This window comes from Flavobacterium jumunjinense (assembly GCF_021650975.2).
Classification (GTDB): domain Bacteria; phylum Bacteroidota; class Bacteroidia; order Flavobacteriales; family Flavobacteriaceae; genus Flavobacterium; species Flavobacterium jumunjinense.
Map to the genome: position 1 here is coordinate 690,042 of NZ_CP091285.1, position 230,686 is coordinate 920,727.

Annotated in this window: 185 protein-coding genes, 3 tRNA genes, 3 rRNA genes, 1 pseudogene, 1 CRISPR repeat array and 1 riboswitch (2 of these 194 only partly in view); of the genes and pseudogenes, 71 read left to right on the forward strand and 121 right to left on the reverse strand. The window is 30.6% G+C overall.

All coding sequences use genetic code 11. The annotated features are described in order from the left end of the window. From L2Z92_RS03370 to L2Z92_RS03450, 17 genes are all read right to left on the reverse strand, one after another. Window positions 1–402: the 5' end (the start) of a beta-ketoacyl synthase N-terminal-like domain-containing protein gene (locus L2Z92_RS03370; RefSeq protein ID WP_236457439.1), read on the reverse strand. 732 nt of this gene lie to the left of the window's left edge; 402 of the gene's 1,134 nt are visible here — the first part of the coding sequence; the start codon lies at window positions 400–402; the stop codon falls past the left edge of the window. A 35-nt stretch (window positions 403–437) separates the two neighbouring features. After that, on the reverse strand, window positions 438–884 hold the full coding sequence (locus L2Z92_RS03375) for an acyl-CoA thioesterase (protein ID WP_236457440.1): 447 nt from the start codon (window positions 882–884) through the stop codon (window positions 438–440). Further along, window positions 862–2,124 (reverse strand): ABC transporter permease, encoded by a 1,263-nt coding sequence (locus L2Z92_RS03380; RefSeq protein WP_236457441.1) that lies wholly within the window; start codon window positions 2,122–2,124, stop codon window positions 862–864. The genes L2Z92_RS03375 and L2Z92_RS03380 overlap by 23 nt, the downstream gene beginning before the upstream one ends. Window positions 2,125–2,131: 7 nt before the next feature. Beyond that, the gene (locus tag L2Z92_RS03385; RefSeq protein WP_236457442.1) at window positions 2,132–2,884 is read right to left on the reverse strand and encodes an ABC transporter ATP-binding protein; all 753 of its coding nucleotides are present in this window, start codon (window positions 2,882–2,884) and stop codon (window positions 2,132–2,134) included. Continuing rightward, window positions 2,885–3,883 (reverse strand): BtrH N-terminal domain-containing protein, encoded by a 999-nt coding sequence (locus tag L2Z92_RS03390; RefSeq protein WP_236457443.1) that lies wholly within the window; start codon window positions 3,881–3,883, stop codon window positions 2,885–2,887. Next, a complete protein-coding gene (locus L2Z92_RS03395; protein ID WP_236457444.1) occupies window positions 3,883–4,287 on the reverse strand; it encodes a hypothetical protein in 405 nt (134 codons plus the stop codon). Before L2Z92_RS03395 ends, L2Z92_RS03390 begins: the two co-directional genes overlap by 1 nt. Before the next feature lie 24 nt (window positions 4,288–4,311). Further along, the gene (locus L2Z92_RS03400; protein ID WP_236457445.1) at window positions 4,312–4,746 is read right to left on the reverse strand and encodes an ABC transporter permease; all 435 of its coding nucleotides are present in this window, start codon (window positions 4,744–4,746) and stop codon (window positions 4,312–4,314) included. Between the two features lie 18 nt (window positions 4,747–4,764). After that, window positions 4,765–5,190, reverse strand: a complete 426-nt coding sequence (locus L2Z92_RS03405; protein WP_236457446.1) for a hypothetical protein — start codon at window positions 5,188–5,190, stop codon at window positions 4,765–4,767. A 3-nt stretch (window positions 5,191–5,193) separates the two neighbouring features. Continuing rightward, entirely contained in the window at window positions 5,194–6,327 is a 1,134-nt protein-coding gene (locus L2Z92_RS03410) for a beta-ketoacyl-ACP synthase III (RefSeq protein WP_236457447.1), read from the reverse strand. 16 nt (window positions 6,328–6,343) lie between these two features. Then, entirely contained in the window at window positions 6,344–7,246 is a 903-nt protein-coding gene (locus L2Z92_RS03415) for an NADPH-dependent FMN reductase family protein (protein WP_236457448.1), read from the reverse strand. A 38-nt stretch (window positions 7,247–7,284) separates the two neighbouring features. Then, the gene (locus L2Z92_RS03420) at window positions 7,285–8,940 is read right to left on the reverse strand and encodes a phytoene desaturase family protein (RefSeq protein ID WP_236457449.1); all 1,656 of its coding nucleotides are present in this window, start codon (window positions 8,938–8,940) and stop codon (window positions 7,285–7,287) included. A gap of 54 nt (window positions 8,941–8,994) precedes the next feature. After that, entirely contained in the window at window positions 8,995–9,876 is an 882-nt protein-coding gene (locus L2Z92_RS03425) for an LpxL/LpxP family acyltransferase (protein WP_236457450.1), read from the reverse strand. Beyond that, window positions 9,876–10,130: an acyl carrier protein gene (locus L2Z92_RS03430; protein WP_236458902.1), complete on the reverse strand. Its 255-nt coding sequence runs from the start codon at window positions 10,128–10,130 to the stop codon at window positions 9,876–9,878. The genes L2Z92_RS03425 and L2Z92_RS03430 overlap by 1 nt, the downstream gene beginning before the upstream one ends. Then, window positions 10,123–11,358, reverse strand: a complete 1,236-nt coding sequence (locus L2Z92_RS03435) for a beta-ketoacyl-[acyl-carrier-protein] synthase family protein (RefSeq protein ID WP_236457451.1) — start codon at window positions 11,356–11,358, stop codon at window positions 10,123–10,125. Before L2Z92_RS03435 ends, L2Z92_RS03430 begins: the two co-directional genes overlap by 8 nt. A gap of 15 nt (window positions 11,359–11,373) precedes the next feature. Next, complete coding sequence (gene fabG, locus L2Z92_RS03440) at window positions 11,374–12,105, reverse strand: 3-oxoacyl-ACP reductase FabG (RefSeq protein ID WP_236457452.1); 732 nt, start codon at window positions 12,103–12,105, stop codon at window positions 11,374–11,376. 21 nt (window positions 12,106–12,126) lie between these two features. Continuing rightward, a complete protein-coding gene (locus L2Z92_RS03445) occupies window positions 12,127–13,239 on the reverse strand; it encodes a WG repeat-containing protein (RefSeq protein ID WP_236457453.1) in 1,113 nt (370 codons plus the stop codon). A 125-nt stretch (window positions 13,240–13,364) separates the two neighbouring features. Further along, a complete protein-coding gene (locus tag L2Z92_RS03450) occupies window positions 13,365–14,885 on the reverse strand; it encodes an HAL/PAL/TAL family ammonia-lyase (protein WP_236457454.1) in 1,521 nt (506 codons plus the stop codon). A 212-nt stretch (window positions 14,886–15,097) separates the two neighbouring features. On the opposite strand from L2Z92_RS03450, the gene L2Z92_RS03455 reads away from it, so the two are divergent. Together L2Z92_RS03455 and L2Z92_RS03460 are read left to right on the forward strand one after the other, a co-directional pair. Beyond that, entirely contained in the window at window positions 15,098–16,165 is a 1,068-nt protein-coding gene (locus tag L2Z92_RS03455; protein ID WP_236457455.1) for a methyltransferase, read from the forward strand. A 104-nt stretch (window positions 16,166–16,269) separates the two neighbouring features. Next, window positions 16,270–17,529, forward strand: a complete 1,260-nt coding sequence (locus L2Z92_RS03460) for an NAD(P)/FAD-dependent oxidoreductase (protein ID WP_236457456.1) — start codon at window positions 16,270–16,272, stop codon at window positions 17,527–17,529. Between the two features lie 15 nt (window positions 17,530–17,544). Here the strand turns inward: L2Z92_RS03460 and L2Z92_RS03465 are convergent, their stop codons facing one another. Beyond that, on the reverse strand, window positions 17,545–18,129 hold the full coding sequence (locus tag L2Z92_RS03465; protein ID WP_236457457.1) for a hypothetical protein: 585 nt from the start codon (window positions 18,127–18,129) through the stop codon (window positions 17,545–17,547). Between the two features lie 70 nt (window positions 18,130–18,199). Continuing rightward, a complete protein-coding gene (locus L2Z92_RS03470; RefSeq protein ID WP_236457458.1) occupies window positions 18,200–18,811 on the reverse strand; it encodes a hypothetical protein in 612 nt (203 codons plus the stop codon). Window positions 18,812–19,197: 386 nt separating this feature from the next. On the opposite strand from L2Z92_RS03470, the gene lepA reads away from it, so the two are divergent. After that, on the forward strand, window positions 19,198–20,994 hold the full coding sequence (gene lepA, locus L2Z92_RS03475) for a translation elongation factor 4 (protein ID WP_236457459.1): 1,797 nt from the start codon (window positions 19,198–19,200) through the stop codon (window positions 20,992–20,994). Window positions 20,995–21,092: 98 nt separating this feature from the next. On the opposite strand, the gene L2Z92_RS03480 is transcribed toward lepA, so the two are convergent. Together L2Z92_RS03480 and L2Z92_RS03485 are read right to left on the reverse strand one after the other, a co-directional pair. Next, window positions 21,093–24,740 (reverse strand): ABC transporter permease/M1 family aminopeptidase, encoded by a 3,648-nt coding sequence (locus L2Z92_RS03480; protein WP_236457460.1) that lies wholly within the window; start codon window positions 24,738–24,740, stop codon window positions 21,093–21,095. Window positions 24,741–24,742: 2 nt separating this feature from the next. Beyond that, window positions 24,743–25,618, reverse strand: coding sequence for an ABC transporter ATP-binding protein (locus L2Z92_RS03485; protein ID WP_236457461.1), 876 nt, complete (start codon window positions 25,616–25,618; stop codon window positions 24,743–24,745). A 296-nt stretch (window positions 25,619–25,914) separates the two neighbouring features. Here L2Z92_RS03485 and L2Z92_RS03490 point away from each other — a divergent pair, with 296 nt between their 5' ends. Then, complete coding sequence (locus L2Z92_RS03490) at window positions 25,915–30,084, forward strand: T9SS type B sorting domain-containing protein (RefSeq protein WP_236457462.1); 4,170 nt, start codon at window positions 25,915–25,917, stop codon at window positions 30,082–30,084. A gap of 59 nt (window positions 30,085–30,143) precedes the next feature. Here L2Z92_RS03490 and L2Z92_RS03495 read toward each other — a convergent pair whose 3' ends face one another. Further along, on the reverse strand, window positions 30,144–31,394 hold the full coding sequence (locus tag L2Z92_RS03495; RefSeq protein WP_236457463.1) for an ABC transporter permease: 1,251 nt from the start codon (window positions 31,392–31,394) through the stop codon (window positions 30,144–30,146). Window positions 31,395–31,791: 397 nt separating this feature from the next. Here L2Z92_RS03495 and purH point away from each other — a divergent pair, with 397 nt between their 5' ends. The 6 genes from purH to rodA are packed head-to-tail and all read left to right on the forward strand — an operon-like array spanning window position 31,792 to window position 38,916. After that, on the forward strand, window positions 31,792–33,318 hold the full coding sequence (gene purH, locus L2Z92_RS03500; RefSeq protein ID WP_236457464.1) for a bifunctional phosphoribosylaminoimidazolecarboxamide formyltransferase/IMP cyclohydrolase: 1,527 nt from the start codon (window positions 31,792–31,794) through the stop codon (window positions 33,316–33,318). 56 nt (window positions 33,319–33,374) lie between these two features. Further along, complete coding sequence (locus L2Z92_RS03505) at window positions 33,375–34,403, forward strand: rod shape-determining protein (RefSeq protein WP_236457465.1); 1,029 nt, start codon at window positions 33,375–33,377, stop codon at window positions 34,401–34,403. 8 nt (window positions 34,404–34,411) lie between these two features. Continuing rightward, window positions 34,412–35,239 (forward strand): rod shape-determining protein MreC, encoded by an 828-nt coding sequence (gene mreC, locus L2Z92_RS03510; protein ID WP_236457466.1) that lies wholly within the window; start codon window positions 34,412–34,414, stop codon window positions 35,237–35,239. Between the two features lies 1 nt (window position 35,240). Continuing rightward, entirely contained in the window at window positions 35,241–35,744 is a 504-nt protein-coding gene (locus L2Z92_RS03515) for a rod shape-determining protein MreD (protein WP_236457467.1), read from the forward strand. Next, window positions 35,741–37,657, forward strand: coding sequence for a penicillin-binding protein 2 (mrdA, locus tag L2Z92_RS03520; protein WP_236457468.1), 1,917 nt, complete (start codon window positions 35,741–35,743; stop codon window positions 37,655–37,657). Before L2Z92_RS03515 ends, mrdA begins: the two co-directional genes overlap by 4 nt. A 2-nt stretch (window positions 37,658–37,659) precedes the next feature. Continuing rightward, complete coding sequence (rodA, locus tag L2Z92_RS03525) at window positions 37,660–38,916, forward strand: rod shape-determining protein RodA (RefSeq protein ID WP_236457469.1); 1,257 nt, start codon at window positions 37,660–37,662, stop codon at window positions 38,914–38,916. A gap of 4 nt (window positions 38,917–38,920) precedes the next feature. Here rodA and L2Z92_RS03530 read toward each other — a convergent pair whose 3' ends face one another. From L2Z92_RS03530 to L2Z92_RS03590, 13 genes are all read right to left on the reverse strand, one after another. Next, window positions 38,921–40,267, reverse strand: coding sequence for an HlyD family secretion protein (locus tag L2Z92_RS03530; RefSeq protein WP_236457470.1), 1,347 nt, complete (start codon window positions 40,265–40,267; stop codon window positions 38,921–38,923). A 129-nt stretch (window positions 40,268–40,396) separates the two neighbouring features. After that, on the reverse strand, window positions 40,397–42,589 hold the full coding sequence (locus L2Z92_RS03535) for a peptidase domain-containing ABC transporter (RefSeq protein ID WP_236457471.1): 2,193 nt from the start codon (window positions 42,587–42,589) through the stop codon (window positions 40,397–40,399). Window positions 42,590–42,637: 48 nt separating this feature from the next. Beyond that, entirely contained in the window at window positions 42,638–44,305 is a 1,668-nt protein-coding gene (locus tag L2Z92_RS03540) for a hypothetical protein (protein ID WP_236457472.1), read from the reverse strand. Next, entirely contained in the window at window positions 44,259–45,248 is a 990-nt protein-coding gene (gene gwsS, locus L2Z92_RS03545) for a grasp-with-spasm system SPASM domain peptide maturase (RefSeq protein WP_236457473.1), read from the reverse strand. Before gwsS ends, L2Z92_RS03540 begins: the two co-directional genes overlap by 47 nt. After that, window positions 45,245–45,430 (reverse strand): hypothetical protein, encoded by a 186-nt coding sequence (locus tag L2Z92_RS03550; protein ID WP_236457474.1) that lies wholly within the window; start codon window positions 45,428–45,430, stop codon window positions 45,245–45,247. Before L2Z92_RS03550 ends, gwsS begins: the two co-directional genes overlap by 4 nt. After that, window positions 45,420–46,385 (reverse strand): grasp-with-spasm system ATP-grasp peptide maturase, encoded by a 966-nt coding sequence (gene gwsG, locus L2Z92_RS03555; RefSeq protein ID WP_236457475.1) that lies wholly within the window; start codon window positions 46,383–46,385, stop codon window positions 45,420–45,422. Before gwsG ends, L2Z92_RS03550 begins: the two co-directional genes overlap by 11 nt. A gap of 67 nt (window positions 46,386–46,452) precedes the next feature. Continuing rightward, window positions 46,453–46,617 carry a hypothetical protein gene (locus L2Z92_RS03560; RefSeq protein ID WP_236457476.1) on the reverse strand — a complete coding sequence of 55 codons (165 nt, stop codon included), beginning with the start codon at window positions 46,615–46,617 and terminating at the stop codon, window positions 46,453–46,455. 327 nt (window positions 46,618–46,944) lie between these two features. Beyond that, on the reverse strand, window positions 46,945–47,106 hold the full coding sequence (locus tag L2Z92_RS03565; protein ID WP_236457477.1) for a hypothetical protein: 162 nt from the start codon (window positions 47,104–47,106) through the stop codon (window positions 46,945–46,947). Window positions 47,107–47,125: 19 nt separating this feature from the next. After that, on the reverse strand, window positions 47,126–47,314 hold the full coding sequence (locus L2Z92_RS03570) for a hypothetical protein (RefSeq protein WP_236457478.1): 189 nt from the start codon (window positions 47,312–47,314) through the stop codon (window positions 47,126–47,128). 80 nt (window positions 47,315–47,394) lie between these two features. After that, window positions 47,395–47,592: a hypothetical protein gene (locus tag L2Z92_RS03575; RefSeq protein WP_236457479.1), complete on the reverse strand. Its 198-nt coding sequence runs from the start codon at window positions 47,590–47,592 to the stop codon at window positions 47,395–47,397. 2 nt (window positions 47,593–47,594) lie between these two features. Beyond that, entirely contained in the window at window positions 47,595–47,927 is a 333-nt protein-coding gene (locus L2Z92_RS03580; RefSeq protein ID WP_236457480.1) for a hypothetical protein, read from the reverse strand. Between the two features lie 2 nt (window positions 47,928–47,929). Next, window positions 47,930–48,118: a hypothetical protein gene (locus L2Z92_RS03585; protein WP_236457481.1), complete on the reverse strand. Its 189-nt coding sequence runs from the start codon at window positions 48,116–48,118 to the stop codon at window positions 47,930–47,932. Between the two features lie 81 nt (window positions 48,119–48,199). Continuing rightward, entirely contained in the window at window positions 48,200–49,729 is a 1,530-nt protein-coding gene (locus tag L2Z92_RS03590; protein WP_236457482.1) for a vitamin K epoxide reductase family protein, read from the reverse strand. Between the two features lie 319 nt (window positions 49,730–50,048). Here L2Z92_RS03590 and L2Z92_RS03595 point away from each other — a divergent pair, with 319 nt between their 5' ends. Further along, window positions 50,049–50,246, forward strand: a complete 198-nt coding sequence (locus L2Z92_RS03595) for a hypothetical protein (protein WP_236457483.1) — start codon at window positions 50,049–50,051, stop codon at window positions 50,244–50,246. On the opposite strand, the gene L2Z92_RS03600 is transcribed toward L2Z92_RS03595, so the two are convergent. The 12 genes from L2Z92_RS03600 to L2Z92_RS03655 all read right to left on the reverse strand — a co-directional run bounded on the left by L2Z92_RS03600 (window position 50,243) and on the right by L2Z92_RS03655 (window position 61,818). Then, window positions 50,243–51,982: a tetratricopeptide repeat protein gene (locus L2Z92_RS03600; protein WP_236457484.1), complete on the reverse strand. Its 1,740-nt coding sequence runs from the start codon at window positions 51,980–51,982 to the stop codon at window positions 50,243–50,245. The genes L2Z92_RS03595 and L2Z92_RS03600 overlap by 4 nt on opposite strands. 217 nt (window positions 51,983–52,199) lie before the next feature. Beyond that, a complete protein-coding gene (locus L2Z92_RS03605) occupies window positions 52,200–52,364 on the reverse strand; it encodes a hypothetical protein (RefSeq protein ID WP_236457485.1) in 165 nt (54 codons plus the stop codon). A gap of 99 nt (window positions 52,365–52,463) precedes the next feature. Further along, window positions 52,464–52,670 (reverse strand): hypothetical protein, encoded by a 207-nt coding sequence (locus L2Z92_RS03610; RefSeq protein WP_236457486.1) that lies wholly within the window; start codon window positions 52,668–52,670, stop codon window positions 52,464–52,466. A 36-nt stretch (window positions 52,671–52,706) separates the two neighbouring features. Continuing rightward, a complete protein-coding gene (locus tag L2Z92_RS03615) occupies window positions 52,707–52,862 on the reverse strand; it encodes a hypothetical protein (RefSeq protein ID WP_236457487.1) in 156 nt (51 codons plus the stop codon). A gap of 11 nt (window positions 52,863–52,873) precedes the next feature. Then, window positions 52,874–53,059, reverse strand: a complete 186-nt coding sequence (locus L2Z92_RS03620; protein ID WP_236457488.1) for a hypothetical protein — start codon at window positions 53,057–53,059, stop codon at window positions 52,874–52,876. Between the two features lie 100 nt (window positions 53,060–53,159). Beyond that, window positions 53,160–53,366: a hypothetical protein gene (locus tag L2Z92_RS03625; RefSeq protein ID WP_236457489.1), complete on the reverse strand. Its 207-nt coding sequence runs from the start codon at window positions 53,364–53,366 to the stop codon at window positions 53,160–53,162. 342 nt (window positions 53,367–53,708) lie between these two features. After that, on the reverse strand, window positions 53,709–54,560 hold the full coding sequence (locus tag L2Z92_RS03630; RefSeq protein ID WP_236457490.1) for a thiopeptide-type bacteriocin biosynthesis protein: 852 nt from the start codon (window positions 54,558–54,560) through the stop codon (window positions 53,709–53,711). Window positions 54,561–54,607: 47 nt separating this feature from the next. Then, window positions 54,608–56,821: a lantibiotic dehydratase family protein gene (locus L2Z92_RS03635; protein WP_236457491.1), complete on the reverse strand. Its 2,214-nt coding sequence runs from the start codon at window positions 56,819–56,821 to the stop codon at window positions 54,608–54,610. Between the two features lie 171 nt (window positions 56,822–56,992). Next, window positions 56,993–58,132: a DinB family protein gene (locus L2Z92_RS03640; protein WP_236457492.1), complete on the reverse strand. Its 1,140-nt coding sequence runs from the start codon at window positions 58,130–58,132 to the stop codon at window positions 56,993–56,995. Between the two features lie 17 nt (window positions 58,133–58,149). After that, complete coding sequence (locus L2Z92_RS03645) at window positions 58,150–59,802, reverse strand: S8 family serine peptidase (RefSeq protein WP_236457493.1); 1,653 nt, start codon at window positions 59,800–59,802, stop codon at window positions 58,150–58,152. A gap of 13 nt (window positions 59,803–59,815) precedes the next feature. Further along, entirely contained in the window at window positions 59,816–60,001 is a 186-nt protein-coding gene (locus L2Z92_RS03650) for a hypothetical protein (RefSeq protein ID WP_236457494.1), read from the reverse strand. 134 nt (window positions 60,002–60,135) lie between these two features. Continuing rightward, a complete protein-coding gene (locus L2Z92_RS03655; RefSeq protein ID WP_236457495.1) occupies window positions 60,136–61,818 on the reverse strand; it encodes a helix-turn-helix domain-containing protein in 1,683 nt (560 codons plus the stop codon). 658 nt (window positions 61,819–62,476) lie between these two features. On the opposite strand from L2Z92_RS03655, the gene L2Z92_RS03660 reads away from it, so the two are divergent. The 10 genes from L2Z92_RS03660 to L2Z92_RS03705 all read left to right on the forward strand — a co-directional run bounded on the left by L2Z92_RS03660 (window position 62,477) and on the right by L2Z92_RS03705 (window position 72,474). After that, window positions 62,477–62,821, forward strand: a complete 345-nt coding sequence (locus tag L2Z92_RS03660; protein ID WP_236457496.1) for a hypothetical protein — start codon at window positions 62,477–62,479, stop codon at window positions 62,819–62,821. Between the two features lie 91 nt (window positions 62,822–62,912). Further along, window positions 62,913–63,188 carry a hypothetical protein gene (locus L2Z92_RS03665; RefSeq protein WP_236457497.1) on the forward strand — a complete coding sequence of 92 codons (276 nt, stop codon included), beginning with the start codon at window positions 62,913–62,915 and terminating at the stop codon, window positions 63,186–63,188. A gap of 1 nt (window position 63,189) precedes the next feature. Next, window positions 63,190–63,462: a hypothetical protein gene (locus L2Z92_RS03670; protein ID WP_236457498.1), complete on the forward strand. Its 273-nt coding sequence runs from the start codon at window positions 63,190–63,192 to the stop codon at window positions 63,460–63,462. Beyond that, the gene (locus tag L2Z92_RS03675) at window positions 63,419–64,036 is read left to right on the forward strand and encodes a hypothetical protein (protein WP_236457499.1); all 618 of its coding nucleotides are present in this window, start codon (window positions 63,419–63,421) and stop codon (window positions 64,034–64,036) included. Before L2Z92_RS03670 ends, L2Z92_RS03675 begins: the two co-directional genes overlap by 44 nt. Beyond that, a complete protein-coding gene (locus tag L2Z92_RS03680) occupies window positions 64,008–64,907 on the forward strand; it encodes an HTTM domain-containing protein (RefSeq protein ID WP_236457500.1) in 900 nt (299 codons plus the stop codon). The genes L2Z92_RS03675 and L2Z92_RS03680 overlap by 29 nt, the downstream gene beginning before the upstream one ends. After that, entirely contained in the window at window positions 64,907–66,970 is a 2,064-nt protein-coding gene (locus L2Z92_RS03685; RefSeq protein WP_236457501.1) for an outer membrane beta-barrel protein, read from the forward strand. The genes L2Z92_RS03680 and L2Z92_RS03685 overlap by 1 nt, the downstream gene beginning before the upstream one ends. After that, on the forward strand, window positions 66,971–67,339 hold the full coding sequence (locus L2Z92_RS03690) for a DCC1-like thiol-disulfide oxidoreductase family protein (protein WP_236457502.1): 369 nt from the start codon (window positions 66,971–66,973) through the stop codon (window positions 67,337–67,339). 1,356 nt (window positions 67,340–68,695) lie between these two features. Further along, entirely contained in the window at window positions 68,696–68,995 is a 300-nt protein-coding gene (locus tag L2Z92_RS03695; RefSeq protein ID WP_236457503.1) for a hypothetical protein, read from the forward strand. A gap of 66 nt (window positions 68,996–69,061) precedes the next feature. After that, window positions 69,062–69,814 carry a GLPGLI family protein gene (locus L2Z92_RS03700; protein ID WP_236457504.1) on the forward strand — a complete coding sequence of 251 codons (753 nt, stop codon included), beginning with the start codon at window positions 69,062–69,064 and terminating at the stop codon, window positions 69,812–69,814. Next, on the forward strand, window positions 69,793–72,474 hold the full coding sequence (locus tag L2Z92_RS03705) for a carboxypeptidase-like regulatory domain-containing protein (RefSeq protein ID WP_236457505.1): 2,682 nt from the start codon (window positions 69,793–69,795) through the stop codon (window positions 72,472–72,474). Before L2Z92_RS03700 ends, L2Z92_RS03705 begins: the two co-directional genes overlap by 22 nt. Window positions 72,475–73,016: 542 nt before the next feature. On the opposite strand, the gene L2Z92_RS03710 is transcribed toward L2Z92_RS03705, so the two are convergent. Continuing rightward, entirely contained in the window at window positions 73,017–74,714 is a 1,698-nt protein-coding gene (locus L2Z92_RS03710; protein ID WP_236457506.1) for a helix-turn-helix domain-containing protein, read from the reverse strand. Between the two features lie 422 nt (window positions 74,715–75,136). On the opposite strand from L2Z92_RS03710, the gene L2Z92_RS03715 reads away from it, so the two are divergent. From L2Z92_RS03715 to L2Z92_RS03735, 5 genes are all read left to right on the forward strand, one after another. Beyond that, window positions 75,137–75,559, forward strand: coding sequence for a hypothetical protein (locus tag L2Z92_RS03715; RefSeq protein ID WP_236457507.1), 423 nt, complete (start codon window positions 75,137–75,139; stop codon window positions 75,557–75,559). A 216-nt stretch (window positions 75,560–75,775) separates the two neighbouring features. Next, window positions 75,776–75,952 (forward strand): hypothetical protein, encoded by a 177-nt coding sequence (locus L2Z92_RS03720; RefSeq protein ID WP_236457508.1) that lies wholly within the window; start codon window positions 75,776–75,778, stop codon window positions 75,950–75,952. Window positions 75,953–76,535: 583 nt separating this feature from the next. Further along, the gene (locus L2Z92_RS03725) at window positions 76,536–76,865 is read left to right on the forward strand and encodes a hypothetical protein (protein ID WP_236457509.1); all 330 of its coding nucleotides are present in this window, start codon (window positions 76,536–76,538) and stop codon (window positions 76,863–76,865) included. Window positions 76,866–76,929: 64 nt separating this feature from the next. After that, a complete protein-coding gene (locus tag L2Z92_RS03730) occupies window positions 76,930–77,772 on the forward strand; it encodes a GLPGLI family protein (protein WP_236457510.1) in 843 nt (280 codons plus the stop codon). Then, window positions 77,750–80,419, forward strand: coding sequence for a carboxypeptidase-like regulatory domain-containing protein (locus tag L2Z92_RS03735; RefSeq protein ID WP_236457511.1), 2,670 nt, complete (start codon window positions 77,750–77,752; stop codon window positions 80,417–80,419). Before L2Z92_RS03730 ends, L2Z92_RS03735 begins: the two co-directional genes overlap by 23 nt. A 674-nt stretch (window positions 80,420–81,093) precedes the next feature. Here the strand turns inward: L2Z92_RS03735 and L2Z92_RS03740 are convergent. After that, window positions 81,094–81,876: a DNA/RNA non-specific endonuclease gene (locus L2Z92_RS03740; RefSeq protein WP_236458903.1), complete on the reverse strand. Its 783-nt coding sequence runs from the start codon at window positions 81,874–81,876 to the stop codon at window positions 81,094–81,096. A gap of 50 nt (window positions 81,877–81,926) precedes the next feature. Here L2Z92_RS03740 and L2Z92_RS03745 point away from each other — a divergent pair, with 50 nt between their 5' ends. Continuing rightward, window positions 81,927–82,484 (forward strand): hypothetical protein, encoded by a 558-nt coding sequence (locus tag L2Z92_RS03745; RefSeq protein WP_236457512.1) that lies wholly within the window; start codon window positions 81,927–81,929, stop codon window positions 82,482–82,484. 84 nt (window positions 82,485–82,568) lie between these two features. On the opposite strand, the gene L2Z92_RS03750 is transcribed toward L2Z92_RS03745, so the two are convergent. The 3 genes from L2Z92_RS03750 to rplU all read right to left on the reverse strand — a co-directional run bounded on the left by L2Z92_RS03750 (window position 82,569) and on the right by rplU (window position 85,018). Continuing rightward, on the reverse strand, window positions 82,569–83,627 hold the full coding sequence (locus tag L2Z92_RS03750; protein WP_236457513.1) for a fatty acid desaturase family protein: 1,059 nt from the start codon (window positions 83,625–83,627) through the stop codon (window positions 82,569–82,571). Window positions 83,628–84,071: 444 nt separating this feature from the next. Then, window positions 84,072–84,332 (reverse strand): 50S ribosomal protein L27, encoded by a 261-nt coding sequence (gene rpmA, locus L2Z92_RS03755; protein WP_236457514.1) that lies wholly within the window; start codon window positions 84,330–84,332, stop codon window positions 84,072–84,074. A 32-nt stretch (window positions 84,333–84,364) separates the two neighbouring features. Then, window positions 84,365–85,018, reverse strand: a complete 654-nt coding sequence (rplU, locus tag L2Z92_RS03760; protein WP_236457515.1) for a 50S ribosomal protein L21 — start codon at window positions 85,016–85,018, stop codon at window positions 84,365–84,367. 187 nt (window positions 85,019–85,205) lie between these two features. Here rplU and L2Z92_RS03765 point away from each other — a divergent pair, with 187 nt between their 5' ends. Together L2Z92_RS03765 and L2Z92_RS03770 are read left to right on the forward strand one after the other, a co-directional pair. Then, entirely contained in the window at window positions 85,206–86,531 is a 1,326-nt protein-coding gene (locus L2Z92_RS03765) for a M16 family metallopeptidase (protein WP_236457516.1), read from the forward strand. An 8-nt stretch (window positions 86,532–86,539) separates the two neighbouring features. Continuing rightward, a complete protein-coding gene (locus tag L2Z92_RS03770; protein ID WP_236457517.1) occupies window positions 86,540–88,594 on the forward strand; it encodes a M16 family metallopeptidase in 2,055 nt (684 codons plus the stop codon). A gap of 354 nt (window positions 88,595–88,948) precedes the next feature. On the opposite strand, the gene L2Z92_RS03775 is transcribed toward L2Z92_RS03770, so the two are convergent. From L2Z92_RS03775 to cas9, 7 genes are all read right to left on the reverse strand, one after another. Further along, the gene (locus tag L2Z92_RS03775) at window positions 88,949–89,359 is read right to left on the reverse strand and encodes a hypothetical protein (RefSeq protein ID WP_236457518.1); all 411 of its coding nucleotides are present in this window, start codon (window positions 89,357–89,359) and stop codon (window positions 88,949–88,951) included. 585 nt (window positions 89,360–89,944) lie between these two features. After that, a complete protein-coding gene (locus tag L2Z92_RS03780) occupies window positions 89,945–90,982 on the reverse strand; it encodes a phytase (RefSeq protein ID WP_236457519.1) in 1,038 nt (345 codons plus the stop codon). 63 nt (window positions 90,983–91,045) lie between these two features. Beyond that, window positions 91,046–93,907 (reverse strand): TonB-dependent receptor, encoded by a 2,862-nt coding sequence (locus tag L2Z92_RS03785; protein ID WP_236457520.1) that lies wholly within the window; start codon window positions 93,905–93,907, stop codon window positions 91,046–91,048. Window positions 93,908–94,073: 166 nt separating this feature from the next. Further along, complete coding sequence (locus L2Z92_RS03790; RefSeq protein ID WP_236457521.1) at window positions 94,074–95,624, reverse strand: tetratricopeptide repeat protein; 1,551 nt, start codon at window positions 95,622–95,624, stop codon at window positions 94,074–94,076. Between the two features lie 825 nt (window positions 95,625–96,449). Then, a CRISPR array of direct repeats spans window positions 96,450–98,312; the repeat unit is 46 nt; unit sequence GTTGTGAATTGCTTTCAAAATTGTATTTTTACTTATGATTCTCAAC. Between the two features lie 117 nt (window positions 98,313–98,429). After that, on the reverse strand, window positions 98,430–98,777 hold the full coding sequence (gene cas2, locus L2Z92_RS03795) for a CRISPR-associated endonuclease Cas2 (RefSeq protein ID WP_236457522.1): 348 nt from the start codon (window positions 98,775–98,777) through the stop codon (window positions 98,430–98,432). A 391-nt stretch (window positions 98,778–99,168) separates the two neighbouring features. Beyond that, the gene (gene cas1, locus L2Z92_RS03800; protein ID WP_236457523.1) at window positions 99,169–100,068 is read right to left on the reverse strand and encodes a type II CRISPR-associated endonuclease Cas1; all 900 of its coding nucleotides are present in this window, start codon (window positions 100,066–100,068) and stop codon (window positions 99,169–99,171) included. Window positions 100,069–100,070: 2 nt separating this feature from the next. Beyond that, window positions 100,071–104,108 carry a type II CRISPR RNA-guided endonuclease Cas9 gene (gene cas9 / locus L2Z92_RS03805; RefSeq protein ID WP_236457524.1) on the reverse strand — a complete coding sequence of 1,346 codons (4,038 nt, stop codon included), beginning with the start codon at window positions 104,106–104,108 and terminating at the stop codon, window positions 100,071–100,073. A gap of 756 nt (window positions 104,109–104,864) precedes the next feature. Between cas9 and L2Z92_RS03810 the strand changes: the two genes are divergently transcribed. Continuing rightward, window positions 104,865–105,392, forward strand: a complete 528-nt coding sequence (locus L2Z92_RS03810; protein WP_236457525.1) for a helix-turn-helix domain-containing protein — start codon at window positions 104,865–104,867, stop codon at window positions 105,390–105,392. Window positions 105,393–105,430: 38 nt separating this feature from the next. Here the strand turns inward: L2Z92_RS03810 and L2Z92_RS21435 are convergent. Beyond that, window positions 105,431–105,598: pseudogene (locus L2Z92_RS21435) on the reverse strand (CHC2 zinc finger domain-containing protein); the annotation flags it as partial. Between the two features lie 434 nt (window positions 105,599–106,032). Between L2Z92_RS21435 and L2Z92_RS03815 the strand changes: the two are divergent. The 3 genes from L2Z92_RS03815 to L2Z92_RS03825 are packed head-to-tail and all read left to right on the forward strand — an operon-like array spanning window position 106,033 to window position 106,930. Then, entirely contained in the window at window positions 106,033–106,392 is a 360-nt protein-coding gene (locus tag L2Z92_RS03815; protein ID WP_236457526.1) for a helix-turn-helix domain-containing protein, read from the forward strand. Between the two features lie 18 nt (window positions 106,393–106,410). After that, window positions 106,411–106,644, forward strand: coding sequence for a hypothetical protein (locus tag L2Z92_RS03820; RefSeq protein WP_236457527.1), 234 nt, complete (start codon window positions 106,411–106,413; stop codon window positions 106,642–106,644). Beyond that, on the forward strand, window positions 106,634–106,930 hold the full coding sequence (locus tag L2Z92_RS03825; RefSeq protein ID WP_236457528.1) for a type II toxin-antitoxin system RelE/ParE family toxin: 297 nt from the start codon (window positions 106,634–106,636) through the stop codon (window positions 106,928–106,930). Before L2Z92_RS03820 ends, L2Z92_RS03825 begins: the two co-directional genes overlap by 11 nt. A gap of 440 nt (window positions 106,931–107,370) precedes the next feature. Here the strand turns inward: L2Z92_RS03825 and L2Z92_RS03830 are convergent, their stop codons facing one another. From L2Z92_RS03830 to L2Z92_RS03845, 4 genes are all read right to left on the reverse strand, one after another. Then, window positions 107,371–107,778 (reverse strand): hypothetical protein, encoded by a 408-nt coding sequence (locus tag L2Z92_RS03830; protein WP_236457529.1) that lies wholly within the window; start codon window positions 107,776–107,778, stop codon window positions 107,371–107,373. A gap of 190 nt (window positions 107,779–107,968) precedes the next feature. Continuing rightward, window positions 107,969–108,436 (reverse strand): helix-turn-helix transcriptional regulator, encoded by a 468-nt coding sequence (locus L2Z92_RS03835; protein ID WP_236457530.1) that lies wholly within the window; start codon window positions 108,434–108,436, stop codon window positions 107,969–107,971. A 5-nt stretch (window positions 108,437–108,441) separates the two neighbouring features. After that, window positions 108,442–108,954, reverse strand: coding sequence for a hypothetical protein (locus L2Z92_RS03840; RefSeq protein WP_236457531.1), 513 nt, complete (start codon window positions 108,952–108,954; stop codon window positions 108,442–108,444). 353 nt (window positions 108,955–109,307) lie between these two features. Further along, window positions 109,308–110,177 (reverse strand): DMT family transporter, encoded by an 870-nt coding sequence (locus tag L2Z92_RS03845; protein WP_236457532.1) that lies wholly within the window; start codon window positions 110,175–110,177, stop codon window positions 109,308–109,310. A 102-nt stretch (window positions 110,178–110,279) separates the two neighbouring features. On the opposite strand from L2Z92_RS03845, the gene L2Z92_RS03850 reads away from it, so the two are divergent. Then, complete coding sequence (locus L2Z92_RS03850) at window positions 110,280–110,660, forward strand: heavy-metal-associated domain-containing protein (protein WP_236457533.1); 381 nt, start codon at window positions 110,280–110,282, stop codon at window positions 110,658–110,660. 67 nt (window positions 110,661–110,727) lie between these two features. On the opposite strand, the gene gldD is transcribed toward L2Z92_RS03850, so the two are convergent. Genes gldD through mutY form a run of 4 tightly spaced genes read right to left on the reverse strand, consistent with a single transcriptional unit; the run spans window position 110,728 to window position 114,128 of the window. Next, window positions 110,728–111,276, reverse strand: a complete 549-nt coding sequence (gene gldD, locus L2Z92_RS03855) for a gliding motility lipoprotein GldD (RefSeq protein ID WP_236457534.1) — start codon at window positions 111,274–111,276, stop codon at window positions 110,728–110,730. A 10-nt stretch (window positions 111,277–111,286) separates the two neighbouring features. Continuing rightward, window positions 111,287–112,579: a gliding motility-associated protein GldE gene (gldE, locus tag L2Z92_RS03860; RefSeq protein WP_236457535.1), complete on the reverse strand. Its 1,293-nt coding sequence runs from the start codon at window positions 112,577–112,579 to the stop codon at window positions 111,287–111,289. Between the two features lie 23 nt (window positions 112,580–112,602). After that, window positions 112,603–113,055: a single-stranded DNA-binding protein gene (locus L2Z92_RS03865; RefSeq protein ID WP_236457536.1), complete on the reverse strand. Its 453-nt coding sequence runs from the start codon at window positions 113,053–113,055 to the stop codon at window positions 112,603–112,605. A 44-nt stretch (window positions 113,056–113,099) separates the two neighbouring features. Then, window positions 113,100–114,128: an A/G-specific adenine glycosylase gene (mutY, locus tag L2Z92_RS03870; RefSeq protein WP_236457537.1), complete on the reverse strand. Its 1,029-nt coding sequence runs from the start codon at window positions 114,126–114,128 to the stop codon at window positions 113,100–113,102. Window positions 114,129–114,250: 122 nt separating this feature from the next. Here mutY and L2Z92_RS03875 point away from each other — a divergent pair, with 122 nt between their 5' ends. Further along, window positions 114,251–114,556, forward strand: a complete 306-nt coding sequence (locus tag L2Z92_RS03875; protein WP_262913011.1) for an HU family DNA-binding protein — start codon at window positions 114,251–114,253, stop codon at window positions 114,554–114,556. A 331-nt stretch (window positions 114,557–114,887) separates the two neighbouring features. After that, window positions 114,888–116,432, forward strand: a complete 1,545-nt coding sequence (locus L2Z92_RS03880; protein ID WP_236457539.1) for an Rne/Rng family ribonuclease — start codon at window positions 114,888–114,890, stop codon at window positions 116,430–116,432. Window positions 116,433–117,184: 752 nt separating this feature from the next. On the opposite strand, the gene L2Z92_RS21440 is transcribed toward L2Z92_RS03880, so the two are convergent. The 9 genes from L2Z92_RS21440 to ahcY all read right to left on the reverse strand — a co-directional run bounded on the left by L2Z92_RS21440 (window position 117,185) and on the right by ahcY (window position 136,680). Further along, window positions 117,185–118,542, reverse strand: a protein-coding gene (locus L2Z92_RS21440) for an IS3 family transposase (RefSeq protein WP_407647570.1) whose coding sequence is annotated in 2 segments (ribosomal slippage) — window positions 117,185–118,062 and window positions 118,062–118,542 — 1,359 coding nt in all. Because the reading frame shifts where the segments join, the coding sequence is not laid out codon by codon here. An 89-nt stretch (window positions 118,543–118,631) separates the two neighbouring features. Continuing rightward, a complete protein-coding gene (locus L2Z92_RS03895; RefSeq protein ID WP_236457541.1) occupies window positions 118,632–121,610 on the reverse strand; it encodes a beta strand repeat-containing protein in 2,979 nt (992 codons plus the stop codon). Between the two features lie 96 nt (window positions 121,611–121,706). Then, window positions 121,707–122,459, reverse strand: a complete 753-nt coding sequence (locus L2Z92_RS03900) for a LytR/AlgR family response regulator transcription factor (protein ID WP_140962968.1) — start codon at window positions 122,457–122,459, stop codon at window positions 121,707–121,709. A 4-nt stretch (window positions 122,460–122,463) separates the two neighbouring features. Then, window positions 122,464–125,322: a sensor histidine kinase gene (locus L2Z92_RS03905; protein WP_265210647.1), complete on the reverse strand. Its 2,859-nt coding sequence runs from the start codon at window positions 125,320–125,322 to the stop codon at window positions 122,464–122,466. 122 nt (window positions 125,323–125,444) lie between these two features. Next, entirely contained in the window at window positions 125,445–127,736 is a 2,292-nt protein-coding gene (gene pbpC / locus L2Z92_RS03910) for a penicillin-binding protein 1C (RefSeq protein ID WP_236457543.1), read from the reverse strand. Between the two features lie 95 nt (window positions 127,737–127,831). Further along, window positions 127,832–133,342: an alpha-2-macroglobulin family protein gene (locus L2Z92_RS03915; protein WP_236457544.1), complete on the reverse strand. Its 5,511-nt coding sequence runs from the start codon at window positions 133,340–133,342 to the stop codon at window positions 127,832–127,834. Window positions 133,343–133,435: 93 nt separating this feature from the next. Then, window positions 133,436–133,876: a nucleoside deaminase gene (locus L2Z92_RS03920; protein WP_236457545.1), complete on the reverse strand. Its 441-nt coding sequence runs from the start codon at window positions 133,874–133,876 to the stop codon at window positions 133,436–133,438. A 97-nt stretch (window positions 133,877–133,973) separates the two neighbouring features. Then, window positions 133,974–135,074: a DUF4407 domain-containing protein gene (locus L2Z92_RS03925; RefSeq protein WP_236457546.1), complete on the reverse strand. Its 1,101-nt coding sequence runs from the start codon at window positions 135,072–135,074 to the stop codon at window positions 133,974–133,976. Window positions 135,075–135,363: 289 nt separating this feature from the next. Beyond that, the gene (gene ahcY, locus L2Z92_RS03930; protein ID WP_236457547.1) at window positions 135,364–136,680 is read right to left on the reverse strand and encodes an adenosylhomocysteinase; all 1,317 of its coding nucleotides are present in this window, start codon (window positions 136,678–136,680) and stop codon (window positions 135,364–135,366) included. Between the two features lie 128 nt (window positions 136,681–136,808). Here ahcY and L2Z92_RS03935 point away from each other — a divergent pair, with 128 nt between their 5' ends. From L2Z92_RS03935 to L2Z92_RS03960, 6 genes are all read left to right on the forward strand, one after another. Further along, a complete protein-coding gene (locus L2Z92_RS03935) occupies window positions 136,809–137,441 on the forward strand; it encodes a 4'-phosphopantetheinyl transferase family protein (protein WP_236457548.1) in 633 nt (210 codons plus the stop codon). After that, the gene (locus tag L2Z92_RS03940; protein WP_236457549.1) at window positions 137,438–138,157 is read left to right on the forward strand and encodes a phosphoglycerol geranylgeranyltransferase; all 720 of its coding nucleotides are present in this window, start codon (window positions 137,438–137,440) and stop codon (window positions 138,155–138,157) included. The genes L2Z92_RS03935 and L2Z92_RS03940 overlap by 4 nt, the downstream gene beginning before the upstream one ends. Continuing rightward, on the forward strand, window positions 138,150–138,770 hold the full coding sequence (gene pnuC, locus L2Z92_RS03945) for a nicotinamide riboside transporter PnuC (protein WP_236457550.1): 621 nt from the start codon (window positions 138,150–138,152) through the stop codon (window positions 138,768–138,770). The genes L2Z92_RS03940 and pnuC overlap by 8 nt, the downstream gene beginning before the upstream one ends. Continuing rightward, on the forward strand, window positions 138,740–140,275 hold the full coding sequence (locus L2Z92_RS03950; protein WP_236457551.1) for a DUF4301 family protein: 1,536 nt from the start codon (window positions 138,740–138,742) through the stop codon (window positions 140,273–140,275). Before pnuC ends, L2Z92_RS03950 begins: the two co-directional genes overlap by 31 nt. After that, on the forward strand, window positions 140,268–140,669 hold the full coding sequence (gene arfB, locus L2Z92_RS03955; RefSeq protein WP_236457552.1) for an alternative ribosome rescue aminoacyl-tRNA hydrolase ArfB: 402 nt from the start codon (window positions 140,268–140,270) through the stop codon (window positions 140,667–140,669). Before L2Z92_RS03950 ends, arfB begins: the two co-directional genes overlap by 8 nt. A gap of 251 nt (window positions 140,670–140,920) precedes the next feature. Next, window positions 140,921–143,059: a TonB-dependent receptor gene (locus L2Z92_RS03960; protein WP_236457553.1), complete on the forward strand. Its 2,139-nt coding sequence runs from the start codon at window positions 140,921–140,923 to the stop codon at window positions 143,057–143,059. 78 nt (window positions 143,060–143,137) lie between these two features. On the opposite strand, the gene L2Z92_RS03965 is transcribed toward L2Z92_RS03960, so the two are convergent. Next, entirely contained in the window at window positions 143,138–144,277 is a 1,140-nt protein-coding gene (locus L2Z92_RS03965; protein ID WP_236457554.1) for an acyl-CoA dehydrogenase, read from the reverse strand. A 93-nt stretch (window positions 144,278–144,370) separates the two neighbouring features. Here L2Z92_RS03965 and L2Z92_RS03970 point away from each other — a divergent pair, with 93 nt between their 5' ends. From L2Z92_RS03970 to L2Z92_RS04005, 8 genes are all read left to right on the forward strand, one after another. Beyond that, on the forward strand, window positions 144,371–145,435 hold the full coding sequence (locus L2Z92_RS03970; protein WP_236457555.1) for an anhydro-N-acetylmuramic acid kinase: 1,065 nt from the start codon (window positions 144,371–144,373) through the stop codon (window positions 145,433–145,435). Window positions 145,436–145,561: 126 nt separating this feature from the next. Beyond that, entirely contained in the window at window positions 145,562–146,791 is a 1,230-nt protein-coding gene (locus L2Z92_RS03975; protein WP_236457556.1) for a Glu/Leu/Phe/Val dehydrogenase dimerization domain-containing protein, read from the forward strand. Between the two features lie 14 nt (window positions 146,792–146,805). Further along, a complete protein-coding gene (gene nhaD / locus L2Z92_RS03980; protein ID WP_236457557.1) occupies window positions 146,806–148,161 on the forward strand; it encodes a sodium:proton antiporter NhaD in 1,356 nt (451 codons plus the stop codon). 46 nt (window positions 148,162–148,207) lie between these two features. Then, window positions 148,208–148,915 (forward strand): MotA/TolQ/ExbB proton channel family protein, encoded by a 708-nt coding sequence (locus L2Z92_RS03985; RefSeq protein ID WP_236457558.1) that lies wholly within the window; start codon window positions 148,208–148,210, stop codon window positions 148,913–148,915. Further along, window positions 148,915–149,310, forward strand: a complete 396-nt coding sequence (locus L2Z92_RS03990; RefSeq protein ID WP_236457559.1) for an ExbD/TolR family protein — start codon at window positions 148,915–148,917, stop codon at window positions 149,308–149,310. The genes L2Z92_RS03985 and L2Z92_RS03990 overlap by 1 nt, the downstream gene beginning before the upstream one ends. A 10-nt stretch (window positions 149,311–149,320) precedes the next feature. Further along, window positions 149,321–150,124 (forward strand): energy transducer TonB, encoded by an 804-nt coding sequence (locus L2Z92_RS03995; protein ID WP_236457560.1) that lies wholly within the window; start codon window positions 149,321–149,323, stop codon window positions 150,122–150,124. A 17-nt stretch (window positions 150,125–150,141) separates the two neighbouring features. Next, complete coding sequence (locus tag L2Z92_RS04000) at window positions 150,142–151,356, forward strand: bifunctional folylpolyglutamate synthase/dihydrofolate synthase (RefSeq protein WP_236457561.1); 1,215 nt, start codon at window positions 150,142–150,144, stop codon at window positions 151,354–151,356. 85 nt (window positions 151,357–151,441) lie between these two features. Then, a tRNA-Val gene (locus L2Z92_RS04005) sits at window positions 151,442–151,519 on the forward strand. A gap of 254 nt (window positions 151,520–151,773) precedes the next feature. Here the strand turns inward: L2Z92_RS04005 and L2Z92_RS04010 are convergent. Further along, the gene (locus L2Z92_RS04010; RefSeq protein ID WP_236457562.1) at window positions 151,774–152,067 is read right to left on the reverse strand and encodes a hypothetical protein; all 294 of its coding nucleotides are present in this window, start codon (window positions 152,065–152,067) and stop codon (window positions 151,774–151,776) included. Between the two features lie 185 nt (window positions 152,068–152,252). Then, window positions 152,253–154,319, reverse strand: coding sequence for a tetratricopeptide repeat protein (locus L2Z92_RS04015; RefSeq protein ID WP_236457563.1), 2,067 nt, complete (start codon window positions 154,317–154,319; stop codon window positions 152,253–152,255). Between the two features lie 149 nt (window positions 154,320–154,468). Between L2Z92_RS04015 and L2Z92_RS04020 the strand changes: the two genes are divergently transcribed. Genes L2Z92_RS04020 through L2Z92_RS04030 form a run of 3 tightly spaced genes read left to right on the forward strand, consistent with a single transcriptional unit; the run spans window position 154,469 to window position 157,277 of the window. Then, window positions 154,469–154,759, forward strand: a complete 291-nt coding sequence (locus tag L2Z92_RS04020) for an STAS domain-containing protein (RefSeq protein ID WP_265210648.1) — start codon at window positions 154,469–154,471, stop codon at window positions 154,757–154,759. A 52-nt stretch (window positions 154,760–154,811) separates the two neighbouring features. After that, a complete protein-coding gene (locus L2Z92_RS04025) occupies window positions 154,812–156,083 on the forward strand; it encodes an oligosaccharide flippase family protein (RefSeq protein ID WP_236457565.1) in 1,272 nt (423 codons plus the stop codon). 21 nt (window positions 156,084–156,104) lie between these two features. Continuing rightward, entirely contained in the window at window positions 156,105–157,277 is a 1,173-nt protein-coding gene (locus L2Z92_RS04030; RefSeq protein ID WP_236457566.1) for a glycosyltransferase, read from the forward strand. A 4-nt stretch (window positions 157,278–157,281) separates the two neighbouring features. Here the strand turns inward: L2Z92_RS04030 and L2Z92_RS04035 are convergent, their stop codons facing one another. From L2Z92_RS04035 to L2Z92_RS04045, 3 genes are read right to left on the reverse strand one after another with little or no spacing between them, the layout of a single operon-like run. After that, a complete protein-coding gene (locus L2Z92_RS04035) occupies window positions 157,282–158,835 on the reverse strand; it encodes a glycoside hydrolase family 5 protein (RefSeq protein ID WP_236457567.1) in 1,554 nt (517 codons plus the stop codon). After that, complete coding sequence (locus L2Z92_RS04040; RefSeq protein ID WP_236457568.1) at window positions 158,819–160,057, reverse strand: hypothetical protein; 1,239 nt, start codon at window positions 160,055–160,057, stop codon at window positions 158,819–158,821. The genes L2Z92_RS04035 and L2Z92_RS04040 overlap by 17 nt, the downstream gene beginning before the upstream one ends. Further along, a complete protein-coding gene (locus L2Z92_RS04045) occupies window positions 160,057–163,146 on the reverse strand; it encodes a hypothetical protein (protein WP_236457569.1) in 3,090 nt (1,029 codons plus the stop codon). The genes L2Z92_RS04040 and L2Z92_RS04045 overlap by 1 nt, the downstream gene beginning before the upstream one ends. Before the next feature lie 374 nt (window positions 163,147–163,520). On the opposite strand from L2Z92_RS04045, the gene L2Z92_RS04050 reads away from it, so the two are divergent. Further along, window positions 163,521–164,714, forward strand: coding sequence for a glycosyltransferase (locus L2Z92_RS04050; RefSeq protein WP_236457570.1), 1,194 nt, complete (start codon window positions 163,521–163,523; stop codon window positions 164,712–164,714). A gap of 100 nt (window positions 164,715–164,814) precedes the next feature. After that, window positions 164,815–165,567 carry a PH domain-containing protein gene (locus L2Z92_RS04055; RefSeq protein WP_236457571.1) on the forward strand — a complete coding sequence of 251 codons (753 nt, stop codon included), beginning with the start codon at window positions 164,815–164,817 and terminating at the stop codon, window positions 165,565–165,567. A 702-nt stretch (window positions 165,568–166,269) separates the two neighbouring features. Here the strand turns inward: L2Z92_RS04055 and L2Z92_RS04060 are convergent. Further along, on the reverse strand, window positions 166,270–166,416 hold the full coding sequence (locus L2Z92_RS04060) for a hypothetical protein (protein WP_236457572.1): 147 nt from the start codon (window positions 166,414–166,416) through the stop codon (window positions 166,270–166,272). A 497-nt stretch (window positions 166,417–166,913) separates the two neighbouring features. On the opposite strand from L2Z92_RS04060, the gene L2Z92_RS21445 reads away from it, so the two are divergent. From L2Z92_RS21445 to L2Z92_RS04065, 3 genes are all read left to right on the forward strand, one after another. Continuing rightward, on the forward strand, window positions 166,914–167,105 hold the full coding sequence (locus tag L2Z92_RS21445) for a histidine kinase (protein ID WP_407647583.1): 192 nt from the start codon (window positions 166,914–166,916) through the stop codon (window positions 167,103–167,105). A 468-nt stretch (window positions 167,106–167,573) separates the two neighbouring features. Continuing rightward, window positions 167,574–167,732 carry a LytR/AlgR family response regulator transcription factor gene (locus L2Z92_RS21450; RefSeq protein WP_379677650.1) on the forward strand — a complete coding sequence of 53 codons (159 nt, stop codon included), beginning with the start codon at window positions 167,574–167,576 and terminating at the stop codon, window positions 167,730–167,732. A gap of 22 nt (window positions 167,733–167,754) precedes the next feature. Further along, the gene (locus tag L2Z92_RS04065) at window positions 167,755–168,042 is read left to right on the forward strand and encodes a hypothetical protein (RefSeq protein ID WP_236457573.1); all 288 of its coding nucleotides are present in this window, start codon (window positions 167,755–167,757) and stop codon (window positions 168,040–168,042) included. Between the two features lie 242 nt (window positions 168,043–168,284). Here the strand turns inward: L2Z92_RS04065 and rrf are convergent. The 6 genes from rrf to L2Z92_RS04095 form a co-directional block, all read right to left on the reverse strand. Further along, window positions 168,285–168,394 (reverse strand): 5S ribosomal RNA (gene rrf, locus L2Z92_RS04070). A 150-nt stretch (window positions 168,395–168,544) separates the two neighbouring features. Then, window positions 168,545–171,426: ribosomal RNA gene (locus L2Z92_RS04075) — 23S ribosomal RNA — on the reverse strand. A 111-nt stretch (window positions 171,427–171,537) separates the two neighbouring features. Then, window positions 171,538–171,614: transfer RNA gene (locus L2Z92_RS04080), tRNA-Ala, on the reverse strand. A 98-nt stretch (window positions 171,615–171,712) separates the two neighbouring features. After that, window positions 171,713–171,786, reverse strand: a tRNA-Ile gene (locus L2Z92_RS04085). A gap of 82 nt (window positions 171,787–171,868) precedes the next feature. Then, window positions 171,869–173,384 (reverse strand): 16S ribosomal RNA (locus tag L2Z92_RS04090). Together the 16S, 23S and 5S rRNA genes with 2 tRNA genes alongside form the textbook arrangement of a ribosomal RNA operon. A gap of 696 nt (window positions 173,385–174,080) precedes the next feature. Then, complete coding sequence (locus L2Z92_RS04095; protein WP_236458816.1) at window positions 174,081–175,313, reverse strand: ABC transporter permease; 1,233 nt, start codon at window positions 175,311–175,313, stop codon at window positions 174,081–174,083. 7 nt (window positions 175,314–175,320) lie between these two features. On the opposite strand from L2Z92_RS04095, the gene L2Z92_RS04100 reads away from it, so the two are divergent. The 6 genes from L2Z92_RS04100 (at window position 175,321) to L2Z92_RS04125 (ending at window position 186,367) form a co-directional block, all read left to right on the forward strand. Beyond that, window positions 175,321–176,574, forward strand: a complete 1,254-nt coding sequence (locus L2Z92_RS04100; RefSeq protein WP_236457574.1) for an exo-beta-N-acetylmuramidase NamZ family protein — start codon at window positions 175,321–175,323, stop codon at window positions 176,572–176,574. 14 nt (window positions 176,575–176,588) lie between these two features. Continuing rightward, entirely contained in the window at window positions 176,589–178,151 is a 1,563-nt protein-coding gene (locus L2Z92_RS04105) for a histidine kinase (RefSeq protein ID WP_236457575.1), read from the forward strand. 106 nt (window positions 178,152–178,257) lie between these two features. Next, on the forward strand, window positions 178,258–180,858 hold the full coding sequence (locus tag L2Z92_RS04110; RefSeq protein ID WP_236457576.1) for a zinc-dependent metalloprotease: 2,601 nt from the start codon (window positions 178,258–178,260) through the stop codon (window positions 180,856–180,858). Window positions 180,859–180,864: 6 nt separating this feature from the next. Beyond that, the gene (locus L2Z92_RS04115; RefSeq protein ID WP_236457577.1) at window positions 180,865–184,212 is read left to right on the forward strand and encodes a SusC/RagA family TonB-linked outer membrane protein; all 3,348 of its coding nucleotides are present in this window, start codon (window positions 180,865–180,867) and stop codon (window positions 184,210–184,212) included. Between the two features lie 12 nt (window positions 184,213–184,224). Beyond that, on the forward strand, window positions 184,225–185,544 hold the full coding sequence (locus tag L2Z92_RS04120; RefSeq protein ID WP_236457578.1) for a RagB/SusD family nutrient uptake outer membrane protein: 1,320 nt from the start codon (window positions 184,225–184,227) through the stop codon (window positions 185,542–185,544). A gap of 58 nt (window positions 185,545–185,602) precedes the next feature. Continuing rightward, window positions 185,603–186,367 (forward strand): LytR/AlgR family response regulator transcription factor, encoded by a 765-nt coding sequence (locus tag L2Z92_RS04125; RefSeq protein WP_236457579.1) that lies wholly within the window; start codon window positions 185,603–185,605, stop codon window positions 186,365–186,367. Window positions 186,368–186,394: 27 nt separating this feature from the next. Here the strand turns inward: L2Z92_RS04125 and L2Z92_RS04130 are convergent, their stop codons facing one another. Then, window positions 186,395–186,889 carry a YkgJ family cysteine cluster protein gene (locus tag L2Z92_RS04130; protein ID WP_236458817.1) on the reverse strand — a complete coding sequence of 165 codons (495 nt, stop codon included), beginning with the start codon at window positions 186,887–186,889 and terminating at the stop codon, window positions 186,395–186,397. A 92-nt stretch (window positions 186,890–186,981) separates the two neighbouring features. Between L2Z92_RS04130 and L2Z92_RS04135 the strand changes: the two genes are divergently transcribed. Beyond that, window positions 186,982–187,689, forward strand: coding sequence for a class I SAM-dependent methyltransferase (locus L2Z92_RS04135; RefSeq protein ID WP_236457580.1), 708 nt, complete (start codon window positions 186,982–186,984; stop codon window positions 187,687–187,689). A 59-nt stretch (window positions 187,690–187,748) separates the two neighbouring features. Here L2Z92_RS04135 and L2Z92_RS04140 read toward each other — a convergent pair whose 3' ends face one another. Further along, window positions 187,749–188,150, reverse strand: a complete 402-nt coding sequence (locus L2Z92_RS04140) for a DUF2059 domain-containing protein (protein WP_236457581.1) — start codon at window positions 188,148–188,150, stop codon at window positions 187,749–187,751. 21 nt (window positions 188,151–188,171) lie between these two features. Next, on the reverse strand, window positions 188,172–188,804 hold the full coding sequence (locus L2Z92_RS04145; RefSeq protein ID WP_236457582.1) for a 7-carboxy-7-deazaguanine synthase QueE: 633 nt from the start codon (window positions 188,802–188,804) through the stop codon (window positions 188,172–188,174). A 175-nt stretch (window positions 188,805–188,979) separates the two neighbouring features. Between L2Z92_RS04145 and L2Z92_RS04150 the strand changes: the two genes are divergently transcribed. The 4 genes from L2Z92_RS04150 (at window position 188,980) to L2Z92_RS04165 (ending at window position 191,909) form a co-directional block, all read left to right on the forward strand. Then, window positions 188,980–190,515, forward strand: coding sequence for a helicase HerA-like domain-containing protein (locus tag L2Z92_RS04150; RefSeq protein ID WP_236457583.1), 1,536 nt, complete (start codon window positions 188,980–188,982; stop codon window positions 190,513–190,515). Window positions 190,516–190,530: 15 nt separating this feature from the next. Further along, window positions 190,531–190,938, forward strand: coding sequence for a hypothetical protein (locus tag L2Z92_RS04155; RefSeq protein WP_236457584.1), 408 nt, complete (start codon window positions 190,531–190,533; stop codon window positions 190,936–190,938). A gap of 37 nt (window positions 190,939–190,975) precedes the next feature. After that, window positions 190,976–191,341, forward strand: a complete 366-nt coding sequence (locus L2Z92_RS04160; protein ID WP_236457585.1) for a cupin domain-containing protein — start codon at window positions 190,976–190,978, stop codon at window positions 191,339–191,341. Window positions 191,342–191,489: 148 nt separating this feature from the next. Next, window positions 191,490–191,909, forward strand: a complete 420-nt coding sequence (locus tag L2Z92_RS04165; RefSeq protein WP_236457586.1) for a c-type cytochrome — start codon at window positions 191,490–191,492, stop codon at window positions 191,907–191,909. Window positions 191,910–191,947: 38 nt separating this feature from the next. On the opposite strand, the gene L2Z92_RS04170 is transcribed toward L2Z92_RS04165, so the two are convergent. The 6 genes from L2Z92_RS04170 to L2Z92_RS04195 all read right to left on the reverse strand — a co-directional run bounded on the left by L2Z92_RS04170 (window position 191,948) and on the right by L2Z92_RS04195 (window position 200,211). Then, window positions 191,948–192,445 (reverse strand): hypothetical protein, encoded by a 498-nt coding sequence (locus tag L2Z92_RS04170; RefSeq protein ID WP_236457587.1) that lies wholly within the window; start codon window positions 192,443–192,445, stop codon window positions 191,948–191,950. 16 nt (window positions 192,446–192,461) lie between these two features. Beyond that, window positions 192,462–193,676 carry a hypothetical protein gene (locus L2Z92_RS04175; protein ID WP_236457588.1) on the reverse strand — a complete coding sequence of 405 codons (1,215 nt, stop codon included), beginning with the start codon at window positions 193,674–193,676 and terminating at the stop codon, window positions 192,462–192,464. After that, window positions 193,663–196,161, reverse strand: a complete 2,499-nt coding sequence (locus L2Z92_RS04180; RefSeq protein WP_236457589.1) for a DUF2339 domain-containing protein — start codon at window positions 196,159–196,161, stop codon at window positions 193,663–193,665. The genes L2Z92_RS04175 and L2Z92_RS04180 overlap by 14 nt, the downstream gene beginning before the upstream one ends. A 65-nt stretch (window positions 196,162–196,226) precedes the next feature. Next, window positions 196,227–197,570 carry an FAD-dependent oxidoreductase gene (locus L2Z92_RS04185; protein WP_236457590.1) on the reverse strand — a complete coding sequence of 448 codons (1,344 nt, stop codon included), beginning with the start codon at window positions 197,568–197,570 and terminating at the stop codon, window positions 196,227–196,229. Window positions 197,571–197,667: 97 nt separating this feature from the next. Then, complete coding sequence (locus tag L2Z92_RS04190) at window positions 197,668–198,963, reverse strand: aminopeptidase P N-terminal domain-containing protein (RefSeq protein ID WP_236457591.1); 1,296 nt, start codon at window positions 198,961–198,963, stop codon at window positions 197,668–197,670. A gap of 165 nt (window positions 198,964–199,128) precedes the next feature. Continuing rightward, complete coding sequence (locus tag L2Z92_RS04195) at window positions 199,129–200,211, reverse strand: agmatinase family protein (RefSeq protein ID WP_236457592.1); 1,083 nt, start codon at window positions 200,209–200,211, stop codon at window positions 199,129–199,131. A 112-nt stretch (window positions 200,212–200,323) separates the two neighbouring features. Between L2Z92_RS04195 and L2Z92_RS21455 the strand changes: the two genes are divergently transcribed. Beyond that, a protein-coding gene (locus L2Z92_RS21455; protein ID WP_407647538.1) for an IS3 family transposase occupies window positions 200,324–201,681 on the forward strand; the annotation gives its coding sequence in 2 pieces (ribosomal slippage) (window positions 200,324–200,804 and window positions 200,804–201,681; 1,359 coding nt in all). Window positions 201,682–201,753: 72 nt separating this feature from the next. On the opposite strand, the gene L2Z92_RS04210 is transcribed toward L2Z92_RS21455, so the two are convergent. The 15 genes from L2Z92_RS04210 to L2Z92_RS04280 all read right to left on the reverse strand — a co-directional run bounded on the left by L2Z92_RS04210 (window position 201,754) and on the right by L2Z92_RS04280 (window position 219,770). Then, complete coding sequence (locus L2Z92_RS04210; protein ID WP_236457593.1) at window positions 201,754–203,850, reverse strand: T9SS type A sorting domain-containing protein; 2,097 nt, start codon at window positions 203,848–203,850, stop codon at window positions 201,754–201,756. 66 nt (window positions 203,851–203,916) lie between these two features. Beyond that, on the reverse strand, window positions 203,917–205,206 hold the full coding sequence (gene kynU, locus L2Z92_RS04215) for a kynureninase (RefSeq protein ID WP_236457594.1): 1,290 nt from the start codon (window positions 205,204–205,206) through the stop codon (window positions 203,917–203,919). A 153-nt stretch (window positions 205,207–205,359) separates the two neighbouring features. After that, complete coding sequence (queA, locus tag L2Z92_RS04220) at window positions 205,360–206,409, reverse strand: tRNA preQ1(34) S-adenosylmethionine ribosyltransferase-isomerase QueA (RefSeq protein WP_236457595.1); 1,050 nt, start codon at window positions 206,407–206,409, stop codon at window positions 205,360–205,362. A 126-nt stretch (window positions 206,410–206,535) separates the two neighbouring features. Continuing rightward, the gene (locus L2Z92_RS04225; RefSeq protein ID WP_236457596.1) at window positions 206,536–207,774 is read right to left on the reverse strand and encodes a 3-phosphoshikimate 1-carboxyvinyltransferase; all 1,239 of its coding nucleotides are present in this window, start codon (window positions 207,772–207,774) and stop codon (window positions 206,536–206,538) included. Then, window positions 207,774–208,100 carry a DMT family transporter gene (locus L2Z92_RS04230; protein WP_236457597.1) on the reverse strand — a complete coding sequence of 109 codons (327 nt, stop codon included), beginning with the start codon at window positions 208,098–208,100 and terminating at the stop codon, window positions 207,774–207,776. Before L2Z92_RS04230 ends, L2Z92_RS04225 begins: the two co-directional genes overlap by 1 nt. A gap of 1 nt (window position 208,101) precedes the next feature. Continuing rightward, the gene (locus tag L2Z92_RS04235; RefSeq protein ID WP_236457598.1) at window positions 208,102–208,428 is read right to left on the reverse strand and encodes a nucleotide pyrophosphohydrolase; all 327 of its coding nucleotides are present in this window, start codon (window positions 208,426–208,428) and stop codon (window positions 208,102–208,104) included. A 3-nt stretch (window positions 208,429–208,431) separates the two neighbouring features. Beyond that, on the reverse strand, window positions 208,432–210,450 hold the full coding sequence (locus tag L2Z92_RS04240) for a DUF3857 domain-containing protein (protein WP_236457599.1): 2,019 nt from the start codon (window positions 210,448–210,450) through the stop codon (window positions 208,432–208,434). Between the two features lie 6 nt (window positions 210,451–210,456). Next, window positions 210,457–212,400: a DUF3857 and transglutaminase domain-containing protein gene (locus tag L2Z92_RS04245; RefSeq protein ID WP_236457600.1), complete on the reverse strand. Its 1,944-nt coding sequence runs from the start codon at window positions 212,398–212,400 to the stop codon at window positions 210,457–210,459. Between the two features lie 4 nt (window positions 212,401–212,404). After that, a complete protein-coding gene (locus L2Z92_RS04250; RefSeq protein WP_236457601.1) occupies window positions 212,405–214,303 on the reverse strand; it encodes a DUF3857 domain-containing protein in 1,899 nt (632 codons plus the stop codon). 28 nt (window positions 214,304–214,331) lie between these two features. After that, a complete protein-coding gene (dtd, locus tag L2Z92_RS04255) occupies window positions 214,332–214,784 on the reverse strand; it encodes a D-aminoacyl-tRNA deacylase (protein ID WP_236457602.1) in 453 nt (150 codons plus the stop codon). A gap of 3 nt (window positions 214,785–214,787) precedes the next feature. Further along, the gene (gene rsgA, locus L2Z92_RS04260; RefSeq protein ID WP_236457603.1) at window positions 214,788–215,768 is read right to left on the reverse strand and encodes a ribosome small subunit-dependent GTPase A; all 981 of its coding nucleotides are present in this window, start codon (window positions 215,766–215,768) and stop codon (window positions 214,788–214,790) included. Between the two features lie 77 nt (window positions 215,769–215,845). Continuing rightward, the gene (locus L2Z92_RS04265; protein ID WP_236457604.1) at window positions 215,846–216,928 is read right to left on the reverse strand and encodes a bifunctional 3-deoxy-7-phosphoheptulonate synthase/chorismate mutase type II; all 1,083 of its coding nucleotides are present in this window, start codon (window positions 216,926–216,928) and stop codon (window positions 215,846–215,848) included. A gap of 18 nt (window positions 216,929–216,946) precedes the next feature. Beyond that, on the reverse strand, window positions 216,947–217,804 hold the full coding sequence (locus tag L2Z92_RS04270; RefSeq protein ID WP_236457605.1) for a prephenate dehydrogenase: 858 nt from the start codon (window positions 217,802–217,804) through the stop codon (window positions 216,947–216,949). Then, window positions 217,804–218,946: a pyridoxal phosphate-dependent aminotransferase gene (locus L2Z92_RS04275; RefSeq protein WP_236457606.1), complete on the reverse strand. Its 1,143-nt coding sequence runs from the start codon at window positions 218,944–218,946 to the stop codon at window positions 217,804–217,806. Before L2Z92_RS04275 ends, L2Z92_RS04270 begins: the two co-directional genes overlap by 1 nt. Further along, complete coding sequence (locus L2Z92_RS04280) at window positions 218,943–219,770, reverse strand: prephenate dehydratase (protein ID WP_236457607.1); 828 nt, start codon at window positions 219,768–219,770, stop codon at window positions 218,943–218,945. Before L2Z92_RS04280 ends, L2Z92_RS04275 begins: the two co-directional genes overlap by 4 nt. Before the next feature lie 268 nt (window positions 219,771–220,038). Between L2Z92_RS04280 and gldA the strand changes: the two genes are divergently transcribed. After that, a complete protein-coding gene (gldA, locus tag L2Z92_RS04285; RefSeq protein ID WP_236457608.1) occupies window positions 220,039–220,941 on the forward strand; it encodes a gliding motility-associated ABC transporter ATP-binding subunit GldA in 903 nt (300 codons plus the stop codon). Between the two features lie 61 nt (window positions 220,942–221,002). Here the strand turns inward: gldA and L2Z92_RS04290 are convergent, their stop codons facing one another. The 7 genes from L2Z92_RS04290 to L2Z92_RS04320 form a co-directional block, all read right to left on the reverse strand. Continuing rightward, on the reverse strand, window positions 221,003–221,392 hold the full coding sequence (locus tag L2Z92_RS04290; RefSeq protein ID WP_236457609.1) for a tetratricopeptide repeat protein: 390 nt from the start codon (window positions 221,390–221,392) through the stop codon (window positions 221,003–221,005). 279 nt (window positions 221,393–221,671) lie between these two features. After that, window positions 221,672–222,628, reverse strand: a complete 957-nt coding sequence (metF, locus tag L2Z92_RS04295; RefSeq protein WP_236457610.1) for a methylenetetrahydrofolate reductase [NAD(P)H] — start codon at window positions 222,626–222,628, stop codon at window positions 221,672–221,674. Between the two features lie 76 nt (window positions 222,629–222,704). Further along, window positions 222,705–225,380, reverse strand: coding sequence for a methionine synthase (gene metH, locus L2Z92_RS04300; protein WP_236457611.1), 2,676 nt, complete (start codon window positions 225,378–225,380; stop codon window positions 222,705–222,707). Next, entirely contained in the window at window positions 225,380–226,369 is a 990-nt protein-coding gene (locus L2Z92_RS04305) for a homocysteine S-methyltransferase family protein (protein ID WP_236457612.1), read from the reverse strand. Before L2Z92_RS04305 ends, metH begins: the two co-directional genes overlap by 1 nt. Window positions 226,370–226,621: 252 nt before the next feature. Continuing rightward, window positions 226,622–226,743, reverse strand: a riboswitch (SAM riboswitch). Between the two features lie 137 nt (window positions 226,744–226,880). Continuing rightward, a complete protein-coding gene (locus L2Z92_RS04310; RefSeq protein ID WP_236457613.1) occupies window positions 226,881–228,053 on the reverse strand; it encodes a trans-sulfuration enzyme family protein in 1,173 nt (390 codons plus the stop codon). Window positions 228,054–228,117: 64 nt separating this feature from the next. Next, window positions 228,118–230,529, reverse strand: a complete 2,412-nt coding sequence (gene thrA, locus L2Z92_RS04315) for a bifunctional aspartate kinase/homoserine dehydrogenase I (RefSeq protein ID WP_236457614.1) — start codon at window positions 230,527–230,529, stop codon at window positions 228,118–228,120. 5 nt (window positions 230,530–230,534) lie between these two features. Next, window positions 230,535–230,686 carry the end of an alpha/beta fold hydrolase gene (locus tag L2Z92_RS04320; RefSeq protein ID WP_236457615.1) on the reverse strand. It continues 835 nt past the right edge of the window, so the window shows 152 of its 987 coding nt (coding positions 836–987); the start codon falls outside the window, past its right edge; it ends in the stop codon at window positions 230,535–230,537.

Below are 230,686 nucleotides of genomic sequence, written 5' to 3' on the forward strand. Positions count from 1 at the left end.
AAATCCGAAAAAATTAGCAATTCTTTTAGCTAGAGTACCCAAATGTGCTTCTTCAATCGATTCATCTGATTTATTTTTCAGAGCCTCGATATTTCCCTTAGTAGTTGAAAGTAAAAACGCTGTTTTATCCGTTATTTCGACTTCATTCACTATAGGAAACAAAGCTAAAATCATCATCTTTTCTAACTTTGTAAATTTCCCTTCTGAAGTAACTTTTGCAAAAGCTTCATCTACATCATTTTCATTTACAATTGAAGCACAAAATGAATCTTTCATCAAAGATTTATCTTCATGTTTCTGAATTCCTGTAATTCCTTTGGTAATATTATCAATATTAGTTTCTACATCAAACCCCAATGGAGTGATGCAGTTAACATTAGATATATAAACTTTCTTTAGCATTTATTCTTAATCTTGAATCATTTTATAACAATTCATTATTTTAACAACCCTACTTTTCTTTTCCATTCTTCAAAAAAAGGTGGATTTGTAAGCATTAAATCCCCTTCTTTATTTAAAAACACTTGAATTGTTTCACCTGTACAAGCAACTTCATTCTGGGCATTAAATATTTTATATCTGTATATCATTTTTGCCGCAGGAGTATCTACAATAGTTGTTTCAACTCGAAACACATCACCATATTTTAATGGTAATTTATGCTCGCAACTGGACTTAACAATCGGTGTTGTATATCCACTTTCAAAAACATCTAAATAAGACAAACCATGTTCTCTACCGAATGCCTCTCTTCCATCTTCAAAATAGGTAATATAATACCCATGCCATACAATTCCTAAAGGATCTGTTTCATTAAACCGAACCCTCACTTCTTGACTTACAACCAAACCCTCTACTTCTTTAAACACTTCTTTTCTTCTCATCGTATATGATTGCTATTGTAGTTGTAATTATAAAAAATAGAAACAGTAAACCTATTTCTGGCAATATCTCTAAAATAGTTGAATTTCGCAAAAGTACATCATAAAAAGCATTTAACCCCCAATTCATTGGCGAACATTTTGCTATTATTTGCATCATTTTTGGCATTGCGAAAACAGGCACCCAAACTCCACCAATTGCAGCTAGAACTATAGTCGCAGTTGCTCCAAAAGGTGCTGATTGTTCTTGTGTTTTTGCAATTGTACCTACTAATATTCCAAAACCAATAGCTGCAAAACCAGAAAACAAGGCTACAATACTCATTAAAAACAAATTACCTTCAACGTTTAATGCTGGCAATCCAATTTGAGGAAACAAAAAAACTGCAACCACAACCATCATGTAAAACTGTATCATACAAATTACAGCATAGGTTATTGTTTTCCCTAATAAAACCAGTGCATATGGAACTGGATTAGTTCTGAGTCTGACAAATGTTCCTTGATTTTTTTCTTTAACGATATTAATTGATAATGGAATTACAATAAAAAATATTGCAAAAAGAGTCCAAGCTGGAACATTATGTTGTGCAGAATTTGGAATTATTTCTTTATCATTTTTTCTAGGAATTATTTCTTTAAAAGAAATGAAACTATTTTGTTCAAAACTATCAACACTTTCCCCTAACTGGTCTTGAAAAGTACTATAGATTGATTGTGTTTCTATTTGAGAAATCATTTTATCTACTGAACTCATGACAGCATTCTTGAAACTCATTTGCACAGCTGGATCAAAATAAAGTTTTACTTCTTTTTGTTGTACAATATCTTTTACTTCTTCCTGTATTGTATCTGTTTCGGTGAAACTATTAACTATTTTCTCAACATTTTGATCAATCTTAGACTGAAGATCATTGCTTAATTCTGAAGGAATTACAATAGCTAATTGATATACTCCTTTAAAAACAGCTTCCTTTGCTTGAACTTCAGTAATTAACTTCCCATCTATCTTGGTAACTACCGAAAAAGCTTCACTTTTTTGTAGGTTTTCGAGAACAGATTGAGAAACCATACCATTATCATTATTGACTAATAATATTGGAATTTTAGCATCGTTTACCTTTTTAAAAGTACTATCTTGAATTAATGTTACTGCAATAATAAGAACAAGAGGCATTACAAACAAGATAATTACGCCTCCTAAATCTCTTTTTAGCAATAAAAACTCTTTATAAATGGACATTAAAAGTTTATACATCATCGCGCAATTCTTTACCTGTTAATGCTATAAAAACGTCTTCCAAGTTTCTAGCTTCTTGGGTAGATTTTATTAAACTATCTGGAGTCCCTTGAGCAAATATTTTCCCACGATCTACAATTGCTATATCAGTACAAAAATCTTGTGCTTCCTTTAAATGATGCGATGTATAAACAATAGTTGTTCCTTCATCATTAAGTTTCTTCAAATAACCTATGATTGCGTTCTTAGACTGCACATCTACACCAACTGTAGGTTCGTCTAAAAATAAAATTTTAGGATTGTGTAAAATTCCAGCAATAAGATTTACTCTTCGTTTCATTCCCCCAGAAAAAGTTTCAACTTTTTTATCGGCAAACTTCAATAAACCTAACAAGTCTAAACATTCAGATACCTTATTTTTCAAGTCTCTTCCTTTTAAACCGTACATACTTCCAAAATAAAGCAGATTTTCTCTTGCTGTTAAAGTTGCATATAATGCATATTCTTGAGGAACTACTCCTATTGTTTTTTTAATCTGAGTAGCATTATCAGAATACATCAAATTATTTATTGTAAAACTTCCAGAAGTAGGCTTCACTAATCCGCAAAGTATCGAAATAAGTGTAGTTTTTCCAGCTCCATTTGGCCCAAGTAACCCAAAAATTTGACTTTCATATATGGTCAAAGAAAAATCTGTCAAAGAAAAATTCTCTGCATCTTTATACTTTTTTGACAATGAAGCTATTTGGATAATTGGTTGCATTTAACTAATTGCTAATTTTAATTTTTTAAAAAAGACTTCTTCTTTATCTGCAATTGCTAAAAGTTCATTTGCAATCGTATTATAAGCATCATCTTGAGTACTTCTATTTTTATATATTCTTGAAGCATTAACAGCAAAATCTCTCCACATATCACCAATAGCAGTCATTTCTGTAGAAAGTTCATTTAATTTTTCATTCTTTAAAACAACAGAAGCCTCTTGTAAAAATGCAGCATAAATGAATCTAAATCCACCACCTCCTGTACCAATCTCTTCTTGCATTCTAACTACTTGAGCTAAATAATGATTTGCTTTTTTCGTTCCATGCTTAAGTGGCCATTTTTTTATTTTATTTGCTACAAAACGAATACCTCTAACGCCAATAATTGGCATAGGAGCAAGCATATCGCGACATGTATTCTTAATTCCTTTAACGATAGCACCTTTTAAGTCTATCACTTCTGGTAAATATACTGGATAATACATTTGACCACGAGGTGCAAAAGCTCCTTTAGCAAAACGAACTTTATTAAGTTCAGAATGTGTCAATGTAGTTACTGTTTCCATTACTGGGTCACTAATAAGATAATCCGTTTCTGTTTTTCCGTATACTACTAAATTATGAGCATTAAAATGAAAACGATATTCATCTGGAAAATAAGAAAGATTAAAAACACCAACCTGAAGTCCAGTTGGGATATTATTTTTTAAATTATCATCTAATGCTTTTGAAGCATTTGCTTCACTAGAAAATTTTACTCTTTTTACCTTAAGCCCTAAACGTTTTGCAAATTTATTAAAAATTGCACCTGGCATTGGCCTATAACTAATTGCTGGAGCATAATTTACTTTTAAAAAAGGCAAATAAACAAAAAACAAACCCGATCCAATACCGAAAACCATTGGCTCACTCACATTGAATCCGTTATGTTTTAACAAATTTGAAGCGACTCCATTTTCACAATGTGCTGATTGATGATGTGTAAAGTTCGTTTCCATTATTCTGATTTAAAATTTTTCAATTCCACAAGGGATATATTAAAAGCATTAGCATATTTATTCAAAATTGAATCGCTCAAAGCAGCAAAGTTCTTAGGCTTAAAATGTCTTTTCACACGCCATTTCCACATTTCAACATAACTTGAAAGAATACTAATATCCATTCTATTAAGTTCCATGAAATAATAAATAGGACTCATTTCACCATTTATAACTTGCGTTTTAGCTATTTCAATACGCTCATTTATTTCTTTTAAAGAGTTACTTAACGCAATAGTTTTGGGTTCCCAACCTGTACTTAATGTTGTAGTATAATTACCGTCTTTATCTGTCGCATAAATCAATTCCTTGATATTGCTTTTACACAAATCACTCTTATCTTGTGGTACTTCCTCTTCTTTCATTCAAATTAGGTTTTAAAAGTAAAGCTATTTTGTTTCCTGAATAAATAAATTTATTTCTCCTTCGAGAATCAAACGTTCTCCAAGGAAAGTTTCACATTTCATAGTACACAATGTGTAATCATCGGTTACAAAAGTGGAAACTAATGCTGCTCTGTTCTTTATTGTATCTCCAACTAGTACTAATGCATGAATTTTTAGGCTTTTTAAAGCACTAATAAACCCTACAACATTCACTTCTTCTTTGTCGCAATTATTTTCATCTACATAAAACCCCTTAGCCACTATAGAAGAGCAAGTCTGAGCTGCATTTTCAATCAAACCAGCCTCTACAAAAAAGCCGTTTTGAACAAAAATATTATCTTCTCTAATCTTAAAAATGGTTTCTACATATTCAGAATTCATTTCAATAATTTTATCTACCATCAACATCGGTTCTCGATGTGGTAGATAATCGTTCATATTTATAGAAACTTCCATTTATTTTGCTAAGACCGTTTTCATTTGACTTGTAGCTAATATTTCATCGTTAGATCTTGTGACAATATCTACTAATGTAATTCCTGCAAATTCTTGAAGAATCACCACTTCTGTTTGAATATTTTCATTCAAAATTGGCAATCTATTAATTTTCACTTCTTTAATCGAACCTATGTATCCCGTTGGAGCATCTTCCTTTCTTAAATAAAAAGCATATCCAGTATGTAGAGCAACAGACTGAGCCATATGTTCAATTAATCCTGGCTCTAAAAAGAAACCATCATTAAAAAATATATTATCGTTAGAAACTGTATATCCAGATACTAATGATGTTTCTGTAAAATTATACATCTTATCAACCATGACAAAAGGAAACTTTTGGGGCAATAATTGTTCAACTAATTCTTTTTCTAAAATTGTTTCCATTTTTTAATAAACAGTTAAGTATGCATATGCGAATGAAAACCTTCCACTTTCAGGTACTGAAAGCAAAATCTTTTCTCCTTTTTTTAATTTTCCAGAATTCATCAATTCATCTAAAGCAAGATAAATAGACGCTGACCCAACATTCCCCACTTTAGATAGATTCATAAACCATTTTTCAAAAGGTATATCTATTCCATTTTCAGACAATGATTTTTGTAATCCATCAACAAAGAAATTAGAAGAAACGTGTGGTAAAAAATAATCAATATCATCTGAAGAAATGTTATTTTTATCCATAGCATTTTTCATACTCTCTGCTCCCTTAACTAAAATATTTTTATCTAATACTTTAACATCTTGCTTAATTGAGAAGATAGAATCATTAAATAAAGCTTCAGTACTGTATTCACTCCATGGTTTAATTTCGCCATTTTCTAACTTATCTCCACCTGCATACATACATGCTTCTAATTCATGAGCGTAAGAATAAGCCTCCATCCACTCCATTTTCAATGAAATTGATCCTCTTGGACTATTTTCCAATAAAAACGCACCAGCACCATCAGACAACATCCAACGAAGAAAATCCTTTTTAAAAGCTATAATTGGTTGTTCTTCTAGACGCTTAAGATTTGTTATTTCTTGTTCATATTTATTCGACTTCATCCAAGTAGAAACTTTTTCTGAACCTGTACAAACTGCATTCTTAGTATTACCCGATTTTACCGAAAGGTAACCGAATTTTAAAGAATTCATTCCTGCACAGCATACTCCTGACGAAGAGTTCAACTCTACAGACTGGTTTTTTAGTAAACCATGAACCATTGCTGCATGTGAAGGTAAAAAAACATCTGGTGTTGATGTCCCGCAAGATAATAGTTCCATGTCCTTAGACGTGAAATCTTCATCAAACAGACTTGCAACAGCATTTCTTGTTAGTTCTGCATTATTATGCGTACTATTTCCTTCTTTATCAATCGCGTAATAACGACTTATAATTTTATTATTTCTTAAAATTATCCTTCTTGCTTTTGATGCTGTATCATTAATAAACCCCAAAAAACCTTCCATTTCTTCATTAGAAACGGCTTCATTTGGTAAATACTTCCCGGTTTTTGTAATATATACTTCAAACATAATTCAATTAAATCTGCTAAACTCCTTGATAATACTGTTTTTCTTTTTGTATTTTATTCCTTTTTAAAGGATATGTAAAAACGTGCAAGATATACACAATTGGTGAGATTAACCAAATTGCAAGCCATAAATAAACATTAAATATTTTTAGCCAAAATCTCCTATTTTCTTTCTTTTTATCTATAAGAGTAGACCATTTGCTAAATATTTTATTTGCAGTTTTATCTACCTTAACTAAATAAGAACTTATCTTTACAGCTCCCTGTGCTACTAATTCTGGTTGTAAAGTAGTATAATCGCTATTAATTACTGCTTTAAGTATAGACGTTCCAAACTTAGAAGACTCATTAATATCTTTGTCTGAAACACCAGGCATTGGGAAAACACCCAAATACTTTTTCTTAACACCTGAGAACATCCATTCAACAATTGTTACAACACTTATTAAATTCCCAACTCTATCAACAAGAGCAATATTTCCTTTTAAAATTGCGTTATTCTGTTTCAAAAGTACTTTCACTTTCTCTTGTGCCATAACCCACATATTCCTTGATCCACTTATAGTTATAACTGGAGTATCTTTCAATACTCTTTCCGCTTCAGGACTCTTTAAAAAAGAATTAATTGGAATTGAAGGTGACAAATACCAAACTTGATAATGAAACAAAACTAAATCATATTTTTTATTTAAAATTTCATTAGAAATTGGTTCAATATTAGCAGGTTTTTGCAAAAATGATTCTGGAAAAGCATCAAAAAAAGCATCTTTATTCCACGGAAAAGGAAACTCTTTTTCCATTTTTATCTCATACCAATCAATATTTACTTCTTTCGAATTCAACATTGGCTTGGTTATATTCTCTGCAATTGACTTCAACTGTCCTGATTGAGAATAATATATAATTAGAATGTTCTTCATTTTTTTATTACTGGGATACTAATTTAATAAAAAACATTTTAAGATTTTTTAATCTCTTTAAAAGTTCTCACTTTATCTGATCTTTTTACATGAACCCATTCTGGCCATGTAGAAGCGTCCTCTGCATCATAAATTCTTATTTTTTGATTTGCATCATCAATAATCAAATCCTCTTTCTCGCAATTTAAAATTAATGCTGCTGTAGAAACTCCTGAATGTGTTGCTCCTGCAACTCCATGCGAAAGCGTACTAGCTCCACAAAGATATAAATTCTCTATTTCTGTTTTGTTTTTAAAAGAAAAAGGACCTACTTGATTTAGAGTTTTCTCGGTTCCATAAACATTTCCGTTTGTTGAATTAACGTAAAACTCATTCGTTTTTGGCGTTCCTAATTCAGCTTGAACAATATGCTTTTTTGCATTTGGAATGATTTTTTCCATATTATTCATAAACTTATTAATTACTTTTTCTTTGAATATTTTATACTCATCAGTTTGATACTCAATTTCGTTCTTGAAATCAGGTAATTTATCATAATCAATATAGGTTACTACTTCAAAATTATGATACCTACCATTAAAACTAACTGGATCTTTTATTGTTGTACAACTAATAAACAATGCTGGAAACTCATCCCCTTCCTCAACACCACCTTTAGTCAATTCTTCAAATTGGGAATCCATATCATCATCCTTCATCATCCAAATATTCCCAGAATCTATCCCAAATTGAGTCACATCGATATCTAATGTCAAAAACAATATCAAAGAGGTAACCGAATATTTAGTTTTACTGATTTTTTTCTGAAGACCTTTACTCAGGTGTTCTTTACCTATTAAGTCTAAATAGGTAATTGAAGGATCTGCATTTGATATTATATTTTTTGCAAATAGTTTTTCACCATTCTCCAATTCAACACCCAATGCTTTTTTATTCTCAATAATTATCTTTTTAACACTTTGTTTAACTCTAATTTCACCACCATGTCTTTTAACTCCGTTTGTCATTGCCTTAACAAGTCCTCCACCTCCTCCCATTGGATAGAAGCCTCCATCAAAATAATGACTCATAACAGAACAATGAACAGGAAAACAAGCCCTACTTGGCGGAAGACCATGATCTCCACATTGAATATTTAAAATCGTCTTTAATAATGGATCTTTTATATGCCAACCTATTACTTTCTTTAACGGAAACAAAGCAAATTTTCCAAAATGTTTCGTTCTGAAAGGAACAGTAATTTTTTGCCACCAACCTCTTAATTTCGGCATTAATTGAAGTTCATAACTCACTTTTTCAACTAATGAAACATATTCCTTTATATTCTTCTCTTCTTTAGGAAATTGAGCTATAAGTGTAGATTTAAGATTTTCTACACCTGCGGGTAAATCATAATTTTGATTATTTATCAAACAATGCTCATAGGCTTTTTCATTCATTCGAAAAAAAACCATATCATTTGCTATCCCTAATCCTTTATAAAGTTCACTTGTAGATTGCCCTTCATCAATTAGTCCTACATAATGCACACCCGGACTAAAGCGTTGTCCATTTAATGTAAAACTATGACTCCAACCGCCTGGAACATAATGTTGTTCTAAAACCAAAACTTTTTGACCTGCTCTAGCTAAACAAATAGCAGTTGCTAATCCACCTACACCAGAACCAATAATAATAGCATCAAATTCTTCCATACTTTATAAAAATCTACTAAAATACAAAAGAATATATCTAGTATTTATGTTTTATCACTTATTAAATTCGTCCCAAAAATCAAAATAATTAAACCACTGCAAAGGATACTTTTTAACCATACCCTCTACACTTTCACAATATGCCTTTAACAATGCCTTTTCATCTCTATGCTTTGCTTTAGATTCTCTTGTATAAAGATGATAATGTAGATTTGGTTCTTTCATTACATATACAAAAACCACAGGCACTCTTAATCTCGAAGCGATAAGAAAAGGACCCGCAGGAAATTTAGCACCCTGTCCTAATAGTTTTTCGGTCATTGATTTTACTCCTTCAAAATATCTATCTCCAGTAAAACAAACCAATTCATTTCTAGCCAAAGCAGCATTTATATCAAATATATGAGATAAATCGTCAGATATAATAATAAATTTAATCGTTGGTTTTTGAGTTATACTTTCAAGATATTTTTTAATAGCAGAATGTTCTAAATCTGTAGTAACTAGGTTTATTTGAAAATTTACATCAATTTCACTAAAAAAATGCTCTGCAATTTCAAAATTCCCCATATGAGCACTAATTAGCACCCCCCCTTTTTTCTCCTCTAATAATTTAACAATAATTTCACCTCCATCATGTTCATAAGTAAACTTATTTTTCATTCCGGCTCCAATTGCAATTTTATCAATTATTGTTTGTCCAAAAGTATAATAACTTTTGAAAACCATTATTTTAGATTTTAAAAACGAAAATCCGCATCTTTTATTAAAATAATAGAATATAGCTTTATTACTTGATTTAAGAAAAATGAAGTAATAAGTAGCTACAAAATATAAAATAAAATATGCAGATTTAACTCCTAATTTTTTTATGCAAAAAACGAAGATTTTATAACCTAGAACAGTTCCTTTTGATTTACCATCCCATTTACTCATTAAACAGTCTTAAGCTTAATTTTGTTTTCAATTAAATCATAAAAATTCTGAAAAGTAGAAATACCAACAAAATCAACTTCGACTAACTTAACACCGAAAATTGACTCAATAGAAACCACTAAATCTACATAATCTAAACTATCTAAACCTAATGTATCTTTTAAAATAGCGTCTGGTTGAACATCTTCTACTTCTACCTCAAATTCATCAACTAAGAACTCTTTAATTTTATCTATTATTTCTGTTTTATTCATCATCTCTTTTATACTTTTTTACTACTAATGCTGAGTTTGTTCCTCCAAACCCAAAAGAATTCGACAAAAATATGTCAAATTTTTTATTTAATGTAGATTTAACAAGATTTAATTTTGCTGAATCCTCATCTGGATTTTCGATATTAATATTAGGTGCAATAAAATCATTTTGCATCATCAATATCGAATAAATTACCTCACTTGCACCTGCCATCCAACACTCATGCCCCGTCATCGATTTAGTCGAACTAACGTAAGGATTATTTTTACCAAAAACCTCAAAAATAGCTTTTGCTTCATTTGCATCTCCAACAGGAGTTGAAGTTGCATGTGCATTAATATACTCAATTTGTTCCGGACTTAAACCTGCTTCTTCTAACGCTCTTTGCATAGCAATAGCTGGCCCTTCCATATTTGGAGTTGAAATATGACCTCCATTTGATGAAAACCCATACCCAACAACTTCTGCAACAATATTAGCTCCTCTTTTTACAGCAGATTCGTAACTCTCTAAAATTAATGTTGCGCCACCACCACTTGGTACCAAACCATCTCTCGCAGCGTCAAAAGGTCTTGATGATTTACTTGGCTCTTCTTCGCGGTTAGAGAAAACACCTAAGCCATCAAAACTACTCATTGCATATTTATTAATTTCCTGTGCACCACCACAAATAATCATATCTTGAAATCCATTCTTGATTAAGAAATAACTCAATCCAATTGCATGTGAACCACTTGCGCAAGCTGCACTAATTGTTAAATTGACACCTCTTAATCTAAAAATTGTTGAAAGATTCATTGTTACTGTTGAATTCATAGACTTAAAAATAGCCCCTGATCCAATTAATGAAGTATCTTTTTTCTCTCTAATAATATCTGTTGCTTCAATGATTGCTTTAGAAACACTATCGTTTCCATACATAATACCAACTTCATTATCATCAAAAAAAGCATCTTCTATATTAGCATTCTTCAAGGCTTCGATAGTCGCTAAGTAAGCATACTCACTTTCCTCTCCCATGCTAATTCTTTGCCTACGAGACAATAAGTTTTTTAAATCCGGTTTAGGCACCATACCTGTCAAAGAAGATTTAAATCCGAATTCTTTTCTTTCTTCATCAATCTGTATCCCTGATTTCCCTTGGTATAATGACTCTTTAACTTCGTCTAAAGATGTACCTATGCATGAGTAAATACCCATACCAGTTATAACAACTCTTCTACTCATTATATAAAAGTAATTTTATGAATAAATTCCTCCGTTTATATTAATAATTTCTCCAGTAATATAGCTCGCTTTCTTTGACACTAAAAAAGAAACCAAATCCGCAACCTCTTCCGCTTCTCCGAAACGATTCATAGGCACTAACTTAATCAATTCTTTCTCGTCTAATTGACTTGTCATATCTGTTTTAATAAACCCAGGTGCTACAGCATTTACTGTAATATTTCTTTTAGCAACTTCTTGTGCTAATGCTTTTGTTGCAGCAACTATTGCTCCTTTAGCAGCAGAATAATTTGTTTGTCCTGCTGTTCCTTTTAATCCTGAAACAGAAACCATATTAACAATCCTACCATACTTGTTACGCAACATCTTCTGAATAAAAAAGTTAGTTACATTAAAGAATCCGTTTAAACTTGTATTTACAACACTTGTCCAATCTTCATTACTCATCCACATAAACAAACCGTCCTTAGTAATCCCAGCATTATTTACTATTGCTTCCACAATAGCATCTGGATTTGCCTCTTGCCAAGTTGTTAAAACAGATTTTACTTCTTCATAATTAGCAACATCGAATTGAATAATTTCACCAGTCGCACCATTTTTCACAATCTCTTCCAGAGTCTTTTCAGCTGCAACTTTATTTGATTGATAATTAATTAAAATATGGTAATTAGACTCTAACGCTAATTTTTTACAAATTTCGCTACCAATTCCTCTTGAACCACCTGTTACTAATACACACTTCATATTAAAAATTATATATTTTATTTATTTTAAAAAAGGTTCAGCGTTATCAAACCATTGTCCGCCAATTGCGTTTCCTTCTTTATTTATAAAGCCCCATTTTTTATCTTTTTTCACTCTTGCAAGTCCATCTATAAAACCTTTATCTTGATTTTTAAAAATGGACAACATTCCTCCTGCTGAAATTTCATAGAGATTTGGTATAACTAATTTACCTGTAAGATCTATAAAACCCCACTTTTCATTCTTCACTGGTGCTAATCCATCATTACTAAAAACTTCTGCATCATCATAAACAGGCTCAACAACCATTTTTCCACTTTTATTGATATAACCCCATTTTTTATCAACAAATACTGGTGCCATATTGTTTGAAAAAGCTTTCACTTTATCATATTTTGGTTCAATTACCCATTCTCCTTTCAAATCTATAAAACCTATTTTTTTATCTTTTCTTGCATAGGTTAAATCCTGAGATGAAAAATCCCAGATTTTATCTACTCCTTCAATAACTTTAAAGTTACCTGCAATAATTAGACCAAAAGACTCTCCACTTCTCGCCCATACAATTTCTTTATGATAATCACCAATTTCGTTATATTCGGTTTTAACAACAATCTTTCCTGTTTTGTCAATTATACCCCACATTCCGTTATTCCTTACTCTTGCAAAATCACCTTCAAAGGATTTAATAACATCATAACTAGGTTCAACAACGACTTTAAGATGAGCATCAATTAATCCGACTTTCTTTTCTTTTCTTATAAACGCAATACCGTTTTCAAAATCGTAAATCTTATCCGAATCTGGAGACTTTAACTCTTCTCCCTTTTTATCTATATAGAACCATCTTTTATCTTTTGCAACTACACAAATACCGCTGTCGAAATATTTTACATCATCGAAAGTTGCAGGAATAACGATTTCACCTTTAGTATTGATAAAACCCCATTTCTTATTCTCTTCAAAAGCAGCTAAACCATTAGAAAAGTTTTTTGCAACTTTAAACTTTGGTTCGATTGCAAAATTTCCTGATTTTAAGATATAACCAAATTTGCCATCAATTTTGACTAACGCTAATTCTTGAGCATTTACAAATTGCATCAAAAACAACAATATAAACAAATACTTCTTCATGTTATTGATATTTTATACAATTATAAGCATATTTTATACAATTATACAGCTATTTATATAAAAATACAATTTACCAACAATTATACATTATTATAATATAAACTAATAACACCCTACTTAGGTAATTATTTATTCATCAAATAAGCCTTCACATTCTGAACAAAAGGATACATAACTTGATCATCTTTAAATTCAGCAATTATAGCTCTAACATCATCATATATCTTTCTAGTTACTGATGAAATTTGATCTTTTTGTTCTAAATAATCAATAGCTTGAACAATTGTAATAAGCTCAATACTCAATACTTCAAAAGCATTTTCAATAACTTTAGAAGTAATTACTGCAGAATTAGTACCCATACTAACAATATCTTGGTTATCATTATTATTTGGTATACTATGAACATACATAGGATTAGACAACATCTGACTCTCTGCAGTTGTTGATGTAGCAGTAAATTGCACACCTTGCATCCCAAAATTAAATCCTAACTTACCTAAATTCACAAATGGAGGAAGAATTTCATTAATTTTAGAATTCATCAAGTAATTTAATTGTCGTTCTGCTAACATTGTCAATTTAGTAATAACTATTTTCAGTTTATCCATTTCTAACGAAATGTAGTCACCATGAAAATTACCACCATGATATACATGTTTATTTTTAACGTCTATAATTGGATTATCGTTCGCAGAATTAAACTCGTCTTCTAAGACTGTTGAAACATTATTTATTGTTTCCAAAACAGGTCCTAAAATTTGCGGAACGCATCGTATTGAATAATATTCCTGAACTTTTTCTTTAAAAACACTTTCGTTGTTTGAACCAGAATATAAATGTTCTTCACGCTTTCTTACTAAAGCACTATCAGAAAGATTATCTCTCATTCTTTTAGCCACTTCTTGTTGTCCTTTATGCCTTTTTGCTCCATTAAGTTCTTCCGACAAATGATCATCGTATGCTTTTACTAACTCGTTAATTGCACATGAACATTTAATAGACCAATCTAATAATTTATTTGCATTATGAACATTAACAACGCCAATACCTGTCATTACAGAAGTACCATTCATTAATGCTAATCCTTCTCTAATTTCAACTTGAATTGGTTTTAAGTTTTCTATTTCGAAAACTTCTTTTGTCAATTTACGTTCCCCTTTATAAAAAACTTCTCCTTCACCAATTAACACCAATGCTAAATGTGCCAATTGAACAAGATCTCCACTAGCACCAACACCACCATGTTCGAAGATCAACGGTGTAATGTCACGATTAATTAACTCTTTCATTAGGTGAATCACAGAAGGATGAACACCTGAACACCCTAAAGAAAGTGTATTTAATCTAGCTAAAATTGCGGACTTCACAAATAAAGGACTTAAAGGTTTCCCTACTCCTGAAGAGTGACTTCTTATTAAGTTATATTGTAATTGATTTCTATCTTCGTCTTTTATTCTATATTGAGCCATTGGTCCAAAACCAGTATTGACCCCATAAATAATTTTGTTTTCTGAGAAATCTTTCAAGAAATTAAAACTCTCATTAACTTTATTCAAAACAACTTCGCTAATTTCTATTTTATCAGTTCCGAATATTATTGATTCAAATTCTTTTAAACTTAAAAATTCATTAATTGTATTCATTCTAATTTGTATTGTTTACACAATAAATTAAAAAATAATTTTTATTTAGAATATATTGTGGTTAATTTGACGGATGCAAATGTAGTATAATATCATTTATTAAATGTACATTAAATCCTCTTTTTAAAAAGAATTTACTTTTTTATGCAAAAACTACATTTTCAGCCACTTGCAAACAATGGCGAAACAATATTATAACAAAATAAAAAATAATGAAAGATTTTGGTTCCGACAAAAAGAATGTCGTTCAAGCAAATTTAGACGCACAAAAGATTGCTTTTGCCCCAATTATGTTTCAAGCTGCAAAATCTTTACGCAATTTAGGGATTTTAAAATACTTATTTGACAATAACAGAGGAAGTATCGAAACCATTTCAGAAGCTTTAGATTTATCTATTTATGGTGTAAAAGTTTTACTTGAAGCAGGATTAAGCTTAGAAATGGTGTATTTGAAAGACAACGAATTCATTTTAACAAAAACTGGTTATTTCATTTTAAGAGACAAAATGACCAATATCAATATGGATTTTACTCAAGATGTAAATTATCTTGCAATAAATCATCTTGAAGAAGCCATTGTGAGTGGAAAGCCTTCTGGCTTAAAAGAATTAGGAGATTGGGACACTGTCTATATTGGACTATCTGAATTACCCGAAAAAACAAAGAAAAGCTGGTTTGATTTTGATCATTTTTATTCAGATTACACTTTCCCAGAAATAATGCCTATTTTATTTGGCAATAATCCTAAATCCTTTTTGGATGTAGGTGGTAATACTGGAAAATTCTCTATGCAATGTGCAAAATACAATCCTACTGTAAATATTACAATTTTAGATTTACCTGGTCAAGCCAATGTTGCAAGAAAAAACATAGCTGAAGCTGGATTTGAAGATAGAATTTCCGCAATTGACACTAATCTATTAGACAACTCTATCCCTTTTCCGAAAGGAAATGACATTATTTGGATGAGTCAATTTATAGATTGTTTCTCTCTTGAAGAAATTTATGGACTTTTTAGAAGAGCCTATGAGGCAATGAATGATGACACATGTTTTTACATTTTAGAAACATTCTGGGATTTACAAAAATTTCAAGCATCTACATACAGTCTACATGCTACTTCGCTTTATTTCACAGCAGTTGCCAATGGAAATAGCCAAATGTTCCATTCAGAAGATATTCTAAAAGTAATTGAAAAAGCAGGATTAGTCGTTGACGAAATTCATGAAATCATAGGAATGAGTCATACACTCATTAAATGTAAAAAAAGAGCTGTATAAACATATCTTCTTTTCACTATTAAGTACCTAGATTATATTTTAAAGTTTATTTTTGCTCCAAAATAAACTTTTACCCGTTACAAAAAAATTAAATTAAATAAGAAATGTTACAAGAATTCGTAGATGTTTTAATTATTGGAGCAGGTCCATCTGGATGTGTATCTGCTTCTTTTCTTCATAAAAATGGTATAAAAGTGAAAGTAGTTGAGAAAACTAAATTCCCAAGACTTGTTGTTGGAGAGAGTCTAATTCCTCGTGTTATGGACCACTTTGAAGAAGCTGAATTATTCGATTCGTTAAACGCTATGAATTTTGAAAAAAAACTTGGTGCTCGCTTTATCAGAAACGAAGAAGTTTGTGTCTTTGATTTTAGTAAGAAACATGGTGATGGTTGGAATTGGACATGGCAAGTACCTAGAGCTGATTTCGACAATACAATGGCCCAAGAAATAATCAAAAAAGGTATTGACTTAGAATTTGAGTCTGAAGTAACAGCAATATCGTTTAATGGTAAAAAATCGATCACAATTGTAAAAGAGAGTAATGGAAGTTTAAAAGAAGTACATGCTAATTTTGTCATTGACTCAAGCGGATATGGTAGAGTTTTGCCAAGACTTTTAGACCTTGACACTCCTTCACAATTAGCGCCACATTCTGCAATTTTTACTCACGTAGAAGACATTAATAGACCCGAAGGAGAAGAAGGCACTTTAATATCATTCGACATACTTGAAACAGAGGTTTGGCTTTGGGTTATACCATTTTCTAACGGAAAAACAAGCTTAGGAGTTGTTGGACCGACTGAATTTATAAACAATCTTTCAAAGGACAACAATACCACCGAAGCTTTAAACAAAGCAATTAGCAGGTCTGATCATTACATAAAAAGATTTGGTAATGTTCCTTTTAGCTTCGAACCTATAAAACTTGAAAACTATTCTCGCTCTGTAAAACAAATGTATGGAGATGGGTTTGCGTTAACTGGAAATAGCTCGGAATTTCTTGACCCTGTTTTTTCATCTGGTGTTGCTTTTGCAACTGAGTCTGGAATACTAGCTGCTAAATTATATTTAAAAGAATCGCAAGGAACAACGGTAGATTGGGAATCTGAATTTACAGGATATATGAAAAACGGAATTAATGTATTCTCTACCTATGTAAAAGAATGGTATACTGGAAATTTACAAACTTTATTTTTTCATCAACCAGAGAACCCTGAAGTTAAAGAAAAAATATGCGCCGTTTTAGCTGGATATGTTTGGGATCAAACCAATCCGTTTGTTAAAAAACACAATAACATTGTAAAAAACATGGCATATGTTATTAACATGGAAAAAGCATTACAACAAAATAAAGAAGCCTAGATATCTAGGCTTCTTTTACAATCTCTTCAATTGCATAACTATATTTTTCGCTAATTTCTCATAAGCTCCCGCAATCCTATTACCTTGATCGTAAGTTAACTCTTTAGAGATACCTATAACCTTATTGTATTCAATTTGAAAAAGTATATTTTCTGGTTTTTGAGTTTCAAAAAAAGTTAATACCGCACTAATTTTAGCAGGTTCAACAGCTGCAAGAGTATACCCTGGGTAAATCCAAATAGTTTTAACACTTATAGTAAACTGCAGTGTTTCGTTTTTTTCTACTTTCATTTCTCCATTTTTAAATCTTTCATTAAAATAAGAAATAAAACTTGGCTCATATTTATTTACCCTATCTAAATACCAATCTTCTTTAAATTTTTCTGCCTTACTTTCCTCATTACTTCTTTTATCCATCTTTTCAGCCAAGTACTCTTCTTCAGATTCATATCCATGAACCACTAAATCAGAATAATCGAATGTGATGTTATATTCTGAAATTTCTTTTAAATTCTTCAAATCACCCGACAAAACTTTAAACCTTTGAGAAAAGGTAATCATTGAGCTAAACAATAAAAAAACCAATATTATTCTTTTCATTTTAAATTAAATTAAATTAAAAAAACCCTAGCGAACTAGGGTTTTACTTATAACTTTTATAAAGCTATTATTACATTTTTTTCAAAGCTTTAGCTATGTTTACAGCTAATGTTTTACCTGTTTTTGCATAACCTTCTGCAATACGATCTTCATTACTAAAAGAACCTCCAAAAACATCACCAGGTGCGTTTTCACTTGTCATTTCTAAAACTACATTCTCTCTATTTGCAGTTTCAACAAATTTCAAAACTGTAGATACTTTTGCACCTTTTTTAGAAACCATAACATTATAACCAGGATAAACCCATACTAAGTCAACTATCAAAGTATATTTTGCATCTGTTAGTCCTTCTTGAAAATCAATTTCTCTCTTTTGCTTAACCAAAACCACATTTATTAATTCAATAAATTTTGGTTCAAAAGCATTATCTCTACTAGAATACCATTTTTTCGCCCAAGTATCTCCTTTTCCTTTTGATTTTTCGTTTAACTCACTACTTCTTTCTTTAACGTACTCTTCGTCAGTAAGATTTTCTTTCATTACTTTCAAATTATCGTAAACAAACTCAACATTAACTGCAGTTTGTCCTTTAAGAAAACCATAATCTCCTTTTACTACTTTAACTTTCTGAGCTGACATTGCAATAGATACAAACATCAAAACGAATAACACTTTTTTCATATTTATTATATTTAATTTAATACTGGCAAATATATTAATTTAGATTCGCTTTTTTTAAAATATTTAACGAAATAAAAATCTTACAAATTCAACTTAAAAACACAATGTAATTTAAACACTATTTTCAAGCTAAAAACCCATTACATTACCCTAATTAGCAAGTTAAAACATCAAATAATCAAATTATTTTATATTCATTCTACAATTCTCTAAATAACAATCGTTAATCTTAATTCGACAATCCAAAACTTTAATTTATATTTGCAAATTATATGGTTACTTATTGAATAAATTTGACATTTAAAACTAGCGCTTTACTATAGCATTTAGGTTTTACAGTCCAAAAAATAACGAAGAAAAAGTAACAACCTAACAAGAAAACTAGAATGAAGAAAATTAGAAACTTTTGTATTATAGCTCACATTGACCATGGTAAAAGTACTTTAGCAGACCGATTACTTGCTGCTACACAAACTGTAACAGCTCGTGAAGAAAAAGCACAATTACTAGACAATATGGATCTTGAACGTGAACGTGGAATAACAATCAAGAGTCATGCAATCCAAATGAATTACAATCACAATGGGGAAGATTATATTTTAAATTTGATTGATACACCTGGTCACGTAGATTTTTCATACGAAGTTTCTCGTTCTATTGCTGCTTGTGAAGGTGCACTTTTAATAGTTGATGCTGCACAAAGTATCCAAGCACAAACAATTTCTAATTTATATTTAGCTTTAGAAAATGACTTGGAAATTATTCCGGTTTTGAATAAAGTAGATTTACCAAGTGCTAATCCAGAAGAAGTTAGTGATGATATTATTGATTTATTAGGTTGTAAATTAGAAGACATTATTCATGCGTCTGGAAAAACAGGTTTTGGTGTAGATAAAATTTTGGAAGCTATTATTGAAAAAGTACCTGCTCCAAAAGGAAATGTTGACGAACCTCTACAAGCCTTGATTTTTGATTCACACTACAATCCTTTTAGAGGTATTGAAGTAATTTTCCGTGTTAAAAATGGTGAAATAAAGAAAGGTCAGAAAATTAAATTCATGGCTACTGGTAATGAATATTTTGCTGATGAAGTAGGAACCTTAAAACTAAACCAAGTCCCTAAAAATGTAATATCTACAGGAGATGTAGGCTATTTAATTTCTGGAATCAAAGAAGCAAAAGAAGTAAAAGTTGGTGATACCCTTACTGATGCAAAAACGCCAACAACTAATATGATTACTGGTTTTGAAGATGTAAAACCAATGGTATTTGCTGGTATTTACCCCGTAGATACTGAAGATTTTGAAGACTTACGTGCTTCAATGGAAAAACTACAACTAAACGATGCTTCTTTAGTATTTACTGCTGAAAGTTCTGCTGCATTAGGTTTCGGTTTCCGATGTGGATTCTTAGGAATGCTACACATGGAAATTATCCAAGAACGTTTAGAACGTGAGTTTGACATGACTGTAATTACTACGGTTCCTAACGTTTCGTATCATGCTTATACAAAAAAAGAGCCTGATACTATTTTAATTGTAAACAACCCTACCGACTTACCTGAGCCATCAAAATTAGATCGTGTAGAAGAACCATATATAAAAGCAACAATTATTACAAAATCTGATTTTGTGGGTAATGTAATGAGTTTATGTATTGAAAAGCGTGGAGTTATAACAAATCAAACCTATTTAACTACGGAACGTGTTGAATTAAATTTCGACATGCCATTAGCTGAAATAGTCTTTGATTTCTACGATAGATTAAAAACAGTTTCAAAAGGATATGCTTCATTTGATTATTCACCTATTGGAATGCGCGAATCTAAATTAGTAAAATTAGATGTCTTATTAAATGCGCAATCTGTAGATGCACTTTCTGCATTAATTCACGAAAGTAACGCTTACTACATTGGTAAAAAAATGTGTGAAAAGTTAAAAGAATTAATTCCAAGACAACAATTTGACATTCCTATTCAAGCTGCGATTGGAGCAAAAGTTATTGCTCGTGAAACTATTAAAGCGTTGAGAAAAGATGTAACTGCAAAATGTTATGGTGGAGATATTTCTCGTAAACGTAAATTATTAGAAAAACAGAAAAAAGGTAAAAAACGTATGCGTCAAGTAGGAAATGTTGAAATTCCTCAAGAAGCGTTTATGGCGGTATTAAAACTGAACGATTAATAAAAAGAATAGATAGAAAAAAGAGAAACCCGATAACTTTCATTATCGGGTTTCTCTTTTTTTATTGTGTCTAGAAATTCAAAAGACTCTTTTTCAAGTTATAAATCGATACGATTATCATTGGAATTCACATCAATTAATTTATTGAGTGGATCAATTCCTACTTGACTTGGAACTTCATCTACTATCACTGTTATTTTATTATTTATTTCCGTTATTTTATGCTTTTTCAAATAGAGTTCTTTATCCGTTTTCTTTCCGTTTTTTTCAACTTTAGAAAACACTCCTACATCTATATAATCAGCTAAAGGATATGATTCCGTTTCGTATTTATCATCTTTACCCTTATGTTTTAATGTCTTCCCTGATTTATCTTTATAAACTCTTTCTCCTAAATCATCCGCCTTATATTTTACTACTTCTAGTTCCATATCAACTTGATACTTCCCGTTAGGCAATTTTTTATACGTTGCGCTTTTTACACGATTTTCATACAAGGTAATCGTTTCAAACATATCATTAATTACATATTGTAGTGAATCTGGTGTTACATCTCTTAACTCTTTAACCATCTCTAATGAGTTTGTATAAGGTGCTTCTTGGAAAGCAACTTTACTTACATATTTCTTCAATGCATTATTCATGTTCTTTTCTCCAATATAATCACTCAAAGCATACAAAACCATAGATCCTTTGTAATAATGAATATACTGTTGATTTTCATTATACATTAAAGGTTTTTCTTTTTTATTCTCAAAACTTCTTCCTGTTAAATAAGTATCTAAAGACTCTTTAAGGAATTTTCTCATTTGCGATTTTCCATATTCTTTTTCTAGAACCATTAGAGAACTATATTCCGACAAACTCTCCGATAACAATGTTGCTCCTTGAACATTAGCTCCTATAACTTGATGTGCCCACCATTGATGTGCAACTTCATGTGCTGTTACAGAAAAAGGGTAATCTACTGATTTCTCATCTTCATCATCTACCGCAGCAATGAAACCGATACTTTCTGAAAAAGGAATTGTATTTGCAAACGATTGTGCAAACCCTCCTCCTGTTCTTGGAAATTCAATAATTCGAACTTGTTTATGTTGGTACGGACTGAAATTTTCTGTGTAATAATCTAACGACTTTTTTACTCCTTTAATCATTCTGTCCAAATTATACTCATGCCCTTTATGGTAATAGATTTCAATATTAACATCGTTCCATTTGTCTTTTTTAACTTCATATTTAGCAGACTGAAAAGCATAGAAATTTAGCATCTTCTTATCCATCTTATAATGAAAAAAGTTTCTCCCATCTTTCTCCCATTTCTTTGTCAAATATCCTGGAGCAATTGCTGTTTGATCATTAGATGTACTAATTGTTGTTTCAAATGTAATCCAATCTGAGTCTGAACTAATATAGGTGTTTTTTCTAGCAATTGAATCGGTAGGACTTGCCATTCGTTCTTTTGGTTTCAAACCATATTTCTCTCTTATTTCGTCATCTGAAATCTCTCCTCCATCGGAATATCCAATAGAAGGAAACGCTCCGTTATTTATAAAAGTACCATTATTTATTATAGGTGAATTATCTTTAAATAAAGTATTTGGCTTGTTTTTAATTGCAAATGTCATTGTTATAGAATCACCTGCTAATAGTGGTTTGTCTAATTTGTAAATATCAAAATTAAAAACTGTATCCTTTGACACCACTTTATAAGCTACATTAAAATCAATTTTCGCTTCTTCTGATCGATTTATAAAAATTGTATCTATTGCACTATTTGTTTTGTTTTTTAAAACATAAGTACCATTTACATTATAATTTCTTTCATCTGGAAAAATATCCAAATCGATTTTTACATCTGTAATTCTTGGTTGCAATCTGTTTTCATACTTTTTATACTTCTTCTCCCATTCAACTCTTTCTTTTTCAGCATCATTTGAAGATTTATAAGTATTTACTATATTGTCTTGATAATATATCGTACTTCCTAATGCAATAAAACCAAGAAAAGATAATGTTAAAGGAATTGCGGTTCTTTTATTCAATCTTGAAAACGCTTCTTTTATTCTTTCTTTTGCTGGTTTTCCCATTCCTCTTTTAAAGAACAATAACCCTAGGAAGAAAAAAACAATACCTAGCAACAACCAATATAATTTATATACAAAATACAATCCTAAAGTGTGTCCATAACCATTCATATCAGAATAACGATAACCAGTATCACTATTAAATTGAAAAACATCTTGTTCTATTCCCATTACTGATAAATAATTCAATCCAATAGACAGCATCAGTAATACAAAAAAACCAAGTAAATAATTTTTGAATAATGACTGAATGACAATAGCTAAAAATGCCCAAATAACATAATGAATCAAACTAATCGTATATAATTCTTTTAAATAGTGTCCAATTTCGAAATTAAAATACCCTTTATACATTTGAAAGAGTATTCCTGAAATCATTATTACCGCCAATAAAACTATTTGCATTTTAACAATTGCGATGAATTTAGACAACAACAAAACCCAATTTGGTGTTGGTGTTACATCAACTAAATGATTCATTCTTGTAGTTGCTCCTCTATGAATCAACAAGCCTGTAAATAGAAAAGTAAGCATATTAATGAACAAACCAAAAATATTTCCTGGTACTGCTAGCATTTGCCAAGTAGTTGGATATGTTTCGGTACCATAGAATTCTCCCGATGATACTGCCATTAATAAAATAAAAATCATTCCTACTAATAGAATACTAATAAAAATCCAGTTTTTAACAATGAATTTAAAATCTACTTTAGCTAAACTCCAAGTGGTTTTTAATTTTTGTAGTATTGAATAATCATAGGTTACTTTAGTTAGATTAATCTTAGTGATTCCACCAAAATTATTCTTCACCATTCTATCACTACTCTTACTTTTTCTAAATGTTAATGCGTTTTGAGTAAAAGAGAAGTATTTATAAATAAATCCTAAAATAAGTACAGAAATGGAAAGCCATAGAATACGATTATAGATTAAGACTCCTTTAAAAGGGAGTACGTTATTATTTTTTTCAAAAACGGTCCAATATTTAGTATAATACTTCAAAGCATCACTTCCAAAAGGTTCGAATAATGCTACCAAAAACTTATTGTCTACATTTTGTGTAAAATTACTTACTATCTCCTGTAGAAAAAACAATATTAATACTGTAATGAATCCAATTGAAATGTTTCTAAAGATAGTAACTACCGCAAAAACAATTACTCCATAAGTAAACAAGTTTGGGATAATAAAAATCAAATAAGTTTGTATATATGCTGTAAAGCTATGTTCGCCTAATAAATTTGGGTTTACTCCTGGCAAGAAAGAAGCCAAAAAAGCAGCTATTCCAATAAAAACAGTAATAAGTATAACTATTGAAAAAGAGCTTAAGAACTTCCCCATTAAATAATCCCACTTCCTAAAAGGATAGGAAAATAAAATAGAATGCATATTATATTTAAAATCACGATATACAGATGCTCCTACAATTGAAGGCAGTAAGAAGTAAATAAATACCGAAAGACTGTTCAACATTTGATTAATAGCTATTGGAGAGTTTGCCAATGCTCTTGAAGAAGTTGTTGATGAAAAACTATCAAAAATTCCTAAGCTACTTCCCATTATCAATAATGAAATCACAAAAAAGATAGCTATGTATATGTATAAAAGTGGACTTTTCAGCCATCTTTTAATTTCGAAAGTAAAAATTGTTTTAAACATAATTAATTATCGTTTTTTAGAGTCACAAAATATACATCTTCTAAAACAGGAGTAGCTTTAGAAAAGGTTTCATTCGGTTGTTCATTACTAAACACTCTTATGTTTAATGTATTATCTTCATTATAGTTTGATGAAATTACAGAGAAGTCTTTTTCATACTTTTCTAATTCTTGTCTATCTACAATCTTTGTCCAAATTTGCCCTTCTAACTTTTGAGTTGCTTCTTTTGGAGTACCTTTACTCAGTATTTTACCTCCATTTAAAATTGCCATTTCATTACATAATTCTTTAACATCCTCTACAATATGTGTAGAAAAGATAACTGTATTATTAGTTCCTATTTCTCTCAATACATTTAGAAAACGATTCCTTTCGGCAGGATCTAAACCAGCAGTAGGTTCATCAACAATAATTAACTTTGGATTGTTAAGCAACAATTGAGCAATTCCAAAACGTTGTTTCATTCCTCCAGAGTAACCATTCACATGTTTCTTTCTTACTTCATATAAATTAGTTACTTCTAAAACTTCTTTTACAATAGTTTCTCGTTCTTTCTTTGAAGCAATTCCTTTCAAACGCGCAAAATAGTCTAATAAATCTTCTGCTGACATACTTGGATATACTCCAAATTCTTGAGGTAAATAGCCTAATATTTTTCTTAATTCAATTTGATCTTTTAGTATATCAATTCCATCAAACTCTATAGTTCCTGAATCTGGTTGTTGAAGCGTAGCTATTGTTCTCATCAAACTTGATTTCCCTGCTCCATTAGGTCCTAATAAACCAAACATTCCAGCACCAATTTCTAAATTTAAGCCATCAAGTGCTTTAACCCCATTACCGTAAGTCTTACTTAAGTTATTTATCTTTAGCTTCATAATCTACTATTTGTTTATTTTTTTAATATACTTTTGCCGTCCATTTTATGCATTATGCATTACAAACCGTTCTTTATTTTAATTCTATTTTTCATTAATTAACTCCTTTATATGTAAACAAACCTTCATAAAAGTTACAGTTTTCTCTAAATTCTTTAACATTTTTTTCACAAATTGGAATAGAAACACATTATTAACCAATAGTAAAACCAACATTTTTTCTTTTAAACAAGATATACTTAAAAAAAATCCTTAACTTTATTATAATCAATTGATTTTCAAACCCCAAAGATATCATGATAAAAAAACTACTCCTACTAGTATGGCTTTTGCCATTAACCGCCTATTCCCAAACAATTACAGTAGATGACACAAGCAATACGCCTACTGATTTAGTCAATTTACTACTTGGGAACTCTTGTACAGACGTGTCGAATATTCAAATTTCTTCTAGTCAATCTGTTGCTTACTTCAACAATAACGCTTCTGTTTTTCCTATAAATGAGGGAATAATAATACGAAGTGGAATTGCGAGACATTCCGAAGGAGCTTATACCGGAAACAATCTAGATAGTCAACAAAATACTCAAGGTGATCCTGGTTTACAAAACATCATCAACAATCTTGGACAATCTGGAAATATAACAGATGTTGCTTTCCTGCAATTCGATTTCATTCCGTTATCTTCTAACTTTAGTTTTGATTTTCTATTTGCTTCCAATGAATATGGACAATGGCAATGTGCGTCTTTCGATACTTTTGCCTTTTTCTTGACAGATTTAGCAACGAACACAACAACAAACTTAGCTGTTATTCCAAACACAAACACACCTGTCTCTGTCTTAAACATTAGAGACCAAGCCTTCAATGGTAATTGTTTGTCTTCAAACCAAAGCTTATTTAGCACATACAACGTTAGTAACCCAAGTGCTTCAACCCTTAATATGAGAGGCCATACTAATGTAATGAATGCTTCGGCTGCCGTTGTTCCAAATAACACGTATCGAATTAGACTTGTAATTGGTGACTACCAAGATTTCAGGTATGATTCTGCTGTATTTTTAGCTTCTGGAAGTTTTATTACTACGCTTGATTTAGGACCCGATACCACAATTTGTTCTGGTGACAGTACTACCATAACAACAGGCTTAAGCAATACCGACTTTAATCATAGCTGGACAAGAAATGGTAATCCATTAACAGAAACGAGCAATACATTAACCGTTACTCAAAACGGAATTTACGAAGTAACCGCAACTAAAATTGGTACTAGCTGTATAATTACGGATCAAATTGAATTTACCGATCTTTCAGTTTCTAATCCTACAGACTTAATTGCGTGTAATTCTGGAAGCGCAAATTATAATTATGAGTTATCTAGAAATAATGAGTTAGCACTTGGCATCGACGATGTTGTTTATGATATTGAATACTATACTTCTATTGCTGATGCAACAGCACACATAAATGCTATTCCACAAGCACAGTGGAACAATTATTCAAGCTCTGGAAACGAAACTATTTATTTAGCATTATTAAATACTAATTCTGGAATTTTTTGTGATGCCATTTATTCCTTCGATTTATTAATCGATACACCAATTACAATTAATCCAATTGGCACTATAGAGAATTGTGATTCTCCATCTGGACTTACAGTAGACTTAGTTAATCATATATTAACCAGCAATCCTCAGCTTTCTCCGAACTACAACCTCCTTTTTTATGCGACACAGACAGAAGCACAAACTGGTGGAAGCGGAAACTTCTCAAATCCGAACAATTATGCAGTAACTACAGGTGTTGGAACACAGACTATTTGGGTGAGAGCAGAATCTTCAGCGAATTCGCTTTGTTTTGAAGTTGCTAATTTTGACATAACGATACATCCGTTACCTTTAATTGACACTCTTGCAGATGTAATTGAATGTCAAGACTACACGCTACCTGTTATTACTAATGGAAATTATTTTTCTGGTCCAAGTGGTACTGGCACAGCTTATAATGCGGGAGACATAATAGATATTGGTGGCACTTACTTTATTTTTAACGGCCCTGATGTTAACGGATGTTCAAATGAGTCTTCTTTCCAAATTACATTGATTGACGATTATGCTATACCTTTAGAACATTGTGGTGAATTCATCGTTCCAGCCCCACCAGCTGGAGCCTTCTACGAACAAACTGGAGGACCGACAAACGCATCAAACATTGTAATACCTAGCGGAACTATTATTACTTCTAACCAAACTATCTATTTTTATGCTGATGTAAACGGGTCATTTTGTAAAGAAGAAGCCTTTCCTCTTATCATTCATCCTTTACCTCCAGTTGATACATTAACAGACGTTACAACTTGTGTAAGCTACAATTTACAGCCTTTAACTAACGGAAGTTATTTTGATGCATCTGGTAACCCACTCAACGTGGGTGATGCTATTACTTCAACACAAGTAATTACTATTATGAATGGCCCAGATATTAATGGTTGTACCGATCAAAGTACGTTTACCATTTTTATAATCAATAATGTTGGGAATCAAATTTCATGCGGAAGCTATACTTTACCAAATCTTGATGCTGGAAATTATTACACTGGCCCAACTGGAACAGGAACATTAATTCCCGCTCAAACCGTTATTACAACATCTCAAACGATCTACATATATGCAAATACTAGTACAGCACCAAACTGCACAGACAATATGTCTTTCATTGTAGACATTCTACCTGTACCTCCAGTTGACACTTTAGCAGATGTGACCGAATGTGAACTTTTTATTTTACCTACCTTAACGAATGGTAATTATTTTACAGCTCCTAATGGTGGTGGGACGATGTTAAACGCTGGTGACATAATCGATCTAAACGGAGCCAATCTTCCTGGTACCTATTATATTTATACCCCAGCCAATAGTGTTGGTTGCGACAATCAATCTTCATTCAATGTAACAATAAACCCCCTTCCGTTGGTTGATACTGTTGGTGACTTATATTTCTGCGCCCCTTATTCGCTACCAGACCCTATTAATGGCGACTATTTTACAGAACCAAATGGAGCAGGTACATTAGTAACACCGTCGATGGTATTTGATGAAACACAAATGTTCTATATTTATAATATTGAACCGAGTACTGGTTGTTTTGTGAATATTCCATTTACAGCCTACTACAACTTCATTGGACTACCAGATTATGACAATGAAATTGGATGTGATTCTTTTACTTTACAAACTTTAACACATTCTGCACCATATCCAGATAATTATACAATAAATTATTATTCTCAATCAGGTGGAAATGCTGTTGATTTAATTAGTCCAAGTAATTATACACTTACCAACACACAAACCGTTTATGTTTTTGCAAGTAATGGAGATCGTTTCCCATGTACAGAAGAAAAGAGTTTTACAGTGACTATTTCGGAAACACCCGATTTAAATAGTTATGCAGTAAATTTCGCGTCACTTGATGGGACAAATCATTGCGGGTCGTTTACATTACCCACTTTGACACCTACTACCTATACTCTAAACTATTATAGTCAAGCAGGTGGAAACGCCTCTGATATTATAAATCCGAGTAATTATACATATTCTGTATCTCCTGGTACAACGAGTCAGACTTTTACAGTATGGGTATATGCTACAGCAACCGACAATACTAATTGTTCAGATGAGACACAGTTTCAATTTACCGTTTATCCACTTTCAACATTCAATGTTGAAGATGGTATAATTTGTGTGCATCCCCAGACTGGAGTTGTTGAAAACACAACTACATTACAGATAATACAAAATGGGAATTTCAATCCTACAAATTACAATATCGAATGGTATTTAAATAACATATTAATGGGTAACGGTTTCCAATATGTTGCAGACCAAATTGGTACTTATACAATAGTTCCAATTCGTTTAACTCCTGAAAACGCACCCGATTGTTCTTATGCACCAACAACTGCAACAGTTACACAATCTAGTGTTGCAGTTGCAGAAGTTGTACTAACGGACTCATTTGAAGAAGTAGCCATCGCGACACTGGTTATTAATAATGGTTTTGGAACTTACGAGTATCAATTAGATGATGGAAATTTTCAATCTAATAATCAATTCTACAATGTAAGTTCTGGAGATCATACTATTACTGTAAATGACATTAATGGAAATTGTGGAGATACTGTAATTTCATTTACTGTAATTAAGTACCCTAAATTCTTTACACCTAATGGAGATGGCTATAATGACAGGTGGAATATTTTCGACTTAGAAGATGATGGAACAGCAAACATTTCTATATTTGATCGCTATGGAAAATTAATAAAACAAATTAGTCCAAGCGGAAGCGGTTGGGACGGAACGTTTAATGGGACCCCTTTACCGTCAACCGATTATTGGTTTGTTGTAGATTACACCTATAATAATCAAAAAAGAAAATTTAGAGCTCATTTTACCATGAAAAGATAGATCAAAAAAACGCTTAGTGTTTCACTAAGCGTTTTTTTCTTTTATACTTTTAATCCTAACTACATTCCAGTTCTAATTGCCTCCACAGGATCTAATTTTGATGCAGAAATCGCTGGAACAATTCCTGAAATTAAACCAATGAGGGCAGACAAACCTGTTCCTAACATCATATTTTGTGTACTCAAAACAAATTCAAAATCTAGAGCTGCACTTAAACCAACTGCACAGAGCCAGACAAGCAGCATTCCAAATAGACCACCAATGATCGCAAGAATGACCGCTTCAAAAAGAAACTGAAAAAGAATGAATTTATTTTTTGCGCCAAGCGCTTTTTGAATACCTATTAAATTGGTTCTTTCTTTTACAGAAACAAACATAATATTTGCAATACCAAAACCACCAACTAATAATGAAAAACCACTAATTAGCCAGCCTACAAAATTCATTTGACCAACAATATTATCGATAAAATCGGTAAAACCAGAAAGCACATTAATAAAAAAATTGTTAATATCTCCAGATTTTATACTTCTAAAGAGTCTCATTTTTTGTATTAACTCTGCTTTAAACTCTTCAATATCGACACCTTTTTCTGGTTTAATCAATATAGCTGGTGTAAGCGTTTTATTGTTATCGCCATACATTCGTCTCAAAAAATTAACTGGAAAAAAAACAGCTACGTCATTACTATCTCCAAAAGTAGATTCCCCTTGCTTTTTCAACACACCAATAACAGCAAATTTTTGTCCATATAGTCTTATTTTTTTTCCAATAGGATTAGTCTCTCCAAAAAGTCCAGTAGCTACTTCACTTCCGATTACTATTACTGCAGAACCAGAATTGGATTCAGACTCATTAAAATACCTACCTGTTTCTATTTTTATTGGCTCAATATCTATAAACTCTCCCGTTGAAGGCTTCACGCGTATGGAATTTACTGTTTTACCTTCGTATTTTATACTTTCATTTCTTGTAAAAAGATTAAAAGACATTTTATCAACACCATTTAACGTACGTCTTAAATGTTCATATTCTTCATACGTTACATCAGGAAACTGTTCTCTTTTCCATCTAGGCACATCGGATGGACCAAATGAAAAACGCATTAAGTAAACGGTATTTAGATCCATATCACTTAAATCTTCCTTTATTTTTTTATCCATCGAATCTACCGCTGCCAGTACCGCTATGATAGAAAAAATCCCTACCGTAACCCCTAACAATGACAATAGCGTGCGTAGTTTATTGTTTCGCAAAGCACTCAATGCAAAACTCAAACTTTCTTTAAGTAATCTAAAATATAACAACATAATACAAAACTAATTGTCTTATTAGTAGAATAAAGAAAGAGATTGTTACAAAAAAAGAATAGAATTGTAGTTACACTCTTTATATCCCTATTTTCTAGTCTGCTTATTACTTCTTTTTAATTCCCTAATACTTCTTCGACTTACATTCGACTTATATACGGCTTTGATATGGCTTTGATACGGCTTTAATACGGCTTAGTAACTTTTAAATTCATTGCCTACAAATAGTTTATTTCTAAATAATCAAATTAAAAAATACAGTTCTACATCACTAATAAAAAAAATGCATTAACTATTAAAAATATCTTTGAATCTTTTAATAACTATAACTACTTTTGCAAAACTAAAAAACAATTCAATCTAAGTGATACACATTTAGATTAAACAACACAACACAATGAACTCATCAAAAAGCATTCAATCTGCATTAATTTCGGTATTTGATAAAACAGGATTAGAACCTATTGTTAAAGCTCTTCACAAAAATAATGTTACTATTTATTCTACAGGAGGAACAGAATCTTTTATAAAAGATTTGGGTATTCCCGTAGTAGCAGTAGAAGATGTAACGTCTTACCCTTCTATCTTAGGCGGGCGTGTAAAAACACTTCACCCTAAAGTATTTGGTGGAATTTTAAACAGACAAGACAATCCAACAGATGTTGCTCAAATGGAAGAATTTGAAATTCCACAAATTGATTTGGTTATTGTTGATTTATATCCTTTTGAAAAAACAGTTGCAAGTGGTGCTGTCGAAGCTGATATTATTGAAAAAATTGATATTGGTGGCATTTCTTTAATTAGAGCAGCTGCAAAAAACTTCAAAGACACTGTTATTGTGGCTTCTGTTGATGAGTATGCCACTTTTTTAAAGTATTACACAGAAGGAAATGGAGCTACAACAATTGAAGAAAGAAAATTATTAGCTACAAAAGCCTTTCATACTTCTTCTCACTATGATACTGCTATTTTTAACTACTTTAACACAGAGGATACTTATTTAAAAATGAGCATTGATAACGCTCAAGTATTACGTTATGGAGAAAATCCACATCAAAAAGGATTATTTTTTGGAGATTTCGACAAAATGTTCACTAAATTAAACGGAAAAGAGTTATCTTACAATAATTTACTAGACGTTGACGCTGCTGTTAATTTAATGAGTGAATTTAAACATGACCAACCTACGTTTGCAATATTAAAACACAATAATGCATGCGGAATTGCAACTAGAAACACAATGAAAGAAGCTTATGTTGATGCTTTAGCAGGCGACCCAACATCTGCATTCGGTGGCGTTTTAATTGCAAATGGAAATATTGACCTTGCTACAGCAGAAGAAATTCACAATTTATTTTGTGAAGTTGTAATTGCTCCGTCTTATGACAAAGAAGCTATTGACCTATTAGAAGAGAAAAAAAACAGAATTGTATTAGTAATAAACGAAATTGCTTTACCAGAGAAACAAGTAAGAACTTGTTTGAATGGCATTTTAGTTCAAGATAAAAATAACATCACTGATACTAAACAGCAACTAAAAAACGTTACTACTACCGAACCAACAGAAGAAGAGATCGACGATTTAATTTTTGCCTCTAAAATATGCAAACACACAAAGTCGAATACAATTGTCTTAGCAAAAAACAAACAACTTTGTGCGTCTGGAACAGGACAAACATCAAGAGTTGATGCTTTGAGACAAGCTATTGAAAAAGCGACCTCTTTCGAATTTGATTTAACAGGAGCTGTTATGGCTAGCGATGCATTCTTCCCTTTCCCTGATTGCGTGGAGATTGCAAACAAAGCAGGAGTTACTGCTGTTATTCAACCTGGAGGCTCAATAAAAGACGAATTAAGTATTAATTATTGTAATGAAAACAATGTGTCCATGGTATTTACAGGAACACGTCATTTTAAACATTAATTTTATTACATTTGTAGAAACCGAACATTTACTAACACAAAACCCTAAAAAAGCATATGGGATTTTTTGATTTCATGACCGAGGACATCGCAATTGACCTTGGAACCGCAAATACCTTAATCATTCACAACGATAAAGTTGTCATAGATAGTCCATCTATTGTAGCAAGAGACCGAATAACTGGAAAAATTATTGCAGTTGGTAAAGAAGCCAATATGATGCAAGGGAAAACGCATGAAAACATCAAAACCATACGTCCTTTGAAAGATGGTGTAATTGCTGATTTCGATGCGTCTGAAAAAATGATAAGCATGCTTATTAAAAGTATTCCTGCACTAAAGAAAAAACTTTTCACGCCTGCATTAAGAATGGTAATTTGTATTCCATCTGGAATTACAGAAGTGGAAATGCGTGCCGTTAAGGAATCTGCAGAAAGGGTAAATGGTAAAGAAGTATATCTAATTCACGAACCGATGGCTGCAGCAATTGGTATTGGTGTAGATATTATGCAACCGAAAGGAAACATGATTGTTGATATAGGTGGTGGTACTACCGAAATTGCAGTAATTGCATTGGGAGGTATTGTTTGCGATAAATCTGTTAAAATTGCGGGTGATGTTTTCACCAATGATATCATATACTACATGAGAACCCAACACAATTTATTTGTTGGAGAAACGACTGCTGAAAAAATTAAAATTCAGATTGGTGCAGCTACTGAAGATTTAGATAGTCCACCTGAAGAAATGTCTGTTCAAGGTCGTGACTTATTAACAGGAAAGCCTAAACAGGTAGATGTATCCTATAGAGAAATTGCAAAAGCATTAGACAAATCTATACAAAGGATTGAGGATGCTGTAATGGAAACACTTTCACAAACACCTCCAGAATTAGCAGCCGATATTTATAATACTGGAATTTATTTAGCAGGTGGTGGTTCGATGCTTAGAGGATTAGACAAACGAATATCAATGAAAACAGACTTACCTGTTTATATTGCGGAAGATCCGTTAAGGGCAGTAGTTCGAGGAACAGGAATAGCATTAAAAAACTTAAACAAATACAAAAGCATCCTTATAAAATAAAATAACACATGCAGCATATAATATATTTATTCATAAAAAACAGCCATCGATTGCTGTTTTTGCTGCTTTTGGGTATTTCATTTGTGTTAATTATAAAATCACATTCCTACCACAGGAGTAAGTATATAAATAGCGCAAATAGCATTACTGGAAGTTTTTATGAAAAGGTTAATTCCGCAGAAGAATATTTAAGTTTAAAAGAAAAAAACGCTATTCTTGCTGAAGAAAATGCAAGACTAAAGCAATTACTTTTTAATAAAAAAGACACACTGCTTAATTTCAAAAACATTTCTTATAATGATGCCGAATTTTTCAGTGTAACTAAAGCTAAAGTAATTAAAAACACCTTTAACACTAGACAAAATTATTTAACCATAAATGCTGGAACCAAAAACAATGTGAAAGAAAATATGGGTGTTATAAATGAGCGTGGAATTGTTGGAGTAGTTGAACACACATCAAACAAATATGCAACCATTATAAGTATACTAAATATAAATCAAAAAATAAACGCAAAAATCAAGAACTCTGATCATTTTGGGACTTTAACATGGGACGGAACAAATGCAGGATATGTTCAACTTGTTGATGTACCACGATTGGCTTCTATAAAAAAAGGAGATTCTATTGTTACTGGATCTGAATCGGTTTTCTTTCCTGAGAATATTCCAATTGGGAAGATTGACAAAGTTTTTATCGATAAAAAAACAAATTATTACACTATTAATGTTAGACTTTTTAATGACATGACGGCATTAGGCTATGTATATATCATTGAAAACAAAAACAAGGAGGAACAAGAAAGTTTAGATAAAGAAACTACAATAACAAAATAAATTGAATACTACAGTTTTAAATATAATACGTTTTATACTACTACTTTTTTCACAAGTACTACTATTCAATCGTTTCGATTCTTTCGGATATATAGACCCTTTGCCTTATATTCTATTTATTCTTTTATACCCTGTTAATGGAAACAAAAACTTACTCCTTATTAGTAGTTTTCTTTTAGGTCTTTTATTAGATATGTTTTGCAATTCTGGTGGAATTCACGCTTTAGCCTCTTTAGTACTTGCATTTATCAGGCCTAGCATGTTTCGTTTTTCATTCGGATTAAGTTACGAATATCAAACTGTTAAAATCGCTGATAAAATATCTACAGAAAGAATAACCTTTATACTGCTTTCTATTTTTATTCACCATTTATTGCTATTTACTTTTGAATTATTTAGTATCGAATTAGTTTTTGATATTATAAAGCGAACATTAATAACAACACTGTACACATTTGTTTTTTGTTTACTAATTATTTATTTAATAAAGCCAAGTAAGCGATGAGAAAGTTAGTTTTACCAATCATAATTATAATTACATCAATTATATTAATTGCTCGCATTTTTTATTTACAAGTAATCGATGAAACTTTAAAATTGAAATCTGAAAACAACGCAATAAAAAAAGTTTTCGATTTCCCTGAAAGAGGTTATATCTATGACAGAAATGGCAAATTATTAGTTGCAAACCAACCGTCCTATGATATCATGGTTATTCCTAGAGAGATAAAAAACATTGACACACTAGAACTTTGCAACCTGCTTAAAATTAAAAAAGAATATTTTATAAAGAAAATAAAAAAAGCAATTGTTTATAGTCCAAGACTTCCGTCTGTTTTCATGTCGCAATTAAACAAAAGAGAATATGCTTCTTTTCAAGAAAAAGAGCGAAAGTTTGAAGGTTTTTATGCCCAAAAACGTGCTTTAAGAGATTATCAAATACAAGAAGGAGCAAATGTCTTTGGATTCATTACACAAGTTAACGAAGCGATAATTAACCAAAATCCATACTATAATAGTGGGGACTTAATTGGAAAACAAGGTGTTGAACAAGAATACGAAGAAGTATTAAGAGGCGTTAAAGGAATAAAATACCTACTGAGAGACAAACACAATAAAATCATTGGTCCTTACAAGGAAGGAAAATTCGATACACTATCTAAACAAGGAAACGACCTAACATTGACTTTAGATTACGAACTCCAAAAATATGGAACAGATCTAATGATTAATAAACGAGGTGGAATTGTAGCTTTAGAACCAAAAACAGGAGAAATTTTAGCATTGGTTTCTGCTCCAACTTATGACCCTGCTCTTTTGGTAGGAAGGCAACGTTCAAAAAACTATACAAATCTATATAGAGATTCTATTGCCAATCCTCTTTTCGACAGAGGTCTTTTAGCACAATATCCTCCAGGTTCTCCTTTTAAAATAATAACGGGATTAATTGGTTTGCAAGAAGAGGTGATTACTGAAGAAACCGGTTTTTCTTGCAACCATGGTTTTTCCTATGGAGGTGGTCGTTTCATGAAATGTCATGATGCTGGTTACTCTAGATTTAACAACGGAATCTATCTTTCATGCAACACTTACTTTTGTAGTGTTTACAGAAATACTATTGATAAATTTAAAAACTCTTCCAAAGGTGTAGATGTTTGGGCCAACCACGTAAAAAGTTTTGGCTTAGGAGATTACATGGGCACTGACTTACCAACTGGAAAAAAAGGAAATATTCCAACATCTAAAACCTATGAACGAATTTATCCGAATGGCGGATGGAAAGGATCAACAATAATTTCTAACGGAATTGGTCAAGGTGAAGTTCTAACAACTCCACTTCAATTAGCAAATATGATGGCCGTTGTTGCAAACAAAGGTTATTTTTACACACCGCACATTGTAAAAAAAATCAAAGGAAAAACTTTAGATAAAAAATTCACAACAAAGCATATATCTACAATAGATACTAAATACTTTGACCCTATGATACAAGGTCTAGCAGATGTATATAGAATTGGCACAGCTAAATCATTACAAGTAAAAGACTTGGAAATTTGTGGAAAAACAGGTACTGCTGAAAATAAAATAAGAGTTGGAGGAAAAACATATCAATTAAAGGATCATTCCATATTTGTTGCTTTTGCTCCAAAGGAAAACCCAACTATTGCAATCGCTGTTTTTGTTGAAAACGGATATTGGGGAAATAGATATGCGGGTCCAATTGCTACATTGATGGTTGAAAAATACATTAATGGTGAGATTACAAGAAAAGATCTTGAAAAAAGAATGTTTACTGAATCATTAGAGAGTGAATATAAAAAAATAGAAAACATTATTTATCAACGTTTTCCACAGCAGCAAAAAGCAAAAGATTCATTAACAACTAATATAGCTCGAAAAGAGGAGGAAGTCAATTAAAAATGAAAAATCAAAGCATTGGAATTAGCATAGATTGGTTTACCGTATTTCTATATTTTGCACTTGTAATTATGGGCTGGATGACTATTTATTCTGCTTCATTGCCCCTTGAAGAGACTTCATTATTTGATACTAGTCAAATATATGGTCGTCAAATGCTTTTTATATTTTTTAGTATTCCTTTAATTTTTGTTTTACTATTTATTGACGCAAAGATTTTCGAACGCTTTTCATTTGTTTTTTATGGGCTAGGTATTGCACTTCTTTTAGGTTTATTTGCCTTTGGGACAACAATTAAAGGCCAGACAAATTGGTACAAAATAGGTGGCTTTGGTTTTCAACCTTCTGAGTTTGTCAAAACCGGAACAGCTTTACTTTTGGCAAAATACTTGAGTTTTTCTCAAATTAATTTAAAGAACACCCAGCATCAACTAATTGGTTTTGCAATTATATTTTTACCTGTATTTCTAATCATGCTGCAACCCGATGCAGGAAGTGCTATGATATTCCTATCATTGATATTTGTTCTAAACAGAGAAGGACTACCGAGTTGGTATTTGGCTTCTGGCTTTGCTGCAATTGTACTTTTCTTTGTGGCTCTAAAAATTGAACCTAAATATATTGCTCTCGTTATTCTAGGAATAATGACAATACACTTCTTTAAAAACAGAAGAATTAGTAGAAACCCAATTTTATATATCGTATTATTTCTAATTATTTCTGGTTACATATTTTCCACTAATTATGTATATAACAACATACTAGAACCTCATCAAAAGGACAGAATTGATGTATTGCTTGGCGACAATGTAGACGTAAAAGATGAAGGATACAATCTTAATCAAGCCATGATTGCTATTGGATCTGGTGGGCTTACAGGAAAAGGATATTTAGAAGGCACACAAACAAAAGGAGGCTTTGTTCCTGAACAACATACCGATTATATTTACACTACCGTTGGTGAAGAATGGGGCTTTGTTGGATCGGTTATCGTTATTGTTTTCTTTGTTGCATTGTTCTTACGAATTCTTGTACTTGCTGAAAAACAAAAAACGAAGTTTAGCCGTGTTTATGGTTATTGCGTTGCCACTTATCTTTTTACACATTTCTTTGTAAACATAGCCATGCTTATTCGACTTTTTCCAACAATTGGGGTACCATTACCTTTCTTTTCATATGGTGGCTCTAGCTTATGGGCTTTTACTATTATGCTTTTTATTTTTATTAAATTAGATGCTAATAAAGTGAATGAGTGGTAAATAATTACTTCGCTTTCTCTGTCTTAGATTTTCTACTGAACATACTTTTAAACTGATAAAAGAAACGTTCAATCAAACGTAAATCTTCTGTTATTATATCTGCCGAACCAATCATTTCTTGTTGGAATATAATTTTCTTGTCGTAAGAAGTATCTAATCCGTTTGGTAAACTAACATCAATTAACAGATTACCATCTTTATCTGGTGTTGCCGAAATATTTTTCACTATCCCTTTAATAATTCCAAATTCTGTATCTGGGAAATTTGCTAATCGAATATTTACACTTTGACCCGCTTTTAACTTTCCAGAGTTTTGAGCTACTGCTTTCACTTTTCCTACATAGACTTCATTATCGATTGGAACTACCGAAAAAACTTGGTCACCTGCGCTCACCGTTTGATTTTCCGCCCACAACTGCATAAAAGACACCTTTCCTCGCATTGCAGTTCTTAGAACAAAATTTAACTCCCAATCTTTTACCGCTTTTTTCAATTGAAAAAAAGCTTGAATAACATTACGTTCTAAATTAATTGCATCTTTTGTGGAATTAATTTTTGTTGTTTTACTACTTCTGTTAAGCTCATTTAATGAAGATTTTAATTGTGATATTGAACTTAATAAGTTTTTATAATTCTTCTGAGATTGTAAATAAGACATTTTTTGCTTCTCAAATTCTTGATCTGCAATTACTCCATTTTTATATAAAGTTTCATATCTATTCAAATCATTCTTTTGAAGCTCTAACTCTGTCAAGTTTATACTCTTTTGCGATTCTAACAAAGACAAACGCTCACTGATTTGTCTTGCTTCAAAACCTTGTGCAATAGTTTCTACTTGATAGGGTTTTAATTGTTTTTGCAATTCTTCTGCACTATATTCTTTTTGAAAAATCGCAAATTGACTTTCTACATCGCCAAATTGTGTATACTGCAACTTTTCAAACGGAAAAGGTGTTCTACTTAAATTAATTGTATCTAAAATACTTTTCAATAAGAATACATCTTTATAATTTGCAGAATTTTCTATAACCGCAAGAGGCGTACCTTTTTCAATAACCTGATTATCTTCAATTAAAATAGTTTCTATTCTACCAGAAGTCCTAGCTGTTAATTTTTCTGGGGGAACAAGAGTCGTTATGGTTATTTGCGTTGAGTTGACATCTGGATACTTAATAAAATAGGAAAAAAGCAATACTAATAATACTATTATGAGTATCAATAAATTTCCCCATCGAATCATCCAATGCGGAATTTTAGTTAGTATTTCTTGAACTTGCTCACTTCTTAGCTCTATATTGATGGCCGCTGAAGTTTCTGTATTTGTAGACGGAATATTATCGTTTGTTGGCATTTTCTTTCTTTGTAGATTATGTTACAGTTATTATAAATTAGTTCTTTTTCTGAAAAAGTATTGAATTTCTGGTTACTCAAAAAGAACTTCCATAATTTCAAAGTACTTCATCAGGAGTACAAATTTCGGCTAAGTTCCGAGCTGTAATTGATTCTTTACTAATTCATAATAACTTCCTTTTTTCTCTATTAATTCCGTATGAGTACCTGTCTCTATAATTTTTCCTTTTTCTAGAACTACTATTTGATCCGCATTAATCACCGTACTTAATCGATGTGCAATAACCAAAACTGTTTTGTCTTTGAAAAATACATTTAGCTTTTCCATAATTTCTTTTTCGTTATTAGAATCTAAAGCACTTGTTGCTTCATCAAAAAAGAGCATTTCTGGATTTTTATAAACCGATCTTGCAATTAAAAGTCTTTGTTTTTGCCCTGTACTAATCCCTACACCTTCTGAACCAATTTTAGTATTATATCGTAAAGGATAATCATCAATAAAATCTTTAATATTGGCAACATTGGCAGCATAATCTAATCTTTCTTTATCAATTACATCTACTCCAATAGCAATATTATTAGCAATTGAATCGCTAAATATAAATCCTTCTTGCATTACACAACCAACATGATTTCTCCATGCTTTTTGTGATAAATTACTTAATGACGATTTTCCTAAGGAAACATCGCCTTCACTAGGTTCGTAGAATTTCAACAACAACTTCATTAATGTTGTTTTTCCACTTCCACTTGTTCCTACAATTGCAGTAATTTTCTTAGCTGGAATTACCATATTAAGTTCTTTCAAAACATTTGTATCGGAACCTAAATATCGAAAAGATAAATCTTTAATAATTATATCTTCATCACAAGGAATTTCTGTTAACTTATCTTTTTCTCCTTGAACTTCATCATCCATTTCATGAATTTCAGACAATCTAGCCAATGATATTTTAGCGTCTTGCAATTCTCTAATGAATCCAATTAATTGTACAATAGGACCATTTAAAGTCCCTACAATACTTGTAATTGCCATCATTTCTCCAATCGTTAACTCACCGTTAATTACAGAAAGTGCAGAAACAAAAATGATGAATATATTTTTAAGTTCATTTATAAAGTTAGAACCGATACTTTGAGTTTGCTCTAGCACTAAACCTTTTAAAGAAACCTTAAACAATCGTGCTTGAATATATTCCCAGCCCCATCGTTTTTGTTTCTCTGCATTGTGCAACTTTATTTCTTGCATTCCATTTATCAATTCAATTACCTTACTTTGTTCTTTACTGACTTCTGAAAAGCGTTTATAATCTAAGACCTCTCTTCTCTTTAAAAATAGAATAACCCATAAAAAATAGAGAAAACTACCTACAAAAAATATAGCAAATATACTTAGGTTATAGTAGGCTAAAACTCCACCCATGATAATCATATTAATAAAAGAGAACAACACACTTAACGACGATGTTGTTAAAATTCGTTCTATTCTATGATGGTCATTTATTCTTTGCATTATATCTCCTGTCATTTTCACATCGAAATAGGAAATTGGCAAGCTCATTAGTTTAATAAAGAAATCGGATATTAATGAAATATTAATTCTAGTAGAAAGGTGTAATAAAATCCAACTACGAATTAATTCGAGTCCTGTACGTCCAAAAAACAAAAACAATTGCGCAATCAAGACAAGATAAATGAAATGTATATTTTGATTATGTATTCCAACATCAACAACGCTTTGTGTTAAGAAAGGAGTTATTAATTGCAACAGACTGACTGCAAAAAGTCCAATTGCTAATTGTATTATAAATGCTTTGTATTTAAAAACATATTGCGAAAGAATTCCAAAACCGTATACCTTTTTTTCTTCAAGATCTGATTCAGATTCATGAAAATTCGGAGTCGTTTCTAATAATAAAGCAATTCCTTCTTCTGTTGTTTTATCTGCGTTGTTACCTATCCAAAACTTCAAAAACTCAGTTTCAGTATATTCTATCAAACCAATAGCAGGGTCAGACACATAATAAGTCCCTTTTTTAATTTTATACAAAACCACATAATGATTGTGATTCCAATGTAGAATACAAGGTAAGGGAGCTTCTTCAAGCTTTTCTAAAGACAATTTAACACCTAAAGAACGAAAACCAATCTGTTCTGCAGCATCACTTAGAGTAAGTAAGTTACTACCTTCTCTAGTTGTCTCCGAAAGCTCTCTTAACTTTTGAGTGTTAAGCAGTCTCCCATAATGCTTAGCTATAATTTTTAAACAAGTAGGACCGCAGTCTTTACTCTCTGTTTGTGTATAATGAGGAAATTTTTTCAAAATTTGTTTATAGTTTGTTCAAAAATAACGCAAAAAAATTAAAAAAACTTAATTGACGTTTATATCTTTTAACAATAATTCGTTATTATCTTTATCCTTAATAGTCAGAAAAAAATTACCTTTAGGTATTTCTAAAGTAATTTTAAAGTCAACTACTTTTTTAATTCTACTTATAATCGGAATACTTCTTGAGTTATACTTTACATACTTTTTTGTTTCATAAAAACTAACAAGTACTTCTTGCCCTTCTATTTCTTTAAGAATAGGATCATTAATTGTAAATTTAGTTACATCGAAAAACTCAGAAAATGAAGGCTTTATATTATTAATCAAAAAGTAATCAACATTACAATTTACTTTTTCGACACCAGCAAACTCCTTTGATTCAAAAAACAATAGTTCTTTAGAAACATCTGAGACAATTTCAACTTGATCAATAGTTAAAGGATCTAACCCTGTTTTTTCCTTAAATAATTCTGCCATTCTTTTATTTGAAACATTATCTGCCTTTTCTAAAATATGATCTATTCCAGCATATACAAAAATTTTTGCCGAAGAATCTTTATCAATTATATACTTCAAATTTTCTGCTTGTACTTCTTCTCTATTTGTACTATCAAAATCATCATATCCAATTATTTCAAAGCCTAAGCTACATGCTTCTTTAATAAGGTTATTAAAAAAAGGCTCTCTGGTATAATAGCCCGATGTTTTGATTGGAAATTTTCTGCTGTTTATTAAACTATCTTGTCCTTTCTCTAATGCTTCAATAGCTAAATACTTATATCCTTTCTCTCTTAAAGGCTTTAACAATCTATATGCTAAAACTCTATGCTCTGGTTTCCAATGCATCTCATTCAACATTAAAACCTTATGATTCTTTGAAATTTCAGCTATCTTATGTACTATAGAATCTTCAATCTGATTACTCTCTAATAAATTCGCTTTTTGACTACTCAATAAATCGTTAAAGTAACTTCTGCGTTTGTTTTCAAACTTTTTTATTAATTCTTTATATCTATAATATTCAGTGTCGAATGATAAAACCGTTGTTAGTAATTGAAATTTTGTCCATTCATTCTTTTCATCTTTATCGATTGGAGCATTGTCAAATTTATTCATTATAAATAAATGATTGTCTTCATTTTTATATGAATTAAATATATCCATATAACTTAAGGCATTCTTCTTAACAATATTAAATTCCATTGAATTGATTATACTTTTTGCATCTTGCAAGATAGACGAATTTGATTTATGTTTTCCTATACTTTTAATTAGCACATAAAAAGATTGAATACCATCCGTTTTCTCATATAAAACTAAATTACTTATTGTATCATTAACTAACATTTTGGTAGTTACATCTAACTTTTTCTTTGATAATTTAAATTTCTTTTTTTTTAGAAAAAGAAATAATTCATAAAATGGAATTTCAGTTGTCTTTCCATAAACTAATAAATCCTTATTACAAAACTTATAAAAATCTAAAACAGAAGAGCCCTTACTCAATTCATTAATTCCATAATACTTAACATCACCAAAGAAACTGCCACTTACATTTAAAGGATAATTATAAAATTCTGAGCCATTAAAATAATTAAATTTCCTGTTTTTTTTGACAGTATTACAAGATATTATCGAAAAACACACAATAAAGGTGAGTACATTATTTCCAATTATTTGTTTTAGGGTCATAATTACATGTGTTTTCATGAAAATATTTTTTGTTCTTTTGAATAGGAATTCTATTATCAGGACAAATATATCTGAATTCACAAACGTTACAAACTTCAATCATATCTTTATTAATTTTCCATAATTCTTGAAAGGAATTTGAAGCGATAATTTCAGATATTACGTCTTTTTCAATATTCCCAAAAACCTTTTCATGATTAATATAATTCTTAACGTCTCCTTTATTATTTATGTAGACTTTTCTATTAAAAAACAAATTATAATTCTTAGCTTCCATGAACGCATCAAGATTTGGGACTAAATCATTTATACCACTAATCTGTTTTGATAAAAATTCATTACAACTACCTGGATAAAAATTAATCCATTGATTATTGGAGACTATATCATTAGGAGCGTTAAAGAAATTGACATCTCTTAGCCTAGGAAACCTAGCAAAAAAATGCTCTATATCTAAACTATCTTTTGAATATTCGGAAATAAGACTTACTACATTTAATTTAGATTTCTTTAAAATTTCAAGTACTTGTTCAATCACATCGAATTTCATATTTGATTTTGACAGCAAAACCAATTGTATACATCCTAAATTATCAATTTCATTTAATAATTTAATCTTAAAATCCTGTAAATCGTCAATTTCTAAAAAAACAATATCACTTAAAAACAAATAATCCTTTTCTAAATCTAAATCTAAAAAGTGATTGGGTTCATCAGTAAGAAAAATAAGCTCATTTTCGATTAAATAGTTTAGATTCCTTGTAACTAACTCTTCATAATCTAAATAATCTTCATATATAACTTCTATTTTTTTATCAAAATAATCTTGTAACATATCTGTCAAAGAATTGGAAATAAAATATAGTTCCGACCTTTGAAGGTCATATATAGCAGTTCTATTAAATCCTTTCACAGGAATACAAGAATTGTAAAATTTAAAATATTTATCTTTATCAATCATATGAATGCAGGTTTGTAAAAGGAATTACACCTCATTTTTTGAGTTTGATGAAAATCTGAAGCTACAAAAGCCAAATCAATATTTTTTATTGGTTGATTTTCCTTTCCTTCAACAAAAAAAACATTAATGGGTAACTTATCTATAAATTCACTATCAATATGATTTATTAATTTATTTTTCATTATTATCTATTAAATAGTTAGACACTTTTTGATGTAGATTAAAATTACATGGAATGCTTGTCATTCCAAATTGTCCTGATGGATTAACCTCTAAAAAATAATATTCATTATTTACAGATTTAATAATATCAATTGAACCAGTATTTAACCCCATTTTATTCATCAATTTAATTATTTTTTCTTCAATTACTAAAGGTAATTGATACCTACCAACTCTATTTGGCTTATCAATATCATAATTTCGAAAATCAATTTTAGTTTTTTCATTGTTTTGTGAAAAAATTACCATTGTATAGAGCTTATCATCAAGAAAAAAAGTTCTTAATTCATATTTTTTATTTATATACTCTTGAAACAATGATGGACTAAAGCTATCAGGAAGACCGTCAAGTGATTTTATTATCTGTGTAAAAAAAGGGTAATTCTTATTATTAAATTCAATATGCTTTCCCTCTCCTATTGACTTAGAAATAATTAAATTATTATTCTCCTTAAAAAAAAAATCTAACTGTTTTAAACTAGAAGTAATCAAACTGTTTGGTGTTTTTAAACCTATATCACTAGCATGTTTTAAAATTTCTATTTTTGTTAACATGTTAGATCTTTTAAATAGCCATTTTTTTTCTTCTAATAATTTAAAAATTAAGTTTCTAATAACTGAAAATTCAGAATATATATATCGAGTTAAATCATCTTTTTTACCAAAAAAATCTTCATACGTTTTAAAAAAACCAAATTTCCTCATCCATACAACTTTAACGTCCGAGAAATAGATCTTCTTGTTGTCCCTAACTAAGTAACTTTTGTCAAGGTCATTTGGCGCTAAGTTAAGTGTAACTAATCCAGACATTATGTCCTCGTCGTTTAATCGAAAAAAATCAGCATTACGAGATTGTAAATTTTCAACGACTATCTGTGTATCAGTATCCCTAGGAGTACTTAATATTAATATCATAATTTATTATTAATATTTAAAAAGTGCAGGAAACTCCTGCACTTTCTAAACAGATTACTTGTTTTACCTACAGATCATCCCATTCTTCATCAGAACCGTCATCACCATTACTTGGAGCACCAGGCCCAACTGTAACTGTGTTTTGACTAAATGTGTTTGCAGCTAATCTACGTCCTCCGTAAACCGAATTAACCTCAACTTTATGAGATTGAAAATCTTCTAATTTTTTCATAATAATAAAATTTGTTTTTAGTAAATACTCAAAAAATTTTAAGTCAATTGAGACCTTGACTATCGTTGCAACAATATTTTGATTGTGAATTTAAAATTCTAAAATATAAATTTGGAACGCCTCTACTTTACTTTACAAAAAATACAAGAAAGACAATAATACAAAAAATACTTTTTCTTGCATTACAGTTTTATTGCCGTTATTGTTAAAAAAGTTTTAATTAACCAAACAAACACACGTTATACCTCTTTTAAAAAGGTAATTAAAGAATATAAAAATAAATTCACAATTATATTAAAGACCTATATAATTTTAAATACCTGCAATTTAATCGCAAAACATTGTACATCTTCCAAAAGCATTTCTACATTGTCTCCATGGACATGGTTTTGGTTCATCATCCATAAAAATATAACCTCCTGAAATACTTTTCTGCTCACCTTTCGATAATTCTTGAGCACCTTTTAATTTTAAAATTGAATTTTTCATAATCTTTTCTATTTAAATATTAATATCCTCTATCACAAGCTGACCAACTACATCTTCCAAATTTATTTCTACATGTGTTAAAACCACATCCATCTTCTCCTGGACCATTTCCTCCTCCTGGATTGAAAACTAATCCTCCAGCAGTTTCTTTAAGTTCATTCTTAGATAATTGTTGAACTCCTTTTAAATTTAAAATTGATTTTTTCATAATTAAAATAGTATTGTTTGTTTACTACAAAACGCTTAAAGTCAATTGTAGCTTTTGACTATCTATTTTGTAAATGCAAATTAGAATTCTAATCTACACCAGATTCTATTTGAACCTCCGCAACCTCTTACCCATCCTATACCAGGAGAAGCACTAGACATTACACAACCTCTTGACAAACAAGCTGCCATTTCTTGAGTAATACCACCAACAACCGTTTTTTGCTCTCTTTTAGATAATTCTTGAGCACCGCTTAATTTTAAAATTGAATTTTTCATAATTAAAATTCTGGATAATAAGTACATAAATGACCTGGTGTTCCATAAGGATAACAAACACCGCTTGAACAACATTGACCAGCACCACATGAATTATTTGAGTTACATGATCTTCTTCCTCCATTAAGGCTTTTTTGCTCTCCTTTAGATAATTCTTGAGCACCGCTTAACTTTAAAATTGAATTTTTCATAATTAAAATAGGAGAAGCACTAGACATTACACAACCTCTTGACAAACAAGCTGCCATTTCTTGAGTAATACCACCAACAACCGTTTTTTGCTCTCTTTTAGATAATTCTTGAGCACCGCTTAATTTTAAAATTGAATTTTTCATAATTAAAATTCTGGATAATAAGTACATAAATGACCTGGTGTTCCATAAGGATAACAAACACCGCTTGAACAACATTGACCAGCACCACATGAATTATTTGAGTTACATGATCTTCTTCCTCCATTAAGGCTTTTTTGCTCTCCTTTAGATAATTCTTGAGCACCGCTTAACTTTAAAATTGAATTTTTCATAATTAAAATATTAGTATTTATTTGTTTACTACAAACCTTTTAAGTCAATTGTAGTTTTTGACTATCGTTGCAACAATATCTTTACACCAAAACTGGTTGTCCTTCTTCTAAGTCGGAAAGGAAATACCTTAATTCTTTAATTTCATATTCATTGGGTATAATTTTATTATTTACCAATTTTACTGGCGTATAATTAAAATCATTACTTAAGCACCATTCGTATTGGCTCCTTAAATTATCACCCACTGATAACGAAATAAGCTTTTGACTCCATTTTTCTGTCCAATCCTCTAAACTCATATTTTGAATATGCCAATCGGAAATAGCTTCTTCTATTTTATCTGGTAAATCTTGATCTATTTGAAAGAGGTTTTCAGCAATTGTATAAAAAGGATTTTCCTTATTATCTGGATTCAAATTAAAAAAGATAGCCAGCTTAACTCTTTCTTTATTTGCTTTCATTAGATCGATTGCCTCCTTAAAAGCAGTATGACAATGACCACAACTTGGACTCAAAATGAGAGTAACTACTACTGGAGCAGATTGAAGTCCTAATTCTATTTTAGAAATTGTAGTAAGTTCTTCTACGTTTACCACTTCTTTTTGAAGTGCATTAAAGACCGTAAATCTTCGTTTAAATTTCGTTAATTCTAAAGTTTCCTTCTTACGCTTTTCTAAGTCGAAAAAATATGGTTTAATAAAAAACCAGATTGGAACAACTACAACAAAAGACAGTAGAAATACCTCGTAATTAAAATCGATAACACTTTCATATAAAAGAAACAAACTAGATTGAGCAATCAATAAGACTGAAATTGCCAAACACAGAACGCACCATTTCTTTAATTTTATTTTCTGTAACCAAAGCGAATAGAGGATTAATGGAATAGAAAGAACACTTATAAAGCTTAATGCTATTAGTGCTTTCTCGTTGATGAGTGCTATCAGGATACCGAAACTAAAAAAAAGAATAGGTAAATCTGAAAAATCAAGCCAGGTTGTAATGGCTGCAGATTCTGATTTTATAACAGAATCGCACGATGTGTTTTTAGATAAAGTGCATATTTTAGAAGCTATTCCGTCTGTTTTATGCAGTTTTTCATCTATAATTAATACACTAACAAAAAAACCAATTAGAAGTATTGCTAAATGAATAGACGAAAAGAACGTTAATAATTGCATTTCGATTATAAACAACAGAAGCAAAGTGATACCTAATAAAACGATTTTATTATTAAACAAATTGATTTTTTCAGGAACAGCCTCGAGATTAGGTTCAATGGCTACAACAATTCCATTCCAATTGTTTAAAAATTCATCCGTCGTTATTTTTTGCTTGCTTTTGCCTTCCGTTTCAACAGCAATGCTATTCTGTTCTTTTTTTACGAGTGTAACCTCGTCCTTAAATAGCGCTAAAAAAGATTCTGGCAATTCTAAGAATTGTTCCTTTGGCACTTTAGCAGCTATATTCTCAATAGACAATAAATCGAACGTATCGGTTATAGCAAAAAGACTAGGATAATTTGGATGAGATAAAAATAAATTTTCAAAATCATTACTTTCTTTATTATAATTATTATTGTATAAATACTTCTCAATTATTGCTTTCATTTTATACTTTTATTAGCGCTCAACTATTTTATATTTTTCAAATTCAGCTTCTAATTTTGGTTTAAAAAAAGAAGCTTAGTCCATACATTCGACTAAACAAATATGAGCGTAAAAAAAGGAAAACAAAAAGAGTTTCCTTGACAATTTATAAATTATACATTGACAATTTATAAATTATGGCTAACAAAAAAAGACCTAAAGAACTACAAAACAAGGGATTAATTAAAAAAAAAAGCAAAACTATAAAACCGAAGTATGAAATCTGTTTATATATCTCAAAATTGAAGTAATTTTGAGATATAACTATAAAACAAAATTTATGAAAACTAACATTTTTGCTTTAGAAGATTTTTTCAACCATAAAATGGGGAACAAACAAATGACTAAAATAGTAGGTATGATTGATCCTAAAAAGCCAAAACCAAAACCTGAATTAAATGATACGGTTAGTAGCGAAGATAATGGTGATGGAAAACCAAACGATCCAAAACCTACAATAGCGGTGATAATTCTTTAAAGAACCGTAGTATCTTTTTCAATTTTTTTTATAAACTGAACAGGTGTAACGCCTGTTCTTTTATTAAAAGACTTTGCAAAAGACACAGCGTTTTTAAAACCTACAGTTTCTGCAATTGCCTGGGTTGAATATTTCCTAAATGTCGGATTGGTAATCATTTCCTCAATAGCGTAATTAATTTTCAACTCATTTGAATATTCGCTAAATGATTTTTCAAATCTTTTATTCACTACATAAGACAAGTAAGTCGTATTTGTTTTTATTTTTTTTGCGGTGTTTTGCAAATTAAAATCTTCTCGTAAAAAATAATTCGATTTTTCTAGCTGTATCAATTTCTCTACTATCTCATTTTCCTTTTCTTCATCGATGCTTAAAGAAGTATCGTTCACTACAGATTCATTTCTAACTTGTTGTTTTACTTCTGGTTCTATAACAGTTTCTTTCTTCTGTTTAAATTCTTCTATCAGTTTATTCACTCTACTATTTGCCTGTTTCTTTCCAATATAATTTTTATATAAAAAATACACAAGACTCAAAAAAACAATACCGATTAAAATTTGAATTAACAATCGAATTACAACTCTAATTCTCACTTCCTTTTTAAGGAATTCAACATCTTCTTTTACTTCTTTATTGGCTATAAACAAATTAACATTTAATGTTTCTTCTACTATTAAGTTTTCGCTTTTTTTAAATTTAGCATTATATAACTCTAGATAGCGTTCTGCTTCTCTATAGTTTTCATATTGATTATGGATTTTAGCCAAATAATACATGGTGTTTATTTGTTCTAGTCTATTTGTCTCAAAGCTAGAAATTGAATCTACTTTATTAAAATAAACCAATGCTTTTTCATATTTTTTTTGACCATAATTAACATACCCTAAATTATAATAAAGCGTAGTCATTTGAATCATTAAGTCATTTTGTTTTGCTAAAACTAAAGATGCCAGATATTGTTTTTCTGCATTTTTCAACTGCCCTTTTTTTACATAAATATTGGCCAGATTTGTTTGTGCTTTTAATTTTCTATCAAATAAATTCTTCGAGTAAACAATTGCTCTATTATAGTAAAATTCAGAGGAGTCAAGCAGCTTTTCATTCTTTTTTACATTGTAATAATTTTCATAAAAAGTTGCTAATCTAATATAGATACTACTTTTTGCTTTTAAAAAATTCTCTTTAGTATATAAATATTCTGTTTTATCTAATAATCTATCAGATTCTCTTACAGAATAAATAGCCAATTCATAATTTCCTACTTCTGCCAAAATAAGAGCCATATTATTAGAGCATTTTACAGCCAAAATCTTGTCGTCTACTTCAATTGCTATTTTTTTTGCTTCTTCATAATTTCGAATTGCATCTCCTAACTTTTTTCGTTTCCAATTAATTAATCCTTTAAAATTATAAACCTTACTGCTTATTTTTTTCTTCTCTAATGAATTCGCTATTTTGTTAAGATGAATAATTGCTCTTTCTAATGACTTATTACTATCTAATGTGTCTGGGTATTTTTTTAATTGATACAAATAGGCCTCTGCTGCAAAAGCATAGGCCAGTTGCGCGTTGCTTTTTGAAGGTTTTATTTTGTCTACATAATAAAACGCACTATCTAATTTTCCATTAATATGAAAACTAACATTATCTTGATATTTTATAAAATCTTTCTCGCTTAAGGTCTGAGAAAAAAGGATTTGAGAAAAGAAAAAAAATAGCAGGGAAATATTTTTCATGTTTTTAATATATACTCCCAAAGGTATAACATAATTAAAAGCAAAAAAATAGGTGTCATAAAATAATCAAAAAGACCATTTATAAACACCTATATACTCAAAATAAAATAAGTCCACTGTTCCTAATAATTACATTATTATTCCCAAAATGAATTATATATTTTATCAAAAAAAAAAACACAAATACAGGATTTCCCATCACAAGAAAATCTATTTTTTATGCCCAACCTGGGTCTAATTTACATGCTGTTCCTGCACAATAATAACCGTTAGCACAACCGTCGCTTGCACAGTCATGATGATTCTTCCCGCCTTTAATAACTTTTCGTTCTTTACTGGTTAGTATTTGAACGCCTTCTAAACTTCTGATTGCATTTTTCATAATAAATAATTTTAATGGTTAGTAACGTCTTTTTTATAGCTTACGATTTTTTAACTATTCCATATAATTACTTAAAATACACAATTAAATATAATTTATTTAGAAGCAAACACAAGTTCCAGAATGTGGTCTATATAGCCCTCCTGAATGAGGACCAACTCCACATTGCCATTGTGCAGAACCACAACAAATTGGATCAGAAAGATAATAACATCGTATTAATTCTCTTATTGCACCTTCTATATTTTTTTGCTCTCCTTTAGTTAACTCTTGAGCTCCCTTTAAATTTAAAATTGATTTCTTCATTTTTATTATTTATTAGTTACAAAAAAACATTCCTATTTAATCACAAAATAGGGAACATCTACCAAATGCATTTCTACATTGTCTCCATGGACATGGCTCTGGCTCAACCTCAATGAAACCTCCTGAAATACTTTTTTGTTCTCCTTTAGATAACTCTTGAGCGCCACTTAGTTTTAAAATTGATTTTTTCATTTTATTATAATTTATTGTTGAATTACTAAACCACATGCACTTGTACAACAAACAATACTATCACAGTTTTTCTTAAAAACTCCGTTACAATAGCATGGAAACGACGTCCCAATTTCTTTGAGACCACCTACAATTTCTTTTTGTGAATTTTTAGATAATTCTTGAGCTCCTTTTAAATTTAAAATTGATTTCTTCATTTTATTATAATTTAATCGATTACATCTCAAATTATTTAAAGTCAATTGAAACTTTTGACTGGTTATTCACAATAATTCAATAGTATCTCAATAAAAAAATTTAAGAACAAGCTTCTGTTGTTAAAACACAACACGAATATATAGACGGAATCGTCAAATACTGTTCACAGGTAACAAGAAATCCATAAGGGTAATCATAGTTTTCGCAAGTAGCACCATTACAAGTACCTCTACCTCCAGAGATCGATTGTTGCATCTTTTTAGACAATTTTTGGGTTCCTTTTAAAGTTAAAATAGATTTTTTCATTACTTAGGCTTTTATAAGATTAAATGTTACTAATTCAAAACACTATCAAACAATAAAAACTAAACAAACAACAATCGCCTTAATTTTCTAATATTAAAAAGATTATGGCTTAATCTCGTATTTTCAGCATCCTTAAAAGTAAGTTTATCTGTAATGAAATTCTCATTTACTTTATTTTGGGGTGCACTATTATTAAACTCTCTTAAAAACATGTTTGTGTATTTTCTCTAGTATTTTGTTAAAAAATTTACAATACAATACTACAAAATCTAAAAGTTAATTACTTACAATTTTATTGCCGAAAAAGTTAAAAATTAAAACAAAACACTAACCAACAACCACTTAACGGTTATTTTTGTAAAACATCGTCTTATAGAAACGAAACAAATGATCATAAACTAATAATTCATATTGTCGTTGTCTTGAAGTAAACTGACGGTTCATCATCATGTGAATATGACTGTTCAAAAAAGAAGATAAAGAAACATCTAAATCATTCAAAATTACTTGAGCTGCATTCGCAATAGCACTGCTCTTTACAGCAACAGCATTATACACAGGTTCAAATTGAGTTACATCTTGATTCAAGAAAGGTGCTATTTCCTTTTCTATTTCCCTGTATTGTTTATCTAACTCTTTCTTTAATACTTTGTCTGCATTAAATTCCAGTTTGAAAGAAGTTTGTAGACGATCTAACAATTTCAGTTTTTCTTCAAGAGTAAGCGAAAAACTAATCAGGAAACGATCAATACTTAAAAAACTAAATAATAAAGGAGTTGAGTCATGCTCAAATTGATTTTTAAAAGTTACATAGTGCAACACCAATTCGCTATCGGCTTGAAAAATCGTTTCAGAAAGTGGGTAGGTCGATTCTCCATAGCGTTCAATTTCTCGCATATACGTATCGGTTTGTATCTTCCAAACCAAATTTTGTTCCTTCACTAAAGAAAATACTTCATTAAAAATAGCTACTACTTCTCCTAAATATTCTGGCTTTGCAATTTTAAAACGCAAACGCAAATGAGATTCAGGATCGTTATAGCGAATAAAAAACCAAGAAACGATTAATTCATTCTCAATTAAATATGCAATTTTCTCTTGTAAATAATCTTGCAATACTACATCGGCAGTTCTAACACCACAATAGATTTTATAATACAACCATTCGCTACCAATACTAAATTCCCTTTTCATCTTTTTTTAGTTTAAATCAATACAACATTCAAAATAGTACCCCTCAGCTATTCTCTTCCAAAAGAAAACACGAATTGATTGGCATAATGTTTTTTGCTACTATCATGAACCACCGAATTTGTTGCAAACAAAAACTCTTCAATTACTACTTTTTGGTTCTTTTTTATAGTTCTCATCAAAATATCAAAACAAATTTCGGTTTCCAAATCGAGTAACAACGTATTATCACCACTTACAATATTTACATATTTTGGAAGTTTCATTTTTTCTTTCCATAAAACAAACGATGCTCCAAACTGAACACCTTTCACTTCTTCTGTATAAATATACCATCTTGCCTTAGCCAATATAACCTCCTTATAAACAACTCTCGGAAAACAATTATAATGTTGTTTTAAAACGCCCCAATCAAAACGATATACGGGTGCGCTATTTTGTCCTTGTAAATCACATAAAAATTGATAAATAGGCAACGCATTACTACTATAATTATGCGCATTCGACAAACAAGGTACAATCTCTTTGTTGAGTCGTTTCGATTTTAAAACAATTGTATTGCGTTCTACAGTAATCCACAAATCATCAATTAGAATTTGATTTTCGTTTGGCACTACACTGTTCGACAAATACGGAATTTCATACGGTCGCAAAACAGGTCGTCGCAAAATATTTCCCGTTCTCGATTCTGGAATATGTGCTACTTCTGCTAAAATAACATCTGGAGCACAAGACGCTTCATGCTGTACAATTTCTTTTGCCAACGCATGAATAGTTGCATCCCCGTTACAAAAACGACCAATTAATTTAGCTGCACTATAACTTCCTAACGATTCTAAAACTAGAATTTCGTTGTCTTCTTCTTTAATAATTTCTACCATTGCAGAAAAAGTTGCAGGCAAATTAGGTACGGTTTCATTGCTTTTTTTAAAATCGGATTCTTTTAATTCTAAAACAGTTTCATTATTGGCTAATGCTTCTTGCAGTTTTCTTTCTAACACATAATCAAAAGAGGTCCAGTTTTCAGTTTCACTAGTAGCATGAGCGCTGTTTATAGGAAGTTTATCCAAAAGTGGGTGCGAATCGTTCATCCTTGAATTTTGAAGATAACCAATACCAATTTCCGCATCTAAAACCACCGACAAAGGCATCGATTTGGTTTCGTATCGATTAAAAAATGCCTTTCGAAAAGCTTCCAAGTTTCCGTTTACAGCAGTTTTTTGCACTTGCGATAAAAAACCTATAGCTTGTTTTAGTTTTCTAACGTTAGCTGTATTTATTGTTGCTATTGTTGTAGCACTATACAAATCCGTTTGTAATAAATACTTCGGTTCAAAAGCAACATGTAGCTGTTCTATTTTTGAAACAATTGCTTTTGACTGTTCATGATACTGCTGAAAATCTAAATTCAAATTCTCCAAACCTTGCAGTACTACGCTAACTTTCTCAGTCGCTGTGTCCGCATTTTTTAAGCCCGACAATAGTGTTAGCACTCTTTCGTTTTCACTACTTCCCGTAACTGTAGCTTCTAAATTACTAACAATCATTTGACTGGCTATCAATTCATTTACAAATTCGGTTGCTTCTTCTCGTTCCGATTCTTCGTCAATAAGCGCGTCCACTAACTCTTTTTTTGTTTTTCCCGTGGCTGTCAATTCTAAAACTACAGCTACAAACGCATTGCAACGCACGGCAGAAATGCTATGCTCTCTTCGTTTTTTAGCATTGAATTTGTATTCGATATAACGATAAAAATCGCCTACTGCATACAAAGACGTGTTGGGAAAATACAGCAATTGTTCTTTTACAGTTGGGTCTTTCGCAACTTCTTGCAGAAAGGCAATCCAAAACTGCATATCAAATTGAGTATGCGCTTTATAATTTTCTTTTTCAGCAAGTACAATAGCTGTTTCTTTTCCTAAAGTAACCGTTGTGCAAGCGGCAAACATACCAAAAGGAGTAGCACGTGCACACATTCTTGCCACATACTTTAGCAAAGCAATTTCTAATGCTTTTATCTTTTCGGCAGAAAAACGAGAAGGGTTTCCCAAATATTTTTCAATCTCAAGCCACAATTCTGGCGAAGCCAAAGCAAGTGCATTTTTAACAAAACTATTTTTAGCAAAATCAAACAACGCATCTCTAGAATAAGCATCCATTAAATTCACATAAGAAGAAACGGGAAACAATGGTGTGCGCAAAACAGCAGTTGGAAAGGCTGAAAATTTTATTTTATTATTCATTACTTCTTTATTCGTTTTCATAAAAAAAATTAAAAAAAGACATGAAGAATCCTACTCGAAAAATTTCGATTCTTTTTTTTAATTTAAAAATTGGGGAGGTGTAGAAATCGGCTCGACTTCAGTTGAAAGGCACAGCGTACTAAAAGGAACACCGTTTAATAGGTGATAGTTTTAGTACTCTGTGCTAAGAGATTAGTTCTTAATCTGTTGCTTAAATTCTATTTTTTCTGGTTCTGGTGGAATTCTTTTCTTTAAAAACAAAATCTGTCCTAAATGACTCGATTGATGTTCCATAACGTGAAACCAACAATAATGATTACTATAACCAAAACGGTTTTGAACTTTCTTAAACCAAGCATCATCTCGTTTCTTTAATTCTTCTATGGTTTTTGCCCTCACTGCATTGTAAATATCTAAATAGTACTGTGCATCTTGACCTCTAATTTCATCTCGACCGCCTTGATCTAAATCAAATGGCACTTGCCATATTTTTTTTTCTTCTTCTGTAAACCCACGGTTTTCAAAAGTAAGCACTTGATAGTATTTTTCTGCTGCCGCTAAATGCATAATCAAAGAACCTATTCTATTAGCATCTTCATCATGCAAATAGTCCAATTCATATTGACTCATGTACTTTACTTGATTCTCAACTCTGCGCTTTAAATCCTCAAGCATTGAAATCATAGCTTCAATTTGAGGAGACGTTCCTTCATCTGAACCAATTGTTGAAGTATATTCTGGCACAATATCTTTTCCTTCAATTAACAAAGAATATTTCCCACTCACTTTGTCATCACTAGAAGAAGCATCAAACCCCTTAACTCTTGCATTTTCTCTTTTAGAAATTCCAAAACTCCAATGTTGCACATTATTATCTTTAATTTCTTGTTCAAAATCTGCATTTGATAATTCAACTAATTCAAATTCACCTTTATCGTTTTCTAAATACACTTTAAAATTATCAAAGAAAAATTGTCCACTATAACTACAAATTCCTCCAAAAGCAAGTTTTTCAGAATTAGAATCGAAAGTACCTTCAATAATATAAGATTGCCATTCGCTTATTATTATAGGTCTATCCTGCATGTTGTCAAAAAAACCCCTTTTATTGTCTTTATTATCTACCCTTGCCCAAATACCAGACCATGCCATATTATTATCCTCAACTACTTTTGCAGAAGCTTCTACAATAAACTTTCGTTTAACCTTTGTTTTCAAAGGAATAGTACGAGTAAAAGAAACCCATTCCTTAGATATTTCTTTTATTTCTTGAGAACTAATCATATTTACTACAAATAACAGTAGTAATAAGACTATTTTATGTTTGTTCATTTTGTTTGTTTTCATTCTTATTTTTTCTTCTTACTCACTTCCGCCGCCATTTTCATAGCATTATACGTATTGAGTACTCTTCCTGTTTTGCACAATTCTGAAAAGTGTACCATTTCATTTTCTGTTCCCGGTTTAATAACCATTTTATCTATAGTAACACCCGATTCTAAAATGATGTTTTTTACTTCTTGTACCGTTAAATTAGGATAATACAACCAGATTAGAGCCGCCGTTCCCGAAACCATGGGAGCAGCCAATGAAGTGCCTGAGTAAAAATCATATTGATTATCAGGAACAGCTACATAAATATCCTCGCCTGGCGCAAAAAGATCTACATTGTTTTTGCCATAATTAGAAGAAAATGGTATCATAGTGCTATCCCTTCTTTTGGATATCGAACCTACTGTAATCAAATTACCTACTATTTCTTGTTTATTCTCATAATCAAAATCTGATGGATAAAAAGGATTTTCGTCAATATCTGTAGCACCATTACCCGAAACATGAACCACTAAAACATTATTTTTCTGAGCATAATTTAAAGCTTTTGTTACGCTATGTTGATCCAAAGAAAATTCTTTACTAAATGACATATTAATCACTTTAGCTCCATTATCTACTGCATAATAAATAGCATTCGCAATGTCTTTATCATGTTCATTTCCAAAAGGAGAGATGTTCAAAGGCATTATCTTTATATTATTATGAAACCCTTTAACTCCAATAGTATTATTTCTATTCGCCGCAATAATACTGGCTACTTCGGTATTATGCCTTCTTAATCTATGATGGGAATTTAAATTATTATTTCCATAACCTTTTTCTAACTGATAGTTTTTAATTTTTATTCTATCATCATAGCCAAAATTTAAAAGTTTATTTACAATTGAATCATTATGAGCTTGGGATTTCTTCATGCTTTCAATTGTGTACTCAAACTCTTTAATAGTTTTCATGTAAAAAATCAAATCTCCCAGTTTTTTACTCTCATTATTTTCTTTTAAACGTTGCTTTAAGCTTTTATCATTTTCTTTATGAATTTGATATAAACTGTCTAGTTTTTCTATAGTATAATCTTCTTTAGGAAAATAACGTCTTAAAGAATCCTTTGCAGGATAATAGGCAGAAATTAGCATATTATCAACTTTCAAATAAGTAGAATAATATTTATTCTCACTTTTATATTTTTTTAATGCTCTTTCATACTCCTCTAAAAAATATTTATTTTTATTTTCTATTTTTTCTTTTTCATACTTTTGCTTATAAACATTGATATAACGAACAAATTCGAAATTGCAAAATGCCAAAGTCTTTTCGTCATCTATACCAATAAAATTCCAACCATTAATATCATCAATATAACCATTGTTATCGTCATCAATACCATTATCAGGAATTTCATTTTTATTTACCCAGAATTTACCTTGCAAATCTTCATGGTCAAGGTCAATTTGAGAATCTATTGTCGCTACAATAATTCCTTGGTTTGTTTTTTTAGTGTTTTCTGCATACCATTTGTCCAATGATATTCCGTATACAGAATCTTGCTCATCACATTTATGATTCCAAAAAGAAACATTTGCTTCTTTTTGAGCTACTTTATTATCTAATTTTATAGACTTACAAAAAGATAACAAAAACAATATTCCTATCAAAGCAAATGTTCTCATAACTATTGTGTTTTTAAAAATCAACTAAATCTTTAATTTTACATGGGATGCTTGTACCTTTAGGTTTATTTTTATCATTATCTGTATTTGTAGCATCGTCATCTTCAGATCCTGTACCTCCAAAAACTAAGTTACTATTCTGTAATTTAACTACTTCAAATTTCTCTAAACTAAACTTTTTACTTTCTTTCTTTTTCATGATATAATTATTTAATTGTTCGAGAACAAATATAGTTTTGATTTTTAAAAAACACCTTGAAAAATTCAAACTAGTACTCGACATTCATGAATGTCGTGCTTTAAAAAACACACAAAACCATAAAAAACAGATACTTAGCTCAAACTCAATTCTTTCATAAAATAGGACGGTTTTATGCCTGTTCGCTTAAAAAAAGCTTTCGAAAAAGATTCCGAAGTATTAAAACCCACCTCCTCTGCAATGGCTGCAATGGTATATTTGCGCATTTCTTTGTTATTTTTTAATTCTGCAACAGCATGGTCTATTCGCAAATCATTAATATAATTGGAAAACGATTTTTGCTTTTTGGCATTAATCACAATCGATACATATTTTGAATTGGTCTCAAATGTAGTTGCCAAATCGCTTATTGTAATATTGGGTTTGAGATACTGTTTTTTATTTTCGAAAACGGTTAGCTGCTTTAATATTGCTACAACCACATCTTCTGGAATTCCTAAATCTGTACTTTCTTCTTCTTTCTCTTCAACCTCGGCATTTAGCGATTCGGTTTTGTTTTGCTGCATTAATGTCTCAAAGCGTTGCTTATATTGTTTTTTTTGGTTGGTTAAATGTTGCATTATAACCAAACTCAACACTACTGTTAAACCAAGAATACCAATTATCCAATAATTTGCTTTTTTATCATTATGTAACCCCTTAATAATAGTCTCTTTCTCTTGTATCAAATGAGGTATATCGTAATCATTTTTTAACTTTTTACTTAGTTGTTTATAATTGACTTGAAATACACTGTCTATTGATATCAAACTATTCAAATAAAATAATTGCTTTTTATCATCATTATTTTTCTTATGATAATCAATTAAATAATAATACCCATCAACAAATTCTGGCGTTATGTATTCTCTTAACCTATATATTGAATCAACCTTTGCATAATTTTCAACAGCTCTTTTAGCATCATTAAGACCTTGATATGACTTACCTAAATAATAATAAGAAGCTAGAATATTTCCTATATCATCATTTTTTTTAATTAACGGAAAAGCTTTTTTTATACTATCTATTGAAGCCAAATAGTTTTTTTTTAAAACTTGATTTGCACCTTCATTTAAAATAAAAAGAGAGTTCATTTTTTCATTCTCCAATCTTTTAGACTCTTTATATCCTAATACATTATAATATGAAGTTGAATCTAAGACTTGCATTGTTTTATAAGAATCCGCTACAGAAAAAATTAATTTAAGGTATTCGTCCTTGTAATTATCAATATCTTTTTTATAGAATTTATAACATTGTCTAAATAAAACTAAAGCTTCTTCGGTCTCCCCCATATCTTCAGACTTTATAATTGCAATTGCTAATTTTGCTTGATAATAATAATCTAAATCATTGCTTTTTTTTGCATATTCTTCAGTTAAAATGTAATTTGAAATGGCCTCTTTAAATCTACGCATATTATCCAACGTAATCGCTTTTTGGTAATAAGACATCATAGAAAACTTTAAATCCCCTATTTTTTTAGAATATTTAATTGTACTATCCAAATATTTTATAGCCACATCCTTTTCATTAATTAAGGCTAGCATAAAAAAACCTTTTACAATCGTAGTGTTATTTTTTTCTAATCTTGCTTTTGACAAATATAGGTTAGCATATTTACTTTGAAGCTCATAATTATTTTCATATTTAGCTGCAGCAAGTAAAATCTCATTATAACTGATTTTTCTCAAGTCTTTCTCATTCACTTGAGCACTCAAAAAAGAGAAAGAGAACAAGGAAAAGATGAAAAAATAACTAAAATACCGTTTCATGTTTGTAAAATTTTGTTTGGCAACAAAAGTACTCTATTTCAAGACTTCGCAAAGATAATTTGTCTCAAAATTCTTAATTAACGTGTCGTAATTCATGAATGTCGAGTTACTTTTCTTGCACAAAACTAAAAACACCTGTAGTTTTGAAATCAGAAATAAGAAAGTTTTTGTTTCCTGTTTAACGGCAAACGAAACAACAACAATTAATATCTTTCTACAGTTTCTAAAAATATAGATTGGGTTCATTGGTTTGGTTTTTCCATAATAGAAACATAGATGAAGATTCTCAAGAATTGCGTTACAAAGGAGAAAAAATAAAAAGTAGGCTATGTTTCTATATATGGTTTTTAAAAACAAATTGTAATGAAAAATATTTTACATTTATAAAACAAAGAAAAATACTACTGCTATTTATTTTTCTAAACATATAGTCGGCCACTATTCGGGATTGTTTCAGCTGTTTGTAACCCGTATAAAAAAACGAGCATTACTAGGAATGGGGTAGCTTTCTAAAACAACACTACCAACAAAAACAAAGAAACGGTTGACTTTGCTTTTGTTTGCTTGAAAAAATCAACCTATAAAAAAACAGCTCTACCTTATTAAATGTTTTGACGAACACAAAGTATGACTGTAATTAATCTAAAAATACAATATTATGAAAAAATTAGTTTTTTTATCGCTTACTGCGATGAGTTTAACATTATTTTCTTTTAAAACAAAAACAGAAAAAGTTTTTGAATTACAAGAAAATGGCAATTATAAAATTGCAAAAGGAAGCAAAATCTCTCAAGAAGATATTGATTTCATATTAAATGAAACAAAAGAGCTTGAAGGTGCAGGTGTCTTCAGAACAATTAAATTTTTTAAAACGAAGGTTACTAGCAGTTCTGTTAGTGAAACTATAACAAAAGACACACAAGATGACTGTGGATGTCCAGATGACCCTAAAACACCTACTGATGACACTATTCAACAGTTAATTCAAAAATACAACAACTAATTTAATGTGTGGTCTTTTTATTGAGACCACATATTTATACCCCTATCCCATTATGAAAATATTATTTTTATCAATATCCATAAGTATAATAATGTTACTATCCTTCTTCAAAAAAGGAATTAGTAATCATGAAATTAATAAATTTGAAATTGTAAATTTCTATACTTTGAATAATGTTTCATTACTCGGAAATAAAAATTTTAATGAAGTTAGAATTATAAGGAGCAAACTTATCAGAGAAGTCTTTACAGATGTTATTACTAAATATCAACATAAAGATACGCAATGCCCAGATGATATTACTCTAGAAGAAAAGATGTTTGCCAATAATAATATAAATTTAATAATCTCTAAATACTCACTATAATATGAAACCATTTACTGTCTTTTTACTATTAGCTATGCTAATAATTGGTTGTGGAAGCGCTAACAACTCAATTAGTTTACTTCGTGTTTTAAAAATGAATCAAAACGAATTTCAGGAAATCCAAAAAATTTCTATTGAAGATGCAAATGGCTTTAAGTTTATTAAAACAACTTTAGATAAAAACAAATTCTCTTCAACATCTACAACGACTGAAAATCAAACAATAACAAATGAAGAATATAAAGCAATTAAAGCAATTCTTAAGAAATATTGATTACTGGTTCCAAATTGCTATCTGTATAATAATACTTTTTTCTGTGGTTTTTAGTTCTTTCAGAACAGCATATGATAGTCATGTTTCATTCTTTAAAAAGAAACCAAACGAAACATTATTAAAAACACTTGATAAAATTGGGAGCAATCATGAGTATAATTTGTTTTTAAATTATACTGGTCTCAATACAGGATATGGCTTTTTTTCACCAAATGTGTCCAGTGACTTCATAATAACGCATACTATTTATAAAAATCAAAAGGAAGATTTAACTTTTTCAAATACTTTATTCTCAACAAAAGAAGGGGCGCATCGTTTTGCTAATTTAAATTCTCTTTTCATGGAAAAAATAGAAGCAATTGAAGAAGAAGATAAAAGCAAAATTGATACTTTAAAAATTAAATATTTAGAAGTGGTTTTAAATAGACTTAATAATTACAATCTTGAACAAGATAAAGATATCGACTCAATAAAAACAACACTCTTTTTATATCATTTCCCTTTTTTAAAAGAATATCCAAACGTTAACCCAAAATTTATTAAAATTGAAAGTCATTCGAAAATTAAAAAATAGTCTTTCAGACTATTTTATTAATACAAAAGATACCAGTACCGATTTTATTCCCTTTTTTAGAATAACTATTGGATTAATCTTATTGTTTCATTTTATATCTATACTACCCGATTTTAATTTACTATATGGAATGAAATCTGTTATTCCAACAGATATTCACACTATTTATTTGAACAAAAGTGTAATTCTATTTGATGAAATTATTATTTTTTTAAACAAAATAACAGGATCCGAACATTTATCTGTTATACTTTTTAAAACCCTATTCATAATCTTTTGTTTGCTAATAATTGCAGGTTTTTATTCCAGAATATTCGCTGTATTATTATTGATTTTACAGGTCGCAATTGTAAAGTCTAGTTATTATTATTCTTATGGAGTAGATTTTTTTTCTAGTATGTCTTTAATGTATTTAATTATACTACCATCTGATGAATATTTTTCAATAAGAAGCATCTTCTCTAAAAGAGAAGAGAAAAGAAACTATCTATTTGTGAAAACCACTTTTCAAATCCACTTAGCGATTGCTTATTTTGTTTCTGGAATTGAAAAACTTTCTGGTTATAATTGGAGAAATGGAGAATCTATATGGAAAGCTATACACTTACCTAATTTTAGTAATGATTTTAATTTAAATTTTGACTTTTTAGGTAACTACTCCTCACTTGTAGTCATAATAGGCTGGTCTACAATAGTAATAGAGTTATTATATCCTTTATTTATTACTATAAAAAAAACCAGGAAAATTTGGCTTTTTCTAACTATTTCATTGCATTTAGGCATTGCACTTACGCTTAATTTATACTTTTTCTCAGCCATAATGATCACTTGGAATATCACGAATTTTTATTTTATTAAAACACACAAGTAATGAAAAATATTTATGTATTACTCTTTTTCACATACTCAACATTCCTATACTCTCAAAATGATACCATAAAAAAAGATTCAATAATTTTAAAAGAAGTAATTTTAATTTCTGAAAGTAAGATTAAACTAAAACAAGATAAAGGCAAATATATTGCTAATGTCATTAATACAGATTTTCAACGAACACAAAACACTTGGGAAGGTTTAAAACTAATTCCAATGCTTAGGGTAAATGATAATGAAGGCTTAAAAGTTAAATTTAAAAATGCTATAGTTGAAATAAACGGCAACCAAATACAGCTAAGTGGATTTGAATTAGAAAGCTATTTAAAATCTCTAGACCCAAAAACAATAAAACGAATAGAAATCCTTTCAAACCCAAATGCTTCTTATGGCTCAGAAATAGAAGCCGTTATAAATATACTACTTAGTCAGAATAGTAATAACTACAGATTAGCCAGTAATGTAACAAATGGAACCAGAAAAAAGTATTTTAATAGCTCAAATATAAATCTTAACTATAATTTAGAAAAATTAAAACTTTATTCTAGCTATAGTTTTAATTACAATCAAAAAGTTAACGAATCAGAAATTATTAGTCAAACTGGAAACAATCCCTTTTTGAAATTTGATTATAATGAAAATACTTATCAAAAAAATCATCAATACTACGTCAATCTTAATTATGAAATTAACAAAAACAACGCTATAGATATTACTACAACTAGTTCTTTTCATGAATCTTCTGGTAATGGATTGGGTGAAAACACAAACTTTAGAAGAGTTCTAGAAACAAACTCAAATAATAAAAAAATTCAATTAGCAGAAATTTACAACTATTCATTCAATGATTCTACTTTTTTAAAAATAGGTGCCTATCAAGTATTTAACACCACTGAATCTTCCAATTTTGCGACAACTAACACCACAAGTATTGAAAATCAAAAAGTAGTTTCAAAAATACCTTTAATCGTTGGTTTTGGAGATTTTAGTAAGTCAACTAAAATAGGTGAAATTACTATAGGAACACGACTAAATTTTACTAGTATTAATAAAGACAACTTTTCAATTGATAGTAATTTAGAAAACAACAACCCCTATAATTATAATGAAAAAATCATTTCTACATACTTCAATAATTCTTTAATAATAACAGAGAAAGCATCTTTAAGTCTTGGACTAAGGCTGGAATCTTCTTTTATAAACTATAAATTCTCTGACACAAATAACATCATTTTACTCGAAGACAACTTGAATTATTCTAACCTTCTTTATAATATAAATTACATGTATTCTTCTGAAAAAGAATGGCATCATGCTATCGCTTTCAGAAAACAAATCCAAAGACCAAATTATAGCTATTTAAATCCTTTTCTTAACTTAAACTCAGATATAACATATTTCTCTGGAGACACTAAAATCCAGCCCTCAAAACTTTTCTCATTTAACTATGAGGTTTTAAAAAAGAATTGGTCTTTATATATTCAAACAGGAATGATTAATGATTTTATTTCAACATTTACAGACCAAGTAGATAATAAAATTGTTGAAACTTATAAAAATTTCGATACTGTTTTATTATCAGGTTTCGGTTTTGAATACAATCCAACTTTAATAAAAAAGATATGGTACTCTCGAATTAATTTTGATTTTACATATTTTAAAATTAAAGATAAAAATTATCCAAATATAAAAGAGTCAAGTCCCAATACTACTATTGAAGTCAGTAATATTTTTAAAATTAAAAACTACCAACTAAATTTAAAATACAATCTTACACCTACTTACAGAGATGGTTTATATAAACATTTTCAAACCCAAAGGTTAGACTTTACAATATCAAAAAAAATAAACAACAATTTATCTCTATTTATTTATGCCTATGACATTCTAAAGACCAACATTAATTGGGAAGAAACAACACTAACAAATTATTTTTATAGCTCTAAAAACTACAATGACCAGAGAACTTTTGGTTTATCTTTAAGATGGAACATAACTGGTAAAGCCTATACAAAAAATGAAATTGAAAAAATTGAAGACAACACAATAGACCGTTTATAAATGAAAAAAGTAGTTTTCTTCTATGACAATTGGTGCCCAAGATGCACAAAATTTGCTAAAACAGTTGCACTATTGGACTGGCTAAAACTTTTAGATATAAAAAAATTAAGAGATATTGAGCATGAGTCATTATTTATAGGAATTGATTTTAATTTAGCAAAAAAACAAATGGCTTCTTATACAACAAGATGGAATTACAGCTTTAAAACCATCTATTTAATCTTTGCAAGAATACCTATCTGTTTTCTGTTTGTTCCTTTTCTATTTTTACTACAGATTACGGGTTTAGGACAACATTTCTATGTCCAACTTGCAATACATCCTAAAATAATTCCCTTACATTGCGATACGGAATCTTGCGAAATTTAAACAACAACAAATGAAAACAATACAACGCTTTTCATTCTATTTTAAGTACAACTTCTCTTTCTTAAAACAAAAAATTGAGAGCTTTTTTTTTAAAAGTCCACTAAATCCCTATAGAAAAAGATATTGATTGCTATACAATCTAAGTATTCCTATCTCGGTCGCATTCTATTTTTAAAACCTGTGACTTTTTTTGTTGACAAAAAAAAATGTCACAGATTTTGTGACATTATCAAATCCAAACGAGAAAAGTCACACTTTCTGTGACAAAGTGAAAAAAATATATATTTTTGTCACCACTACTTGTAATAGAACGATAGTATACTAGAGCAAAAAAAATGCCAAATTTATTCTTACTCATTTATTCTTAACATTCACAATATATAATCCTATTGTTTCGTCTAATAGTTTTGATCCTTCTTTAAGATGAAACGAGAACACTATCTAAATACTTAATAGCATCGTAAGAATCGTTTATAAGCGATTTCATATAATACTCCTTAGCTAACATGAGGTCCGTTCTTTCCTTCTTGGCTTTTTCAAATAAACATCTGAATATATTTTTTGAACAATAATATTATTTTCAATATTGTTAAAACCTAACTTTAATTCATTAAAAATTTTATTTTGAAGTTTCTTTTCGCTTATTTGAGCAATGCAAAACAAGGAAAAGAAGAAAAAATAAATAAAATACCGTTTCATGTTTATAAAATGTTGTTTGGCGACAAAAGTACCCTATTTCAAGACGTGGCAAAGGTTTTTTGTCTCAAAATTCTTAATTTACGTGTCGTAATTCATGAATGTCGTGTTACTTTGTTTGCACAAAACTAAAAACACCTGTAGTTTTGATTTCAGAAATAAGAAAGTTTTTGTTTCCTGTTTAACGGCAAACGAAACAACAACAATTAATATCTTTCTACAATTTCTAAAAATATAGATTTGGTTCATTGGTTTGGTTTTTTCCATAATAGAAACATAGGTGAAGATTCTCAAGAATTGCGTTACAAAGGAGAAAAAATAAAAAGTAGGCTATGTTTCTATATATGGTTTTTTAAAACAAATTGTAATAAAAAATATTTTACATTTATAAAACAAAGAAAAAAACTACTGCTATTTATTTTTCTAAACATATAGTTGGCCACTATTCGGGATTGTTTCAGCTGTTTGTAACCCGCATAAAAAAACGAGCATTACTAGGAATGGGGTAGCTTTCTAAAACAACACTACCAACAAAAACAAAGAAACGGTTGACTTTGCTTTTGTTTGCTTAAAAAATCAACCTATAAAAAAAACAGCCCTACTTTAATAAATGTTTTGACGAACACAAAGTATGACTGTAATTAAATAAATAACAAATTTATGAAAAAATTAATGTTTGCTGTTGCACTTGTAGCTTTTTCTTTTGCTGGAATGGCAAATGAAAAAACAATTATTAAAACGGTAAAAACTGCTGATGTAATTAACTTAAAGGAACTAGTAGAAACTAGTAACATTTTAAAAATTGAAAACAAATTAGAGACTTTAGGGACTTGTTATGTTACCATAGGGTTTTATGATTCAGATGGAAACAAAGTAGCTGAAAGAACGCTTCAAATTGAAGGTGTTAATTCTGCTGAGGAATGCAGTCAACTTGCTGATGATATTGCAGCACAGCTCTAAAAATTTGCAGGTTGTACAATGGTAACTTTGTGTAACCTGCTTTTCATTAACATTAAATAAAATAACATGAAGTATCTATTATATCTACTTTTCCCAATTATAACTTTTGCTCAAGAAAAGGCAGTACTAGTAACGTATAAAGCTATTTATAATACTGAATTGCCGACAACAAAAAATGGGTATTTGTACATAAGTAATGATCAAAAAAAAACAATTTATTTCACTGAAAATATAAAAAAAACAGGAGAAGAAAAAGGCAAAGATATTGATGTAACCATTAAGTTAAGTTCTGGAAAGCGTCAATTTAATCATTTTAATTATAAGAATGATACTTTAATTACAAGAGATGATATTTTGAAAGAGAGTTTGCTGGTTAAGGAGAAGATACCTCATTTTAATTGGATTCTTTCAGATGAAAGCAAGGATATAGATAGCGGTATGCTTTATAAGGCTACATGTTATTTTAGAGGAAGAAACTATATCGCATGGTATTCTCCAACCACACCAATAAAAGCTGGACCATGGAAATTTCAAGGTTTACCCGGTCTAATATATGAGATATACGATGAAACCAGAAGATACAACTGGGTATTAGTACAGGTAGAGCATTCTAATTTTAATTTTAATTCTGAAGAGTTAGCATATAAAGAAAAAGAAACCATATCGATAGAAGAATATGCTCAATTAAAATTTAACAATAGTAATAGTCTAGATGAAAAAATATTGTCAAAATTACCTAGGGGTGCAAAAATAGTAAATCAAAAAACTTTTAGAACAGGTTTTGAAATAAAATTTGAATGGGAAGAAGAAGTAAAGTAATAATAAACTTTAGTCTTACAATTTTAGCGTTTTTTTCTTTACAAAATAGTATTTTTTCACAAACTACTATTCTTGGAACAGTGAGAGATGGCTACGATCCATTGTATTCCGCAAGTATCATTTTAAAAGACAGCTTGTCTAATGCTATTATAGGCTATACTTATTCTGATGACAATGGAAATTATGAACTAAAAACAAGTAAGATTGGTCAATTCAATTTAATATTTACCTCCCTTTCGTATGAAGCTAAAACAATTCCTTTGGTTATAGATTCAAAACAAACGGAAATTAAGATTGATGTGGTTTTAAATGAAAAACCAATGAATTTACGAGAGGTAATTGTAAAAGCGGACTTGCCTATGACTATAAAAGAAGATACTATTTCTTTTAAAACAAAATACTATGCAAAAGGCAGCGAACAAACTGTTGAGGAATTGCTGAAGTCAATACCTGGGGTCGTTGTAAATTCTGACGGTACTATAAAAGTGGGTAATCAAGAAATCGAAAAATTAATGATAGATGGTGATGACCTTTTTGAAAAAGGATATACCATTCTATCTAAAAATATGCCCGCTTATCCCATTGAAGAAGTTGAAATTTTAAAAAATTATTCTAATAATCGCCTTTTGAAGGGTGTAGAAGAAAGTAATAAAGTAGCTTTAAATTTGAAATTGAACGAGAAATCAAAACGCATTTGGTTTGGCAATATTGAAACTAGTATTGGTAATAATAGCTTTTATCAATTGAAAGGTAACTTAATGAACTTTGGTAAAAAAAGCAAATATTACTTCCTTACTAACTTGAATACGATTGGATATGATGCAACAGGCGATATTGAAAATTTAATACGCCCCTTTCGAATTGATGAACCCGCAAGTATAGGAGACAATCAAAAAATAAACTCATCATTATCTTTATTACCACAAAATATTAATTTTAAACAAAGTAGAACTCATTTCAACAATGCTAAACTACTATCTTTTAATACTATTTTTAATCCAACTGAAAAACTAAAATTAAAAACACTTGGCTTTTTGAATTGTGACCAATCCGATTTTTTTAGAAACAGCCTAGACTATGTTAGTGTTAACAATACAAATTTTATAAATACTGAAGACTACCAACTACGCAATAAAAAAAGAATTGCCTTCGGTAAATTAGACGGCACTTATACGATTTCCAAAAACAAAACGATAGCAATAACTACAAAATATAATAATGGAAATTTTAATGACGGTTCTAATTTACTTTTTAACGACAATTCTATTATAGAAAATTTGGAACATCAAAACAGCCTTTTTGATCAAAAAATAAGTTACACTAATAAATTTAAAGAAAAAAAAGTATTTCTTTTAACAGGACGTTATATAGATGAAAAAACACCTCAAAATTATAGTGTAAATCAATTTTTATTTCAAGATTTATTCCCAACGATTCCTACTGCAAATACTGTAAAGCAGCAAAACACTAATCAAATGCAATTTGCAGGAGTGAATCTACATCTATTAGACAGAAAAGATAAAGGACATTTATTTGAATTACAACTAGGGAATGAGTTTAGAAAAGATAGATTATCGACACTATTCTCAATTTTGGAAAACAATACTACAGTAGAAAAACCTGTAGGGTATCAAAACAACACAACCTATATGGTCAATGATTTGTACTTAAAAAGCAAATACCTTTTTAAACTTAATACTGTTGGTTTTACAGGTAAATTAAATATACATCAACTTTTTAATCGATTAGAAAACAACAAAAATTTCAACCGTCAAAATCCTTTTTTTATTAACCCTAGTTTAGGGTTTGATTGGAAAATAAATAGTAAAAATAAAATAGTATCTTCTTATTCTTACACTACTACGAACGCAAAAGTATTGGATGTTTTTAGCGATTATTCATTAATAGGTTTTCGTTCTTTTTCGAAAGGGACTAACAATTTTAATCAGCTAAATGCTTCAAGTATTGTTTTTAATTATCAGCTAGGGAATTGGAGCGACCGTTTTTTCGCAAATATGTTCATTTTGTATAGTAGGAATCATGATTTTTTTTCAACAAACACATTACTGAATCAAAATTTCACACAAGCTGATAAAAGGCTAATAAAAGACCGTGAATTTTTAAGTTTTAATTCTAAGCTAGATTATTATTTTAAATTTATAACTTCAAACTTAAAATTAGATATTGGTTACACAAAAAGTGAGTTTAAAAATATTATAAACAATTCCAATTTAAGACAAGTAACTTCCAATAACTATAATTATGGTCTGGAACTACGTTCTGGATTTAAAAGAGCATTTAATTATCATGTTGGGACAAAATGGACAACAACAGAAATAGAAACAACTACAAATATTGCCTTTACAAACAACACCAGTTTTTTGGATTTGTCATTTGTATTTAATAAGAGATTTGATTTACAATTACAATCGGAACGTTATTACTTTGGGAATTTACAAACAGACAATACTTATTATTTCTTGGATCTTGACACACATTATAAACTATTAGAAAACAAACTAACTCTCGGTTTATCTGGAAAGAACTTGTTCAACACACAAAGTTTTAGAAATTTTTCAATTAGTGACATTGGAACATCAATGACAGAATATAGATTGTTACCTAGATATGTTTTATTAACAATGGAGTTGCGATTTTAAGAAAAGAATTCAAAAATTTTCTTATATATCTTTAAAAGTAATATTAAATTCAAATTAAGCATTGGAAATCCATTAATTAAACGCGACTTATATCTATTTTATACCCCAATATGAACACTTATTTTTCTTTTACAAATAGCACTTTTAATTGCTATCATAATTATCATTTACTATCTCGTACGAATAATTATAGCAATGATTAAAATTTTGAGAAAAACATCAAAAAATAACCAAGGTCAAATCCCTATAGAAAAAAGATATTGATCGCTATACAGCCTAAGTATTCCTATCTCGGTCGCATTCCATTTTTAAAACCTGTGACATTATCAAATCCAAACGAAAAACGTCACAATTTCTGTGACAAAGTGAAAAAAATATATATTTTTGTCACCGCTACTTGTAATAGACCAATAGTATACTAGAGCAAAAAAAATGCCAAAAGGGATTAATTGGTATCGTTAATAAACGCCACCTAAAAACTCCAACCCGAATAATCGGTCTTTGCTTCCAATTCATTTTATAAAATTTTAAAAAACAAACCATTACACCTCTTTTAATTCTTTCATAAAATAGGACGGTTTTATTCCGGTTCGCTTAAAAAACGCTTTCGAAAAGGACTCCGAAGTATTGAAACCTACCTCTTCGGCAATCGCAGCAATGGTATATTTGCGCATTTCTTTATTATTTTTCAATTCCACTACAGCATGGTCTATTCGCAAATCATTAATATAATTGGAAAACGATTTCTCTTTTTTTGCATTAATGACAATCGATAAATATTTTGAATTGGTCTCAAGTGCAGTTGCCAAATCACCTATTGTGAGGTTTGGTTTTAGATACTGTTTCTCATTTTCGAAAACTACAATTTGCTTTAAAATAGTAGTAACAATATCATCTGGAATTCCTAAATCTAAATTTGGTTTTTCTTCCTCTACTTTCCTCTCCTCTTCATTTAAAGCATCAATCTTACTTTGCTGCATTAAAGCATCAAAGCGTTGCTTATATTGTTTTTTTTGTTTGGCTAGATGTTGCATTACAACCAAACTCAACACTACTGTTAAACCAAGAATACCAATTATCCAATAATTTGCTTTTTTATCATTATGTAACCCCTTAATAATAGTCTCTTTCTCTTGCATTAAATGAGGTATATCGTAATCTTTCTGTAACTTCTTCGTCAATTCTTTATAATTAACTTGAAAAGTGCTATCAATTCGCATTAATCTATTTAGATAATATAATTGCTTTTCCTTATCTCCATTTTTTTTATAATGTTCAATTAGAAAATGATAGCCATCTACAAATTCAGGAGTTATATAATTTAATATTTTATAAATACTATCTACTTTTTCATAATTCTTAACAGTATTTTTAATTTGTTTTAATCCTTGAAATGATTTTGCATAATAATAATATGAAGCAATTTGATTCATTTTATTATCCTCATCTATCATTATAGAAATGGCTTTATCGATACTATCAATTGCGACTTCATAATTTCCTTTCAAGCATTGAGTAGCACCCTCATTTAAAATAAAACACCCTTTAAGTCTTTCGTCATTTAATTTAAATGATTCTTTGTATCCTATGCGATTATAATAGGTTGAAGAATCTAATTGATTTAATGCTCTGTGGGCATCAGCAATAGCAAAATTTACATTTAAATATGTTTCATAATATTTTAGATTTCTTTCTTTATTCTTTTTATAAAAAACATAACATTCCCTATATAATTGTAAAGCTTCCTTGATTTCACCTAAATCCTCTGATTTTATTAAAGCAATTGAAAACTTAGTCTTATAAAAATATTTTAAATTATTCCTCTTTTTCGCCCAGTTTTCTGCCTCTATATAATTGTCTATTGCCGATTTATAATTATTTTCCTCTTCAAATTTTATAGCTTTTTCAGAATAAGCTATCATCAAAATTTTTTTATCATTTATTTTTTTTGAAAAAATGATAACACTATCTAAATACTTAATAGCTTTATATGAATCATTCAAAAGAGATTTCATATAATAACCTTTAGCTAGCATAAGATCATTTCTTTCTTTCTTGGCTTTTTTTAAAAAAAAATCTGAATATATTTTTTGAACAACAATATTGTTTTCATTATTATTAAAACCTAGCTTTAATTCATCATAACTCATTTTTATCAAGTCTTTTTCATTCACTTGAGCATTCAAAAAAGAGAAAGAGAACAAGGAAAAGAAGAAAAAATAAATAAAATACCGTTTCATGTTTATAAAATGTTGTTTGGCGACAAAAGTACCCTATTTCAAGACGTGGCAAAGGTTTTTTGTCTCAAAATTCTTAATTTACGTGTCGTAATTCATGAATGTCGAGTTACTTTGTTTGCACAAAACTAAAAACACCTGTAGTTTTGGTTTCAGAAATAAGAAAGATTTTGTTTCCTGTTTAACGGCAAACGAAACAGCAACAATTAATATCTTTCTACAATTTCTAAAAATATAGATTGGGTTCATTGGTTTGGTTTTTCCATAATAGAAACATAGATGAAGATTCTCAAGAATTGCGTTACAAAGGAGAAAAAATAAAAAGTAGGCTATGTTTCTATATATGGTTTTTAAATAATGACATAAGTTTTGGAAGTAATTTTACTCAAAATTGGAATTGGTTCGAACCCTTAAATTAAAAATAAATGAAAAAATATATTTTACTTATACCACTTTTAGGAATTATTTCATGTAATACATACAAGAGAGATAAATTCACATATAATCAAGATAACAAACAATCTTGGATAGATTCCTATAAATATGAAGCTTTTTACGGCTGTATAAATGAAGGCTTAGAAAATGACAGTTTAAGGATATTATTAAAAAACAAAGATTTGCTTAATTCAAATCTAGATTTAAGTTTTTCTATTATAGATGAAGCAAGGTCATTTGGAAAGAAAATAATTAAAAATATGCCTAAACCTATAATAAAAATAGACAAAGGAGATGAAAGTCTAAAAAATAAAAATTTTATCTCTTATAATTGTTTAAAATACTATGCAAGTAAAGACTTAGACTCTATAGCTCATAAAGCATATAAAGATAAAGTCGAAAACAGCAAGTAAAGGCACTGGAAGTTTAACTCTATAAAACATTAAAAAATAGTATGCTAGGTGTATTAAAAATTTCAATGTACGTTATTTTTATAATAATAATTGCTCTCATTCTGAAAGCATTATATAAAATGACTAAAAAATAACAAAGTATTTATTCAGTTTACACTAAAGTTTTTTATAATAAATAAACATGAATACAGGTAAAAATTTAAAACAGCAATATAAATGGAAAAAGTAGTGGAACAAACAAGTTCGGGTCTCATAATTTGGCAAATAGTAACAATGCTAATTATTTTGTTTTTGTTCTATTTATTGTATCAGTTTTCTAAAAAAATAAATACTTACCTAAAAATAAAGTACCTAAAACAAAAATTAGATTCAGAAAACAGAAACAACGAATAAAGTTTATCGATATAAACCCAGTTTTAGTTCTTTAAACTAACATTTAATATACAACATCCTTTTATTGAATGTTAGTCTATCTATTATGTGTTTTTAATTATACTATTTTAATGCGTTTAGTCTACAAGCTGGTTTAAAATAAAAAAGTAGGCTCTGTTTTTATATTTGGTTTTAAATAAATAAGAAAAAAAATGATTACCACACAAGTATTACAAATTGTCTTAATAATAACATTACTAGTGATTCTCTATTTTTTAGTGAAACTATTTAGAAAAGTTTTAAAGTTATTAGACAGCCATAATAAGGAATGAGAAAAGAAAAATACTACTGTTATCTATTTTTCTAAAAAACATAGTCGGCCACTATTCGGGATTGTTTCAGCTGTTTGTAACCCGTATAAAAAAACGAGCATTACTAGGAATTGGGTAGCTTTCTAAAACAACACTACCAACAAAAACAAAGAAACGGTTGACTTTGCTTTTGTTTGCTTGAAAAAATCAACCTATAAAAAAAACAGCCATACCTTAATAAATGTTTTGACGAACACAAAGTATGACTGTAATTAATTTAAAAATACAATATTATGAAAAAATTAGCATTTGGCTTAGTTGCTACCGTATTATTTTCTTTAACAGCAGCTGCAAACAATACAGAAGTTGTTAATCCTGTTCAAAAAGAGGTTAGAACTTATGTTTTAGATGGAAAATCGTATTCTTCTGAAGAATTCAGCAAATTAGGTGCTGAACATTTCGAAGTAGCTAGACCATGTACTGTTACTACTACTGTAACAGTACAAACACCTGCAGGTCCAGAAACATTTTCAGAAACTGTAACTTTTGACGCATCAATTGTTGGCTGTTTATTAGCAAAAGCAGCAGCTTTCATTGCTGGTCTTTGGAACCCTAGTGTATAATTCACTTCATACGAGTAGCTGAAACAGCTACTCGTATTTTTTATATTTAAAAACAAACAACAACATGAAAAAAATTATCATTCTTCTTTGCTTCATCACTTTTGGTGCATTTAGTCAGTCGCAAAGTGGTACAATAAACTACACCTTTATTGCAAAAGGGACTACATTAAAAAGCACCTTATTGTTTAACAAAAACGAGAGTATCTATGCTGTACTAATAAATAAAAAAGGAAAAGGAGTTGATGTTAAAGCCGATGAAGAAAACTCTAATGAAGAGGAAGGCGATTTAAAACTAAAAATAGAAATTAACCCACACGTAAACATGCCGGATGCTTTAGGCCTATTAACCGACCTGAACAATAACATTATTATAGATCATAAATATTTCACTAAAGGAATAAGCGGAAAGGAATATGACACCTTATTTGTGAAAGACAAAGCAAAAAACATTGCTTGGGAATTGCATGAGGAAACTAAAAAAATAAATGCTTTTACGTGCCAAAAAGCCATAGGACAATTTAGAGGACGAACCTATACTGTTTGGTTTACCTATGAAATCCCTGTGAGTGCAGGACCATGGAAATTGAATGGATTACCCGGTTTAATATTAGAAGCTAGCGAAAGCAAAAAACAGTTCTATTTTTTCGCTGATAAAATAGCATTAAGCACTAACGAAAATACTATTGAAAAAGAAAAATTCTTGCATCAAAATTATAGTACACCAATAGAAGAAAGAGAAAAAATGATTGCTAGTATGGAGTCTATAGGTGAAGAAATAACGGCAAAAATGAAATCGGCTTTACCAAGAGGCGTAACCTCAACCAGTACTCGCAAAGCGAATGATAAAATTATAGCCGATAAAGATCAACTTGAAATTAACTTTGATGATATTAGCACGAAAAAATAGTTTTACTCTACTCGTATTCGCTTATGGTTTGTCCTTGTCTTTTTCTCAAACAATCCTTAAAGGAAAAATAGTAGACGAAGCCAACCAACCGATAAGCAATACGAATATTATCCTTAAACCAGAAAACGCAGCAAACATTGTGGCTTATGGATATTCTAACACCGAAGGTCTTTATGAATTAAAAACCACTAAAACAGGAAACTTTGTGCTTAGTTTTTCTACCTTAAACTACGAAACTATTTCCTTGCCTATTTTGCTTTCTGAAAAAGAAACTACCCTTGAAAACAACATCCGTTTAAAGTATCAATCTATTGAGTTGAATGAAGTTATTATTGCTTCAGACAGACCAATTGTCATTAAAAAAGACACCATTGTTTATGATGTTAAGGCTTTTGCACAAGGCAATGAAGAAGTGGTAGAAGATTTATTGAAAAAGATTCCTGGTATTACTGTAGAAAGTGATGGAACTATAAAAATAGGGAATCAAGAAGTAGAAAAAGTGATGGTAGATTATGATGATTTTTTCGAAAAAGGCTACAAGGTCTTAACAAAAAATATGCCCTCTAGTCCTTTGGAAAAAATAGAAGTATTACAGCACTACTCCAATAACAAACATCTTAAAGGCATTGAAAACAGCAATAAAGTTGCGCTCAATTTAAAACTGAAAGACGATGCGAAACGACATTGGTTTGGCACTGTGCAAACAGGTTATGGCTTAGCTTCTGAAAACCGATATGAGGTTAAAAGCAATGTGATGAATTTTGGTAAAAAAAATAAATACTATTTCTTAACCAGTTTAAATAACATTGGAGAAGATGCTACTGGAGACGTTTCTAATCTAATTTATTCTTATGGTGACGAACACATTGGCGACAATGAAAGAAACAGCACCTTAATGAGCCTCGATGCTTCTGTGCCGCAATTAAAACAAAAGAGGGTTAATTTTAACAATGCCGAATTAGTTTCTTTGAATAGTATTTTTACCCTATCTAAAAAAATGAAACTAAAAGCACTGCTGTTTTTAAACAAAGATGAGAATCGCTTTTTCAGAAATAGTTTTCAATCTTTTTTTGCCAATAATACCGTATTTGAAAACACAGAAAACTATACATTACAAAAAAACATACTCATCGGGTTTGGTAAGCTCGACTTTAATTATGACATTTCTAAAAACAAAACCTTACAAGTGGTTAGTAAGTTGAATGCCAATAGCGATAAAAGCAGTAGTAATTTACTATTTAATGATGATTTGCTAAATGAGCGGTTAACGAGTAAAAACCAACTCATTGATGAAAAAATTATTTTCACTAACAAACTAACAAGTAGTAAAGTGTTCCTCCTTTATGGGCGCTATATTAATGAAAAAACGCCACAAGAGTATCAATTGAATCAGTTTTTATATGCTGATTTGTTTCCTGCTTCTACCGCTAATGCTGTTGCACAAATAAATGAGAACAAAATGTCGTTTTATGGTGTGGAAGCGCATCTATTAGATCGAAAAGAAAAGGGAAATTTATTAGAACTTAAGATAGGGAATCAATACCGAAAAGATGTTTTAAATTCTAATTTTCAATTAAAAAACGACGCTTTAGCCATTGAAGAACCGAGTTTATTTCAAAATAAAACAAGCTATAGTACTAACAATTTATATCTTAAAACAAAATATAATTTAACCTTTAGAAAAACAACAGTGTTTTCTGAAATTAATTTTCATCAACTTTTTAATGCGCTAGAAAAAAACACTAGCACTACAAAGCAAAATCCATTTTTCATTAATCCGAAAATTGGCTTGGAATGGTTAGTAAATACTAAAAATAAAATACAAGCTTCCTATGCGCTAAACAGAACCAATGCAAGTATGCTTACTATATATGATGGCTATATTCATGCAGGGTTTCGTTCTTTCAATAAAGGAACTGGAAACTTCAATCAATTAGATGCGAGTTCTTTCCTTTTTAATTATACTTTAGGAAACTGGGGCGAAAAGTTTTTTGCCAATACATTTGTTTTATATACTAAAAACCATGATTTCTTTAGTAGCAACTCAATCATTTCTCAAAACTATGCGTTGGCAGAACAAATCATTATTAAAGACAGAGCATCCTTAACGATTGCTTCCAATTTTGATCGCTACTTTAAATCGATTGCTTCTAATTTTAAAATAAAAATAAGTGGCACAAAGTCCAACTATAAAAATGTTGTTAATAATTCCGACATGAGAGAAGTAACGAATTATCAATTCAATTATGGACTTGAATTGCGCTCTGGTTTTAGAGGACTTTTTAATTACCATATTGGTACGAAGTGGAATTTTAACGAAATTGAAACAACTATTAAAAACAATTTTACAGATAATACTTCTTTCCTTGATCTTTCTTTTGTTTTTAATAACCGTTTTAATCTGCAACTGCAATCGGAACGTTATTACTTTGGCAACTTGGACGCAAAAACAAACACCTATTATTTTTTAGACATTGAAACAAAATATACTGTTAAAGAAAACAAACTTTCTTTTTCTCTTTCAGGGAATAATTTATTCAATACTGCTATTTTTAGAAGTTATAGTATTAGTGACATCAGTACTTCTAAAACAGAATACAGATTGCAACCTAGATATGTACTATTAAAAATGGAGTTCCGATTTTAATGTCATTTATTACATGAATTTACTGCAAAACATTAACTAGTATAATTCTAAGTTTCCATCATTTTTAATCCATTAATTAAACGCAACTTATACCATTTATCACTTGAATTTACTGTAATAAAACGCCCTTTTTTCCTCGCTATTTCAATATAAAATAAAAACGTAACGATGCTATGCTTTGATTTTCTATTCTATATCAAGAAAAAAATCATCATTTTCTTTTACAGTAAATTCAAATCATAACTGGTATTATATTTATTTTATAACCCAATATGGACACCTATTTTCTTTTACAAATAGTACTTTTAATTGCTATTATAATTGTCATTTACTATCTCGTACGAATAATTATAGCAATGATTAAAAATTTTGAGAAAAACATCGAAAAATAACCAAGGTCAAATCCCTATAGAAAAAGATATTGATCGCTATACAATCTAAGTATTCCTATCTCGGTCGCATTCTATTTTTAAAACCTGTGACTTTTTTTGTTGACAAAAAAAAATGTCACAGATTTTGTGACATTATCAAATCCAAACGAGAAAAGTCACACTTTCTGTGACAAAGTGAAAAATAAATATATTTTTGTCACCACTACTTGTAATAGAACGATAGTATACTAGAGCAAAAAAAATGCCAAAAGTGATGAATTGTAAACTATCAATAAACACAACCTAAAAACTCCAACCCGAATAATCGGTCTTAGCTTCCAATTCATTTTCTAAAGCATCCTCTAAAGCCGGAAAAAAATCAATCCCAGTAAGTGCTTCAATTTTATCTACAGAAGTAATAAAGCTATACAACGGCTTGTCCGATTTTTCATGAGGCAGCAAAAAGCCAATCATTTTCTTTCTATCGCTAGACAAAAGCACTTTATAGAAATATTTCGGTACAGCAACATTTTCATAACCAATAGTTTCAAGATCCTCTGTTAAAACACCACCCGTAACCACATACAAACTATCTTGTTTTTTTGCCCAATAGCGCACTTTTTGCTCTAATCGGTTCCAAATACCCGCATTAAAATCATAATCCTGAGGTGAAATATTAGAGGTGAAAAACGTATCTACATAATCATCATAAGAAGCCCTTCGGTCTCCTGCTGGGCAAAGATGCCCTTTATTATATCCAGATTTTTTATAATTTCGCCAATGTGCAGCACCCGTAATTATTTTTGGATCCACTTCAAAATAAGGGCGTTTATAGTCTGAATTTGTAATATCATTTGTATGCAACACATACGCAACCCATTCTGCCTGTTCATACTCTTCTGCATAAGACAATGTATAGGTTTCCCGCTCATAAACAGCACCCGTCGTATTGGAAGGTAAATAATCAAATTTTACAGTTGTACTTCCTTTTTCCACTGCTGTATCTTGACCAATAGGGACGCCCTCTCTACAAGAATATAAAATTATTAGTACACCAACCAAAATAGCTCCTTTACAAATATTCATCATTTAATACATTTATCTATCTTTGTAAAGATAAACTTTAATAAAAAAGTATGAAAACGAAATTTATATTATTATTACTTGTCCTTGGTTTCCAATTTTCTTTTGCACAAGAAGTGGTTACAGACAGTGTTGCTGCACCAACAATGAAGACAGAAAGAGAAATGCAGCTTGAAAAGCAAAAAATTAAAGAAGAGAAAGAACGTCTTAAAGCAGAAGAAAAACAAGAAAAAGAATTAGCCAAAGCCGAAAAGGAAAAAGAAAAGGCAGAAAAAGAGCTAAAAAAGGCAGAGAAAAAAAGAGAGAAAGCAGAGAAAGAAAGAGAAAAAGCCGAAAAAAAAAGACAGAAAGAGCTGAAAAAAGAGGAGAAAGAAAAAGCTAAAAAAGAAAAGGCTAAAAAAGATGTAGAAAAAAGAAAAGGAAAAATTGACAAACAAAGAAAAGACATCGATAAAGACAAAGCTAAATTTGAAAAACTAAAAATTAAGGGAAAACTTAGTCCAAATGATGAATTGAAATGGAGAGAAAAAATCCTTAAAAAAGAAGAAAAACTTAGAGACTATCAATCTGATTTAGAAAAAGCGCAGAAAAAAGCCAACAAACTAGATTAAACGATATTTCTAAAAACAAAAAAAAGTCAAAAGGACTAAAATACTTTTGACTTTTTTTATACGCTATTTTCACTGCGAGCCATTTCAAGCCGTTCCTAGTTTCTTCAACTGTTTTAAATGCGCCATTCCAGCATCAAAAATGGTGATATTCTCTCTATAAGGAACGCCAAATTCTTTCGCAGTCGCTTTAACAATTCGAGTTAAAGCAGGATAATGAATATGACAAATATCCGATCGTAAATGATGAATAACATGCACATTTAACCCACCGAAAAACCAATTCGCCAAAGGATTATTAGCAGCATAATCGGCTGTAGTTTCAAAAACATGATACACATAGTTTTCATATTCTTTTTTAGATTTCGGATATGTAGTTGTATCAATAATATGTGTTGTTTGAAAAGTAAAAGACATAATAATACCAATCATAAACAAAGTAACACAGAAAGTAAACACAATAAAATACCAACTAAAAGGAAGTATATATAGTGGTATAAAAAGCATATAACTTAAATATAGAAATTTACCCATAAAAAGAATAACCCACTCTTTTCGACTGTGTTTTTTGTTTTTCAGGTGTATGTTGTTTTTTGAAAAAAAGTATTTATAATCTTTTACAAAGACATAATAAAACAAATAAGAACCATAAATTACAAAAGAGTACAAATGTTGGTATTTGTGCATTTTTTTTCTCTTTTCATGACTTGACAATCTAAAAAAACCAGCCGTTTCTAATGACATGTCTTCCCCTTGAATATTCAAACAAGCATGATGTCCTCTATGGTGCATAAATCGCCACATATAGGTATTCACTCCTAAAAGATCATAACTATAAGACCAAAATTTATTAATTTTTTTGCTTTTAGAAATCGCATTATGCAAAGCATCATGACCCACATTGAACGAAAAAAAGATATGCCCCATACCATGAAAAAGGTATACTGCAAAAAACTCCCATTTGGTTAATGGTAAAAGCACAATAACAAGATAGGACAATAGCCACCACAAAGTACCCGTAGCGATCTTTAAATGCATTGCCCAATTGCTTTTTATAGAACAATTATTTTCTTTAAAATAATCATTAATTCTAGTTTGAATCGTACTCACGAACAAAGCAGAATTAGTACTATCTGACGTATTCATTATATAACAATTTTGATGGTTTAATCCCTTTTGTGGTTAACAACAATTGATATATTTCCTACTTCTATACGCTAAAAACTTTTTTTCATTTCTTTACAAAATGAAAATTAAATCCCGCAGACTACGGTCATTCATCGTCCTCAAGGAACAACCTCTTTTAAACAATACAACAGCTATAGTTATACTCTAATACCATTTATTACTTAAATTTACTAGTCTAACACACTCAAATATAATTATTTATTTGATTCTAAAAAAATAAAAGAACAATCGCTACTCGTTCCAATGGAGTATGTATCACTAAAAAGAACAAGTCAATAGGACAAGAAATAAATGCGCTACAAAAGTAATACCATTTATCATTTGAATTTACTGGTATAAAATGGATACAAAAAGAAAAAGCCAGCATTACTGCTGGCTTTTAAATAATATATCTTTTAAATATTAAGCTTCAAAAGGAACTATTGAAACAAAAGATTTATTATCTTTTTTCTTTTGAAATTTAACAACACCATCAACTTTAGCATGTAAAGTATGATCTTTACCCATGTAAACATTTTCACCTGGATTGTGTTTTGAACCTCTTTGTCTAATAATGATGTTTCCTGCAATTGCAGCTTGACCACCATAAATCTTAACACCTAAACGTTTCGATTCTGATTCTCTACCATTCTTAGAACTACCGACACCTTTCTTGTGAGCCATGACGTTTTAAGTTTTTTAGTTAATATTAAAAATTAAACAGCTTTACCACCGTTTAATTCATCTTGTAATTTTTGTAATTCATCCCATTTTCCGTCTGCAGCTAATTGAGCTTGTTGTGCCCAAGTAGTAGGATCTAAATGAGAAAGTTTTGAAGTAGACGCTTCTAGAACTTCTTTTACAGAAGCAGCACTAGCATCAGCTAATTTTGCAAATGTATCAAGTCCAGCAGCAACTAAAGCCTCAGCAGCTTTAGGTCCAACACCTTCAATTTTCTTTAAATCATCACCTTTTTTAGAAGCTTTAGCTTTTGGAGCTGCTTTTTCTGCTTTAGGAGCTGTTTCTTTTTTAGGAGCAGCCGCTTTTTTCGGTGCACCAGAAGATACAATTCCTTCAATGATAATTTGAGTCAAAGATTGTCTATGACCATTTTTCTTTTTGTAACCTTTTCTTCTTTTCTTTTTGAAGACGATTACTTTGTCACCTTTAAGGTGTCTTAAGATTTTTGCTTCAACAGAAGCTCCATCTATAGCTGGGGCGCCTAGAGTTACAGTACCATTGTCATCTAACAAAAGAACTTTATCGAAAGAAATTGCATTTCCTTCTTCTTCTGGTAAACGGTGTACATAAACCTTTTGGTCTTTGCTTACTTTAAATTGTTGCCCTGCTATCTCTACGATTGCATACATACGAATATGAATTAAGTTAATTTTTCAAGTGTGCAAATATACAACAAATTATCAACCGAGCAACTGCTACCTATAAAAAATGAATCAAAAATAAAAAAACCTACTTAAAAGTTAAAAAAAATAATACTAATGTGTAACAAAATTCGGAAATTGCGTCTAATTTAGACAATAACTCAAATATTAACTTATGAAAAAATCTTTAATGGCCTTAAGTACAGCCCTAATGTTAGGCGGAGCAACTTATGCCCAAAAAGTAACATTTGAAGAATATGATTTAGCAAACGGATTACATGTTGTGCTTCATCAAGATAATTCAGCTCCTGTAGTGATCACTTCTGTAATGTATCATGTTGGAGCAAAAGACGAACAACCAAATAGAACTGGTTTTGCACACTTTTTTGAACACCTTTTATTTGAAGGAACAAAAAACATTGAACGCGGAGAATGGTTTAAGCTTGTTACTGCTAATGGAGGAAACAACAACGCCAACACTTCAGACGATAGAACTTATTATTATGAAGTTTTCCCTTCTAACAATTTAGAATTAGCGTTATGGATGGAATCTGAAAGATTAATGCATCCTGTAATTAACCAAATTGGTGTAGATACTCAAAACGAAGTTGTAAAAGAAGAAAAACGTTTAAGAGTTGACAACCAACCTTATGGAAACATTTTCAAAGCTGTTAAACAAAACATGTTTAAAGTGCACCCTTACCGTTGGACTACAATTGGTGAAATGGCACATTTAGATGCTGCTACTCTTGACGAATTTAAAGCTTTCAATCAAAAATTCTACATTCCAAACAATGCAGTTTTAGTTGTAGCTGGACAATTTGAAAAAGATAACGCAAAGAAATGGGTTGAACAATATTTCGGACCTATCAAAAAAGGACCGGCTATAGACCGTAAGACTTTCAAAGAAGAACCAATTACTCAAGAATTCAGAACTTCTTGGGAAGATCCAAATGTTCAATTACCAATGGTAGTTGCTAACTACAGAACGCCATCAATGAAAACAAGAGACGCTAGAGTGCTAGACATGATCTCTTCTTATTTATCAGACGGAAAAAGTTCTAAATTATACAAAAAAGTAGTTGACGAGAAAAAAATGGCACTTCAAATTGGAGCATTCAACAACAGTCAAGAAGACTATGGAATGTATTTAATTTATGGAATACCAATGCAAGGGAAAACTGCAGATGATTTAATCAAAGAAATCGATGAGGAAATCACTAAAATTCAAACCGAGTTAATTTCTGAAAATGATTATCAAAAATTACAAAACAAATTTGAGAATCAATATGTAAACAGCAACGCAAGTGTTGAAGGTGTGGCAAGTAATTTAGCTACTTACTACCTTCTATATGGTGATATTAATTTAATTAACACCGAAATAGACATTTACCGTTCTATTACTAGAGAAGAAATAAAAGAAGTGGCAAATAAATATTTAAATTCAAACCAAAGAATGATTTTAGATTATATTCCAGCTAAAGACAAAACTCAAAACTAAGATTGAAGATGAAAAAATTTGTATATATAGCCGCTAGTTTATTTTTAACAATAACAATGCAAGCACAAGACAGACCACAACCTAAACCAGGACCTGCTCCTTCTATCAACATAAAAAAACCTGAAAGTTTCACACTTAAAAATGGTTTAAAAGTTTTAATTGTTGAAAACAACAAATTACCACGTGTATCGTATACTTTAACAATGGACAATCCTCCTTATGCAGAAGGTGCAAAAAAAGGAGTATCTGACATTTTAAGTGCAATGATTGGTAACGGAACCGAAAATATTGCTAAAGACAAATTCAACGAAGAAATTGATTTCTTAGGTGCAAATATTAATTTTTGGGCAAGCGGAGCATCTGCAAATGGTCTTTCTAGATATTCTAGTCGTTTATTAGAATTAATGTCAGACGGAGCTTTAAATCCTATTTTTGTTCAAGAAGAATTTGATAAAGAAAAAGCGAAATTAATTGAAGGATTAAAATCTGACGAAAAAAGCGCAACTGCAATTGCAAGTAGAGTTGAAAGCTTACTTACTTATGGTAAAGAGCACTATAATGGTGAATTTACAAGTGAAGAGACTTTGAAAAATGTAACTTTAGACGATGTAAAGTTAAACTACAACACTTATTTTGTACCTGGAAATGCTTATTTAGTAATTGTTGGTGATGTTGACTACAAAAAAACCAAAAAAGAAGTTGAAAAACTGTTTGGAAAATGGAAAAAAGCAACGGCTCCACAACTTACTTATTCAAACCCTATAGACGTTCAATACAGTCAAATTAATTTTATTGATGTTCCAAACGCAGTACAATCTGAAATTGCTGTTGTGAATCTTTCAAAATTAAAAATGACAGATAAGGACTATTTTGCTGCTATACTTGCTAACCAAATTCTTGGTGGTGGTGGAGAAGGAAGATTATTCTTAAACCTACGTGAAGCTCACGGATGGACTTACGGATCTTATTCTTCTTTAGGTTCTGGAAAATACATTAACAAATTTCGCTCTGGTGCAGCTGTAAGAAATGCAGTAACAGACAGTGCGGTTGTTGAAATTTTCAACGAGTTGAAGAAAATTAGAAAAGACTTAGTTTCTGATGAAGAATTAAGAAATGCAAAAGCAAAATATGTTGGAAACTTCGTAATGCAAATTGAAAAGCCTACAACAGTAGCACGTTATGCATTAAACAAAGAAACGCAAAGTTTACCAGATGATTTTTATGAAAACTACATTAAAAACATCAATGCAGTAACAGCAGAAGATATTAGAAATGCAGCGAACAAATATTTCTTAGCAGACAACTCTAGAGTAGTTATTGTTGGTAAAGCTTCTGAAGTATTACCTTCATTGGAAGTAATGAGTAAAAAAGAGAAAATGCCAATTTTCTATTTTGACAAATTCGGAAACAAAACTGAAAAACCAGTCGTTAAAAAAGAAATTCCTGCTGGCGTAACGGCTCAATCGGTTTTAAAGAAATATATTGAAGTTATTGGTGGTGAAAAAGCTCTAAATAATGTTAAAACAACTGCAATGTTTTCAAAAGGAACAATTCAAGGACAAGCCTTAGATTTAACAATTAAAAAATCTATAGGAAATAAAATGTCTTTTGTAGTTTCAGGAATGGGAATGGAATTAGGCGGAGTTAAAACTAATGGAACAAAAGCATTTGAAATACAACAAGGTCAAAGAAAAGAAATTACCGACGCAGAGAAATTAGATTACATAATAAAATTTGCTTCACCATTTGCAGAATTTAATTTATTAAACGAGGCTAATTTATCTTTAAGTATTGAAACTATAAAAGAGTCTGATGCTTATGCCATAAAGAATGGTAAACACACTTACTTTTACGATGTTAAAACAGGATTCAAAGTAGCTGAAGCTAATGAAATTGAACAAGCGGGTCAAAAAATGACACAAACTACTTATTTTGAAGATTACAAAGACGTTAAAGGAATTAAATTCCCATACAAAACAATCATGAATGTAGGTATGGACATTGAGTTTACAACTTCTGAAGTAAAAATCAATGAAGGGGTTACAGATAAAGATTTTGAATAATCACAATAATATACATTACATTAAAAACGCTCCAATTGGAGCGTTTTTTTTTATTTTTTATCATAAGAATGCGGAACAGAAATAGCGAGAAAAAGGGTGTTTTATTACAGTAAATTTAAGTGATAAAACTAATACCAGTTATGATTTGAATTTACTGTAAAAGAAAATGATGATTTTTTTCTTGATATAGAATAGAAAATCAAAGCATAGCATCGTTACGTTTTTATTTTATATTGAAATAGCGAGGAAAAAAGGGTGTTTTATTACAGTAAATTCAAGTGATAAATGGTACAACACTCAATAAAAAAGGTTGTCCCACTACAGGACAACCTATTCATTTTTAAAACATTTCATCTATAAAGTCGCTTTATGATTTGTAATTACTGTTATAAAAGCATTCACCTCTTCTAGTTCTTTTGTTACACGCTCAAGGTCTAATTCTTTTTCTAACAAAGCAACAGCTCCATAGCTTTCTTTACGATTTTCAAGTACGAATTTTTTATATTCTAACTTTCTTTTGTTTTTAATTTGATCCTCTTTTGTTGGACCATCTGGCAACACGCTTATTACAGTGTCTATGGCTGATATTTCAGCAATAACCCCTTGCAATATTGCCTCTACCTCTACCGAAGTATCTTCATACTTCGAAGTTAAACGCTCTTCCGAAAGCTTTTTGAATTCTAATTCTGCTTTCTCTTTCCCTGCCCATGTTAATAACACGTCGCAATCTGCAACTTGTGTTATACTGCTAATTGAGTAACTCATAATGTAAAAATTTAATGATTAATATTACTAGCAGTACTACAAACAAAATGCCATTGTGTGCCAAAGTTTTCGGTTTTAAGTCAAGTTTAACTATTTGTAAGAAAAAATATAATTATACGTTAATTTTTATACTAAAACCTACAAGCTTACGTTTTTACTGGATTTGCAAAACAGGTATGGAATTAATTTATTGCGTGTTGCTATTAAGCAAAATAGCCTATTATTTTTATTAGATGATTTAACTTGCTTTTTCTTATTTATTATTATTTTATAAGTATTCGATGATTTATGGTTCAAAACTGCAAAGCACATCATGAGTTCCTTATAAAAAATACTGGTTTAAGTATTTATAAATTATTCATTAATAGTAAATTAACTAAATACTGTATTGATTAGACCTCAAAATCAGGAGACTTTTCGGAGCAGAAAAATTAGAAATTCATAAACGTACTTTAGTTTTAGAATATTTTGTCGTTACACCTCTTATTAATAAGCAAAAATATTTCCTTTTTTCTCTAAATTTGACAAACGAAAAAACTGCCCAATTTCACTTAGGCAGTTTTAAAAAAATTCAACAAAATGTGTTTATTTTGAAGTAGTTGCTGCTTTAATGGCTGCTTCTATTTTTCCAAAATCATACACATAAAAGTTTTTTGCGTCATTCATTGCTACGAATATTCCGTTTGAAAATTTACTTCCTAATGGTGTTGTTACTACATCGCAACCATCTGTTTCTAATGTAGTTAAATTAAGTGCTGTTAGGTATTCATTTGTCGCTCTATCAAAAACATTGAATTGTCCTCTTTGTTGGTCAGAAACAATGATGTAGCCTTTTTTACTAGCTGTTTTTGCTATGGCAATTCCTTCAATATCACTTTCAAATTTATCCAATCCAAAAACAGCTATTTCTTTATTTCCTTTTTCTGGTTCTGCATGGTATTTTCTTACGCCATGTTGTTCGTCTGAATAATAAATATAACCCATTTCGTTATCTACAGCGATAGCTTCAATTTCTTTTTTACCGCTAAAGTTTCCGAATTTTCTAACTAATTTTAAGTTTGTTCCTTCTGTATTTGCTACTAATTCATATTGGTACAAATAATTTTCTTTAGGTCCTGTTTTTCGCCCTACTATAAGATATACTTTTTGGTTTATAGGAGAATGATAAATAGCAATTCCCATTGGTGCTTTAAATTCAGGATTTGTTTCGTCTTCAAAAACTTTAAAACCACCATTATCTAATGGTTTCATATCGGGTACCGAAAACACACGTACTTGATTTTTTTCTCTTTCGGTAAACGCAATAATATCTACTTTTGTAGAATCATTAATAGTGAAACCATAGGTTAAATCAATATTATTAGGTCTTTCAATGTTTCTAATGGTTTTGTCTTCTATAATTTTTCCGTCTAAATCGAATGCATAAATAGCTCCGTTAGTTTCTTTATCAGTTCCAAAAATAATACTTTTTGAAGCGTCGGTTGGGTTTATCCAAATGGCTGGGTCATCAGTATCGTTTATTGTTGTTTCAGTTATTACGTCTGGTTTTAAAATAGTCCCATTTGTTTTTTCTTGGCAACTATATAATGCAATGATAAGGGCTGAATATATTATTTTTTTCATTTTTATTTTTATTTTTTATTAGGATTCCCTTTTATAAAAAGGATTTTGTTTTACTTTTAATTATTAATAAATATCATACTTAAGCCCAAATGTTAATCGTTGTCCGTAATATTCTGCTTGTTGCGTGCGTGATCTAACCGATTGGAAATAACGTAAAGGCTGATTCGTAATATTTTTAAGCTCGCCAAATAGTCTCAATTTTTTTGATAGTACCACTCCAAAATTGAAGTCTAAGAACAATTGTTGGTCATAATAGCGATCTTCAAAAGCATTTCCTCCAATTTCATCGATGTAAGCATCTGAAAAATTAGTTGAAAAACGAGCATTAAAAACTTTGTCTGCATATCCTAATGAAGCATTTAACATATTAGGAGCTGTGTTTGGTAAATCTAAATCTTGACGTTCTTCACCCTCTTCATTTCTTATTCCTTCTGCTTTAGAAGTTAAAAAGGTATAATTTACATATATACTTAAGTTTTTTGCAAAACTAGGTAAAAAGTCCAATTGTCTTTGGAAACTAAACTCCGCTCCTAGTATATTTGCTTTTTCACCATTTAAAGGTTGGTACACTCTATAACCTGTTGTTCCTGAACCATAAAAATCGGAATTGATTTCTGATTGAAATTGGTACACAAAATTATCGATTTTTTTGAAGAAAACACCTCCAGAAAGAATTCCTACATTTTTAAAGTAGTACTCTCCTAATATATCAAAGTTCATTGACGTTGTAGGTTTTAAATTTGGATTACCTACAAAAATTTCTTCGTCTCCAGACACTACGTCTATTGTAGGAATCAAATCTACATAATTAGGTCTTGCTAAAGTATTTGTCCATGCGAAACGTAATACCGTATTTTTATTAGGTGTATATCTAAAATGAACTCCTGGTAAAACATTGGTATAGTTGTTCTTTTCTGTTATTGTTCCCACTAAATCTTCCTCATTTTCAATTTTATTTCCTGTAGCTTCTAAAGATGTAGCTTCTAGCCTTACTCCTACTAAAGTTTGAAAATTTTCCGTTATGTTTTGTGTGGTCATTACATACCCTGCCCAAACATTTTCTGTTACATCAAAATTAGCTCTTAAAAATTCAGATGGAACAGATTCTCCGTTTACCAAATTAAGACTACCCAACCAATTAGCATCAATAAAACTTCCCAGTTGATATTGATTTCCTGCTAAAAAATCATCCTTTGAAAAATCTTTTAATCCTGTAAGATTCATGGTAGAATAAACACTTTCTAAATCATATTCTAAAAAGTTATTATCTCTACTTTTATTTTTAAATCGTCCTCTTGCTCCAAATTTAATTTTACCATTTTTATTATCAAAAAGGTTAAGTGGCAATTCGAAATGAGTAAAAAAGTTAACATCCTCCTCTTCCGTGTATTGATACTGTTCTGTTATTTCATCAAATTCAAAATTTTCAAAATCGCTTTCATCTGTTGCAAATTCTGCATACATAAGAGGAAATTCAGCGTCTGAAAAATCATTTACTACTGAAAATTTTGTTTTGTATTTTGCATAACGTTCATTTTTCCTTTCCTCGGAAGCTTTGGCATAAGAGACCATCCAATCCGCTTTTAATTTTCCAAAGAAATGCTTTCCACCCAACGAGTAATTTTGCATTCTTTGATCTTCTAAACGACGGCTTTTGTTTCTATTATTGTCTATTCCTCCTTTTGTTTCTCTAGAAACTTTAGCAGGAAAACGAGAAGGCACACCATTTGTTATGGTAAAATCGCCCATTTCGATATCCTCTGCATCTTGCATTTCATATTTTACTCGATATCTATTTTCCCTATCATCTCTCCAATTGTACATCGATTTGAAGTAGATATTATGATTGGGATTAATTTGGTAATCTAAGTTGGCTGAAAAACTTCTTCGTACACGTTGTACCAAATATTTTCTAATTTCGAAACTGCTAGTGTATGGATTTACTGCTACATCATCAAGAATAGGGTCACCGTTTGTATCGTCAATTCCTGTGTAGTATTCAAATTCGTCTGACCATTCTGCTTCAATATTATCTGAACCAAAATCGGTATCATTTATAGACGCAGCAACCATCCAACCGAATTTTTTATCTTTTGTTCTATCTCCTACTAATAATGATCCGTTTAAAATTCGTTTATTAGTAATAAAACTGATACCTGAACCTAAAGTACTAGATAATCTAAATTTTTGAGGTGCAGTTGCTGTTACTAAATTTACAGAACCGCCAAGAGCATCAGCATCCATGTCAGGAGTAACGGCTTTGGTTAATTCTATGGTTTGAATCATATCGGACGGGATTAAATCCATTTGTACATTTCTATTATCTCCTTCTGCTGATGGAATTCTACTTCCGTTTAAAGTTACTGAGTTTAACTGTGGAGATAAACCTCTTACTATTATATTTCGAGCTTCCCCTTGATCTACTTGCATAGTTACACCCGAAATACGCTTTACAGCATCTCCAATATTGGCATCTGGAAATTTCCCTATTTGATCAGTTGAAACAACATTAGTTATATTAATATTATTTTTTTGTGTATTTAAGGCTTTGGCCTGACCACTTAAACCATAAGAAACGACTACTACTTCATTTAAGAGTAAACTTTTTTGTTTCATTTTAATCGTTAGTGTAGTAGTCTCATTTTCCAACACCTCAACCTCTTGCATTATGTCTTCATAACCTAAAAAAGAAATTTCCAATTTATAATTGCCTGTAGGAATGGATAAAATTGAAAATTTTCCGTCGAAATCTGTAATAGATCCTTTTTTTAAAGATGGAATTACCACATTTGCTCCTGGCAAATAAAAGTTGTTTCCATCTACAATGTTCCCAGAAATAGAACCCTTCTGCGCACTCATTTTTAACGTTGCCATCGTTAAAAACAATGTAACAAATAGCCATTTAAAAACGTATTGGTTTTTCATTTTATTAAGTTTTACATTCAGGACAAATGTAGTATTCACAAGAGTTTACTGTGTTTTAAAGAAGGCAACAAAGAGGATACAAGCTTTTTTTTTAAGGCAACAACAAGGCAACAATAACAGTGTCTTTACATTAAAATAACGCTAAGAAAAAATGATTGTTTTTTTCTTATAATTCTAGCAAAAAAGGGATCAATTCTTTCTTTGAATCGATAGGTAATTTTTTTCTAAATCGATGTCTTGCCACTCGAACGCTATCTGGTGTGACTCTTACTATAGAAGCAATTTCTTTTGAAGATAAATTAAGTCGTAATAATATGCCCAGTTTTAATTCGGCTGGAGATAAACTTTCTGTAGCTATTTTTGATAATTTTTTTATAAAATCGGGATGAATTTCTTCAAAAAATTGTGTAAAATCCTCCCATTCATTTTCTTGTTGGAGCGCAAAGTCAATTTCATTAAAAATTTCTTTTATTTTAACCTCGTAGAGATCATTTTTTCTAGCTACGATGTTTTTTAGTTTTAAAGAAAGTTCTGATAACATGTTGTTTTTTTGAGCAATGTGTAAACTATAACGAGATAAAGTGACCGTTTTTAATTCCAAATCGCGTTGCAAGTTTTTTTCCTCTATTGCTTTTTTTTCCAACGCTGTTTGTAAAGCTTGATGTTTGTAGTTTTGAATTTTGATGTTCGCCTTTCTTTTCTTTCTGTAGTAACTAAATACAATAAAAGTTATTACTAAAGCTGATGCCACTAAAACTAGTACTAAATTTTGATTGGCCTTACTGGCTTTATTTTGTTCTTGAAGTAGCTTTATTTGGTTTTCTTTTTGATTGATTTTAAAATCGGTTTCTAAAAGATTGACCAAGTTTTTATTTTCATTGGCAATGGCAACTTGTTTGTATTCCTCTGCAATTAATTTGTATTCGTAAGCTTTTTGATAATTTCCAAGTAATGCATACGCTTTTGCCAAATCTTTATTAGCGCTCTCTAGCAAATGATTGTCGTTTATTTTTGTGCTAATTTCAAGAGATTGTTTCGTAAAATTAATCCCTTTCTCTATAAATCCTTTTTTTCTATAAACATCTCCAATATTATTTAGCACGCTTGCTTTTTCTTTAGAATTAGCATTCTTAAAAATGGCTAAGGCTTTATCAAAAAAGAGAAATGCTTTATCAAAATCTAACAAATCTTCATAAATGCTTCCAATATTTTCATAAACGATGGCAATTTCGAGACTATCTTTTGCAGGATTAAAAAACAATAAACTTTCGTTTTCAAATTGTAAGGCTTCTTTGTATTTACTTTGCTTTTCTGCATTTGCTCCTAATAAACTTAAAGCTTTTGCCTGTCCTTTTGTATATTTTATTTCTTTCGAAATGGCTAATGCTTCTGTAAAAAAAGTTTCTGCCATTTTATACTTATACATCGACTTATTTACACTACCTATTGCATTGTTTATAAGTACATGTAAAGTATCTTTTTGTCTATTCTGTGTAATTTTTAAAGCATCATTATAATAGACCAAAGCATTAGCATATAAACCATAGTTGGTATACACTTCACCTAGTTCCAACATTTTAATAGCAATCTCTTGCTTATTTTCTTTTTTAATTTCTAATTCTAAAGCCTCTTTTATATTTTGTAATTGATGCGATACAGGAACATTTTGTGCAAAAAGAGAGGTGGTAAATAATAGCAGTACTAGTAAACGACTCATTGTTAGTGATTGAAATTAACTCACAAATGACCGTTTTTAATATGAAGTTAAAATGAACTAAAAGTTATTTTTTAATTATAAAATAGTTTATGATAGATTGAAGTAGAAAAGTAGGTGATTCTTGTGTTCTCAACTTATCCAGCTTCTTTAAAATTATCGAAATCAATTCCGTTTTCTGTTATTTTGAACGCAAACGAAATTTGATGTTCTTTTTCTGAAATACAAACAGACTATTCATCATCAAAATACTATTGATACCTTAAAAAAATGCTTGGTAAAATTAAACACAATTAGATACTTGATGTCTCCCAATTATATCCGAATAGGGTTCGTTATTTGTAGAAATACAATAGCCATAAAACACCTTTACATCTCCAAATAATTCTAATCCTATCTTTGGAATGATTACTACATCTATTTCTTCAAAATCGGTTTGATATTTTACTGCTAGTCCTAAATTAATTAAATTCGCATTGGCTTTATAACTCCAGATGTTAAAGCCGTTGCAAAGCCAGGTTGTGAATTGCTTTATCTCATTTGATATTATTTTTAAGGTATTCGATGATTTTTAATTATCTCATTTGATATTATTTTTAAGGTATTCGATGATTTTTAATTATCTCATTGTTTAATATTTTTAATAGGTATTCGATGATTTTTAATTATCTCATTGTCTGATATTTTTAATAGGTATTCGATGATTGATAGTTCAAAACTGCAAAGCACATCATGAGTTCCTTAAAAAAAACAATAAAAAACAAACGAATAATTGTATTTTTACTTATGATTCTCAACTTTCAAAACATATAAAATATCTTACGGATGGTTGTGAATTGCTTTCAAAATTGTATTTTTACTTATGATTCTCAACCTAAAGTGGTGTTAAGCTCCTTGTTTAGCTGTTGTGAATTGCTTTCAAAATTGTATTTTTACTTATGATTCTCAACTCTTTATTCTTGGTTATATCTTCACTATTAGTTGTGAATTGCTTTCAAAATTGTATTTTTACTTATGATTCTCAACTATAATTCGGGTTCGTGTTTTTTCAATAGAGTTGTGAATTGCTTTCAAAATTGTATTTTTACTTATGATTCTCAACAACTTCAAAATCTATACTTCTCGTTAACGGTTGTGAATTGCTTTCAAAATTGTATTTTTACTTATGATTCTCAACAAGACGGCACAACGTCTTATTTAAAGTTAGGTTGTGAATTGCTTTCAAAATTGTATTTTTACTTATGATTCTCAACTTTGCAAATACTTTTCTTCTGGATGCAGAGTTGTGAATTGCTTTCAAAATTGTATTTTTACTTATGATTCTCAACATCCGTTAGCTTTACTGTTTGCAACTACTTGTTGTGAATTGCTTTCAAAATTGTATTTTTACTTATGATTCTCAACCTTACTCTGAAAATAACGCAGGATACACAGTTGTGAATTGCTTTCAAAATTGTATTTTTACTTATGATTCTCAACAGCAAGCTGGATTAAGCAATGTAAATTACAGTTGTGAATTGCTTTCAAAATTGTATTTTTACTTATGATTCTCAACTAACAACATGAAAACGTTTTTAAGAAGTGTGTTGTGAATTGCTTTCAAAATTGTATTTTTACTTATGATTCTCAACACGGCTCGATCAAATACTTTTGATGTGCAAGTTGTGAATTGCTTTCAAAATTGTATTTTTACTTATGATTCTCAACAGATTAATTTTGTTTAAAAATGTTTATTTGGTTGTGAATTGCTTTCAAAATTGTATTTTTACTTATGATTCTCAACGGTGTAATTTACCATCTGTAATTAATGCTCGTTGTGAATTGCTTTCAAAATTGTATTTTTACTTATGATTCTCAACAAGTCTAATTCTGCAATAGACAATATAAAGTTGTGAATTGCTTTCAAAATTGTATTTTTACTTATGATTCTCAACGTAACATCGTGTCTGTCTGTTAGGTTATTGTTGTGAATTGCTTTCAAAATTGTATTTTTACTTATGATTCTCAACCGGACTATCAAAAAGTTGGTCAGTATTTAAGTTGTGAATTGCTTTCAAAATTGTATTTTTACTTATGATTCTCAACATCATTATATTGGTCAACTGCACTCTCACTGTTGTGAATTGCTTTCAAAATTGTATTTTTACTTATGATTCTCAACGTGTCAAAATTGCGGTGGTAAAATATTATAGTTGTGAATTGCTTTCAAAATTGTATTTTTACTTATGATTCTCAACGTTATCGTGGTGAAGTTATGTTTAAGTTTAGTTGTGAATTGCTTTCAAAATTGTATTTTTACTTATGATTCTCAACGAAAGAAAACATAGTGCGTTTGTTTATTGAGTTGTGAATTGCTTTCAAAATTGTATTTTTACTTATGATTCTCAACATTAAAAGATAAAATAAAATGATAGCTTTAGTTGTGAATTGCTTTCAAAATTGTATTTTTACTTATGATTCTCAACCCATCGGTTATACCGATAGTAGCTAATACGTTGTGAATTGCTTTCAAAATTGTATTTTTACTTATGATTCTCAACGAAATAGAAAAACTATTGCTTCAATTGTTGTTGTGAATTGCTTTCAAAATTGTATTTTTACTTATGATTCTCAACTTTTCGGATATGGTTATTTGTTTCTCAATAGTTGTGAATTGCTTTCAAAATTGTATTTTTACTTATGATTCTCAACATATCGAGCCCTAAAAAGCTGATATGTTGCGAGTTACAGCATTGGCTAGAAAACAAAAAATGACCCTTCAAGTTTTTGGTTGCAAGTAGTATAGTGCATTTTTTTAATGCTAGTGCACTAAAAAAGTTCGAGCTGTTGCGATGGTTTTTCGGTTGCTACTGGTTTTTTACCATAAAATAATTCCATCATCCCAAATTGTTTGTCGGTTATTTGCATCACACCTATTTTGCCGTGTTCGGGCAAGCTGTTTTTTATTCGCTTGGTATGTACTTCTGCATTTTCTCTGCTGGCACAAAAACGCATATAGATAGAAAATTGAAACATAGTAAACCCATCGTCTAGCAATTTCTTTCGAAAGCCAGCGGCTATCTTGCGTTCCTTTCGGGTTTCGGTTGGTAAATCAAAAAATACTAATATCCACAAACTTCTATATTGGTTTAAACGTGTATAATGATCGTCATACATAATTATTATTTATAATTTCACTTCCGTTTTTTATCGCTACCTCGTCACTTCGCGTTTTTTTTGTGTAGCGCAACATAACTAACACTAATTTATTATTTGAATTTACTGTAATAACTTCTCGATACGTCTCAATAGTTATCGGAACACTTGAGAAGCTAATTTCATCTGCGAAAATCAGTAAAATCTGCGTGAAAATAAAAAAGCACGCTGATTTAGCAGATAAGCGCAGATGCTATAATTCATAAAACGTATTATAGACAATCTAAATTATTTCAAAACGAAAACTCCTAAACTACAAAACAATAATTATCGTAAGTTTTCACCACTATTGACCTTTTTTTTAATTCAATAAAAAGCATACCTCGAAGTGAAATTTATCGGGTAGCTACACTCATAAACCATAAACAGGATACAATATTTTTCTAGCTTTTCCCTCAAAACATTCATACAAAGAGTTTGTTGTGCGACTCATAGCCACTAACAAAGGACTTCTTTTGCCATCAATTACAACATCCATACTCGCAATACTTAATAAATGCTTTTTAAGCGCTACGGTTAACTCGTCATAACTATCCTCGGTATCCATAATATGGCAGACTATTAAATCTACATATGGGCGATAGGGTTCCATAATATCATCCGCTAAGCAATAGGCATTGTATTTGTTTCTATGAAAAATACCCAAACTAGGCAACATGCCCGAACTCACTAGAGCACGAGCTGTAATGGCCCTTAGAATAGCATAGCCATAATTCAATAAATTATTAGGAGCTATTCCTTTTTGTCCTCTCGTAAAATGAGGAATAGGAAAGAGTTTCTCCCAATAATAAACAGCGGCTCTCGATTCATGGTTTAAAGCATCGCCCGAGGTGACTTCCTTTGCCCATAACTCCATTTTCCGCATGGGTATTCCTCTTTCTTTTAATAAACTCGCCTGATTGAGAATCTTTGCACTAATAGTTTGTTGCCATAAATTCTTCTGCAAAGGCACAGATGCGTTTATCTGATGTTTGTAGCGTTCGGTTTGCTCACTATGTCCTTGCAAAGGCAATAATAATCCTGTAGGCATGTGCTGGGCATCGCAACTAACTAAAGCCACATTATTTTGCGTCAGTTTTTCTAATACTCCATTAGTAACAGTAATTTGCTGATTTTCCAAAACAACAACACCTATATCTTCTATAGCCACGGTCTTGGTGTCTTGTTCCTTGTCAGGATAAGACACCACCAGTTGTTTATTTTTGGTACTCAAATAAACAGGATTGCCAAAGAAAAGAGTACGTTTTATCATAATTAATATTCCCCTATTTGTACAATTTGTCCTAAATGATTGATTCTTATTTTTATAATATTATTAATTCCATTCAATCCTACTCTTTTAAACGAAATGTCTTTTAAGTCCTTGTTGTCCTCTACTGTTGTTTCTAAATGATGCCTGAAGAAGTAATCTTTTATTGTAAATTTTTGGACTCTAAACACATTGGCACTAATCAAATGGTAGTTATCTGGGTTTAACAAATCTATTTCTTGAGGATTAAAAGTATCTGAAGGAAAAACAAAAAATTCATTTTGCTTCATGCTAAATAAGAATTTCCATCCCTTTTCATGGTCTTTGTTAATTATTGGCAATCCTAGATTTTTTCGTACCACAGCATCAAAAAAAGAAACCACTTCCTCCTGTAAATTACCTTTTTCATCGCGATAAATAGCAACATGATGGTTGTTGCCTGTACTCACAAAATCTACAGGAATTGGTTTTCCATTTCCGCCTAAAATTTCATTACCAAAATGGTCTTTTTTAGTATGCAAGGCTAGTGCATTACTCACACCACTTATAGTGACACGTTTTAATGCAATCCTTTTTTCTTTATTTTGCCAAATAGGGTTTTCTTCTAGGTTTACAAAAGCCTTTTTAGCATCTCCGCCAAATTCATCTAAACGAGCTTGAAGTATTTTTTTTAACCCAACATCTATTACTTTGTCAATTTTCAAATCAGGTGTAATGTCTTTTCTAATGGTATAATTATCTTCTAACCACACAAGTTTTACTTTCTCGGGAACAACACTGTTATTTTCAAGACTACTATAAATAGGTGTTTTTGCTAAACTGTTTTTACCTGTAAAGGCTTTTTTAGGATCATTACTATTTTCTTTTAATCGTTTCAACAACAGTTCTCTGTACTGCTTCTTAGCAACGAGTTGAATGCGTTTTTCATCAAAGCTGGCATTCACTTTTTCTTCTTTGGTTACATACTGCTGCAACTTCCCGTAAATAGTTTCTTTATGCAATTGCCCTCTAGGAGTTAGTTGTATTTTTTCTAATACACCTTCTTTTATCTTACTACTGTTTTTGTTATTCGTAACTACTTTATTTTTGGCTTTGTAAGAAATTAAAATACGTTCTAAATGTTTTTTTGCTTCTTCTCTAAAATTAGGTATTGGAGCAATAAATCTAAGTTTGTTGTTTTTATCTCTGTAGAGATATTTGTTTTCTATCCCAACGATAGATTTTGCTTTCTGTTCGCCTTGCGTTTTTGCATTTAGATTGTTTAAATACTGTATATAAGCAGGTTTAGTAAAAGCGACAGTTAAAGCATCCATAGCATGATGGCGATGATCGTTTCGTTTAGACCAATCTTTTATTTTATATAAACGCTCTCCGTTTTTGCCTTTATCTTCATAAGTTAATCCTAGCTTGTCATATTTATTCCAATTCAGTTCTTTCATTACTTCAACTAGTTCCCAATCATCTCTTAACTTGTCGGTTACACTTCCTATAGTTCCAGTTACATTTCTAGCCACTTCCAGTAGAATTTCTTTTGCTTTTTTAGCAATGTATTGTGTTTCTCTCAATTGTCGATCTATAAAACCTTCTGGGATTTCATGGTCTGCCATTAAAAGTTTACTTTGTTTTGTTCTACTAATTTTTCCGTAAAAACTTTTTACTCTTTGTTCAAACTGTTCAAATTCCTCAGTTGGCAACTTTTCTTGTAAAAAACTATAAGCTGTTTTGTTGCTTTTATCAATATTCAATTGGCGTTCACAAATTGTTTTATTCGAAAAACTATCATCAAACAAACGCGATTTTGGAATAATATGTTCAATGTCATATTCCTTGGTAAATAACTTGGAAGCCTCTATGGGTTGTCCTGTATATAAGGAGATACCGTCTGTTTCTTTCCATAGTTTATATCTAATGATGTCATTACGTGTAACTCTTAGAATTCCAAATTCGGTATGTAATAATTTTCTAATTTTTTCGTGTTCCGCAGTTGCTTTGTTAATGCTATTCGTCATTTCTTTGCGTTGTTCGTTATTGTTTTTCAACTCACGAGCGAGTTCCACACGAATTTCATCGGGTTTACCCATCGTTGGGTCACTTATAATAGCATTAATTACATTAATCATTTGATTAAGAATTTTCTCAACCACAGGATTTCTCAAACTATTCTTTTTAAGAAGTTCTACTGTATCTTTTAAAACCCTATCATTATTTTGTTCCTTAGTTAAAGAAGAAGAATGGTTATAACCCGTTAGTAAACAAGCTTTATTATAAATATGACCATCCATTAAATGAGGTAGCACTTTTTTTATCGCTCTAGCACTCATACTCCCATAATCGGCTTGAAGCTTTATATTTAAAAGAAAAGGCAAATGTTCTTCTTTGAAACCAAATTTACTTTTTAAACTTTCCTTCAATTTATCATCATCTTCTGCAGCATATAATAAATGCCATAATTGATAATATGGTTGTTTATCAAAATCATTTCCTTGTAAGGTTGTATCAAAATCTAAAAGAGAAGTGTTAATTCCTAAATCAGTAAAAGCCGTTTTAAATACTTTGCTAATCTCTAACGCTTCTAATTTTGATATATCCAATTCATCATAACCTTCAACAACCAATATTTTTTCAAAAGCTTTGTAAATCTCAGTATTCGTTCTATTTCCTTCTATTTTTTTAAAATTAACACTGTAGTCAGATTTTTTGAGCCCACAGAAAGTAATGAATTGACTATCTGAAAAATTTTCTTTAAAAAGTAATTCTTTTGCCAATTGTTGCTTTAATTCTTCTTCTAGAAGAAAGGGTTCTTTTGTAATTTCATTTTTAACAATGATATTATTGATGTTTTGCCATATTCTAAATTCTTGAAACAACGGAGACGATTTTGGTATTGCTTTGTGTCCTTTTTCAAATTCACAGAAACTAACTAAATGTTTTTGCGATTTTAATTTTCTTTGATAGAAAATAGTAATATCTCTTATTTCTTTTTTTAAGTCCTCATTTAATTCTGGATGAAATTTAGCTTGAGTTTCCCATATTTTTTCAAATTCATCCAAGTAATCTTGTCTGTAAAAAACTTGATTTTTTAGTTTTGCATGATTATCATCTTTTAACTGTCGGTATAAAAATTGCCCCACAGTTTCTTGGTTAAAATACAATTCCTTGCTTCGGTCGCTAATAGCTCCTAAATAACCACTAGATTTATTGATTTGATTATTAATTTCAGTTATAATAAAAGCTATAATTTCAAGGTTCAATTGTTCCGTTAAAGCTTCTTTTCTCCATTTATAATGTTGTAATTTGGTTTCTTCTCTCGAACCTTTATTTTCTGCCAAAGGAATATTCAATGTTTTTGAAAAATATTGTGAAGTTGCCGTTCTGTTTTTTCCTTGAATAGCTTCTAGTAAATCTTCATTAATTATATCAGGATGAAATTGATTTTGGAATACAATAATTTTTTCTAATTCCTTTTGTAAATCGGAACGATAAAAATCGGGTATAAATGTTTTTCCTTTAGATAAGGAAGCAAACACCCATTGCCCTGGGGTGTAATTATTATCAAACAATTCTTTGGCAATCTTCATACCATCAATAGCATCTCCTTCTTCAATAGTTTTCGCTTTTCTACTGCTTTTATATCCTCTTTTTTTATTAATCATAAGCAAAACTTTTACCAGTTCTTCTTTAGATAGTGCTTCATTAACGGCTTTTGCTCGTAATTTATAAGATAAAAATGTAGTAGCTGTTCCTGTTTCTGCATATACAAAATCAAATGGAATGAATTTTATTTCCTTAAAAATTTCCAACAAATTATCTCTTCTTTGTTTGAAACGCTGTAGATTTCTTCTTGCACCACGTTTTAATGTTCGATCTGCATTTATAGAAATAGTATTTCCTTTTTTAAAATCGGATTCTTCATCTGTTGTGAGAGACACAATGCGAACTCCTGTATTTATTATTTTTGACGTTTCATTATCATTTTCGGCTTCTTTTATAAAAGCCCATCCTATAGATGTTGTTCCTAAATCTAATCCTAATATTTTTTTCATTTATGTTTGACTATTATTTGCTGTTTAATGAATTTTTAAATGTAATTAAAAGAAAATTATCTTCCTTGCGGAAAACCGCAATACACTATTATTTTTTTTGTTGTATATTGCAGTACAATTTTGAAGCAATTCACAATAAGGATTATTCCGTTGTGAAAACATTTAAGTCGCCTCGTCTTTCAATACGGGGCTTTTTTATTTCCCTTAAATGTTTCACGAACACCTAAAAAGAAGATAAAAATTGTGAGCTAAAACATTCAAAGTGGCCTCACAAGGGTCGCTTTTTTATTTTATAAAAAAAAATAATCTTCATTGCATAAAGTTATAGACTTTTCCTTCGCAAGTCAATACGTATTTATACGTAAATTCCACACTTTTTCGTACGTATAAATACGCATAACACTCATTTATAAAGAAAATTCAAAAATATTTTAAAACTTGTGACTTTTTTTTATGAGCAAAAAAAATGTCACAGTTTTTGTGACATTATTGATTTAGAATAGAGAATGTCACAGCTTTTGTGACGAAGTGAAAAATAGAATCTATTTTGTCACAGCAATTTGAAGTAGAATACTATATCCACCGCAAAAAAAATGCCAAAGTTTAGCATTGCTTTCAACACGCCTAATAGCATTTATGATTTTCACACCAATGAAATGGCTTTGTTTTTGTAGTATAAAATTACAACACCATTTATGGCTTGAGTTTACAGTAAATTCAAACTATAAATGATATAAATTTAAAAAATACTATATCATGGAAAAAATAAAAATCAGAGAACTATTGGGCATGAAGCAAGAAGAGATTGCTTTACTACTAGAAATTACAAGAAGTCAGTGGGCGATGTATGAAACTGGAAAACGTGATTTACCTACAGCTGCCAAATTAAAACTAGCTGAAATGCTAGCTTTTGTACAAAAAAAAGACAGTTATTGGAAAAAAGAATTACCCATTCATAAAGAACAAACATTGCAAAAGAAAAAGAAACTAGAAGATTTAATTGTAATTAACAAACACCATCAATTTATAACCGAATTAAAACTTAAGGATATAAAGAAGAAGTATAACGTGAATTTCAACCGACTAAAAACAATGCGTTATTTTGAAATGAACCCTCAAAAATTGAGCAAAAAAGAAAATTTATTATTAGAAGTAATGAGCAATAGAGCGAAAAATGAAATAGAGAAAAAAGGACTTTTGAAACAACTAGAAATCGAAGTTAAACTGGAAACGCTACAAGAAGAAGAGAAAGTATTGAAGAAAAAATTGAATGATTTAGGATAATATTTTTGTCCCGTTTTAAAATAAGTTTGTTTGTTTTTATCGCATGCATGACATTTGTTATTATTTCTTTCAAAACTGACTTGTAAACTGGCTGTTTTATCCTCATGAAACGAACACAACAACATATTGTTTTTGTCTAATTTTAAATGGTAATGTTGTAGTACTTCAGCAATTGTAAGCCTAGATTTTATTTCTTCTATGCTCATGCTTTTTGTGGTGTTAGGATAATTTTTTCGTTTTCATAGCTTACTATCATGGTGGTGTTTGCTGTAAACCCTAGTTCTTCTATTAAAGGCACGGCAATATAACAATAAACAGAAATAACTTAACCTATTGACACAAAGTAGATAAGTCTAACATCTTTTATCTATTATCTTTCGTCGGTTTAATAACCATATTCCGTTTAAACGTATTCGGCTACGTGCTTGCTTTTTCTATAGGCTCTCGGACTGTATTTGCTATAGACTTTGAGTTATTATGTTTCCATTGTTTGTAGTGATGAAATTATTTTTGGATATTTATATCTATTATACAATATTATAAAATATGCATTATACATCCAATTTAATATTTAATTAATTCTTATATTTGATTAAAATAACATATTCCAATACATTTGTAGATATAAATACCAATTATCATGAATATAGGAGATAAAATAAAAGCCGTAAGAGAAGCAAAAAATCTTTCTCAAAAAGAAATTTCTAATATGGTTCAAATGGATCAGAGTCAATATTCTAAGATTGAGAATGGAAAAACTGACCCTACCACTAATACATTAGAAAAAATAGCAAAAGCTTTAGGAATTGAATTGTCTGAACTTTTTATTAGTGATAAAATTTTTAAGGACATTAACTCAGCCGATAAAACTATTATGGAAAAAATACGTTTAATAGAAATGTTAGATGAAAAAGAACAAGCTTCAATTTATAATATTGTTGATGGCTTAGTAGCTAGTAAGAGATTAAGAAATAGTCTTTCTAATGCCTTATCTCTTTAATTTAAAAAATAAAATAGTATGTACACAACTTATCATTTATCATCAGCTGAAGAAATTACTACCGATATTTTAGACGCTATTAAAGCCAATTTTAAATCTAAAGCTATTGTTATTACAGTAGAAGCTGAAGAAGATTATGAACTCTCACAAGAGATGAAAGATATACTCGATAAACGATTAGCAGAAGACAAAAGCGATTATATTTCTGCTGAACAATCTATTAATGAGCTAAAACAAAAGTATGGCTTATAAGATTGTAGTTTCTCCAAGAGCACAAAAAGAAATTATAAAAGCTATTGATTATTATTTAGAACGTAGTGAAGATGCTCCCAGCAATTTTATTACCCAACTTGAAAAATGTTATGCCTTTTTAGAGAGCAACCCTTTCTTTGTTATTAGATACAAAAATGTAAGAAGCTTAAAACTTAAAAAGTTTCCGTATTCTTTATATTTTAATGTTAATGAAAAAACGGAAGTAATAGAAATACTCTCTTGTTTTCATAATAGGCTAAATCCTAAAAAAAGACCTAAACGATAATCGTTACACTTCTTTAAAAAAACAACAAAAGCACCCTTTTTTAAAAGAGTGCTTTTTGCTTTTTTATTTATGGCTCAAAGTGAGGACACTTTGCGCAGCTGGGTAAACAAAAATGTTGAACTTCTTTAGAGCCTTTATTAGACCGCTATGTCTATCATTCTATTTGAAGCAATTCAACTGGGTTCAAGGAGAAGGCAGAGGACTAATGCGCAGCATAGTTCTTAACTAGCAAAGTCTAAAGTTCACCTCTGCTTCTCTTTGAATAAATTTAATCATTTTTTATTCAATCCAAAGTAAAGGCAAAGTCTCCCGACTTTGAGCTAAATTATAAAAAATAATTGACTTAAGTATTTGACATTTGAAAATCCTTTAGTAATAGTAAATAAAATAAATGTTGTATTGATTAGCCCTCAAAGTCAGGAGGAACGGAGAGCTTTGGTTTAATTTTCGTCAACTTCTAATTTTGAGAAATAATAAATATTAAAAATAAGCCCTCCTTGGTAGATGTTTTTTATGTCTTCGAAGTAAGCTGTTAATGAAATATAAGAATTATTCAAATCAAACAAATCATTTGCGTTTCTTTCGCAATTATCAAAGAAATCATAATTAATCATTAGGGAATTTACATAAATACTGTATTGTGCATCTTCTTTATTAAGAAATAATCTGCCATATCTACCTGAATCAACAAAATAACCTTTAATATAAAGTTTTTTTTCTTTGTAAAGATTTCCATTTGCAATTAAATCGATAATTGAAACGTGTTCTACTGTGTTTTTCGTATTTGTCTGTGAATAACCTATAAGGCTAAACAAGAACAGTATAATCATACCTATAATTTTCTTCATTACATTTTGTTTTTATTTATAGTAAAAACCACGCTACGTAAAGCCTCCCGACTTTGAGCTAAATTATAAAAAACAATTGACTTAAGTATTTGATAATTGAGAATCCTATTGTAATAGCAGATTAAATGAAGATTGTATTGATTAGCCCTCAAAGTCAGGAGACTTTGAGGAACGGAGAGCTTTGGTTTAATTAAATTTCAACTAAATTCCGATAATCATATTTTTGATATTCTGAAATCTTTTTCTTTTGTTTCTTCAATTCAATTAATTCATTTTTAACTTGCACCATGTACCAATGTTCTGGTTTTGTATGAGAAAATGCACTAAGCTTCAATACAACTTCAGCATTCAACTTTCTTTCACCTGACAGGTATTTTTGAAGGTTACTATCACGCATTTCAAAATAAGCAGCTAGTCTCTTTTTTGTTAAATTAAGAACTTTTAAATACATTTTTACAAAATCAAGAATCTTTATAACTTCGGCATCGTCATTCTCATTTTTAATATAGTCCTCTAATTTGTATTGTATAGAAAGTAGCTTATTCGTTAGCATTCTTTCTTTAGATTGCTTAGCAGAATTAGCAGAAATAAATTCTTTTAACCCGCTTTTCTTTTTGTCATTCCAAATATCTTCGATTTTAATCTCTTTACTTTTCATAACGTTTAATTTAAAAATTCATCTATTAACTTTTCACTTCCTTCAGGCGGTATAACCATCATCGTATCACCATATTTCAATGCATTATATTTCTTTGAATACATTGCCATCAGTTTAATTTCATCTTCTTTGTCCACTTCAAGTACATCGAACGCAAGCCAACCTCTATACGTATCATCACCCTTCATAAAACTTAATCTACAAGCAAAAGCAATCAAACAACCTGCCACTTTCTCATATCGCCTAGATTTACCCTTATTGTGAGGTGCTATCTCCACAAATGCCATATACGGTTCAATTTTATTTTTCATTTCAAAAATCAAGCAACCTTCAATTATAGAGGGCGAATCTTCACAAACTACTACAAATGTTTGAAACCGTCTTTCTTTAGAATGCTTTTTAAAATTAAACCTCCAACCATCTGCTATTGACGGAAGATTTAATTTTATTATCTTTGAATCAAATATATCTGCATCGATTAATAATTTATCCTCAACTCTTAATATTTTTATTTTCATCAAGCTTTAATTGATCAAAACAAATATAACAATAATTATACATATTGTATAATTTAAAATATTAAATTTTTCTAATTACTCAATAGGAAAATATTTGTTTATTAGCTCCAGTGTTCTACGGTTGAGATTCTTTGATGGTTTAATATGAGTTGTACCATTATCCAAATCCACGTATTCAACTTCTAATCGTTTAATTTCGCAGCTAACTAAACCCTTACAAACCAACGAATTAATAAGAACGTTGTTACGGACGTATAAAAACCTATAGCGATTTTCTCAGTTGGTTAATAGTTGAAGTTTCTCGCTGGTAAATAAATCTTGAACTTGAATAGCCTGATTGCAGTTTACTTTAACTATTTCCTACTCGACAAATAGACTCCTAGAAGCACCACAAAAGCTCCAGATGCTTGAATTAAATTTAAACTCTCGTTCATGAAAAAATAGCCCAACAATATGGCTACTACTGGAATAATATAGGTTACAGATGCTGCGAAAACAGGCGAAGACAATTGTATTAATTTAAAGAATAAAATATTAGACAATCCCGTGCCAACAACACCTAGAATTGCAATATATCCCATGGCTGTTTTTACTTTCTCATCTTGAACTACTTCAAAAAAATCAGAAAAATAAAGCACTAACAAAGCAGGAATGAATAGCACTACAAAATTACCAGTACTAATCGTTAAAGGTTTTAAATCGGAAAGGTATTTTTTAATTAGGTTAACATTTATACCATAGAACAAAGTAGCTAACAATACTAACAATGCGTAATAATAGTTTTTCGTTGTGTTTTCTCCATCGCTAAACCAAACTAATAAAACACAGCCTAAAAAACCAAGTATAACACCAAAAACTTGCCTTCTTTGCACATTTAATCCAAAAAATAGCAATCCTATGATAAGTGTATTTAAAGGCGTTAATGAGTTCAATATAGAGCTAACAGAGCCATCAATTTTTGAAAGCGCTATCGCAAAAAGGTAGACTGGTAAAAAAGTACCAAACAATGACGTGATTACAATATACTTCCATTTATGCAACGGAATTTTAGGAATTTGCTTAAATCCGACTGCTATAAGGAAAAAACCAGCAAACAGAATCCTCAAACTCCCCATTTGAATAGAGTTTACTCCCTTTAAACCTAATTGCATCAAAATAAAAGAACTCCCCCAAACACAACCCAAAAAAGCTAATAAATACCACTTAGTATTACTATTTTCCATAGAATATATTTTAAGTCTCAAAATTCACATTTTATTTTAACTTAACCTCTATTTTTTACATAAATTTGTATTATAAAAAATTTTAAATAAAAAACCATCTATATGAAAAGCATTAAAACATTAGCCTTTATTGCATTAACAGCAATCGCTTTTACAAGTTGTAAAAAAGAAAATACTGAAACACCCGAAATTAAGGTTGCAACAGCAACCAGTTCTGAAGAAGTGGCTGCAAATTTAGAAACTGCATCTTTTCATATTGACGGAATGACTTGCGAAATTGGATGTGCAAAACTAATAGAAGACAAACTATCTGGTTTAGAAGGTGTGAACACTGCTAAAGTAGATTTTGAAAACAAAACGGCTACCGTAACTTTTGAGAACGGAAAACAAACCGAAAAAACATTGGTTAAAACTGTTGAAGGTATTGCTGGAGGAGAATTATACAAAGTTTCAGAGGTAAAATCATCTACAGACAAAGCCTAATTATACAAAAAAGAAAGTACTCTTTTGGGAAATAAAAAAAAGGAATGTTTTAAAACATTCCTTTTTTTTATTTCCATTTTAAAGTTTCGACTAACTTTCTAATATCGTTTTTAATATAACTAGCCGCAGGCATTATAGAGTCATAATTAGGTTTTGCATAAAAATACAAGCTTCCAACCATGAAATTTTTCGTACTATCTGTTAAGTAAAACTGAGCGTTTGTTGCCGCATCTCCACCTACTTCATAAAACATCCCATAAACTTTGTTCTCTGCATTTATAAAAGGCTGTTCTGTAATATCATCTGCTTTTACAACGTGATCGTAGGTTAATTTTTGAGCATCTCTTAATAAATACTCAATATTGTTGTCTACTTTTTTATAGGTTAAATAGACCGTTGCTTTCATTTTCGGATAATGCAATTCATAAGCACAATTCTCTTTGCCTTTCAAAAGTATTCTATCGTTCAATTCAAAAGTATATGGGCATTCTTTTTCAAGAGAATAATACTCTGCATTTGGATATTCCAACCTCAATTGACCTTTGGGTTTTGGCACAGTTTCATCGGCACAAGAAATCATAATTAAAGCTAAAAGTGTAAAAAGTATTTTTTGCATGTTCTTTTTATTAACTTAACGTAACTTTTATTTGTTTTATTCTTCTTTTATCTAAACTTTCTACAGTAAAAACATAATTTGAAAATGTTATTTTTTGCATTTTCTTTGGAAAATTACCAGAAATTTCAAGCACAAAACCTGCTAAAGTTTCTGCTTCGCCTTTTTGTTCTTCAAATTCAACACCGTTAACATCTATTATTCTATAGAAGTCTTTCAAGCTTATTTTTCCTTCAAAAAGATAATTTTTATCATCTATTTGAGAAAAAATAATATTTTCATCATCAAACTCATCACTAATATCGCCAACTATTTCTTCCAAAATATCTTGTAAAGAAACCAATCCTGAAGTTCCACCGTATTCATCAACAACGATAGCTAAATGATTCTTCATTAACTGAAATTCTTTCAATAAATTATCTAACTTTTTGTTCTCTGGAATAAAAAATGGCTTTCGTATTAATTTTTGCCAATTAAATTCCATCTCATCAATATAAGGAATTAGATCTTTTATAAACAAAACTCCTTCAATATGATCTATACTTTCTTTATAGACTGGTATTCTAGAATATCCTTTTTCTACAATTTCATCTATTATTTCTGCAAAACGCTTTCCAATTTCAATAGCAAAAATATCAATTCGCGGACTCATTACTTGTCGCACTTCGGTATTACCAAAAGTAACAATTCCTTCTAAAATTTTCTGTTCTTCTTGAGTAGTTTCCGATTGATTTGTCAGCTCTAATGCCTGAGACAATTGATCGACCGAAAAGCTTGTTTTTTGAACACTAAATTTCTTTTCTACATATAGAATTATATTACGCATTGGAATCGTTAATGGCGTTAACAATTTATCTAAAATAGAAATCGGTAATGATACTGCTTTTGAGAAAGTAATATTATTCCTGTTTGCGTAAATTTTTGGTAAAACTTCTCCAAACAACAATATTAAAAAAGTAACAACAATTACTTCTAGAACGAAACGAAGCACATCTGAATTTATAGAGCTAAAAAGCTTTTCACTAATTGAAGAAAACAATATTACAACAGCAATATTTATAAAATTATTGGCTACTAATATTGTTGCTAATAATTTTTTTGGTTTTTCAAGTAATTTTGAGATTAACGTTCCTCTATTGAAGTCTTCTAACGTCATGTCGTCTAAATCTTTCTGAGACAAGGAAAATAATGCAACTTCTGATCCGGAAATAAATGCGGAACATATTAACAATAAAAAAACAATTACTAAATTTATTAGCAACTCAAAATTTATCGAATTTAAATAACTGGAAGGATCTGGATCCAATTTAAAAAGGTATTAGTTAGACATTAAAAAGGCAAATCATCGTTTTGAGATGCGTTTTTTGAAGCGTCAAAATTAGTGTTTTTTAGCGACTCTGAACTATCAGATTTCATATTTTGTTTGTTCCCAGAATCTAAATCTTTTTTAGTTGAAAGAAACGTAAATTCAGTCACTTGTATTTCTGTAGTATATTTAGTAGTTCCGTCTTCAGCTTGCCATTGTCTTGACTTAATTCTTCCTTCAATGTATATTTTATCTCCTTTAGTAAGATACTTTTCACATATTTCGGCCGCTTTATTTCGAACAACAAGATTGTGCCATTCTGTAGATGTTATTTTTTCTCCTGTTGTTTTATTTATATAAACTTCATTCGTGGCTAAAGGAAATCGCCCAATACAATTACCCCCATCGAAGTAATGCATTTTCACTTCATCTCCCAAATGCCCTATCAAAAGAACTTTATTTAATGTACCGTTCATGGCGTATATTTTTTAGTATATCAAATATACTATTTTTAGATGTATTACAAATAGTTTGATTCAATAAAATTATGAATCACGATAGGAAATGGCAATTTCATCATTTCATCAAGAGATACAGCCTCTTTTAAAACTTCATTAAATTGCAACTCAAAGAAACGAATATGCAAATGCTGATGCGATAATTTATGAACAACTTCCTCTTCATTCTTCACAATTAAAACTAAAGGATTATACTCCTTTTTAATGTGTTTAACTATATTTTCAATTGTGTCTGACTTTGAGTTTTCTAACAAATTAAATTGATACAAATTAAACCAAATTCCTTTTTCTTCTCTTTTCTCTACAACAAAATCCCCGTTTCGATCTTTAATAATCAGATAATTAAAATACCTATTCTTTACCTTAGTTTTCTTTAATTTAACTGGCAAGCTCTCCACTTTTTTTTGTTGTAGAGCAACACACTTAGTATTAAAAACACAAACCGAACAATCAGGACGCTGCGGCACACATTGTGTTGCTCCGAATTCCATTATTGCTTGATTAAAAATAGCGGGGTCTTCAATAGGCAACAACTCTTGCGCTAATTCTTGAAACTCTTTCTTTGCTTTTGAACTAGAAATATCAGTTTCAATTCCAAATACTCGAGACAAGACTCTGAACACATTTCCATCAACAACAGCCACAGGTTCATCATAAGCAAATGAAGCAATAGCAGCAGCAGTATATTCTCCTACTCCCTTTAAATGCAACAATTCTTTATATGAAGAAGGAAAAACACCATTCAAATCGTTAACTATATATTTTGCAGCTGCATGAAGATTTCTTGCTCTAGAATAATAACCTAAGCCTTGCCATAATTTTAAAACTTGTTCTTCTGAAGCATTTGCTAGATCAAAAACAGTTTTAAACTCCGTCGTAAACGCTTCAAAATAGGGTAAGCCTTGAGCTACTCTAGTTTGTTGAAGAATAATTTCCGACAACCAAATTGGGTAAGGATTCTTAGTGTTTCGCCATGGCAAAGAGCGCTTATTTTGTAAATACCATTCTATTAAGATATTAGAAAAAATCATTTTTACGAATTAAAAAACAAAAATAAAATATTTAAGGGTTAAAAATTAATTAATTATGATTGATTTATTGTTTTTTAAATTTGTATATTTGCAAACTCAAAAAAAGAACACAAAAATTATTAATACGAAAGAAAATGACGAAAGCAGACATTGTAGCTAAAATTTCTGAAAAACTAGGTCTTGAAAAAACTGATGTTCAAGCTACTGTAGAGTCTTTTATGGAAGAAGTAAAAAACTCATTAGAAACAGGAGATAATGTTTATTTAAGAGGCTTTGGAAGTTTCATTATTAAAACTAGAGCAGAAAAAACTGGTAGAAACATTTCTAAGAATACAACAATCAAAATTCCTGCTCACAATATTCCAGCATTCAAGCCTGCAAAAGTATTTGTTGAGAGTGTTAAAACTAAAACTGAAATAGCAGTATAAATCATTTATTAATCTAAACAAACAACGTTATGCCAAGTGGTAAAAAGAGAAAAAGACATAAGGTAGCGACTCACAAACGTAAGAAGAGAGCTAGAGCTAACCGTCATAAAAAGAAAAAGTAGTTTTAAACTACTTTTCTTTTTTTAAAAGTTCTTTGAAATTAATCAGTAAACTTACTGATTATCGGGTAAAATACCTGTAAAATATTGTTTAATCCATCTGTACTAGAATAGTAATTAGTAACTAGTAGCCAGTAATTAGTTTTTTTAAAATGCTAATCACCAATCACTACTCTCTATTAGCTAAATAAGTATGGATAAAAATGTACAGCGTGAACAAAGAGTTAATTATTAGATCAGGTTCAGAAGCAGTAGATTTTGCCTTATTAAAAGATGGAAAACTAATTGAATTACACAAAGAAGAAGAAAAAGGAAGCAATTTCAGTGTAGGTGATATTTTTATTGCCAAAATAAGAAAGCCAGTTGCAGGTTTAAATGCAGCATTTGTTAACTTAGGTTACGAAAAGGACGCTTTTTTACATTATCACGATTTAGGCCCAAACTTACCTTCTTTGTTAAAATTTATTAAACTTGTAAGCGCAGGTAAACAAAAAGATTATTCACTCAAAAATTTTCCTTTTGAATCTGAAATCGACAAAGATGGAGTAATCACTGATATTCTTAGTGCCAATCAATCGGTTTTAGTACAAATAGTAAAAGAACCTATCTCTACTAAAGGTCCCAGAATTAGTTCTGAAATATCTTTAGCTGGTAGATATGTCGTTTTAGTTCCTTTTTCAGATCGTGTTTCAATTTCTCAAAAAATTGATTCAAAAGAAGAAAAAGACAGATTAAAAAGATTGGTTCAATCTATTAAACCAAAAGGTTTTGGAGTTATTGTGAGAACAGTAGCTGAAGGCAAAAAAGTAGCTGAACTAGACAAAGACCTACAACTATTATTAGACAAATGGTCAGCCATGAGTAAAAGGCTACAAACAGCCCATCATCCTTCAAAAGTATTGGGAGAAGTAAACAAAGCTTCTTCAATATTAAGAGATGTCTTTAACGATACTTTTACAAGTATCAACATAGATGATGAGGAATTGTATATTCAAACGAAGGACTATTTGCAAGAAATAGCCCCTGATAAAGTGTCTATCGTAAAACACTATCAATCAAAAGATCTTCCTCTTTTTGAGAAATACCATATAGAGAGACAAATCAAAACTTCCTTTGGAAAAACAGTATCAATGAGTAAAGGTGCTTATTTGATTATAGAACACACTGAAGCTTTACACGTTATTGACGTAAACAGTGGAAACCGTTCTAACAAAGCATTAAGCCAAGAAGATACTGCATTAGAAGTAAATATGATTGCTGCTGCTGAAATAGCAAGACAATTACGTTTACGAGACATGGGAGGAATTATTGTTATCGATTTTATCGACATGCAAAATGCCGATAACAGAAAAAAACTATATGACTTCTTAAGAGAAGAAATGAGTGACGACAAGGCCAAGCACAAAATCTTGCCTCCTAGTAAATTTGGATTAATTCAAATTACTAGACAAAGAGTTAGACCCGAAGTTAATATTAAGACAAGAGAAGAAGACCCTAATAACGAAAATGGGGAAATTGAAGCTCCAATCTTAATCATTGACAGAATAGCGTCTGACCTAGAAAGAATTATAAAAGTCCATAAAAAAGTGGTTTTAAACGCCCATCCTTTTGTGGCAGCATACCTTGAGAAAGGTTTTCCATCAATACGTTCAAAATGGTTTTTTGAACATAAAAAATGGGTGAAAATTATACCTCGTGACGCTTACACGTATCTTGAATATCATTTCTTGGACAAAGAAGGAAATGAAATTAAATAACACTTAGTCAAGTGTGAAAAAAAACCGCTAAACTTAATTGATTAGCGGTTTTTTGCTTTTAAAAATACCTGAAGTCCACTGGACTTCCTCCTCTTATTATCAAATCTCGTGACGCTTACACGTATCTTGAATATCATTTCTTAGACAAAGAAGGAAATGAAATTAAATAACACTTTGTCAAGTGTGAAAAAACCGCTAAACTTAATTGATTAGCGGTTTTTTTGTTTTTATAATATACCTGAAGTCCACTGGACTTCCTCCTATTAATATCAAATCTCGTGACGCTTACACGTATCTTGAATATCATTTCTTGGACAAAGAAGGAAATGAAATTAAATAACACTTAGTCAAGTGTGAAAAAACCGCTAAACTTAATTGATTAGCGGTTTTTTTGTTTTTATAATATACCTGAAGTCCACTGGACTTCCTCCTCTTATTATCAAATCTCGTGACGCTTACACGTATCTTGAATATCATTTCTTGGACAAAGAAGGAAATGAAATTAAATAACACTTTGTCAAGTGTAAAAAAACCGCTAAACTTAATTGATTAGCGGTTTTTTTGTTTTTATAATATACCTGAAGTCCACTGGACTTCCTCCTCTTATTATCAAATCTCGTGACGCTTACACGTATCTTGAATATCATTTCTTGGACAAAGAAGGAAATGAAATTAAATAACACTTTGTCAAGTGTAAAAAAAAACCGCTAAACTTAATTAGACTGCACCCAAAAGGTTAGACAAATTTATAATTAATTTTGATAATAATGAGCTCGATATTTTATCGGGCTCATTTTGTTTAAATTTGATTTAATTCTTTCGTTATTATAATAACTTATATATTCTATTATCTCCTTTTTAAATTCTTCAATAGACTTGTATTTTTTTAGATAAAACAGCTCTGATTTTAATATTCCAAAGAAGTTTTCAATAATGGCATTGTCTAAACAATTTGCTTTTCTAGACATACTTTGTGTAATCCCTTTTTGTTTCAATAAATATTGATAGTGCTTCATTTGATATTGCCAACCTTGGTCAGAGTGTAAAATTAAATTAGTCTTATTTGGTATTTTCTTAAATGCTTTTTTAAGCATCATAACTACCTGATTAAATACAGGTCGTTCTGTTAACTCATAACTAATAATTTCTTGATTAAATAAGTCAATTATCGGTGATAAATATAGCTTCTTTCCAGAGACATTAAACTCGGTAACATCAGTTGCCCATTTTTGATTTGGTGCTGTTGCTTTAAAATTTCTTTCTAAAATATTAGGAGCTATTTTACCATGCTCTCCTTTATATGATCTATACTTTTTAACTCTAATGACGCTTTTTAATCCTAATAATTTCATTAATCTGAAAACTGTTTTATGATTAATAATTATTCCTTTATTTTGAAGTTCATCAGTTACTCTTCGATAACCATAACGACCTTTATGTTTGTGATAAATCGATTTAATTAGTTCTTTAACTACTCTATATTTATCACTTAATTTACTTTGTTTTTGATGATAATAAAAACTACTTCTTGCCATATTTGTATAATTTAAAAGTACTTTTAAATCATATTTATGCCTTAATTCCATTATGACTAGCGCTTGTTGGCTCTTTCTTCCGCCTGAATTAAGGCTTGTAACTTTTTTAAATAATCATTCTCACAACGTAATGCTTCATTTTCCTTAAGAAGTTCTTCTTCTCTGGTTAGTGGCTTAGCTGATTTGCTTTTTTTGCTTTTAAAATTCATAGATCTTGGTCTTCCTTTAATTTTTGGTTGTAGTCCTTCAAAACCAAAGTTAACAAAATCTTTTTTCCATTTTACAATAATAGCTAAATCAGGAATATTAAACTTTAAACAAGTATCTATTAATGAAAGTGATTCCTTTTCTATAGTTTTTAATACTTTTAGCTTAAAATCAGCTGAATAACTTTGATTTCTCCTAGGCAATAAACCCTCTTTCCCATAGCTTTTATAAAATCTAATCCACTTACGAATATTAGATTCGTCTGGACCTTTTAACTTTGAAACATATACATTTGAATAATGTTTCTTTAATACTAATTCTACACATTCTAACTTAAATGCATAAGAATACTTGACTTTTCTTTCCATAAAAAATGCCCCAAATAGTGTCTAACTTTTTGGGGCATGTTCAAATTGATTAGCGGTTTTTTTGTTTTTAAAAACTATAAAAAATAAACTTATCTTTTCACAAACTTTTTAGTTCCTACTTCATTTTGAATAGTAGTCACTTTAATAATATATAATCCGCTTTGTAAATTAGAAACATCTGCTTTATTCTCTTTTGTTTCTATAACCAGTTTTCCGTCTAAAGAATAGATAGCTACTGCACTTATTTCTTCATCAGTATTAATATGTAATAAAGAAGAAGTTGGGTTTGGATAGACTTCAAAATCACGGAAAGAAGTAAAAGTTGTTGAAGTTAAAGCCGCATCAAACTCATAAGCCCCTAAATCTACCGTTCCATTAACAACTCTAGCATTCCCGTTTAAATCGGTTGTTACTGCACCTAAATAGCTATTATTACCAGCATTAATAGCTGGTGAACTGCTGGTCAATTGAAAATCGGAGCTACTTACAAATAGCGGATCACTATTTGTACCACCCAATGTACCACCTTGTATAATATTATTAAACCCTGAAGGCATAATAGAACCCGAAGAAGGAAAAACATATAGCGGTGTTGTATTCCCGTTATTATAAAGAATAGAGTTCACAATAGTTGTATTAGAACCATATATTACTGAAACAGCATGACCACTTGGACCGGTATTATTTGTAAAAGTACAATTTGTCATTCCTGAATAAGCTGTAGTATAACTTCCACCCGCTGTAGTATTTTGATAAGTAACAATACAAGAAGCTCCTTGATTAGAAGAACCGTTTGATACATTATTATGAAACAAACAATTTGTAAAATAACTACTTACTCTTTGGTTTAAGGTATTACTTCCTCTTCCTTGGAGAAAAATATTAGAGAAACTACCCGACGATTGATTATTTCTAAAAATACAACTTTCAAAATTTACAGAAATATATGAGTTAGACAACAAAGTAAATTGTGAATATACTCCAACATCAGAACCTGTATTTTTTTCTAAAATGCAATTCTTAAACTCTGCATAAATACTATAATCTGTAGCGTTATCTGTAATCGCACATATCGCTCCTCCTCTAGTATCATCATAAGAATTTGCACCACTTGTATAACTGTAACTTCCATTTGCATTTCCTCCAGAAATTGTAAAACCATCTATTACAATTCCTGCTAAAGAACCTTTTAAAGTAATAACATGAAAAACATTATCTCCGCGTAATCCATTACTATAGACAATACTTGAGTTGTCATTATCATTTAAATCACCACTTAATATAGTAATATTAGTTTTAGGATCTCTTTGTGTCAAAGTAGTTTCAGTTCCATTAAATCCTCCATAAATTTTAGCATTTGTAGGAATTAAAAAAGTTGCTTTTTTAGAATCTGCCAAACCACTTGTTGAAGGTTTATATATTCCTTGCGCTACACGAATATCAATGGTATTTGAAGTCATATTCTGAAGAGCGTCTTCAAGAGAAGTATAGGCATTTGTCCAGGACGAACCATCATTCAGTCCAGTAGCAGCATAATTTACATAAATAGGCCCTTTAGTTGTAAAGGTACTAACCAAATACCAACCAGAATTAGAATTTCCTGAACAAGCTTCACTTGTATAAACATCGTAACTTGTATTTGGAGTTAAATTGGTAAACGTAAAAGTATTAGATAAAATTCCATTAACAACCGTTCCGTTTGAGATCGATTGTCCTGAAAGTACATAAAGTAAATCGGTTGTAATACTAGGATTCCAAGTAGCTATTGCACTATTATCAGTAATTGAACTGACTTGGAACGCACACAAATCTCCATTTTCATAAGCACCCATATCAATAGTCGTGTTCACTATTCTTGGATTATTATTCAAATCTGTTGTTAAACTTAGATAAGTATTATCTCCGGTATCTTTAGCTGGAGACGCATTCGTTAATTGAAAATCCGAAGTACTCACAAAAAGCGGATTTGCAGTAACAATATTCGATTTGGTTGGAACAGCAGAAAAATTGTCACTATCTAACGAATTATAAGCACTCAAAATAGTTGGAAAAGCATCTAATATATTATTTACAGCCATTGATGTTGCTCCACCAACTCCAGTATTATTCCAAAAAATACAATTGTAAATTGAACTATTCAAGTAAACAGCAGCTGAACCATTTTTAGAAAGTCCGATTGTTCCACGATTTACCACGAAAGAATTAGTTCCAGAATCTACGTTATTCACATACGTATTATTCACAAAATTAGCATTTACAGTTGACCCAGCAGAGTAGGCTCTAAACCAACCTGCACTTCCAGCATAGCCTTTTGTTGCTCCATTATCAATCGCTTTATTGTTTTCAAATAACGAATTTCTAATATCTACATTCACAGAAACATTAGCCACATTTGTATATTGGTAAAAAGAAGTAGCATAAGTCGCTAGGTTATTTATAAATTTAGTATTCTCAACTAATAAAAAACCAGAAACATCAAATCGAGCATGAACACCTGCTGCCGCATTTAAACTGACATTATTTTTAAATTCACAATTTCTAATCGTTAGACTTCCGAAAGTATCACCTCTATACAAAGCAGCACCAGAGGAATGCACTCCTACACCATTTGCGTGACCATCAGAAAGTATTAATCCATCAACAATTGCATTGTTTGCATTTATCACCATTAAATGTTGGCTGTTATCATTTCTGGTTGTATTAGAGAATGCAACGGTTGCATTATCATTAGCTAATAAATCACCCGACAAAATCGTTGGATTTGCAATCCAATCTCTTTCAGACAATTGTGTTTCTGTACCATTAAAACCTCCATAAACAGCTGTATTAGCATCATCAATTAAAAAAGTAGCATTAACACCTGTATTAGCAGGTCTGTATGTTCCACCAGCAATCCAAACAGTTCTGTTACTTGATGCTATTGAATTTAGTGCTACTTGTAAATCTACATAAGCATCTGTCCATGAAGTTCCGTTATTAGCACCTGTTGCTGCATGATTAACATAAATAGTTTGACCTTGCACTAACGAACATATACTTGTGATTAATAAAAGTAAAATTGCTCTCATAATAAAAATTTTATAGTTTATGATAACAAAATTGCGCATAAAAAAAAGTCGTAGTAAAACGACTTTCTGAAACTGGGTTTTGACTTGCTAAAGTCATTACCCTATATTTTGTACAATTGTTAAGAACTCTTCTTTTTTTTCATTTGAGATGGAAACCGATTTATCATTATCCATAATTATATAACCTCCATCTTTCTTAATATATTCTTTAATGTACTTTAAATTAATTAGGTAAGAGCGATGTGGTTTGTAAAAATTAGATTGCAGCTCTAGTACTTCCACAAAATGTTTTAAAGGTTTACACACTAGTAATTCCGTTTCTTTTGTAGTACTCACTTTGGTATACATCCCATCAGCTTCAAAAAGAATAATATCATCAAAATTAACAAACTTAAATCCGTCTGAGAAAGGCAATCCTATTTTATTAAAATTAGCCGATTTTAAACTCCTTTTTAGTTCTTCCAACTTGGTGCTAATTTCAGATTTCCCTATTTGCTGAATTGCTTTTTCCACGGCCTCTTTTACTGTTTCCGCTCGTAAAGGCTTCAATAAATAATCTATTGCAGACAACTGAAAGGCTTTAATCGCATACTCGCTGTAAGCTGTAGTGAAAATAATTTCAAAATTTAATTCGTCTTTATTGACAAAGTCTAAAATTTCTAAACCAGAATGTTCTGGCATTTCTATATCTAAAAAAACAATTTGCGGGCAATGCTCTTTGATTAATTGCACTCCAGAAAGCAAATCTTCAGCTTGAAAAATCGCATCAATTTTAGTCGTATTCTCTTTAATTAAAATTTCCAGCAGATTTCTTGCTTTTGGTTCATCATCAATAATTATTGCTTTCATATTTTCATTTTAATATTGGAATTAACAAAGTGACTTTCGTCCCTATTGGCTCTTTATTTTCATTTGCTAAATCTTCAATAGTAACTCCTATTTTTATTTCTTTACCGAAATTTAGCAATTCTAACCTATTTTGATTGGCTTTAGTCGCAAAAGATTGGTGTTTATTATTACGCAATTGAGCAGCTTTATTTCTTCCTACACCATTATCTAAAACAATACATTTTAGCATTTGTTCTTCTTTTAAAATTTCAAAAAATATTTCAAGAACTCTGTCAGTTTTTTTATGAAGTAAGCCATGCTTAATAGCATTTTCAACATAAGGTTGAATAAGCATTGTAGGAATTTTTACATCTTCATTACTTTCTAAACTAATAATCTTATAAGTAAATTTATCTTCAAATCGTAGTTTTTCTAATTCCAAATAAATATTTAAACATTCTATTTCTTCTCTTAAAGAAATGTAACCTTTAGAGCTATGATCTAAATAGGCACGAATTAAATCTGCAAATTTGGCCAAATAAGAGCTGGCTAAATTCTTTTGATTTAAAACAATGTACTCCTGAATAGAATTCAAAGCATTAAAAATAAAATGAGGATTCATTTGTGATTTTAAATTTTCTAGTTTAAGAATCGCCAACTCATTTTCAAATTTAGCATTTTTCAAAGCCAGTTCTTTTTCTTTTTCTTTTACAGCTAATTTATTTCTATAAAAAAATATAATTAAACCAAAAGCAACTAAAACAATACTTAAAACGAACCACCATTTTTTCCAATATGGTTGATTAATTTGAAAACTAATTTTTTCTGAAATATATTTAGTTCCATTACTACTTTTAGCTCTAATTTCAAAAATATATTCTTTTGAAGGTAGACTAGTAAAATTTACAAAGTTCAAATTTCTATCTAATAAAATCCACTCATCACTTAGACCTAATAATCTATATTCAAACAATAATTCATCTTCTGGATAATAGCCATTAACATGAAAAGTAATTTTGATTCTATTTTTATCATAAGGTAAAGTATAATTTGCTTGTACAATGGTGTCTTTTTCATTTATTGTAATCGTTTTTATATAAACTTCCTTAGAACGATAACTCTTGGGAACTATATTTTTATCAATTATAAAAACACTTTCTTGACTCGCTAATAAAATACTTTTATCATCAACAATTACTCCTTTTATATTACCAATAGAGGAATTATTTATTGAAGATGATTTAAAAACATTAGAATTAGAATCAAAAATTTGAATTCCTTTATCGGTTACAATCCACAAATCATTACTATCAGATTTTATTTCTTGAATAATATTAGATTTCAAACCATTCGTTAGATCCAGTTTGTGTACAAATTTATTGTTTTTGTATCCTAATATTCCTTCGGAAAAGGTAGCTATCCAAACTATATTATTAGCTGTCTGACAAATATCTTTTGCCGTGATACTTTTATTATTAAATTTTAAAACTTTAGGTAAAAAAAGACTATCATAAACCACTAAATTATCTACATAAGAAACAAATATTTCAGTATTACTATTCTCTGAAAAAGAACGATACGCTCTACTGTAATTTAAATCTTTTACTTTTAATAGCGCATTGTTTTCAAATTTCAAAACTGTAGCTCTATCAAAACCAGCATAAATAATTTGATTGGTATTCGCTATTTGCTGTAAATCTTTTGCATTATTCAAGCTTTGTAATGGAACTAATTTTTTTGAAATTAAACAATAGCTAAATCCTGATCCTTCTGTACTTATCAATAAAGTATTTTCTTCTTTTAAAAATAATAATGCCGAAATTTTTCTCTTATTCTTAATTTCAACTTTATCTTTCAAACCTGTTTTTAGGTCTAACACAAATAAATTTCCTTTAGTGGTTCCAATAGCAATCTTTGAAATTGAAATTTTCTCTACTGCTGAAACAACTTCATTACTAACTACATTTTTATAGGACTTAATTTGCAAACTTGGAATTATATAAATACCATTATTTAGTGTCGAAACCCAAACTGTTTTATTTTCATCAACGATACTTTTTGTAATAAAATCATCTCTAAAAACAACATCTTTTAATGCAATCTGACTCTTATTTTTATTTACTATTACAATTCCTGTTGAAGTGCACAACCATAAATCTTTATCTTTTTGTGAGACGCTTATAATCCTATTATTTTTCAATTCGTCGGGAAATGCAATAGCTACTAAACTACTTTCTTGTATTTTAAAGAATTGGTTTTCGTTTGAAATATTATCATACAAAGACAAATAGAATTCTTCTTGATAAATAAAAAACTTTGGAATTACATTACTTCCAAATGTATCAGTATTATAATTTAATTTTGAGATAGTATTTGCTTTTGAGATAGTAAAAACAGAATCATCAACAGTAAAAAAAATTCTATCATTTAATTGATAAGGTGCTCTAATAATTGGATACTTGGAATCTGAAGGCACAACTATTCTCTCTCTTTTTTTTGTTTTTAAATTAACCGAAAAAAGAGTTGCACTTGAGAATATAAATAGTCGGTTCCCTAGAAACAAAAACTCAGCTAATTCTCCTTTCAATTCGTTTTTTAAATCTAAAAAAAGTTCTAATCTATTATTTTTTAAATAGAAAAATTGCCCTGATATATTATTGCACCAAAGTTGATTTTGATTGTCTAATTTCAAACCAAAAACAGAAAGTCCTCTTTTTTCTTTATTGGAATACGAAACATATTCTTTTCCGTCAAAACGATACAAACCTTTGTCAGCTGCTAACCATATAAAACCATTAGAATCTTCTAAAATATCATAAAACTCCACATCTGGCAAACCTTCTTTTTCGGTTAACTTTATAGAAATAGGATCTTGGGCAAACAATATGTTTACCGTTAAAAATACAAAAAGGCTATATGAAAGTAAGGTTTTCAACTATTCAAAAATAGAACTTTGAAATGAGATAGTGTTATAGTATTTCTGAAAACCGCTTTTGACTTGCTAAATTAGTTACTTTCAATTAAAATTCTTCTTTTTAATTCTTCTCCATGTTGATCGACAACCGTTATAATATAGGTTCCTGAGGTTGCAAGTATTTGCTTTTCATGGAACGTTTTGGTGCTTCCTAAATATTTATCATCCAAATACCAAAAAAGCTCAGCTTCAGTCTCAGAATGAGCAACTTTTACAATTACAGGTTGTAATTTACCATCAAAATCTTTAGTCAAGACAATCTTTGTATTCGCATTTGGATAAATAAATTCCATCTTTCTCCCTTGATTCACCGCTACACAACCAGGTTTATAATTTGGCAAAGGTAGGTAGTTAACATTCTTACTTTTATAATATAATTCCATTACTGGTGGTAATACAAACCATGGTTTATTTACAATATCGCCTATATTTTCGCAAGTACTATTCACTCTATATTGCTCTGTTTTATCGAGATGTATTAATTTATGGTACGGACAATTTTCTGTTTTTCTATTGTTTTTTGGAATCCATTGAAGTTTGGATTTACAATTTTCTTGCGCCAAATATCCTGATTGAATGCAAATTTCTTTTTCTTCCAAATCATTATATGGAGCCTGAAACCAATTTGTTCTTGGAAACAAACGAAAAACATCAAATAAAATTGGAGCAGCACTTTCAACACCGGTCAGTAATGGTCTTCCTTCTCCAGTTGCATTACCCACCCAAACAGCTACTACATAATCTCCAGTTATACCAACTGCCCAAGCATCTCTACCACCGAAACTTGTACCCGTTTTCCAAGCGATTTTAAGTGACGAATCATAAAAACGCCAAGCTTCATCTCCTTGAGGACGATTTACTTCTCTCATCGCATTAAAAGTTTGCCAAATAGCTCCGGCACTAAAAACATTTTTCTCTTTTTTTGGCTTTCCAAAATCAACTTTCAGATTACTATTATAATTTAAATTAGCTAATTCATTACTTCTAAATTCGTCTTGTGTCTTCGTATAATTAGATAACGTTCCAGACATGTAAGCGTAGGAACGACATAAATCCCAAAGATTTGTCTCTGCACCACCAAGAATTAAAGAAAGTCCATAATTAGAAGGATGACGGTTCACATCTCTTAGTTTCAATTTTTGAAGTTGTTCATAAAATTTTGTCACAGAATATTGTTGCAACATTAATACAGACGGTATATTTAATGATCTTGACAATGCTCTACTTGCAGGAACAGCTCCGTCAAAACTAAAATCATAATTTTGTGGACTATAACCCGAAATTTGTGTTGGAATATCTGGAATTAATGTATTGGGTAAAATTTCACCCTCATCTAACATAGACGCATATAGAAAAGGTTTTAAAATACTTCCCGTACTCCTTGGCGCTTCAATTATATCTACATCTTTTTGGTGAGAAATATCGGTTGGACTATTACCAACATAGGAAATTATATTCCTAGTTTTAACATCTACAACCAAAACTGCAATATTATGCACCTGATTTTGCTTGTATAAATTATAATATTGACTAACAATTTCATTTACACGTTCATGAACGCCTAATTTTAAAGTAGTTTTTATTTTCTCTCCTTTATTTGTTTTTGCTATTTTCTGCAATAAATGTGGTGCTGTTTGCGGAACGACAAATGGCTTTTCCGGAAGTGACTCGAGCAAAGAAAGCTCATAAGTATCTTTATCTATAGTCTTCTCTTCAAAAAGTTTTTTCAACAATCTATTTCTTTTTTCTAATAATTTTTGCTGGTTTTTACCCGGATAAATCAAACTAGGAGCATTCGGAAGCACAGCTAAAGTTGCGGTTTCTGCCCATGATAATTGATGTGGTTTTAATCCAAAATATCTCCATGAAGCCATTTCTAACCCAACAACATTACCACCATATGGCGCATGAGCTGCATAAAGTCTTAGTATTTTATCTTTTGAATGACGAAACTCTAATCGTGTAGCTAATATTACCTCAACTATTTTTTCAAAATAGGAACGTTTTGTACCTTCTCTATGTAAACGAATAACCTGTTGTGTTAATGTACTACCGCCTCTTACTACTTTATTTGCCCTCCTATTTTGCAAAAAAGCATGATACATAGAAACTGGATTAAAACCAAAATGATAATAAAAATGTTGATCTTCGAATGCTAGTATGCATTTTTCAAATTTTTTCGGAAGACTGTCACTTTCTGGAAATCTCCATTGTCCATCATCTGCAATCTTAGCCCCAATAAAATGTCCTTCCGCACTTTCAATTACAGTTGTATAATTTGGTTTAAAAAGCACTTTAGGAAGCGAAAAGTAATAAACAATCATAAGTATTATACTTATGATTGTTTTTATTTTGTGCCTTTTCAAAAACACTATTAGAGACCTAACAGGTTTTCGAAACCTTTTAAATCTATTAGATTTTATTCTTTTATAATTTTTATCCACTGTCCTTTATCTCTTGCAACATAATTATCATCATACATCGCTTCGCATTGAATACCTGGCAAGTAATAATCCCCAAGATAAGATGCATTTAATAAAATTGTGAATACTCTCGTTTCACCCGCTTTTAAATCGAAATAGAAATTGGTTCTATCGTCTCTAATATCAATATAGTCTGCTTTATTTTCCGCATAGCTACCAAAATCGGTAAATCTTGAATTCATAATTTCAAATCCAGATGGAACAATTTGTGTTAACGCAACATTTTCAATTCTTTCACTTGAGGTATTTCTGATTACAACTTGAGCTACAATTTCCGTCCCTTGTTGTACTTGATTTAAATTAATTGATGCACCCGATTTTGTTTTATAACTTGTAACTACATCTAAATTTTTATGCATTTCTTTTTCTTCTCCTATCGGAAGTACTCCACTATTTAAAACACGAACATAAATAGTATTACTATTATTGTTTTTTACTGTTATCGAATAATTTCCTTTTTTTACAGCTAAAGTTTTATCTATAACAGATTTCTGCGTCACCAGGTTTTCAGATTTACCATTGAAACTAATTTGCGCACTAACACCTTTCCCTCCGTTTTTGATAGCAAATTTTGACATTGCATATAAAGCATAAGCAGTAGTTTGTGTACTCATATACTGATTTGAAGAAAGGTTTTTTGCCAATTTATTAGCCAACTGGAATGCTTTTGTTTTATCATCTACCAATAAATATGTTTCCAATAACATGGCTCTATTTCTGTCTTCAGAACCATAATAATAGTAGCGCGTTGAAGCATCATAATCGAAAGATGAAACTGTATTAATTATTTTCAGAGCCGCATTTTTCTGTCCAATTAATGCGTAAGCTGCTGCAAGACGTAATTTAGATTCGTCTGAAATCCCTATAGTCTCTCTTAGTCTATTCATAGAACCTAAATCTGCTGAACCCGCTAAGGCTAATGTATACAATCTGTATGCTTGTGAAAAATCATTATGGTATCTTTCATTTAATCGCCATTGTTTCGCTTGATTTTTTTGATATGAAATCCATCTTTGTTTAAAACCTGAAGGCAAAACATATCCTTTCTTTTCTGCTTCGATCATGAAATGTCCAGCATAGGAAGTTCCCCAATCATCAGAATAAGTACTTCCTGGCCAATATGACAATCCGCCACTTGAAGTTTGAAAACTATTTAAACGTTGAATTCCGTTATTTACATTTTTTTGAATCTGTTGTTTTTTAGTATCGTCAATTGCAACAACATCGGCTAAGTACAACTGAGGAAATACACTAGATGTTGTTTGTTCAACACAACCATGTGGATACTGAATTAAATATTTTAATCTTCTATTAAAATCGATTGTTGGAAAAGAGGAAACCTCTAATTGCGCTTTATTCGTACCATTAACACCAAATGTTGCCCAATTGATAGATTTCGTCGAATTTGGTTCTAATACTAAATCAACAAAGACTGTCGTTTCTGGATTTGGATTAACAATATCAATCTCGACAGGGAATGATGCTTTTTCTGAACCAGAAGTTGCTATTACTTCTATTTTACCAAGACCAGTTACATCTCCAACTTCTAAACTGAAATAGATCATTTTTTCATCTGGCGAATTAAAAGTAACCTGTTGTTTCGACGATTCTAAAACTCTAATTCCGTTATTCGTTTTTACCTGAACAGTAACATTTTTAATATTTTTCTCCATTGCAAAAACAGTTACTGGCAATGTGATTTTTTCATTTGGGGAAATTTTTCTTGGCACAGACGCTAAAACCATTAATGGATTTCTTACTGGAGTTGCTGTTTCTGCACTTCCATATGCGTTTGTCTTTACTTCTGCTGCTACAACCATTGTTCGAACAGAACCTACATAATTTGGCATATCAATAGTATGCGATTTTGTTTGTCCTTTTTCTAATTTAAATGGTCCTAAATAAATTACAACAGGTTTAAAACGGTTGGCTTTTTTAGCATTACTTCCACCCAAATCTTCATCTCCACCAACACTAAATATTTGATTTATCTTTCCGCCATAAGCTCCAATTACGTCATCATACACATCCCATGTTTTAACACCTAACGCTTGTTTAGAATAGAATTTATCCCATGCATTTGGTGTTTTAAAACGTGTTAAATCTAACAAACCTTCATCTACAACTGCAACAGTATAAGTCATTTCTTTACCGTTTTTCTCACTAACCTTAATTGTAGCTTTTTGTTCTGGACGAAGCACACTTGGCATTTCTATTTTAGGCTCTAAAACGGTATTTTTATCAACAACTTCAATTGGAATAATTCCATACATACGAATTGGTGTATCACTAACCGTTTGTCCGTGTGGTTTCAACAATGTAATATTAACATATACATTAGGAGCCATATCTGAGGTTACAGGAATTTCAACTTTAGTTTCTCCCTGTGTAGTGTTTGTCCATAATGTTTTCACCACCTTTGAACCATTCTCTAAAGACAATAATGCTCTTCCACCAGCAGTCGATGGGAAAGAAACTATTGCTTTTTCACCTACATTATGTTTTTCTTTGTCTGATGCAAAAACCAACATATTTGCTGTAGTTCCATCACCCGATTTAGTTTTTCCTGACCAATATGGCCAATCAATAATAGACGTTATACTTGTTGCATGATTATCCGAAGGATCTACAACTCTAATTAAATAACGTCCCCAGTCTCCTTCTGGTACAGAAAATTGAAAACTTCCTTTACCTGTATTATTTGTAGAAATATTATATTGCTTGTAAGCTGTAGTAACATTATCTGAATTATATCGTGCTAAATCATCTCCGTCTGAATTCCACCACCATCTCCATTCTACTTTATAAACATATACTTTTAGGTTGCGAACAGCTTTTGGTTTTCCGTATTCTGAAAGTGTAACTACATCAAAACGGTTTACTTTATCTGTTTCTAACATTCCATATTTGTTTGGCTCTGGACTTTTTAAACCAACATATGTTTTATATGGAGAAAAACTTGCTGTTACTACATCGGTACTAAAGTCACCTCCATTTTCGTAGGCTTTAGTTTGCATTACAATTTTCAATTTCCCTGGTGCTTGGTTACTCACTTCAGGGGTTAAGTTTACATCTGTTTTTCCATTCTCATCCAATTTCCCAGAAAACACATTCACTTCTTCAGTATAAAACTTTCTTACATCATCATCAAAATCATACTTACTAAATCCTTTAAAAGTAGTTTCTTGTTGTATGAACTTGGCTTGCATTTCCACTTTTAAATTTTTAGCAATCGCTCCATGCAACCAATTTACCTCAACTTTTCCTTTATTTGTATTATTCCCTGATATTTCGGCATCAGCAAAACTATTCTTAATCTTTAATCGATTAGGCTTAACTGTTTCAATTTTTATTGATTTAAAGAAGCTCGCTCCTCCAACTGAAACTTTTGCTTCCCAATTACCAGTTATATCAGTATCTCGAGTAGCAATAGTAAAAACGTAATGATTACTTTCGTTATATTTCTGAACAGATTGATACGTTAATTTTCCTTTTGGATCGGATAATTTAAATTTTATAGGATGAGTTTTCTCTAGTTTACTTTCATTATCATTTAACATAAATGCAATATGCAATGTATCTCCTGGCCTCCAGACACCTCTTTCTCCATATATGTATCCTTTCAGCCCTTTTTGAAGTGTTTCTCCACCTACTTCAAAATTACTAACAGATAAAGATTGACCTTCGTCTAAACGAACATAGGTTGTGTTATTATCTTTAGTAACAATTGCGAAATAGGCATATTTTTTAACATCTACAGTTGCTATTCCTTCTGCATTTGTTTTTGTTGTTGCTAATTTTTGTTGTTGAAAATCATATAAATCTATAGTCGCATCAGCTACCGTATTTGTTGAGATTATATCATTCACTGCAAAAAAGTAAGATCCGTTTTCTCCTCTTTTTGCAATCACACCTAAATCGGTAGCAATTACATTAGTTGCAATTACTGTTCTATAATAGTAGGAATTTGTACATGGATCTTCTCGATCATTCCAATTATAATCGTCATAATCATAATAATAGTCATCATAATAATACCCCTCATTACTACGCACTTCCTCTTCCTCAAAATTCTCATTATCTTCTTCTATTTCAACTTCTTCAGATGCTGCACATTTGTATAATGAATATTTCTTTTTAAAATCTATTTCCACTCTATAAATAGCACCAGGTTCTGGATTGATAATTTTAGACAAGTCTAACGCATAAGCTCCCCATTTGCTATAATTAATCAGATTGCTTTTCTTTAAAATTATTTTCTGTTTTGCAATTGGAGTAGCAACTTTTCTTAGGTTTTGATTACCACTTATTTGATTATCTTGAAGAAACTGAAGAATATTATTTTTGTGAATTTTATAAATTTTAACGTCTATTGCTTTTAGGTTTACTGCTTCAAAATTTATTTTTAAATTATTGGAACTTGGTAATATTGAACCACTTTTTATAAAACGAATTGCTGGTTTAATTTGTTCGAATGAAATTTTTTCAGAAAAATTTTGCTTCATTTTATAACCACTCTCACTTTGAATTCCTTGAAAGACCTCAACTAATAATTCTCCTTTTAATGATTCTGAAAAATATACTTTCAATAAATTTCCAGCTGTTGAAAACTTCAAATCACTTGCTGATTCTACATCTATCAATCCGTTTAGGTCTTGACCTTTCTTCAATGGATCAGAAAAATTCAACAATAATACTTGATTGTTATCCTCTTGAACTTCTGCGCTAATTATTTTAAAATTATTTTTCCCAGGAACTTCATAATCTAACTTTCCAGTTTGATCAATATTAAATTCTTTTCCACTCCATTTAATTTCAATCTTGCTATCATCTTCTAACCTTTGAATACTGTCAATTACAAACTTAAATTCTTTAGATGTACTTAATTCTTTATTAATTTTTACTTTAAGTGATTTTCCGTTTTGGTTTACAGTTACTAATTTTGATGCAATATCAACATCTAAATCATCACTTGTAGTTATAATTCCATTTAAATAGGAATAATTCTTATTGTAGGATTGTAAATCTAAAGTGGAAACCATAAAATCTTGTTTTACGGTTTTCAAAGTAAAATTAAATTCTTTCAATTCTTTTGGAACTTCCTTAATTTCTGAAAGATGAAGTGTTACTTGATACTCTTTATTTGACTCTAATGGTTTTGTTGGCACAAAAGCAAGTGTATTTGTAGATAGTGCAATCACTTTTCCATCTACACTTGGGTTAACCGAAAACAAATCTTCATCGAGTTCTTTTTTAGGAGTCCAATCTGCATTATCAAATGCTAAAACCACTCTAACATCACTATTAGACGAAATTAATCCAGAACTAAAATTTAGTATATAATCTTTATAAAGAGAATAATCAGAATTGAAATCTTTACTATCTTTTGAACAAGATACAATTAGAACCAAAATTAAAGCTAACTTTAAAAGTCGAGAAATTTTCATAGAAACAAGAATTAAAAGAAAAAATAATAAGAATATATTTTGTAGAAATATTCCTTAAAGATACTATTATTTTTAATAATATGAAGTCGGTTCTTAACGTTTTGCTCTAAAAAAAACTCTCATTAACAATGCACATTCTTTTTCAAGCACACCCGACACTACTTTTGTTTTTGGATGGAGCTGTGTACCCATTTTCACATACCCCCTACTTTCATCTGAAGCTCCATAAACAATTTTAGAAATCTGACTCCAATACAATGCCCCCGCACACATTTGACAAGGCTCTAAAGTTACATATAACGTACAATCTTTCAAATACTTACCCCCTAAGTAATTTGCAGCACTTGTAATAGATTGCATTTCAGCATGTGCAGTTACGTCATTAAGTAATTCTGTTAAATTATGATTTCTAGCAATTATTTTATTATCTATAACAACAATTGCTCCAACAGGAATTTCGCCTTTTTCGAAAGCAGTTTCAGCTTCAAAAAGAGCCTTTCTCATAAAATACTCATCTGTAAAAATGTTTTCCATTTTTCAAAATTAACAATTTTTCAATTTAACTATAAAAAGAAAAGACCATTTCGAATAAAACATATTCAAAATGGTCTTTAATAAAATCTACACAATCTTAAAGCGATTTCTTTTGTTTTTCTATAAAACCATCAGCTTGTAACCTTAATAGTTCTATTGCTTTTTGTTTTTTATAATTATACAATTCTTTATCTTCTTTTATATCAGCATAAACTCTATCATAAATCTCTGCATCTGTAACCAATTGAAGACCACTTTGGTGTTTATTTTGAGCAAGCATATTCAAGATCGCCATTTCATTGTCCTCGATTTTAAAATCATATTCTCCTTTTGGCGATAATAATTTGGCAATTATTGGTGATGTTTCGATAGCAAGAAACAACAACATTATGAAAAAAGAAGGCAACCAAGGTAATTTATTTAATGCATTAATTCTAGCCATTAAACCATCAAACCCTTCAATTATTGGTTGTGTTTCTGATACTTTTTTATCTAAATCGGCTTGTAATTCTTTTGCCTTAATTTCTAAACTCGCAATTTTTGATTGATTAGTTTCTTTCAATATAGCCAAATCTTTTAAAGCTGAATCATGTTTATCTCGCTTCTCTTTATAAACCGGTCCTTTACCTAGTTTTTTTGTCCCTGAAGTTCCTTCCGCCTCTGTTATAAAAACAGCATACAAATCATTTACTTCTTTTTCTTTTTTCAAAACATCTGACTTTAAACTATCTATTTGTGATTTATTTTTATCTAAGTCTGTCTGAAAATAATTTGCAACTTCTTTTTTATTATTTAAAGCCATTGCGTTTTTTTCTTTCAACAGAACTGTATTTATTTCCTTTTCAAAAATTTTAATTTCTAAAGGTTTTGAAATGACAATTGCGATAATAATTGCCAATATTATTCTTGGAGTAGCTTGAAGTAATTCACTTTTAAAATCATTTCTTTTCTTTATTGTCGAAACAATAAATCGGTCTAAATTAAAAATTAGCAAACCCCAAACTAGACCAAAAGCTGTAGCTTTGTAAACATTGTCGAAAACAGTATACAAAGCAAAACTACCAGCGATAAATGCCATTACTGCCGTAAAAAAAACAGTAGCCCCAATACCTGCATATTTGTTTTGTTCCCCATTAGAGCAAGACTGAATTAAATCTTTGTCTGCCCCCGAGCAAAGAATGAAAAATTGTTTTATCATGATGATTGATTTTTTACTGAAATGTATTCAGTAGGATTGATTGATGATGATTAGTACAAATATAACACCAAATGTTTCAGGTTATTGTTAAAATGTTGGTAATTTGAACTTTATAAATCAAATAAATATCTTTAAAAAAGAGCATAATATAATTAGCACATTCTGTGTACCTAGCTAGAAAACCACAATACATAGAAAGATAAGCAATCAACACAGGCATTTTCTTCAATAAAAAACCCTCACAAATTAATGTAAGGGTCTAAAATTTATTTCAACTAATCGTTTAAAACTAGTATCTGTAATATTCTGGTTTGAATGGACCTTCTACTGGTACACCAATATATTTCGCTTGGTCATCACGTAAAACTTCTAATTCAACACCTAACTTAGCTAAGTGTAAAGCTGCAACTTTTTCATCTAAATGTTTTGGCAACATATAAACTTCATTTTTATAAGCAGCAGTGTTAGTCCATAATTCTAATTGAGCTAACGTTTGGTTAGTAAATGAATTACTCATTACAAAACTTGGGTGACCAGTAGCACATCCTAAATTTACTAAACGACCTTCAGCTAAAATGATAATATCCTTCCCATTGATAGTATATTTATCAACCTGAGGTTTAATTTCATTCTTAGTAGCTCCATGATTTTTATTCAACCAAGCCATGTCAATTTCATTATCGAAATGTCCAATATTACAAACGATAGTTTTATCTTTCATCTGCTCAAAGTGCGAACCTAAGATAATATCTTTATTTCCAGTAGTTGTAATAATAATATCTGCATTACCAACAACTGTATCTAATCTTTTAACTTCAAAACCGTCCATTGCAGCTTGTAGCGCACAAATTGGGTCAATTTCAGTAACTGTTACAATTGAACCAGCACCTTTAAATGAAGCAGCAGTACCTTTTCCTACATCTCCATAACCACAAACAACAACTCTTTTACCAGCTAGCATAATATCTGTCGCTCTTCTTACAGCGTCAACAGCAGATTCTTTACATCCGTATTTATTATCAAATTTAGATTTTGTTACTGAATCATTAACATTAATTGCTGGAATATGTAATGTTCCGTTTTGCATTCTTTCATATAAACGGTGAACTCCTGTAGTAGTTTCTTCAGACAAACCTTTGATTTCCTTGATTAATTCTGGGAAACGGTCAAAAACCATGTTAGTCAAATCTCCACCATCATCTAAGATCATATTTAATGGCTTTCTATCTTCTCCAAACCATAAAGTTTGTTCAATACACCAATCAAATTCTTCTTCATTCAAACCTTTCCATGCATAAACAGGAATACCTGCAGCAGCAATTGCAGCAGCGGCATGATCTTGTGTTGAAAAAATATTGCATGAACTCCAAGTTACATCTGCACCTAAAGCTACTAAAGTTTCAATTAATACAGCAGTTTGAATAGTCATGTGTAAACATCCTGCAATTCTAGCTCCTTTTAATGGTTTGCTTTCGCCAAATTCAGTTCTTAAAGCCATTAAACCTGGCATTTCAGCTTCAGCTAATTCAATTTCTTTTCTTCCCCAATCTGCTAAAGTAATATCTTTTACTTTATAAGGTACATAAGTTGTCGTATTTGAACTCATCTATTGTATATTTGTATTATTAATTTCAAAACACAAATATACAAAAACGAAACTTATTTTTTTACTATTACAAAGTATTTTATGATTTGTTAATGTATACAAGGAACTGAATTTCAGTATAATATTAGATGGGATTATTTAAAAGAATAAATTATTTTCAAGACTCAACTCTCTGGATATGGAAAGTTGAAGAAGAATACGACCTTTTATTTCAAAGTGTTACATTAAAAAACAACTCTTTAGAAAGATTGAAAGGGATGAAATCTGAAAGCCATCAAAAAGGTTTTTTAGCAGTTAGAATGTTATTACAAGAGGCTGGCTATACCGATTTAGATTTATATTATGATGAACACGGAAAGCCTCATTTAAAAGATGGAAAACAAATTTCAATAAGTCATTCTCATGCATTTTCTGTCATAATAATTGGCGATACTAAAATCGGAATAGACCTAGAGATTTTAAAAGAAAAAATTGTTACTATTGCTCCAAGATTTATGGATATAAATCATCTAAAAAACTTAGAGTCAAAAGATCAAATAAAGAAAGCTACAGTAATTTGGGGAATTAAAGAATCTATTTTTAAAATAAAAAACGAAAAAGGAATTAGTTTTCCTGATCATATCTTTGAAAAAGAGTTTAATTTAGAAGACAGTTCAGGAATTGCTCAACTAGTATTCAACAATACGACAGAAGAATATTGCTTTTCATTTGAATTTATTGAGAATTATGCTTTAGTTTGTGCTCTTCAAAACAAAAAATGACTTCAATTTACCAAGAAATAGTAAGTGCAAAAGTGAATCAAAAAAAACTTTTGGCTATCCTTTTAGATCCTGAAAAAATTTCACTGACTTCTATTAAACCATTGTGTTTATCTATTAAAACATCTCCTGCAACTCATATTTTCATTGGAGGAAGCACATTTAATGGTAGCAATTTAGATAAAATAATTAGCGAAATAAAAAAATATTGCAACTTACCTATCCTTTTATTCCCTGGAGATTACAAACAAATTTCTAATGAAGCAAATGCAGTACTTTTTTTAAGTTTAATATCTGGCAGAAATCCCGAATATTTAATTGACCATCAAATAAATGCTGTTCCGATTCTAGAAAAAACAAATTTGGAAATCATACCAACAGCCTATTTACTAATAGAAAGCGGAACCGTTACAGCTGTAGAGAGGGTTAGTAAAACTGCCCCATTAAAAACTAACGATATAGAACACATTTGTAAAACAGCAAAAGCAGGAGAGTTTTTAGGCAACAAACTAATTTACTTAGAAGCCGGTAGCGGAGCACAAAAAGCTGTTCCACATGAAATTATTACAGCTGTTTCGAATAAAGTCAATATTCCTCTAATTATTGGAGGAGGAATACGCTCTTTAGAAGCTATTCAAAAAACTTTTGATGCAGGTGCAGATATTGTAGTAATTGGAACAGCATTTGAAAACGACAATAGATTTTTCAAACATGATTGATTTTTTATTTTCTCAATACAACGGATACTCAACACTATTTCTTTGGTTAGAAATAATTGCAGCGACTTTTGGCCTAATCAGTGTATTATTTGCTACAAAAAATAATATTTTAGTTTATCCAACTGGAATAATTAGTACAATTCTATATGTTTACCTATTATTCCAATGGGAACTAATTGGAGATATGCTAATTAACGGATACTATACCACTATGAGTTTTTATGGTTGGTATCTTTGGTCAAAAAAAAAGGGCGACAATAATGATATTGTATTACCAATAACTAAGATGAATAACAAAGAAATCACCCAAGGAGTAGTTATTTTCTTAATTACTACATTATTTGTTGTTGCTATTTATCATTTTTTTAATAAATTTACTTCTTGGGTTGCTTATGTAGACACCTTTACAACAGGTATATTCTTCGTAGGCATGTGGCTAATGGCCAAACGCAAAATTGAAAACTGGATATTATGGATTATTGGAGACATTATTTCCATTCCTTTATATTTCCATAAAGGATATACTTTCACAAGCTTTCAATACCTTATTTTTACAATCATTGCATTTTACGCCTACAAAGAATGGAAACGAAACTTAACAAACAAGATTTAGAATACATACAAAAAAAAGGAATTTCTATTGAGAAAATCGAACAGCAACTTTTGTTTTTCAAACAAGGTGTTGAAAAAATAAATCTAGAAAAACCTGCTTTAAAAGGCGATGGAATTTTGAATTTATCTCCAAATGAAAAAGAGAAATTTATTAAAAAATTTGATGATGAAAAAGATAAATTTAATATCCAAAAATTTATCCCTGCTTCTGGTGCAGCTAGTAGAATGTTCAAATTTTTATCCGAATTTTTATCAAATTACAACCCTGAAGACGAAACGATCAATGCTTATATAAATAGAAACAAAAGCAGTGATTTATCTATTTTTTTAATCGGGTTGAAAAATTTTCCGTTTTACACAGAGTTAAGAAATACAGCATACGCTATTTATCCAGATTATAAAAACTACGATAGAAACAAACGTGACTATTGCCTAATCAAAACTTTACTATCTACTGATTATTTAAATTTCTCCAACAAACCAAAAGCAATATTACCTTTTCATTATAGAGACGGTCGCAATGTCACACCCATTGAAGAGCATTTAGAAGAAACAGCTTTTTACACGAAAAAAGACAAAAAGACAAAATTGCATTTCACGATTTCAGAAGAACATCTTGACGGTTTTAAAAAAATAGTTTCTCAAAAAGACTCTTTTGACATTACGTTTTCTTATCAAAAGCAACACACAGATACTATTGCTGTAAACCCAGACAACACTCTTTTTAGAGACAAAAACGACGCTCTTGTTTTTAGACCAGGTGGTCACGGTGCATTAATTGAAAACTTAAACAATCTTGACTCTGATATTATTTTTATAAAAAACATTGACAACATTTCTAACAACTATATTGATGACGTTCTAGAAAACAAAAAACTGCTTGGCGGAATATTAATAGAAACTCAAAATCAGGTTTTCGAATACATTAAGATACTTCTCAAAAACAAAGTAACAGATAGCGAATTCTTAAAAATTGAAGAATTTTTAATTCAAAAACTGAATTGCAGTTTACCCACAAACTACAATAAACTTGCAACCCTAAAAAAAACTGAAACCCTTCTCCAAATTCTAAACAGACCTATTAGAATTTGCGGAATGGTTAAAAATGAAGGCGAACCTGGTGGAGGTCCATTTTGGGTTAAAGACAAAAACTATAATCTATCACTACAAATTGTTGAAAGTTCACAAATTGATTTAACAAATAATCATCAACTAAATATTCTTAAAAATGCTACTCATTTCAACCCTGTAGATTTAGTATGCGGAATAAAAGATTACAAAGGAGAAAAATTTAATCTTAATAATTTTATTGACATAAATACAGGTTTCATTGTTGATAAAAACAAAGACGGAAAACCTCTTAAAGGCTATGAACTTCCTGGCTTATGGAATGGAGCTATGGCATATTGGACAACCATTTTCGTCGAAGTTCCATTAACAACTTTCAATCCTGTAAAAACGGTAAACGACTTACTAAAACCAGCTCATCAACCTAAAAATGAATAAAGAAATCATTTTATCCGAATTAAAGTTTAAAGCAGTTAGAAGCAGTGGTGCTGGCGGACAAAACGTAAACAAAGTTTCTTCTAAAGTAGTATTATCGTTTGACATGATGAACTCTTCTGGATTATCTGAAAAAGAAAAAGAGTATTTAAATGAGAAAATTGCTAATAGATTTACTCTAGAAGGTATCCTAATTCTTAATTGCGATGAAGATAGAAGTCAAATAAAGAACAAAGAGCTTATTATAAAACGTTTTTTGAATTTAATTACAAATGGGTTAAAAAAAACAAAAATCAGAAGAGCAACAAAAGTTCCTAAATCTGTAAAAGAAAGAAGAATAAAACAGAAAAAAAACACAGGCTTAATTAAACAATCTAGAAGAAAACCCGAAATTTAAAAACATTAATAAATTCTAATTACAAAAAGCTTTTTTTAACTTTTTAATTTCAATAGTTTACTATCTTTGCCCTGTCTCAAAGGGGTGCTTTTATTTTACTTTCATTAAACAATGTAAGATTTAGGCTGAGATTATACCCATAGAACCTAGAACAGATAATGCTGTTTAGGGAACAGATGTTGTAAAACACTATTAACATAATTAATTTAAATTTCAGAATAATTACCCCTTTTATTCGTAGGCTTTAACGAATGAAAAATTTATTCAACACAAGAAAAACTAAAAATTTACTAAGTTTTTTTTTAGTTTTAATTTCAACTCTTCTTTTTGCTCAAGAACAAAAACAAGACAGTACCAAAGTAACTCAACTTGATGAAGTACTAGTATCCGCAGTAAGAGCGAACTCAAAACAACCAGTTAGTTTTACAAACATGTCAAAATCTGAAATCGCAAAACGCAATTTAGGTCAAGACATTCCAATGCTTTTAAACTATCTACCTTCAGTAGTTACAACTACAGACGCTGGTAATGGAGTTGGATATACTGGAATCAGAGTAAGAGGTAGCGATGCCACAAGAATAAACATAACAATTAACGGAATTCCGTACAACGACTCAGAATCTCATGGGACTTACTGGGTAAACATGCCTGATTTTGCTTCTTCTTTACAAAGTATTCAATTACAAAGAGGTGTTGGAACCTCAACAAATGGATCTGGAGCTTTCGGAGCAAGTTTAAATATGCTAACCGATTTAGCAGCTGAAAATGCAAACGGTGAAATTTCAAACTCATTTGGAAGTTTCAACACAAGAAAGCACACTGTAAAATTTAGCACAGGAAAAATAAACAATGGTTTTGAACTTTCTGGTAGACTTTCAAATATCCACTCAGATGGCTATATAGATAGAGCTTCATCAGATTTGAAATCGTACTTCCTTCAAGCTGCCTATTTTGAAGGTACAACATTAATTAAAGCATTAGCTTTTGGAGGAACCGAAAGAACTTATCAATCTTGGAATGGAATTGACCGAGAAACTTTTAACAGCAACCCAACTTTCAATTCTGCAGGGATGTATACTGATGAATTTGGAAACACACGTTACTATGATAACGAAACAGACAATTATCAACAAGACCATTATCAACTGCATTGGAACGAGAAATGGAGTGAAAACTGGAATAGCAATTTAGCAATTCATTATACTAAAGGAAAAGGATATTATGAAAACTACAAAGAAGACGAAGACTTTTCTGATTATAACCTTCAGCCTGTTTTAGGACAAACTTCTACAGATTTAATTCGTCAAAAATGGTTAGATAACGATTTCTACGGGACTACTTTCTCTACAAATTACAATAAAGATAATTTTGATTTTATTTTAGGAGGAGCTTGGAACAAATATGAAGGTGATCATTTCGGAAAAGTAATTTGGGCACGATATGCTTCAACTAGCGAACTAGATGACAAATACTATAATGACTATGGTACAAAAACAGATGGTAACTTATTTGCAAAAGCAAGCTATGAATTACCGTTTGGTTTAAGTCTTTTTGGAGATTTACAATACCGAACAGTAAACTATAAAGCAAATGGAGTTCAAACTAACCTAGTAGACGACACCTTTAATTTCTTCAATCCGAAAGCAGGTTTAACCTATAAAATATCAAACAAACAATCTGTTTTCTTTTCGTATGCTAGAGCAAATAGAGAACCTAACAGAACCGATTACAAAAACGGAACACCAAAACCAGAACAATTAGATGATTTTGAATTGGGCTGGAAATTTAATTCTTCGAAAGCAAAGCTTAACATTAACACTTATTTCATGAGCTACAAAGACCAATTGGTTTTAACTGGCGAACTAGATAATGTTGGAGCTCCTATTCGTAGCAATAGTGGTGATAGTTATAGAATAGGCCTAGAAGTTGAAGCAACAGTAATGCTTTCAAAAAATTGGATTATTGCACCAAATTTCACACTTAGTAAAAACAAAAACATAGATTTTTACACTGATGCATCAGGAACTTTAGAAAACATAGGAAACACAGACATTGCTTATTCTCCAGAAGTCATTATTGGTAACCAATTAATATTTAATGGATTTAAAAACTTCCAAATTGGATTATTATCAAAGTTTGTAGGCAAACAATACCTAAACAACACAAACGACAAAAGAGGAGTTTTAGCGGATTACTTTGTAAACGATTTTAATTTAATCTATACATTACCTATGACAAAGCTTGCTAAAGAACTAATTTTTACTGTTAATGCAAATAACATTTTCAACAAAAAATATGCTTCAAACGCTGCTGACTATGGTGGCGGTTATGTTTATTTCTATCCACAAGCAGGAGCTAATATCATGGCAGGATTAACGATTAAATTCTAAATAGAATACAATAATCTAAACAAAAAACCGACTTTAGTTTTACAACTAGAGTCGGTTTTTCTATATGATAAAAACTTATTATTGTAATAATCCTCTTGAAATAACAATACGTTGAATTTCAGAAGTCCCTTCATAAATTTGAGTAATCTTAGCATCACGCATCATACGTTCTACATGATATTCACTTACATAACCATTTCCACCATGAATTTGAACGGCTTCAATTGTTGTATTCATAGCTGTTTCGGAAGCAAATAATTTTGCCATAGCACCAGAATGTGAAATATCTTCACCATTATCTTTTTCAGTTGCCGCTTTCATACATAGTAAACGAGCAGCTGTAATTTGCACATGCATATCTGCTAATTTAAATGCAATTACTTGGTGTTGAAAAATTGGTTTTTTAAACGCAACACGTTCTTGAGCATATTTCAATGCCAACTCATAAGCACCTTGCGCTATACCTAATGCTTGTGAAGCAATTCCGATTCTACCTCCATTTAAGGTTGCCATAGCAAAAGCAAATCCAAAACCGTCTTCACCAATTCTATTTTCTTTAGGTACTTTTACATCATTAAACATTAAAGAATGAGTATCAGAACCTCTAATTCCCATCTTCTTTTCTTTCGGTCCAATTGAAAAACCTTCCCATCCTTTTTCAACTAAGAACGCATTAATTCCTTTATGCCCTTTTTCAACATCAGTTTGAGCAATTACAATATAAGTAGATGCAGTTCCTCCATTTGTAATCCAGTTTTTTGTTCCGTTTAATAAATAGTAATCACCTTTATCAATTGCAGTTGTTTTTTGAGAAGTTGCATCAGAACCTGCTTCTGGTTCAGACAAACAAAAAGCTCCAATAACATCTCCTTTTGCTAAAGGTACTAAGTATTTTTGTTTTTGATCTTCATTACAATATTTTTCAATTCCAGCACAAACTAGTGAATTATTAACAGACATAATAACAGCCGCAGAAGCATCTACTTTAGCTATTTCTTCCATCGCTAATACATAAGAAACACTATCTAAACCAGAACCTCCATATTTAGGATCTACCATCATTCCTAAAAATCCTAGTTCAGCCATTTTTTTAACTTGCTCTGTTGGAAAAATAGAATGTTCATCTCTTTCAATAACTCCTGGTTGTAATTCAGTCATAGCAAAGTCTTTAGCTGCTTGCTGAATCATTAATTGCTCTTCTGTTAATTTAAAGTCCATATTGTATAAATAAAGTTCGTGTATTATTATAAAAAGTCCCCAAATGTACTTATTTATTAGCAATTTTTCAATAACAATTTGTAATTTTAACCCATGTTTAAAGATAAATACAACGTTATAGGTGTAATGTCGGGCACTTCATTAGATGGAGTCGATTTAGTATATACTACACTCTCTTTTTCAAACAAATGGAGTTATAAAGTTCATTATTCGGAAACCATTCCTTATACTGAATATTGGCATTCTACTTTATCAAAATCAGTGCATCTAGAAAAAGTAGCGCTTTTAAAATTGGATGAAGAATACACAAATGAATTAGCAAAAATAATTTCTGATTTTATAAACAAAAACAACATTACGGCTATTGATGCAATTTGTTCACATGGTCATACCGTTTTGCACGAACCGCAAAACAATTACACTTTACAAATTGGAAATTTAAACAAAATAGCAACTTTACTAAACGAAACTGTAGTTTGCGATTTTAGAGTTCAAGATGTTCAATTCGACGGACAAGGTGCTCCTTTGGTACCAATTGGTGACCGATTACTATTTTCTGAATACGACTACTGCTTAAATCTTGGCGGATTCTCAAATATTTCATTTGAAGAAGACAAAAAAAGAATTGCTTTTGACATATCTCCTGTAAATACCGTACTCAATCTTTACGCTAACAAACTAAACTTAGCCTATGATAATAAAGGGCAAATTGCAAAAAAAGGAAACATTAACGTCCCCTTATTAGACGAACTAAACAATCTTAGCTTTTATAGTAAAAAACACCCAAAATCATTAGGTATAGAATTTGTCAATACGGAAGTTCTACCAATAATTAATCAATATAAAATAAAAACGGAAGACATCTTACGAACTTTCACCGAACATGTAGCCATTCAAATTAGTAATGTAATAAAAAAAGAAAAATCATCACTTTTAGTTACCGGTGGTGGAGCATATCATGATTTTTTAATTGCCAGAATAAAGCACTTCTTACCTAACACTAGTATAATTATTCCAGATGGAATAATTATAGAATTTAAAGAAGCGCTGGTTTTCGCATTACTTGGAGTATTAAAATTACGCAATGAAAACAACACTTTATGTTCCGTAACTGGTGCCAAACAAGACCATAGTTCAGGAAATATTTTCATTCCTTAAAATTATATTACTGACAATCAATACTTTTCATTATTTAACAATTTGTTATATCTTAATTTAAAACTTTGAAATACACTTAATTAATAAGATTATGTATATTTGTAAAATTCAAAACAACCATTTTAAATGAAAGATTTATTAAAAAAATTCGAGAATAAAGAACCCGAAATAGTATTTAATTGGAAAGACCCAGAAACTGAAGCAGAAGGATGGACAGTGATTAACTCACTTCGTGGAGGCGCAGCTGGTGGAGGAACAAGAATGCGTAAAGGACTTGACATGAACGAAGTTCTTTCTCTTGCAAAAACTATGGAGGTTAAATTCTCAGTTTCCGGACCAGCAATTGGTGGTGCAAAATCTGGTATTAATTTTGACCCGAATGACCCACGTAAAAAAGGAGTTCTTGAAAGATGGTACAAAGCAGTATCTCCATTATTAAAAAATTATTATGGAACTGGTGGAGATTTAAATGTTGATGAAATTCACGAAGTAATCCCAATGACAGAAGACTGTGGAGTATGGCATCCTCAAGAAGGTGTATTTAATGGTCATTTTAAACCAACAGAAGCAGATAAAATCAACAGAATTGGACAATTACGTCAAGGTGTAATTAAAGTAATAGAAAATCCAAACTTTTCTCCAGACGTAAACAGAAAGTATACTGTAGCAGACATGATTACAGGATATGGAGTTGCAGAAGCTGTTCGTCATTACTATGACATCTATGGTGGAAACGTGAAAGGTAAAAAAGCAATTGTACAAGGGTTTGGAAATGTTGGCTCTGCTGCTGCTTTTTATTTAGCCGAAATGGGTGCTAAAATAGTAGGAATTATAGATAGAGATGGCGGTCTTATCAACGAAAACGGCTTTACTTTCGAAGAAATAACTGACCTATTCTTAAACAAAGATGGAAACAAACTTGTTGCGAAAGACATGATTCCTTTTGAAGAGATTAATGCTAAAATATGGACAATAGACGCTCAAATTTTTGCTCCTTGTGCTGCATCTAGATTAGTACAAAAAAGTCAGATCGACGAAATGATTGCATCTGGACTTGAAGTTATTTCATGCGGTGCAAACGTTCCTTTTGCAGATAAAGAAATTTTCTTTGGATCGATCATGGAAGAAACTGATTCTAAAGTAAGTTTAATACCAGATTTCATTTCAAATTGTGGAATGGCTAGAGTATTTGCTTATTTCATGGAGAAAAAAGTACAAATGACAGATGAATCTATTTTCTCTGACACTTCAAACATTATCAAAACAGCTATTCAAAAAACTTACGACTTGAATACTGAAAAACAAAACATTAGTGCTAGAGCATTTGAAATTGCTTTAAAACAACTTATCAAATAACACGTATTAACCCGATGGAAATTTTATTAATTATCATATTCGTTCTTGGTTATTTAGCGATAGCCATGGAACATTCATTAAAAATCGACAAATTAATCCCTGCACTTGCAATGATGGCTCTTCTTTGGGCAATTATAGCAGTTACACACATGGATGTATTTGAAATTATCCCTGGAATAGGAAAAGAGAAACACCATGTTGAAGGAGTACTACTCCATCATCTTGGGAAAACTGCCGAAATACTTGTTTTCTTAATGGGAGCAATGACAATTGTAGAAATTATTGATTATTTTGATGGTTTTTCAACAATTAAAAGTTTTATAAAAACGACAAACAAATCAAGACTACTTTGGTTATTTACATCTTTAGCATTTGTACTATCTGCAATTATAGACAATTTAACAGCAACGATTGTTTTACTTACAATTCTTCAAAAAATTATTAAAGACAGAGATACACGCCTTTGGTTTGCAGGTCTTATAGTAATCGCTGCAAATGCAGGTGGAGCATGGTCTCCAATTGGTGATGTAACAACAACAATGTTATGGATTGCAAATAAAGTATCTGCTTCACAATTAGTAATACATGTTTTAATACCTTCTATTTTGTGTTTTGCAGTTCCAACACTAATCGCTTCAAGAATGTCTGTTTTCAAAGGATACATTGAAGCTGATACCTCAGACGAAAAACCTAAATCAAAATTTAGTGCAACAATGTTCTATATGGGATTAGGAGCAATACTTTTTGTGCCTATCTTTAAAACAGCTACACATTTACCTCCTTATGTTGGAATGATGCTATCTCTTGCAGTTGTTGCCGCTTTTGCAGAATATTTTAGTAACACTAAATTCTCAATGGGAGAAGCAACATCAGACAGTGGACACCATAGTCCAGTCCATAAATCACTTTCTAAAATCGAAATGCCTAGTATTTTGTTTTTCTTAGGTATTTTAATGGCTGTAGCTGCACTAGAGTCACTTGGAATGTTATTTGATTTTGCAGGTGTACTAGAAAACACAATGCCTAAATTAGGTACAGAATTAGAATCTACTAAACTTTCAGATTTAGTTGTACTTCTTCTTGGTGCTGGTTCTGCTGTAATCGACAATGTACCATTGGTAGCAGCAAGTATCGGAATGTTCTCAATGGGTATGGACGAACCTGCTTGGCACTTTATAGCATATGCTGCTGGAACAGGTGGTAGTATTTTAATTATAGGATCAGCTGCAGGAGTTGTTGCAATGGGAATGGAAAAAATTGATTTCTTCTGGTATTTCAAAAAAATAGGCTGGCTAGCTTTTGTTGGATTCATAGCAGGTAGTATCGGTTTCATTCTTTTAAGAAACCTAGTACTAAATGTAGTCCACTAATAAACAATTTTTTAAACAAATAGTCGTTATATAATAAAATTAAAGTATGGGTATATTTCTTCAAGCAGATAGCTTAGCTATCGCTAATCAAGTTTTAACAGAAGACGCGCAACCAGCAGAACAAACACTTTCAATTTGGGAATTGTTAACTAGTGGTGGTATTGGTGGTCAGGCAATCATTTTAGTTTTATTCATATTATTATTTTTAGCACTTTTTCTTTATTTTGAAAGACTAATGGCTATAAATAAAGCTAGCAAAATAGATTCTAGCTTTATGAATAACATAAAAATGAACATCATGTCTGGAAAAATTGACTCAGCTAAAATGCTTTGCGCACAAACTGATTCACCTGTTGCAAGACTGATTGAAAAAGGAATTTCTAGAATTGGGAAACCGCTTGAAGACATAAATACTGCAATAGAGAACGCTGGTAACTTAGAACTATACAAGCTAGAAAAAAACACTAGTATGTTAGCTACCATTTCTGGTGCTGGACCAATGATTGGCTTCTTAGGAACTGTACTTGGTATGATTCTTGCTTTTCATAAAATGGCAAGTGGAGGTGGACAAATTGAAGTAGGCTCTCTTGCAGAAGGAATCTACACAGCAATGACTACAACAGTCGTTGGGCTTATAGTTGGTATTGTTGCCTATATGGGATACAATCACTTAGTTGTTAAAACCAACAAAGTAGTTAACCAGATGGAAGGAAATGTAGTTGAGTTTTTAGATCTATTAAATGAACCAGTATAATGAAGTTAGGCAAAAATAAAAATAAAGTATCTACAGAATTCAACATGTCATCCATGACTGATATTGTATTCTTATTATTGATATTCTTTATGCTTACTTCTACTATGGTTACAACTAATGCTCTCGATTTAGTTTTACCTAAAGGAAAAGGAAAAACAGACAGCAACAAAAGCATTTCCGTAAGTATAGATCAAGACCTAGTATTTTATATTGACAAAGATAAAATTGACGAATTACAACTTGAAACACAATTACTGGCTTTGATGGCGAACGCTGAAAACAAAGCAATTGTATTAAGAGCTGAAAAATCCGTACCACATGAAAAAGTAGTATACGTTATGGATATTGCTTACAGAAATGGTATTAAAATGGTGGTAGCAGTTAGTCCAAAATAAAAATAAAACAATGAAATTATTAGAAACTCCAGAAGAAAAAAAATCATTTGTAATATCAAGTGTAATACTTCTAGTTATATTACTCATTTGTATTTTCTTTGGATTAACTTCATTAAACCCACCACCTGAAAACGGTATAGCAATAAATTTTGGAACAAGTGATGTAGGCCAAGGAGAAATCCAGCCTACAGAACCTGTCCAATCTGCACCACAAAATTCACAGTCTCAACCAGAGACAACACAAGACGAAGATATTCTTACTGACGACAACGAATCACCTGTTGTTGTGCAACCTAAAAAAACACCTACAAAGCCAAAAGAACCTACAGAAACAAAACCCGTAACTAAACCAACACCCAAACCATCACAACAAACCAATAGCGCCTTAAACAGCATATTAAACGGACAACCTACTGAAGGGTCTGCACAAGGCGGACATGGTGATGACGGACTTGCTGGCGATAAAGGTGATCCTAATGGTAGTATTTATGCGAATAGCTTCTATGGAAATGGCACTGGAAACGGGACAGGTTCTGGAAACGGTACAGGTTGGGGATTAGCTGGTCGTAAATTATCTGGCAACACAAAAAAAGTACAAGATTGTAACGAATCTGGAACTGTAGTTGTTAAAATATGGGTAAACAGAAGCGGAAATGTTATTCGAGCAGAACGCTCACAAGGAACAACAAACACTAATCCATGTCTTGTAAAACCCGCACTAGAAACTGCCAAAACTTTCAAATGGCAACCTGATTCTAATGCCCCAGAAACTCAAATTGGATTTGTAGTTATCAACTTCAAATTAGGAGAATAATTTATACATGATGCCTTATGAATTACAAAGAAACAACTGAATGGCTTTTCAGTCAACTTCCTATGTTTCAAAACCAAGGAGCAATAGCTTATAAAAATGATTTATCTAATATTACACTGTTAGATGATCATTTAAACAATCCTCACAAAAATTTCAAAACCATTCACGTAGCGGGAACTAACGGAAAAGGCTCCACATCGTCATTATTAGCATCCGTACTACAAGAATCTGGGCTAAAGGTCGGATTATACACTTCTCCACACTTAAAAGACTTCAGAGAACGTATAAAAATAAACAGCGAATTCATTTCTGAAAAGTTTGTAATTGATTTTGTAGCTAACAACAAATCGTTTTTCGAATCTAACAGCCTTAGTTTTTTTGAAATGACAGTAGGAATGGCTTTTCAGTACTTCGCATCAGAGAAAGTAGATATCGCTGTTATTGAAGCAGGAATGGGAGGAAGATTAGACGCTACAAACATTATTACACCGTTATTAAGCGTAATAACAAACATCGGATTAGACCACACACAGTTCTTAGGAAATACACTTGAAGAAATTGCATTCGAAAAAGGCGGCATCATAAAAGAAACTACACCTGTAATAATTGGCGAAAGCACACAAAAAACTAAATCAGTATTCAACAAGTTAGCTAAAGCGAATAAAGCCCCTATAGTTTATTCAGAGGATTTAATTCATGAAGAGCTACCTTGTGTGTTACTTGGCGATTATCAAACAAAAAACAAAAAAACAGTTCTAACTACTTTAAATAACTTAGAACCTTATCTAAATATAAGTAAAAAAAATATCCTTGACGGCTTCATGAATGTAATTCAAAACACAGGATTGCTTGGAAGATGGCAAGTTTTAAACCAAGAGCCAAAAACAGTTTGCGACACAGCGCACAACTATCACGGCTTAAAAATTGTCTTAAACCAATTAAAAAACCAAAAATATAATAATTTACATATCATTCTAGGTTTCGTTAATGACAAAGATATTGACTCTGTTTTGCAATTATTTCCAAAAAATGCAAAATATTATTTTTGCAAACCAAATAATTTTAGAGGATTAGACGCATCCATTTTAGAACAAAAAGCCAACAAATATTTCTTAAAAGGAAACACATACAACTCAGTTACAGAAGCTTATAATTCCGCAAAAAGTGAAGCGGCAAACAACGACTTTATCTACATTGGAGGTAGCAATTTTATTGTTGCAGAAATTTTATAATTTTTTTCACGAAAAGTTTGCAGATATAAATAATCCTTGTATATTTGCACTCGCAATACGGAAGTAACCGCAAGCAAACAAAATAGGGCGATTAGCTCAGCTGGTTCAGAGCACCTCGTTTACACCGAGGGGGTCGGGGGTTCGAACCCCTCATCGCCCACCAAATTAAATCCTACAGAAATGTAGGATTTTTTATTTTAAAACAATTCCTGTTAAATTCTACTAACATTATTTTAATCAACTATAAAACAACTACTGCTAGTATTAATTACGAAAGTGAAAACAAAATATTTTTTTTAAAAAAATAGAGTGTATAAAAAAAGGAAGCCTTTCAGCTTCCTTTTTTAAGTTTAGATAAATAAAATTAATCCCAATACTTTTCTTATTTAACTAACTCAATAGTATTTCAACAGTATTTTACTTATGAATCCAATTCCCAGCTGAACTCACAAACAATTTTTTATCCGCACCTTCTATAACAACCTCAAGTTTGTATTCTTCTTTAGTATTGATAAATGCTTTAACCAATTTACCATCTGGATATGCTTTTTTAAAAGCACTATACACTACTTGTGGTAATGTTTCCAAACTAACCTCAGAAAATTTTTCCCTAACAATACTTGATTCCGTTGAAAAAGACTTTACATCTACTGTTAAAAAAGTCATTAAATTACTTATTGCTATTAACGAAGTAATTAATAAAATTTTCATGCTTGTTTATATTTGTCTTAATGTTAATAGAAATAACCATGCCATTCCAAAACATTTTACAAAAATCAATAAAAATACTGATTATCAATAACTTAAAAACGATACATAAAAGCGAGTTTGTGTAAAAATGAGTAACTGTTGCTTTAAATTGGGTATTATTTACACACTTAGTGTCTTAAAAAAAATTAATCAGAGGAGAGAATTTTAAAAATCGGCTTTTCAAACAAATACCATTTCAAACGAATACCAATCTCAGTATATGTAAAACCAGCTGCTGTAGCAGAAGCTATATTACTTCTAATCCCATATAAATTAGTAGACAATCTATCTGAAAATTTATATCCTAGTTTTGCTTGCACTCTATAAGTCCATTGTTTTTCATTATCTTCTATAAACTGAAAACCAGTTGCCGCATTAACATTATAAAACAAATTTTTGTTTACTGTAACGGCTTCATCTTTTAGAAAATCAACAAAAACCTCAACTGCATTAAACTTCTCTGGACTAAAATAGTCGATAGGTACTTGGTTTTTAAAAGAAATAAATTGGTAATTAAGCCCCCCTTTTAATACAGGTTTTGCAAGAAAGTTATAATACAACGAAGTAAAGAACAAATGACGCGTGTTATCATCTGTTTGTGTTGTATAAAAATACTGTGTAAACCATCCGAATTTAATATTTGTACTTAAATTATAATTTAGATAATAATTATTAGTCACAATCTCTTTACCAATCAAATCAGAATTAAAATTCTGAATCTCTCTTTTATACCCTAACTCCAAATCCTGAAGTTTAGCTGGCTTAATTTTAAAAAAAGAATGAATCAACATTTGAGAATAGTTGGTAACTGCTTTGGCTTGCGAAACACCAATTTCGAAATTAAAATTAACTTTAGGATGGAATTTATAAACTCCTCCTCCTAAAATATCATTCGTTGTTGCATTTGTTTTTGTAACTGTATTTTCTGTTTTTCTATATTGATAAGTTGCATTCAAACTTAATTTTGTTGACAAAGGAAAAACAACTTGTGCCCTTGAAGCAATTGCCTTATTGTCTCCGTTATCAAAAGAATAGCTTAACTTCTCTTCAATATACGGTGTATGTTCTAATTTGATTTTATTTAAGAAGTTGACTGCATCATTTTGATTTTCAAATATTTTTAACGTTGTTTCAGCAGCTAGAATTGCTTTTTTAATTTCGCCAGAAGCAAAATAAGCATTCGCAATACCCAAATTCCCGTCAAAAGATGTACTGTCATTTTTTAGTATACCTTCATAATCAGCAATACTTTTCTTAAAATCACTTTTGTAAATATTCAAAGTTGCTGATAAAGCTAAAACCCAATTCTGATTTGGGTATTTTTCTAATAAAGATTTAATTTCAGATTCTGCTAGAGTGTATTTTCTATTCCAAATTAACGCTTGAACATAGCGCTCTTTAGTTTGCTTAACTATAATCGTGTCTTTTATTGAATTTGATTTTTCCAATGATTCTGACGCAATTTTTAAAGCATCTTTATCTTTATCATTTAAATGCGACAATAACGAAAGTCCATTTAAAGCAATATTTGGATTATCTTTTTCAAGAAGACTATAAACCGCTTTTCCTTTCTCAATTTGTTTAGAGATTAAATACAAATTAGCCTTATTTAGCAACGTTTCTTTGTCATTTGGAAAGTCATTCAATATTTCATTATAAAACAGCTCCGCTTCATCATAGCTTTTAGTTTTTACCTTGTCGTTTGCATAGCCTAATTTTATATATTTTCTTGAGACTAACGCACCTTTATTTCTGGGATCTATTACCAGTGCCTTGTTTACATTAACGAGTGCATTTTCAAATTCCTTTAAATTAGACAAAGTATTCGCATAACCCAAATGGGCTACAAAATTTGAAGGATTTTCATCAACTAAAGTTGTATAATATTTTTTTGCATCTGTAAACTTACTATTCCAAAGCATTGCTTCAGCATAATTCAGTTTTATTTCTAAATCATTAGGGTACTCTTTTTTCAAATCAATAAACAAAGACAATGCTTTCTCAGGTTGTTTATTTAATCCAACTGCTCGCGCATAACACAATCTGGCCGTTTTATTTTCCGGGTAAGATTCTAAAATTGTAGTGAAAAATTTTTCAGCATCTGCAAAATCACCTTTCTCAAGGTAATTAAACCCTTCAACCATATCTTGCGCAAAACAAAACCTACTTATCAATAGAAATAATAAAAAACTGCTTTTAATTCGAAACTTCATGTGTATTATTTGTATTTGTTTGTTATTGCAATTTAAGTATAATTAAACAACATTTCATCTACAGAAAAGCTTTATTCATCGAAAAACTCATGGTATTCAAAGAAATAATGATAAAATTCACACTACAACTAACAAATAAAGCAAACAACATGGCACTACAAATTAAATACAACTTAGGCGTTTTTGAAATCAACGGTTCCATAAACTCGCAAAACACAAAGTCTTTCAGAAAACATTTTGAAACACTTATAGACCAATCTAAATCTATAACAATTTCCTTATATAAAATTAAAGAAATGGATAATGTGGCAGTAAATGCAATTGCATATTTATACAAAAAAGCAACGGAGAGTAATAAAATATTTTATATAATAGGCAAACAAAATCAAAAAGTAAATTCAGTTTTCAGCGGAGAAAATTTAAATTATATTTTAAAATAATTATGTTTTTTAATAATTAAAATGTTAATTTTAGTACAAACTTTAAGTTAACATGAAATTAATTGACAGAATACTTTCGTTTGATTATAAACGCATTACGCAGGAACAGTTCTTTATGTTAACCATATTGATAGTTAATGCAGGTAATTACGCTTACAACTTACTACTTGGAAGAATTCTTGGTCCAGAACATTTTGCTGATGCTGCCATTCTAATTACACTTTTATTAGTTTTATCATTTGTTGGCATGACTTTTCAAATTGTTACAGCAAAATATGCTGTGCTTTTTGAAGATGACAAACTTCACGCTTTTATAAAATTCATTACTAAATACGCATTATTATTCGGTTTATTATTTGGCGCACTAATTATATCATTCAACACCTATTTACAAGACCTTTTTCACACAAAAACAGCAACTATGTTTTTACTATTTGGATTAGGTATTCCTTTGTATTTTTTAATGAGTGTTAATAGAGGGATATATCAAGGGAAAAATCAATTCAATCAACTTTCCAAGACCTATACTACAGAAATGTTAAGTCGTTTATGTTTAACAATTCTTGCTATTTTACTTTTAACTGACATTCCTTCTTCTATTATTGTGTCATTAGGAATAATCATTTCATTTGTATTTGGATTATTTCCTTTTCAAAAGATGCTATTTCAAAGAACTAAATTAAAAGAAATCGACATTAACAAAAAGGCAATTATCACCTTCTTCTCTTTAACTGCTTTTTACGAATTAACTCAAATCATAATAAACAATAGCGACATTATTCTTGTTAAACATTTCTTTGACGATACAAATGCTGGCTTATATGCCTCCCTGGCACTAATTGGTAGAGTTGTATATTTTGTAGCATGGATGTTTGTAATGTTACTACTTCCTAAAGTTATACAAATGAAGAAAGAAGGCAAAGACACATTACCTATTTTAATGAAATATGTTACATACATTGGTATATTATCGACAGGAATTGTTTGCTTCACAGCTCTTTTCCCTGAGTTTGTCGTTAAAGTTATGTTTGGAAATGCTTATGTTTCAATAGCTGTACTTCTTTGGAAATACGCATTAGCAACTTCTCTTTTTGCTATTGCCAATATTTTTGCTTATTATTTCTTATCAATAAATCAATATTTTCCAGTAATTGTCTCTGCCATCTTAGGATGTACACAAATATTTCTTATTATTGCATATCATGATACATTAGAACAAGTTGTTCACATGCAAATTATTGCAATGATGATTCTATTGTTTTTTCAATTGTTTTATTTCTTTTTTCAAAATAGAAAAGCTACTGCTAATAACCAGCTTAAATAATAGAAAATTAAAAATAGACATATGAAAGTAGCTGTTGTAACTGCATTCCCTCCAAGTAAAGTAACATTAAATGAATACGGATATCATTTAGTTAAAAATTTTGTTTTAAAAGACGAAGTCGAAGAATTAATTTTAATATCCGACAAAACTTCTGAGACTAAACAGTTAGATTTCGAGAAAAGTGATAAAGTAAAAGTTTGTGACAGTTGGACATTTAACAGCTATCTCAGTTGTTTCTCAATCATTAAAACAGTCTTAAAAGAAAAACCAGACGCTATTCTTTTTAATCTTCAATTTATGAAATTTGGAGATAAAAAAATCCCAGCAGCTTTAGGCTTAATGATACCAATGACATTACGCATCTTAGGCTATAAAAATATAGTATTGCTTCATAATATTTTAGAACAAGTAGATTTAGACAGTGCTGGATTTACTTCAAACAAACTTGCACAAAAAATCTATAATTTTATAGGAACAACACTAACACGATTTCTATTAAAAGCAGACAAAGTCGCTGTTACGATAAGCAAATATGTTACTGTTCTAGAAGAGAAATACAAAGCAAAAAATATCGTTCTAATTCCTCATGGGACTTTTGAAACACCAAAAGTTATTAATTTTGATTTAAAACCTGGTCCTAAACAAGTAATGGCATTTGGAAAATTTGGTACTTATAAAAAAGTTGAAATTTTAATTGAAGCGGTTGAAATAATTAGAAGAAAAAACAAAGAACCAATAGAAATAGTAATTGCAGGGACAGACAGTCCGAATACACCTGGTTATTTAGAAACAATTAAAGAAAAATATGCTGACGTAAAAGGACTAATATTTACTGGTTATGTTGAAGAGAACGATGTTGAAAGAATATTTAACGAAAGTACTGTTGTTGTTTTTCCATACACATCTACAACAGGAAGCTCTGGTGTATTACACCAAGCTGGAAGCTATGGAAAAGCAGTTATTATGCCCGATTTAGGAGACTTGAGTTTATTAGTTAAAGAAGAAGGTTACGCAGGAGAATTTTTTAATCCAGAAAGTGCCGATTCTTTAGCCAAAGCAATAGCAACAATATTTAATGACGATGATTATAGACGAAAAATTGCGATGAAAAACTTCAAAGCAGCATCTGCTTTATCCATGGATAAAATTGTGGATCTATATATTAGTCATTTTAAAGACATTGGAGTAAAGTAATATCTTAGTTCGATATATATTTAAAAGCTTCTTTTGGTTTTCCGTTAACGTCTATAAAACCGAATTTTTTTTGCTTTTGCTTTTGCCAAGGCCATCGCCCTACAACAGCATTAGGCACATTTGGAAAATCATATAAAGTCCAAGAAACGAATGCAAGATTATTCTTTTTAAAAGTATCTTGCATTTTTTTATGATAATTAGCTTGATCATTAACATTATTTCCAAACCAATTCCAAAAACCTTTATAGGATTCTAGACCAAACTCTTGAAGAACCACTGGTTTTTCTGTAGCTTTATCTAAAGCAGTAAACTCTTGTTGAAATTGTTCAATCGGATTGTAAAAATGATAGGAAACAAAATCTATTTCATCTTCTAAGTTCATTGCCGATTCTGAATTTGACCAACCAATAGTGATTAAATGATTTGGATCGTTTTCTTTAACCACATTTATAGTTTGAGACAGCCAATTAATTACGTTTTCTTTTCCTCTGGACTCAAAATCTAAATTAGGTTCATTTTTAATATCCCAAGCCAAAATTGCTTTATGATCTTTAAAATGAGAAACAATTTTTTCTGCATGTCTATGCGTCAATGTCCAACTATTTAAAGAATAATCACCATAAAAATCGAATAAAGTAACAATTACAGCTAATTCTTTTTTTTCTGCTAAATCAAGTAAAATTTCTAATTTTTCTAACTTTTCAATAGAAACATCTGCTTTTCCAAAATCTTCATATTGAAGAAAAACACGAATAGTATTCAAATTAGCACTTTTAATAATATCAAAATCTTTAGAAATAGTATCAGTGTTAAATTTGACACCAAAAGTATCCCAAGCAGAATTTTTAGGGTAATAATTAATTCCTTTTACTAAAAAATCGACACTATCCTTCATTATTTTCTTACCAGAAACGCTATAAATACCTTTCGATTTTTTCGGTATACTATCAAAGTCTTCTTTATCCATCTTTAGCAAATGTCTAACCCTCCAAAAGCCATCTTCTAACAACATTAATACTTTATACGTTGCTGTGTCTTGAACGGTTGCAATTAACTTTTCATTTTTAAATACTTTCTGAAACTCAATTACATTTTTATCTGTGAATACTATTTGCTGACCATCTTCACTATAAAATTCTAATTTAGGATTATGTTTTAAAGTCGTACTCTCTATTGAAATATTATTCTGTTTATTATAAACAATAGTGCTCTTTAAATTTATTCTAGTATTTTGAGTATAAAAATCGTCAATTCCAGTACTATCATTATTTTGAAATGCATTATTTTTAATGTACCAAGCAAAAAGATAATCACGTTCAATCTTATTCAAGGTATTTTTCTCCATTTCTCTCGCAGGATTTTCAAGCGAAATCCAATTCACCTTTGGCAAATAGGTTGAAACTGTTTCTTTCTCTAAATGAAGCATTGTTGAACGATCTGCTCCAGAATTTAAATATTCTAATATTCTACTTATCCCTAGAAGCAATAAAATATTGAGTCCAATAAATGAAACAATAAGTATAGTTCTATATATGTTTTTATTATTTATTAAGCTCATATTTTATAATTTCAGTTTTTTGGGTAATTCCTAAAGTGGTAATCTCGAATTGATAACTATTTTCTTTATAAAATTCTGAAGAAATAGTAAATGTGGCAATACCTTTTGATGTATCTTCTTGTAAAGTCTTTATTAACTTATCTTTATGATAGATATTTACAACTACTTTAATACCATCGGAAACTAATTGCTGCATAAAGCTTTTAATTGGGCCAACAACAATAGTCCTGTTATCATTAATAAGCTTAATATCAAACGATTTAATGATCGGTTTATAATCAATTAAAATACTATTACTTTCTGCCATTCCAGTAACATATCCTTTTATTTTATAGGTTTCAACATGATCTGGATGCAATATTTGTCCTTTAGCAATTCCGTTAATAGTTGTTCCGTAGCTCTTTAACACCATATCCTCACTAGTTGTTATGTGAAAACTAACAAAAGTTCCGTCACTAACAATGTTGTTATATTTATCTGTAATTACCGAAGTAAATAGCGTTGTAATTTGGTTTCCATCTGCGAATTCATGATTTCTAGAATAATCAATTTTAAAATCGGTTGCTATTGATGGATAAATCTCTGTCTCAATCTCTTTAGTTGTTGTACTATCACAACGACTAGAAACCAATAATTTTCCCGATTTAGTAGGTGCGTATATATTCTTCCAAACAATAAAATCTTTTGTTTGTTTAGTAATAGTGGTGATTGAATTTAAAAACTGATATTTAATTTCAACCTTTGAATTCTCACTTTTTGGGTTGTCATAATTATCTGTAGGAACAACCACCAGCATTGTGAAATGATCATTACCCGTCAAAATTGTTCTTGGGCCAAGGTAATTCTCAATACGTGTTGGAGTTCTATCATTTGGTAAAATACGAAACTCACCTTTTAATTTTTGGGTAGATTCATAAATTAAATACCAAGAAACTATACCTGTTTTTTTGCTAAACAGTTCAGGAATCTTAAAAACTGCTTTATCATTTTCAAATTCAGGATGTAAAACTGTTTTACTGTAGGAATGGATCAGAAACAACTCTAAGTCTTCAACTTTTTTATCCATATCGAACCTTAACTCCATAGGCTCTCCTGCTACATAAGAAGAGTCTTTTGTCACTAAATAAAATTCAACCGTTTTCTCCTCGCTAATGACAACTTGTTTAAAAGCAATCAAAACGAAGAAAAAACAAAAGCACAACAAAATGATTCTCTTTTTCATTATTTTGGATTTCCTATGTAGTTATTCACTTCAATTTTAATGTAATCAAATCCTTTCCCTTTTATTTTTTGCAATTGATCTTCCGATTGATTATTTTTTCTATTAGGAACAATTGCTGCTGCCAAATTCCCATTAGGTAAACCATTCACAAAGCAGTTTTCTAATGATGATTTTAAAATAACACAATTAGTTAAATCTAACAAATCATACGTAAAATACTGTTTTCTTTGCACTCTTACTCCTTCCGATAAAAAATAATGATCTACATATATCAATTCTTTGTTCTTATTATAATAAGAAATTAATAATTCAGGAATAGTTACTTCTTGGATTCCAAAATTAAACAAAGTTCCTTTTAATTGATTACCATTTAAATATAGATCTGAGAATGACACTTGTGTATATAAATCAGTAATAGCAACGTTTCCAGCAGCTTGAATATCGAATGTTTTTGGTATTTCTTCAATTTCTAGTGGTGTAAATTCATCTGGATTAAATGTTGTGGGCTTAACATCTGTATTTTTTAACCAAGCAATATCTTCAAAATTCACTCTAAAACTTGTAATTTCTTTAGGCATTAATTTATGTTTAATTACATATTTTGAGTTATGAGAAGCTAATTTCTTATCATTTTCATTATACAAAGTAGCTTTTAAAATTACATCTGCAGGAGAGTTATCAATATTTTGAAGTTCACCAATAATTATATATTCATTATTTTGTTTTATTAATGTTGCATTTAGAATTTCTAACTCTGGTTGTTTTAAAACATCATCGTGATAGGTTTGTTGTGTGGTTATTTTTCTTCGGCCATGTTTAAAAAATTCAGTTCCACTATTAGAAATAAATTGATCTGGAGGAATATCTAAATCTAATTTTGAAGGTAAAATATACCATTTTCCTTTTCTTTTAATAACTTCATGTCGATATTCTTTTTCAATAATTTCCAAAGGAGTAATCCATTTGGTATTCGCTACCAAAAGTGCTCTTTCTTTTGTTTTCTTAACAACTCTCACATCAATAGAATCCAACTTCGCATAAGAATTTAATACACCATCTAAAACAGCTATTTCAAGCATATACTGAGACAAACCTAAGTTACTATGAGGATCTATATAAGAATGAGCCTTTTCATAAAATTTAAAATCTAAAGCATCATAATAGGATTTAACTACATTTTTAGGAGTTAATTGAGCCGTATTATAAACATAGAATTGATAGAGGAAATAGCTAATAATACTCAAGATAAAAACAATCCAAATATGAAGAAGTGGCACTAATTTTTCTCTAAATTTATTATACGGAATACTAAACTTAAAGAAATCTGGTTTTGCTATTTCTTTTAATTTCAAAGCTTGATAAAAAATCATTTGAACATTAAGCACAAAAGCAACAATAACTGTTAGAAAAGGAATTATTCCCCACATTAATTTTTGAAATATTGGAACGTCTTCCTTAGGTAATATCTTAGATAATGGAGCAACATTTAATTTTTCCCAAACCATAATTCCATTCTCTAGTTGTGTCAATCGATGCCAACCACAGAAATACAATATAGGATCATAAAATTTATCATTTGAAAAAACATATTTAAGATTATATTTTTCAGGCACAGTTAAAAATTGCTGCAAAGAACCAATCCCTTCTAACCCTCTAAACTTAGAATTCTCCAAGCGCTCAACAGCCCTAGAAGTAAGTTCTGGTAATCTCCTTGCAGAATGATAATTTCCATCAACCGTCATTGCTTTGGTTTGAGAAGACAAAACAGCCATTTGATCACCAAAACCTAAAGGCAAATACCTCCATTGATCATGCTGATCTTGATTAAGAAAATTTACAATTGGAAGAAAGTTAATTTTTTGAGGCTGAAATGGCCTAAAATAACCTAATGTAATTGTAAAAATAGCAATAAAAAGAAAGGAACCTGCAAAAAGTGCACCTAAAATCCGATGATATATGGAGCCAAATTTCCTTTGAATTAGTAATTTCAAATCGCCTTCTACAAATCGATACATGAATTCTCCAAAAATTGGCAAACTCATTATTGAAGCCCATAGCGTAAACCTATCTAATGTTAAAATATTAAATGCATTTTCTCCAAGTATTTTTATAGGAATTGAAGTAGTTCCGCCAGTTCCTAAAACAGACAATAAACTGATTGATAAGCCAAAGAAAATATACCTTCTACTATAATATCGATATAAAATATATGGAAAAATAAAGAGCAGAATACCCCAAGGAATAACAAAAAACATTAAACCTGAAGACGTAACCTCAAGAAAGTTATCCCTGCTCCCATGAGGAATAGGAACTTGAGTTATAGGATTTTTTTTTGAATTAATCCAATATGGGAGAATACAAAAAACAATAAGAAACAAAGAAGACATTCCAAAAACAACTATCCTTTTAAAAAGTTTAAAAAAAGTTTGAAGAAATAATTTAAACGTTATTCTTTTAAATGAAACAACTTCTTCACAGGCTGTATCCATTATTACTGTTCCAATTAGTGGAAAAATAAAAAAGACCATTCCAAAAATTGGTGTAACGTGATGCGAAGTAACTGTTACTGCCAATAACGATAATGAAGTAAATAAATATTTTCTTAAACCTGTTTTAATCCAAAGATAAATTTCAGGAATAGAGTGCATTAAAATTGAAACACCAACTATACTCGGTAACTGACCAAAAATATGTAACGTTTCAACAAATGAAGACGAAAAAACTGCAACCAAAGCGGCATAACCAGCAACCGTTCTATTGCCTGTAATTGCAACAGTATAGCGAAACACTCCTGTAATAAACAAAACTATTCCAATAATTGCAACAGTAAAAAGCCCGAATTTCAAACCACCAATCAAAGAAAGCACGCCAATAGTTTGATGTACTAAAGGTGGATATCCCATTACAGTAAATCCTGTATACCAACTATAATTCCAAGGCTCAAACCAACTATTTGCATAATGATTTGCGAAGAACATATGAATTAAAGCATCATAAGTTTCTTCAATAGTGAAAAAAATAGCACTCGAATGAAATACAACACCAACAAGTAAGGCTACAATTAGATATTTATTAGATTTTTCGTTCACAGCAATAATCTCATTTCTGAAGGTTTATGTAAATATAATAATACAAGCAGTATTTATTGTTTAAAGCACAAAACAAATCACAAATATTTGTCAACAATAATAAACTTTAACAATTATTACAGAAAAATTGTAACATAATATCAAATACAATTTATAATATTGTATTAAATGAGTTTATATGTTAAAAGATACCCTTTAAGATAAAATTCAAGAAAACATAGTAATTAAAACAACATTTACATGACTATATTTTATCTCTTACAAGAAAATTCGTTTGGATTATTTGCATTATGTTCTTTTTATTAATTAAGTAATTTTATAATACTATCAAAAATTACAATCCTTTATCTTAACTAATTTAACCTAATAATCCCATGAAAGTCTTAATTGTAGATGACCAAACCCTAGTTCTTTTATCGCTTAAAAAATGGCTTACAGACCTTGGCTACGAAGTTCAAACTGCTAGCAATGTTGTTGATGCCATTACAGAATATGACAAGTTCTTACCAAACCTTGTCATAACCGACATGAATATGCCTATTATGGATGATTCTAATTACTCTTACAACCAAGACGCATTTATAGAAGATGCACCAGGTTTAGAAATAGTAAAACATATTAAAAAAGAAAACAACGATAATATTCCAGTAATGTTTCTTTCAGGAAATACTACAGAAGATATAATTTCAAGAGGTTTTGAGTTAGGAGCCGTAGACTACATGAAAAAACCCGTTAGTCTTTCAGAAATTGGTGCACGAGTAAAAAGATTAATAGGAGCCGCAAAAATCTATAACACAAATGCTGTAATTGACTTAAACAATAATAGATATATACAGAAAGGCTGTGTTGGAATTGTAATTCCATGTTATAACGAAGAAAAAAGATTACTAGGTGAAGAATTCAAAACGTTTGTTAGAAAAAATTTAGGTTATCATATTTGCTTTGTTAATGATGGCAGTAAAGACAACACATTAGAAGTGCTTCATGAATTAAGAAAAGGACACGAAGACTATATTAGCATTTATAATTGCGAAAAAAACGGAGGTAAAGCAGAAGCAGTACGTTTAGGGATGCTACATTTAGCAGCTCAAAATGAATATGATTATATTGGCTTTTTAGATGCCGACTTATCAACTGATTTTGATGATTTCCAAGATTTAACTACAACTATTTTTACAACTAATTTTCAAATCGTTAGTGGGTCAAGAATGAGTAGAATGGGGGCAAACATAACTAAAGAATCTGCAAGAGCAATTATTAGTAAAACAATCAATTTTATTATTCGAAAAACTTTAGGAATGGAAATTAATGACACTCAATGTGGTGCTAAAATTATGACTAAAGAAATTATAGAACGTACTTTTCAAGATAAGTTCCTAACAAAATGGCTATTTGATGTTGAAATTTTCATGAGAATGAAAAAAGTTTATGGCTCTAAAAAAGCACAAGAATTAATTTGCGAACAACCATTAAAGAGATGGATTCATGCAGATGGTTCTAAATTATCAATGAAGGATTCTGTTAAAATTGTAGGTCAGATATTTCAAATTGCAATACACTATAGATAAAACACTTAAAGCTAGGCTCTATCTAAATAAAATAGTATCGTTTTAATAAATATTAAAAAATACAAACTACATTTGTTGTACTACTTTTATTTATATAATCATGTTTGACAATTTAAAGAAGATATTAAACGAAGATCAAGATCCAAAATCAATAGATAAAATAACAGCCAAATTGGAGAACTTGTTGATGACTAACGAAGAAATTGGATATATAGCTGTTCAAAAAAAACCAGCCGTTACAATTTTACCCGATAGTATAGTTATTACAAACAAAAGAATCATTCTATGCAAGCCTAAAAATCTAGGTCTATCAATGGATTTTATGGATTATGATTGGGATGACATTGCTGCAACATTTGTAAAAGAAGGAATTCTTGGTTCTGAATTTACTTTCTCAACAAAGTCTGAACTAACGCATACAATTGATTATCTACCAAAGAATCAAGCAAGAAAGCTATATACTTTTGCTAAAGAACAATTGGATTATATAAAAAATCCTCATTTGAAAGAAAATTCACCAGAAAATACTTCTCCTAGTATTATTGAATTTGTTTCAGAAGAGATAGTTTCAAACGACACTAAAGTTGAAGAAGAAATAATTACTGAAGAAACTCAAACAGAAGAAGTGTTTAATTTTGCTGAAATTATACCCACAGAAGTAACAAGAAGAGAAGAAGAAATTAACTATCAAGAGCCTCAAAAAAACAAAGATACGCCTGAAAGAAAACTTAGTGAATTATCTCAAGATGAATTATTTGAAAAATTACAAAATTACAAACGTCTTTTAGATAACGGACTTATACTACAAGGTGAATACGATAACCTAAAAAAAGAAATCCTAAGCTACATGTAAAGCATTTTACCATTAGAGCTAAGATGTTATAAATAATTATAGAGTAGATGGCTTCCAAAACTCCTAGAGTTAAGAAAAGGTATCTTAAAGTTATTTTTGGACATATAACAAATTAAATGGTAAATACTATTTAAAACGTCATAGCATATCAAATGACATTAATAATCAAAAATCAACTAATAATACAAATTTTTAGTTTTGACGAACCAAAACCATAGACTTGAAGTCCATAGTGGTTTATTAAATTAGCAATAATAGCTTTAAAAATTAAATCTATAACCAAAATCTGGTTGAAACCCTATTTGATTCTTTTATAAAAACATTTTATTTCCCTGTAATATTCTAAAAATCAACATAAAATTGATGTGAAAGCTTTTTTTGTTCTACTGTTTGATTTTATTCCAAATTTTAGATCTAATCTTAAATACAGATCATATTGTTCCCTGTAGGGATTACTATCATTAGTAATCTGAAAACCTGCTACTTGAGAAGCTACTAAATCAACAGAAGTATAATATCTTCCACCTGCTGTTGTAAATTTTGTATTTACAGAAAAAACATTTCTTCTTTCTTTACCAATTTTAAATTCTTTACCCGCTAATGCATTGACAACATACCCGTTATTAAAAGCAGAATTTCTCTCTACTCCGTCGCTACCCGTGTGTTTACTTTCAAAAAAAAAGAAGAAGTAAACAATACATTTTACTCTTTACTAAAAAACTTTTCTAAGGTTAACTCAATGCCCATATTACTTCCTTTACCTTTACTTACTAGCGAGTGCTTATCAATTGAATAACCAAAACTTTCACCTTCAGTTAATGAAGAATAACCCGAAAAGTTTTTTTTCAACTGCAGCTTTAGTTATTACTTGATGGTATAATTCCACTTTAGCTATCCATTTGTAAGCAAATCTTAAATCATAACCTAATACATAATGATCACTTTTTACCAAATCTAATTTTCTATTAGCTTGGACTAAGTTTGCTCCTATGTTTTCATTAAGAAATAATAAAGGTGCTGAAACATTTTGATGGTGTATTCCATAACCAATATTAATTACACTCTTTGAATTTATAGCATAACTAAATGAAGCCCTTGGCTCAACTAAGAATTCTTCATTAATTGAAAAATATTGACCATGTACACCCGTATTTAAAGTTATTTTTTCAGAAAGTCTGATTTGTATCTGTCAGTAAGGTTGAAAGATTGAATAACTACCATTATTTTTTAGTATTACAAACCTTTTTTATTATTCCAGTGCGTTCTTTTTTTCTATTATAACATGGGAACTGAATTAATGGCTTATAAAAATACATTTAAAAAAAAAATCTACTAAATGGACTGGACTGGATTTCAGGCATGAGGATCTAGACCTTGCTTCAGATTTCGTAACAAGACTATCATCTTGTTATCGTTATATTTTAGAAAACAACGAAGAAGATTTAGTAAGCCTTGACAAAGAGCTTAACTTTTTAGACTCTTTCATTTTTATGATGGATGTAAGACATAAAATCTCTCTTAAAATTTCAACAAAATAGATTTAAAAGCAAGTGATTATGTTATTCCAGCTTTATCTCTCCAAATACTTGTTGAAAATGCTTTGAAACATAATTATTATTCAATGGAACATCCTTTAATAATATCTATCACAAATAGTAGTAATAAAACTATCATTGTAGAAAATACCCTAAAACTTCGAAACGAAGAACAAGTATCTACCAAAATGGGAATAAGCAACATAAAAAAAGATATTCCTTCTACACTAATGAAAAAATAGAAATTAATCAAGAAAACAATATTTTTAGAGTTAGCCTACCTCTATTGAAAAAAGAAACTAAACAACAAATACCCTTACAAACAATAAACTAGATGAGAGCAATCATTATAGAAGACGAAGCTATAACTAGTAGGAGACTTAAAAATCTAATAAATGAAGTCTCGTCTGATATTGACATTATAGAAATAATTTCGTCTGTAAATTGGTTTAAAAGAATCCACTCCCAGACTTGATTTTTTTAGATATCCTACTGAATGATGGATATGGATTCGATATTCTTGACTCCTTAGAAAATCATCCACGAATTATTTTTACCACGACATATAACGAATATGCTATTAAAGGTTTTAAATACAATGGTTTTGACTATCTTTTAAAACCCAATTGATAAAAAAGAATTACAGCGAGGTTTGGAAAAGCATAGGTTATCTACGTATCCAAAAAAAGAAATATTAGAACCCAAAATACAGGATTTCAAGAATCTTTTTCAAAAACAATACAAACATCGTTTTAAGGTAAAGGTAGACAATCACTTTAGCACATTTAATGTTAAAGATATCACTTTTTTCAAATCTGAAAACGGAACTATATGCTTAAATACTTTTAATGGAAAAGGTTATCCCATCGAATATACAATTGATCAATTGAATGAAATTTTGAATCCTATTGACTTTTTAGAATCAACCGAAAATAAATGATTTCTTTAAGTTCTGTAAAGGAAATTCATAATTACTTTAATAGTAGATTACTATTAAAGCTAGAACCTTCACAAGAAAATGAGGTAATTGTGTCAAGAGAACGCTGTACGGATTTCAAAATGTGATTAGATATGTAATTGTGTTGATATGAGAATAACTTTTTGAATTGATCCAATTATCTCACAATTCTAAAAAAAAGATACAACAAAAAACCCTAATCAGTATGATTAGGGTTTTTAAAAGAAAGGCGGCGACATACTCTCCCACAGGATTGCAGTACCATCTGCGCAGGTGGGCTTAACTTCTCTGTTCGGAATGGGAAGAGGTGAGCCCCACCGCAATAACCACCTTAAATGATCTAATTGCTTTGGGCAATTAATTGCAATAAACATTTGTTTTTCAAAATGAATATATACAATAATATCTTAACATATTGAGACAAGAAAATATATTTATTATTCTATAGAAAGTGCATCCCTGCTCCTTGCGGAGCAGGAAATTCGTACATAAGCTTACGGGTTATTAGTACTACTTGACTATGACATTACTGCCTTTACATCTATAGCCTATCAACGTGGTCATCTTCCACGACCCTTAAAAGAAATCTCATCTTATGGTGGGTTTCGCGCTTATATGCTTTCAGCGCTTATCCCTTCCAAACGTAGCTACTCTGCAGTGCTCCTGGCGGAACAACAGATACACCAGAGGTTTGTCCAATTCGGTCCTCTCGTACTAGAATCAGATCCATTCAAATTTCTAACGCCCACAGTAGATAGAGACCGAACTGTCTCACGACGTTCTGAACCCAGCTCGCGTGCCACTTTAATGGGCGAACAGCCCAACCCTTGGGACCTTCTCCAGCCCCAGGATGTGACGAGCCGACATCGAGGTGCCAAACCCCCCCGTCGATATGAGCTCTTGGGGGAGATCAGCCTGTTATCCCCGGCGTACCTTTTATCCTTTGAGCGATGGCCCTTCCATGCGGAACCACCGGATCACTATGCTCTACTTTCGTACCTGATCGACCTGTATGTCTCTCAGTCAAGCTCCCTTATACCATTGCACTCTACGCACGGTTACCAAGCGTGCTGAGGGAACCTTTAGAAGCCTCCGTTACTCTTTTGGAGGCGACCACCCCAGTCAAACTACCCACCAAACAATGTCCCCCACTTAAGCGGGGTTAGGCCTCAGACAAGCAAAGGGTGGTATTTCAACAATGACTCCACAACGCCTAGCGACGCCACTTCAAAGTCTCCCACCTATCCTACACATCACGTGTCCAAGGTCAATATTAAGCTATAGTAAAGGTGCACAGGGTCTTTTCGTCCCACTGCGGGTAAGCGGCATCTTCACCGCTACTACAATTTCACCGAGCTCATGGCTGAGACAGTGTCCAGATCGTTACACCATTCGTGCAGGTCGGAACTTACCCGACAAGGAATTTCGCTACCTTAGGACCGTTATAGTTACGGCCGCCGTTTACTGGGGCTTCAATTCAATGCTTCTCCGAAGATAACATCTCCTCTTAACCTTCCAGCACCGGGCAGGTGTCAGGCCCTATACTTCATCTTACGATTTTGCAGAGCCCTGTGTTTTTGATAAACAGTCGCCTGGACCTTTTCACTGCGGCCAGCATTGCTGCTGGCGACCTTTCTCCCGAAGTTACAGGTCTATTTTGCCTAATTCCTTAGCCATGAATCTCTCGAGCACCTTAGGATTCTCTCCTCAACTACCTGTGTCGGTTTACGGTACGGGTACTTATAATCTAAGTTTAGAAACTTTTCTTGGAAGCCCTTAGGCACACTATCCCTTTGTCCGAAGACTCCGAGTACTATCGTATTTCGCCATTCTCTACGGATTTGCCTATAGAGAATATAGCTAGGTACTTCAACGAACTATTCCGTCAGTTCGTGGTGCTTTCATCACTCCGTCATTCCATCACAATTATAAGTAGTACGGGAATATTAACCCGTTATCCATCGACTGTTCCTTTCGGATTCGCCTTAGGACCCGACTAACCCACAGCTGATTAGCATAGCTGTGGAAACCTTAGTTTTTCGGTGTGCGGGTTTCTCGCCCGCATTATCGTTACTTATGCCTACATTTTCTTTTCTAAACAGTCCAGCAATACTCACATATCACCTTCGACCCAGTTTAGAATGCTCCCCTACCACTTGTAATATTTTACAAATCCATAGCTTCGGTAGTATACTTATGCCCGATTATTATCCATGCTCGTCCGCTCGACTAGTGAGCTGTTACGCACTCTTTAAATGAATGGCTGCTTCCAAGCCAACATCCTAGCTGTCTATGCAGACAAACCGCGTTATTTCAACTTAGCATACATTTGGGGACCTTAGCTGATGGTCTGGGTTCTTTCCCTCTCGGACATGGACCTTAGCACCCATGCCCTCACTGATGAAAATCATTATATAGCATTCGGAGTTTGTCAGGAATTGGTAGGTGGTGAAACCCCCGCATCCAATCAGTAGCTCTACCTCTATATAACTATTTCAGCGCTGCACCTAAATGCATTTCGGGGAGTACGAGCTATTTCCGAGTTTGATTGGCCTTTCACCCCTACCCACAGGTCATCCCAAGACTTTTCAACGTCAACGGGTTCGGACCTCCACTTTGGGTTAACAAAGCTTCATCCTGCCCATGGGTAGATCACACGGTTTCGCGTCTACCATTACTGACTAAAGCGCCCTATTCAGACTCGCTTTCGCTACGGATCCGTGGCTTAACCACTTATCCTTGCCAGCAACGGTAACTCGTAGGCTCATTATGCAAAAGGCACGCCGTCACCCCACGAAAGGGCTCCGACCGCTTGTAAGCGTATGGTTTCAGGATCTATTTCACTCCGTTATTCACGGTTCTTTTCACCTTTCCCTCACGGTACTGGTTCACTATCGGTCTCTCAGGAGTATTTAGCCTTACCGGATGGTCCCGGCAGATTCACACAGGGTTTCACGTGCCCCGCGCTACTCAGGATACTGCTATCTATATCTTCTCTTACCTATACAGGACTATCACCTTCTTTGGTTAACCTTTCCAGGTTATTCTAATTCAATCCGCATAGAATATCGCAGTCCTACAACCCCAGTATTGCCGTAACAACACTGGTTTGGGCTAATCCGCGTTCGCTCGCCACTACTTACGGAATCACTTTTGTTTTCTTCTCCTCCGCCTACTTAGATGTTTCAGTTCAGCGGGTTTACTCTCCCGTAGGAGTACTATGTCTTCAACATAGTGGGTTGCCCCATTCGGATATCTACGGATCAATTCGTGTGTGCCAATCCCCGTAGCTTTTCGCAGCTTATCACGTCCTTCATCGCCTCTGAGAGCCTAGGCATTCCCCATACGCCCTTATTTTGCTTATTGTACTTTTATTTAAATGTTATACGAATATAACACCCAAAATTTGTGCTTTCTATTATATTTTTATATTTTTCTTTTCTCAATATGTCAATGAACTTGTGGCTTTTTAAGCCGTGGTGGAGAATATCGGAGTCGAACCGATGACCTCCTGCGTGCAAGGCAGGCGCTCTAGCCAGCTGAGCTAATCCCCCATTTTTAGCGCTAAGTTAACAGTTCTTCAGTTAACAGTACTTAAAACGGCTTCACTCAACCTCTAAAATTTCCTTTTAATAAAACTTTCCCAAAATAGTAGTCCCGGGCAGACTCGAACTGCCGACCCCTACATTATCAGTGTAGTACTCTAACCAGCTGAGCTACGAGACTCTGTTTCTTTAAGTTTTATTATATTATTTGAACTAACAGCGAGAATAAAAACAAATCTACAAATTCTAAAATCTTTCTCTAGAAAGGAGGTGTTCCAGCCGCACCTTCCGGTACGGCTACCTTGTTACGACTTAGCCCTAGTTACCAGTTTTACCCTAGGCAGCTCCTTGCGGTCACCGACTTCAGGTACCCCCAGCTTCCATGGCTTGACGGGCGGTGTGTACAAGGCCCGGGAACGTATTCACCGGATCATGGCTGATATCCGATTACTAGCGATTCCAGCTTCACGGAGTCGAGTTGCAGACTCCGATCCGAACTGAGACCGGTTTTGAAGATTCGCATCTAGTCGCCTAGTAGCTGCTCTCTGTACCGGCCATTGTAGCACGTGTGTGGCCCAGGACGTAAGGGCCGTGATGATTTGACGTCATCCCCACCTTCCTCGCGGTTTGCACCGGCAGTCTCGTTAGAGTTCCCGACATCACTCGCTGGCAACTAACGACAGGGGTTGCGCTCGTTATAGGACTTAACCTGACACCTCACGGCACGAGCTGACGACAACCATGCAGCACCTTGAAAGACGTCCGAAGAAAAAACTGTTTCCAGTCCTGTCGTCTCCCATTTAAGCCCTGGTAAGGTTCCTCGCGTATCATCGAATTAAACCACATGCTCCACCGCTTGTGCGGGCCCCCGTCAATTCCTTTGAGTTTCACACTTGCGTGCGTACTCCCCAGGTGGGATACTTATCACTTTCGCTTAGCCACTCAGTCCGAAAACCGAACAGCTAGTATCCATCGTTTACGGCGTGGACTACCAGGGTATCTAATCCTGTTCGCTACCCACGCTTTCGTCCATCAGCGTCAATCCATTAGTAGTAACCTGCCTTCGCAATTGGTATTCCATGTAATATCTAAGCATTTCACCGCTACACTACATATTCTAGTTACTTCCTAAAAATTCAAGCCCTACAGTATCAATGGCAGTTTCCTAGTTGAGCTAGGAGATTTCACCACTGACTTATAAGGCCGCCTACGGACCCTTTAAACCCAATGATTCCGGATAACGCTTGGATCCTCCGTATTACCGCGGCTGCTGGCACGGAGTTAGCCGATCCTTATTCCTACAGTACCGTCAAGCTGCTACACGTAGCAGTGTTTCTTCCTGTATAAAAGCAGTTTACAACCCATAGGGCAGTCATCCTGCACGCGGCATGGCTGGATCAGGCTTGCGCCCATTGTCCAATATTCCTCACTGCTGCCTCCCGTAGGAGTCTGGTCCGTGTCTCAGTACCAGTGTGGGGGATCTCCCTCTCAGGACCCCTACCCATCATTGTCTTGGTAAGCCGTTACCTTACCAACTAACTAATGGGACGCATGCTCATCTTGTACCGTTGGAACTTTAGTTATCAAATGATGCCATTCAATAACACTATGAGGTATTAATCCAAATTTCTCTGGGCTATCCCTCTGTACAAGGCAGATTGCATACGCGTTACGCACCCGTGCGCCGGTCTCTAGTTCCGAAGAACTATACCCCTCGACTTGCATGTGTTAGGCCTGCCGCTAGCGTTCATCCTGAGCCAGGATCAAACTCTTCATCGTATATTTTTTATATTGTACGATTCTAGCTTTTGTATTTAATTCGCCTTTACTCTCTTATTTTATAATTTAAATCACTTTAAATTATGCTGTCAATTCAATATGTCTATGAACGTGTCATTCTTGTTTTATAACCTTCACTTTCCTTTCAACCCCCCTAAAACTCTATATCTCAAAAGCTTTTCAGTGTCTCAGTTAGCGAGTGCAAAACTACAACCTTCTTTTTAATCTCGCAAGCTTTATTTGATAAAAAAATTATTTTTTTTTCTTAATAAATCCTACTCAATACGTAAATGAACTTCGCTTGTTTCGCGGGGTGCAAAGATAATTAGTTTTTTATTTCTGACAAGCTTTTTTGAAAAAAAAAATTACTCTTTTTTTTAAGCCTCAACTTTACGTTGTAATCATCAATATATATCTAAGAACTTCTGCGGTTATGCGGGTGCAAAAGTAGCCACTTTTTGCGAGTTTCCTAATCTTTTCTTAACTATTTTTTAATATAATTTCAGCTGTTCTGAAAATCAAATACTTACACAACAAAATTTTTTCTTCTTATCAAATACTAAACTTCTTTTATAGCCCAGATAGAAGCTAGATATAACGTAGCGCGAATAGCGGGACGAAAAGTGTTTCTAATCTTTTACTTCTGCTCATTATATATATACTACATTTTTTCACTCCTTTATGTATACTAAATAGTTAATCAAAGCGAATTGCTTTGACTGGTGATATTTTTGTAATTATGTAAGAAGGAATCAACAAAACTAAAAGACATACACCTATAGTCCCAATATTTAACAACACTATATAAGTGATATTAATATCAACCGGTGCCTGACTAACATAATAACTTTCTGGATCTAGTTTTACTACTCCAAAATATTTTTGAATTAACAAAAGTGATATTGCAATGAGATTACCCCAAAACAATCCTCTTGCAATTATATGAAAGGCATTATAAATAAAAATTTTTCTAATACTCCAGTTATCTGCACCAATTGCTTTTAACACACCAACCATTTGGGTACGTTCTAAAATTAAAACCAACAATGCAACTGTCATATTTATTGTAGAAACTATAATCATTACAATTAATATAACTAAAATATTAAAATCGAACAACTTTAGCCATTCGAAAATACTATAATACTTATCTTTAATTGTTACACTATTATATAGAGGAGGGATTTCTTTTCTAATTTCTTCACCTTTTGTATCTATAGCAGAAAAGTCATTCAAAAAAACCTCAAACGAACCTGCTTCATTATCATTCCATTTATTGATATGTTGAATATGCTTTAAGTCGCCCAAAACAATATTAGCATCAAATTCTTCGAATCCAGAATTAAATATTCCAACCAATTTAAAACTCCTTAAATTATATCCTTTATTTTCACTTTTTATAAAATAAGTTCTACAGACATCATTCAACTTTAAATTCAGACGTTTTGCAAGATATTGAGACATTACAATTTCATCGGTTCTCTTCTTATTAATTGAAGGCAAATCTCCTTCAACTAAATACTCCTTAATATTATCCCATTTATAATCTTCTCCAACTCCCTTAAAAATCACCCCTTCTACCGTTTCTTCAGTTCTAATCATGGCTGCTTTAGTTGCAACTGCCTGAATATGACTAACACCTTCAACTATATTAAATTTTGGATAAAAATTTTGTTCTATTGAAATTGGAATTGTACTTACTTGAGATTGATTATCATCGTGGGTTGAAATTACTACATGACCATTGAATGCAGAAATTTTATCTCTTATTTTGTTTTGCAATCCTATACCTGTTGCAATCGACATTATCATCATTATTACACTAACAGCAATAGCTATAATTGCAATTTTTATAATTGGTGAAGAAACACTACTTTTATGGCTTTTAGCCGTAACAAGTCTTTTGGCTATAAAATATTCTAAATTCAAATTATTTATGCTTAATAAATTTATGTTCAAAAATACGTTTTTATTTTTTGTAGTACTTATCTTTTCTTGTGGAAATTCAATCAAGAATAACGAAAATGGAGAAGAAAAAAGAACGACAACAAACAGAGAGAATGAATCTTCTGAACTTAGAAATATTCCTTTAGAAGACAAAAACATAAAAACAGGTGCTGATAATTACATTGAATATTTACCATTATTAGAAAATAAAAAGATAGGTGTTATCACTAATCAATCGGGGATTTTAACTAATGAAACTCATTTAGTTGATTTTCTTTTATCTAAAAATATTAATATACAAACTATATTCGCTCCTGAACATGGTTTTAGAGGTACTGCAGATGCTGGTGAAGTTATAAAAGATGGGAAAGATATAAAAACTGGATTACCAATAGTATCCTTATATGGAAACAATAAAAAACCTAAGGAAGAACAATTGAAAGGTATTGATATTTTAATTTTTGACTTACAAGATGTTGGTGCTCGTTTTTACACTTATATATCTTCTTTACACTATGTAATGGAAGCTTGTGCAGAAAACAAAATTCAATTAATCGTTCTAGACCGACCAAACCCTAACGGAAACATTATTGACGGTCCAATTCTTGAAGAGGAACATCATAGCTTTGTTGGCATGCACAAAATACCAGTTTTACACGGAATGACTATTGCAGAATATGCAAAAATGATAAACGGTGAAAAATGGCTAAAAAATGGAATCCAATGCGAATTAAAAACTATTTCATGCACAAATTACAACAGAAAGATGAGTTATGACTTACTTGTGAAACCATCTCCTAATTTACCAAATAGCCAATCTATAAACTTATATGCAAGTTTGTGCTTTTTTGAAGGAACGAATGTAAGTGTTGGTAGAGGAACAAATAATCAGTTTCAAATATACGGTTCTCCATATTTACCAAAAAGCAATTTCAACTTTACACCAAAATCTAATGAAGGTGCAAAAGACCCTATGTATAAAGGAAAAACATGTTATGGAGAAGATTTAACTAAAATTGAAAAAATCAATCAACTAGAATTAAAATGGCTAATCAAAGCATATAATCAAACATCTGACAAATCGAAGTTCTTTAATTCCTTCTTCACAAAACTTGCTGGAACAAAAAAATTACAAGAACAAATTGAAAAAGGAATATCTGAAAAAGAAATAAGAAAAACATGGGAAAAAGATATTAATTCCTTTAAGAAAATGAGAGCCTTGTATCTTATATATGAAAATTAAAAACTAAACCATTTTTGAAATTCACTATAAAAAACACAATTTCCAGACGAACTTTTATAATTATAAGTCTCGGTGTCATTCTATTGACTATAATTGCTATTTATTCATTAAGCAATTTAATCACAAAAATCACAGAAAAATCGAATTATGAAATCGCGCAACGAAGTTTCTTAAAAAAATATGATGTCTTTCAGCAAGAATTTTCACGCTTATTAGAACAAAAGAATAACGTTAATCAGATTCTGAAAATAAGCAAAGATAAAGACTTAGTAAATAATCTTTCTGTTTTAAACACCGTCCAACTTAGTAACACAGTTGTTATTCGAAATTGGTTTCAAATAAATGATGGATCAATACATGTAAATAATTCTTCTGAAAAAGAATACATTAATAAGGATATTAATCTATCTGTTGATTCAATTCATAAAAAAGAAAACACAAGTGTCATTTTTCAACAAGATAACATATTGATTTGGCGTAATTATTTTAAAGTCTATAAAAATGACTCAACACTTATCCGTTATGGCTATGATGTAGATTTAAAAAAACTCCATAGTTATTTTTCTACAATTGATGAAAATGCACCTAACTATGCCTTTGTTTTTGACAAAAACGGAACAACTATTTTTCATCCAGATCATGATAAAAACGGAAAAAACATTTTTAGTTTTTCAAACATTAAGTCGTCAGATACTATTTTTCAAAATGGGACAACTTATAATGAAGAAATTGCAATATCTGAATATTTGCAATTAGATGTTATTCGATTTATAAAACCTTTACGCTTTGAAGGTATTGACTGGTATATTTGTATAAACTTTCCAAAATTAATTGCAGACGAAAATGTAAATAATGTGAAAAAACATGCTTCCGCTATTTATCTAACGACAACTTTTATTCTAGTCTTTATATTTTATTTATTTAATCGTGCAAACCGAAAAGAGTATCTTGAAAAGGCATCTTTAATAAAAGATAAAAATAAATTATTACTAGAAAATGAAAAAGTAACAAAGGAAAAAGCATTAATTCAATTACAACAATTGAAAGAGCAAATTAATCCACATTTTTTATTCAATACTTTAAATTCTCTTTATATGTTGATTGATTCAAATAATCAAACAGCAAAGAAGTTCACTTTAAATTTATCTAAAATTTATCGATATCTTATTGAACCACCGCAAGAAAATATAGTTCCACTAAACGAAGAACTATCATTTATAGAAAAATACATTTTTTTGCAGATGACTCGGTTTAATGAAGAGCTACAATTCTCAATTGAAATAGAGGAAGATTCTGGATTAATAAAAGAGATTCCATATTTAGCTCTTCAAATTTGCATTGAAAATATTATAAAACATAATTCTGCTACAATTGAATCACCTTTAAGTACTCGAATTATTATTAAAAAAGATGTTGTAATTATTAGCAATAATTTACAAAAAAAGACAAATCCTGAACAAAGTAATAATTTTGGACTAAAATATTTACAAAGTATCTACAATTATTATTCTAAAGAAGACTTTAAAACATTTGAAAAAGAGGGGAATTTTACCTGTATACTTCCATTAATTGATTAAAAAAATCATTCACTCTCAAAAAATAGCCACTCACTCCCTTTTGTTTTTATATTATCGTCAAAGCCCATAAATTTCACGATAATTATTTAACCTAAACTTAACATAAATGAGACAAAAGGCATTCGTATCAAACGCAAAATATGTATTGATATTATTGTTTTTATTAAGTAATATTTCCGCTTTTTCGCAAAAAAGAAAGCAAAAAAATACAAAATCAGAAACGACAAAAGATACTACAGTTACAAAAACGAAAGGTTACGCTGAACTAATTAAAAAAGGAACTTTCAAAAAAGGTTTATTTAACACCATTCAGGTTAAAACCGATATCTATTTTGAAATTCCTGATAGTTTAATGGGAAGGGAATTTCTTGTGGTAAATAAATTATCACAAGTTCCTATGCAAGTTAATGAAGCAGGCTTAAACAAAGGAATGAATTATGAAAATAAAGTGATTACTTTTTACAAAGATACTATTGCAAAAAAAGTTTGGGTTAAATCATATCTACCAAAAGTTTCGTCTCCTGAAAATGATGCCATTACGGAATCTGTGAAGAATAATTTTTCAGAATCAATAATAGAGTTTTTTGACATTGAAACCAAAAATAATGATTCAACTTCCGTAGTAATAAAAGTTAATAAAATATTTGATGGAAAACAGAAAAGCTTTAATGATATATTAAGTAATATTGGTTTTGGCGGATCTGTTAAATCAGACTTATCATATATTGAAAATGTAAAAACATTTCCAAACAATGTAATTGTAAAATCACAATTAACCACTTCTATTAGTGAAGGAGGACCAGTTTTATTCGTAACATTAGGAGTAACTAGCAATATTGTTTTATTAGATAAGGTTCCTATGAAACCTCGATTTTCAGACAAACGTATTGGCTATTTCACAGAAAAGCATTGGTATTTTAATGATACTCAACATGCAATGGTTGAAAAAGAGCTAATCACTAGATGGAGGCTGGAGCCAAAAAAAGAGGATGAAGATAAATATTTAAAAGGAGAATTAGTAGAACCTAAAAAACCTATTGTCTATTATATTGATCCTTCTACACCTAAACAATGGAGACAATATATCATTGATGGTGTACACGATTGGCAAGTCGCTTTTGAGAAAGCTGGATTTAAAAATGCAATAATAGCAAAAGAACCGACAGAAGCAGACACCGATTTTGATGTTGATGATGTTCGTTATTCTGTTATTACATACGCTGCTTCTCCAAAAGCAAATGCTATGGGACCGTCTGTAGTTGATCCAAGAAGTGGAGAAATACTTGAAGCTGATATTATATGGTGGCACAATGTGATGACTTCTTTACATAGTTGGATGCGTATTCAAACTGGACCAATTGATACAAAAGCAAGAGGTAATAAATTTAGTGATGAACATATGGGTGAAGCCATTCGGTTTGTTTCATCACATGAAGTCGGACACACTTTTGGATTAAAACACAATATGGGTTCTTCATTTGCGTTTGAGGTAGACTCTTTACGTTCTAAAGATTTCACAGAAAAAATGGGCGGAACAGCTCCTTCAATCATGGATTATGCACGTTATAACTATGTTGCACAACCTGAAGACAGCATAACAGCAATAACTCCTAAAATTGGAGAGTATGACAAATATGCTATTGATTGGGGATATAGATGGTATCCAAATGAAACAGTAGAAAAAGAAAAATTAAATGCATTAATTGCTAAACATCAAAATGATCCTATTTATTTTTATGGAGAACAACAAGATGGTGGCGCTATAATTGACCCTCGCTCTCAATCAGAAGATTTAGGAAACGATGCCGTTAAAGCAAGTGAATATGGGTTAAAAAATCTTAAAAGAGTTGTTGAAAACATCTTAACTTGGACGTATGACAAAGATGAGCCATATTATCAAACTGGCAAACTATATATCGGAACTATTGGTCAATGGCAATTATATAACCGTCATGTTCTAAATAACATCGGTGGAATATATTTAAACACAACAGTACATGGTGATGACAAAGCAAGTTATATTCCGGTTCCAGCCGCAATGCAAAGAAAAGCAACAGATTACTTATTAAAAAATGTAATTACAATTCCAGAATGGTTATTCTTTAACTCTATTCTTGACAAAACAAATCCATTAAAAGACTCTCCTGTTGGTCCATATGAATACACTCCTTATACCTTATCTAGAGAATTACAATATGGTATTTTATATGATTTATTCAGAGATGAACGTTTATTAAGAATGATTGAAAATGAATTGTATCAACGTAATAACAATAAAGAAAAACTATTTACTGTAGGCAACCTTTTTGAAAAAGTTCATCAACATGCTTTTAACGGAACTATTCAAAATAAATCATTGTCAATTTTGGAACGTATGACACAAAAAAATTATGTAGATGTATTAATTGTTTCTATAAACAAACTATTTGAAAAAACAGATTCTAAAAAAACACTTCAATTTACAAAAACATTAAATATGCCATCATTATGTAATCATATTCATGAAGACAAAATGATTAGAAATATAAATCAATCTTCTTTAAAAAGAGTGACAGAAGTAACATCTGAGAAAAAAGGAGAATTAAATAAAATTTTACGATTATTACAATTAAAGAAGAATACAGGTAATCAAGAAACTAGAAATCATTATGCAGATTTAATCAATCGTATTAACAAAGCACTTAACAACTCGCTATTAACTAACTAATAAAAAATGAAGAAACTATTTTTTTTAATGACTATCATACTCTCTTATGCTAGTCATGCGCAAGAAACTAGAACGATTACTGGACAAGTAATTGATTCCGAAGATAGACTACCTATTCCTGGAGTTTCTGTTTATGTGGAAAAACAGTCTATCTCTAATGAAACGGAACAAAGTGGAATTATTCAAAGTACTAGTGTAGGAACAATTACTGATATGGATGGATACTTCAAATTAGAAATAAATAAGGAAGTAAAAAGTTTACGTGTTAGCTTCATGGGATACCAATCCTATTTAATTGATTTATCTTCTCAAAACAATTATAATATTGCTTTAAAAGTAGATTTAAATGAATTACAAGAAATTGTAGTAACAGGTTATCAGAAAATAGAAAAGCGAAAACTTACTTCTGCTTTAACTAAAGTAGATATGGAAGATATTCAACAAGCTGGTGTTGCAAGTGTAGATCAATTGTTAGCTGGACAAGTGGCTGGTGTTGCCATCACTCCAGGAAATGGAGCTCCAGGTGGTGCAGCAAAAATTAGAATTAGAGGTACAGCTTCTCTATCTGGTCCGCAAGATCCACTTTGGGTATTAGATGGTCTTCCATTAGAAGGAAATGATGTTCCAAACTTTAATGATAAAGACAATATTGATCAATTAAACAACTTCTCTATTGCAGGATTAAATCCTGATGACATAAAAGATATTACAATTTTAAAAGATGCTGCTGCAACAGCTATTTATGGTGCAAGAGCAGCAAATGGTGTAATTGTAATTACAACTAAAAAAGGAAGAAAAGGGAAAATGTCCGTAAATTTTACTGCAAACACATTTGTAACTCAAAAACCAGATTTTTCGAAGTTAAATTTAATGAATGCTAATCAAAAAGTTGATTTCGAATTAGCGTTAGCTGGGCGTTCTGATTTAACATTCAGAGATGATAAGGGTGAGATTTCTCGTATTTTAAATGGTTCAGGAGAATTAGATGCATATAGAACAGGTGGTTTTTCTGCTTTAACTCCTGGAACACAACAAGCTATTAATACTCTACGTAATAATCAAACAGATTGGGGTAATTTATTATATAGAACTGCCGTTAATAAACAATATGGTTTAAGCTTATCAGGTGGTGGTGAAAAATCAGACTATTACTTTTCGTTAGGTTATTATGATGAAAAAGGAACAACTATAGGAACTGGTTTTGAAAGATATAATATCACTTTAAAAAACAATTACGAATTATCAGATAGATTCAAAGTAGGTATTGGCCTATTTGGAAGCCAAAGTAAAAACTCTTCTTATATTTCAGACAGTGACGCTTTTACCAATCCTGCAAATTATTCAAGAAATGCAAACCCATACCTTTCTCCAAAAGACGAAAATGGCAACTATATATATGATCAGGACATTCAAGGTTATTCAGATCGTTATGTTCCTTTTAACTTCTTAGAAGAAAGAGAAAACACTTCTTATGAATTAAAAACAAGAGCAATAAAAGCAATTTTTGATTTAGAATACAAAGTTATTAAGGACTTAAAACTAACTTCTCAAATCGGCTTACAGATGGATAATTCTGGAACAGAAAAATATGCTGGAAAAGAAACTTATTTCTCACGTAAAGAAAAAGAAAAAACAAGACGATACAGCAATGGGAGCTACTATTACTTTCTACCAGAAGGTGGTATTATCCAAAACTGGAACACTGATTTTTTCCAATACAACATAAAAACACAATTGATGTACAACAAAATCATCAATGAAAAACACGAGTTAGATTTCCTTATTGGTAATGAATTAAGAAGAAATTACAACACTAACATTTACTCTAGAGGTTTTGGTTACGATCGCCAAACAGGTACGACTAGTCAAATTGTTTTTCCTAATCAAGAAATAGCTAATAGTAATGAATATAGAACCTATAATCGAACTAAAAACGAAAATGCATTTGCATCAATGTATGCAACAGCATCCTACACTTACAATAGAAAATATACTGTATTTGGAAGTGTAAGATATGATGGTTCAGATTTATTTGGAGTAGATCCTAAATATAAATATTTACCATTATGGTCTATTTCAGGATCATGGTTTGCTTCAGAAGAAGATTTTATAAAAAACAATATAAAAGCTATTAGTAATTTAAGATTTCGTGCTTCATATGGTTTACAAGGAAATATTGACAAAGGAACATCTCCTTTTGTTGTAGGAAATTATGGAACTGCTAATATATTACCCGGACAATCTGAAACAACAATTGTAGTAACAAGTCCTCCAAATAACAAATTACGTTGGGAAAAAACAGAAAATGTAAACTTTGGTTTAGATTTAGGTGTTTTAAAAAACCGTATTAATGTAGCAGCAGATTTATATGGAAGAAGAAGTACTGATTTATTAGGTATTCGTGCTTTACCTCTTGAAAACGGATTTGAATATACAAATATGAACTGGGCTCAAGTTACTAATAAAGGATACGAAATCTCAGTATCAACTAAAAACATAGATAATCCAAACTTTAAATGGTCAACTAACTTCAATTTTGCTCATAACAAAAGTAATATTGATCGTATAGAAGTAAGAGCAAACAGTTATCTTCCTTCAGGAGAAGGCTACCCTGTTAATGCTGTTTTTGCATTAAAAACAGCTGGAATTGATGAAAATGGATATCCTCAATTTTTGAACAATAATGGAGAAGTTGTAAATGCTGTAGACTTCTTCCAATTATATGATCCTTATGCTGTAATTTTCCCTGGTGAAATTTCTCAATCAAGATTAACTGAAAACGCTGAAAATTTTAGAAGCTTATTCACTTATGTAGGAGATAGAGATCCTAAATTTACAGGAGGTTTCATTAACACTTTTAAAATTAAGAACTTTGATGTAACTATTTCAACTACATTTAATTTAAAACAAACAGTTGTTAAAACGCCTCCATACAATGGAACACAAGTAGATAGAGGCCAGAACTATACTACTGATATTTTAGACGCTTGGTCTCCATCTAATCCTAATTCTAATTTACCTGGAATTGTAGGTGCAAATTCAGGAACGGGTGATTCATGGATGGCGTATCAATGGTTTGCAAACGGTTCTCCTGTTAACACCTATGCTCTTTTAGACACTTGGGTTGATGAAATGAGCTATATGAGACTTAGTAGTATTCGTTTAGGTTACACATTACCAAAATCTGTAACAGATAAAATGAAAATTCAAAATGTAAGATTTAATGTGGAAGGAAGAAATCTTTTCGTTGTTAGTTCTAACTATAAAGGCTATTTTGATCCAGAAACATATGGTAACATTTATGCACAACCAATTCCTAGATCTATAACATTAGGCTTAAACTTAACTTTTTAAAAATTGAGGATTATGAAAAACATATCAAAATATATAATTCTATTTACAATTGTAATTGGAATGAATAGTTGCAATGACTATCTAGATATTAAACCAGAAGGAAAAGTAATCCCTGAAACATTAGAAGATTTTCGTGCCGTATTAACTACTGGATACAGTGCTTTTCCTAGACATAAATCATTAGCTACTTTAAGAGCAGATGAACTTATTCTAAATGAATTTGACGATCAATTATTATATAGTAAAGATATTTACATTTGGAAAGATGCAAATCCTGATCCGGCAACAACGAGCTTCCAGTGGGCACAATTGTATAATACTATTTTTTATACTAATGTAGTAATTAATGATGGCGACACAAAAGTTCCTTCTTCTACTGAGAAAGATCAATTAATTGGTGAAGCATACGCTTTAAGAGCACTTACCTATTTTGATCTAATTAATTTATTTGGAAAACCATACAATACTGCTACCTCTTCTTCAGACAGAGGAGTTCCACTAGCTTTAGAAATAGATTTAGAACAAGATTTTATTCCAGAGAGTGTTGCTAATGTTTACAACCAAATACTTTCTGATATTGAAGAAGCTAAAAGTTTATTAAATAAAGATACACAAGCAACAGGATTAAACTATCGCTTTTCAAAAGCCGCTATTTATGCATTAGAAGCTAGGGTTAGTCTATATAGAAATGAATGGCAAAAAGCCTTAGACGCTGTCAATATTGCTTTATCATATAGAAATGAATTAATAGACCTTAATACTAACTTAACTTTACCAAACAAGTACAATAGTGTTGAATCTGTAATGGCTTTAGAAGATGTTTTTACAAACTCTTTAAAAGTTTCCACTTATGCTTCTTCTGAATTAATTGATGCTTTCGATCAAACAAATGATTTACGTTTTTCTTTATATTTTGAACCTTCAGGAAGTAGGTTTAAATTTGAAAAAGGAGGTGAACAAGAACAAAAATGTACTTTTAGAACTTCTGAATTATATTTAATTAAAGCTGAAGCTGAGTTAAGACTAAACAACTTTAGCGATTCAAAAACTACATTACTTCACTTATTACAAAAAAGATATACTCCAACAGCTTATACCCAGTTAAGTACTGACATTAATGCAATGTCCAATCTGGAATTCACAACTTTCCTTTTTGAAGAAAGAAGACGTGAATTAGCAGTAGAAGGCCATCGTTGGTTTGATCTAAGAAGAATGAATCAAAAACAAATTATTCATCAAGTAGAAGGATTAGATTATACGCTCATAGAAAACGATCCGCGATATACATTGCCATATCCGCTAAATGCACAATTAAACAATCCAAACTTATAATTAAAGAAATCCTGAATTTGAAATTCGGGATTTTTTTTTACTTTTACATAAAAAGAAAATGAAAATAGCTATTGTAGAAGACGAACATTTAGCTTCCAGTTATCTAAAATCGATTTTAGAAAAACAAGAAGTTATTGCAGTATCTAAAATAACTATTTTAAAATCCGTTAAAGAAGCCGTTGCATTTTTCAAAGAGCACACGACAGACTTAGTTTTTATGGATATTCATTTAGGAGATGGAAAAAGCTTAGATATTTTTGAAGAGATTTCTATTCCAAGTCCTATCATATTTGTAACAGCTTATGATACTTATGCTATAAAAGTGTTCAAACATTTCACTATTGATTACTTACTTAAACCCTTTGAAGAAGAAGAGCTTGTTTCAGCTTTATCAAAATACAAAAAAATAAAAGGTTCGTTTAACTTAAACCAAACCGTACAATCACTTGATTTAATAGAAAATAAAAACATCGATTCATACCAAAAACGTTTTTTAGTCAATCATGGCTATAAATTTATATCCATTAATGATTCTGATATTAGTTGTTTTATGGGTTCAGGTAAACACCTCTTTATTTATACTTCCAATGGAAATAGTTATCTATATAATGATACTATTAAAGATGTTATCAATAAACTAAATCCCGAATTCTTTTTTAAAGTGAACAGAAAATATATATTACATGTTTCAGCAATAAAAGAAGTCATTCGCCATACTAGTCAAAAAGTAGAAATAAAAGTAATTGATACAATAAATGACGATAATCCTATACTAGTAAGCAAAAATAAAATTACTAGCTTTAAAAAATGGCTTGACAAATAGTTTTTTTTAAAAAACAAATTTATTTTTTTACAATGGTAATTTTTCTTTCATTTTTTCAACGATATTAAAAGCTGCTGGACAAATTGCTACATTTTTTAAAGTTAAATCAGAAATTTGTTGAAACTTCTTTCTATCAGTATGAGGAAATTCACGACATGCTTTAGGTCGCACATCATAAATAAAACATTTATTCTCATTATCTAAAAAAGTACAAGGTACACTTTGCAAAACATAATCATTATCTTCATCTACCATTAAATATTGTTCAATAAACTGCTGTGGTTTCTGTCTTAAACTTTTAGAAATTCTTTCAATATCTGCAGAAGTAAATAATGGCCCCGTAGTTTTGCAACAATTAGCACATTCTAAACAATCCGTTTTCTTAAATTCGGCCTCATGCAAATCTTGCATTATATAATCTAAATTCTTTGGCGTACGTTTTTTTAGCTTATCGAAATATTTTTTATTTTCGTTATGCGTATCTTTGGCTAGTTTTCCGAGTTCGTTTAGTGGTGGTTTCAACATTAGATTTTGTTTCTACCACAAAATTAAACAACTTAGAAGATAAACCATTAAAAAAGAGGAAAGATTACTTTATTCCTAACAACAAAGACATGAAAGACCTTTTTGGAAAAGCCATTTTAGATTATCAGACCAATAATAATCCAGAAAATTTAATTACAGAAACCACAATTAGCGATGCCGATGAAATGAGTGTAGCTTATTTGTTTAGGGAATATAACGAAATGCCTAAGCTAGAAAAAAAAGCATTACAATTAGCTAAAGGAAAAGTTTTAGATGTAGGGTGCGGAGCTGGAAGCCATTCTTTATATCTTCAAAATAAAAAAAATACTGAAGTAACGTCTATAGATATTTCTACAAACGCTATTAGTGCTTGTAAATTGAGAGGTTTAAAAAATGTAGCGGTTGAAAATGTTTTAAATTATTCTTCAGAAAACAAATTTGACACCATTTTATTATTAATGAATGGAACAGGAATTTTTGAAAAAATAAACAAAATTAGCGAATACCTTAAAAAACTAAAGTCATTATTAAATAACAAAGGACAGATATTAATTGATTCATCAGACATTATTTATATGTTTGATCAAGATGATGAAGGTGCGTATGAAATCCCTGCAAATGGTTATTATGGTGAGTTACAATTTGACATTTCTTATAAAGGAGAAAAAGAAACCTCTTTTGACTGGCTATATTTAGATTACAACACACTACAAAACGCTGCGCATGCAAATGGTTTACAATGCGAATTAATCCTAGAAGGAGAACATTATGATTATTTGGCAAAACTAAGTTTATAGAAAAAATCCCGAATTCAAAAATAGAATTCGGGATTTTTTTTCATTATGAGCATATATTATTATTGCATATATTTCATCATAATACCTTGCAGTTCAACTCCCCATTCTTGACCAGCTACCATATTTTTTTTAGTTAACTCACCTGACTTCTCAGTTATTTTTTTACCAACAGGAGAATTATAAAACTTCAACATTTCTTTTATTTCAGCATGAGTATAAGTTTCCATGTAAACCTTTGCCATTTTATCGTATAAAGATGGTAAGGAAGCATCAAAATCTTTAGAAAACTCTACTCTCTTAGTTTCAGGTATACTTTGCATAACTTGATCTTTTGCTAATTCCATTTGTGCAGCAGAACCAGAAGCTTTTAACACTTTTAAAACATCTTCTTTAAAAGCATCTTGTGCCATTCCTAATTGAGCAATAAGCATTATCGCTACTGCTAAAAATAATTTTTTCATAATTAATTTAGTTTATAGTTTTTAAGGTATATTCAGATATTTGTGTGTTTGCAAAGAGATTCTCCATTTTGGATTATTCATTACATAGTCAATAATTAAAGGAGTCATTTCTTCTTTCTTACTCCATTCTGGTTGCAAAAACAAAATAGCATTTTTATTTGTTTTGGCTGCTTGCTCTTCTGCGAATTGAAAATCGTGTTTATTATAAACAATCACTTTTAATTCATTTGCAATATCATAAGCGCTTTGAACAGGTAATTTCATTTTTTTTGGAGACAAACAAAACCAATCCCAATTTCCTGTAACCGAATAAGCCCCCGAAGTTTCAATATGAACTTTCATTCCAGCCTGTTTCAACTTAGCTGTAATTAAAGACATGTCCCATGTTAATGGTTCTCCTCCAGTTATCACAACAGTTTCAGCATATTTCTTTGCATTAGCTACAATAACATCTGTAGCAGTTGGAGGATGTAAATCTGCATTCCAACTTTCTTTAACATCGCACCAATGACAACCTACATCGCAACCACCTATTCTTATAAAATAAGCTGCTGTTCCTGTATGAAACCCTTCTCCTTGAATAGTATAAAACTCTTCCATTAAAGGCAACATTTCGCCTTTATCCACTGCTAATTGAACTTCTTTTTGTAACATACTTGAAAATAAAATAGTCTGTAAAGATACGACAACCAACTTAGAACTCAGAAATTAGAACTCAGAAAATTAAAAAAATTAAAAAGAATACTTGAGATTCTAAATATTGAAGTTGAAGTTGATTTTTGAAATTCGAATTTATTTTTATTACTTTTGAGTTCAAATCATACGTAAAATGAGCAAAACAGAAGCATTTAGTAAACATATAGCAGAAGGATATACTTGTAAGGGAGATTTTATAACACTTGGTGGCGCTATATTAGATGGAGAACCCGTTCCAAACACTCATGTAAACATTCCTTTAAAAACTTTAAATCGTCATGGTTTAATTGCTGGTGCTACGGGTACTGGAAAGACGAAAACCATACAGGTTTTATCTGAACAATTATCGCAAAATGGAATTCCAGTATTAATGATGGACATTAAAGGTGATTTTTCTGGTATTGCCGTTCCTGGAGAAGAAAAACCTTTTATAACAGATCGACACGCAAAGATTACCCTTCCTTATGAAACAAAAGGCTTTCCTGTTGAACTAATGACTATTTCTGAACAAAATGGTGTTCGTTTACGCGCGACAGTTTCCGAATTTGGTCCTGTTTTATTTTCTAGAATATTAGATCTTAATGATACGCAATCTGGAGTTGTTTCTGTAGTATTTAAGTATTGTGATGACAACAACATTCCTCTTCTTGATTTGAAAGATTTTAAGAAAGTATTACAATATTCAACTGAAGAAGGCAAAGAGCTTTTTACTTCAGAATATGGTAGAATTTCCACAGCTTCTACTGGTTCAATTTTAAGAAAAACTATAGAGTTAGAGCAACAAGGCGCTGATTTATTTTTTGGAGAAAAATCTTTTGAAATAGACGATTTAATGCGTATTGATGAGAACGGAAATGGCTATATCAACATAATACGATTGACTGACATTCAGGACAGACCGAAACTATTCTCTACATTTATGTTAAGCTTATTAGCCGAAATATACAACACCATGCCAGAGCAAGGTGATGCTGAAAGACCAGAATTAGTCATTTTTATTGATGAAGCCCATTTGATATTTGACCAAGCAAGTAAAGCCTTGCAAGATCAAATTGAAACAATAGTGAAATTAATCCGTTCAAAAGGAATTGGTGTTTATTTCATTACTCAAAATCCTATGGATGTCCCTAGTAGTGTTTTAGCACAATTAGGATTAAAAATACAACATGCGCTGCGTGCATTTACGGCAAATGATAGAAAAGCAATTAAAGAGACTGCTCAAAACTATCCTATCTCTGACTACTACAAAACAGATGAAGTATTGACTTCACTTGGAATTGGAGAAGCATTTGTAACTGCATTGAACGAAAAGGGAATTCCAACTCCTTTAGCTGCAACAATGTTGAGAGCGCCAATGAGCAGAATGGATGTTTTAACAGAGACAGAAATAAATAATTCTATTGCTAAATCTAAATTAGCAAAAAAATATAATGAAGTAATTGATAGAGAAAGTGCTTATGAAATTTTAAATAAAAAAATTGAAGAAGCTCAAGAAATTGCAACAAAAGAAGAAGCTAAAAAAGAGAAAGAAAAAGAAGCTAAAAAAAGTAGCTCATCCAGAAGTAGTTCAACATCAAATACGATTACAAAAGGAGTTGTAAAAGTATTAACAAGTGCTACTTTTATTAGAGGTGCTATGGGTGTTTTAATGAAAATGTTTAAGAAATAATTCGCTAATAAAAAAATGCAAAGAGTTAAATTTATTGAACTAGGCTTTAAAAAAAACTTAGACACATTAATTGTGTGCCTTGGAATTCTATGTTTGGTTATAGGGCTAACAAGTTTATTCCTATTTCCTTCAAGCAAATTATCAGGTCTATCTGGATTTTCTGCTGTGTTGGTTACGTTTCCTCAATTTAAAAGTTTTTTCTATAAAAAACACATCGTATGGAACAAAGTGGGTGGTAACATAAAGATTAACACCAAGAGTAAACATTTTCTTTTTTCAGACATAGAGAATGTAGTATTTGAAAACGAAAAATTAGTTCTAAATCGCAAAAACAAATCTGAAATGGATTTTTCGCTAAGTGACATTCATGCAGATGACATTAGTAAATTAAAAGAAATATTTAACAACAAACAATTGAAGTAGACTCTGAGATTACTCCGTACTTCACAATGACATAACAATGAAAAAATACTTTATACAAAAATCTCCATTTGTGGTTCCAACAACAGATGGGAAATTAATTAAAGAACATCACGGTATTCCAACAACTGGAAATATAGCCATTTCAATCGCCCACATGATTGCTCCTCCAAAATGGAGTGAACCATTTCAAACACCCGAATTTGAAGAATATACCTATATCATTTCTGGTAAAAAGCAATTTATCATTGAAGGAGAAACTATAATTTTGGAAGCAGGACAATCCATAAAAATTGAAGCGAATACTAGAGTACAATATTCGAATCCTTTTGATTTACCTTGTGAATATATCGCAATATGCAAACCCGCTTTTGATTTTAACAAAGTGCATCGTGAGGAGATTTAATTATCAGTGTTCGGATGTCAGTATTAACCCGACGAAAGATAACAGATAAAAGATGATAGACTTATCTACTTTGTGTCAATAGATTAAGTTATTTCTGTTTATCGTTATATTGCCGTGCCTTTAATAATTCGTTTTCAAAATAATTAAAATGAAACAACTTAAAAATATTATTTTTATTTCTAGTTCATTATTATTACTCTCTATTTTCGTGATTTATTACTTACTCACTAATTATAATATAGATTCGAAAAAGGTTGAAGCACAAAAATTAGAAGAGATAATTAGCAAAAAAGAATCTAAATTATTCGAAAAAGGAAAAACAATTTTTATAGGTGATTGTAAAGTATGTCATGTAATGAAATACCATGGGCATAATTTTTTAAATGGTATTTTTAAACGGGTTGATTCGTCATACTTTAAATTTTACATTACAAAACAAGATTCTTTATTAAAAAGCAATGATAAATATGCTTTAGAAACAAAAAAGAATTTTGGCAATAATGGTATGATTCATTCATTTAAATATAACAATGAAGAAATAAAAGCACTACTTGATTATTTAAAATAACACCAAAATACTGTTTCATACTTTCTAGAACAATGTCTTTACTCTTTTTTGACAGGAATATATTTTTCTCTAATATCTCTTCCTTCTTTAATGTATAAACTATCAGGATATTTCAGAACGAAATTTTTTTCTGCAATTTTCCATAAGGAATCCAGAAATGTTTTTCCGTATCTTTTTTCTATTTCGCCCTTCATTAAATCTTGATAACAATAAAGATTAAAAGAAGCTACTGAGATACAAGGACGATAATATCTTTTTGATTGTATACCATGCTTCTTTAATAGTTCAGCAAGTTCTTCATGCTCATAATATGCGTATGGATTAAAATAAGTCAATTGATTATTTGCAATATCTTTTATTGCCTTTTTTGTCTGATTTCCGCAAAATGTATCAACAACTTTCACTTTCACATTTTTATCTTTCATCCACAACTTCAAATATTCGTCTTGGTTATAAACTACTTTACCATTATTATCATTTTCTTTACACGAAAGAAAAACAAGTAAAAGAAGTACTATTTTAAAGTCTAATTTCATTTTAAGTATCGTTTACCTATTCATTTTTCATATCCTTCAACAATACAAAAGCAAAATAAGCCACAATTCCGCCTCCCAAAACAATGCAAATCCACATAAACAATTGGGTTTGCCAAAATGGTTTTTCTTTCGTATTTATTTTATCATCTACTACCTTTTGAAAATTAATTATTTTCGCTTCAGGCAAATTATAAATCGAATCTGATATAAAATTAATTAAATCGTAAGATGGTTTTGAATAAGTTGAATCAATGAAAACTTCATAATTTTGATTAGCATTTAACTTTGAAATTAAATATACTGGTTTTTGCAATAAATGAATGTTTTCAATTTCTAAAGCTTGATTGTCATTATTCTCAATTTCAATTATCAGCTCTTTTTCCTTCAAATCATCAAAGTAAAAGACTGAATTGTTTTTAGAATTAAGTTGAAAAGTCGAAATCACTTCTTCATGTTTTTCTGTTCTCTTCTTAATTTTTCGTTCTCTATTGACAATTAATTTCGCATCACGAACATACAATTCGGTTTTTATATTAAAGGAAATCGCATCAATCTGATAATTTTTATCCAGTGGAAACACAATTTGCGTAACTTTTCTTTGATTATTTTCTACAGTCGTATAGGTAAGCCCTTCAATTTCTATAAGTTCTTGCGATAAAAAATGATGTTTGTATTGACCAATATCTAAAATATTAATTGGCAATGTGATTTTATCGTTACAATCAATTTTCAAATACTTATAACTATTTACAGGAAAAGAAATTGATTTTTCTACTGTTGTAGCTGCTGTAGCATTCATATCTGTCAATCGTTGATTTTCTACTAAACCAAACCAATCTTCTTTATCGTTGCTTCCACTAATAGAATAATATTTAGATATAGATGTGTTTGCGATCTTTAATGAAATCTGATTTAGCTTACTATTACTTTTATTTTCAACTACAATAGAAGTTATTGAGTCTTTAATAATATTTCTTGAAACAATTTCAAAAGGAACGTAAGTCGACCACGATTTATCAGAATCAAAAGCGATAACATATGGAATTTCATTTTGTTTTCCATCTTTAATTCTTAGAAAACCTAAATTCTCACTTGCTGATGCTCTAATTTCAGGATTAATAACAATTTGATGCAAACCATCTTCTTTAATTTTTTGTATTGCACCTTTATAATTTTGGGCAAACCCAAATAAAAAACTAAATAATAAGAATAAACTACTAAACTTCTTCATCTGAACTTGATTTTGGACTTTCATCAACGACTAATTTTTTTATTTTTTGGTACACAAACGAGATGATTAAAATTAGAACTCCTAAAAGTATAAAAGCAATGATTTTTCCAGTTTCTGAAACATTTTTAATATCGTAGATAAATAATTTCAAAATGGTTATACCTAACAAGGAAAGTGCAATAATTCGTAAGTTTTTCCATTGCTTTTTGATACCAATGATTAGGAACACAAAAGAGAATAAACCCCAAAGAATAGGATAGCCAATTTTTATAATTTGACGTTTTACATCGTCTAATTTAAACGCTATAAACGTCTCTTTTTTATATTGAATTGTATAATCATCTGTTGTCTTTGGAAACTTCTCGTTCAATTCTGCAATGCTACTATTATCTATAGAATATGATAAACCATGAATCATTATTTCGTTACTCAATATGTATACAATTGCGAAAACAAATAGCCAAGGGACAAATTTATTTTTTAAAATCTCAATTTTAGGCTCTATCGTTATTCTTCTGAATAAATTATATCCAAAATAAATCAAACATATTAAGATAACATAATGGAAATAAAGCGCATAATTAGTATTTGAATTATGCATTAAATTTTGAATTATTTCGCGATTAGGTAGACTATAAAAAGACATTATATAGACTACGATAGAAAACACAGCAACGGTTGAGACAGTAATTGTTAGTAATTCGTGTTTTTTATTGGTAACGATGAACAATAACAAAGCTACAAACATAAAATGATAGGCAACAACAAACGATTCTGCTGATGCTACATTAGCAATTAACTGATAGGCTTGATATTGAATTTCTAGAAAGCCTAATGCATAAGTCAATAAAAGAGCTGAAACTAGAACAATCTGTTTATACTGCTTTATATCTAAACCTATATTTACATCGTCTTCTTTTTTTAGTAGAACATAAGTTAGGTAAAACGATACACAAACTACGAATCCTGAAATAAACAATGGATTAATAATAATTGACAAAGTTTCGCTTGGTAAACCATACTTCGTCCAATCTAAAACCAAACTAATAAAAGTAAGTACCTGAACAATTATTGCTCCTAACTTAAAACGCCTAATTTTAGATTTTTGAGACAACCAGAATAATAAAACTGCTTCTGCTGCCCAGAATATCGTAATTTGATTTCCTTCAAACTGAATTGGAATGGTAAGCGTTACGAAAGTTAAAGAAAGCCCAATTAGTAAATAGATTGCGTTTTTATCCAATCCGAATTTTTTATATAGAATAACAGCATAAATTACATTATAGAAAGCTAACAACAAGGTAAATAAACCTTTAAAGTCTATTCCCCAATTATGTATTATTCCCATTCCCATTCCGAAGAAAAAGAATGTATTAGCTACAAGAATAAAATATTCAATAACTGAAAAAGTTCCTTTATTTCTAATGTTATTTAACACAACTATTACACTAAAAATAAAATAAAATATTGTTGCAAAAGCAATTGCTCCTGCATGAGGCAATTTGTTATCATATAACTCATTCGTATACCAAGAAGCAAACAATATTGAAGTGAATAAGAATGCTAAAACAGTAACTACTTTCCATTTTTTAAAATAAGCTATTCCGAGTATACCTACATTTAAAATTGCAATATAAGTGAGCAAAACCACATAATTACCAGAACCAGTACTTACCATAAAAGGAACTGCAAAACCACCAATGAGAGACAAAACAGCCAATTCTTGTCTATTATAAGACACCGAAACCAATGTACTAAAAGCGGTAATAACAACCATTATAATAAAAGCAACAGTTTGACCAAACAAATGATAATCGTGAAAAGCAATAGAGATAGTAAAATAGAATATACTTATTGCTCCTGCAACAAGCACTGAACTAAAAGCTGCATAATTTTTCTTTAACTTATGAGCAATTACCATTACTAATGAACCACACAAGATTCCTATTCCAACACGAGCAGGTTTATTAATCCATTCTTTATCAATAGCAAATTTCACAAAGAAGCTAATCCCAAGAACGAGAATAAGAATACCAATTTTATTAATAAGATTTTCACCAATAAACTTCTCTAAATCAGGATTTTTTTCTTTAAATGTTTCAAACCACGATTTTTGAGGAACTGCAATTGGTCTTGGTACAACTGGTTTCTCAACAATTGGTCTTTGTTCAATTTTAGCTACAACCTCAATTGGTTTATCTGCTATAGGTTTTATTATTTCTGGTTGAACTTTTTCAACCTTAGGAATTGGAATCTCTTCAATTGGTTTTTCTACAATAATTGGCTTAACAGGTTTAACAACCTCTTTTTCTACAGCTTCATTTCTCTGACGCTGAATAGTATTCTGAGCTATTTCATCTTGAATACCTCGCAATTTATCATTCAACATAGATACAGTCTTCTGTAGGTCATTGAACTTTATATTTATATTATTATTTACAATGTATAAATACAAAATAATCCCAATTAGCAATATCGTCTCCATAGAAATATACATTTAAGTAACCTCAAATGTAGCTTTTTATTTTTTCCTATTGAAACTTTATTGATCTATTCTCTTAATAGCTGAAGTATTCTTTGTTCAATTGGTTCGGTTTCCCAAATCTCTTCGATACTCTCGATGGCTAATATTTCTTGCATAATTGCATCTTGTCTATCTCCAATAGCAAGTGCTTCAGAATAAGGTTGATGACTGAATGTTACTCTACTATACAAAGGAATCCATTTTTCTGGATGCCTCTCAGAAAACCATTTTTCAATTTTCTTTTGTAGCAAAAAATTAGCATCAGCTGTTTTCGTACTCATTTCTATAAAGTTACGATATGATAATTCAGCAATAGCATCAGTATTTGGTTTTCGAGAGTTTTGATATTCATTAAAAATAGTTTCCCAATCGTCACCATATTTTTCCATCAGCTCGTTTAGTACCGTAATGTCTTCAAAACCCGCATTCATACCATGTCCGTAGAAAGGAACAATTGCATGACAAGCATCACCAATTAAAGCTACTTTATCATTATGCGTCCAAGGAAAACATTTCATTGTGACTAAATAACTTTTGGGGTTTTTAAAGAAGTCTTCAACCAAATTAGGAATTACTTCTTTTGTTGACGGGAAATATTTAGCAAAGAAATCTACCAATTTCTCTTTAGTATCTAATTGCTCGAAAGAGTTTTCGCCTTTAAATGGCATAAATAGTGTACATGTAAAACTTCCATCAAGATTTGGAAGTGCAATAAGCATAAAATTACCTCTTGGCCAAATGTGTAGAGAACTTTTGTCTAATTTATGTGTTCCATCTGCATTTGAAGGTATATTTAATTCTTTATATCCAATTTCAAGAAAGTCTTGAGAATAATTGAACATACTTTGTCTTTGCATTCTATGACGCACTCTTGAGAAAGCACCATCTGAACCAAAAATCATATCATATTTATAATCAGTCCATTCTCCATGCTCTTCCTTACCAATATGCAACGTTGCATCACCAAGAGTAACATCCCAAACTTTGTGTTCGAAGAAAAATTCTACTCCTTTTTCTTCCGCTAAGTCAATCATTTTTCGATTTAAAACACCTCGCGACAAAGAATAAATTGACTCTCCTTCTTTTCCATACTTCTGATAATTTAAAGATTGATCCATCAAATGAATGGCTCTTTTTTCCATTGGAAGACCAATTTTTTTAATTTCTTGATCTACTCCAATAACTTCTAAAGCTTTCCAACCTCTATCTGACATAGCCAAATTAATACTTCTTCCTGAAAATTGTATCTTTCTAATGTCTGGACTTCTATCGTAAACATGAACTATGTGTCCTGCTTTTTTTAGATATATGGCCAATAAAGAACCTACTAATCCAGCACCTACAATGGCAATCTTTTTTTGGTTTTGCATGAAAAAACGCTATAAATATTGAAATACAAAAATACTAATTAATAAAACTTAACCCTATTAGAATCATAGTTTTTTACACCTGCTACTTTTCGACTATTTATCCTTCTTTAATTAATGCTTCAATTTCATCAATTTCTATAGGCATGTCAATAGATAAATTAATGCATCCGTTTTCAGTAATTACATAATCATTCTCTAATCGACATCCAATTCCTTCTTCTGAAATATAAATTCCAGGTTCGCAAGTAAGTACCATCCCCACTTCAAAAGGACGGGAATACAAACCAACATCATGCACATCTAAACCAAGATAATGAGCCGTTCCATGCATAAAATATTCTTTATAGGCTGGAAAATCTGGATTTTGATTTTTTATTTCTTCTGCTGTAATTAAACCCAACTGAATTAATTCAAATTCAACAAAATCAGCCATTTTCGCTTCGTAATCCTTTGGAAAAACTCCTGGTTTGAATAATTCCTCTCCTTTTTTAAGACAATTTAAAACCGATTGATATACTGCTCTTTGTCGTTCTGAAAATTTACCATTTACAGGAACACACCTCGTTGTATCTGAATTATAATTGGCGTAACAAACCCCAAAATCGACAAGAACCATTTCTCCATCTTTACAAACCTCTTTATTAAAGTTATAATGCAAAGCACACGCGTTTTTTCCAGAAGCTACAATTGGTTTAAAAGCATGTCGAGTTCCTCCACCTTTTACCATTTCATAAGTAAGCTCAGCCTCTAGTTCATATTCTTTTACATTTGGCTTTATAGTCTTCAACAAGCCTTTAAATCCTTTGATACTTATTGCAATTGCTTCTTGAATTATCTTAATTTCTTCAACAGATTTTACTGGCCTTAGTTGACGTGTAATTTTAGCCACTCTATCGTACTGATGCAATGGATATTTTTGCTTACACCAAGCAATCATTCTGTCTTGACGCGTTTCTATTTCTGAAGTTACTCTTTTGATATGTTCATTGTGCCCTAAATAAAACACATCCGATTCGAAAGCAAATAATTGAATTGTTTTTTCAAACTCATGTATCCATTTTACATTTTTGACTCCTGAAACATCAACAACTTCTTCTTTAGTTAAAAAATCTCCTTCCCATATTTTGGAATGCTCACTAACTTCTTTTACAAATAAAATCGCTCTATTTTCTTCTTTTATTGCATCTGGAAACAAAACTAATATTGTTTCATCTTGATCTATTCCAGACAAATAAAACAAATCATTATTTTGAGCAAACCCCATAACATCGTCTGCATTATTAGGCATTACATCATTTGATGTTAAAATAGCAATACTATTGGATTGCATTTTTTCACAAAATCTCTTTCTGTTTTCTACAAATAATGAAGTTGGTATTTTATTATATCTCATAACCATGAAAGTATTTCAGTTACAACAAATTTAGTTTTTTAGCATTAACTACTGAGTAATTATTCTTTGTTTTACAAAATTATTATTCTTTGTTATAATTATATGAAAACAAAAAAGAAGAACATTTAAAACATTCTTCTTTTTTATATAAAACCTAACTAATTTCTATTTCTTAAACTCAATTTTATCACCTACTTTCAATCCTTGTGATTTAGCAAAAACACCACACATTTGAAACAACATTCTTGCTCCTACATTTCCATCCCAATCATTTTCTCCTGGTGCTACTTCAACTAAATCGAAACCTATAATTTCTTTACCTGAATCCACTAATCTATTTAACAAATAAACTGCTTGTTCATACGAAAATCCACCAGGAACTGGAGTTCCTGTGTTTGGACAGTACAAAGCATCCATTCCATCAATATCAAAAGAAACACAAACTTTTTCAGGTAACGAACTGATAATTGAATCACATAAGTGTTGCCAAGTATTCCCTTCAAATAGTTGTTTTTTCATATCCAAATCGGTATGAACCAATACTCTCCCGTTTTCTTTATTTACCACATCTACTTCTTGTTCGCAAAAATCACGAATTCCAACTTGGACAATTTTAGAAATTTGCGGCAACTGTAAAGCATTATACATAATTGAAGCATGAGAATAAGTAAATCCTTCATACGCAATTCTTAAATCCATATGTGCATCTAAATGAAGAATTCCGAAATTATCATACTTAGAAGCTAATGCTTCATAATAACCTAAAGGAGTAGAATGATCCCCTCCAAGAAGTACCACTTTTTTCCCTTTATCCATCCAATATTTTACACGTTCTTTAACTTCTGTATGCAGTTCCCTACAAACTCTATTAATCCTATCTAAATCAGATTGTAAAACAGGAAACACTGATATATCTTCTCCATTTTCTAAAGCTTCAATTATTGGTTGTGCCAATTCTTTATATTTCCCTGAATTTTTAGCCCAATCTTCTGGAACTTCATCCATAAAAATCCCTAATTTCCATAATTCAGGAAAATCTTGATGCAATAAATCAACCTGAAAAGAGGCTTCCAAAATTGCTTCTGGTCCTTCTGACGCACCTGCACCGTAACTTACTGTAACTTCCCAAGGAACAGGTATTACAATGATTTCGGATTGTTCTGCTGAAAAAGGCAGTCCAAAAATTGTAGCATCAGCTAATCCCGGCTGGCTCGGATCAAAACTCTCTATGATTTGTTCTTTTGTCATTTTTCTTAATTTTAAACAAATATAAAAGCTAATATTTCACTTTAAAAGAAAAAAGCCGAAAAGTAATTATGAACATGCCCCAAAAAGTTAGACACTATTTGGGGCATTTTTTATGGAAAGAAAAGTCAAGTATTCTTATGCATTTAAGTTAGAATGTGTAGAATTAGTATTAAAGAAACATTATTCAAATTTATATGTTTCAAAGTTAAAAGGTCCAGACGAATCTAATATTCGTAAGTGGATTAGATTTTATAAAAGCTATGGAAAAGAGGGTTTATTACCCAGGAGAAATCAAAGTTATTCAGCTGATTTTAAGCTAAAAGTATTAAAAACTATAGAAAAGGAATCACTTTCATTAATAGATACTTGTTTAAAGTTTAATATTCCTGATTTAGCTATTATTGTAAAATGGAAAAAAGATTTTGTTAACTTTGGTTTTGAAGGACTACAACCAAAAATTAAAGGAAGACCAAGATCTATGAATTTTAAAAGCAAAAAAAGCAAATCAGCTAAGCCACTAACCAGAGAAGAAGAACTTCTTAAGGAAAATGAAGCATTACGTTGTGAGAATGATTATTTAAAAAAGTTACAAGCCTTAATTCAGGCGGAAGAAAGAGCCAACAAGCGCTAGTCATAATGGAATTAAGGCATAAATATGATTTAAAAGTACTTTTAAATTATACAAATATGGCAAGAAGTAGTTTTTATTATCATCAAAAACAAAGTAAATTAAGTGATAAATATAGAGTAGTTAAAGAACTGATTAAATCGATTTATCACAAACATAAAGGTCGTTATGGTTATCGAAGAGTAACTGATGAACTTCAAAATAAAGGAATAATTATTAATCATAAAACAGTTTTCAGGTTAATGAAATTATTAGGATTAAAAAGCGTCATTAGAGTTAAAAAGTATAGATCATATAAAGGAGAGCATGGTAAAATAGCTCCTAATATTTTAGAAAGAAATTTTAAAGCAACAGCACCAAATCAAAAATGGGCAACTGATGTTACCGAGTTTAATGTCTCTGGAAAGAAGCTATATTTATCACCGATAATTGACTTATTTAATCAAGAAATTATTAGTTATGAGTTAACAGAACGACCTGTATTTAATCAGGTAGTTATGATGCTTAAAAAAGCATTTAAGAAAATACCAAATAAGACTAATTTAATTTTACACTCTGACCAAGGTTGGCAATATCAAATGAAGCACTATCAATATTTATTGAAACAAAAAGGGATTACACAAAGTATGTCTAGAAAAGCAAATTGTTTAGACAATGCCATTATTGAAAACTTCTTTGGAATATTAAAATCAGAGCTGTTTTATCTAAAAAAATACAAGTCTATTGAAGAATTAAAAAAGGAGATAATAGAATATATAAGTTATTATAATAATGAAAGAATTAAATCAAATTTAAACAAAATGAGCCCGATAAAATATCGAGCTCATTATTATCAAAATTAATTATAAATTTGTCTAACCTTTTGGGTGCAGTCTATTACTTTTCGGCTTCCTATTTTATAAATTACTTTTGTTTTATTCTTTTACAAACTTAACAGAAACATTAGAATCTAAAAAGTTAATTGTATATACACCATTTGAAAGTTTAGAAACATTAAGCGTTGTTTCATTTCCAGATATTACACCGTTCATTACTACTTGACCTAACATATTATATACTTGAATTTTTTCTAAATTATCAAATTCTCCTTTTATCGTTATTGAAGAAGATGCAGGATTTGGATATAATAATATCTCTGAAGCCTTAATAAAGCCTTCATTACCAAGAGCAGCTTCTACTACTAGAGTAAAGTTACAATTAACAGATCCGTTTGCCGTCATTGTTATCGAATGAGAACCCACACCAACAGTTGTTCCAACAGCAGGACTTTGAGTAACAGTTGCATCACAATTTGAATTAATTGCATTAGTTAAACTTATAAAACTTGGCAAAACATAATTACCTGAACCATCCGCATTTACAGTTTGAGTTCCTGGGCAATTAATTGTTAAAGGAATTGCAGGCATAGTATAACCAACAGCAGAGAATTTCTCAGTCATTACCTTTACATCTGCACAGCTATAGTTCATATTTATCGCTGCTTGTCTTACAGCTATAGCTGCTTGATTTTGATTTGTAGAACTATTCGTTAATGCTAAACCTTCTAAAAATGCAGTATCTGTTTTAGCTCTTCCTAGCACATCCCAAATCTTCATTAATGTAGTCGACCAAATTTGTCCATCTGTATGCGGTCCTCCTCCAACAAGTCCTCCAGGATAAGTCGCACCATAATTAGTAGTTCTTCCTCCCCAACATTCATTATGACCATCCCAGTTAAACATCCAATGATAGGCAGCATCTGCAGGAGTCCATTGATTTAAGGATCTACTATTAGACTGCGCCCAATAATCACCACAACCTTCACTTAATCCATTCACTTGAGACAAACCTGAACCACCTGTCATCCAATCATGTAAACCATGACCTAATTCATGCCATATTACATCTCCATCTTCTCCGTCATCTACACATCCTTCACCAAAAGACAAATCATTACCAGCACCAGAATATCTTGAATTATCAGCTCCATTAAAACCAGAAGGATCAAACCATAAAACTCCAGAATGTAAATAAGGACGACAATTTACACCTAACGTTTCATTGATGTACCTCATGTTATTATCCAAATGATAAAACACATTAGCTGCTTCAAACCCATCTTGATTTCTATTAAACAGAAAGTTTGGTGTTGATTGTGTAAAAAGACCTTTATTAGGCGCTTCAATATCTTTTATTTCAACATATGAACTTTTTAATTTATATGTACCTGATAAAACTTCAATTTCAGGAAGATTAACAGTTACTCTTGCTGCATCTAAAGATGCATTTGTTGCATCATTTCCATCAACATATTGACCTCCATAAGGTACTGCTGTAGCTGATAAAGGATCAGATAAAAAAACCATTGCAGTACCTGTAGTAAATGCAAAAGCATTATTTTTTTCTACAGTTGAAAATACTTTTTTTTTCTTTTTTTCTACTTTATTCACAAAATCATGCGTATGATCTTCTTTACATTCTTTCCCGCATCTAATAGAAACATCTTTAACGCTTATAACTTCAGAAGTTTTAGCATCAATCAAAACTTCCCAACTACCAACTAAATCTTCTGCGTGAGTAATTGTTCTATAAACTAATTTAGTTACTCCGTCAAAATCATAGACATATAACTTAGTTTCTTGCAACGTAACTGCACCATTATAGTTTAAGTTATCATCGGTAATTGCTATCACTTTTTCTTTTGTTACAGTAGGACTTGTATCAATCAACTGTATATCTTTTTTATAACTATTTGAAGTAAAAGCAACTTCATTTTTGTTATTAAAATTAACAATAAATTCTGATTCAAAAACAGGTACCTCATTTAACATTTGCTGAAATCTCAATGTTTCTCCTGCTTTTCCTTTTCTAACAAAATGCAATTTAAACCCATGTTTAGGATTTATTTGAAATTCTTCCGCATGCGATTTAATGTATTCTAACGCTATCGTTTCATTTTTTGATTCTTGTGCATTTACTTCAAACAGTATACCTGCAAGAAACAACACAACTAATAGTACTTTTGTTTTCATAATTAATTAAATGTTTGAAAACAAATATATTAAAATTTTAACACAAAAACATGTTTAGTCGTTATTTTAATCACAAATACCTCTTTTCAATATTTGCCCAAAATTATAAATATCTTCAAAAGACGTATACAAAGGCACAGGTGCTAAACGAATAACATTGGGTTCTCTCCAATCTGTAACAACTCCATTCTTCATTAAAAAGTGAAAAAGTTCTTTACCTTGACCATGCAAATAAACGGACAACTGACAGCCTCTCTCTTCTTGACTAACCGGAGTTATAACTTCAAATTCTGCTCCTTCAATCTCTTTATCTATTTCATGAAGTATAAATTCTAAATAACTAGTAATTAAGTTTCTTTTTTTTATAATTTTCTTCATTCCTACTTCAGCAAACATTTCTACAGAAGCCAAATATGGAGCCAATGACAATACTGGCAGATTACTAATTTGCCACCCATTTGCACCTTGAACAGGATCAAATTGTGGCTCCATTAGAAAACGCCTTTCTTTATTATGACCATACCAACCAGCAAAACGAGATAATTCTTTATCATTATGGTGTGCCTCATGAACAAAAAAACCTGAAACATTACCTGGTCCTGAGTTCATATATTTATAACTACACCAAGCTGCAAAATCCACTTTCCACTCATTTAGTTTCAACTCAATATTTCCAGCAGCATGTGCTAAATCCCAACCAACGTAAGCACCGACTTTATGTCCTTCTTCAGTGATTCTCTGAATATCAAACACTTGTCCTGTATAATAATTCACACCTCCTATAAGAACCAACGCTAATTCCTCTCCAATTTCATTTATTTTCTCTAAAACATCTTCAATTCTTATATTATTTTCTCCTTCTCTTCTTTTTATTTCAACTATCGCCTCTTTCGGATCAAACCCAACGTTTTTAGCATGAAAATCTACTTGTGTTTGAAACATATATTGATCAGATGGAAATGCTTTTTCTTCACATATAATCTTATATTTTTTCATTGATGGACGATAAAAAGAAACCATCAGTAAATGAAGATTAACTGTTAATGTATTCATTACACCAACTTCTGTAGGTTTACCTCCTACAATCTCGCTTAAAGGTTGACAAAAACGCTCATGATAGTCCCACCAGGGTTTATCTGCATAAAAATGTCCTTCAACCGCTAAACTTGCCCAATCCTCCATCACTTCATCTACATATTCCTTAGCTTTTTTTGGCTGTAACCCAAGAGAATTCCCCGTAAAGTAAATTACATCTTTATCATTAATTTGAGGAAAACTAAATTCATTTCTGTATTTCTTTAATTCATCAGATCTATCTAGTTCTTGAGCAAATTCTTTTGTATTTTGAAAATTCATATTGTAGCTGTTTTTTATGAAAGGTAAAAATACATTTTTTTAAGGAAAGAGAAAACTTGCAAATAAACAGTATCCTATTTTAGGTTTAAAAGCAAAAAACTCACCATTTCTGATGAGTTTTTTGCTTTTAATTAACTTAAAGAGAACTACTAATTAGATAATCAGCATTGCATCTCCATAAGAATAGAATTTGTATTTTTCTTCAATTGCTTCAGCATAAGCCTTCTTCATCAAATCGTGTCCACAGAAAGCAGAAACCATCATTAGCAAAGTTGATCTAGGTATATGAAAATTAGTAATCATACAATCTGCAATACTAAAATCATAAGGAGGATAAATAAATTTATTTGTCCAACCTGTAAATGGGTTTAAAGTTCTTTGTGAAGAAACTGTACTTTCCATTGCACGCATTGAAGTAGTTCCTACGCAACAAATTTTCTTCTTTTTCACTTTAGCTTGATTTACTATATCACATGTTTCTTGAGAAATTGACATTTCTTCAGAATCCATTTTATGTTTCGACAAATCTTCTACTTCTACAGGATTAAAAGTACCTAAACCAACATGTAAAGTCACTTCCGCAAAATCAACACCTTTAATTTCTAAACGCTTCAATAAATGCTTAGAAAAATGAAGCCCTGCAGTTGGTGCAGCAACAGCTCCTTCTACTTTAGCATAAATAGTCTGATAACGCTCTGCATCTTCAGGTGTAACTTCTCTATTAATAAATTTAGGAATTGGAGTTTCTCCTAACTCAACTAATTTTTCTCTAAACTCTTCATAAGATCCATCATATAAGAAACGTAATGTTCTACCACGTGAAGTTGTATTGTCTATTACTTCAGCCACTAATGCGTCATCATCTCCAAAATACAATTTATTTCCAATTCTTATTTTACGAGCAGGATCTACCAATACATCCCATAAGCGTTGTTCTGCATTTAATTCTCTCAACAAGAAAACCTCAATACGGGCACCAGTTTTTTCTTTATTACCATATAATCGAGCAGGAAAAACTTTTGTATTATTTAAGACCATTACATCTCCATCATCGAAATAGTCAATAACATCCTTAAACATTTTATGTTCAATAGTTCCAGCTTTACGATTAATAACCATTAATCGAGATTCATCTCTGTTTTCAGCAGGAAACTCTGCCAATAATTCTTCTGGTAAATTAAAATTGAAATGTGATAATTTCATATATAAATTTAGATTTTAGAAGTTCTAGTTTAGAAAATATTCCTAAACTCATAAACGTTTGCAAATATACGACTGTAAGATAGGCGTTGTCAAGTAAATAATGAATTATTTTAATATTTCCAACATTTATAACGTTTCTTCAAACTGAAAACCGATATTTTTTAAATCATTCCAAAAATCTGGAAATGATTTTGAAACCACTTCTGCTTCTTCAATTACAATAGGAACTCTTAAAGCTAGTGGCGCAAAAGCCATTGCCATTCTATGATCTTGATATGTTACAATACTTGTATTACTTTTAATAATAAAGTTTGACAGACTAGTTTCTAATATTAAACTATCATTTGTCACATTAATAATTGCGCCTAATTTTGTTAGCTCTACCTTTAAAGCTTCTAATCTATCTGTTTCCTTAATTTTCAATGTATGTAGTCCTTTTAAGCAACATCCTAACCCTAACCCAAAGCAAGTTACAACTATTGTTTGAGCAATATCTGGTGAAGATTGCAAATCGAATTCAACAAATTGCTTATTGGTCTTTTTAATTTTAGTTATAACGATACTATTATCAACAAAAGTAGTTTCGACTCCAAAGTCTGCATAAATCTCGACAAGAGAAGAATCGCCTTGTAGACTATTTTTTTTATAACTTGTTAAACTTATTTGAGTTCCAATTTCTGACAGTGCAACAATTGAATAAAAATAGGAAGCAGAAGACCAATCAGACTCTACAATCAATTCAATATCCTCAACTTCATTTTTAGGCATTACACTTATAATATTATTTTCAAAAGAAGTTTTTACTCCTATTTCATTTAACAAAGCTAATGTCATATTAATATAAGGAACTGAGGTAATCTTACCTTCCAGTATTAATTTTAGTCCATTCTCCAACTTTGGTGCAATTAAAAGCAGGGCAGAAATATATTGACTACTTACATCCGCTTTAAGAACCACTTCGTTCTTAGCTATTCTTTTACCTTGAATTTTAATTGGCGGATAACCTTCGTTGTTTTCATAGGAAATAACTACATCAAGTTGTTTTAATGCTTCTACTAATATTTTTATTGGTCGTTCTTGCATTCGGTTAGAACCCGTTAAAACAATTTCTTGCCCCTCCTGAATTGAAAAATATGCAGTTAAAAAACGCATAGCAGTTCCTGCATGATGAATATCTTTCAATGTACTACTATTCGATAATGCGTTATGCATCATATCAGAGTCGTCAGAATTTGAAATATTTTGCAATTTCAAATTAGGATATAATGCCTTTAAAAGCAATAATCTATTTGTCTCCGATTTTGACCCCGTTACTACAATCGTTGATTGTTTATTTGTAACTGATCTTTTTAAATCTATATTCATTATTTAGAAACTATTTTCAATCCTACAATGGAAAGTATTAAGGTTGATAAAAAAAACATTCGCCAAAAATATGCTGGCTCTTTAAATACAAATATTCCAACAAGAACACTACCAACAGCACCTATACCTGTCCACACTGCGTATGCTGTCCCGATAGGTAATTCTTTAGTAACTTTCACCAACAAAATCATACTTATTGTTAGACATATAAAAAAGCCTAAGTACCAAAATACAGCAATTTTCCCAGAAGATTCTTTTGCTTTACCCAAACAGGCAGCAAAACCAACTTCAAAAAGCCCAGCAACAACTAGTAGAATCCAATTCAATTTATTTTAATTTTTCATTATTATGATGACGATCATGATCTCGTTTTGTTTTATAATCCAATTTTTTATCAAAAGCTGCCTGCAAATCCACACCTGTCTGGTTAGCTAAGCACATAACCACAAAAACGACATCTGCTAATTCTTCTCCTAAATCTTTATTTTTATCTGATTCTTTTTCTGATTGTTCTCCGTAACGTCGAGCAATAATCCTAGCCACCTCACCTACTTCTTCTGTAAGTTGTGCCATATTAGTTAATTCATTAAAATAACGAACACCATGTTCTTTAATCCAGTTATCAACTTCGAGTTGAGCATTTTTAATATCCATGTTCTATTCTTTTATTAAAATTATTTTTTCGGCTTGTTTTTCAATCATCATTTTAAAGAAACTTTTCAAAAATTCATAATTACTAGCTGGTATAATCGATGTATTAATTTCATAATTCACCGCTAATTGTATTTTTCCTTGCTTTTCAGAAATCACATAATTAAATCCTCCGTAATTATTATCTAAAATAATGTTTGCTGCTTCGGGCAAATACTCCACTACATATCCTTCTGGAATATTTATTGTAAATACATACGAATCTTTAAAAGGAAAATTGAAGTCGATTGGGTATTTTCTTGTTTCAAGTTTAAAAGGATTTTCATTTAGTTTAAAGAACATCATTGGTGAGAAATACAATTTACCACCTATATTTTCGACATTCTTATTGTCGACAAAACTGAATGTTTCTACAATCTTTTGCGACAAATTTTCAACATTATCAATTTTATATTCAGAAATATTAATTTCATCAAAATCATCATTCAATTTATCTATGTAACTTTCCTTATCTACATTAAAATATTTATCTCTATAAACAAATGCATTATAATCTGAAATTTGTTTTCTAACTTTTCCTTTAATGTCTCCATTAGCATTAATATCACACAACAACATTATACTTTTAATAGACTTCATTTTAGGCATTAAATCTACTAAAGTTGAAGATCGATTATCTCTAATTAATCTCCCGAACCAATTCAAATCTCTAATTGGTAATACATTTGGTAAAGAATATTTATTTGTAGCATCAAAAAGCACTAAGTTATCTTGTAATTCAACACCTGTAATAACATAATTAAACGCAGACCTACTTGGAAAAATTGGCACTCCATTTGATCTTGTGCTCACTAAAATTGGATTCGCTTCAACACCTGCATACCTCAACATAGATGTTAGCATTAAATTAATTTCTGCAACATTTCCAACCTTATCCACATATGCTTTCCTTACTCCGTTATCACACAAATAACCATATCCATTATTCCAATTCATTCTGTTCTTTACATATTCAAAAATCAGAATTATTTTTTCCTTTTGATCAACTATTCCTGTCAATAATTCATCAATCTCTTTTTTATAATAATCATTTCTAGACAATTCATTCCCAAAACCTTCATAATTCATTATTGTCTTTGCCACAGACTCCCAATCGGAAGAATAGTTAACGATGGCTTCATAGGGCAAATTAACAGAGGATAATTCATGATAAATAGCTGAAACGTAATTTTCAATATTATTAACAAACTTTTCATCTTTCATTGCTGGAACATTTGATAAAAAATAGGATGCAAAATATTCTTTATATTCAACTTCATAACTTTCTCTTTCAAAATTAGAGCCACCCGATCTCCTATTATCCTTCGTATATCGACCAGTAAAAGTTTTCATCTTCGTGTCGGAATCAACTACTGGCACTAACTCTCCTTTAAACTGATTATTATATAAAAAATATTCAGGAATATAGGTCTTAAATGAAGAGTATTTTACTGGAATTGAATATTGAAAATTCCAAATCGGAAAAGTAGAATAGTTTGGTGATTTAATAGTATATTTATATTCGATTATAGAACCAACTTTTACATTTGGCATGACAATTTTCTTTTGAGACCAATATTTGTTAATCTTCTCATCAAACTCACCATCATTTCTTAATTTCGTTTTTTCAATTTTCCCATTTTCTAAATTATAGGTTATTGCTTTCGAAAAAGAAACTCTCTCTTCATTTTTTCCAACAGTATAATATTTTACGGTTTTATTCGCCCAATCTAAACCTTCTTTAGAGTAGATTTTTATTTTTTTTTCTACTTCTGTTATAATATTAAACCCTGAACTCATATCATACTGAAAATAGGTTTTCCCGTTTTCAAACAAGACTACAGCTTCCGCATTTGGATCATTTGAGTATTTCACTTCTTGTAATTCTTCAATTGTTACTTCTCCCAATTCATAATTTTGAGAAAAAACTAAACCTGAAAAAAATAGTCCAAATAAAACAAACACACGTAAAAAATTAAACTTCATATTCTATTATTTCTTTATTAAAATTATTTTTTCAGTCTGTTTTTCTATCATTATTTTAAAAAAATTCTTTAACGTAGCATAATTTTGTGAAGGCACATAAAAAGCATTTACATTAAAATTGACAAGCATTTGAATAGATTTTTCAGAGCTAGAAACATTATACCTAAAAACACCATATCCATTTTCCATTAATAAACTTGATGCTTCTGGCAAAAATTCAACTTCATAGCCATCTGGAATAGTTAACGAAACATTATAAGAATCTTTGAAAGGAAAATGAAAATCTACTGGATACTTCCTTTCATCAACTTTAAATGGATTTTCATTTAAAGTAAAAAACATTAAAGGCGATATGTACATTTTATTTCCTATAATTTCTACAGAATTATTTTCTACAAAAGAATATGTTTCTACAACTGGTTTCTCAACTTCCTTTAGATTATCTACTTTGTACTCACCGATTTCAACACTTTTATATCTATTCTCTAATTTTTCAATATAGCTATCTTCTGAAACCTCACTATAGTTATCTCTATGTAATAGTGAATTATAACGCGTCAATTGTCTTCTTAATTTCCCTTCTATTTTTCCATCAGCATTAATTTTTCCTAAAATAATCACATTCTCATTAGAGTGTGAAACATCCAGTAGATCTATCTCATTTGAACTTCCTCTTTCTCTTACTATTCTCCCGTACCAATTTACCGCTCTAAGCGGCAACATTCCAACTGTCAGGTTTTTATTAGTAGCGTCTAACAATATTACATCGTCCTGAACTTCTATACCTGCTACCACATAATTAAATGCTGTGCGGTTAGGATAAAGTGCTATCCCGTTTTTTCTTGTACTTACTAGAATTGGGTTCGCTTCTATACCTGCTTCTTTAAGCATTGCAATTAAAATAAGATTTATTTCCGCTACATTACCTGTCTTGTTTTTATACGCTTTCCTTACTCCATCCTTTGTAAAAACCCCATTATTATCATTCCAAGTCATCTTATTTTGAACAAACTTATAAATTGCTTGAATTTTCTCTTTATCTGTCGCTAATCCTTCAATAATAATTTTTAAATCGTCTTCAAAATAAGACTTACTCTTTAATTCTTTACCAAATCTATCATCATCATAAATTGTCTTAACTACACCATCCCAATCTAAGGCAATATTATCTACTGGTTCACCTGGATATGAAATAGAGACTAACTCATTTTTTAAAATAGAAGTATAGTTTTTTATATTGGTAACGAAATTTTCCTCTTTTAAAGCTGGAACATTTTCTATTGTGTACGTATATTTTTGCTGCGGAAAACTCCCTGTAGAGATAGCAACATCTTCCACACTCACACTTTCATAACCTGTAATAACCGTTCTGTATTTAAAATATTTAGGAACGTATACGCTATATTCAACATGATTTACTGGAATTTCACTTTGAAAATACCAGTCATCAAATTTTACTATAAAAGGAGACCTTAAAGTGTACGAATATTCAATTATGGAACCTTCCTTAACTTGAGGCATCGTTATTTTCTTTACTTTATTATCTTCATTTATTTCTTCCTTAAACTCACCATCTGATTTCAATTTTGTCTTTTCAATTTTCCCATCAACTAAGTTATAAGTTACAGCATTTTTAAAACGCAATGTCTCCTCTCTTGCTCCACCAACATAATAATATACCTCTTGATTCGCATTATCCAGACCTTCTTTCTTATATATTTTAATTTTATAATCTACATCGGTTACAAGAGTCCATTCTCCAGAACTATTTATTTCAAATTTACTCTCTCCTTTTTTGAAGAGAATGGCAGCAGCAGCAGATGAATCTATCGGATGACGCTTTTCTTTTAATTCTTCTATTGTTACTTTTCCCAATTTATAATCTTGAGAAAACAAATTCGAAGTAATAAGACCAATTATTATGATCAATTTTAAATGATTTAACTTCATTTTTTTATTTTTTTGTTAGTACGATTTTTGAATTGTCATGTTTTGCGATTTGTTCTCTAAAGGCTCTATATTCTTCATACTCTTCCTTACTAAAACTACCTGAATCTATAGCTAGAATTCTAATCAATTTTAATTTGTTATTTTCTAATTTAACTAATTTAAAACTATACTTACCGAACTTATTCTCAATTACTAATTCTTCTGGTAAATATTCGATATCATAATTTACAGGCAAGCTAACTTCTACAACATCTTGATCTTGGAATCCTCTAGAAAGCTCAAAATCATACTTTCTATTTCTATATTTTTTCGGAATATTTTCACTTCTATTAAATGCATTTACTGGAAAATATAAGGAGTTACCCGCAGAAGTACAATAGTTTGATGAACTTATACTAAGTTTCTCTACAAACTCAATATTTTCTTGATTTTCATTAACTTCTAGACTATTAATTTTCAATCCGTTAATCCAACCATATCTTTCTTTGTAATGTTTATACAACTTATTTTTATCTTTTTCTCTTCCTAAAAAGGCTTTATTATCATATTGAATACCACCTGACTTAGATTCAAAACCTCCATTTAATTCTCCGTTCTCGGTAATTGAATAATTTCCAATTGTATTTTGATAGCTATCTAAGGTTTTAAATTGATTTGTTTTTAAAACAAAAGCTCCTTCTTCTTTAATAATTAAAGCATATCTATCATCTGTAAAATCTCCTCCGAATGCAAATGGATTTGTTTGACTCGTGCATTCTAAGAAATAATTTTTATCATTATAAGGCAATGTTAAAATAGCATGATTTCCTTGTAGTGAAACAAAATCTTTGTCTAAATCTCTTTTATTTGTGTCCCCATAAATAACCGTATAAAACGATTTCACTCCAACATTTTCTAACAAAATTCTTGTATAATTAGATAAAGCTTTACAATCTCCATAACCTAATCTATCAACATCTTTAGCAGACATAGGTTTCCAACCTCCAATACCTAATTGAATACTAACATATCTTGTTTTATTTTGAACGTACTTGTATATAACTTTAGCTTTTTCAATTGGATCCTTAATATTGTTTGTTATTTTATTAATTTCTTCAACTGTCTCAGCACTTATTTTCGAATCGTCGTAAACTAATTCTTTATACCAAATTTTACCAAATTCGCCCCATGACTTAGCGCTACCTTCAACTCCTTCAAGTGAAAAATTCTCTAAACCAAAAATTACATTTGGGACAATTTCTTTAAAGCTTGGGGAATAATCTTCAGGCTTTTCCGCTACTAAATTCTCTACACTATAACTTATAGAATTTGACTCTTCTGTCTTTTTAATATCATAGCCTTCGAAGTTTAGCTCTTTATATTTAAAACCTAACTCAGGAATAAAATCCAGCTTAAACACCGATTTCTGTACACTTTCGTAGTAATCATCGATAGGATACCAACTTGGAATGAATGCTGTATTAGAACTCGTGACATCGCTTATGTACTCTATCGTAAATGGATACTGTGTAGGTGTGTAATCAAGATAGATTATTCTATTATCTGTAAGCACAGAAAAGCCATCTGCAACACTTTGATCTTTAAAATCCTTTCTTTTAATTTTCTTAACTTCCTTTCCTATAAGATCATAAATAATTGCTTCTATACCATTAACACTTTCTGAACTACTATAATACTCTCTTGCATCAATATTTTTCAAACCATATTCATTTAAGACAGTAATTATCTTTCTCTTTCTAATTCTATATGATTTTTGAGATTTTATTGTTACTTCAATATTTTGATAACGAACTACACTATTAGCTTTTTCCTTAAGTTCTTTAGAAACTGTTAATGGACTAAAATCATTTTGTGAAAAAATCTGACTAAAAGTTAATAGGAATAAAAATATTTTAATTTTCATAAGTACTAATTATATAAACTTAACTCGTTTATTCTTTGTTTTTTGTATCGATTGTAATTGTAACAGGACCATCATTAATTAATGACACCTTCATATCTGCTCCAAATTGACCTGTTTGAATTTTTTTCCCTAATTCACTCTCCATCTTATCAATAAACAATTCATAAATCGGAATAGCAACATCTGGTTTCGCTGCTTTTATATAGCTTGGTCGATTTCCTTTTTTAGTTAATGCATGAAGTGTGAATTGACTTACAACGACAATATCTCCACTAACATCTTTAACTGAAAAGTTCATAACATGATTCTCATCTTCAAAAATCCTTAAATTAATTATTTTAGAAGTCAGCCAGTTAATATCTTCATTTGTATCGGAATCTTCAATACCTACAAAAACAAGCAATCCTCTATCAATATTTGCTACAATTTTATTTTCAATTGTTACAGCTGCTTCTAAAACCTTTTGAATAACAACTCTCATTAATTATGCTTTTCTAGTTTCATCACTTGCTTTTCTATCGTCTGCATAATCATCTGATCTATAATGTTCTTCATCTCCTTCTAATATTTGAAGATAACTTCTATATCTCGACCAAGGAACTTCATCCTTTTCTAATGCATTCTTTACAGCACAATGAGGCTCATCTTTATGCAAGCAATTATTGAACTTACAGTTTTCTTTTAATGCAAAAAATTCTGGAAAATAATCTCCTACTTCTTGTTTTTCCATATCTACTACTCCAAAACCACGAATTCCAGGAGTATCTATTATTTTTGCATCGAAAGATAAATCGAACATTTCAGCAAATGTTGTTGTATGTTGTCCTTGAGAATGAGAGTCTGAAATTTGTTTTGTTTTTAGGTTTAATGTTGGTTCTAAAGCATTAACTAAGGTTGATTTCCCAACTCCGGAATGTCCCGAAAACATTGAAACTTTATCTTTCATTAGGCTTTTCAATTCCTCTAGTCCCTTATTCTCTTTTGCTGAAACACGCAAAGATTTGTATCCAATACTCTCATATGTATATTGCAAAAACAATTGCTCATCTAAAGTAGCATCGTCAAAAGTGTCAATTTTATTAAAAACTAAAATAGCTTCAATACCATAGGCCTCAGCAGTAACCAAGAAACGATCGATAAAACTTGTAGTCGTTGGCGGATTATTTATGGTTATCAATAGAAAAACAATATCGATATTAGAAGCAATGATATGTGTTAGTTTAGAAAGATTTACTGACTTTCTAACTATATAATTTTTTCTATTATGAATATTATTTATAATACCTGTTGTTACATCCGCAGTATCTTCAATTTCATAATCAACCACATCGCCAACCGCAATAGGATTGGTACTTCTTATACCTTTAATTCTAAATTTACCTTTAATACGACAATCTAAAAAACTATCATCTTTTGTTTTAACAGTGTACCAACTTCCTGTTGATTTATATACAAGTCCAGTCATATAGCAAAGATATTGTATCTTTTTTTTAATTAAATAAAAAAAGACTGTTTTTAACAGCCTTTTTTTTATACTCACTTCTATCCATTAACAATCTTCTCCTGATGCGTAATACTTTCTTGGTGAATCGCTTTGAACATATGCATAACAAAATCATTACTCAATCCTTTTTCTTCTCCTTCTAGAATCATTTTTCCTAAAATTTCATTCCATCTTTTATTCTGAAGAATTGCAACATTTTTCTCTTTTTTAAGTTCTCCAATTTTATCTGCAACTTTCATTCTGTTCCCTAAAATCTCCAACAATTTACCATCGAATTCATCTATTTGAGCTCTTAATTTTGTCATTTCTTGATTAAACACCCCTTCATTGTCTGAAACTTTTCTAACCTTCAAATCAACAAACATTTTCTTCAAATCATCTGGTGTTACTTGTTGTGCTGCATCACTCCATGCGTTATCTGGATCGATATGCGTTTCAATAATTAAACCATCATAATTCATATCTAATGCCTGTTGAGAAACTTCATGAATCATATCTCTTCTTCCTGTAATATGAGATGGATCACAAATTAAAGGCAAATCAGGAAAACGATTTTGCATGTCAATTGCAATTTGCCATTCTGGATTATTTCTATATTTAGTCTTATCATAAGTTGAAAAACCTCTATGAATGACTCCTAATTTTTTAATATTTGCATTATAAAGCCTTTCTAAGCCTCCTATCCAAAGTGAAAGGTCTGGATTTATAGGGTTTTTAAGTAATATAATTTTATCAGTTCCTTCTAATGCATCCGCAATTTCTTGAATAGCAAAAGGATTTACAGCTGTTCTAGCTCCAATCCACAACACATCAATATCGTGTTCTATTGCTAATTTCACATGGTTAGCATTTGCAACTTCTGTAGCCATTAAAAGTCCAGTTTCTGCTTTTGCCTTTTGCATCCATTTTAAACCGATAGCTCCAACCCCTTCAAAACCTCCTGGTCTCGTTCTTGGTTTCCAAATACCTGCTCTAAAAATTGAAACATCTGAATCCTTTAACTCATTCGCAATTTGTAAGACTTGATCTTCTGTTTCTGCACTACAAGGTCCAGCAATTACTAAAGGATGTTCTAATTTAAAATCATCTAACCAAGTTCTTAATTCTTTATTATTTTCCATTTTTATTGTTTTTATTGACTACTTTTTTATTAATATTTCTTTTATTCTGTTTGTCTCTTGCATTGTTGTATAGATATCTTCCAATCTTTCTTCTTCTAACAATGTTTTAAAATTCTCTAAATTTGCTATATATTCGGATAATGCTTTTACAACTTGTTCCTTGTTTTGTTTAAAAATCGGTGTCCACATTGCTGGAGAACTTTTAGCTAATCTAACCGTACTTTCAAATCCGCTTCCTGCCATATCAAAAATATCTCTTTGATTCTTTTCTTCCTCAATCACTGTCTTTCCAAGCATGAAAGAACTAATATGAGAAAGATGCGACATATATGCAATATGCTTATCGTGTGACAAAGGATCCATATAACGAATTCTCATTCCAATATCTTTGAACAATTGAAGTGCTTTTTCTTGAAACACAAAAGCTGTTTTTTCAACCTCACAAATGATGTTAGTTTTTTCTAAGAACAAATTAGTTAAGGCAGCTTCTGGCCCAGAAAATTCTGTTCCTGCAATTGGATGTGTTGCAATGAAGTTCCTTCTTTTATCATGACTTTTCAAGGCTTCACAAATTTCAAACTTGGTTGAACCAACATCAAAAACAATAGCATTATTATGAATTTTACCCAAAACATCATTCAAAACAACTACCGTTTTATCTACAGGAACAGCTACAATTATCCAATCTGCAAGAGCTATATCTTCAAACGTTGCTTTATGATCTATTATTCCTAAATCTAAAGCTTTATGTAAATGTTGCTCATCATTATCGATACCATATATCACCGCATTTTCACACTTCGTTTTTATATCTAAAGCAAACGAACCTCCTATTAACCCTAAACCTATTATAAAAAAAACCTCTTTATTTTCCATTAAAATCGACTTAAAGCTTCATTAATCTTTTCTTCATTGACACAAAGCGAAAAGCGAACATATCCTTCTCCATTCGTTCCAAAAATATTTCCAGGAGTGATAAATAGATTTTTCTCATGAAGTATTTCATCTATAAAATCTTCTGATAAAATTCCGATTGGTAGTTTTGCCCAAACAAACATTCCAACTTGATTTTTATTTACTGTTACTTTTAATTTATCACATAATAAAAAAATTAAATCTCTCCTCCTTGCATACACTTCGTTTAATTCATTAAACCATTCTTTATTGAGCTTTAATGCTTCAATCGCTCCTTTTTGAAGTCCGAAAAACATACCACTATCCATATTACTTTTCACTTTCAAAATAGCTTCAATATTCTTACTACTTCCCATAACCATTCCTATTCTCCAACCCGCCATATTATATGCTTTGCTCAACGAATTCAACTCTATAGCAATATCTTTAGCACCTTCTACTTGAAGTATTGATAACGGTTGTTGATTTAAAATCATACTATACGGATTATCATTTACAATTAGAATATGATGCCTTTTTCCAAATGCAATTAATTTTTCAAAAAGAATACTATTCGCCTGAGTTCCTGTTGGCATATGAGGATAACAAACCCACATTAATTTCACTTTTGACAAATCTTCTTTTTCTAACGCTTCAAAATCGGGACACCAATTATTCTCTTCCTTTAAATCATATAACATTGTTTTTGCACCTACAAGATTTGAAACCGATTGATATGTTGGGTAACCTGGATTAGGAACTAAAACAGCATCTCCTTCATTTAAAAAAGTCATTGCAATATGCATTATCCCTTCTTTAGATCCCATTAAAGGCAAAACTTCAGAAGCAACATCAATGTCAACATTAAAATTTGTTTTATAAAAGTCCGAAAAACCTCTTCTAAGCTCAATCAAACCTTGATAACTCTGATACATGTGTGCATTAACCTCTAAAACTGATTGTTGTATCGCTTCAATTACTAATTTATGTGGTGGTAAATCTGGACTCCCAATTCCCATATTAATAATTGGCTTTCCGTTAGAAATTAATTGATTAACTTCTTTTAGCTTTTTTGAAAAATAATATTCTTCAACTGTGTGTAATCTATTTGCTGTTGCTATCATTGTATTCCTTTTTTATATTCTCCTAATACTTTAAAATGTGTTGTCATAATTTCTAAAATTTCTTTAGCCTTTTCATAGTAACGATATCGTTCGAACACAACATCTACAAAAAATGAATACTTAAATGGTGTTTCTATTACTGGTAAAGACTGTATTTTAGTTAAGTTCAACTTACAATTATTCATTACATTTAGTACAGTTGCTAAACTTCCTGGAGTATCATCTAATTCGAATTTCAATGAAACTTTATTTATCTCTTCTTTTGGAATTTCTTTATTTTGAGCCTTCACAATAACAAATCTTGTTTTATTACTCTTTATTGTATGAATTCCAGCTGCTATAATTTCTAAATCGTACATTTCCGCAGCAATTGGAGCTGCTACTGCTCCAATACCTTTTAAGTTTTCTCGCTGAATTCTTTGTGCCGTCTCCGCAGTATCTATACTTTCTACTAACTTTATATGAGGATATTGATTAAAGAAAACCATGCACTGCAACAGAGCAATAGGATGAGAATGTACTTCTTTTAAATCTTCAATCTTCTGACCTTTTAAAGCCATTAAGTTCATATGAATATCTAAGTAGTATTCTCCAATAATGTGCAGTTCGTTTTGATCTATCAAAGCATAATTTGGCAATATTGAACCCGCTATAGAATTTTCTAAAGCCATTACTGCCTTGTCTGAATCATTTATTTTCAAGCTCTTAACAACATCACTAAAAGAAGCGCACTCTTTTAAAAGTATTGAATTTCCAAAATATTGGTTAGCCACCTGATGGTGAAAAGAACCTTGAACCCCCTGTATTGCAATGTTTAGTTTCATAATTTTTGAGCAAAAAAAAATCCCGATTAAAAAATCGGGATTGAATGTTATATTTTATAATTTCTTACATTTAAATAATAGCATGACAATCCCAACCTCTATACCAGAAGTAATAAAAAGAATTGTTAAAAAAAATCGCTGTTGCCAACATTATTATGCTATTTGTATTTTGAAGTTGCTAATGTATAAAAAAAATCTTTCCAAAATACTTTTTCAAAAAAATATTTTTAATTTAAAAAACTTTACTTTTGCTAAAACCTGAATTATTATGTCTATTGAAGTTCAAAATATTTCTAAAAGCTATGGTGAACAAAAAGCACTAGATAGCATTTCTTTCTCAATTAAAAAAGGAGAAATTGTTGGTTTTTTAGGACCTAATGGAGCTGGAAAATCTACTTTAATGAAAATTTTAACCACTTATATTGTTCCAGACATAGGGACAGCAAAGGTTAATTCTTTTAATATTGAAACCGAATCAAAGTCCGTTCAAAAGTCGGTTGGCTATTTACCAGAACACAATCCACTATATTTAGATTTATATGTTAGAGAATATTTAGCCTTTAATGCTGATGTATATAAGGTAGATAAATCTAAAATAGATGACGTTATTAAATTAACTGGATTAACTCCTGAAAGCAACAAAAAAATAGGTCAGCTATCTAAAGGTTACCGACAAAGAGTTGGAATTGCTTGCGCATTATTGCATGATCCTGAAGTTTTAATTTTAGACGAACCTACAACGGGTTTAGACCCTAATCAATTAGTTGAAATTAGAGAACTAATTAAAAATATCGGAAAAGACAAAACAGTTTTTCTTTCTACTCATATTATGCAAGAAGTAGAAGCTATTTGTGATAGAGTAATAATCATTAACAATGGTAAAATTGTTGAAGACAAAAATCTCAAATCATTAGTTAATGAACAAACTACTCAAATTATTACTGTTGAATTTGACAAAGTAATTGTTTCTGATGATTTAAATGATTTAGAAAACTTAGTTTCTATCACATTTATAAATCAAAATCAGCTAGAATTAACTTTTGATACTACAATTGACATGCGTTCCTCTGTTTTTGATTTCGCAAAAGAGAAAAACTTAAAAATACTTCAATTGAATCAAAAAAATAAAAACTTAGAACAAATCTTTAGAGAAAAAACATCTAAGAAATAAAAAATGGTTACAACTACTAATTCAAAAGTTGTAACCATTTTAATAAAAATCTAAATCGATTTTAATCTTGAGTCTCGTTATATTTTTTGCTCAAATCATCTAATTCATCATAGATAACAGACAAAGCATATTTAGACAACTCAGCATCCAAAACATCATTGTAAATAAAGTCTTGTTCAGAAAAGCCATAAAATGTTATCGCTTTTTTAATATATTCTACAGCAGCTTCTTTCTTTTCTAACTTAAAATAACAATTAGCTATTTCAACATAAACATTTTTGAGGGCAAGTTCTTTTGTTGAGTTTAAGTACTTATTATAAGTTTTAATTGCTTCTTTATAATTCTCACTTATACTATATTCTTTCGCTTTAATCAAAAGAGGATCTTCTACATTTGCAAAATTCATTTGAAATGCAAATAAAAACACTACAATTAGGGAAATTTTTTTCATGTTTGTTTGGGTTATTTATTTATAGTAATATTAATAAATAATCCTCACAAAAAAAAATGAGTTTCATTGAAAAAGAGAGCCATTAAAAATGTTATTCATAAAAATTTAACATATTATTCTATTTAAAACTAACAAAATATCCATAAAACTGCAAATAAAAAAGCATATACGGGTAAAAATCAAAAAAACTTTAATAAATTCGCAAAAAACAAAAAAAAGCGCATTTTATCTAAAAAAACACACTTTTCATCGGTAAAACCCTGAAAAACCTAAAAAACTCTAAAACACAGCTTTAGCAATAGTTTTCACATTTTCAGCTTTTCCCATTGAATAATAATGCAAAACTGGAAGCCCAGAACTCAAAAGTTCCTTACTTTGAGTAATACACCATTCAATTCCTATTTCTTTTACTGCATCATTGTCTTTTGCTTTTACAATTTCCATAATTAAATCGTCTGGCAAATCGACTTTAAAACGATGCGGAATTAAATTCAATTGTTTTTTAGTTGCAATTGGCTTTAGACCTGGAATTATTGGAACCGTAATTCCAGCAACTCGACACTTAGTCACAAACTCAAAAAAACGTTTATTATCAAAAAACATTTGCGTAATAATATATTCCGCTCCGTTTTTTATTTTTTGCTTTAAAAAATGAATATCACTATCCATACTTGGTGCTTCCATGTGTTTTTCTGGATAACCCGCAACTCCAATACAAAAATTTGTATTGTTTGAATTTTGTAAATCTTCATCTAAATAAATTCCATTATTTAAATTACTAATTTGAGTTACTAATTCAGATGCATACGAATGTCCTTCTTTATCCGGCTTAAAATAAATCTCACTTTTCACAGCATCTCCACGAAGTGCAACAACATTATCTATTCCTAAAAAATCTAAATCGATAAGTAAATTTTCTGTATCTTCTTTTGTAAATCCTCCGCAAAGAATATGCGGAATAGCATCAACATTATATTTATTTTGAATGGCCGCACAAATACCTACAGTTCCAGGCCTTTTCTTTACAATTTTTTTCTGTAATAATCCGTTTCCTCTTTCCTTAAACTCATATTCTTCTCTATGATAGGTTACATCTATAAAAGGTGGATTAAATTCCATTAAAGGATCTATTCCATCAAAGATAGATTGAATATTTTGCCCTTTCAATGGTGGCAATATTTCAAAGGAAAACAAAGATTTTCCATTTGCGTTTTGTATATGTTCTGTTACTTTCATCTTTTATGTTAAAAGTTTGAAAATCGAAAGTCGAAAGCTATTTAAAAACCTTATGACATTTGACTTTATGACTAATTTAATCTGCTATGTTTGGTGCAAGCCATTTTGTAGCTTCTTCTAATGTTATATTTCTTCTTTTGGCATAATCTTCAACCTGATCTTCTTTTATTTTTCCCAATCCAAAATATTTACTTTGAGGATTTGCAAAATAATATCCTGAAACCGAAGCCGCTGGCCACATTGCCATACTTTCCGTAAGCGTTACTCCAATTTCTTTTTCTACATTTAACAATTTCCAAATGGTTGGTTTCTCTAAATGATCAGGACAAGCTGGATAACCTGGTGCTGGTCTTATACCTTTATACTCTTCTTTTATCAACTCATGGTTAGATAAACTTTCATTGGAAGCATAGCCCCAAATTTCTTTTCTAACTTTCAAATGCAAATATTCCGCAAAGGCTTCAGCAAAACGATCTCCAAGTGCTTTTACAAGAATAGCATTATAATCGTCTAATTCTTTTTCAAATTCTGCTGCTTTTTCATCTACTCCAAAACCTGTAGAAACACAAAAACACCCCATGTAGTCTTGTTTCCCTGTTTCTTTTGGCACAATAAAATCAGATAAAGCGATGTTTGGTGCTCCAGCAGTTTTCTGAGATTGTTGACGTAGCGTTAAGAAATTCTCAACTCCGTTAGAAGTTACAAGTTCAATATCATCATCGTTTACTTGATTGGCTGGAAAAATTCCTAAAATTCCTTTTGCGGTGAACCATTTTTCTGAAGTTATCTTTTTCAACATAGCTTGCGCATCGATAAACAAATTTGTCGCTTCTTCACCAACAACTTCATCAGTAAGAATAGCTGGATACTTTCCGAATAATTGCCATGATTGAAAAAAAGGAGTCCAATCGATAAAGTCAATCAATTCAGCTAAATCAACAGAAATCGTTTTTGTTCCAATAAAATTCGGCTTTACAGGCTCAAAAGCTTCCCAATCTATTTTAAATTTATTTTTTCTTGCTTCTTCAATAGCATGGAAATTTTTCTCTCTACTTCTATTTAAATAACCATCTCTAAGTTTATCATATTCTTCTCTTATTCCTTTTACATAGGAAAACTTAGTTTCTGTTTGCAGTAAATTACTTGCAACCGTAACTGCTCTTGATGCATCATTAACATGCACAACCGTTTGTCTATATTCTGGAGCAATTTTTACTGCTGTATGTGCACGAGAAGTTGTTGCTCCACCAATCATTATAGGAATCTGAATATTCAGCTTATCCATTTCTTTCGCCAAATAAACCATTTCATCTAGAGAAGGCGTTATTAAACCACTCAACCCTATAATATCAACATTTTCTCTAATTGCTGTTTCAATAATTTTTTCCGGAGAAACCATTACTCCTAAATCAATGATTTCAAAGTTATTACACCCTAAAACAACCGCAACAATATTTTTACCAATATCATGTACATCACCTTTTACCGTAGCCATTAATACTTTTCCTGCACTTGACGACTTACCTACTTTTTCTTCTTCAATAAAAGGAAGTAAATAAGCAACTGCTTTTTTCATTACTCTTGCTGACTTTACAACTTGCGGCAAGAACATTTTTCCGCTACCAAATAAATCTCCAACAACATTCATTCCTGCCATTAAGTTTACCTCGATAACTTCAATTGCTTTTAACGCATCTTTTCGTGCTTCTTCAACATCATTTTCTATAAACTCGTCGATTCCTTTTACTAATGAATGCGTTAAACGTTCTTGCACAGAACCACTTCTCCATTCTGCTATCGCTTTTTCGTTAACTTTAAAATCTCCTTTAAAACTTTCTGCTAAATCTAAAAGTCGTTCGGTAGCATCATCTCTTCTGTTTAAAATTACATCTTCAACATGCTCCAATAAGTTTTTATCAATTTCATCGTAAATCTCTAACATTTCGGGATTTACAATCCCCATTGTCATTCCGTTTTGAATCGCATAATACAAGAAAACAGAATGCATGGCTTCCCGAACCGTATCGTTTCCTCTAAAAGAGAATGAAACATTACTTACTCCTCCAGAAATTCCTGCATGAGGCAAGTTTTCACGAATCCATTTTGTAGCTCTAAAAAAATCTAATGCATTTAATCGGTGTTCTTCCATTCCTGTTGCAACAGGAAAAATATTGGGATCGAAAATAATATCTTCAGCTGGAAATTTCACCTCATCTACCAAGATATCATAGGAACGTTTACAAATTTCTATTCTTCTTTCATAAGTATCTGCCTGACCATCTTCATCAAAAGCCATGACAATTACAGCTGCACCATATCTCTTTATTAATCTAGCTTGATGTCTAAAATTATCTTCACCTTCTTTTAAGGAAATCGAATTTACTACTCCTTTACCTTGAATTACTTTTAAACCTGCTTCGATTATTTCCCATTTGGAACTATCGACCATAACAGGAACACGAGCAATATCTGGTTCGGCAGCGATAAGATTTAGAAACTTCGTCATTGCGTAAACACCATCAAGCATTCCTTCATCCATATTAATATCGATGATTTGCGCTCCTCCTTCTACTTGTTGTCTTGCAATATCTAATGCTTCATCATATTTTTCTTCTTTAATTAAACGAAGAAATTTTCTAGAACCTGTAACATTCGTTCTTTCTCCTACATTTATGAAATTGCTTTCTGGAGTAACGATTAATGGTTCTAGACCCGATAATTTTAAATATTTTTTACACACACCTTCTTTCATTATGCTTCAACTTGTATTTTTCTAGGTTTAAATTCTGCTGCAACATCTGCAATCAACTTTATATGTTCTGGAGTTGTTCCGCAACAACCACCAATAATATTTACCAAACTATCTTCTAAATATTCTCGAATGAGCGCTTGCATTTCTTCTGGTGTTTGATCGTATTCTCCAAATGCATTTGGCAAACCCGCGTTTGGGTGTGCCGAAATATTCAGTTGTGTATTATGTGCTAATCTTTTCAAATAAGGTTTTAACTGATCGGCTCCAAGAGCACAATTAAAACCAACAGACAACAAAGGAATATGTTCTATTGATATTAAAAAACCCTCTACCGTTTGACCAGATAACGTTCTACCAGAAGCATCGGTAATTGTTCCAGAAACCATAATTGGTATATCAATTTGCCTTTCTTCTTTAACTTCTTCTATTGCAAACAAAGCTGCTTTTGCATTTAAAGTATCGAAAATAGTTTCTACCAAAAGAAGGTCGCAACCACCATCTATCAAAGCTTCTACTTGTTGTTTATAGGCGATTCGTAAATCATCGAAAGTAACAGCACGATAACCTGGGTCATTAACATCTGGACTCATACTTGCTGTTCTGTTTGTTGGACCAATTGCACCAGCTACAAAACGAGACCTATCTGTAAACTCATCTGCAACTTCACGTGCAATTTTAGCCGATTGATAATTTAATTCATAAACTAAGTCTTCCATGTGGTAATCAGCCATTCCAATTGTAGTTCCAGAAAACGTATTGGTTTCTACAATATCTGCTCCTGCTTGAAAATATAATCGGTGAACTTCTTTTACTGCTTCAGGTTGTGTGATAGACAATAAATCGTTATTTCCTTTTAACGGATGCTGAAAAGCTGCAAATCGTTCTCCTCTAAAATCTTCTTCAGAGAAATTATAGCGTTGCAACATGGTTCCCATTGCTCCATCGAGAACAAGAATTCTTTCTTTAATTGCTTGATTAATTTTTGACATATTTCAGTTAATAGTTTACGGTTAACAATAGACAAAAAGTCAATTGTTACCAAAAAATCGACATAAATCCCTTATAGCCCTGATGGAAACGACATCCTTTTTTTAGATTACAATTAAGCGTAATAAATAATCTAAAAAAAGATATAGTGAACAGCAGGAAAATAGTTTCTAAAACAGCGCAAAACATCCGCTTCAATTAATTGCAAGCTGAAAATTATACAAAATGATAATCATGAAAAATGGAAAAAAACCAAGTTATCTTTGCCTAAACACTGAAAAAAATCAGCACTTAAACTAGAATGTAGCACCTTCTACAAGAAGTAGGGTTGCTAAGCTTTCAACGGGTCTATTCCCTCCAGCTTTCATGATAACAACATACTATTTAAGAACATTACAAATGTAATCATAAAATTAATTTTTAGAAATTATATCTATATTTTTATAATTTTATTTTATAAATTAGTTTTAAAAACTAATTAAAACAAAAATAACAGTTAATTAATCTGTGTTTTTAATTTAACGCTTGAGATAAATCGTTAATAATATCTTCTACTGTTTCTAATCCAACTGAAACACGCACTAAACCATCAATAATACTCACTGCCAATCGTTCTTCTGTTGACAATTTACTATGTGTAGTTGAAGCAGGATGTGTTACAATACTTCTTGTATCTCCTAAATTAGCAGACAGTGAACAAAACTTTATTTTGTCTAAGAATTGTCTTCCTTTCTCTATTCCTCCTTCAATTTCGAATGCCACAATATTTCCACCTAATTTCATTTGCTTTTTTGCTACTTCATATTGCGGATGCGATGGTAAAAAAGGATACTTTACCCTTTTTACATTTGGATGTGACTCTAAAAAATGAGCTACTTTCAATGCATTTTCGCAATGTTTTTCGACACGAATTGCTAATGTTTCTAAACTTTTAGACAACACCCAAGCATTAAACGGAGACATTGCTGGACCTGTGTTTCTAGAAAACAAGTAAATCTCCCTTACTAATTCTTGATTACCAACTACAACTCCGCCCAAAACTCTACCTTGACCATCTATTAATTTGGTTGCAGAATGCACGACAAGATCTGCTCCAAATTTAATTGGATTTTGAAGATAGGGTGTTGCAAAACAATTATCTACAATTAAAATAAGATTATGTCTTTTTGCAATTTGCCCTAAATAATCTAAATCTAGAACATCAACAGCTGGATTTGTTGGCGATTCTGCAAAAAGTATCTTGGTGTTTGGCTGAATGAAACTTTCTATTGTTTCTGGCTTATTTATATCAAAATAACTAGTTGTAATATTCCATTTCGGAAAATACTTTGTAAATAATGTATGTGTTGACCCAAACACACTTCCTACCGAAACAATATGATCGCCCGCATTTAATAAAGCCGCAAAAGTACTATATACTGCCGCCATTCCTGTTGCGAAAGCACAACCATCTTCTGCCTGTTCCATTTGACAAATCTTCTCTACAAATTCGGTTGTATTTGGATTTGAAAATCGGCTATAAATATTTCTAACTTTTTCCTCCGCAAATGAAGAACGCATATCTTCTGCATCTTCAAAAACAAAACTTGAGGTTAAATATAACGGAACCGAATGTTCTAAATGTTGTGAACGTTCTACTTGTGTACGAATGGCTTGTGTTTCGAAACCAAAATCTTGCTGACTCATATAGTTGTTTAGTTGTTTAATCGTTAAACTGTTTAAAAAAACATTACGAATTAAATATTGGTTATTAATTTTTTTCTGCTAATCTTAGTATATCTCCAAAAACACCTCTTGCTGTAACAGAAGCTCCTGCTCCTGCTCCTTGAATCACAATTGGTCTTTCCCCATAGGATTCTGTATAAATTTCAAATAGAGAATCGGATCCTTTTAATTGTCCTAAAGCTGAATTTTCTGAAACAGAAACTAATTTCACTTCTAAGACTCCTTTTTCTTTTTGCAAATCGCCCGATAATTCACCTATATATCGCAATACATGATTTGGTTCTTGCCCTTCTTTTATTTGTTGATATATTGGATTAAACTCTTCTATTCTTTCAAAAAATTCATCTTGAGAAATAGTTTGTAAATGTTCTGGAATTAGATTGTCGATTTTAATTTCGTCGAATTCGTTTTGCAAGTCGAGTTCCCTTGCTAAGATCAACACTTTTCTTGCCACATCGTTTCCACACAAATCTTCTCTAGGATCAGGTTCTGTATATCCGCTATCTACCGCTTCTTGAAGTACATCGCTAAAGTTTTTATTTTCATTAGAAAAGGTATTAAACAAATAACTCAATGAACCCGAAAAAACGCCTTTAATTTTTGTGATATTTTCTCCTGACAAATGCAATAATTTAATTGTATCAATCAAAGGTAAACCAGCGCCAACATTGGTTTCATATAAATAGTTCTTTTGATTTTTCTCAATAGTTTTACGTAACGCCTTATAGAAACTATAACTTAAAGTATTCGCTATTTTATTTGAAGAAACCAAATCGAATCCGTTTTCGATTAAATAAGAATAGTTTTCTACAAATGTTGCACTTGCTGTATTATCTATTGCAATTAGATTTTCTAAATGATTTTCTCTTGCATATTTTACCACATCTTCTACCGAATATTCACTACCATTATCCGCTATAGCCGTTTTCCAATCGTTATTTAGTCCGTTATTATTTAGTAGCACTTTTTTAGAGTTTGCAATTGCAAAAACATTCAAAGCAATATTTTTTCTTTTTTCTATCGCTGAAGCAGAATTTAATATTTGATTGATTAATGTCCCACCAACTAATCCGTGACCAAAAACCGCGATGTTTATTTTCTTTGAAACACCGAAAATTTCACCATGAATTACATTTAATGCGCGTTTTAAATCTCCTTTATGAATCACTAGACTTATATTTCTTCCTGTAGTTGTATTATTAAATAATATAGGAACAATTTTATTTTTAATTAATGCCGTGTAGGGTTTATGAAACGTACTCAAATCTTGACCAATTATTGAAATTACTGCGATGTTATCGTTTACGGTAATTCCGTTTACATCTTTAGTATAAAAATCATTTTCAAACTCTTTCTCTAGCTCTATTAGCGCTTTCGAAGCTTTGTCTGATTCTACAACAATACCAATACCTCTTTCTGAAGAACCTTGAGAAATGATACTAACACTAATATTATTATCACCCATTACTCTAAAAATCCTTGCATCAACTCCTGTTTTTCCTAAAAGACCACGACCTTCTAGGTTAATAAGTGAAACATTATTTAAAATAGAAAGTGATTTTATTCCTTCATCAGTTTGCTCAGCCGTTATAAGCGTTCCATAACTATCGGGATTAAAAGTGTTTAATATTCGTAAAGGAATATTTTTTTCCACTAAAGGAATTATTGTTTTTGCATGTAGAATATTTGCTCCAAAATTGGCTAATTCATTCGCTTCATTAAAAGACAATTTCTCAATTTTTCTTGCATTTACTACTAATTCTGGATTAGCTGTAAAAATTCCATCTACATGTGTATAGTTCTGAAATTCTTCCGCATCTAAATAATTTGCCAATAATGAAGCCGTATAATTACTACCGTTTCTACCTAAAGTTGTAGTTTCGTTACTCACCGTAGAGGCAATAAAACCTGTTACAATATTTACACCTTCTGGCTGATTATTAAAAAATTGAATACTGTTCTTTTTAGAAATTATATCTAAAGGTTGTGCGTTACCAAAAATGGCATCGGTTTTTATTAATTGACGTGCATCTACAAAATTGGCTTTTACTTTTTTCTCATTTAACACATGAGTTAAGTATTTTGCAGAAAGCAATTCACCAACTGCTACAATTTGATCTTTAATTCGCGGACTATAATCTCTCAATAAACTAACGCCTTCTAATAGTTTTTCTAATTGATGAAATTCTTCTGCAAAGACATCTTCTTTTATTTCATTTTGCTGATATTCTTTAAAAGACTCTAAATCTTTCTCATAATTATCGCCTTTTTGAGCTTTCTCTAACAAATCAATTAATTCGTTTGTTGCATTTGCTCTTGCAGAAACTACCACAACTATCGATTCGTTACTGAAAAATTTTTGAGCAATTATTTGAATTACTTTTGATAAACCTTCTCCATTTGCTAGAGATTTACCTCCAAACTTTAATATTTTCATTCTTTTTATTTTATATAAATTATATTGAATACGTTTTCTAAAATCTCATTAAGCTGTTTGTATTCAATTAAAAAAGCATCATGTCCGTGAATGGATTGTATTTTATGATGATACACATTGCTCTTAACTTTTCTTAAAACTTCGTAAGTTTCTTTAT

Excerpts from the sequence above, each read along its gene's own strand:
- L2Z92_RS03375 (WP_236457440.1), bottom strand. The coding sequence starts at position 884 with ATGAGAAGAAAAGAAGTGTTTAAAGAAGTAGAGGGTTTGGTTGTAAGT.
- L2Z92_RS03380 (WP_236457441.1), bottom strand. The coding sequence starts at position 2,124 with ATGTCCATTTATAAAGAGTTTTTATTGCTAAAAAGAGATTTAGGAGGC.
- L2Z92_RS03385 (WP_236457442.1), bottom strand. The coding sequence starts at position 2,884 with ATGCAACCAATTATCCAAATAGCTTCATTGTCAAAAAAGTATAAAGAT.
- L2Z92_RS03390 (WP_236457443.1), bottom strand. The coding sequence starts at position 3,883 with ATGGAAACGAACTTTACACATCATCAATCAGCACATTGTGAAAATGGA.
- L2Z92_RS03395 (WP_236457444.1), bottom strand. The coding sequence starts at position 4,287 with ATGAAAGAAGAGGAAGTACCACAAGATAAGAGTGATTTGTGTAAAAGC.
- L2Z92_RS03400 (WP_236457445.1), bottom strand. The coding sequence starts at position 4,746 with ATGAACGATTATCTACCACATCGAGAACCGATGTTGATGGTAGATAAA.
- L2Z92_RS03405 (WP_236457446.1), bottom strand. The coding sequence starts at position 5,190 with ATGGAAACAATTTTAGAAAAAGAATTAGTTGAACAATTATTGCCCCAA.
- L2Z92_RS03410 (WP_236457447.1), bottom strand. The coding sequence starts at position 6,327 with ATGTTTGAAGTATATATTACAAAAACCGGGAAGTATTTACCAAATGAA.
- L2Z92_RS03415 (WP_236457448.1), bottom strand. The coding sequence starts at position 7,246 with ATGAAGAACATTCTAATTATATATTATTCTCAATCAGGACAGTTGAAG.
- L2Z92_RS03420 (WP_236457449.1), bottom strand. The coding sequence starts at position 8,940 with ATGGAAGAATTTGATGCTATTATTATTGGTTCTGGTGTAGGTGGATTA.
- L2Z92_RS03425 (WP_236457450.1), bottom strand. The coding sequence starts at position 9,876 with ATGAGTAAATGGGATGGTAAATCAAAAGGAACTGTTCTAGGTTATAAA.
- L2Z92_RS03430 (WP_236458902.1), bottom strand. The coding sequence starts at position 10,130 with ATGAATAAAACAGAAATAATAGATAAAATTAAAGAGTTCTTAGTTGAT.
- L2Z92_RS03435 (WP_236457451.1), bottom strand. The coding sequence starts at position 11,358 with ATGAGTAGAAGAGTTGTTATAACTGGTATGGGTATTTACTCATGCATA.
- fabG (WP_236457452.1), bottom strand. The coding sequence starts at position 12,105 with ATGAAGTGTGTATTAGTAACAGGTGGTTCAAGAGGAATTGGTAGCGAA.
- L2Z92_RS03445 (WP_236457453.1), bottom strand. The coding sequence starts at position 13,239 with ATGAAGAAGTATTTGTTTATATTGTTGTTTTTGATGCAATTTGTAAAT.
- L2Z92_RS03450 (WP_236457454.1), bottom strand. The coding sequence starts at position 14,885 with ATGAATACAATTAATGAATTTTTAAGTTTAAAAGAATTTGAATCAATA.
- L2Z92_RS03455 (WP_236457455.1), top strand. The coding sequence starts at position 15,098 with ATGAAAGATTTTGGTTCCGACAAAAAGAATGTCGTTCAAGCAAATTTA.
- L2Z92_RS03460 (WP_236457456.1), top strand. The coding sequence starts at position 16,270 with ATGTTACAAGAATTCGTAGATGTTTTAATTATTGGAGCAGGTCCATCT.
- L2Z92_RS03465 (WP_236457457.1), bottom strand. The coding sequence starts at position 18,129 with ATGAAAAGAATAATATTGGTTTTTTTATTGTTTAGCTCAATGATTACC.
- L2Z92_RS03470 (WP_236457458.1), bottom strand. The coding sequence starts at position 18,811 with ATGAAAAAAGTGTTATTCGTTTTGATGTTTGTATCTATTGCAATGTCA.
- lepA (WP_236457459.1), top strand. The coding sequence starts at position 19,198 with ATGAAGAAAATTAGAAACTTTTGTATTATAGCTCACATTGACCATGGT.
- L2Z92_RS03480 (WP_236457460.1), bottom strand. The coding sequence starts at position 24,740 with ATGTTTAAAACAATTTTTACTTTCGAAATTAAAAGATGGCTGAAAAGT.
- L2Z92_RS03485 (WP_236457461.1), bottom strand. The coding sequence starts at position 25,618 with ATGAAGCTAAAGATAAATAACTTAAGTAAGACTTACGGTAATGGGGTT.
- L2Z92_RS03490 (WP_236457462.1), top strand. The coding sequence starts at position 25,915 with ATGATAAAAAAACTACTCCTACTAGTATGGCTTTTGCCATTAACCGCC.
- L2Z92_RS03495 (WP_236457463.1), bottom strand. The coding sequence starts at position 31,394 with ATGTTGTTATATTTTAGATTACTTAAAGAAAGTTTGAGTTTTGCATTG.
- purH (WP_236457464.1), top strand. The coding sequence starts at position 31,792 with ATGAACTCATCAAAAAGCATTCAATCTGCATTAATTTCGGTATTTGAT.
- L2Z92_RS03505 (WP_236457465.1), top strand. The coding sequence starts at position 33,375 with ATGGGATTTTTTGATTTCATGACCGAGGACATCGCAATTGACCTTGGA.
- mreC (WP_236457466.1), top strand. The coding sequence starts at position 34,412 with ATGCAGCATATAATATATTTATTCATAAAAAACAGCCATCGATTGCTG.
- mrdA (WP_236457468.1), top strand. The coding sequence starts at position 35,741 with ATGAGAAAGTTAGTTTTACCAATCATAATTATAATTACATCAATTATA.
- rodA (WP_236457469.1), top strand. The coding sequence starts at position 37,660 with ATGAAAAATCAAAGCATTGGAATTAGCATAGATTGGTTTACCGTATTT.
- L2Z92_RS03530 (WP_236457470.1), bottom strand. The coding sequence starts at position 40,267 with ATGCCAACAAACGATAATATTCCGTCTACAAATACAGAAACTTCAGCG.
- L2Z92_RS03540 (WP_236457472.1), bottom strand. The coding sequence starts at position 44,305 with ATGAAAACACATGTAATTATGACCCTAAAACAAATAATTGGAAATAAT.
- gwsS (WP_236457473.1), bottom strand. The coding sequence starts at position 45,248 with ATGATTGATAAAGATAAATATTTTAAATTTTACAATTCTTGTATTCCT.
- L2Z92_RS03550 (WP_236457474.1), bottom strand. The coding sequence starts at position 45,430 with ATGAAAAATAAATTAATAAATCATATTGATAGTGAATTTATAGATAAG.
- gwsG (WP_236457475.1), bottom strand. The coding sequence starts at position 46,385 with ATGATATTAATATTAAGTACTCCTAGGGATACTGATACACAGATAGTC.
- L2Z92_RS03560 (WP_236457476.1), bottom strand. The coding sequence starts at position 46,617 with ATGAAAAAATTAGAAGATTTTCAATCTCATAAAGTTGAGGTTAATTCG.
- L2Z92_RS03565 (WP_236457477.1), bottom strand. The coding sequence starts at position 47,106 with ATGAAAAATTCAATTTTAAAATTAAAAGGTGCTCAAGAATTATCGAAA.
- L2Z92_RS03570 (WP_236457478.1), bottom strand. The coding sequence starts at position 47,314 with ATGAAAAAATCAATTTTAAATTTAAAAGGAGTTCAACAATTATCTAAG.
- L2Z92_RS03575 (WP_236457479.1), bottom strand. The coding sequence starts at position 47,592 with ATGAAAAATTCAATTTTAAAATTAAGCGGTGCTCAAGAATTATCTAAA.
- L2Z92_RS03580 (WP_236457480.1), bottom strand. The coding sequence starts at position 47,927 with ATGAAAAATTCAATTTTAAAATTAAGCGGTGCTCAAGAATTATCTAAA.
- L2Z92_RS03585 (WP_236457481.1), bottom strand. The coding sequence starts at position 48,118 with ATGAAAAATTCAATTTTAAAGTTAAGCGGTGCTCAAGAATTATCTAAA.
- L2Z92_RS03590 (WP_236457482.1), bottom strand. The coding sequence starts at position 49,729 with ATGAAAGCAATAATTGAGAAGTATTTATACAATAATAATTATAATAAA.
- L2Z92_RS03595 (WP_236457483.1), top strand. The coding sequence starts at position 50,049 with ATGAAAACTAACATTTTTGCTTTAGAAGATTTTTTCAACCATAAAATG.
- L2Z92_RS03600 (WP_236457484.1), bottom strand. The coding sequence starts at position 51,982 with ATGAAAAATATTTCCCTGCTATTTTTTTTCTTTTCTCAAATCCTTTTT.
- L2Z92_RS03605 (WP_236457485.1), bottom strand. The coding sequence starts at position 52,364 with ATGAAAAATGCAATCAGAAGTTTAGAAGGCGTTCAAATACTAACCAGT.
- L2Z92_RS03610 (WP_236457486.1), bottom strand. The coding sequence starts at position 52,670 with ATGAAGAAATCAATTTTAAATTTAAAGGGAGCTCAAGAGTTAACTAAA.
- L2Z92_RS03615 (WP_236457487.1), bottom strand. The coding sequence starts at position 52,862 with ATGAAAAAATCAATTTTAAAACTAAGTGGCGCTCAAGAGTTATCTAAA.
- L2Z92_RS03620 (WP_236457488.1), bottom strand. The coding sequence starts at position 53,059 with ATGAAGAAATCAATTTTAAATTTAAAAGGAGCTCAAGAATTATCTAAA.
- L2Z92_RS03625 (WP_236457489.1), bottom strand. The coding sequence starts at position 53,366 with ATGAAAAAATCTATTTTAACTTTAAAAGGAACCCAAAAATTGTCTAAA.
- L2Z92_RS03630 (WP_236457490.1), bottom strand. The coding sequence starts at position 54,560 with ATGAAAAGGGAATTTAGTATTGGTAGCGAATGGTTGTATTATAAAATC.
- L2Z92_RS03635 (WP_236457491.1), bottom strand. The coding sequence starts at position 56,821 with ATGAAAACGAATAAAGAAGTAATGAATAATAAAATAAAATTTTCAGCC.
- L2Z92_RS03640 (WP_236457492.1), bottom strand. The coding sequence starts at position 58,132 with ATGAACAAACATAAAATAGTCTTATTACTACTGTTATTTGTAGTAAAT.
- L2Z92_RS03645 (WP_236457493.1), bottom strand. The coding sequence starts at position 59,802 with ATGAGAACATTTGCTTTGATAGGAATATTGTTTTTGTTATCTTTTTGT.
- L2Z92_RS03650 (WP_236457494.1), bottom strand. The coding sequence starts at position 60,001 with ATGAAAAAGAAAGAAAGTAAAAAGTTTAGTTTAGAGAAATTTGAAGTA.
- L2Z92_RS03655 (WP_236457495.1), bottom strand. The coding sequence starts at position 61,818 with ATGAAACGGTATTTTAGTTATTTTTTCATCTTTTCCTTGTTCTCTTTC.
- L2Z92_RS03660 (WP_236457496.1), top strand. The coding sequence starts at position 62,477 with ATGAAAAAATTAGTTTTTTTATCGCTTACTGCGATGAGTTTAACATTA.
- L2Z92_RS03665 (WP_236457497.1), top strand. The coding sequence starts at position 62,913 with ATGTTACTATCCTTCTTCAAAAAAGGAATTAGTAATCATGAAATTAAT.
- L2Z92_RS03670 (WP_236457498.1), top strand. The coding sequence starts at position 63,190 with ATGAAACCATTTACTGTCTTTTTACTATTAGCTATGCTAATAATTGGT.
- L2Z92_RS03675 (WP_236457499.1), top strand. The coding sequence starts at position 63,419 with ATGAAGAATATAAAGCAATTAAAGCAATTCTTAAGAAATATTGATTAC.
- L2Z92_RS03685 (WP_236457501.1), top strand. The coding sequence starts at position 64,907 with ATGAAAAATATTTATGTATTACTCTTTTTCACATACTCAACATTCCTA.
- L2Z92_RS03690 (WP_236457502.1), top strand. The coding sequence starts at position 66,971 with ATGAAAAAAGTAGTTTTCTTCTATGACAATTGGTGCCCAAGATGCACA.
- L2Z92_RS03695 (WP_236457503.1), top strand. The coding sequence starts at position 68,696 with ATGAAAAAATTAATGTTTGCTGTTGCACTTGTAGCTTTTTCTTTTGCT.
- L2Z92_RS03700 (WP_236457504.1), top strand. The coding sequence starts at position 69,062 with ATGAAGTATCTATTATATCTACTTTTCCCAATTATAACTTTTGCTCAA.
- L2Z92_RS03705 (WP_236457505.1), top strand. The coding sequence starts at position 69,793 with ATGGGAAGAAGAAGTAAAGTAATAATAAACTTTAGTCTTACAATTTTA.
- L2Z92_RS03710 (WP_236457506.1), bottom strand. The coding sequence starts at position 74,714 with ATGAAACGGTATTTTATTTATTTTTTCTTCTTTTCCTTGTTCTCTTTC.
- L2Z92_RS03715 (WP_236457507.1), top strand. The coding sequence starts at position 75,137 with ATGAAAAAATATATTTTACTTATACCACTTTTAGGAATTATTTCATGT.
- L2Z92_RS03720 (WP_236457508.1), top strand. The coding sequence starts at position 75,776 with ATGGAAAAAGTAGTGGAACAAACAAGTTCGGGTCTCATAATTTGGCAA.
- L2Z92_RS03725 (WP_236457509.1), top strand. The coding sequence starts at position 76,536 with ATGAAAAAATTAGCATTTGGCTTAGTTGCTACCGTATTATTTTCTTTA.
- L2Z92_RS03730 (WP_236457510.1), top strand. The coding sequence starts at position 76,930 with ATGAAAAAAATTATCATTCTTCTTTGCTTCATCACTTTTGGTGCATTT.
- L2Z92_RS03735 (WP_236457511.1), top strand. The coding sequence starts at position 77,750 with ATGATATTAGCACGAAAAAATAGTTTTACTCTACTCGTATTCGCTTAT.
- L2Z92_RS03740 (WP_236458903.1), bottom strand. The coding sequence starts at position 81,876 with ATGAATATTTGTAAAGGAGCTATTTTGGTTGGTGTACTAATAATTTTA.
- L2Z92_RS03745 (WP_236457512.1), top strand. The coding sequence starts at position 81,927 with ATGAAAACGAAATTTATATTATTATTACTTGTCCTTGGTTTCCAATTT.
- L2Z92_RS03750 (WP_236457513.1), bottom strand. The coding sequence starts at position 83,627 with ATGAATACGTCAGATAGTACTAATTCTGCTTTGTTCGTGAGTACGATT.
- rpmA (WP_236457514.1), bottom strand. The coding sequence starts at position 84,332 with ATGGCTCACAAGAAAGGTGTCGGTAGTTCTAAGAATGGTAGAGAATCA.
- rplU (WP_236457515.1), bottom strand. The coding sequence starts at position 85,018 with ATGTATGCAATCGTAGAGATAGCAGGGCAACAATTTAAAGTAAGCAAA.
- L2Z92_RS03765 (WP_236457516.1), top strand. The coding sequence starts at position 85,206 with ATGAAAAAATCTTTAATGGCCTTAAGTACAGCCCTAATGTTAGGCGGA.
- L2Z92_RS03770 (WP_236457517.1), top strand. The coding sequence starts at position 86,540 with ATGAAAAAATTTGTATATATAGCCGCTAGTTTATTTTTAACAATAACA.
- L2Z92_RS03775 (WP_236457518.1), bottom strand. The coding sequence starts at position 89,359 with ATGAGTTACTCAATTAGCAGTATAACACAAGTTGCAGATTGCGACGTG.
- L2Z92_RS03780 (WP_236457519.1), bottom strand. The coding sequence starts at position 90,982 with ATGAAAAAAATAATATATTCAGCCCTTATCATTGCATTATATAGTTGC.
- L2Z92_RS03785 (WP_236457520.1), bottom strand. The coding sequence starts at position 93,907 with ATGAAAAACCAATACGTTTTTAAATGGCTATTTGTTACATTGTTTTTA.
- L2Z92_RS03790 (WP_236457521.1), bottom strand. The coding sequence starts at position 95,624 with ATGAGTCGTTTACTAGTACTGCTATTATTTACCACCTCTCTTTTTGCA.
- cas2 (WP_236457522.1), bottom strand. The coding sequence starts at position 98,777 with ATGTATGACGATCATTATACACGTTTAAACCAATATAGAAGTTTGTGG.
- cas1 (WP_236457523.1), bottom strand. The coding sequence starts at position 100,068 with ATGATAAAACGTACTCTTTTCTTTGGCAATCCTGTTTATTTGAGTACC.
- cas9 (WP_236457524.1), bottom strand. The coding sequence starts at position 104,108 with ATGAAAAAAATATTAGGATTAGATTTAGGAACAACATCTATAGGATGG.
- L2Z92_RS03810 (WP_236457525.1), top strand. The coding sequence starts at position 104,865 with ATGGAAAAAATAAAAATCAGAGAACTATTGGGCATGAAGCAAGAAGAG.
- L2Z92_RS03815 (WP_236457526.1), top strand. The coding sequence starts at position 106,033 with ATGAATATAGGAGATAAAATAAAAGCCGTAAGAGAAGCAAAAAATCTT.
- L2Z92_RS03820 (WP_236457527.1), top strand. The coding sequence starts at position 106,411 with ATGTACACAACTTATCATTTATCATCAGCTGAAGAAATTACTACCGAT.
- L2Z92_RS03825 (WP_236457528.1), top strand. The coding sequence starts at position 106,634 with ATGGCTTATAAGATTGTAGTTTCTCCAAGAGCACAAAAAGAAATTATA.
- L2Z92_RS03830 (WP_236457529.1), bottom strand. The coding sequence starts at position 107,778 with ATGAAGAAAATTATAGGTATGATTATACTGTTCTTGTTTAGCCTTATA.
- L2Z92_RS03835 (WP_236457530.1), bottom strand. The coding sequence starts at position 108,436 with ATGAAAAGTAAAGAGATTAAAATCGAAGATATTTGGAATGACAAAAAG.
- L2Z92_RS03840 (WP_236457531.1), bottom strand. The coding sequence starts at position 108,954 with ATGAAAATAAAAATATTAAGAGTTGAGGATAAATTATTAATCGATGCA.
- L2Z92_RS03845 (WP_236457532.1), bottom strand. The coding sequence starts at position 110,177 with ATGGAAAATAGTAATACTAAGTGGTATTTATTAGCTTTTTTGGGTTGT.
- L2Z92_RS03850 (WP_236457533.1), top strand. The coding sequence starts at position 110,280 with ATGAAAAGCATTAAAACATTAGCCTTTATTGCATTAACAGCAATCGCT.
- gldD (WP_236457534.1), bottom strand. The coding sequence starts at position 111,276 with ATGCAAAAAATACTTTTTACACTTTTAGCTTTAATTATGATTTCTTGT.
- L2Z92_RS03865 (WP_236457536.1), bottom strand. The coding sequence starts at position 113,055 with ATGAACGGTACATTAAATAAAGTTCTTTTGATAGGGCATTTGGGAGAT.
- mutY (WP_236457537.1), bottom strand. The coding sequence starts at position 114,128 with ATGATTTTTTCTAATATCTTAATAGAATGGTATTTACAAAATAAGCGC.
- L2Z92_RS03895 (WP_236457541.1), bottom strand. The coding sequence starts at position 121,610 with ATGAGAGCAATTTTACTTTTATTAATCACAAGTATATGTTCGTTAGTG.
- L2Z92_RS03900 (WP_140962968.1), bottom strand. The coding sequence starts at position 122,459 with ATGAAAGCAATAATTATTGATGATGAACCAAAAGCAAGAAATCTGCTG.
- pbpC (WP_236457543.1), bottom strand. The coding sequence starts at position 127,736 with ATGATTGTTTATTACTTTTCGCTTCCTAAAGTGCTTTTTAAACCAAAT.
- L2Z92_RS03915 (WP_236457544.1), bottom strand. The coding sequence starts at position 133,342 with ATGAAAATTTCTCGACTTTTAAAGTTAGCTTTAATTTTGGTTCTAATT.
- L2Z92_RS03920 (WP_236457545.1), bottom strand. The coding sequence starts at position 133,876 with ATGGAAAACATTTTTACAGATGAGTATTTTATGAGAAAGGCTCTTTTT.
- L2Z92_RS03925 (WP_236457546.1), bottom strand. The coding sequence starts at position 135,074 with ATGATAAAACAATTTTTCATTCTTTGCTCGGGGGCAGACAAAGATTTA.
- ahcY (WP_236457547.1), bottom strand. The coding sequence starts at position 136,680 with ATGAGTTCAAATACGACAACTTATGTACCTTATAAAGTAAAAGATATT.
- L2Z92_RS03935 (WP_236457548.1), top strand. The coding sequence starts at position 136,809 with ATGGGATTATTTAAAAGAATAAATTATTTTCAAGACTCAACTCTCTGG.
- L2Z92_RS03940 (WP_236457549.1), top strand. The coding sequence starts at position 137,438 with ATGACTTCAATTTACCAAGAAATAGTAAGTGCAAAAGTGAATCAAAAA.
- pnuC (WP_236457550.1), top strand. The coding sequence starts at position 138,150 with ATGATTGATTTTTTATTTTCTCAATACAACGGATACTCAACACTATTT.
- L2Z92_RS03950 (WP_236457551.1), top strand. The coding sequence starts at position 138,740 with ATGGAAACGAAACTTAACAAACAAGATTTAGAATACATACAAAAAAAA.
- arfB (WP_236457552.1), top strand. The coding sequence starts at position 140,268 with ATGAATAAAGAAATCATTTTATCCGAATTAAAGTTTAAAGCAGTTAGA.
- L2Z92_RS03960 (WP_236457553.1), top strand. The coding sequence starts at position 140,921 with ATGAAAAATTTATTCAACACAAGAAAAACTAAAAATTTACTAAGTTTT.
- L2Z92_RS03965 (WP_236457554.1), bottom strand. The coding sequence starts at position 144,277 with ATGGACTTTAAATTAACAGAAGAGCAATTAATGATTCAGCAAGCAGCT.
- L2Z92_RS03970 (WP_236457555.1), top strand. The coding sequence starts at position 144,371 with ATGTTTAAAGATAAATACAACGTTATAGGTGTAATGTCGGGCACTTCA.
- L2Z92_RS03975 (WP_236457556.1), top strand. The coding sequence starts at position 145,562 with ATGAAAGATTTATTAAAAAAATTCGAGAATAAAGAACCCGAAATAGTA.
- nhaD (WP_236457557.1), top strand. The coding sequence starts at position 146,806 with ATGGAAATTTTATTAATTATCATATTCGTTCTTGGTTATTTAGCGATA.
- L2Z92_RS03985 (WP_236457558.1), top strand. The coding sequence starts at position 148,208 with ATGGGTATATTTCTTCAAGCAGATAGCTTAGCTATCGCTAATCAAGTT.
- L2Z92_RS03990 (WP_236457559.1), top strand. The coding sequence starts at position 148,915 with ATGAAGTTAGGCAAAAATAAAAATAAAGTATCTACAGAATTCAACATG.
- L2Z92_RS03995 (WP_236457560.1), top strand. The coding sequence starts at position 149,321 with ATGAAATTATTAGAAACTCCAGAAGAAAAAAAATCATTTGTAATATCA.
- L2Z92_RS04000 (WP_236457561.1), top strand. The coding sequence starts at position 150,142 with ATGAATTACAAAGAAACAACTGAATGGCTTTTCAGTCAACTTCCTATG.
- L2Z92_RS04010 (WP_236457562.1), bottom strand. The coding sequence starts at position 152,067 with ATGAAAATTTTATTAATTACTTCGTTAATAGCAATAAGTAATTTAATG.
- L2Z92_RS04015 (WP_236457563.1), bottom strand. The coding sequence starts at position 154,319 with ATGAAGTTTCGAATTAAAAGCAGTTTTTTATTATTTCTATTGATAAGT.
- L2Z92_RS04020 (WP_265210648.1), top strand. The coding sequence starts at position 154,469 with ATGGCACTACAAATTAAATACAACTTAGGCGTTTTTGAAATCAACGGT.
- L2Z92_RS04025 (WP_236457565.1), top strand. The coding sequence starts at position 154,812 with ATGAAATTAATTGACAGAATACTTTCGTTTGATTATAAACGCATTACG.
- L2Z92_RS04030 (WP_236457566.1), top strand. The coding sequence starts at position 156,105 with ATGAAAGTAGCTGTTGTAACTGCATTCCCTCCAAGTAAAGTAACATTA.
- L2Z92_RS04035 (WP_236457567.1), bottom strand. The coding sequence starts at position 158,835 with ATGAGCTTAATAAATAATAAAAACATATATAGAACTATACTTATTGTT.
- L2Z92_RS04040 (WP_236457568.1), bottom strand. The coding sequence starts at position 160,057 with ATGAAAAAGAGAATCATTTTGTTGTGCTTTTGTTTTTTCTTCGTTTTG.
- L2Z92_RS04050 (WP_236457570.1), top strand. The coding sequence starts at position 163,521 with ATGAAAGTCTTAATTGTAGATGACCAAACCCTAGTTCTTTTATCGCTT.
- L2Z92_RS04055 (WP_236457571.1), top strand. The coding sequence starts at position 164,815 with ATGTTTGACAATTTAAAGAAGATATTAAACGAAGATCAAGATCCAAAA.
- L2Z92_RS04100 (WP_236457574.1), top strand. The coding sequence starts at position 175,321 with ATGCTTAATAAATTTATGTTCAAAAATACGTTTTTATTTTTTGTAGTA.
- L2Z92_RS04110 (WP_236457576.1), top strand. The coding sequence starts at position 178,258 with ATGAGACAAAAGGCATTCGTATCAAACGCAAAATATGTATTGATATTA.
- L2Z92_RS04115 (WP_236457577.1), top strand. The coding sequence starts at position 180,865 with ATGAAGAAACTATTTTTTTTAATGACTATCATACTCTCTTATGCTAGT.
- L2Z92_RS04120 (WP_236457578.1), top strand. The coding sequence starts at position 184,225 with ATGAAAAACATATCAAAATATATAATTCTATTTACAATTGTAATTGGA.
- L2Z92_RS04125 (WP_236457579.1), top strand. The coding sequence starts at position 185,603 with ATGAAAATAGCTATTGTAGAAGACGAACATTTAGCTTCCAGTTATCTA.
- L2Z92_RS04135 (WP_236457580.1), top strand. The coding sequence starts at position 186,982 with ATGAAAGACCTTTTTGGAAAAGCCATTTTAGATTATCAGACCAATAAT.
- L2Z92_RS04140 (WP_236457581.1), bottom strand. The coding sequence starts at position 188,150 with ATGAAAAAATTATTTTTAGCAGTAGCGATAATGCTTATTGCTCAATTA.
- L2Z92_RS04145 (WP_236457582.1), bottom strand. The coding sequence starts at position 188,804 with ATGTTACAAAAAGAAGTTCAATTAGCAGTGGATAAAGGCGAAATGTTG.
- L2Z92_RS04150 (WP_236457583.1), top strand. The coding sequence starts at position 188,980 with ATGAGCAAAACAGAAGCATTTAGTAAACATATAGCAGAAGGATATACT.
- L2Z92_RS04155 (WP_236457584.1), top strand. The coding sequence starts at position 190,531 with ATGCAAAGAGTTAAATTTATTGAACTAGGCTTTAAAAAAAACTTAGAC.
- L2Z92_RS04160 (WP_236457585.1), top strand. The coding sequence starts at position 190,976 with ATGAAAAAATACTTTATACAAAAATCTCCATTTGTGGTTCCAACAACA.
- L2Z92_RS04165 (WP_236457586.1), top strand. The coding sequence starts at position 191,490 with ATGAAACAACTTAAAAATATTATTTTTATTTCTAGTTCATTATTATTA.
- L2Z92_RS04170 (WP_236457587.1), bottom strand. The coding sequence starts at position 192,445 with ATGAAATTAGACTTTAAAATAGTACTTCTTTTACTTGTTTTTCTTTCG.
- L2Z92_RS04175 (WP_236457588.1), bottom strand. The coding sequence starts at position 193,676 with ATGAAGAAGTTTAGTAGTTTATTCTTATTATTTAGTTTTTTATTTGGG.
- L2Z92_RS04180 (WP_236457589.1), bottom strand. The coding sequence starts at position 196,161 with ATGGAGACGATATTGCTAATTGGGATTATTTTGTATTTATACATTGTA.
- L2Z92_RS04185 (WP_236457590.1), bottom strand. The coding sequence starts at position 197,570 with ATGCAAAACCAAAAAAAGATTGCCATTGTAGGTGCTGGATTAGTAGGT.
- L2Z92_RS04190 (WP_236457591.1), bottom strand. The coding sequence starts at position 198,963 with ATGAGATATAATAAAATACCAACTTCATTATTTGTAGAAAACAGAAAG.
- L2Z92_RS04195 (WP_236457592.1), bottom strand. The coding sequence starts at position 200,211 with ATGACAAAAGAACAAATCATAGAGAGTTTTGATCCGAGCCAGCCGGGA.
- L2Z92_RS04210 (WP_236457593.1), bottom strand. The coding sequence starts at position 203,850 with ATGAAAACAAAAGTACTATTAGTTGTGTTGTTTCTTGCAGGTATACTG.
- kynU (WP_236457594.1), bottom strand. The coding sequence starts at position 205,206 with ATGAATTTTCAAAATACAAAAGAATTTGCTCAAGAACTAGATAGATCT.
- queA (WP_236457595.1), bottom strand. The coding sequence starts at position 206,409 with ATGAAATTATCACATTTCAATTTTAATTTACCAGAAGAATTATTGGCA.
- L2Z92_RS04225 (WP_236457596.1), bottom strand. The coding sequence starts at position 207,774 with ATGAATATAGATTTAAAAAGATCAGTTACAAATAAACAATCAACGATT.
- L2Z92_RS04235 (WP_236457598.1), bottom strand. The coding sequence starts at position 208,428 with ATGGATATTAAAAATGCTCAACTCGAAGTTGATAACTGGATTAAAGAA.
- L2Z92_RS04240 (WP_236457599.1), bottom strand. The coding sequence starts at position 210,450 with ATGAAGTTTAATTTTTTACGTGTGTTTGTTTTATTTGGACTATTTTTT.
- L2Z92_RS04245 (WP_236457600.1), bottom strand. The coding sequence starts at position 212,400 with ATGAAGTTAAATCATTTAAAATTGATCATAATAATTGGTCTTATTACT.
- L2Z92_RS04250 (WP_236457601.1), bottom strand. The coding sequence starts at position 214,303 with ATGAAAATTAAAATATTTTTATTCCTATTAACTTTTAGTCAGATTTTT.
- dtd (WP_236457602.1), bottom strand. The coding sequence starts at position 214,784 with ATGAGAGTTGTTATTCAAAAGGTTTTAGAAGCAGCTGTAACAATTGAA.
- rsgA (WP_236457603.1), bottom strand. The coding sequence starts at position 215,768 with ATGACTGGACTTGTATATAAATCAACAGGAAGTTGGTACACTGTTAAA.
- L2Z92_RS04265 (WP_236457604.1), bottom strand. The coding sequence starts at position 216,928 with ATGGAAAATAATAAAGAATTAAGAACTTGGTTAGATGATTTTAAATTA.
- L2Z92_RS04270 (WP_236457605.1), bottom strand. The coding sequence starts at position 217,804 with ATGGAAAATAAAGAGGTTTTTTTTATAATAGGTTTAGGGTTAATAGGA.
- L2Z92_RS04275 (WP_236457606.1), bottom strand. The coding sequence starts at position 218,946 with ATGATAGCAACAGCAAATAGATTACACACAGTTGAAGAATATTATTTT.
- L2Z92_RS04280 (WP_236457607.1), bottom strand. The coding sequence starts at position 219,770 with ATGAAACTAAACATTGCAATACAGGGGGTTCAAGGTTCTTTTCACCAT.
- gldA (WP_236457608.1), top strand. The coding sequence starts at position 220,039 with ATGTCTATTGAAGTTCAAAATATTTCTAAAAGCTATGGTGAACAAAAA.
- L2Z92_RS04290 (WP_236457609.1), bottom strand. The coding sequence starts at position 221,392 with ATGAAAAAAATTTCCCTAATTGTAGTGTTTTTATTTGCATTTCAAATG.
- metF (WP_236457610.1), bottom strand. The coding sequence starts at position 222,628 with ATGAAAGTAACAGAACATATACAAAACGCAAATGGAAAATCTTTGTTT.
- metH (WP_236457611.1), bottom strand. The coding sequence starts at position 225,380 with ATGAAAGAAGGTGTGTGTAAAAAATATTTAAAATTATCGGGTCTAGAA.
- L2Z92_RS04305 (WP_236457612.1), bottom strand. The coding sequence starts at position 226,369 with ATGTCAAAAATTAATCAAGCAATTAAAGAAAGAATTCTTGTTCTCGAT.
- L2Z92_RS04310 (WP_236457613.1), bottom strand. The coding sequence starts at position 228,053 with ATGAGTCAGCAAGATTTTGGTTTCGAAACACAAGCCATTCGTACACAA.
- thrA (WP_236457614.1), bottom strand. The coding sequence starts at position 230,529 with ATGAAAATATTAAAGTTTGGAGGTAAATCTCTAGCAAATGGAGAAGGT.